This is a genomic window from Flavobacterium psychroterrae, from assembly GCF_018380615.1.
GTDB classification, from domain to species: domain Bacteria; phylum Bacteroidota; class Bacteroidia; order Flavobacteriales; family Flavobacteriaceae; genus Flavobacterium; species Flavobacterium psychroterrae.
The window spans coordinates 1-230686 of sequence record NZ_JAGYVZ010000004.1; the positions used below are offsets into that span (position 1 = coordinate 1).

Annotated in this window: 214 protein-coding genes, 1 tRNA gene, 1 rRNA gene and 2 pseudogenes (1 of these 218 cut by a window edge); 69 read left to right on the forward strand and 149 right to left on the reverse strand. The window is 31.9% G+C overall.

The window, feature by feature from the left end; all coding sequences use genetic code 11:
• Positions 1 to 221: 221 nt before the first annotated feature.
• Positions 222 to 331: ribosomal RNA gene (gene rrf / locus KHA90_RS05585) — 5S ribosomal RNA — on the forward strand.
• A gap of 428 nt (positions 332 to 759) precedes the next feature.
• Here rrf and KHA90_RS05590 read toward each other — a convergent pair.
• The 4 genes from KHA90_RS05590 to KHA90_RS05605 form a co-directional block, all read right to left on the reverse strand.
• Positions 760 to 1590 carry an IS982 family transposase gene (locus tag KHA90_RS05590; protein WP_213296247.1) on the reverse strand — a complete coding sequence of 277 codons (831 nt, stop codon included), beginning with the start codon at positions 1588 to 1590 and terminating at the stop codon, positions 760 to 762.
• 439 nt (positions 1591 to 2029) lie between these two features.
• Positions 2030 to 3049, reverse strand: a complete 1020-nt coding sequence (locus KHA90_RS05595) for a proline-specific peptidase family protein (RefSeq protein WP_213296249.1) — start codon at positions 3047 to 3049, stop codon at positions 2030 to 2032.
• A 47-nt stretch (positions 3050 to 3096) separates the two neighbouring features.
• The gene (locus KHA90_RS05600) at positions 3097 to 3741 is read right to left on the reverse strand and encodes an endonuclease III domain-containing protein (protein ID WP_213296251.1); all 645 of its coding nucleotides are present in this window, start codon (positions 3739 to 3741) and stop codon (positions 3097 to 3099) included.
• Between the two features lie 46 nt (positions 3742 to 3787).
• Positions 3788 to 4654 (reverse strand): alpha/beta fold hydrolase, encoded by an 867-nt coding sequence (locus KHA90_RS05605; protein WP_213296252.1) that lies wholly within the window; start codon positions 4652 to 4654, stop codon positions 3788 to 3790.
• A 140-nt stretch (positions 4655 to 4794) separates the two neighbouring features.
• Here KHA90_RS05605 and KHA90_RS05610 point away from each other — a divergent pair, with 140 nt between their 5' ends.
• The 6 genes from KHA90_RS05610 to KHA90_RS05635 all read left to right on the forward strand — a co-directional run bounded on the left by KHA90_RS05610 (position 4795) and on the right by KHA90_RS05635 (position 14468).
• Positions 4795 to 6222, forward strand: a complete 1428-nt coding sequence (locus KHA90_RS05610; protein ID WP_213296253.1) for a glycogen synthase — start codon at positions 4795 to 4797, stop codon at positions 6220 to 6222.
• Complete coding sequence (locus tag KHA90_RS05615; RefSeq protein WP_213296254.1) at positions 6212 to 7492, forward strand: glucose-1-phosphate adenylyltransferase; 1281 nt, start codon at positions 6212 to 6214, stop codon at positions 7490 to 7492. Before KHA90_RS05610 ends, KHA90_RS05615 begins: the two co-directional genes overlap by 11 nt.
• A gap of 76 nt (positions 7493 to 7568) precedes the next feature.
• The gene (gene glgB / locus KHA90_RS05620; protein ID WP_213296255.1) at positions 7569 to 9473 is read left to right on the forward strand and encodes a 1,4-alpha-glucan branching protein GlgB; all 1905 of its coding nucleotides are present in this window, start codon (positions 7569 to 7571) and stop codon (positions 9471 to 9473) included.
• A gap of 201 nt (positions 9474 to 9674) precedes the next feature.
• On the forward strand, positions 9675 to 12074 hold the full coding sequence (locus tag KHA90_RS05625; RefSeq protein ID WP_213296256.1) for a glycoside hydrolase family 31 protein: 2400 nt from the start codon (positions 9675 to 9677) through the stop codon (positions 12072 to 12074).
• Positions 12075 to 12158: 84 nt separating this feature from the next.
• A complete protein-coding gene (locus tag KHA90_RS05630) occupies positions 12159 to 12971 on the forward strand; it encodes a M48 family metallopeptidase (protein WP_213296257.1) in 813 nt (270 codons plus the stop codon).
• 177 nt (positions 12972 to 13148) lie between these two features.
• A complete protein-coding gene (locus tag KHA90_RS05635; RefSeq protein ID WP_213296259.1) occupies positions 13149 to 14468 on the forward strand; it encodes an MFS transporter in 1320 nt (439 codons plus the stop codon).
• Between the two features lie 87 nt (positions 14469 to 14555).
• Here KHA90_RS05635 and KHA90_RS05640 read toward each other — a convergent pair whose 3' ends face one another.
• Genes KHA90_RS05640 through KHA90_RS05655 form a run of 4 tightly spaced genes read right to left on the reverse strand, consistent with a single transcriptional unit; the run spans position 14556 to position 17469 of the window.
• On the reverse strand, positions 14556 to 15290 hold the full coding sequence (locus KHA90_RS05640) for a head GIN domain-containing protein (RefSeq protein ID WP_213296261.1): 735 nt from the start codon (positions 15288 to 15290) through the stop codon (positions 14556 to 14558).
• A gap of 46 nt (positions 15291 to 15336) precedes the next feature.
• Positions 15337 to 16398, reverse strand: coding sequence for a hypothetical protein (locus KHA90_RS05645; protein WP_213296263.1), 1062 nt, complete (start codon positions 16396 to 16398; stop codon positions 15337 to 15339).
• Complete coding sequence (locus KHA90_RS05650; protein WP_213296265.1) at positions 16382 to 16918, reverse strand: anti-sigma factor; 537 nt, start codon at positions 16916 to 16918, stop codon at positions 16382 to 16384. Before KHA90_RS05650 ends, KHA90_RS05645 begins: the two co-directional genes overlap by 17 nt.
• A complete protein-coding gene (locus KHA90_RS05655) occupies positions 16915 to 17469 on the reverse strand; it encodes an RNA polymerase sigma factor (protein WP_213296269.1) in 555 nt (184 codons plus the stop codon). Before KHA90_RS05655 ends, KHA90_RS05650 begins: the two co-directional genes overlap by 4 nt.
• Positions 17470 to 17754: 285 nt before the next feature.
• Here KHA90_RS05655 and lon point away from each other — a divergent pair, with 285 nt between their 5' ends.
• From lon to KHA90_RS05690, 7 genes are all read left to right on the forward strand, one after another.
• Entirely contained in the window at positions 17755 to 20208 is a 2454-nt protein-coding gene (gene lon, locus KHA90_RS05660) for an endopeptidase La (RefSeq protein WP_213296271.1), read from the forward strand.
• Between the two features lie 151 nt (positions 20209 to 20359).
• Positions 20360 to 21379 carry a type IX secretion system protein PorQ gene (porQ, locus tag KHA90_RS05665; protein WP_213296273.1) on the forward strand — a complete coding sequence of 340 codons (1020 nt, stop codon included), beginning with the start codon at positions 20360 to 20362 and terminating at the stop codon, positions 21377 to 21379.
• 205 nt (positions 21380 to 21584) lie between these two features.
• Positions 21585 to 22277: a (d)CMP kinase gene (gene cmk, locus KHA90_RS05670; RefSeq protein ID WP_213296275.1), complete on the forward strand. Its 693-nt coding sequence runs from the start codon at positions 21585 to 21587 to the stop codon at positions 22275 to 22277.
• Between the two features lie 67 nt (positions 22278 to 22344).
• Positions 22345 to 23721, forward strand: coding sequence for a nucleoside permease (locus KHA90_RS05675; protein ID WP_213296277.1), 1377 nt, complete (start codon positions 22345 to 22347; stop codon positions 23719 to 23721).
• Positions 23722 to 23822: 101 nt separating this feature from the next.
• Positions 23823 to 24548: a hypothetical protein gene (locus KHA90_RS05680; RefSeq protein WP_213296279.1), complete on the forward strand. Its 726-nt coding sequence runs from the start codon at positions 23823 to 23825 to the stop codon at positions 24546 to 24548.
• 400 nt (positions 24549 to 24948) lie between these two features.
• A complete protein-coding gene (gene rpsA, locus KHA90_RS05685; RefSeq protein ID WP_213296281.1) occupies positions 24949 to 26730 on the forward strand; it encodes a 30S ribosomal protein S1 in 1782 nt (593 codons plus the stop codon).
• Positions 26731 to 26871: 141 nt separating this feature from the next.
• A complete protein-coding gene (locus tag KHA90_RS05690) occupies positions 26872 to 29457 on the forward strand; it encodes a DUF7619 domain-containing protein (RefSeq protein ID WP_213296283.1) in 2586 nt (861 codons plus the stop codon).
• Positions 29458 to 29817: 360 nt separating this feature from the next.
• On the opposite strand, the gene KHA90_RS05695 is transcribed toward KHA90_RS05690, so the two are convergent.
• The 3 genes from KHA90_RS05695 to KHA90_RS05705 form a co-directional block, all read right to left on the reverse strand.
• Positions 29818 to 30342 (reverse strand): ExbD/TolR family protein, encoded by a 525-nt coding sequence (locus KHA90_RS05695; protein WP_213296284.1) that lies wholly within the window; start codon positions 30340 to 30342, stop codon positions 29818 to 29820.
• A 24-nt stretch (positions 30343 to 30366) separates the two neighbouring features.
• Positions 30367 to 30885, reverse strand: coding sequence for an ExbD/TolR family protein (locus KHA90_RS05700; RefSeq protein WP_213296285.1), 519 nt, complete (start codon positions 30883 to 30885; stop codon positions 30367 to 30369).
• 96 nt (positions 30886 to 30981) lie between these two features.
• Complete coding sequence (locus KHA90_RS05705; protein WP_213296286.1) at positions 30982 to 31914, reverse strand: cation diffusion facilitator family transporter; 933 nt, start codon at positions 31912 to 31914, stop codon at positions 30982 to 30984.
• A 210-nt stretch (positions 31915 to 32124) separates the two neighbouring features.
• Between KHA90_RS05705 and KHA90_RS05710 the strand changes: the two genes are divergently transcribed.
• Positions 32125 to 32679 carry a fasciclin domain-containing protein gene (locus KHA90_RS05710; RefSeq protein WP_213296287.1) on the forward strand — a complete coding sequence of 185 codons (555 nt, stop codon included), beginning with the start codon at positions 32125 to 32127 and terminating at the stop codon, positions 32677 to 32679.
• A gap of 93 nt (positions 32680 to 32772) precedes the next feature.
• Here the strand turns inward: KHA90_RS05710 and KHA90_RS05715 are convergent, their stop codons facing one another.
• From KHA90_RS05715 to KHA90_RS05745, 8 genes are all read right to left on the reverse strand, one after another.
• Positions 32773 to 33618: an EamA family transporter gene (locus KHA90_RS05715; protein ID WP_213296288.1), complete on the reverse strand. Its 846-nt coding sequence runs from the start codon at positions 33616 to 33618 to the stop codon at positions 32773 to 32775.
• Positions 33619 to 33729: 111 nt separating this feature from the next.
• Entirely contained in the window at positions 33730 to 33870 is a 141-nt protein-coding gene (locus tag KHA90_RS05720; RefSeq protein WP_213296290.1) for an SsrA-binding protein, read from the reverse strand.
• A gap of 125 nt (positions 33871 to 33995) precedes the next feature.
• Positions 33996 to 35432 (reverse strand): serine hydrolase, encoded by a 1437-nt coding sequence (locus tag KHA90_RS05725; protein ID WP_213296292.1) that lies wholly within the window; start codon positions 35430 to 35432, stop codon positions 33996 to 33998.
• Positions 35433 to 35460: 28 nt separating this feature from the next.
• Positions 35461 to 37245, reverse strand: a complete 1785-nt coding sequence (locus tag KHA90_RS05730) for a M56 family metallopeptidase (RefSeq protein ID WP_213296295.1) — start codon at positions 37243 to 37245, stop codon at positions 35461 to 35463.
• Between the two features lie 114 nt (positions 37246 to 37359).
• The gene (locus tag KHA90_RS05735; protein ID WP_317197378.1) at positions 37360 to 38676 is read right to left on the reverse strand and encodes a M56 family metallopeptidase; all 1317 of its coding nucleotides are present in this window, start codon (positions 38674 to 38676) and stop codon (positions 37360 to 37362) included.
• Positions 38637 to 38936: a hypothetical protein gene (locus tag KHA90_RS25715; protein ID WP_317197379.1), complete on the reverse strand. Its 300-nt coding sequence runs from the start codon at positions 38934 to 38936 to the stop codon at positions 38637 to 38639. Before KHA90_RS25715 ends, KHA90_RS05735 begins: the two co-directional genes overlap by 40 nt.
• 6 nt (positions 38937 to 38942) lie before the next feature.
• Positions 38943 to 39311: a BlaI/MecI/CopY family transcriptional regulator gene (locus tag KHA90_RS05740; protein WP_213296297.1), complete on the reverse strand. Its 369-nt coding sequence runs from the start codon at positions 39309 to 39311 to the stop codon at positions 38943 to 38945.
• 514 nt (positions 39312 to 39825) lie between these two features.
• Entirely contained in the window at positions 39826 to 41043 is a 1218-nt protein-coding gene (locus KHA90_RS05745; protein WP_213296300.1) for an MDR family MFS transporter, read from the reverse strand.
• A 96-nt stretch (positions 41044 to 41139) separates the two neighbouring features.
• On the opposite strand from KHA90_RS05745, the gene KHA90_RS05750 reads away from it, so the two are divergent.
• From KHA90_RS05750 to KHA90_RS05780, 7 genes and pseudogenes are all read left to right on the forward strand, one after another.
• Positions 41140 to 41739 (forward strand): DUF1684 domain-containing protein, encoded by a 600-nt coding sequence (locus tag KHA90_RS05750; RefSeq protein ID WP_213296302.1) that lies wholly within the window; start codon positions 41140 to 41142, stop codon positions 41737 to 41739.
• Entirely contained in the window at positions 41739 to 42386 is a 648-nt protein-coding gene (locus KHA90_RS05755) for a TatD family hydrolase (RefSeq protein ID WP_213296304.1), read from the forward strand. The genes KHA90_RS05750 and KHA90_RS05755 overlap by 1 nt, the downstream gene beginning before the upstream one ends.
• An 80-nt stretch (positions 42387 to 42466) precedes the next feature.
• A complete protein-coding gene (locus KHA90_RS05760) occupies positions 42467 to 43183 on the forward strand; it encodes a tRNA threonylcarbamoyladenosine dehydratase (protein WP_213296306.1) in 717 nt (238 codons plus the stop codon).
• Positions 43184 to 43277: 94 nt separating this feature from the next.
• Positions 43278 to 43940: an HAD family hydrolase gene (locus KHA90_RS05765; RefSeq protein ID WP_213296308.1), complete on the forward strand. Its 663-nt coding sequence runs from the start codon at positions 43278 to 43280 to the stop codon at positions 43938 to 43940.
• 71 nt (positions 43941 to 44011) lie between these two features.
• Positions 44012 to 44854 carry a DUF2911 domain-containing protein gene (locus KHA90_RS05770; RefSeq protein ID WP_213296309.1) on the forward strand — a complete coding sequence of 281 codons (843 nt, stop codon included), beginning with the start codon at positions 44012 to 44014 and terminating at the stop codon, positions 44852 to 44854.
• Between the two features lie 205 nt (positions 44855 to 45059).
• A complete protein-coding gene (locus KHA90_RS05775) occupies positions 45060 to 45584 on the forward strand; it encodes a TetR/AcrR family transcriptional regulator (protein WP_213296311.1) in 525 nt (174 codons plus the stop codon).
• Positions 45585 to 45586: 2 nt separating this feature from the next.
• A pseudogene (locus KHA90_RS05780) lies at positions 45587 to 45999 on the forward strand (DUF1348 family protein).
• Here KHA90_RS05780 and KHA90_RS05785 read toward each other — a convergent pair.
• The 21 genes from KHA90_RS05785 to KHA90_RS05885 form a co-directional block, all read right to left on the reverse strand.
• Entirely contained in the window at positions 46000 to 46629 is a 630-nt protein-coding gene (locus KHA90_RS05785) for an MCP four helix bundle domain-containing protein (RefSeq protein ID WP_213296314.1), read from the reverse strand.
• Between the two features lie 276 nt (positions 46630 to 46905).
• On the reverse strand, positions 46906 to 47235 hold the full coding sequence (locus tag KHA90_RS05790) for a hypothetical protein (protein WP_213296317.1): 330 nt from the start codon (positions 47233 to 47235) through the stop codon (positions 46906 to 46908).
• Between the two features lie 12 nt (positions 47236 to 47247).
• The gene (locus KHA90_RS05795; protein WP_213296319.1) at positions 47248 to 47493 is read right to left on the reverse strand and encodes a hypothetical protein; all 246 of its coding nucleotides are present in this window, start codon (positions 47491 to 47493) and stop codon (positions 47248 to 47250) included.
• Positions 47493 to 47639 (reverse strand): hypothetical protein, encoded by a 147-nt coding sequence (locus tag KHA90_RS05800; RefSeq protein ID WP_213296321.1) that lies wholly within the window; start codon positions 47637 to 47639, stop codon positions 47493 to 47495. Before KHA90_RS05800 ends, KHA90_RS05795 begins: the two co-directional genes overlap by 1 nt.
• Before the next feature lie 160 nt (positions 47640 to 47799).
• Positions 47800 to 48252 carry a hypothetical protein gene (locus KHA90_RS05805; protein ID WP_213296323.1) on the reverse strand — a complete coding sequence of 151 codons (453 nt, stop codon included), beginning with the start codon at positions 48250 to 48252 and terminating at the stop codon, positions 47800 to 47802.
• A gap of 85 nt (positions 48253 to 48337) precedes the next feature.
• On the reverse strand, positions 48338 to 48802 hold the full coding sequence (locus KHA90_RS05810; protein ID WP_213296325.1) for a hypothetical protein: 465 nt from the start codon (positions 48800 to 48802) through the stop codon (positions 48338 to 48340).
• A gap of 2 nt (positions 48803 to 48804) precedes the next feature.
• Complete coding sequence (locus KHA90_RS05815; RefSeq protein ID WP_213296327.1) at positions 48805 to 50661, reverse strand: C15 family peptidase; 1857 nt, start codon at positions 50659 to 50661, stop codon at positions 48805 to 48807.
• 6 nt (positions 50662 to 50667) lie between these two features.
• Positions 50668 to 51015, reverse strand: coding sequence for a hypothetical protein (locus KHA90_RS05820; RefSeq protein ID WP_213296329.1), 348 nt, complete (start codon positions 51013 to 51015; stop codon positions 50668 to 50670).
• A gap of 6 nt (positions 51016 to 51021) precedes the next feature.
• The gene (locus KHA90_RS05825) at positions 51022 to 52833 is read right to left on the reverse strand and encodes a type VI secretion system Vgr family protein (protein ID WP_213296331.1); all 1812 of its coding nucleotides are present in this window, start codon (positions 52831 to 52833) and stop codon (positions 51022 to 51024) included.
• Between the two features lie 29 nt (positions 52834 to 52862).
• Positions 52863 to 53258, reverse strand: coding sequence for a type VI secretion system tube protein TssD (tssD, locus tag KHA90_RS05830; RefSeq protein ID WP_213296333.1), 396 nt, complete (start codon positions 53256 to 53258; stop codon positions 52863 to 52865).
• 18 nt (positions 53259 to 53276) lie between these two features.
• Entirely contained in the window at positions 53277 to 53735 is a 459-nt protein-coding gene (locus tag KHA90_RS05835; protein WP_213296335.1) for a hypothetical protein, read from the reverse strand.
• Between the two features lie 220 nt (positions 53736 to 53955).
• Positions 53956 to 55680 (reverse strand): sodium:solute symporter, encoded by a 1725-nt coding sequence (locus KHA90_RS05840; protein WP_213296337.1) that lies wholly within the window; start codon positions 55678 to 55680, stop codon positions 53956 to 53958.
• 123 nt (positions 55681 to 55803) lie between these two features.
• On the reverse strand, positions 55804 to 58335 hold the full coding sequence (locus KHA90_RS05845; RefSeq protein WP_213296340.1) for a PIG-L family deacetylase: 2532 nt from the start codon (positions 58333 to 58335) through the stop codon (positions 55804 to 55806).
• 159 nt (positions 58336 to 58494) lie between these two features.
• Positions 58495 to 59025, reverse strand: coding sequence for a hypothetical protein (locus KHA90_RS05850; RefSeq protein WP_213296342.1), 531 nt, complete (start codon positions 59023 to 59025; stop codon positions 58495 to 58497).
• Positions 59026 to 59222: 197 nt separating this feature from the next.
• Positions 59223 to 61004, reverse strand: coding sequence for a hypothetical protein (locus KHA90_RS05855; RefSeq protein ID WP_317197380.1), 1782 nt, complete (start codon positions 61002 to 61004; stop codon positions 59223 to 59225).
• A 136-nt stretch (positions 61005 to 61140) separates the two neighbouring features.
• A complete protein-coding gene (locus tag KHA90_RS05860; RefSeq protein ID WP_213296346.1) occupies positions 61141 to 62241 on the reverse strand; it encodes an AI-2E family transporter in 1101 nt (366 codons plus the stop codon).
• A 913-nt stretch (positions 62242 to 63154) separates the two neighbouring features.
• On the reverse strand, positions 63155 to 63685 hold the full coding sequence (locus tag KHA90_RS05865; protein ID WP_213296348.1) for a mechanosensitive ion channel domain-containing protein: 531 nt from the start codon (positions 63683 to 63685) through the stop codon (positions 63155 to 63157).
• A gap of 10 nt (positions 63686 to 63695) precedes the next feature.
• Positions 63696 to 64280, reverse strand: coding sequence for a Maf-like protein (locus KHA90_RS05870; protein ID WP_213296350.1), 585 nt, complete (start codon positions 64278 to 64280; stop codon positions 63696 to 63698).
• On the reverse strand, positions 64273 to 65199 hold the full coding sequence (locus KHA90_RS05875) for a geranylgeranylglycerol-phosphate geranylgeranyltransferase (RefSeq protein WP_213296352.1): 927 nt from the start codon (positions 65197 to 65199) through the stop codon (positions 64273 to 64275). Before KHA90_RS05875 ends, KHA90_RS05870 begins: the two co-directional genes overlap by 8 nt.
• Before the next feature lie 156 nt (positions 65200 to 65355).
• Positions 65356 to 65883, reverse strand: a complete 528-nt coding sequence (locus KHA90_RS05880) for a KdsC family phosphatase (protein WP_213296354.1) — start codon at positions 65881 to 65883, stop codon at positions 65356 to 65358.
• The gene (locus KHA90_RS05885) at positions 65867 to 66628 is read right to left on the reverse strand and encodes a Rossmann-like and DUF2520 domain-containing protein (RefSeq protein WP_213296357.1); all 762 of its coding nucleotides are present in this window, start codon (positions 66626 to 66628) and stop codon (positions 65867 to 65869) included. The genes KHA90_RS05880 and KHA90_RS05885 overlap by 17 nt, the downstream gene beginning before the upstream one ends.
• Before the next feature lie 390 nt (positions 66629 to 67018).
• Between KHA90_RS05885 and ccsA the strand changes: the two genes are divergently transcribed.
• Positions 67019 to 70225, forward strand: a complete 3207-nt coding sequence (gene ccsA / locus KHA90_RS05890) for a cytochrome c biogenesis protein CcsA (RefSeq protein WP_213296360.1) — start codon at positions 67019 to 67021, stop codon at positions 70223 to 70225.
• A 293-nt stretch (positions 70226 to 70518) separates the two neighbouring features.
• Here ccsA and arsB read toward each other — a convergent pair whose 3' ends face one another.
• The 8 genes from arsB to KHA90_RS05930 form a co-directional block, all read right to left on the reverse strand.
• Positions 70519 to 71577 carry an ACR3 family arsenite efflux transporter gene (gene arsB, locus KHA90_RS05895; RefSeq protein ID WP_213296363.1) on the reverse strand — a complete coding sequence of 353 codons (1059 nt, stop codon included), beginning with the start codon at positions 71575 to 71577 and terminating at the stop codon, positions 70519 to 70521.
• A gap of 1 nt (position 71578) precedes the next feature.
• A complete protein-coding gene (locus tag KHA90_RS05900) occupies positions 71579 to 72208 on the reverse strand; it encodes a low molecular weight phosphatase family protein (RefSeq protein ID WP_213296366.1) in 630 nt (209 codons plus the stop codon).
• Between the two features lie 16 nt (positions 72209 to 72224).
• Positions 72225 to 72713, reverse strand: coding sequence for a DUF6428 family protein (locus KHA90_RS05905; protein ID WP_213296369.1), 489 nt, complete (start codon positions 72711 to 72713; stop codon positions 72225 to 72227).
• 18 nt (positions 72714 to 72731) lie between these two features.
• A complete protein-coding gene (locus KHA90_RS05910) occupies positions 72732 to 73064 on the reverse strand; it encodes an ArsR/SmtB family transcription factor (RefSeq protein WP_213296372.1) in 333 nt (110 codons plus the stop codon).
• An 84-nt stretch (positions 73065 to 73148) separates the two neighbouring features.
• A complete protein-coding gene (locus KHA90_RS05915) occupies positions 73149 to 73880 on the reverse strand; it encodes a DUF3667 domain-containing protein (protein WP_213296374.1) in 732 nt (243 codons plus the stop codon).
• 39 nt (positions 73881 to 73919) lie between these two features.
• Positions 73920 to 74303, reverse strand: a complete 384-nt coding sequence (locus KHA90_RS05920; protein WP_213296376.1) for a DoxX family protein — start codon at positions 74301 to 74303, stop codon at positions 73920 to 73922.
• A gap of 107 nt (positions 74304 to 74410) precedes the next feature.
• Entirely contained in the window at positions 74411 to 75199 is a 789-nt protein-coding gene (locus KHA90_RS05925) for an anti-sigma factor (protein ID WP_213296378.1), read from the reverse strand.
• On the reverse strand, positions 75199 to 75729 hold the full coding sequence (locus KHA90_RS05930; RefSeq protein WP_213296380.1) for an RNA polymerase sigma factor: 531 nt from the start codon (positions 75727 to 75729) through the stop codon (positions 75199 to 75201). Before KHA90_RS05930 ends, KHA90_RS05925 begins: the two co-directional genes overlap by 1 nt.
• 996 nt (positions 75730 to 76725) lie before the next feature.
• Here KHA90_RS05930 and KHA90_RS05935 point away from each other — a divergent pair.
• Positions 76726 to 77313, forward strand: coding sequence for a glutathione peroxidase (locus KHA90_RS05935; protein ID WP_213296382.1), 588 nt, complete (start codon positions 76726 to 76728; stop codon positions 77311 to 77313).
• 375 nt (positions 77314 to 77688) lie between these two features.
• Here the strand turns inward: KHA90_RS05935 and KHA90_RS05940 are convergent, their stop codons facing one another.
• Together KHA90_RS05940 and KHA90_RS05945 are read right to left on the reverse strand one after the other, a co-directional pair.
• Entirely contained in the window at positions 77689 to 78186 is a 498-nt protein-coding gene (locus tag KHA90_RS05940; protein ID WP_213296384.1) for a GNAT family N-acetyltransferase, read from the reverse strand.
• A gap of 88 nt (positions 78187 to 78274) precedes the next feature.
• Positions 78275 to 79453, reverse strand: a complete 1179-nt coding sequence (locus KHA90_RS05945; protein WP_213296387.1) for a thioredoxin family protein — start codon at positions 79451 to 79453, stop codon at positions 78275 to 78277.
• Between the two features lie 178 nt (positions 79454 to 79631).
• Between KHA90_RS05945 and menD the strand changes: the two genes are divergently transcribed.
• Both menD and KHA90_RS05955 read left to right on the forward strand, forming a co-directional pair.
• On the forward strand, positions 79632 to 81293 hold the full coding sequence (menD, locus tag KHA90_RS05950; protein WP_213296390.1) for a 2-succinyl-5-enolpyruvyl-6-hydroxy-3-cyclohexene-1-carboxylic-acid synthase: 1662 nt from the start codon (positions 79632 to 79634) through the stop codon (positions 81291 to 81293).
• Between the two features lie 92 nt (positions 81294 to 81385).
• Positions 81386 to 81727, forward strand: coding sequence for a DUF2853 family protein (locus tag KHA90_RS05955; RefSeq protein ID WP_213296392.1), 342 nt, complete (start codon positions 81386 to 81388; stop codon positions 81725 to 81727).
• 64 nt (positions 81728 to 81791) lie between these two features.
• Here KHA90_RS05955 and KHA90_RS05960 read toward each other — a convergent pair whose 3' ends face one another.
• Entirely contained in the window at positions 81792 to 83141 is a 1350-nt protein-coding gene (locus KHA90_RS05960) for a M28 family metallopeptidase (RefSeq protein ID WP_213296394.1), read from the reverse strand.
• Between the two features lie 167 nt (positions 83142 to 83308).
• Here KHA90_RS05960 and KHA90_RS05965 point away from each other — a divergent pair, with 167 nt between their 5' ends.
• The 6 genes from KHA90_RS05965 (at position 83309) to KHA90_RS05990 (ending at position 90426) form a co-directional block, all read left to right on the forward strand.
• Positions 83309 to 84163, forward strand: coding sequence for a CvfB family protein (locus tag KHA90_RS05965; RefSeq protein ID WP_213296396.1), 855 nt, complete (start codon positions 83309 to 83311; stop codon positions 84161 to 84163).
• A gap of 833 nt (positions 84164 to 84996) precedes the next feature.
• Entirely contained in the window at positions 84997 to 85830 is an 834-nt protein-coding gene (locus KHA90_RS05970) for a 1,4-dihydroxy-2-naphthoyl-CoA synthase (RefSeq protein WP_213296399.1), read from the forward strand.
• Positions 85831 to 85945: 115 nt separating this feature from the next.
• The gene (gene menA, locus KHA90_RS05975) at positions 85946 to 86908 is read left to right on the forward strand and encodes a 1,4-dihydroxy-2-naphthoate octaprenyltransferase (protein WP_213296402.1); all 963 of its coding nucleotides are present in this window, start codon (positions 85946 to 85948) and stop codon (positions 86906 to 86908) included.
• Positions 86909 to 86936: 28 nt separating this feature from the next.
• On the forward strand, positions 86937 to 87614 hold the full coding sequence (locus KHA90_RS05980; RefSeq protein WP_213296404.1) for a metal-dependent hydrolase: 678 nt from the start codon (positions 86937 to 86939) through the stop codon (positions 87612 to 87614).
• A gap of 479 nt (positions 87615 to 88093) precedes the next feature.
• Positions 88094 to 89296 (forward strand): tetratricopeptide repeat protein, encoded by a 1203-nt coding sequence (locus KHA90_RS05985; protein WP_213296789.1) that lies wholly within the window; start codon positions 88094 to 88096, stop codon positions 89294 to 89296.
• Between the two features lie 95 nt (positions 89297 to 89391).
• Positions 89392 to 90426, forward strand: coding sequence for an o-succinylbenzoate synthase (locus tag KHA90_RS05990; RefSeq protein ID WP_213296407.1), 1035 nt, complete (start codon positions 89392 to 89394; stop codon positions 90424 to 90426).
• 151 nt (positions 90427 to 90577) lie between these two features.
• On the opposite strand, the gene KHA90_RS05995 is transcribed toward KHA90_RS05990, so the two are convergent.
• Both KHA90_RS05995 and KHA90_RS06000 read right to left on the reverse strand, forming a co-directional pair.
• Positions 90578 to 91123, reverse strand: a complete 546-nt coding sequence (locus KHA90_RS05995; RefSeq protein ID WP_213296409.1) for a hypothetical protein — start codon at positions 91121 to 91123, stop codon at positions 90578 to 90580.
• A gap of 19 nt (positions 91124 to 91142) precedes the next feature.
• Positions 91143 to 92054: an OmpA family protein gene (locus tag KHA90_RS06000; protein WP_213296411.1), complete on the reverse strand. Its 912-nt coding sequence runs from the start codon at positions 92052 to 92054 to the stop codon at positions 91143 to 91145.
• Positions 92055 to 92256: 202 nt separating this feature from the next.
• On the opposite strand from KHA90_RS06000, the gene KHA90_RS06005 reads away from it, so the two are divergent.
• On the forward strand, positions 92257 to 92733 hold the full coding sequence (locus KHA90_RS06005) for a CYTH domain-containing protein (RefSeq protein WP_213296413.1): 477 nt from the start codon (positions 92257 to 92259) through the stop codon (positions 92731 to 92733).
• A 4-nt stretch (positions 92734 to 92737) separates the two neighbouring features.
• The gene (locus tag KHA90_RS06010; protein WP_213296415.1) at positions 92738 to 93706 is read left to right on the forward strand and encodes a YpdA family putative bacillithiol disulfide reductase; all 969 of its coding nucleotides are present in this window, start codon (positions 92738 to 92740) and stop codon (positions 93704 to 93706) included.
• 113 nt (positions 93707 to 93819) lie between these two features.
• Here KHA90_RS06010 and KHA90_RS06015 read toward each other — a convergent pair whose 3' ends face one another.
• A complete protein-coding gene (locus tag KHA90_RS06015) occupies positions 93820 to 95388 on the reverse strand; it encodes a protein adenylyltransferase SelO (protein ID WP_213296417.1) in 1569 nt (522 codons plus the stop codon).
• 112 nt (positions 95389 to 95500) lie between these two features.
• On the reverse strand, positions 95501 to 96031 hold the full coding sequence (gene msrA / locus KHA90_RS06020) for a peptide-methionine (S)-S-oxide reductase MsrA (protein ID WP_213296419.1): 531 nt from the start codon (positions 96029 to 96031) through the stop codon (positions 95501 to 95503).
• Positions 96032 to 96210: 179 nt separating this feature from the next.
• Between msrA and KHA90_RS06025 the strand changes: the two genes are divergently transcribed.
• From KHA90_RS06025 to KHA90_RS06035, 3 genes are all read left to right on the forward strand, one after another.
• Entirely contained in the window at positions 96211 to 97698 is a 1488-nt protein-coding gene (locus KHA90_RS06025; RefSeq protein ID WP_213296422.1) for an aminotransferase class V-fold PLP-dependent enzyme, read from the forward strand.
• Positions 97699 to 97904: 206 nt separating this feature from the next.
• Positions 97905 to 98762: a helix-turn-helix domain-containing protein gene (locus KHA90_RS06030; RefSeq protein WP_213296425.1), complete on the forward strand. Its 858-nt coding sequence runs from the start codon at positions 97905 to 97907 to the stop codon at positions 98760 to 98762.
• Between the two features lie 130 nt (positions 98763 to 98892).
• A complete protein-coding gene (locus KHA90_RS06035; RefSeq protein ID WP_213296428.1) occupies positions 98893 to 99495 on the forward strand; it encodes an NAD(P)H-dependent oxidoreductase in 603 nt (200 codons plus the stop codon).
• A 302-nt stretch (positions 99496 to 99797) separates the two neighbouring features.
• Here the strand turns inward: KHA90_RS06035 and KHA90_RS06040 are convergent, their stop codons facing one another.
• From KHA90_RS06040 to KHA90_RS06065, 6 genes are all read right to left on the reverse strand, one after another.
• On the reverse strand, positions 99798 to 101540 hold the full coding sequence (locus tag KHA90_RS06040) for an APC family permease (RefSeq protein WP_213296430.1): 1743 nt from the start codon (positions 101538 to 101540) through the stop codon (positions 99798 to 99800).
• Between the two features lie 131 nt (positions 101541 to 101671).
• The gene (locus KHA90_RS06045) at positions 101672 to 102142 is read right to left on the reverse strand and encodes a nuclear transport factor 2 family protein (protein ID WP_213296433.1); all 471 of its coding nucleotides are present in this window, start codon (positions 102140 to 102142) and stop codon (positions 101672 to 101674) included.
• 53 nt (positions 102143 to 102195) lie between these two features.
• Positions 102196 to 102720, reverse strand: a complete 525-nt coding sequence (locus tag KHA90_RS06050; RefSeq protein WP_213296436.1) for a hypothetical protein — start codon at positions 102718 to 102720, stop codon at positions 102196 to 102198.
• Positions 102721 to 102728: 8 nt separating this feature from the next.
• A complete protein-coding gene (locus KHA90_RS06055; protein WP_213296791.1) occupies positions 102729 to 103205 on the reverse strand; it encodes a hypothetical protein in 477 nt (158 codons plus the stop codon).
• 6 nt (positions 103206 to 103211) lie between these two features.
• Entirely contained in the window at positions 103212 to 103889 is a 678-nt protein-coding gene (locus tag KHA90_RS06060; RefSeq protein WP_213296439.1) for a peptidoglycan DD-metalloendopeptidase family protein, read from the reverse strand.
• Positions 103890 to 103901: 12 nt separating this feature from the next.
• The gene (locus KHA90_RS06065) at positions 103902 to 104567 is read right to left on the reverse strand and encodes a spermidine synthase (RefSeq protein ID WP_213296443.1); all 666 of its coding nucleotides are present in this window, start codon (positions 104565 to 104567) and stop codon (positions 103902 to 103904) included.
• 64 nt (positions 104568 to 104631) lie between these two features.
• Here KHA90_RS06065 and KHA90_RS06070 point away from each other — a divergent pair, with 64 nt between their 5' ends.
• Positions 104632 to 105183 (forward strand): 1-acyl-sn-glycerol-3-phosphate acyltransferase, encoded by a 552-nt coding sequence (locus KHA90_RS06070; protein WP_213296446.1) that lies wholly within the window; start codon positions 104632 to 104634, stop codon positions 105181 to 105183.
• Between the two features lie 81 nt (positions 105184 to 105264).
• On the opposite strand, the gene KHA90_RS06075 is transcribed toward KHA90_RS06070, so the two are convergent.
• Positions 105265 to 105717 (reverse strand): helix-turn-helix domain-containing protein, encoded by a 453-nt coding sequence (locus KHA90_RS06075; RefSeq protein ID WP_213296449.1) that lies wholly within the window; start codon positions 105715 to 105717, stop codon positions 105265 to 105267.
• Positions 105718 to 106028: 311 nt separating this feature from the next.
• Here KHA90_RS06075 and KHA90_RS06080 point away from each other — a divergent pair, with 311 nt between their 5' ends.
• The 4 genes from KHA90_RS06080 to KHA90_RS06095 all read left to right on the forward strand — a co-directional run bounded on the left by KHA90_RS06080 (position 106029) and on the right by KHA90_RS06095 (position 110983).
• Positions 106029 to 107183, forward strand: coding sequence for a M14 family metallopeptidase (locus KHA90_RS06080; protein ID WP_213296452.1), 1155 nt, complete (start codon positions 106029 to 106031; stop codon positions 107181 to 107183).
• 77 nt (positions 107184 to 107260) lie between these two features.
• Entirely contained in the window at positions 107261 to 107740 is a 480-nt protein-coding gene (locus tag KHA90_RS06085) for an Lrp/AsnC family transcriptional regulator (protein ID WP_007805990.1), read from the forward strand.
• An 88-nt stretch (positions 107741 to 107828) separates the two neighbouring features.
• A complete protein-coding gene (locus KHA90_RS06090; RefSeq protein ID WP_213296454.1) occupies positions 107829 to 110414 on the forward strand; it encodes a phosphoenolpyruvate carboxylase in 2586 nt (861 codons plus the stop codon).
• 53 nt (positions 110415 to 110467) lie between these two features.
• A complete protein-coding gene (locus tag KHA90_RS06095; RefSeq protein WP_213296456.1) occupies positions 110468 to 110983 on the forward strand; it encodes a DinB family protein in 516 nt (171 codons plus the stop codon).
• 161 nt (positions 110984 to 111144) lie between these two features.
• On the opposite strand, the gene recQ is transcribed toward KHA90_RS06095, so the two are convergent.
• From recQ to KHA90_RS06125, 6 genes are all read right to left on the reverse strand, one after another.
• The gene (gene recQ, locus KHA90_RS06100; RefSeq protein ID WP_213296458.1) at positions 111145 to 113259 is read right to left on the reverse strand and encodes a DNA helicase RecQ; all 2115 of its coding nucleotides are present in this window, start codon (positions 113257 to 113259) and stop codon (positions 111145 to 111147) included.
• 143 nt (positions 113260 to 113402) lie between these two features.
• Complete coding sequence (locus KHA90_RS06105) at positions 113403 to 113810, reverse strand: DNA primase (RefSeq protein WP_213296460.1); 408 nt, start codon at positions 113808 to 113810, stop codon at positions 113403 to 113405.
• Between the two features lie 7 nt (positions 113811 to 113817).
• Positions 113818 to 114786, reverse strand: a complete 969-nt coding sequence (locus tag KHA90_RS06110; protein WP_127340614.1) for a deoxyhypusine synthase family protein — start codon at positions 114784 to 114786, stop codon at positions 113818 to 113820.
• A 107-nt stretch (positions 114787 to 114893) separates the two neighbouring features.
• Positions 114894 to 116297, reverse strand: a complete 1404-nt coding sequence (locus KHA90_RS06115) for a type III PLP-dependent enzyme domain-containing protein (protein WP_213296462.1) — start codon at positions 116295 to 116297, stop codon at positions 114894 to 114896.
• A gap of 294 nt (positions 116298 to 116591) precedes the next feature.
• Positions 116592 to 117659, reverse strand: coding sequence for a 3-dehydroquinate synthase (gene aroB, locus KHA90_RS06120; RefSeq protein ID WP_213296465.1), 1068 nt, complete (start codon positions 117657 to 117659; stop codon positions 116592 to 116594).
• Between the two features lie 192 nt (positions 117660 to 117851).
• Positions 117852 to 120158 (reverse strand): O-antigen ligase family protein, encoded by a 2307-nt coding sequence (locus KHA90_RS06125; protein WP_213296468.1) that lies wholly within the window; start codon positions 120156 to 120158, stop codon positions 117852 to 117854.
• 260 nt (positions 120159 to 120418) lie between these two features.
• Between KHA90_RS06125 and KHA90_RS06130 the strand changes: the two genes are divergently transcribed.
• Positions 120419 to 121588 carry a proline dehydrogenase family protein gene (locus KHA90_RS06130; RefSeq protein ID WP_213296471.1) on the forward strand — a complete coding sequence of 390 codons (1170 nt, stop codon included), beginning with the start codon at positions 120419 to 120421 and terminating at the stop codon, positions 121586 to 121588.
• Between the two features lie 94 nt (positions 121589 to 121682).
• Here KHA90_RS06130 and KHA90_RS06135 read toward each other — a convergent pair whose 3' ends face one another.
• Positions 121683 to 123470, reverse strand: a complete 1788-nt coding sequence (locus KHA90_RS06135; protein ID WP_213296475.1) for an ABC transporter ATP-binding protein — start codon at positions 123468 to 123470, stop codon at positions 121683 to 121685.
• Between the two features lie 263 nt (positions 123471 to 123733).
• Here KHA90_RS06135 and KHA90_RS06140 point away from each other — a divergent pair.
• Positions 123734 to 123811 (forward strand) — tRNA-Val (locus KHA90_RS06140).
• A 156-nt stretch (positions 123812 to 123967) separates the two neighbouring features.
• Here the strand turns inward: KHA90_RS06140 and KHA90_RS06145 are convergent.
• The gene (locus tag KHA90_RS06145) at positions 123968 to 124963 is read right to left on the reverse strand and encodes a phosphotransferase (RefSeq protein WP_213296478.1); all 996 of its coding nucleotides are present in this window, start codon (positions 124961 to 124963) and stop codon (positions 123968 to 123970) included.
• A gap of 485 nt (positions 124964 to 125448) precedes the next feature.
• On the opposite strand from KHA90_RS06145, the gene KHA90_RS06150 reads away from it, so the two are divergent.
• Positions 125449 to 126939: a serine hydrolase domain-containing protein gene (locus tag KHA90_RS06150; RefSeq protein ID WP_213296480.1), complete on the forward strand. Its 1491-nt coding sequence runs from the start codon at positions 125449 to 125451 to the stop codon at positions 126937 to 126939.
• A gap of 145 nt (positions 126940 to 127084) precedes the next feature.
• Here KHA90_RS06150 and KHA90_RS06155 read toward each other — a convergent pair whose 3' ends face one another.
• Positions 127085 to 127606, reverse strand: coding sequence for a GNAT family N-acetyltransferase (locus KHA90_RS06155; protein WP_213296482.1), 522 nt, complete (start codon positions 127604 to 127606; stop codon positions 127085 to 127087).
• 307 nt (positions 127607 to 127913) lie between these two features.
• Between KHA90_RS06155 and KHA90_RS06160 the strand changes: the two genes are divergently transcribed.
• The 5 genes from KHA90_RS06160 (at position 127914) to KHA90_RS06180 (ending at position 131877) form a co-directional block, all read left to right on the forward strand.
• A complete protein-coding gene (locus KHA90_RS06160) occupies positions 127914 to 128273 on the forward strand; it encodes a VOC family protein (protein WP_213296484.1) in 360 nt (119 codons plus the stop codon).
• A 140-nt stretch (positions 128274 to 128413) separates the two neighbouring features.
• Positions 128414 to 128875, forward strand: a complete 462-nt coding sequence (locus KHA90_RS06165) for a MarR family winged helix-turn-helix transcriptional regulator (protein ID WP_213296486.1) — start codon at positions 128414 to 128416, stop codon at positions 128873 to 128875.
• A gap of 336 nt (positions 128876 to 129211) precedes the next feature.
• Entirely contained in the window at positions 129212 to 130381 is a 1170-nt protein-coding gene (locus tag KHA90_RS06170) for an outer membrane protein assembly factor BamB family protein (RefSeq protein ID WP_213296488.1), read from the forward strand.
• 156 nt (positions 130382 to 130537) lie between these two features.
• Positions 130538 to 130924, forward strand: coding sequence for a helix-turn-helix domain-containing protein (locus KHA90_RS06175; protein WP_213296490.1), 387 nt, complete (start codon positions 130538 to 130540; stop codon positions 130922 to 130924).
• Positions 130925 to 131040: 116 nt separating this feature from the next.
• On the forward strand, positions 131041 to 131877 hold the full coding sequence (locus KHA90_RS06180; protein ID WP_213296493.1) for a hypothetical protein: 837 nt from the start codon (positions 131041 to 131043) through the stop codon (positions 131875 to 131877).
• A gap of 119 nt (positions 131878 to 131996) precedes the next feature.
• Here the strand turns inward: KHA90_RS06180 and KHA90_RS06185 are convergent, their stop codons facing one another.
• Positions 131997 to 133562 carry a serine hydrolase gene (locus KHA90_RS06185; protein WP_213296496.1) on the reverse strand — a complete coding sequence of 522 codons (1566 nt, stop codon included), beginning with the start codon at positions 133560 to 133562 and terminating at the stop codon, positions 131997 to 131999.
• A 308-nt stretch (positions 133563 to 133870) separates the two neighbouring features.
• Here KHA90_RS06185 and KHA90_RS06190 point away from each other — a divergent pair, with 308 nt between their 5' ends.
• Positions 133871 to 135250 (forward strand): hypothetical protein, encoded by a 1380-nt coding sequence (locus KHA90_RS06190; RefSeq protein WP_213296499.1) that lies wholly within the window; start codon positions 133871 to 133873, stop codon positions 135248 to 135250.
• An 83-nt stretch (positions 135251 to 135333) separates the two neighbouring features.
• Here the strand turns inward: KHA90_RS06190 and KHA90_RS06195 are convergent, their stop codons facing one another.
• From KHA90_RS06195 to KHA90_RS06275, 18 genes are all read right to left on the reverse strand, one after another.
• The gene (locus KHA90_RS06195; protein ID WP_213296502.1) at positions 135334 to 136410 is read right to left on the reverse strand and encodes a calcium:proton antiporter; all 1077 of its coding nucleotides are present in this window, start codon (positions 136408 to 136410) and stop codon (positions 135334 to 135336) included.
• Between the two features lie 234 nt (positions 136411 to 136644).
• On the reverse strand, positions 136645 to 136929 hold the full coding sequence (locus KHA90_RS06200) for a hypothetical protein (protein ID WP_213296505.1): 285 nt from the start codon (positions 136927 to 136929) through the stop codon (positions 136645 to 136647).
• Between the two features lie 22 nt (positions 136930 to 136951).
• The gene (locus KHA90_RS06205; protein ID WP_213296508.1) at positions 136952 to 137359 is read right to left on the reverse strand and encodes a VOC family protein; all 408 of its coding nucleotides are present in this window, start codon (positions 137357 to 137359) and stop codon (positions 136952 to 136954) included.
• A 94-nt stretch (positions 137360 to 137453) separates the two neighbouring features.
• Positions 137454 to 137957 carry an endonuclease V gene (locus tag KHA90_RS06210; RefSeq protein WP_213296511.1) on the reverse strand — a complete coding sequence of 168 codons (504 nt, stop codon included), beginning with the start codon at positions 137955 to 137957 and terminating at the stop codon, positions 137454 to 137456.
• A gap of 263 nt (positions 137958 to 138220) precedes the next feature.
• Entirely contained in the window at positions 138221 to 138778 is a 558-nt protein-coding gene (locus tag KHA90_RS06215; RefSeq protein ID WP_213296513.1) for a DUF4256 domain-containing protein, read from the reverse strand.
• 10 nt (positions 138779 to 138788) lie between these two features.
• On the reverse strand, positions 138789 to 139172 hold the full coding sequence (locus KHA90_RS06220) for a DoxX family protein (RefSeq protein WP_213296515.1): 384 nt from the start codon (positions 139170 to 139172) through the stop codon (positions 138789 to 138791).
• Between the two features lie 4 nt (positions 139173 to 139176).
• Positions 139177 to 139647 (reverse strand): SRPBCC family protein, encoded by a 471-nt coding sequence (locus KHA90_RS06225; RefSeq protein ID WP_213296517.1) that lies wholly within the window; start codon positions 139645 to 139647, stop codon positions 139177 to 139179.
• Positions 139648 to 139653: 6 nt separating this feature from the next.
• The gene (locus KHA90_RS06230) at positions 139654 to 139977 is read right to left on the reverse strand and encodes an ArsR/SmtB family transcription factor (RefSeq protein WP_213296519.1); all 324 of its coding nucleotides are present in this window, start codon (positions 139975 to 139977) and stop codon (positions 139654 to 139656) included.
• A gap of 157 nt (positions 139978 to 140134) precedes the next feature.
• Positions 140135 to 141721 (reverse strand): ribosomal protection-like ABC-F family protein, encoded by a 1587-nt coding sequence (gene abc-f, locus KHA90_RS06235; RefSeq protein WP_213296521.1) that lies wholly within the window; start codon positions 141719 to 141721, stop codon positions 140135 to 140137.
• A 277-nt stretch (positions 141722 to 141998) separates the two neighbouring features.
• Entirely contained in the window at positions 141999 to 142367 is a 369-nt protein-coding gene (locus KHA90_RS06240; RefSeq protein WP_213296523.1) for a hypothetical protein, read from the reverse strand.
• A 206-nt stretch (positions 142368 to 142573) separates the two neighbouring features.
• Positions 142574 to 143506 (reverse strand): transglutaminase, encoded by a 933-nt coding sequence (locus KHA90_RS06245; protein WP_213296526.1) that lies wholly within the window; start codon positions 143504 to 143506, stop codon positions 142574 to 142576.
• An 18-nt stretch (positions 143507 to 143524) separates the two neighbouring features.
• On the reverse strand, positions 143525 to 144376 hold the full coding sequence (locus tag KHA90_RS06250; RefSeq protein ID WP_213296527.1) for a substrate-binding domain-containing protein: 852 nt from the start codon (positions 144374 to 144376) through the stop codon (positions 143525 to 143527).
• Positions 144377 to 144457: 81 nt separating this feature from the next.
• A complete protein-coding gene (locus tag KHA90_RS06255) occupies positions 144458 to 144931 on the reverse strand; it encodes a DUF4265 domain-containing protein (RefSeq protein ID WP_213296529.1) in 474 nt (157 codons plus the stop codon).
• A 15-nt stretch (positions 144932 to 144946) separates the two neighbouring features.
• Positions 144947 to 145153 carry a hypothetical protein gene (locus KHA90_RS25815; protein ID WP_394370695.1) on the reverse strand — a complete coding sequence of 69 codons (207 nt, stop codon included), beginning with the start codon at positions 145151 to 145153 and terminating at the stop codon, positions 144947 to 144949.
• A gap of 30 nt (positions 145154 to 145183) precedes the next feature.
• Positions 145184 to 145339, reverse strand: a complete 156-nt coding sequence (locus KHA90_RS25340; RefSeq protein WP_244860257.1) for a hypothetical protein — start codon at positions 145337 to 145339, stop codon at positions 145184 to 145186.
• Between the two features lie 29 nt (positions 145340 to 145368).
• Complete coding sequence (locus KHA90_RS06265; protein WP_213296531.1) at positions 145369 to 146238, reverse strand: nucleoside phosphorylase; 870 nt, start codon at positions 146236 to 146238, stop codon at positions 145369 to 145371.
• Between the two features lie 296 nt (positions 146239 to 146534).
• Positions 146535 to 146867, reverse strand: coding sequence for a translation initiation factor (locus KHA90_RS06270; RefSeq protein WP_213296533.1), 333 nt, complete (start codon positions 146865 to 146867; stop codon positions 146535 to 146537).
• A 113-nt stretch (positions 146868 to 146980) separates the two neighbouring features.
• Positions 146981 to 147931, reverse strand: coding sequence for an isopenicillin N synthase family dioxygenase (locus KHA90_RS06275; protein WP_213296534.1), 951 nt, complete (start codon positions 147929 to 147931; stop codon positions 146981 to 146983).
• Between the two features lie 172 nt (positions 147932 to 148103).
• Here KHA90_RS06275 and KHA90_RS06280 point away from each other — a divergent pair, with 172 nt between their 5' ends.
• Positions 148104 to 150080 carry an alpha-ketoacid dehydrogenase subunit alpha/beta gene (locus KHA90_RS06280; protein WP_213296536.1) on the forward strand — a complete coding sequence of 659 codons (1977 nt, stop codon included), beginning with the start codon at positions 148104 to 148106 and terminating at the stop codon, positions 150078 to 150080.
• 68 nt (positions 150081 to 150148) lie between these two features.
• Positions 150149 to 151891, forward strand: a complete 1743-nt coding sequence (locus tag KHA90_RS06285; protein ID WP_213296538.1) for a DUF885 domain-containing protein — start codon at positions 150149 to 150151, stop codon at positions 151889 to 151891.
• Between the two features lie 531 nt (positions 151892 to 152422).
• On the opposite strand, the gene KHA90_RS06290 is transcribed toward KHA90_RS06285, so the two are convergent.
• The 4 genes from KHA90_RS06290 to KHA90_RS06305 form a co-directional block, all read right to left on the reverse strand.
• Positions 152423 to 153394, reverse strand: coding sequence for a quinone oxidoreductase family protein (locus tag KHA90_RS06290; protein WP_213296540.1), 972 nt, complete (start codon positions 153392 to 153394; stop codon positions 152423 to 152425).
• A gap of 145 nt (positions 153395 to 153539) precedes the next feature.
• Positions 153540 to 154115 carry a Crp/Fnr family transcriptional regulator gene (locus tag KHA90_RS06295; RefSeq protein ID WP_213296542.1) on the reverse strand — a complete coding sequence of 192 codons (576 nt, stop codon included), beginning with the start codon at positions 154113 to 154115 and terminating at the stop codon, positions 153540 to 153542.
• A gap of 51 nt (positions 154116 to 154166) precedes the next feature.
• The gene (locus KHA90_RS06300) at positions 154167 to 154637 is read right to left on the reverse strand and encodes a hypothetical protein (RefSeq protein ID WP_213296544.1); all 471 of its coding nucleotides are present in this window, start codon (positions 154635 to 154637) and stop codon (positions 154167 to 154169) included.
• A gap of 10 nt (positions 154638 to 154647) precedes the next feature.
• On the reverse strand, positions 154648 to 155055 hold the full coding sequence (locus KHA90_RS06305; protein WP_213296546.1) for a glyoxalase: 408 nt from the start codon (positions 155053 to 155055) through the stop codon (positions 154648 to 154650).
• Between the two features lie 138 nt (positions 155056 to 155193).
• Between KHA90_RS06305 and KHA90_RS06310 the strand changes: the two genes are divergently transcribed.
• Positions 155194 to 155661: a hypothetical protein gene (locus KHA90_RS06310; protein ID WP_244860258.1), complete on the forward strand. Its 468-nt coding sequence runs from the start codon at positions 155194 to 155196 to the stop codon at positions 155659 to 155661.
• Between the two features lie 103 nt (positions 155662 to 155764).
• On the opposite strand, the gene KHA90_RS06315 is transcribed toward KHA90_RS06310, so the two are convergent.
• Both KHA90_RS06315 and KHA90_RS06320 read right to left on the reverse strand, forming a co-directional pair.
• Positions 155765 to 157024 carry a mechanosensitive ion channel family protein gene (locus KHA90_RS06315; RefSeq protein WP_213296548.1) on the reverse strand — a complete coding sequence of 420 codons (1260 nt, stop codon included), beginning with the start codon at positions 157022 to 157024 and terminating at the stop codon, positions 155765 to 155767.
• On the reverse strand, positions 157014 to 157304 hold the full coding sequence (locus tag KHA90_RS06320; protein WP_213296551.1) for a DUF3817 domain-containing protein: 291 nt from the start codon (positions 157302 to 157304) through the stop codon (positions 157014 to 157016). Before KHA90_RS06320 ends, KHA90_RS06315 begins: the two co-directional genes overlap by 11 nt.
• Positions 157305 to 157408: 104 nt before the next feature.
• Between KHA90_RS06320 and KHA90_RS06325 the strand changes: the two genes are divergently transcribed.
• From KHA90_RS06325 to KHA90_RS06345, 5 genes are all read left to right on the forward strand, one after another.
• Complete coding sequence (locus tag KHA90_RS06325) at positions 157409 to 157942, forward strand: DUF6155 family protein (RefSeq protein WP_213296554.1); 534 nt, start codon at positions 157409 to 157411, stop codon at positions 157940 to 157942.
• 108 nt (positions 157943 to 158050) lie between these two features.
• Positions 158051 to 159595, forward strand: a complete 1545-nt coding sequence (locus KHA90_RS06330; protein WP_213296557.1) for a DEAD/DEAH box helicase — start codon at positions 158051 to 158053, stop codon at positions 159593 to 159595.
• Between the two features lie 462 nt (positions 159596 to 160057).
• On the forward strand, positions 160058 to 161392 hold the full coding sequence (locus KHA90_RS06335) for a DEAD/DEAH box helicase (RefSeq protein WP_213296559.1): 1335 nt from the start codon (positions 160058 to 160060) through the stop codon (positions 161390 to 161392).
• 74 nt (positions 161393 to 161466) lie between these two features.
• Positions 161467 to 161991: a GNAT family N-acetyltransferase gene (locus KHA90_RS06340; protein ID WP_213296561.1), complete on the forward strand. Its 525-nt coding sequence runs from the start codon at positions 161467 to 161469 to the stop codon at positions 161989 to 161991.
• 122 nt (positions 161992 to 162113) lie between these two features.
• On the forward strand, positions 162114 to 163373 hold the full coding sequence (locus KHA90_RS06345) for an NAD(P)/FAD-dependent oxidoreductase (RefSeq protein WP_213296563.1): 1260 nt from the start codon (positions 162114 to 162116) through the stop codon (positions 163371 to 163373).
• Positions 163374 to 163731: 358 nt separating this feature from the next.
• On the opposite strand, the gene KHA90_RS06350 is transcribed toward KHA90_RS06345, so the two are convergent.
• On the reverse strand, positions 163732 to 164961 hold the full coding sequence (locus tag KHA90_RS06350; protein ID WP_213296565.1) for a multidrug effflux MFS transporter: 1230 nt from the start codon (positions 164959 to 164961) through the stop codon (positions 163732 to 163734).
• A gap of 149 nt (positions 164962 to 165110) precedes the next feature.
• On the opposite strand from KHA90_RS06350, the gene KHA90_RS06355 reads away from it, so the two are divergent.
• Both KHA90_RS06355 and KHA90_RS06360 read left to right on the forward strand, forming a co-directional pair.
• Complete coding sequence (locus KHA90_RS06355; RefSeq protein ID WP_213296567.1) at positions 165111 to 165530, forward strand: hypothetical protein; 420 nt, start codon at positions 165111 to 165113, stop codon at positions 165528 to 165530.
• A 96-nt stretch (positions 165531 to 165626) separates the two neighbouring features.
• Entirely contained in the window at positions 165627 to 166004 is a 378-nt protein-coding gene (locus KHA90_RS06360) for a hypothetical protein (protein WP_244860259.1), read from the forward strand.
• A gap of 20 nt (positions 166005 to 166024) precedes the next feature.
• Here the strand turns inward: KHA90_RS06360 and KHA90_RS06365 are convergent, their stop codons facing one another.
• The 3 genes from KHA90_RS06365 to KHA90_RS06375 form a co-directional block, all read right to left on the reverse strand.
• Positions 166025 to 166435, reverse strand: a complete 411-nt coding sequence (locus KHA90_RS06365) for a helix-turn-helix domain-containing protein (protein ID WP_213296569.1) — start codon at positions 166433 to 166435, stop codon at positions 166025 to 166027.
• 196 nt (positions 166436 to 166631) lie between these two features.
• A complete protein-coding gene (locus KHA90_RS06370) occupies positions 166632 to 166895 on the reverse strand; it encodes a hypothetical protein (protein ID WP_213296571.1) in 264 nt (87 codons plus the stop codon).
• Positions 166896 to 166934: 39 nt separating this feature from the next.
• On the reverse strand, positions 166935 to 167312 hold the full coding sequence (locus KHA90_RS06375; RefSeq protein ID WP_213296572.1) for a hypothetical protein: 378 nt from the start codon (positions 167310 to 167312) through the stop codon (positions 166935 to 166937).
• Between the two features lie 49 nt (positions 167313 to 167361).
• On the opposite strand from KHA90_RS06375, the gene KHA90_RS06380 reads away from it, so the two are divergent.
• Complete coding sequence (locus KHA90_RS06380) at positions 167362 to 167544, forward strand: hypothetical protein (protein WP_213296574.1); 183 nt, start codon at positions 167362 to 167364, stop codon at positions 167542 to 167544.
• Between the two features lie 16 nt (positions 167545 to 167560).
• Positions 167561 to 167701: a hypothetical protein gene (locus tag KHA90_RS06385; protein ID WP_213296576.1), complete on the forward strand. Its 141-nt coding sequence runs from the start codon at positions 167561 to 167563 to the stop codon at positions 167699 to 167701.
• Between the two features lie 167 nt (positions 167702 to 167868).
• On the opposite strand, the gene KHA90_RS06390 is transcribed toward KHA90_RS06385, so the two are convergent.
• The 10 genes from KHA90_RS06390 to KHA90_RS06435 form a co-directional block, all read right to left on the reverse strand.
• Entirely contained in the window at positions 167869 to 168276 is a 408-nt protein-coding gene (locus tag KHA90_RS06390) for a hypothetical protein (protein ID WP_213296578.1), read from the reverse strand.
• 344 nt (positions 168277 to 168620) lie between these two features.
• Positions 168621 to 169472 (reverse strand): hypothetical protein, encoded by an 852-nt coding sequence (locus KHA90_RS06395; protein WP_213296580.1) that lies wholly within the window; start codon positions 169470 to 169472, stop codon positions 168621 to 168623.
• A gap of 6 nt (positions 169473 to 169478) precedes the next feature.
• Entirely contained in the window at positions 169479 to 170000 is a 522-nt protein-coding gene (locus KHA90_RS06400) for a hypothetical protein (protein ID WP_213296582.1), read from the reverse strand.
• A 157-nt stretch (positions 170001 to 170157) separates the two neighbouring features.
• A complete protein-coding gene (locus tag KHA90_RS06405; protein ID WP_213296584.1) occupies positions 170158 to 170709 on the reverse strand; it encodes a hypothetical protein in 552 nt (183 codons plus the stop codon).
• Positions 170702 to 170878: a hypothetical protein gene (locus KHA90_RS06410; RefSeq protein ID WP_213296586.1), complete on the reverse strand. Its 177-nt coding sequence runs from the start codon at positions 170876 to 170878 to the stop codon at positions 170702 to 170704. Before KHA90_RS06410 ends, KHA90_RS06405 begins: the two co-directional genes overlap by 8 nt.
• 103 nt (positions 170879 to 170981) lie before the next feature.
• A complete protein-coding gene (locus KHA90_RS06415; protein ID WP_213296588.1) occupies positions 170982 to 171380 on the reverse strand; it encodes a hypothetical protein in 399 nt (132 codons plus the stop codon).
• 111 nt (positions 171381 to 171491) lie between these two features.
• A complete protein-coding gene (locus tag KHA90_RS06420) occupies positions 171492 to 171998 on the reverse strand; it encodes a hypothetical protein (RefSeq protein WP_213296590.1) in 507 nt (168 codons plus the stop codon).
• A 3-nt stretch (positions 171999 to 172001) separates the two neighbouring features.
• A complete protein-coding gene (locus tag KHA90_RS06425; RefSeq protein ID WP_213296592.1) occupies positions 172002 to 172721 on the reverse strand; it encodes a hypothetical protein in 720 nt (239 codons plus the stop codon).
• 276 nt (positions 172722 to 172997) lie between these two features.
• Positions 172998 to 174191: a hypothetical protein gene (locus tag KHA90_RS06430; protein WP_213296594.1), complete on the reverse strand. Its 1194-nt coding sequence runs from the start codon at positions 174189 to 174191 to the stop codon at positions 172998 to 173000.
• An 84-nt stretch (positions 174192 to 174275) separates the two neighbouring features.
• Positions 174276 to 174602: a hypothetical protein gene (locus KHA90_RS06435; RefSeq protein ID WP_213296597.1), complete on the reverse strand. Its 327-nt coding sequence runs from the start codon at positions 174600 to 174602 to the stop codon at positions 174276 to 174278.
• Positions 174603 to 175251: 649 nt separating this feature from the next.
• Here KHA90_RS06435 and KHA90_RS06440 point away from each other — a divergent pair.
• Positions 175252 to 177168, forward strand: a complete 1917-nt coding sequence (locus KHA90_RS06440; protein WP_213296599.1) for a DUF294 nucleotidyltransferase-like domain-containing protein — start codon at positions 175252 to 175254, stop codon at positions 177166 to 177168.
• Positions 177169 to 177170: 2 nt separating this feature from the next.
• Entirely contained in the window at positions 177171 to 177767 is a 597-nt protein-coding gene (locus tag KHA90_RS06445) for a 3'-5' exonuclease (protein ID WP_213296601.1), read from the forward strand.
• A gap of 203 nt (positions 177768 to 177970) precedes the next feature.
• Here KHA90_RS06445 and acs read toward each other — a convergent pair whose 3' ends face one another.
• From acs to KHA90_RS06480, 7 genes are all read right to left on the reverse strand, one after another.
• Positions 177971 to 179881 carry an acetate--CoA ligase gene (gene acs / locus KHA90_RS06450; RefSeq protein ID WP_213296603.1) on the reverse strand — a complete coding sequence of 637 codons (1911 nt, stop codon included), beginning with the start codon at positions 179879 to 179881 and terminating at the stop codon, positions 177971 to 177973.
• A gap of 493 nt (positions 179882 to 180374) precedes the next feature.
• On the reverse strand, positions 180375 to 181844 hold the full coding sequence (gene ilvC, locus KHA90_RS06455) for a ketol-acid reductoisomerase (protein WP_213296605.1): 1470 nt from the start codon (positions 181842 to 181844) through the stop codon (positions 180375 to 180377).
• 55 nt (positions 181845 to 181899) lie between these two features.
• Positions 181900 to 182421 (reverse strand): acetolactate synthase small subunit, encoded by a 522-nt coding sequence (gene ilvN / locus KHA90_RS06460; protein WP_213296607.1) that lies wholly within the window; start codon positions 182419 to 182421, stop codon positions 181900 to 181902.
• A gap of 96 nt (positions 182422 to 182517) precedes the next feature.
• On the reverse strand, positions 182518 to 184206 hold the full coding sequence (gene ilvB / locus KHA90_RS06465; protein WP_213296609.1) for a biosynthetic-type acetolactate synthase large subunit: 1689 nt from the start codon (positions 184204 to 184206) through the stop codon (positions 182518 to 182520).
• Positions 184207 to 184441: 235 nt separating this feature from the next.
• On the reverse strand, positions 184442 to 186115 hold the full coding sequence (ilvD, locus tag KHA90_RS06470; protein ID WP_213296611.1) for a dihydroxy-acid dehydratase: 1674 nt from the start codon (positions 186113 to 186115) through the stop codon (positions 184442 to 184444).
• Positions 186116 to 186382: 267 nt separating this feature from the next.
• Positions 186383 to 187501 (reverse strand): 3-isopropylmalate dehydrogenase, encoded by a 1119-nt coding sequence (gene leuB / locus KHA90_RS06475; RefSeq protein ID WP_213296613.1) that lies wholly within the window; start codon positions 187499 to 187501, stop codon positions 186383 to 186385.
• Positions 187502 to 187623: 122 nt separating this feature from the next.
• Entirely contained in the window at positions 187624 to 188799 is a 1176-nt protein-coding gene (locus KHA90_RS06480; protein WP_213296615.1) for a 2-isopropylmalate synthase, read from the reverse strand.
• 155 nt (positions 188800 to 188954) lie between these two features.
• On the opposite strand from KHA90_RS06480, the gene KHA90_RS06485 reads away from it, so the two are divergent.
• Complete coding sequence (locus KHA90_RS06485; RefSeq protein ID WP_213296619.1) at positions 188955 to 190499, forward strand: hypothetical protein; 1545 nt, start codon at positions 188955 to 188957, stop codon at positions 190497 to 190499.
• Positions 190500 to 190704: 205 nt separating this feature from the next.
• Here KHA90_RS06485 and KHA90_RS06490 read toward each other — a convergent pair whose 3' ends face one another.
• Together KHA90_RS06490 and KHA90_RS06495 are read right to left on the reverse strand one after the other, a co-directional pair.
• Positions 190705 to 190914 carry a hypothetical protein gene (locus tag KHA90_RS06490; RefSeq protein ID WP_213296622.1) on the reverse strand — a complete coding sequence of 70 codons (210 nt, stop codon included), beginning with the start codon at positions 190912 to 190914 and terminating at the stop codon, positions 190705 to 190707.
• 269 nt (positions 190915 to 191183) lie between these two features.
• Complete coding sequence (locus KHA90_RS06495) at positions 191184 to 192839, reverse strand: M1 family metallopeptidase (protein ID WP_213296624.1); 1656 nt, start codon at positions 192837 to 192839, stop codon at positions 191184 to 191186.
• Positions 192840 to 193017: 178 nt separating this feature from the next.
• On the opposite strand from KHA90_RS06495, the gene KHA90_RS06500 reads away from it, so the two are divergent.
• On the forward strand, positions 193018 to 193716 hold the full coding sequence (locus tag KHA90_RS06500; protein WP_213296626.1) for a carbohydrate-binding family 9-like protein: 699 nt from the start codon (positions 193018 to 193020) through the stop codon (positions 193714 to 193716).
• Between the two features lie 251 nt (positions 193717 to 193967).
• Here KHA90_RS06500 and hisIE read toward each other — a convergent pair whose 3' ends face one another.
• From hisIE to KHA90_RS06560, 12 genes and pseudogenes are all read right to left on the reverse strand, one after another.
• Complete coding sequence (hisIE, locus tag KHA90_RS06505; RefSeq protein WP_213296628.1) at positions 193968 to 194567, reverse strand: bifunctional phosphoribosyl-AMP cyclohydrolase/phosphoribosyl-ATP diphosphatase HisIE; 600 nt, start codon at positions 194565 to 194567, stop codon at positions 193968 to 193970.
• A gap of 348 nt (positions 194568 to 194915) precedes the next feature.
• Positions 194916 to 195671 (reverse strand): imidazole glycerol phosphate synthase subunit HisF, encoded by a 756-nt coding sequence (gene hisF / locus KHA90_RS06510; protein WP_213296630.1) that lies wholly within the window; start codon positions 195669 to 195671, stop codon positions 194916 to 194918.
• A 107-nt stretch (positions 195672 to 195778) separates the two neighbouring features.
• A pseudogene (locus KHA90_RS06515) lies at positions 195779 to 196027 on the reverse strand (NIPSNAP family protein); the annotation flags it as partial.
• 186 nt (positions 196028 to 196213) lie between these two features.
• Positions 196214 to 196969 carry a 1-(5-phosphoribosyl)-5-[(5-phosphoribosylamino)methylideneamino]imidazole-4-carboxamide isomerase gene (gene hisA, locus KHA90_RS06520; protein ID WP_213296632.1) on the reverse strand — a complete coding sequence of 252 codons (756 nt, stop codon included), beginning with the start codon at positions 196967 to 196969 and terminating at the stop codon, positions 196214 to 196216.
• Positions 196970 to 197089: 120 nt separating this feature from the next.
• Entirely contained in the window at positions 197090 to 197683 is a 594-nt protein-coding gene (gene hisH / locus KHA90_RS06525) for an imidazole glycerol phosphate synthase subunit HisH (RefSeq protein WP_213296634.1), read from the reverse strand.
• Between the two features lie 103 nt (positions 197684 to 197786).
• On the reverse strand, positions 197787 to 198923 hold the full coding sequence (hisB, locus tag KHA90_RS06530) for a bifunctional histidinol-phosphatase/imidazoleglycerol-phosphate dehydratase HisB (RefSeq protein ID WP_213296637.1): 1137 nt from the start codon (positions 198921 to 198923) through the stop codon (positions 197787 to 197789).
• A 283-nt stretch (positions 198924 to 199206) separates the two neighbouring features.
• A complete protein-coding gene (locus KHA90_RS06535) occupies positions 199207 to 199794 on the reverse strand; it encodes a hypothetical protein (RefSeq protein WP_213296640.1) in 588 nt (195 codons plus the stop codon).
• Between the two features lie 6 nt (positions 199795 to 199800).
• Entirely contained in the window at positions 199801 to 200847 is a 1047-nt protein-coding gene (hisC, locus tag KHA90_RS06540; RefSeq protein ID WP_213296643.1) for a histidinol-phosphate transaminase, read from the reverse strand.
• A gap of 148 nt (positions 200848 to 200995) precedes the next feature.
• The gene (hisD, locus tag KHA90_RS06545; protein ID WP_213296646.1) at positions 200996 to 202279 is read right to left on the reverse strand and encodes a histidinol dehydrogenase; all 1284 of its coding nucleotides are present in this window, start codon (positions 202277 to 202279) and stop codon (positions 200996 to 200998) included.
• Positions 202280 to 202382: 103 nt separating this feature from the next.
• A complete protein-coding gene (gene hisG / locus KHA90_RS06550) occupies positions 202383 to 203240 on the reverse strand; it encodes an ATP phosphoribosyltransferase (RefSeq protein WP_213296648.1) in 858 nt (285 codons plus the stop codon).
• 310 nt (positions 203241 to 203550) lie between these two features.
• A complete protein-coding gene (locus tag KHA90_RS06555; protein WP_213296650.1) occupies positions 203551 to 204951 on the reverse strand; it encodes a sensor histidine kinase in 1401 nt (466 codons plus the stop codon).
• Positions 204952 to 205617 (reverse strand): response regulator transcription factor, encoded by a 666-nt coding sequence (locus tag KHA90_RS06560; protein ID WP_213296652.1) that lies wholly within the window; start codon positions 205615 to 205617, stop codon positions 204952 to 204954. It abuts the gene before it with no gap.
• A gap of 197 nt (positions 205618 to 205814) precedes the next feature.
• On the opposite strand from KHA90_RS06560, the gene KHA90_RS06565 reads away from it, so the two are divergent.
• Entirely contained in the window at positions 205815 to 207902 is a 2088-nt protein-coding gene (locus KHA90_RS06565) for an LTA synthase family protein (protein WP_213296654.1), read from the forward strand.
• A 377-nt stretch (positions 207903 to 208279) separates the two neighbouring features.
• On the opposite strand, the gene KHA90_RS06570 is transcribed toward KHA90_RS06565, so the two are convergent.
• The gene (locus tag KHA90_RS06570) at positions 208280 to 209278 is read right to left on the reverse strand and encodes a zinc dependent phospholipase C family protein (protein WP_213296656.1); all 999 of its coding nucleotides are present in this window, start codon (positions 209276 to 209278) and stop codon (positions 208280 to 208282) included.
• Between the two features lie 176 nt (positions 209279 to 209454).
• On the opposite strand from KHA90_RS06570, the gene KHA90_RS06575 reads away from it, so the two are divergent.
• Positions 209455 to 210363 (forward strand): glycoside hydrolase family 68 protein, encoded by a 909-nt coding sequence (locus KHA90_RS06575; RefSeq protein ID WP_213296658.1) that lies wholly within the window; start codon positions 209455 to 209457, stop codon positions 210361 to 210363.
• A 64-nt stretch (positions 210364 to 210427) separates the two neighbouring features.
• Here KHA90_RS06575 and KHA90_RS06580 read toward each other — a convergent pair whose 3' ends face one another.
• The 17 genes from KHA90_RS06580 to lpxA form a co-directional block, all read right to left on the reverse strand.
• Positions 210428 to 211393 carry a YeiH family protein gene (locus KHA90_RS06580; protein WP_213296660.1) on the reverse strand — a complete coding sequence of 322 codons (966 nt, stop codon included), beginning with the start codon at positions 211391 to 211393 and terminating at the stop codon, positions 210428 to 210430.
• 73 nt (positions 211394 to 211466) lie between these two features.
• Complete coding sequence (locus tag KHA90_RS06585) at positions 211467 to 212363, reverse strand: LysR family transcriptional regulator (protein WP_213296662.1); 897 nt, start codon at positions 212361 to 212363, stop codon at positions 211467 to 211469.
• A gap of 223 nt (positions 212364 to 212586) precedes the next feature.
• Complete coding sequence (locus KHA90_RS06590; RefSeq protein ID WP_213296664.1) at positions 212587 to 212925, reverse strand: hypothetical protein; 339 nt, start codon at positions 212923 to 212925, stop codon at positions 212587 to 212589.
• A 57-nt stretch (positions 212926 to 212982) separates the two neighbouring features.
• Positions 212983 to 215010: a hypothetical protein gene (locus KHA90_RS06595; protein WP_213296666.1), complete on the reverse strand. Its 2028-nt coding sequence runs from the start codon at positions 215008 to 215010 to the stop codon at positions 212983 to 212985.
• 119 nt (positions 215011 to 215129) lie between these two features.
• Positions 215130 to 215876: a 3-oxoacyl-[acyl-carrier-protein] reductase gene (gene fabG, locus KHA90_RS06600; RefSeq protein ID WP_213296668.1), complete on the reverse strand. Its 747-nt coding sequence runs from the start codon at positions 215874 to 215876 to the stop codon at positions 215130 to 215132.
• Positions 215877 to 216679: 803 nt separating this feature from the next.
• A complete protein-coding gene (locus KHA90_RS06605) occupies positions 216680 to 218020 on the reverse strand; it encodes a DUF4302 domain-containing protein (RefSeq protein ID WP_213296670.1) in 1341 nt (446 codons plus the stop codon).
• A gap of 45 nt (positions 218021 to 218065) precedes the next feature.
• A complete protein-coding gene (locus KHA90_RS06610; protein ID WP_213296673.1) occupies positions 218066 to 218926 on the reverse strand; it encodes a zinc-binding metallopeptidase in 861 nt (286 codons plus the stop codon).
• A 19-nt stretch (positions 218927 to 218945) separates the two neighbouring features.
• Positions 218946 to 220430, reverse strand: coding sequence for a RagB/SusD family nutrient uptake outer membrane protein (locus tag KHA90_RS06615; RefSeq protein WP_213296676.1), 1485 nt, complete (start codon positions 220428 to 220430; stop codon positions 218946 to 218948).
• Positions 220431 to 220440: 10 nt separating this feature from the next.
• Entirely contained in the window at positions 220441 to 224154 is a 3714-nt protein-coding gene (locus tag KHA90_RS06620; protein ID WP_213296679.1) for a SusC/RagA family TonB-linked outer membrane protein, read from the reverse strand.
• 249 nt (positions 224155 to 224403) lie between these two features.
• Positions 224404 to 225519, reverse strand: coding sequence for a FecR family protein (locus KHA90_RS06625; RefSeq protein ID WP_213296682.1), 1116 nt, complete (start codon positions 225517 to 225519; stop codon positions 224404 to 224406).
• Between the two features lie 90 nt (positions 225520 to 225609).
• Complete coding sequence (locus KHA90_RS06630; protein WP_213296684.1) at positions 225610 to 226221, reverse strand: RNA polymerase sigma factor; 612 nt, start codon at positions 226219 to 226221, stop codon at positions 225610 to 225612.
• Between the two features lie 424 nt (positions 226222 to 226645).
• Positions 226646 to 227074: a hypothetical protein gene (locus KHA90_RS06635; protein WP_213296687.1), complete on the reverse strand. Its 429-nt coding sequence runs from the start codon at positions 227072 to 227074 to the stop codon at positions 226646 to 226648.
• Between the two features lie 140 nt (positions 227075 to 227214).
• Complete coding sequence (gene sucD / locus KHA90_RS06640) at positions 227215 to 228087, reverse strand: succinate--CoA ligase subunit alpha (protein WP_047775108.1); 873 nt, start codon at positions 228085 to 228087, stop codon at positions 227215 to 227217.
• 84 nt (positions 228088 to 228171) lie between these two features.
• Positions 228172 to 228534 carry a nuclear transport factor 2 family protein gene (locus KHA90_RS06645; protein WP_213296689.1) on the reverse strand — a complete coding sequence of 121 codons (363 nt, stop codon included), beginning with the start codon at positions 228532 to 228534 and terminating at the stop codon, positions 228172 to 228174.
• A 1-nt stretch (position 228535) separates the two neighbouring features.
• On the reverse strand, positions 228536 to 229465 hold the full coding sequence (locus tag KHA90_RS06650) for a UDP-3-O-(3-hydroxymyristoyl)glucosamine N-acyltransferase (RefSeq protein ID WP_213296691.1): 930 nt from the start codon (positions 229463 to 229465) through the stop codon (positions 228536 to 228538).
• Between the two features lie 98 nt (positions 229466 to 229563).
• Complete coding sequence (efp, locus tag KHA90_RS06655) at positions 229564 to 230130, reverse strand: elongation factor P (RefSeq protein WP_089479142.1); 567 nt, start codon at positions 230128 to 230130, stop codon at positions 229564 to 229566.
• A gap of 91 nt (positions 230131 to 230221) precedes the next feature.
• Positions 230222 to 230686, reverse strand: partial view of an acyl-ACP--UDP-N-acetylglucosamine O-acyltransferase gene (gene lpxA / locus KHA90_RS06660; protein ID WP_065450097.1) — the 3' portion only. Its footprint extends 321 nt past the window's final position; only the last 465 of its 786 coding nucleotides appear in the window; the start codon falls outside the window, past its right edge; the stop codon is at positions 230222 to 230224.

Below are 230686 nucleotides of genomic sequence, written 5' to 3' on the forward strand. Positions count from 1 at the left end.
TAGTCGAGTAGTACTAATAATCCGTAAGCTTATGTACACCCTTTTCCTCCGGGGCAACCCGGAGGAAGAAACTTTCTAAAAATATTAAATAAAATTACTTTTCTTTATCTCAGTATGTTAAGATATTTGCTCGACGCAGAGCAGTCTTTAAGTCGAAAGATTAAAGTCAAAAGTCGAAAGACTTTACAACTTTATCACCTTTGACTTTAGACTAACAACCTTAAGGTGGTTATTGCGGCGGGGCTCACCTCTTCCCATCCCGAACAGAGTAGTTAAGCCCGCCTGCGCAGATGGTACTGCAGTTATGTGGGAGAGTATGTCGTCGCCTTTCTTTTTAAAATCCTCATCATTATTTGATGAGGATTTTTTTTTGTTTTAAAAAACTTCATTTTTATTGAAAATTAGATACCTATTTACTTCAGATTTCGTAAATGATGTAAGCAGGTATTCTTTTGTGATACCTAAGCCTCTGGCGAAGCCTATCCAATACCAAATCGCAAAAGATTTTTTCATGCCTAGTTTGGCATTCTGAGGAACGAAGAATCTCTGAAAGTAGCTTCGTCGCAATTGGTAAGCGTAAACTTTGTCAAGTCATGCGCAGATTCTTTGTTTCTCAGAATGATAGAAAATGTATAGATTACCTTTTACAATTTTGACCAAGGAGAAATTACACTTTCTCATCCACCGGTTTTCGCGTTGATTCATATTATTCTACTTGAAATTTTATTCTAGATTGATTTATCTAATTAATTCAAGTTGCTAGTTGATTGCTTTATTTAATTGGAGTCCAAATACAAACAATGTCAGTTTTATCAAAAAACCTTCTAATGTGACTGCATGTATAGTTCTTGGAAACATTTTTTTTATGTCGCTTATTGTTGTTTCTACTCTTTTTCTCATTTTTAACTTTTCATTTTTTTGCTCTATTGTATCTGTCCGTTTAGCATTTGACTTTCTTTGAATTTTTAATAAAACACATTTTTTCATTAGGGAAAAATCTTCTAAACCGTAATCAGTATAAGCACTATATCCATAAATCGATGCTTCAGCAGGCAGCTTATCTATCATTTTTCCTAAAGCTTTTATGTCAGCTGTTTTACCTGGCGTGAAATGAAATGCTATCGGTATTCCATTTTTAGTTGTCAACAATTGAACTTTTACCCCATAAAAATAGTTTCTCATACTTGCTGTATAACCTCTGTACTTTTTGCCTTTAAGAATCTTAGAGTTTGTAATCCTCATGTTTTTACAAACTGCTACAGGAAATGAATCTATAATGTATTGCATCTCACAACAGAAGTCTTTAAAATAGGAACTTATAATCTCAAATAATTCATATAGAAGTCTGCCAACTTTATGTAAACGCATGTTGAACCTGCTCTTATCAAGCATCTTTGGAATAAATCCATATTCTTTCATAAACTTAATGGCTGAGCAGTGATTGCCATAAAAGCTTGTCGAAGAAACAATTGCTGTTAGGATAATTTCGCTGTCACTTACATGTCTTCTTACATCTTCCGGATGATTAATTCCTTGTAAAATATCGTCTATTAAACAAAAAATTGATATAATTTTGTCTTTACAAAGCATGGGTAAGGTTTATTGGTTCGCAAAACAAATTTACTGAACCTGTGCTTTGTTTTTTTATTACCTCTAAACTAGCAACTTGAATTAATTAGAAAAAAAAACTGAAAAAGGCATAAATATTTAATTAGAAAATTTTTGGGGTATTACAAAATTTTGCTTTAATCATTAGTTTTTCCGAAAGCGCATTAAAGCTTTTCGTTGTTTAAAATACGCAGTCTGAAAAAGATTTTGCCGTAGAATAATATAGATAGTTTAAAATATTCTTGTTATTGCGTTACGGATATAGATAATATCCTTTTGTGTGAAACCACAATCTCTGCAAAGTTGCAAAATTATCTCTCACAAAAAGATATAGCTGAAAGCCTGACTCGGAGGGTAACGCCCAAATTATTTTTACATAGTAATTAATGTTTTGATATTTAATGTATTATTTTTTAAATTCTTAAAATTCATTCCCGTCAACATCTTTTATAAATTGAATAACTCCTTTCATGAAAACTTGTTGGTCATCCCACATGGCAAGATGACTTCCGTTTGGACAATATAAAAATCGTCCTTTTTGAACTAATTTACTTTGTTCTTCCATGGCTTTTGGATCCATAGTGTCATATTTTGCTCCAATCATTAGTGTGGGAATTGATATTTCGTGGAGACGATTTTTTATGTCCCATTTTGCTAAACGCCCACTAATTCCAAATTCGCTTGGTCCTTGCATCATTGTGTAAATTTCTCCATTGACATGTTTACTGGCTCGATTTAATCCGTCTGGCCATTCTTTTAGTCTGCATAGATGTTCATGATAAAAGTTTGGAATCAAAAGTTCCATATATCTGGGATTATTGAAATCTTCTTTAGCTTCTAACATTCTAATTTCAGCTAATATTTCTGGCTTCATTTGCTTTGACAGTACTTTGTCGGCATATTCTCTATACTCTGGTGCGCTGGCAACCATATTTGAAACAAGAAGTCCTTTTAGATTTTGCTGATATTTTAACGCATATTCCATTGCAAGGATTCCTCCCCATGAATTTCCTAAGACATAAAAGTTACTACTATCTGCTCCAATTGCTTTCCGTACTTGTTCTACTTCTTCAACAAAACGCTCTGTTTTCCATAAACTGCTGTCTTTAGGCTGATCACTGTAGTAGGAACCAAGTTGATCATATTCGTAGAATTCAAAACCTTCTCGTTGAAAAAATGTTTCAAAGCACTCCATATATTCATGTGTCATAGCTGGGCCTCCATGTAATAATAGTATTTTTATTTTTGGATTATTTCCAAAGCGTTTTGTCCATACTTTAAATTCACCTACCGGGGTTTTAATGGGAATCATTTTTACTCCAGCTGATTCTACATCATTAGTTTTCTCATATGTGAAATAATCTGAAAGGGTTTCTGGTTTGTTTTCTTTTTTGCAAGATATTGTAAGGACTATTAGTAATAGGAATAAAATCGAACGCATAATATTAGTTGGAGTTAGAATAGTTATATTTTTATTTTTTATTTAACTTAAATAACTTCAGTTAAATAATAATGGCAAACATCTGTTAATTCACATTCTTGACATTTAGGTTTTGGTCTGCAAATTTCTCTTCCATGAAATGAAATAGCCATTCCAATTTCTGACCAAATAGATTTTGGCAGTACTTGCATTAACTCTTTTTCGACTTTATTTCCGTCTTTGCTTTCTTTTATAATGCCAATTCTGGGTGCAACTCTAATAACATGTAAATCTGCAATAATACCTTCAACAGGCTGATTGGTTTCTCTCATGATAACATTTGCAGATTTTCGACCAACACCTTTTAAAGCAGTTAGACCTTGCATTGTCAATGGAATATCCTCGTCATTTTTAATAGTTTTAGCAATTTCTAATAACCATCCCGCTTTTGTGGGATAATTTCGGACTTTGCTTATGTATGGTATAAATGTTTCAGAATCAGCTTTTGATAAACTTTTAAATGTTGGGAATTTTTCAAATAAAGCAGGTGAAATCTTATTTATGTTAGCATCAGAATCCTGCGCAGATAATACTACCATAACCAGTAGTTGATAGATGCTTTTATATTCTAAAGGATGTTTTTCTCCTTTATATTTTTTTAAAATCGGCTTTAACTTAACTGCCCAATTCGATGTTTCTCCAAATAAATCCATCTTTCATCTTATTTAATTAAATAATAAAAATATTACTATCATAAAGTTAAGTACTTTTAATAAAATCAATGACTTTTTTTATGACATTTTGATTTCCTAAAATTTTTCTGTGCCCCAAACCATCTGTAAGAAATAAACTTCCGTTTTGGAGATTTCTATGAATATTAATTCCAGCTGTTACCGGAACTTCGGGATCATCATTATCATGAATTACTAGTACAGGAATTTGAATTTTTTGCGCTGCTTTATAAGCTGAAAAATCATTCATTTTGACTTTGTATTTATTCTCAAAGTGATCACGTAATCGGTCACTAATTTCTCTTTTTAAACCTAATTTTGAAATAAATTCTTCCAAAATATCTTGTACTATATCTCCACTACCAATAATAATTGCTTTTTCGACTTTCAACCCATCTTTGATTGCATTTAGAACAGACATTCCGCCTAATGAATGACCGATTGCAATTTTAAATGGACCAAATTGTTTTTCAATTTCTAATATAGAAGCTATAAATTCAGACATTATAGTTGTTTTCCCTTCAGACTTACCATGTGCCGGTGCATCAAAACTTACAACTGAATATCCGTTTTGTACAAGTTCATCGGCTATTTTAAATAATTGAGTTCCACGTCCAGACCAACCGTGAACTAATAATATTTTGCGTTCACTTTTTCCGTACTCGTATGTTACAATACTTTTATTAATTACGGGTATGAAAATTTTATTTTTAACACTTTTAAGATCCATTTCAAACTCTCGTTTGGGAACCTTATGTTTTATTGGGCTTGTAAAAAGTTTTGCAGCAAATGTAGTTACTAATTTAGGTGAAATAAAAGCGAGTATTTTACTGGAAAGTATAATTACACGTGGAATTTTTAAAGATTGAGTAGGATTAGTAGTATTTTTTGCCATATCAATAAATTTTTTCTTAAGTCTTGATTTAATTTATTTTTTCCTAAATTTAGGAAACATAAAAGTAGCATATTAATAAATGTATACTATAAAAAAAAAATCGACGATTAAGTTTTAATAATTAGTACATAAATTTCTACATGGAAATATTTCATATTAGCGCAGAATGTTATCCTATGGCAAAGGTTGGTGGCCTTGCAGATGTTGTGGGAGCTTTACCTAAATATCAAAAAAATGCTGGTCATCAGGTTCGTGTTGTCGTTCCTGGTTATGATACAAAGTTTAAAAATGAGAATGATTTTGAATGTGTTCATTGGGGGAATGTAAAACTGGGGAATTTTGATTTTCCGTTTAGTGTTTTAAAAGAAACAACGGATAAACTTGGATATGAATTATATCTGATAGAAATTAATGAATTGTTCAATCGCCCAAATTTATATGGTTATGAAGATGATATTGAGCGATTTTTATCTTTTCAAATTGCAACTTTAGATTGGATTTTAGCACGTAAGAGTGTTCCGGATATTATTAATTGTCACGATCATCATACCGGATTAATTCCTTTTTTAATAAAATATGCGTATAAATATGAAGGTTTACAAACGATAAAAACGGTTATAACCATTCATAATGGTTTGTATCAGGGATGGTTTGGCTTTGACAAATTGCATTATTTACCTGAATTTGATTTGATTCATGTTGGTTTTCTGGAATGGGATAACTCATTAAATTCTTTAGCTGTTGGAATAAAATGCGCGCATGCGGTAACTACTGTTTCGCCGAGTTATCTAAACGAAATAAATATCTCAGCTAATGGTTTAGAATCTTTATTTAATTCGGTTCGTAATAAATCAATAGGGATTTTAAACGGAATTGATTTTGAAGTATGGAATCCTTCAAAAGATCAAATGATTGCTGAGAATTATGCGATTAATACTATTGAAACAGGAAAGAAAAAGAATAAAGAAAAACTTTGTGAACAATTTGAATTAGATTCCACAAAACCATTATTTAGTTTTATTGGTCGGTTGTTTGAGGAAAAAGGCGGCGATTTATTGCCTCATGCTTCGGCATTAGCCTTGTCTGAAAATTTTGAAAACATCAATATCCTAATTTTAGGATCAGGAAATGCTGCGATCGAAGAACAATTAATACAGTTGAGAAATGATTACAATGGAAATTACAATGTATTTATTGGTTATAATGAAGAATTAGCGCATTTGATTTATGCCGGATCAGATTACATTTTAATGCCATCAAGAGTAGAACCTTGTGGTTTGAATCAGATGTATGCTTTGCGTTATGGGACTGTTCCAATTGTTAGACGAACAGGAGGACTACGTGATACTGTGATTGATTTTGGAGATAGCGGAAACGGAATTTGCCACGACCAGGCTTCGGTAGGTGATATTTGCTATTCTATAAATCGTGCGATGAAATTGTACGATGATAAGATAAGTTTTAATGAAATAAGAAAAAAAGGAATGGCTATTGACCATTCCTGGGAAAGAGTTTGCAAAGAATACATTGACATATACACCTTAATAATTGAGAAAAATGAAATTTAAAAAGAAAAATGTTGTTGCTATTATTTTAGGAGGAGGACAAGGATCGCGTTTGTTCCCGTTAACAGAAACCAGATCAAAACCGGCAGTTCCAATTGGTGGAAAATATAGATTAGTAGATATTCCTATTTCAAATTGTATTAATTCTGATATTTTTAAAATATTCGTTTTGACGCAGTTCAACTCAGCATCTTTAAATGCGCATATCAAAAACACTTTTAATTTTAGTATTTTCAGCCAGTCGTTTGTTGATATTTTAGCAGCAGAACAAACTCCGGACAATCCAACGTGGTTCCAGGGAACTGCTGATGCTGTTCGTCAATGTATGTCGCATTTTTTGAAACACGAATTTGATCATGCCCTAATTTTATCCGGAGATCAATTGTATCAAATGGATTTTAACGAAATGCTTGAAGCTCATATTGCCGCAAATGCTGAGATTTCTATTGCTACTTTACCGGTAAATGCTAAAGATGCACCTGAATTTGGGATTCTTAAAACAAATCATGAAAGTTGTGTGGAAGCTTTTATAGAAAAACCAGACGCATCACTTTTGCCTGAATGGGAATCTGAGGTAAGTGAGCATATGCAGGAAAAAGGGAAAAAGTATTTGGCCTCAATGGGTATTTATATTTTTAACCGTCAATTGTTAGAAGATTTAATGTCTGATCCGCATACTAAAGATTTTGGAAAGGAAATTATTCCCCATGCTGTTGGAAAACATAAAATACTGAGTTATCAATATGAAGGATATTGGACAGACATTGGAAATATAGAATCCTTTTTTGAAGCAAATATTGGATTAACCGCTGATATTCCCGAGTTTAATTTGTTTGATAATGATAATAAAATTTTCACAAGACCAAGATTATTACCGCCATCAAAATTTAGAAATTCTATAATAAATCAATCGTTGATTTCTGAAGGATGTATTATTAATGCCAAAGAAATTAAAAGCTCTGTAATTGGTATTCGTTCCAGAATAGGTGTAGGAACTGTGCTTGAAAATTGTTACGTAATGGGGAACGATTTTTATCAGGATCTGGATGAAATGAATCACGAAGGCACTATAAATAAAATTCATGTTGGAATAGGTGAGAACTGTTTTATAAACAATGCATTGATTGATAAAAATGTTAGAATAGGAAACAATGTTCATATTAACGGAGGAAAGCATCTGGATAATTTTACGAACGAATTATATAGCATTAAAGATGGGATTGTCGTTATTAAAAAAGGAGCGGTTCTCTCTGATAATTTTAGAATTGAATAAGATGCAAAATAAATTTTAATAAAAAAAATCCAAATTCCAATACAAAGATCCCAAAATCCAATTAGAAAAAACAAATATGAATAAAGTTATCACGCATTCTCTATTTACTGATTTTGATATTGATTTATTCAAAGCAGGAAAACACTTCAAATTATATGAAAAATTAGGAGCGCATTTAGTTGAAGTTAATGGAGTAAAAGGTGTTTATTTTGCCGTTTGGGCTCCAACAGCTCAATCTGTTTCGGTTGTTGGTGATTTCAATTATTGGACACAAGGTGAACATTTATTGCAAGTACGCTGGGATTCTTCCGGAATTTGGGAAGGTTTTATTCCGGATGTTACAAAAGGATCTCTTTATAAATATAAAATCGAATCGAGCATTGATGGAATTGTTACTGAAAAAGCAGATCCGTTCTCTTTATATTGTGAAAAACCGCCTCACACAGCTTCCATTGTTTGGGATTTAGATTATAATTGGAAGGATGAAAACTGGATGCAGTTTCGTCAGGAAAAAAATGGTTTAGACAAACCTTATTCGGTTTATGAAGTGCATTTGGGTTCCTGGAAACGCGGTGAAAATAATCGGTTTTTGACTTATTTAGAGCTTGCCGATGATTTGGTAAATTATGTAAAAGAAACTGGTTTTACCCATGTTGAATTTATGCCCATTATGGAATATCCTTATGATCCGTCTTGGGGATATCAGTTGACAGGCTATTTTGCTCCGACTTCACGTTTTGGGAAACCACAGGATTTCATGGTTTTGGTAGATAAATTACATCAAGCCGGAATTGGAGTAATTTTAGACTGGGTTCCATCGCATTTTCCTGATGACGCACACGGTTTAGGATTCTTTGATGGTTCACATTTATATGAACATCCGGATCGTAAAAAAGGATATCATCCGGATTGGAAGAGCCTTGTTTTTAATTACGGACGCAATGAAGTTCGTGCATTTTTAATTAGTAATGCCGTTTTTTGGTTACAGCATTATCATGTTGATGGTTTACGTGTTGATGCCGTTGCCTCAATGTTATATCTTGATTATTCCAGAAATGAAGGCGAATGGGAACCTAATATTTATGGCGGAAGAGAAAATCTTGATACCATTAGTTTTCTTAAAGAATTCAATGAGGTAATCTATGCCAATTTTGATGGAGTTCAAACTATTGCAGAAGAAAGTACTTCTTTCCCGATGGTTTCCAGACCAACATTTACGGGTGGTTTAGGTTTTGGAATGAAATGGATGATGGGTTGGATGCACGATACTTTAAAGTATTTTCAGAAAGAAACTGTTTATCGAAAATACCATCAGAATGATTTGACGTTTTCAATGACTTATGCTTTTACGGAGAATTTTATGCTTCCGTTTTCGCATGATGAAGTTGTTTACGGAAAAAAATCTATTGCCAATAAAATGCCTGGTGATGAATGGCAGAAATTCGCGAATTTAAGATTATTGTATGGGTATATGTTTACACATCCCGGAACCAAATTACTTTTTATGGGTTCTGAGTTTGGGCAAAGCGATGAATGGAATTTTGAAAAAAGTTTAGATTGGCACTTATTGCAATACGATTATCATTCGGGAATTAAAAATATTATTACAGATTTGAATCAACTCTATAAATCTCGTCCTGCATTGTATGAAAAACAATTTAGTGGAGAAGGTTTCGAATGGATCAATTATTCAGATCATCAAAATGCAGTTTTATCATATATCCGAAAAGGACATAATGCTAATGAAAATGTAATTGTGATTTGTAATTTCACTCAGGTGGTTCGGGAAAATTATAGAATTGGAATTCCACAAAAAGGAAAATTAGAAGAGATTTTTAATAGTGACGCTGTTATTTATGGCGGAAGCGGACTTGGAAACTCTAAACACTTAAAAATCGATGCCACGCCTTATGATGGCAGAGACTATTCTGTTGAATTAATATTACCACCTTTAAGTGTAACCGTTTTTTCTTTCGTTTAAAAAATTAAGAGCTATTTTTAAAGTATTAATTTATCAATTTATTGTTTTTAAATTATCAAATTGTTTATTTTTTGATGCTTAATTTGGAACTCATTCAGAAATAACGTTTTCGTGAATAAACCTTATATTGATAGCCGTTTAAACGGTTTTTTTGTATGTTTGGAATAGAGATAATATTCGAATAATTAATTCATTAGCGTTATGATTACAAATACATCATTAGAATACAAGGGCGATTTATATCCATCAAAAATTGTTTCGCATGAACATGAAGGTGATACAATTTTTTTTCATACTGCTAATAAAGTCATCTTAAAAGTTACTATTCTTAGAGACAGTTTAATCCGTTTTCGTTTTACCACGAAGGGTTATTTTAGTAATGATTTTTCGTATGCTATCGATAAAACACAGCTTCACGGATACAACTTTTTAGAACTTACAGAAGAGGAAACTTATTTTCAGATCAGAACCAGTAAAGTAAAATGTAAAATTCAGAAAATAGATCTTCGTTTGTCTATTTATGATTTAAATGACCTTTTAATTCTTGAAGATGAACTAGGTTTTCATTGGGAAGAAAGTTACGAATATGGCGGGAACATTGTAAAAATGAGTAAATCTTCTAAGGATGGAGAATGTTTTTACGGTCTTGGTGACAAAGCCACACAAATGAATTTAAAAGGCAAAAGACTCGAAAATTTTGCTACAGATCAATACGCTTATCAAAAAGAACAAGATCCTTTATATAAGGTTGTTCCGTTTTATATTGGTTTACAAAATAAACAATCTTACGGAATTTTCTTTGACAATACTTTTAGAACTTTCTTTGATTTTTGTCAGGAAAGACGAAACGTTGCCAGCTTTTGGGCAGAAGGCGGTGAAATGAATTACTACTTCATTTACGGTCCGCAAATGCAGGACGTGGTTACAACATATACTGATTTAACGGGTAAACCTGAATTGCCGCCTCTTTGGGTTTTAGGATATCATCAATGTAAATGGAGTTATTATCCTGAAAGTAAAGTAAAGGAAATCACTTCAAAATTTAGAGAACTAAAAATCCCTTGCGATGCCATTTATCTCGATATCGATTATATGGAAGGTTTTCGATGTTTTACATGGAATAAGGATTATTTCCCGGATCCAAAAAGAATGGTTGCAGAATTAGCCGAAGACGGTTTTAAAACTATCGTAATCATTGATCCAGGAATTAAAATTGACAAAGATTATTGGGTTTATCAGGAAGCTTTAGAAAAAGATTATTTCTGCAAAAGAGCCGATGGACCTTATATGAAAGGAAAAGTCTGGCCAGGCGAATGTAATTTTCCTGATTATACAAATCCCGCAGTAAGAGAATGGTGGGCAGGATTATTTAAAGAATTAATTTCAGATATTGGTGTTAAGGGAGTTTGGAATGATATGAACGAACCTGCTGTTATGGAGGTTCCCAATAAAACTTTCCCAATGGATGTTCGTCACGTTTACGACGGAAATCCCTGCAGCCATAGAAAAGCACATAATATTTACGGAACTCAAATGGCAAGAGCGACGTATCATGGTGTAAAACGATTTACATATCCTAAACGTCCATTTGTCATTACAAGATCTGCTTATTCCGGAGCGCAGCGTTATACATCATCCTGGACGGGAGATAACGTAGCAACCTGGGAACATTTATGGCTTGCGAACATTCAGGTGCAAAGAATGAGTATTTCAGGAATGGGATTTACTGGTTCTGATATTGGAGGTTTTGCGGAGCAGCCTACAGGCGAATTATACGCAAGATGGATTCAGTTAGGTGTTTTTCACCCATTTTGCAGAACACATTCTTCAGGAGATCACGGCAATCAGGAACCTTGGGCTTTTGATGAAGAAGTAATTAATATTACCAGAAAATTCGTGAATCTTCGTTATCAGTTATTGCCTTATTTATATACCATGTTCTGGCAATATATTGAAGAAGGAATCCCGATGTTAAAACCATTGGTTTATTATGATCAGGACGATACACAAACGCATTATCGCAACGATGAATTTATTTTTGGTAATCAAATATTAGTGTGTCCAATACTTGAACCTAATGCTGTAGGTAGACGTATGTATATTCCAAGAGGTGAATGGTATAACTATTGGACAAATGAATTTACAACAGGCGGGAGAGAAGTGTGGATTGATACTAAATTTGATGAAATTCCTGTCTTTGTAAAAGCAGGTGCTATAATTCCGAAATATCCTGTTCAGCAATACGTAGGCGAACTTGAATTTAACGAATTAACGCTTGATCTATACTTTAAAAACGGAAAAGAGAAATCTGTAGTTTATGAAGATGCTCAGGATGGCTATGATTATAAAAAAGGACGTTACAGCTTTTTATCGTTTAGAACTATTGGCAAGGAAAAAGAGCTTATTGTTCAACTTCATAAAGACGGAAAATACGATACGCCATATACAAAGTATAAAATCAATTTAATTGGATTGCCTTTTAAAGTGACAGAAATTGAAATTGACAACGAGAAAATAGCTTTTGATAGTTTTTCTTTTGAAGAAAATAATTTCTTAATTGTTGATAAAGAGTTTAATGAACTTCACATTATTGGCGAATAAGTAAATTCTGATATTATTTTAAAGAATTATATAAAATATGAAATATTTTTAATTGTATTTTTGTCAGTGTTAAAAATAAAAATCATGAAAAAACATTTAATATTAGGAATTTTTACGGCTATTTTAATTGGTGGTTGTGCAACAAATCCTGTTACAGGAAAGAAAAATTTAAATTTCGTTTCAAACAGTGAATTGTTTCCTTCGTCTTTTCAACAATATAGCGCTTTTATAGCCGAAAATAAGGTGATAACCGGAACTGCAGATGCAAAAAGAGTAGAAGCAGTAGGAGGGAGAATTAAAACAGCGGCCGAAAAATATTTGACATATTTAGGTCAGGCACAATATTTAAGTGATTATCGCTGGGAATACAAATTGGTAGACAATAAAGAAGTTAACGCGTGGTGTATGCCGGGCGGTAAAATTGTAGTATATTCTGGAATTTTGCCTGTAACTCAGGACGAAGCCGGTTTAGCAACTGTAATGGGTCATGAAGTTTCGCATGCATTAGCAAATCACGGTGCACAAAGAATGAGTGCGGCACAATTACAGCAAATAGGCGGAGCAGCTCTTGGAGCAGCAACGAGTGGAAAATCTGAATCAACGCAACAAATTTTTTCTCAGGCTTATGGACTTGGTTCTGAAGTAGGAGTAATGCTTCCGTTTAGCAGAAGCAATGAAACAGAAGCTGATAAAATAGGTTTAACACTTATGGCTATTGCAGGATATAATCCAGATGATGCAATCTCATTCTGGACAAGAATGTCGGCTAAATCAGGAGCGGCAGGAACTCCGGAATTTATGAGTACGCACCCATCTGATGCTTCAAGAATTGCAAATTTAAAATCTTTAATACCTGAAGCAAGAGCTACGGCACTAAAAGTTGGCGTAATCAGATAAAAATAAAATATTAAATTATTCAGTAATAATTATAAGCTATTCTAAATTTAGAGTAGCTTTTTTTGTGTAAAATAACCGTTTGAAGTGTTTATAATTTATTAATATACGATTTGTCAAATTTCTTGTTGATTATCATAAAAATAGATAAATTCGTAGCCTGTTAACAAAACCATTTCTATGAAAGATTTACAAAAGGGAGATAAAAAATTATTAAACGCCTGGGCATTTTACGATTGGGCAAATTCGGTTTATACCCTTACAATTGCATCAGCAGTTTTTCCTATTTTTTATGAAGCTTTATTCTCAGATCGTGATCATTATATTGATGTTTTTGGATTGCATCTAAAGAACTCAGCTTTAATTAGTTTTATTACTGCAATTGCATTTTTGGTAGTTTCTTTTATATCTCCATTTTTGTCGGGAATTGCTGATTATGTTGGAAATAAGAAGTCTTTCATGAAGTTTTTCTGTTATATGGGAGCTTTATCGTGTATGGGTTTGTATTGGTTTGACCTTGACAATATTTATATTGGGTTAATGTTTTATTTTTTCGGATTGCTGGGATATTGGGGAAGTTTGGTTTTTTACAATTCATATTTACCGGATATTGCTTTTGAAGAACAACAGGATAAAATTAGTGCCAAAGGATATTCATTAGGATATATAGGAAGTGTGATTTTACTAATCATCAATTTAGCCATGATTATGAAACCAAAACTTTTTGGAATCAGCGGAACTGACGGTGAAGCAGCTATGAAAGCCATGAGATATTCCTTTATAATGGTTGGAGTTTGGTGGATATTATTCAGTCAGTATAGTTATTATTATTTACCAAAAGGAAGTAAGGATACTGGTGAAAAGTTAACGAGATCTGTTATATTTAATGGTTTTAAAGAACTAAAGAAAGTTTGGGCATTATTACAGGAAAACATTCCGTTAAAACGTTATTTGGGAGGTTTTTTTGTTTCAAGTATGGCTGTACAAACTGTAATGCTGGTGGCGACTTATTTTGGAGCTCAGGAAATCCAATGGGGTTCTAAAGAGGAAGGTACAATAGGCTTAATCATATGTATTTTACTCATACAATTAGTAGCTGTAGTTGGCGCTGTTATAACTTCACGTGCATCTGCAAAATTTGGTAATATCCCAACATTAATTGTAATTAATGCAATTTGGGTAGTATTTTGTGTAATTGTTTATTTTATTTATTTACCAATGCATTTTTACATTGCCGCAACTATTGCAGGATTTGTAATGGGAGGAATTCAGGCTTTATCACGATCTACGTATTCAAAATTATTACCTGAAACTGAAGATACAGCTTCGTTTTTTAGTTTTTATGATGTAGCTGAGAAAATCGGAATTGTTATTGGAATGTGCGTTTACGGTATTGTCGATCAGGTTACAGGAAGTCCGCGTTCTGCAATTGTACTTTTAGGAATCTTTTTTGTAACTGCTATTTTTCTATTAAGAAGAATACCAAAAAAGGCACTTTAAATTAATAAAGTGCCTTTTCTAGGATTTAAGTTGTCATAGAGTGTGACAAAATTGATATTTGATTGATGACAGTTTTTTTCTGATAAATTATGCTTTTGAAATATTTCCTGAACCGGAGACTTTTACGTCTTTTTTTTCAGGACTTCCCGTGTATTTTATATCTCCGGAACCTGAAACTCTTGCGACTAGATTTTCATTACAATTTACACGGCTATTTCCTGAACCTGTAACGTTTACATCAACGTTTTTAGTTTTTAAATTTACCGCATCTATATTTCCGGATCCTGAAAGTTTAGTGGTGAAATTATCTGTATTTCCCTTTATAGTGACATTTCCTGAACCGCTTAGATTTAATTCTAAATTAGTAGTATTCATAGCTAAAGTAAAGTTGCCGGAACCGGATAATTTTGCCAGAAATTTATCGTTTTTGATTGTATCGATTGATTTAATATTTCCGGAACCTGAAAGATTTAATTCAGATATTTTTTCAAACGGAATTGTAACCTGAATTTTTTTACCCAAACTTGGTCGAATGTTGGTGCCTTTTTGATTGTAAATTTTTAAGACATTATCTTTCACTTCCACTTTTACATACAACATTAAATTTTCTTCGCCTTTGATAATAATTTTTCCTTCTTTTCCTGCTACAAGATCTACATCAAAAGATCCGGATATTTTTATTGCATCATAATCGACAGTTGTTCTTGTATCCGTTATAATTTTGCCATTTCCTTTGATTTTCTCATTTGATGACCATTGTGCATTCGCAATAGAGCTTACTAAAAATGCGCTGTAGACTAAGAATTGAATTGATTTTTTCATTGTTTTGATTGATTTATGATGTTACTATTTTTGATTGATTCTATGATTATTGCTTTTTGATAAGTATTACATTTCCATAATTAGAATTTACAATTACCTTATTTTGACCTTTTTTCTTATTATAACCACTTATTTTTTTAGAACTGCTTTTGCTTTCGCTAACCGAAATATCTAAAGAATTATCATTTTTAATACTTCCATATCTCGTATTAATATCAAAGTCAAAAGCAAAATTTGTATTATATCCTAAGGATACGTTTGTATATCCGGTATTGATGTTTACGTTTTTGGATTTTTCGTTTAGCGATTCTACATTTATTTTAGAATAAGTAGCATCAATATTCAGGTTGCTGGAAATCTCTGCAATAGCTATTGTTACATAATTACTGCTGCCAACGAGTGAATTAATTTTTTGAAATTTAAACGTGCCATAATTGCCTTTGCATTTTATATTTTGACCTTCCTGTAATGAAACATCAGTATAATTGGCATCAAGATTTAAATTTCCGGCTTCATTTATTTTTATTCCGGAATAACGCGCCTCAATGTTTCCGCTTTTTATATAATCAATACTAGAATTCTGGCTGTAGCCAATTTCGATTCTGTTACTGTCTCCGTTAAGTTTTCCCAGTATGATTTTACCATATTTACAAGCAATATCTGTCGTTGATTCCAGGTTAAATGTTGTAATATTTCCGTATTTATTATTCAGTTTTACGCTTCCGTTTTTTGGGATTTTTATCACATAATTAATTTCGAAACTATTGCTGCTTCCTTTGCTTTTTAACGAAGAATTTCCAATTGTTGTAACCGCAGAAACTAACGATTTCAATGCCGTAATATTGACATCAATACTATTTAATTTTTCATTTACCCAATCTTCATTTCCACCTGAAACTTTAATTGTAATATCAATATCAATTTTATCTTCGTCCCAGGTACTTACCGTAATATTGCCATATTTATTGTCAATATCAATTCCCGCGTTGGAATTTACGATATACGTTTTTTTAATGTTTTTTTGTTTTGAAACAAAAGTATCGTCATTTGAAAATCCTAAAAAAGGAATCAAAAGCAATAAGATTACTATTTTATAATGTTTTTTCATCAGTAGTATTTTTAAATTTTTCGTTTTCTTCAATTCGCTGTAAAACCGTTTGTAAAAATGAAATTCGGGTTTGCAGGTTGCTAATCATGGCATAAATAATTTGTTTGTTCTCACCGTTTTTTTGAACTTCCTTCAATATTTTTTCATAATCGGCATCAAAAACCTTCATTTGTTTTAATGCGTCATTTATGATTTGCTGATTTTCCGGTGAACTTTTTTCTTTTAGTTTAACTAGTTCATTATCAATTAAAATACTAAAAATAGAATCAGTTCTTTTAGTTTCTTTTGATGCAAATTTGAATTCCTTTGGCTTTTCGTTAGTATTATAAAACAGCGATACGCCAAGCAATACGACAATTGAAGCAGCAATTGCCCAAACAGTATAATTCTTTTTCTTTGGCTGTTTTTTATTTAATTTGTTTAAGAAATCAACTTGATGATCAGCGTTCATTCTTTTTATATCCCACTGATTCTCAAATTTTTCAAATAATTGATCTAGATCGTCATTTTCCTTTTTCATATTTCCTCTAATTTTTTTCGTAAATTTTCTTTTGCTCTGCTTAATGTGGTTCGGCAATTGGCATAACTAATATTCAAAATTTCGCTAATCTCTTCCTGATCATAACCTTCAATATAAAAGAGCGTCAAAACCATTCGGTAATTATCTTTTAAACTTAAAATAGTATCGAGAACCTGTTTCACTTTAAGCGAATTCAAATCTATATTTTCAGAAAAAAAACTGTCATTTTCTTCTATTTTATATAATGTTTTGCTCAAATCCTCGACTTGAAAAGCATTATTCTTTTTATAAAAATCAATACTGTAATTGATGATTATTTTTTTTAACCACGCTCCAAAAGCTACTTCCTGTTTATAGTCGTTTATTTTTGTAAAAGCTTTAAGAAATCCTTCCTGCATGACGTCCTGTGCAAAATGTTCATCTTTAACAATACGGTACGCCACATTGTACATTGCTTTACAATAACGATTGTAAACTTCGAATTGAGCTTTCTGGTTGTTCTCTTTACAAAGCGTGATTAATTCTTCGATATTTTGGTTTGTTATACTCAAGTAGTGGTTGCTAGTTTTTTATAATGACCTAACTTATTTTGGTTTGTTACACTTTTGATAAAAATAAATGTATTTTTTTTTTAAATGTCTTCGTTTCCGGTATTAATTGATTTTCGTTATTAAATTTCAAAACTTTCTTTTTTGCTTTTGGCATAATGATTGTCTATTTTTACCGCCTAACGTATAAATGAAGTTGTTAGTGTGCTTTTATATAAAAGCATTTTATCTAAGACTAAATTTAAAGTTAGAATTAAAATTTAATGACAAAACGACTTATATAATATTATGTCAGACCATAAAATACTTACCATTGACAATCTGTCACTTCAAGAATTTGATTCAGAAGCAGAATTGATTCCATTATTAACTCCTGAAGACGAAGAGGAAATGAACAATGAGGAGCTTCCGCTTTCTTTACCTATTTTACCTTTACGTAATACTGTTTTATTTCCGGGAGTTGTTATTCCAATTTCTGCTGGTAGAGATAAATCTATCAAATTAATAAATGACGCTAATGCTGGCGGAAAGATCATTGGAGTAGTTTCTCAAATTAATGAAGAAGATGAAGATCCGTCTAAAGATGATATTCATAAAATAGGAACCGTAGCAAGAATTTTACGCGTTTTAAAAATGCCTGACGGAAATGTTACGGTAATTTTGCAAGGTAAAAAGCGTTTTGAAATAGATCAGGTGACCTCTGAAGATCCTTATATTACTGCAACTATTAAAGAAGTTGTTGAAGAACGTCCTGATGAAAACGATACAGAATTTACAGCTATTTTAGATTCTGTAAAAGAATTAGCAATTCAAATTATAAAGGAAAGTCCAAACATTCCTTCAGAAGCTACTTTTGCGATTAAAAACATTGAAAGCCAATCTTTTTTGATCAATTTTGTTTCTTCTAATATGAATTTATCGGTAAAGGAAAAACAAGATTTACTTTCGATAAACGGATTAAAAGACAGAGCGCTTGAAACGTTACGTTATATGAACGTAGAGTTGCAAAAATTAGAATTAAAAAATGACATTCAGTCAAAAGTTCGTTTTGATTTAGATCAGCAGCAACGTGAATATTTTCTTCATCAGCAAATGAAAACCATTCAGGAAGAATTGGGTGGCGTTTCGCAAGAAGAGGAAATGGACGAAATGGGAGTGAAGGCGAAAACTAAAAAATGGGACGAAAAAACGCAAAAACATTTCGAAAAAGAATTGTCTAAAATGCGCAGAATGAATCCGCAATCTCCAGATTTTGGAATTCAGCGTAATTATTTAGAGTTATTTTTAGAATTGCCGTGGGGTGAATTTTCTAAAGATAAATTTGATTTAAAACATGCTCAGAAAATATTAGATAAAGATCATTTTGGACTTGAAGAAGTTAAGAAAAGAATGATTGAACATTTAGCAGTTTTAAAACTTCGTAACGATATGAAGTCGCCAATTATTTGTTTAACAGGACCTCCGGGTGTTGGTAAAACATCAATTGGACGTTCTGTTGCTGAAGCTTTAGGACGTGAATATGTGCGTATTTCTTTAGGTGGTTTACGTGATGAAGCTGAGATTCGCGGACACAGAAAAACCTATATTGGTGCAATGCCAGGTAGAATTATTCAAAGTCTGAAAAAAGCCGGAACATCAAATCCTGTTTTTATTTTAGATGAAATCGATAAACTTTCCAGCGGAAATAGTGGCGATCCATCTTCTGCCTTATTAGAAGTTTTAGATCCGGAACAAAACAATGCTTTTTATGATAATTTCCTTGAAATGGGTTATGATTTATCTAAAGTAATGTTTATTGCAACCTCAAATAATATGTCTTCGATTCAGCCAGCATTGCGTGACAGAATGGAAGTAATTAAAATGTCAGGTTATACTATTGAAGAAAAAGTAGAAATTGCGAAAAGACACCTTTTTCCAAAACAATTAGAAGCACACGGTTTAACATCTAAAGATTTAACGATTGGTAAAAAACAATTAGAAAAGATCGTTGAAGGTTATACACGTGAATCCGGAGTTCGTAATCTGGAAACTAAAATTGCTCAGGTAATTCGTAATGCTGCAAAATCAGTTGCGATGGAAGAGGAGTACAATAAAAAAGTAACTGACGAAGATATTTTGAAAGTTTTGGGTGTACCAAGATTAGAACGCGATAAATACGAAAACAATGATGTTGCCGGAGTTGTTACAGGTTTAGCCTGGACAAGTGTTGGTGGTGATATTTTGTTTATCGAATCATTAATATCCGAAGGAAAAGGTTCATTGACTATTACAGGAAATCTTGGTAATGTCATGAAAGAATCGGCTACAATTGCTTTAGAATATATCAAAGCTAATGCTAAAAAGTTAGGATTGGGTGTTGAGTTATTCCAAAAATATAATATTCACTTACACGTTCCTGAAGGCGCTACGCCAAAAGACGGTCCAAGTGCGGGTATTGCTATGTTGACTTCTTTAGTTTCATTATTAACTCAAAAGAAAGTTAAGAAAAGTTTAGCAATGACTGGGGAGATTACGCTTCGTGGTAAAGTTTTACCTGTGGGCGGAATCAAAGAAAAAATCTTAGCTGCAAAAAGGGCTAATATTAAAGAAATCATTTTATGTCATGAAAACAAAAGTGATATTGATGAAATTAAAGCAGAATATTTAGAAGGTCTTACTTTTCATTATGTGAAAGAAATGAGTGAGGTTTTAGCTTTGGCCTTGACAGATCAAAATGCAAAAAATGCAAAAACACTAAAATAAATTTCAATTGAAATCCTAAAAATGAAATTCTAAATCCCAATTCTACAATCGTAGCTTTTGGAATCTGGAATTTCATTTTTTTATTTTTTTATACGTTATATAATTTTATCTTCGCAACTGCGTTACTCCCATATAGGAACGCCAAAATTGCATGTTGAAACAACTTGTTTTATTTTTATTGTTGTTGGTTTGTTCGGTTTCTTTCGGACAAATTGGAGGTCGCTACACCTATCAATTTCTTAATTTAACGACTTCTCCAAGGCAGGCAGCGTTAGGAGGAAAAAACATTACAATTTATGATGAAGATGTCAATCAGGTGATGTCTAATCCTGCAGCTTTAAACGAAGATATGGACAATCATCTTGCAATGAACTATGGTAACTATTACGGAGAAGCTTCATATGGAACTGCTTCATATGCTTATACTTATGACAGGCATGTGCAGACATTTTATGCCGGAGTAAGCTATGTTAATTATGGTTCATTTGAAGGATACGATGAAAATGGTCAGGCAACTTCAGATTTTACAGGTAGTGAAGGTGCGCTTTCGTTAGGTTATGCTTATAATATTCCTTACACAGATATACATGTTGGTGCAAACGTCAAGTTAATAACTTCAACGTTAGAAACTTATAACTCTATTGGTGGAGCTGTAGATTTGGGTTTTTTGTATATAATTGAAAAAAATGATATAAATTTGGGACTGGTAATTCGTAATATTGGAACCCAATTTACAACCTATTCAGGAATACAGGAAAAATTACCGTTTGAAATCATTGCGGGTGTTTCACAAGAATTAGAACATGTACCCATTCGTTGGCATTTTTCCTTGGAGAATTTGCAGCAATGGAATATTTCTTTTTCAAATCCCGTTCGTGGAGAAACAAATATTGACGGATCAACAAGCGCTGAAAAAGTTTCGTTTGTAAATAATGCTTTGCGACATGTTGTTATGGGAGTAGAACTTTTTCCTAAAAAAGCATTTAATTTACGTTTAGGATATAATTTTAGAAGAGGAGAAGAATTAAGAGTTGATGAACAACGTAATTTTTCAGGAGTGTCTTTAGGTTTTGGCTTAAGAATGAATAAGTTAAAGTTTAATTATTCATATTCAAGATATACATTGGCAGCTAATACAAGTCTTTTTGGTCTAATCTTAAATTTTCAGTAATTATATGAAGATATTCAGTTTAGAAAGAATAAATAGCAGAATAAGCTAGAAATAGGATTAGTATAAATCACACTTGCCTAATGGTGAACGAACAATTCTTTAAAGAAGAGAAAAAATAATACATACTTTAAATCTAAGATTATCATAGGTGTTTATTATTAAAAATTTCAAACAATAAAAATCATTAAAATTTAAAATTACCATTTTGAAAAAAATTACCGTTGCTATTGATGGGTTTTCATCAACAGGAAAAAGTACTTTGGCAAAACAATTGGCTAAAGAGCTAGAATATGTTTATGTAGATACAGGAGCAATGTACCGAGCAGTGGCATATTATGCCATGCAGAATCAGCTTATTGGAAGTGATTTTTTTGATAAAATTGCTTTGATTCAGGCTTTGCCAAAAATTCAGCTAGAGTTTAAATTCAATGCTGATTTAGGTTTTGGTGAAATGTATCTGAATGATGAAAATGTCGAAAAGCAAATCAGAACTATTGAGGTTTCTAACTTTGTAAGTAAAGTAGCAGAAATTTCTGAAGTGCGTTCGAAATTAGTAGAACAACAGCAGGAAATGGGAAAAAATAAAGCCATTGTTATGGACGGCAGAGATATAGGAACCGTTGTATTCCCTGATGCCGAACTTAAAATCTTCATGACCGCCAGTGCCGAAACACGCGCACAAAGACGTTTTGATGAACTACAGCAAAAAGGGGATGATGTATCTTATGAAGATGTTTTGAAAAATGTAGTTGAAAGAGATTATATCGACACACATCGGGCAGATTCACCTCTTGTTATAGCAGATGATGCAATAGAAATAGATAATTCCTACTTAAACAGAGAGGAACAATTTGCCGCTGTTTTAGAATTAATAAATGATGTTGTTAAAACAGTTTAATTTTTTGCAGATTTCATTTTTAATGGTAGTTTTACCGCTTCATTTATTTTAAAGACAATTTCATCATATGGGAATTAAAAACAGGTTGATTATAATGAGCTTTCTTCAATTTTTTGTTTGGGGAGCCTGGCTTATAACAATTGGGAATTATTGGTTTGGAACTAAAAATTGGGAAGGAACTCAGTTTGGTCTTGTTTTTGGAACCATGGGAATTGCTTCTTTATTTATGCCCACATTAACCGGAATTATTGCCGACAGATGGGTAAATGCTGAAAAATTATATGGCTTTTTGCATATAATTTATGCAGTAGTTTTATTTGGAATCGCACAAGTTACTACGCCGGATAATTTTATATATGTAATGTTTGCTGCTATGTGCTGTTATATGCCAACAATTGCTTTAAGTAATTCAATATCCTATACTTCGCTTAAGTTAAACAATAAAAATATTGTAAAAGATTTTCCGCCCATTCGTGTTTGGGGAACGATTGGTTTTATCGCAGCCATGTGGATTACCAATCTAAGCGGAAGTAAAGCAACTGAATATCAATTTTATATTGCTGGAGTTGGCGCATTAATTCTTGGAGTTTACGCTTTTACATTGCCAAAATGTGAGCCACAACGCTTGACTAAGGAAGATGCTTCGTTAACAGAAACTTTAGGTTTAGAAGCTTTTAAGTTATTTGGAAACTATAAAATGGCTTTGTTTTTTGTATTTTCTATGTTTTTAGGAGGTGCATTACAATTAACAAATGCGTACGGAGATGTATTTCTGGATGAATTCAAGCATTTTCCTAAATATGCAGATTCATTCGTAATCGAATACTCGACTATTATTATGTCGATTTCTCAGGTTTCTGAGACCTTGTTTATTTTAGCGATTCCGTTTTTCTTAAGACGTTTTGGAATCAAACAAGTAATGTTGATTAGTATGCTGGCTTGGGTTTTACGTTTTGGATTATTTGCTTTTGGAGATCCCGTTGGAGGTTTATGGATGATTATTATGTCTTGTATCGTTTACGGAATGGCATTTGACTTCTTTAATATCTCAGGTTCATTATTCGTAGAAAGCAATACAGATTCTAAAATTCGTTCATCGGCACAAGGATTATTTATGATGATGACAAATGGAGTAGGAGCGGTTTTAGGAAGTTTAACTTCTGGTTGGGCTATAGATCGTTTCTTTACAAAATCATTTCATAATACAACTGAATTAGCTGGATTTTTGCAAACAGATACAACAAATTCTAAAATGTTGGACTTTGTTAAAGGACAAGGAAATGCAATTTCTACTGACGGAATTTTTACAAATCCAATTTTAATGAAAGACTGGCACACAATCTGGTTGTCTTTTGCAGCGTATGCTTTGGTAATTGCAATTGCTTTTGCAGTTTTATTTAAGCATAAACATGATCCAAAGGAAATAGAAAAATTGAGTCATTAATTGACTTTTGATATGTTTTAAAACCCGTTTTCAATTTATTGAAAACGGGTTTTCTTTTTGGTTAATATGTATATTTGATTATTAATTTTTAGTATTATAATATGCAAAACCAACAAAAGTCACTTCCATACTTTAAATCTATTGACTCAAAACCAATGGTATTTTTAAATTTTATCTTTGGATTATTTTGGGTATTTTTTGTTCTAGTTTTTCTTGGAGGAATGTTTTTTATACTTACAAGTTCTTCTAAAGAAACTGGTTTTGATGAAATTGTAACTATAGCATTCTTTTTTATAATGCTTTTTGGTATTGTCTCAATAGTTGTGGTTGTGATGTATTCAAGAAAAAAAATATTTACAACTACTATAATTGATGAAAAAGGAATTCGGTATATAAATAAATTTAATGGCTTAATTGTAAAAGATTTGCCGTGGAGTAGCTTTACTAAAAGAGAAAGACTTGCGCATGTATTTGAATCTCCAAAATGCGATGTTGTAGCAAGTACACCAATGAAATCGTTGTTTGACCAGTTCTATTGGCCTATTTTGGTAGATAATAAAGTAGAAATTCATAGTGATGCTTTTACTGGCAAACACTATTTTATGATGTTTTATTCAAATCGAACAGAATTAATTAAGACTTTTTTATTAGGATTGGCGCATTATAGACCTGATATTACAATTGATCCTTTGATTTTTGATAGTCATTATATTCATTCTGAAAATTACATAATAGATTATCGTCAAAAGAAACGCATCAATATTCTTTCTGGGTTATTTTGTGTTTTTATTTTGGGACTTTTGTATTATTTTGTAATTTATAAATAGAAAATAATTACGTTATAGTGGCGCCTAGTAAACCCGACAGGTTTTAAAACCTGTCGGGTTTGTTGTAGAATAAAGTAAAGATTTTAAAGTTCTTAAAAATACTAAACGTCTAATCTAGCCCAGATAAAGTGGATATCCTTTTTCTGGCTCCTTTAGACAGAAAAAGATAGGAGCGAAAGCGGGACTTCAGGTCTTGAAAATCCTTAAATTTGCTGCTCCTGAACAATAGACTGATTATCATATAGAATTGTTTTGCTATTACAGAAAAATGTATTAATTTTGCAAACCTTTTGGCAGAGAAGAGTTTCCATTAGGTATCAACTATTTATGTAAAACAACTTCTGTTTTTTCTATCGCTTTATGAAACTCAAGAAAAGCAGAATACAAATTTTTTATCAGCATGTCTGAACAATTAAAATCACAAGAAGAGTTTTTAGCAAATTTTAACTGGCATAACTTCGAAGAAGGTATCGATGCAGTAGATGAGAAAAACTTACAAGAATTCGAAGACTTAGTATCAAAAACTTTCATCGCTACAGATCAAGAAGAAGTAGTTGAAGGTGTAGTTGTTAGAATTACAGATAGAGACGTTATCGTTGATATCAATGCAAAATCGGAAGGTGTTATTTCTTTAAACGAATTCCGTTACAACCCAAACTTAAAAGTTGGTGACAAAGTAGAAGTGTTAATTGACATCCGTGAGGATAAAACAGGTCAATTAGTATTATCTCACAGAAAAGCACGTACTATTAAATCATGGGATAGAGTTATTTCTGCAAACGAAACAGGAGAAATCGTTAATGGTTTTGTAAAATGCAGAACTAAAGGTGGTATGATCGTTGACGTTTTTGGAATTGAAGCTTTCTTACCTGGTTCTCAAATTGACGTTAAGCCAATTAGAGACTACGATGTATACGTAAACAAAATGATGGAATTCAAAGTGGTAAAAATTAACCACGAATTCAAAAACGTTGTTGTATCTCATAAAGCGCTTATCGAAGCTGATATCGAAGTACAGAAAAAAGAAATCATCGGTCAATTACAAAAAGGACAAGTATTAGAAGGTGTTGTTAAAAACATTACTTCTTATGGTGTGTTCATTGACTTAGGTGGTGTTGACGGATTAATTCACATTACTGACCTTTCTTGGAGTAGAATCAACCACCCAAGTGAAGTTCTTGAATTAGACCAAAAATTAAACGTTGTAATCCTTGATTTCGATGATGAGAAAACAAGAATTCAATTAGGATTGAAACAATTAAACGCTCACCCATGGGATGCTTTAGATGCTAACTTAAACATTGGTGATAAAGTAAAAGGTAAAGTAGTTGTAATCGCTGATTACGGTGCATTTATCGAAGTTGCTGAAGGTGTTGAAGGTTTAATCCACGTTTCTGAAATGTCATGGTCAACTCATTTACGTTCTGCTCAGGATTTCGTAAAAGTTGGAGATGTTGTTGAAGCTGTTATCTTAACATTAGATAGGGATGACCGTAAAATGTCATTAGGTATCAAACAATTGACTCAAGATCCATGGACTGATATTACTTCTAAATACCCAGTAGGTTCTAAACATACAGGTATCGTTAGAAACTTTACAAACTTTGGTATTTTCGTAGAATTAGAAGAAGGAATTGATGGATTAATTTACATCTCTGACTTATCTTGGACTAAGAAAATCAAACACCCATCTGAATTTGTAAATGTTGGTGAGAAACTTGATGTAGTTGTATTAGAATTAGATGTTGAAGGACGTAAATTATCTTTAGGTCACAAACAAACTACTGCTAATCCTTGGGATCAATACGAAGATTCTTTCGCTGTAGGAACTATCCACAATGGTGAAATTTCTGAAATCGTTGACAAAGGAGCTACTGTAGAATTCGGAGATGATATCGTTGCTTTCATTCCTACTCGTCACCTTGAAAAAGAAGACGGAAAGAAATTGAAAAAAGGTGATACTGCTGATTTCAAAGTAATCGAATTTAACAAAGAATTCAAAAGAGTAGTTGCGTCTCACACTGCTATCTTCCGTGAAGAAGAAGAGAAAAATGTGAAAACTCAAACTGAAAATACTTCATCTAACTCTTCTAACACAAATGCACCAGCTGCAACTTTAGGAGATAACAATGATGTATTAGCTGCATTGAAAGCTAAAATGGAAAAAACTGAGAAAAAATAATTCTTAAGTTTTTTTAAATATAGAAAGTCCCACAGCAATGTGGGGCTTTTTTTTGCTCAATAATTTTTATTTTATGATATTTTAACAAATAAAGTTGTGTTATTATCTTAAAAAGTTATTTTTGTAGTAAAATATATCTATATGAAGAAAATCTACTTTTTAGTTTTGGCTTTATGCTTTTTTAATGGTGTGATTGCGCAAAATATTATTATTCCAGACATTAACCTCAAAATGAAGTTAATATCATTGAATGTTGACATAAATTCAAATTTTGAAATTGAAATTAGCGAAGCACTTAATATAACTTTTTTAGATCTTAGTAATTCAAACATTGGCTCTTTAAAAGGATTAGAAAATTTTACTAATCTTCAATATTTAAATTGTACTAATAATCAAACTTTTTGGGATATTGATATTACAAAATTAAATAATCTTCAATATCTAAATCTATCTAATAATCAGAGAATTACTTATTTGTATATTCAAAACTCTAATCTTTCTTCGCTAGTTTTACAAGGCTTGAATAACTTAACGTATATTGATTGTACTGGCAATAAGAATCTTACTTCATTGAATATTAGTGGGGCAGTGAATTTAACAGAAATGTGGGCTTCACACAATAATTTGTCATCATTAAATGTAGACGGCTTAATAAATATAAAGAAATTATATTGTCAAGTTAATCAATTAACAGCATTAGATATTGATAATTTAATAAGCCTTGAGACTTTAGAATGTGGTGGTAATTTATTAACAACGCTAAATTTAAAAAATTTAACAAATCTTAAAAGTCTATCATGCAATTATAATAAATTGTTCAAATTAGACGGTAGCAATTTAGCAAAACTTACTAATTTAGAATGTGATTTTAATGAAATATCTGACTTGAAATTAACTGGACTGACTAATCTGAAAAATCTAATTTGTCAGGCTAATCAATTGACATCATTAGACATTAATAGTTTAACGAGTCTCGAATCTCTTTGGTGTGGCGTAAATCAATTTAAGGTATTAGATTTAAATGGATTAACAAAACTTGTAGATTTAAGATGTGCTGATAATCAATTAACATCCTTAGATTTGAAAGGATTAGCCAATATTACAATTTTAGAATGCTTCCGTAATCAACTAAAAACTTTAGATTTAAGTGATTTAAAGACTATTAACCGTTTAAGATGCGATCAAAATCAGTTGACCACATTATTTATTAAAAATGGTAGCAATGAGAAAGATTTAAATTTTTCACAGAACCCAGATCTAAAATACATTTGTGTTGATGAAACCCAAACAGAACTAGTTCAACAATTAGTAAATCAATATGGTTATACCAATTGCAATGTAAATTCATATTGCTCATTTACATCAGGCAGTAATTTTTATACCATTCAGGGAAATAAAAAAATTGATGCAGATAGTAATGGTTGTGATGCATTAGATTTAAATCTTCCAAGCTTAAAATTTACATTATTTGATGGTACTAATACTGCAAATTTAATATCTGCTACAAACGGAAATTATTCGATTTCGTTGCCGGCAGGTACCCATACACTTACACCAGTTTTAGAAAATCCAACTTATTTTTCTATTTATCCGGCTGCAATAAATGTTACTTTTCCAACACAGGCAACTCCATTGACACAAGATTTTTGTATTATACCAAATGGCAATCATCCTGATTTAGAGGTTGTGATTTTACAAATTGTTCCCGCAAGACCGGGATTTGATGCAGTTTATAAAATTATTTGTAAAAACAAAGGAAATACTACACAATCCGGTTCTGTGAATTTAATTTTTAATGACGCTGTTTTAGATTTTATTGTTGCAAATCCCATTGTTGCCACTCAAACAACAAATAATTTATCATGGAACTTTGCAAATCTAAAGCCTTTTGAATCGGCAGAAATTAATTTTACTTTTAAAGTAAATACTTCAACCATAGTTCCTCCAGTAAACAACGGCGATATTTTATCTTTTAAAGCAACTGTTTCATCTTCTAATACAGACGAAACTCCAGTTGATAATACATTCACTTTAAATCAAACAGTCGTAGGTTCTTATGACCCAAATGATAAAACTTGTCTGGAAGGTTCAATTATTACACCAGATTTAATAGGAGAATATGTTCACTATATGATTCGTTTTGAAAATACCGGGACTTATCACGCAGAAAATATTGTCGTAAAAGACATGATTGATTTAAATAAATTTGATATTTCGACATTAATCCCAACAAGTTCAAGTCATGCATTTGTAACCACTATTTCAGGAGGAAATAAAGTAGAATTCATTTTTGAAGGTATCAATCTTCCTTTTGATGACGCAAATAATGATGGTTATATCGCTTTTAAAATCAAGACAAAACCAACATTAAAAGTTGGAGATTCATTTACTAACGAAGCCAATATTTATTTTGATTATAATTTCCCTATATTAACAAATAAAGCCACATCAAAATTTCAAACTACTTTAGGAACTTCAGATTTTGAATTTTCTAATTATTTTGCTTTGTATCCAAACCCTGCGACTGATATTTTAAATTTTAATGCGAAACAAGATATCGAAATACAATCGGTTGCGATTTATGATATTTTGGGACAATTAGTAATTGCAGTTCCTAATGCAAAATCAGCCTCTAATATTGATGTTTCAAAGCTTAAAACTGGTAATTATTTTATAAAAGTAAAATCAGATAAAGGAAGTTCAAGTATTAAGTTCATCAAAAAATAAATTTTTGTTCATCTTATAATAGAAAGTCCCACAGGAATGTGGGACTTTTTTATGCGTTTTTGTTTAAGTTTTTGGTTTGTTTCAAGTTTCAGGTTGTTACACTGAACGAAGTTGAAGTGCGTTTCTATTTTAACTTACAACAATTGGAATTTGGAATTTAAAAATTGAAGTTTAAAAATTGGAGTTTAATTTTTAGGAGCTATTTCCAGCTATCATTCCAAATCTTTTGTTCCGCTAAAGAAGCGTCACAAAAGGATTTTCCTTTCTATCTGGGCTAGGGTATATGTTTTTATAAGAACTTTTTATATTATTAGACATTCTTCTTATTTTCTCATTTCTGGTAATTGAGAAATTGTGTATTTATTTAGAAGCTAATAATTTCGTTTCTTCGGGAGTAAATTCATTCTGAATAGAGTATGAGGCTATGTTTGCTATTTTCATTTCATCCAAAATGTCAACCAGATTTCCATAATTAGACTTTTTACTTGGTTTGATGATAATAATCACACCGCTTTTGGGTTTTCCTACTGATGTCATATATTCATTTACTTCTCTCTTTTTTAGAAATATTTCTTTTCTAATACCATTTTTTCCAAATTTAATTTTTTTTGGATTTTCAAGCGGATAAGATAATAGACCTGAATAAGTTATTATTTTATCGTAATCATCAAGTAAAATTGTATATAAACGATTTCCTTTAATACATCCAACAGATCCACAATCATCACAATCCGAATACATTCCATATTCTAAAACTTTTGGCTTCGCCAGCTCAATTGTTACCATAAAAAAGATAATCAACAAGAAAGAAACACTTACCATTGCAGTTAAATCAACTCTTGTAGATAATTTTTTACTTCTAACTTTTTTAGGCAGATTTTGCATAGACTTTATAAATTAAAAAAGTGATTATTTCGAAGCAAGTAATTTCGTTTCTTCAGGAGTAAAATCATTAACAATGGCATAAGTATCAATTTTAGCAATTGCCATTTCATCAAGAATATCAACCAAGTTTTTATAATTACATTTTTTACTTGGTTTTATAATTACTGTAATTCCTCTGCCATATCTTCCTAATTGTGCTGAATACTCAAGCATATTTTTGTTTCTTTTTAGCAATTCCTGGCGGATTCCGCTTTTGCCATAATTCATTTCTTTGGGAGAAACCATAGGAACCTCGAGAATTCCCATATATGATACTAATTTATTATTCTCGCCCATTAATATCGTCATGGAGCGGTTTTCTCCATAGCAATGAATACCAGTCCAATGATAATCATTATCAGGCAAACTCAAATCAACAGCTTTAGGTTTCGCCAATTCAATTGTTACCATAAAAAAGATAATCAGTAAAAAAGAAACACTTACCATTGCGGTCAAATCTACTCTTGTACTTAGTTTTTTACTTCTAATTTTATTTGGTATCATATATTAAGTTTTAAATAATTAAGAATACAGTTAGATTACTTATTGTTAAAATGTTAAATAAATATAATAAATAAAAAACAGCAAGTGGAGATTATTTTAAATTGTTTTCCATTCCTGAAAATCAGGCTCAATATAAAGCCATTTTACTTCAGGACGCTTTGTGCGTAGTTTATTTTCAAAAGTATTAATCAGTAAGCTAATATCCTGTGTAGTAAGGTCCGGAATAATTTTTATTTTAATGCAAACCAACACTTCACCCGGACCTTGCTGAACCGTTCTGCAATTTAAAACTTCTGTAATTTTACTTTCTGCTGTGGCTATTTCCTGAATAGTTTCTAAAATTTCAGGATCAGCACTTTCTCCAATCAATAATGATTTTACTTCGATGGCGAGAAAGATGGCAACGGCAATTAATACAATCCCAATACAAAGAGAACCTATTGCATCATAACGGCTATCGCCGGTATAATGAGAAACTAAAAGTGCAATTAAAGCTAGAAAAAGTCCTAAAACAGCAGCCGAATTTTCTCCGAAAATAATAATCAAATCACTATCTTTTGTAACGTGTAAATAGCGAAAAAAAGAGATTGTTTTTTTACGTTTTCTAAGTTCTATAATGTTTGAAATCATGGCGTAACCTTCCATGAGAATCGAAAAAAGAATGATCCCAATCGCCCAGCCAATATTATGAACCGGTTCAGGATTGTTATATTTGTGAACACCTTCATAAATGGAAAACATTCCACCAATAGAAAACAGGAGCATTGCGACCATAAACGACCAGAAATAAACTGATTTCCCATAGCCAAACGGATGCTCTTCATCAGCCTCTTTTTTTGATTGTTTTACTCCAAGTAAAAGTAAAAGCTGATTCGCGCAATCTGCAGTTGAGTGAATAGTTTCGGCTAACATTGCGCCTGATCCAGTCATAAATGCAGCAAATCCTTTTGAAACTGCAATAGCAACATTTACTAATAAGCTTTGAATGATATGTTTTGTTCCTTGCTCGGATTGTGTTTGATTTTCCATTAAAATTGATTTTACACTTAAAATTACTAATAATAAAAAGAGAAAAGTATATCTTATTTTAAAAATAATTAAAAATAATTTGATGCTTTAAACGCTTGTTGTACAGACATATTTAAGGATCTTATAATTTATTTTAATCTTTTTTGAGTTTTTAATAAAACCAAAACGATTATTACGGCGTAAATGAGCTTATAACTTAAAATATTAATTATGAAAACTAGAAAATTTTTAACCGTAGCAATCTTAGCATTAGGATTTGGATTTACATCATTTGCACAAAAAACTGTAATGGTTGGTGGAGCTGCAATGTACCCAAACAAAAATATTATTGAAAATGCTGTAAACTCAAAAGACCATACTACATTAGTCGCTGCTGTAAAAGCTGCAGGATTAGTAGAAACATTACAAGGTAAAGGACCATTCACCGTTTTTGCCCCAACAAATGCTGCGTTTGATAAATTGCCTGCAGGAACTGTTGAGACATTATTGAAACCAGAAAACAAAAAAATGTTGCAAACGATCTTGACCTATCATGTTGTTTCAGGAAAAATGAATGCATCAGATATTGCAAAGGCAATCAAAGCAGGAAAAGGAAAAGCAACTCTTAAAACTGTTAGCGGTGGAACTTTAACTGCATGGATGGATGGAAAAGATTTATACATCAGTGACGAAAGCGGAAACAAAGCTAAAGTTACAATTGCAGATGTGAATCAATCTAACGGTGTAATTCACGTAGTTGATACTGTATTATTACCAAAAAAATAATAGCTGTTTTAATAAAATCCCAATAATCAAAAATTCCAAATCCCAACTTTCAAATTGGGATTTGGAATTTTTGATTTTTAATCTTTTTAAGTTTTACCTTTTAGCCGTTAATGTCGATCCGGCAGAAGCAATGACAACGCAAACTACCGCCAATATTTCATAAAAACTCAAATGTTCCTGTAAAAATATAAAAGCACAAATAGAAGCTGCAGCAGGTTCTAAACTCATTAAAATACTAAAAGTTCTTGGAGGAAGTTGTCCTAAAGCTTTCATTTCGAGTGTAAACGGAATTGCGCTTGATAAAAGCGCCAATGCGATACCCATACCAAAAAGTTTAGGAGTAAGATTTGATAATCCGTTTTCATAAAAACCAAAAGGCAGAATTAAAAGTGCAGCAAACAACATGCCGGTTGACACAGCTTCGCCACCGTTCATAATTTTAGAAATTTTTCCGCCTAAAACTATATACGCAGCCCAAAGTGCACCCGCAAGAAGCGCAAATGCAACTCCTATTGTATCTACACGATTATTGGTCCAGGGAGCAATTAAAGCGATTCCTATCGCGGCTAAAATTACCCAACAATAATCTACTAATCGTTTTGATCCTACAATAGCAACTAGTAAAGGACCTATAAATTCTAAGGTAACGGCAAGTCCAATTGGGATTCTTTCAATAGCTAAATAAAAAATTAAGTTCATGGCACCTAATGACAAACCATAAGGAACTACAATTTTCCATTGTTCAGGAGTAATTGCTTTTAAATTTGGTCTGTATGCAATAAGTAAAATTATTGCCGAAACACCAATTCGAATTGATGCCGTTCCGGCAGCTCCTATTGCAGGAAATAAACTTTTAGCAATTGCAGCTCCACATTGAACACTAATAATTGCTAAAAGTACCGCGTAAATAGGAGGAATATTGAATTCTTTATTTTTCATAAGAAATTTGTAGAATGAGAAAAATAAGAAAATGCATTTAGAAAATACATTTCTCATTTTAAAAGTAGTGCTGAAATAAGTTCAACTATTGTCCTGAAGATATTTTCTAAATTATTTTAAAGCACGTTTTGTGACGTAAGCACGATAACCAATAATAGCCATTTGCCATTTTTTTGCTTTCGAAATGTCCAGACCTTGTTTCGTAAAACTGGGTAAAAGGACTTTATTTATTTTGGCTAAGATTTTATACATGGTAGGTTAATTTTTCTCAAAGATATAAAAAAAGACTTTGCGGTCGGGCAAAGTCTTTTAGTGTCATTTTATATAGTATTGAACGAAGATATTTTATTTTGCAAGCAGATTTCGCTATCCACTAACTATGATTTCTTCTCTAAAAGCGTATTAATTTTCTCTAGCATTTCCTTACTATTTGCATTATCAGGGACTAATTCTAAAGATTTTTTATAATTTAGTTTTGAATTTTCGAACTGGTTGTTATTAAAATAACTTTCGGCAAGGCTATTAAATGCATTTCCTGATTTTGGATTTTCCTTCGTATTTAATTGAAAAACTTTTATGGCATCATCTATTCTGCCGTAATTCATTAAAGTATAACCAATAATATTTAATCGGTATTCAAAATCCCAATCCGGATGATTCTTTTTTACTATTAAATAATTTCCCTCTGCTTTTGTAATATCTAACTTCAAAAAATCCTGATTCATTTTTTCACCCGCAAGTAAAAAATCATCTACTAAAGTTTTATCAACAATCGCGGCAACATGATTTATGACCTGGCTCTGAACATATAAATCCGAATATTTATGTCCATTAGATAAAAAGATAATGGTTAAATCATTATTAGGAAATTTTCTAAAAGCCGTTTCATTACCTCCGGTAAAACCATATGAAAGTATTTTATTTACAGGAACAATTTCCCAGCCGTAACCAAAACGATCTGTGTTGTTAGCAAAAGGAAACGGTTTCCACATTGCATATTGAGTTTCTTTTTTGAGATAAACATTTTTATCCAGATTTTGATTCCAGCGAATAAAGTTTTCCAATGAAATGTTTAAACCATTTGCAGAATGTGAATCAATACCAAAATCAGAAGTGCTTTTAGTATAATTTTTATTTTCAGCACTATAGTTATATCTAAAGGTGCTATTAGGTACAGCTTCGCCAAAGTTTGATGAAAAGTAAACTCCTGATTGGATCGCTGGAAATTGATTTTGTAAAATGTAGTCATCAAAACCCAAGCCTGTAATTTTTTCTATAATCCTGGTTAGAAATAAATAATTCGTTTGATTGTATCGGTATTGATTTCCGGTTACAAACTCCATTGGTTTTGTTGATAATATCTCTATTTTTTTGTCAAAAGGCAAAGTATTCGCGATATCTTGAAACATAACAATATTGGGCAAACCAGAAGAGTGAGACAGTAAATTTTGGACTTTAATGCTTTGCCATTCTTTAGGAAGATGATCCAGATATTTAGAAATAGGATCGTCTAATGATAATTTTCCTTTTTCGATAAGTTGAAATACACCAACATTTGTAATTAATTTTGTTGTAGAAAAAAGTTTAAAAGCAGTGTTTTTGTCCACTGCTTTATTTTCTTCCAAAGAAGCTTTTCCAAAATATTTCTGATAAATAACTTTACCATCTTTAACCACAGCCAAAGCTACACCTGGAATTTCGTTAATTTGAATTACTTCTTTTATATAATTATCGATTTCTTGTTCTGTTTCTTTTTGAGCGAAACCAAAATTACAAAGAAATAATAGGGGTAAAATAAAAATAAGTTTTTTCATTTATGAGTGTTATAATTAAGTCTCTTACTTAAGATTTTCTACTTTCTTTTTCCATTTTCTTTAATTCCTTTTCGTGTTGCTTCATCTCTTTTTCGTGGTGCTTCATTTCTATTTCATATTGTCTCATATCCTTATCATACTGCTTCATATTGACTTCGTACAATTTAGAATCTTTGCCGTATTTTTGTTCTACTTCCTGAGTAAATTTGTCCATGTCGACATTAAACTTCTCCATTGCAATTTCATACTTTGCCATTTCTTTTTCGAAAATGGCTTCTCTTTGAGACATGATTTCATCTACTTGTTTTTCAAATGCCGACATATCGGGCTCAAAAGCTTCCATCTTTTTTTCAAATTCAGCTATTTCCTTTTCAAATTTAGCCATTGCTACCTTATCTTTATGATCTGCAGGTGCCACAGGAGGTTTTGGCATTTTTGACATATCAACAGGCGGTGCCTGAGGCATTGGTCCGGTAGGAAAAACCGGAGGAATTGGTGGAGTAGGAGGCGTTAAATTTCCAGTATTAATATCAGCAACATTTGTTTCGCGAACTTCTACTACGCGATTCCCAATAACCATTGGTTTATCAATTGCCCCATCAGTTGTCAAACCAATTTTTTTAGAACCATTATTTTCTAATGTTACCACAATACCACAAGTTTTGATAGCTTCATCACCTTCCACCTGCATGCTTTGAGCTTCTCCCGTACCTTTTTGAATATCAACCTTAATAGCGGTTAATTCCTTTTTGGCATTTCTTTTTACATCAGATATTACAACATCAATATCATGATTTTTCTTTAGCTTTTCAGCCATTTCTTTTAATTCCTGATCTGTAGTGTTCTTGTGGATTTTGAACACAAAAACAGGATCTTTTTTCCCCGTAACTTCTTTAATATCATTTTGTTCTTTTCGCTCTTTTTCCTGTGCGATTGTTTTAATCTGAAATAAAAATACAAATGCTACAAGTGCCGGAATTATGGCGTAATACTTTAGATAATTTCGTTTTTTTGATTGATTTTTGTTTAACATGACAATTCGTTTTTTGATTAATGATTGATAAAAATGATTGGTGATTGCAACACAACTCTCGTGTGTTGTTATTTTTAAAAGCGTGTACTGATACGCCTTTTTATCAGATATTTTTTTAGCCGCTTCGTTATCTGCAATAAATTCAAGATTTTGAAGAATCGCTTTTTTGTACAGCCAAATAATTGGATTGAACCAAAACAACACACAAAAGACTCTCGAAATCAATACATCTAAAGTATGATTCTGGTCGCTGTGTACTTTTTCGTGCTCAATAATATTCTCTAATTCTGATGCCGTAAACATTGATGAGTTGTAAACGATATAATCAAAATAAGAAAATGGAGCAATGTTTTCCTTAATATCCACAAATTTGAAATCTGCTTGTTGTTTTACTTCTTTACCTTTTAAAACCGAACTCAAACTATAAAAGTCAATTGCAAATTTTATAAGTAAAGCCAGAAAACCAATACCGTAAATAGCAAGTAGAATATAGTTCCAGTTAATTTCAAAAGTTTCTTTTTCAATTTTTTGCGATGAAACCTGAGCGTAATTTAAAGCCGAAATTGTATTTGTAACCATGGGTTGAACAGGAGCGGGCTCAATCCAGACAATTTGAGTATAAACTAAAAAAGGTAAAATTATAGAGGTAACCAAACCAGCCAATAAAAACCATCGGCTGCTATTGAAAAAAGTTTCCTTGCGCAACAAAAAATAATACGCGCAGTAAAACAATACTAACAGTCCGCTTGATTTTGCGATAAAAATAAAAAGTGCTTCCATAATAATTATTTTTTTCTTTTTGAGTTTCAATCAGAGTCAGTATTCTGCGTAATTAAGCTGCCGAAATTTCTTCTTTTTATTTGTTAGGTTTGTGTTTATAATTAAAATAAAATCTTATTTATGTGTTTCAATTACAATAACCCCATTTTTTCCTTTATCGCCATATTTAGCCGTTGCCATTTCTCCTTTTAAAACATTCATGGTTTTTATATCACCATATTTATAGTCCTCAAAGTTAAAAGTTGAAGGCATTTCAACTCCGTCGATAATTACAAGTTTTTTTCCGTTAGAATCATTTTTACCGGAATTTGAAATGATAATTTGAGAACCTCCGTTGCTTGTCGTAATTTTTGTAGTATGATTATCTGAGTCTGTTGTTATAGTAGTTTCAGTATTTGCGCCAGAATTACTGTTAGTTTTTGTACTAATAATAGAATTATTGTTATCATTGGTTTGTAGTTTAGTTTTTTGTTTTTTTCCTGTGGTTATTTTTGAATCTTTACTTGTTTCATCAGCAGTTTGAATACCAACTTTTTTACTGCCGTTTTTGTCAGTTGTAACAATTATTCCAAAATCTTTGATAGTTTGAATTCCTCCTGTTTGAATAGATTGAGTTTGCTGATTTCCATTTCTGATCTCGATTTTAATTGAAACTAAATCGTTTTCAACGTTTCTTTTTATTTCAGAAGTTTTAAAGTCAATATTATGAAGTTCCTTTAATTTCTCTTTAATTTTTTCTAATTCTGAATCTGTAGAATTTTTATCAATTTTATAAACATCAACAGATTTTATTTCGCCTGAAAGTTCTTTTAAAGCCTGCTGTTTTTCTTTTGCTTCTATTTTAATTTGAAATAAAAGTACAAACGCAACAAGTGCTGGAATTACAAAGCAAAATTTCCATAAATTTCTCTTTTTTGATTGATTTTTGTTTAACATAATGATTCGTTTTTTGATTAATGATTGATAAAAATGATTGGTGATTGCAACACAATTTTCATGTGTTGTTAATTTTAAAAGCGTGTATTGATAGGCTTTTTTGTCGGATATTTTTTGAGCAGCTTCACTATCAGCAATGAATTCAAGATTTTGCAATATCGCTTTTTTGTACAGCCACATTATTGGATTGAACCAAAACAGTACACAAAATACTCTTGAAACCAAAACATCGATAGTATGGTTTTGTTCACTATGCACTTTTTCATGTTCAATAATACTCTCTAATTCTGATGCCGTAAACATTGATGAGTTGTAAACGATATAATCAAAATAGGAGAAAGGAGCAATACTTTCGTTAACATCTATAAATTTAAAATCAGCTTGTTGTTGTATTTTTTCACCTTTTAAAACCGAATTTAAACTGTAAAAATCGACAGCAAATTTTATCAAAAGAGCTAAGAAACCAAGACTATAAAGTGCGAAATCAGATTCCAATTGATATTAAAAGCGTTATCCGAAATAGTATCAAGCGTATTAATTTGATTATTATTCACATTTGCAATTGGATCAGCATCAACCAAAACAACTTTTGTAAAAACAATCAAAGGCAAAATAACCGATGTAAACAAACCTGCTAATAAAAACCATCTGTTGTTCTTGAAAAAAGTTTCTTTCCGCAATAAAAAATAATAAGCACAATAAAATAACAGCAGTAATGCGCCTGATTTAATCATAAATGTAAAAAGTGCTTCCATAACCGATTATTTTTCTTCTTGTGGCGTTTCAATCATGGCAAGGATTTCACGTAATTCTGCTGCCGAAATTTTTTCTTCTTTAGCAAAAAACGAAACCATATTTTTATATGAACTATTAAAATAGTTGTCAATCGCAGTATTCATATATTTTTTGCTGTAGGCTTCTAAAGTAATAATTGGATAATATTGATGCGTGTTTCCAAAAGCATTGTGAGCCACAAAACCTTTCTCCTCAAGATTGCGCACAATGGTAGATAATGTATTGTAATGCGGTTGATCCTCAGTAATTTCTGCCTGAACCTCTTTTACGAATGCTTTTTTAAGCTTCCATAAAATGTGCATGATTTCCTCTTCTTTGTTCGTTAGCTTTTGCATGTTTTTCTAATTTTAATTCAAACCTACAACTATTTTTCTAGTTACGCAACTATAAATATAGTTATTTAACTAAAAAATACGTTTGATTACTTTTTAAACGTAGGTAAATAAGGGTTTTTATTGTACTGTTGGGATGGGAAAAAAAATTACTGCAAAGCGCCTGAAGTTTTTTTTATAAGTAAAATGAAATAAGAATAAAGAAATTTTACCACAGAGCCCACAAAGTTTTTTATAAGTAATAGTGTTGACAAACGCAGAGTTCACAAAGCTTTGTATTGATAAAGCTTTATGAACTCTGTATTTTATAAAACCACGCATTAAATAACTTTGCGTGCTCTGTGGTAAAAATTAGTTAAGTATTTGAAATTTATATTTTTTTTTGGCATTAAACAAACATACAGCTTTGTGAACTTTGTGTTTTATAAAACCAAGCATTGAAAAAAACTTTGTACACTTTGCGGTAAAATCACTAAGTGTTTAAAAATAAATAACTTCTAATTAAATCAGGAAGATTTTAAGAAATTTTCTCCGCCAGTAAAGCTTTTCTAATCCAAAAACAACAAAGCGTAGCAATTACACCAATACAAGCCATAAAAAGCCAATTGAGCTGATAGCCTAAACGGGAAATTATTTCGAATCCCACTTTTGAACTGATAATATGAGCGAGACTAAAACTCATCGTATAAAGCGCCATATAGCGACCTTCCTGACCACGTGGAGCGCGACTCATTGCAAAAGCATTCGAAAAAGGAAACGCCAGAATTTCTCCAAGCGAAATACAAATCATACTTATAACTAATATTCCTGCCCAAACATTAATCAGCAATAAAAAGAAGCTCAGCGACATTATAAACGACCCAAGAAGAATAATTCTTATTTTCGGAAAGCCTTTTCTTTCCATAAAACCAACAGTTGGCATTTCTAAAGCAAAAATCAAAAGTCCGTTTAAAGTCATTAATAAACCAGTCTGAAATTCACTTAAACCAAATTTTTCGCTGTGATATAAAGGAAGAGTTGTAAAAAGCTGAAAGAAAATCATAGCCGTTACAAAACTCACAAACAAGAAAATCCAAAAGATTTTATCATGAAAAACCGATTTTACAATTGTACCACTTTCCATTTTATCACCATGTTCTGTCTTTTTCTTTTCCTTAACCAATAGCGCAAAAATCGAAATTGAAATAATACATGAAGCGCCATCGACCCAGAATAAACCTGAATATCCAATTCCCATAATAATTAAACCACCCAAAGCTGGTCCGGCAGCAAAACCTAAATTCACCGCTAAACGTACTAAAGTTAGGGCACGAGTTCTGTTTTCGGGTTTGGCATAAGCGCCAAGCGAAACAAACATAGCAGGTCTGAACATATCTGCAATGGTCATTAAAATAAACATCGCAATACAAAGCGCCCAGAAAGTAGTAATATATTGTACAAAGAATAACGAAACACCACTTGTGAATAAACTAAAAATCATGATTTTATAAAACCCAATTTTATCAGATAATTTTCCGCCTAACCAGGAACCCAACATTGAGCCTAAACCAAACGCAACCATAATCCAACCTACCTGATTATAAGTAAAATGAAGATCTTCTTTTAAATATTTTGATAAAAACGGAAGCACCATTGTTCCGGCACGATTGATAAAGGTAACAATTGTAAGTATCCAAATTTCTCGTGAAAATCCTTTAAAATTATTGATGTAGTGACTAAAAGCAGTTCTGAGCATTATAAAAAAATTATTTGCCACAAAGTTAGGAAACTTTGTACGTATCAGCGGTTGCTGCTTTGTTACTTTTAAACTATTTTTGCTAAAATTTAAAAGATGAAAAATAGTATTCCTTTTTTAGTATTACTGCTCGTTAATTTCTGTTTTGGACAAAATAAATTTGATCAGAAGAAAGCTGAAAAATTTCAAAAGCAAATAAATTCAGAATATGCTGACGCAAAGACAAGTCCGTTGATGGAAGAAGATTTAAAAACGTTTAAAACTTTAGATTTTTATCCCATAAATGGTAAATATTTTGTGAATGCAAAATTTGAAAAAGCCGAAAATGAGAAAATTTTCGAAATGAAAACTACAGGAACAAGAACTCCACAATATATTAAATACGGAACTTTATATTTTACAATTGATGGCGTTGCGCTTCAACTGAATGTGTACAGAAATATAGAACTCTCTAAGAAAAAGGAATATAAAGATCATTTGTTTTTGCCATTTTCGGATTTGACTTCCGGTAAAGAAAGTTATATTGGCGGAAGATATATTGATTTAAAAATTCCAAAAGGCAATACAATTGCAGTAGATTTTAATCAGGCATATAATCCGTATTGTGCTTATAATCATAAGTATTCTTGTCCGCTTGTTCCGTTAGAAAATGATTTGAATGTAGCCATTAAAGCAGGAGTTAAAACGTTTCATTAATGGAATTCTTTAATTGTCATACACATCAATTTACCGGTCAATCTAATATTTTGGAATTGGTAAATCAATATCCTCAGGAACTTGATGCTGCAATTCCGTTTTATTCTGTCGGAATTCATCCGTGGTATATTAAGGAAGATCAAATTGATGAAGATTTGAAAATTATAGAAGAAAAATTACAAACCAAAAATTGTCTGGCAATTGGCGAATGTGGTTTAGACAAACGAATCGAGATTCCGTTAGATCAGCAAATTATAGTTTTTGAAAAGCAATTGGCTTTGGCCGAAAAATATAAAAAGCCCGTTATCATACATTGCGTCGCTGCTTTTCAGGAAATAACCGAAATCAGGAAAAAATTAAAGATTTCAGTTCCAATGATTATTCATGGTTTTTCAAAAAACGGACAATTAGCCAATCAACTTATTTCGGCAGGATTTTATCTTTCCTTAGGGAAATATTTACTTAGAAATCCGGATTTAAAAACCGTGTTTCAAAGTATTCCAAACGATCGATTTTTTCTTGAAACCGACACAATCGACGAAAGAATTGAACAGGTTTACAATTTAGCATCAGAATATAAAAATATAACAATTAAAGAATTACAAGACGTTATCTCAAGTAATTTTAAAACTGTATTTGAGAAGTAAAAGTTTAAGGAAAGCAAACTTTAAACTTTAAACATGAAACTTGAAACAAAAAATTAAAAAACTAAAAAAACAAAAATAGAATGGCAGAGTGGACAGAAAGAGCCGAGCTTTTATTTACAAAAGAAGGATTGCACAACTTACAAAACTCTCACGTTTTAATAGTGGGTTTAGGAGGAGTTGGATCATTTGCAGCTGAATTTTTAGCGAGAGCCGGAGTAGGAAGTATGACAATTGTAGATGGTGATGTTGTGGATATTACAAACATTAACAGACAATTACCAGCCTTACATTCAACCGTAGGACAACCTAAAATTACAATTGTAGGCGATCGTTTAATGGACATTAATCCAGAATTGAAACTAACCCGTGTTCAGGAATTTTTATCTCCGGAAAGAGCTTTTGAGATCGTTTCTCCAGAGTTTGACTATGTTTTAGATTGCATTGACAGTATTACGCCAAAGCTGAATTTAATCATTGGAGCAAAACGCAAAAGAGTAAAAATTATAAGCAGTATGGGCGCTGGCGGAAAAATGTTAGCATCAAAAGTAAAAGTAACTGATATTTCTAAAACCATAAATTGTTACTTTTCTAAAGCCATCAGAAAACGCTTAAAAGCAGAAAAAATCAATAAATTAAAAGTTGTTTTCTCTTCTGAAATTCAAGATGAAAAAAGCTTAAAATTAACCGATGGGAAAAACTATAAAAAATCTTTCTACGGAACAAATAGCTATATGCCCGGATTATTTGGTTTATATGTAGCCGAAACCGTTATTAGACATTTGTTGAAAAAAGAATAAATAGAGTTACTAAGTTGCTAAGCTTCTAAGTTACTAAGGTGTAGCTGAAAAACTTAGCAACTTAGCAACTCAGAACCTTAGTAACTTAAAAAAAATGATTAAAACAGTAATTTTTGACATGGATGGTGTAATTGTAGACACGGAACCAGTTCACCGTTATGCGTATTACAAACAATTCACAGAATTAAATATCGACGTGACCGAAGAAATGTACACTTCGTTCACCGGATTTTCGACTCGAAATACATTTCAGACTTTGAAAGGATTTTTTCCAGCTATAGAGCATGAAGTAGAAGATTTGATTCAGAGAAAACGAAGCATTTTTAATGACGCCTTTGACACCAAACAAGATTTGTATTTATTAGAAGGCGTAGAGGATTTAATTAAAGATTTGTATGCTAACGGAATACAATTGATTTTAGCTTCATCGGCTTCAAAAGTTACAATCGAACGCGTTTTCACAAGGTTCAATCTGCATCAATATTTTACAGACGTAGTTAGTGGAGAAGATTTTCCGCAGTCAAAACCTAATCCGGCAATTTTTGTTCATGCAGCTTCTTTATCCATTGCTCCAAAAGATGATTGCATTATAATTGAAGACAGCACAAATGGTGTAAGGGCGGCAAAAGCAGCAGGAATTTATTGTGTAGGATATAATAGTCACCATTCAAAATCACAAGATTTATCAGATGCTGATATTATTATCAATGAGTTTAATGAGTTAGATGCTCAAAAAATATCACAGCTAAAGGGCTGAATTATAGAAAATTTAACATTTGTTCGCTAATTGAATTTGTAAATTTGAACAAAACAAAATAAACTCAAAAAATGAAAAAACTACTTATTGCATTAGCCATCATTTTGGCTCCTTTTGCTACAGAAGCACAAATAAAAACACCACAGGCCAGTCCTAAAGGATATATTAAACAAACAGTAGGATTAACTGATGTTGAAGTTACGTATTCAAGACCGGGAGCAAGAGGCAGAGCGGTATTTGGAAATTTAGTTCCGTTTGGTAAATTATGGAGAACCGGAGCTAACGAAAACACAATCATTAATTTTAGTGATGATGTTGTAATTGACGGTAAAACATTGAAAAAAGGAAAATATTCAATTTACACCATTCCTAAAATCGAAAGCTGGGAAGTTATATTTTATCTTTCTACAGACAATTGGGGATTACCTGAAACATGGAATGAAGCTTATGTTGCTTTAAGAACTACTGTGAAAGAAGATGCATTACCAACTCCGGTTGAGACTTTTACAATTGGTATTAATGGTTTAGATCCAAATTTTGGATACCTTGAAATGGCTTGGGAAAACTCTCACGTATCATTGAAATTTGAAGTTCCAACTGCTAAAGTTGCAGTTTCAAGTATCGAAAAAACTTTGGCTGGACCAACTTCTACTGATTACTTTTCTGCAGCTACATACTTATTTCAATCAAACGCAAATATTGAAACTGCCAGAACTTATGTAGATAAATCGCTAGATATGAGTGCTGAAAAACCTTATTTTATTTTAAGATTAAAAGCACAAATCCAAGCAAAACAAGGAGACAAAAAAGGAGCGGTTGAAACTGCAAAAGCTTCACTTGCAGCCGCAGAAGCAGCTAATAACCAGGATTACGTAAAACTAAATAAAGATAGTATTGCTGAATGGAGCAGATAATAATTCGTTGAATTGTTAAATTCCAAACTTTTTTAAATTCCAAATTCCAAAGCTTGTATAGTTTTGGAATTTGGAATTTTTTCATTTTGTGATTTCTCGCTTCGGTAGAAAATGACAAAATTTATTTCATTCGAATAATAAATAGACAGACTTGTCTGTTTGTTTTGAAATAATTATTACATTTGCATTCTAAACATTTTTCAGCATGCTCCCCAAAGAACGAATTTTAGAAACAGTTTCAGTTTTATTCCATAAACAAGGATATAATGCCACAGGTATTAACCAAATCATTGAAGAAGCAAAAGTGGCAAAAGCTAGTTTTTATCAGCATTTTAAATCGAAAGAAGATTTATGTGTTGCTTTTTTAAACGAACGTCATGATTTATGGTTTAATGCATTAGAGAAGTTTACATTAAAGGAAAAAGATTTAAAATCTAAGGTTGTGGCTTCTTTTGACTTTTTGATTTTTATGAATCAGAATGAAAATTTCAGAGGTTGTAGTTTTTTGAATATTCTCTCTGAAATTCCTTCGGATAATGTAAAAATTCTTGCTGTAATTCAAAGTCATAAAACTGATTTACGTAATTATTTCAAAAATATTATAGCCAATGATCTTATCGCAGATCATGTTTATTTACTTTTTGAAAGCTGTATTATAGAAAGTCAGTTATTCAAATCAAATGAACTCATTGAGCAATCCAAAAAAATAATTCAAACTTTAATTTCATAAAAATGGAACAAAAACTACCGTTGCCACCTTCACGTATGAAACAGCAATAGAAAAAATTCAATTAGCAGAAGACGCCTGGAACAGTCAGGATCCGGAACGAATTTCAAAAGCTTATACAATTGACAGCGAATGGCGAAACCGAGATCAATTTGTAAATGGGAGGGAAGAAATAGTGCGTTTTTTGACTAAAAAATGGCAGAAAGAACAAAACTACAAACTGAAAAAAGAATATTGGGCACATACCGAAAATAGAATTGCAGTCAGGTTTGAATATGAATATCAGGACCTTAACGGAAATTGGTTCAGAGCATACGGAAACGAAAATTGGGAATTTGACGCTAATGGTTTAATGCAAAAAAGATTTGCCAGCATAAACGATCTTGCCATAAACGAGGAAGACAGAAAACTGAAATAATTAATTCAAACTTGGCGGTTCCGGAATTTTAATGCTTCGTTTTATTTTCTTGACAATCAGCAAATAAAAAGTGATTCCGCCTAAAATGATAAGCAAAGCAATTTGCAATTGTCCCAGACTATTATTTTTGTTATACATAGTATTGGCGCTGGCTAATTTTGCTTTTCCTTCCTGAATCTGAATTTGAGATAATGCTTCCAGGGTTTTGATTGCTTCATTGCTTGAAACGGCAATTTTATTCCAATTTTTGTTTGAAACCTGTTTGTTGATCTCTTTACATGAATTTAAAAAAGCATCAAAATATTGTTTTTCCTTATTGGTCAAAACTGTTTTGGCATACAAATTATCAATATCATGAATAATATTTAAAGTGTGAATTATTTCATTTTTTTTAATAGTATCGCTTAAATCCAGTTTTTCGGCTTCTGCTTTTATAAAATGAAGTTGTTTAGAATATTGAAAAATATAATGCGCAACGACCAGTCGGTCTTTATAAATTGCATTAATATTTTCGTTGACATTTTTTGAATTTTGTAGCGTATTAAAATTCCCCAACAAAATGATAAGCATCACAATAAGTAAAATAAAAGCAGCTTTGGTTTTATTGCTGTATTTTTTTAAATCTTTCATAGTGAAGCTTTTTTGTTGGTTTACAAACAGTTAGTTTCTCAAAGATATAGTTTTTGGAGTAGAATAAAATAATTGGTTTTGAGATTTTTGTCAATTCCCAGGGACAAACGGGGCAAAACCTGTTATCAATAATTTTTTCTTACCAACTGCTTTACTAAAATATATACCATTATAATTTCGGCTTTGTTCTTCAAAAAGCTGGATCAGTTTGTATAATTCAGAACCATCTTTTACAATACTGGTTTCAAAATCAATATCTTTTTGAGAAAACTACTTCTAATCAAGTCGTTTCAACTTTACATTTCTTGTGTCGGATAAATCTACTTCAATGAATTTTAAATCTTTGAAGTAGGTATCTATAGAAGATGTTGTTGGATTTCCAGTAGATTCAATAAACGCATTCTTAAATAAAACATTTTGAACTTTTTTAGGTGTTTTAATTTGATTACCTAAAACGTATTTTATATCATTTTCATATCGTTTTTCGTTCTCATTGTATTTTTTTGAGTAATTATAATTAATTTCATAATATCCTTTTTGGAATTTCAATTTTTTGAAATAATAATTATGCCCTGCTCTTCCACAGTAATTACATACTAAATTCATCGTATCGTTTTTTCATATAAATGTAAATTTTCTTACAAAAAAACCTGTTCCCATATCCTCATTTGCCCAAATGGTAGAAATTACTATTGCTTTATTTTTAGAATAAATACTTTCTCTAAGTGACAGCTTCATATCATCATTCAATAAATTGAATACTAATAAATTTTTCCTTTTAATATCAACTGTATCTGATTTTTGTGCATTACATACTTGTATAATAAATAAATAAATAAACAAATAACTAAACTTTTTCATCATTATAGAATTTTAAAACCTTCTTTCAAAGTTTGTGATACAATATCTAAAAGTTCTTGGGCATCAGATGAATTTAAATCACCTTTTGGTTGTATCATAGAAACATGAAAATGTCCTGTTTTTAGTATAGGTCTTATTTCCTTTCTCATTTTTGCAACACGATAAAATATTTCATTTGACAAATAATTACCTCCTTGGACCAGAATAAACTTTTTCTGTCGGAAAATTATCCAAAATAGCTATTTGCTTTTTAGCATAATCATCATTAGTATAATAATCTATTTCATCTTTTTTAGTAACATTATTAATTTAGTTTTTGTCTTCCTCTTTTTTATATGCAATGCAATCTTCTGGGAAGTTATTGATTATAAAACAGCCATTTTTTCTGTTTTTTTTTATGTATTCAAGTAAGTCAATAGAAAAATTTCCTTTGACAAAATGGAATTTTTTTATTCTAATATATTCCAATCTATAATATTTAGGTAGGATGATTTTCACTCGCATGGTATCCTTTTTGTAAATGAAACAGTCAAATTCACTACCTATTTCACTTACAGTTTTGGTCCATACATCCTTTTCTCCTTTTTTGTTTTTTAGATAAATCATATTATTCTGAATTGAAGCATCTCCTTTTTTGAATATTTGTCTACCATTTATATACATATCTTGAATGTTTAAAGTGGTATGCTCTTTAATTCCAGGCTGAGCAAAAGAATTTGAAAAGCAAAAGAAAAAGAATAATATGATTTTTATTGCTCTCATAATATTAATTAGATTTTAGTAATCTTTAGATTTTTCCCAAAACATATTGTCCCCAAAACCTTCTCAGTTTTACAAGGGAATCTATTTACTTTTCTTCTTCCTCTTTTCTATAATTCATACAATCGCAAGGAAAGTTTCTAATTTCAACTAAGGCATAATTTTTAATTTTTAATTTTTTTGCACATTCAAGTATATCAATTAAAAATACCCCTTTTTTGAATTGTAGTTCAATTATAGATAGTTCCATTTCCTTGTACTGATTATAAATTAATTTGATTTTCATTGTATCTTTCTTATATACAAAATTAGTAAAAGATGATTTTTCATTTTTACTTACAGAAATAGATATATCGCTATCAAATTTTTTTTTCATTAACTTTTGCTCAAAGATGAGTTTATAAGTCTTATTGTTTATTCTTTTAAAAAACAATATTTTGCCATTTAATGTTATATTTTTAACTCCAACTGAACTCATATCCAAAGGCTGAGAAAAAGAAAGAAAACAAGAAAATATAAAACAAATTACCATTACATTTTTTAATTTTGTCATAATTATATTTTTGAAATTATATTTTTTATCTCCTCAATTAATATAGTAATTTTTGGATTTATGTCTTCAGTTGATGAATTTCCTCTAACATAATTTTCAATTGGTTTTTCTTGAATTCTTGGTATGTGTAAATGTCCAGTAGCTAGCATAGGTCTCATTTTAGTTCTTAACTTTGCAACCCTATAAAAAATTTCATTCGATAGATAATTACTTCCTGATCCTGATTTTGAAGTTACGTTTTGAATGTCTTTGAGCGAGGATCTAATAACTATTCCTTCTTTATTTTTTAAATTATCACCATGCGTTTCGTCTTGATTAAAAGTCTGGTTAAAATAAGTCCAAAAAGTATCTGATAAATTATTTTGATAAGGAACCATCTTAGCATATGGCAATGTTGTTTCGTAAAACTCTTCTCCTTCTGTAAGTTGCTTAAAATAAGTTTCGTCAAACCCATCTTTAGATTTTCCCCAAAACATATTATCCATAAATCCTCCTCGGTTTTTACAAGGAAATCTATCGACATCAAATCTAAATGCTCCGCCTTGGCTTACCGTAATTATCATATCTACTTCCTGTATAAAAGGCTTTATAAAGGTTTCAATAATACCTTTTCCGCCTTTAAATTCATCAAAATCTTTATAACGTGCAGGACAAACAAGGGTTTGTATAAAATAATCACCTATTGTTTTGCCATGCAATGCAAGTGCATTTATACCACTTGGGTTACTTTGCAAAGGATTCCCAAATCGTATATTTTCTGGCATTTTACGGTCATCATTCAGAACAAACGGGTCAAATCCTGTAATCAATAATTTCTTCTTACCAGCCGCTTTACTAAAATCGATATCATTGTAATTACGGCTTTGTTCTTCAAAAAGCTGGATCAGTTTGTATAATTGAGAACCATCTTTTACAATACTGGTTTCAAAATCTATATCATTCTCAAAAATAGGATTTCTTTTTAATCTTACCTGCATTTTGTTTCTTGCCCAATACAGCGGTCTATCGTCTAGAATACCTGCTTGAACGACTTGTACTGCGGCATCCCAAAGTTTTTTGGCATCGGTTTTCACTCTTTCTTTGATATCGTTGAGTGTTAGATTTTCTGTAAAATTTAAATAACCCGAAAATTCTCTTGAAATTTTAAAAACTTCAGGTTTATCAGATATAAACTTGTTTTCGTAGTTATCAATCAATGCTTTTCCTCCAGAATTATCAGCATTAAACAAACCTATCAATTCTTCGTAATTTCGCAAATAGGCAATTGGTTTTAATTCGTCTTCTTCGTTTAACAATTCAAAGGTTCGGAAATTTAAAATGCCTTTTATAGTAAAGGTATTTAAATCCTCTGCTTTTATTTTGGTTTTATGCAAGTCGTAGTCATAATATTCATGTTCTTCGCTGTACCACAATGTGTTTAAACTAAAAAGGTTTGTTTCGCAAGTATTATTTTGTATTTCCAGGTTCCATTTTAGTTCGTCGATTCTCCAAAATTCCTGGCTGTCGTTTTTTGATTTTCCTTTTACACCAAATTCAATTTTTGTTCCGTCTGTAACTTCTTTGGTAACAATTTTTATTTTTAGCTTTTTGCCATACAAAATATTGGTTGCTATTATGTCTCCCCATTTTGCAATGCTTTCTTGTTTTAAAACTGAATTATTTTCGTCTAAAAATTGTACGCTTACAATATTTGGATGTAATCGTTTTGGCGGATCTTCAGGATCTCCGTAAGTATATTCAGGCGCAGAATAAATAATCGATTTATTAGAATTGATTTCAAATCCCTCTTTTGCATAAATTCTCGTTGTACCGCCAACATTTGTTACTATATTTCCTTTTACTCTTAAATTATATGTCATAATTAGTTATTTTTCTTCGGTTATGGTATAGGTTAAAAAATCTATGGCATGAAACTGTCCTTCAGCATAAAAAGTTTTGTTGGCAATTTCCTGAATTTCTTTTTTGGGTAGCATTATCATTCTCGTTCCATCTGATTTTCGAATTTCATCACCATAATTTTTTAGTACAAAAGGCTCAAAATTAATACGGATATGTTTTGGTGAACTTGTCATGTAATTTTCAAGAGTATCATCATAAGAAACTTCACCATCTTTACGGACCATAAAAGATGCATTATTTTTTGTATTTCTATAGATCCAAATGCTTCCATCTGCTTGATGTATTAAATCTACTCCGCTAACTGTTTTTATCATGTCTAATTAGTTATGTTTAGTATCTTCACCACTGTTATTTTTAATGTCTTTTTTGGAGTTTATTTCATGAGACTCATCGCTGTTTGATATTATACTTCCATTACTTATAATGTTATGATCTTTTTTATGGTCAGATGAAAAATGGCCTTCAATGTTTGCATCATAATTACCGGCAACATATAGAAAATTATCACCTGTAACATTTGTATTTAAAAAGCCCCCAATATTAGTGGACTTATTTATTACTGCCGTTTCAGCAATATTTGTTCCGGCATTATATGTAATCCCTTCTGAGGCATTTACTATAAAATTTTTACAATTGAATGTGATAGTTTCGGTAGAAGTCAAATTCATGTTTTTACTCTCTTCATCAAGATGCAATTCATTTCCGCTTGGATCAGAAAGCCAGATACCTGTTTTTTCGACAAATTTTAATAATTGACCAAATCTAAATTTGAATCCCTTTATCATATTCTTGGGATCGAAGAATTCAGGTTTTGCTTTTCCGTTATAATGTGATCCTGAAACGTAAGGACATTCTATATTTCCTCCTTCAAAATCAACCAGAACTTCATCGCCAATTTCCGGTGTGTAATACGATCCTCTTGCTTCTCCGGCATATTGTTGTTTTACACGAATCCATTCACTTTCGGTATTTCCGCCTGCCCAATAAAATGCTACTTTTACACGTCCCAGTTTTTCCGGATCGTTGTTGTCTTTTATTAATGCAGATTGGGTTTCTGCTTTTCTAAATGTTTCTACATCTGTATAATGCGGCGCGGTAACATCGGCAGGAATCGCCTTAAACTCACAGGTATAATTACCATGTACTTCTGAGTGATGAATAACTTCAATAGCAATAAGTTCATGTTCTACGGTTTGGTTTTCGATGCTAAAAACTTGTCCAACTCCAATGGGTAAATAAGAAGTTCCGCTATAATAAACACTATTGGCATCTTTTCCTGCAGTTTTCAGTTTGACCATTTCTGAAATTTCATCGGCATTTTTTGCTTGATTGGTATAGGATGCTATATTTAAATCGGGCTGCGAAACCGAAGCCTGCCTGTCCAGAACAACCCTTGAAAAACTATCGGCGCTGCCGGTATTTGTTGCAACAGCAGATTTTCTAATTCCTGCTGCGCTATTATAATCATAACCGGCAAACGAAGCTTTATGTGATACGAGATTGGTTTCTATACAAAAATTATGTAAGGATGACCTGTTAATTAATTTTACTTTACTGGTTTTGGTTTGCCCTAACTGAATACGCATTCCGTCAAAATAAAACCATTGTCCGTGTCGTGCCGAAAGACGTTTTAGAAATTCAAAACTGGTTTCGTTATATTGTGTTTTAAGATCAAATATTTTAGTAAAAGTGGGTTCAATCGAGTCTCTTTGATAAAACTCGCCCGCAGTTTCTTCAGCAAAAATATTTATGGCAATTTCTTTAAGACTTCGGTCTGAAAAAATTCTTGACTTTTTTAAATCATCTAATAAAATGGTGTGGCTTATTCCTGTAACATGCAAACCAAGAGGACTTCCGTCAACATCAACTGATTTTAACTTAGTGATTATACCTTTAGACATTAATCGAATCCCTGACTGGCTTTTAAAAGTAAAAATTACTTCCCTGCCTTCATATTTTCTAAGAGCCGCTGCCTGATCTGCGGGTTTAATCACCGGCGAGGCTGTATATTGCCATGTAAATGAAAAATGATGATGATCCATCATTGTCTGGGTTAATTTTAAATCATAATAAACAATATTTTGTGTAAACTCATCTATTGTAATATGTACCTGCTCTGCAAAATGTGACATGATTTTTATTTTAATATTGGTCTATAATTTTAATCTAATGAAATCCAGTTGTTCGAGAATTTAGCATTTCCAAAAATGATTTCCTTTGCAACAATCTCCAGTGTAATTTTCATAGGGACAGCATTTGTGCTTGTAAATTGTTCGCGGTAATTGATACAAAAACCTTTTACAAATTTGAGTTCCTTCATTTTGCTCATGGCATCTCTTCTATAAAATACAATTTTGCCATCTTTGGTTAACGTGCTGTTCAGCATCCAGGATAAAAAATCAGTACTTTGGGTTGCTTCAATTACTATATTAATAGTTCCTCCTTTTGGTTCGCCCATTGGTTTACCGGTAGAATCTTTTCCCTGAGTAAATTGGGTATCAAAATCGAGTACATTAAATTCTTGTCCGTCGATATGTAATTTGGATAGAAAACTCATTTGTATATTTTTAATTGGTTAATTATTGGATATGTAAAATTTAATTTTACTATTTGTTCTGGACTTAAAAGATTTGTAGGGAAGAACATATCGTTGCCCCATACAAAAAAAAAGATGCCACTTTTTCTTTTTTTTGAGAGTGTAATCTTTACGGATGTGTTTTTTAAAATAATCAATAGCCATTGCTATAACTACTTCTTTAGTCCTGAAAGAATATTTTATCCCATCGCAGATATATCTATTTCCAATAACAGGATAGTACTGCTCATCATTAATGATTAGTTTTTTTGGAATTGTCAACCAAAAATTTCCTTCTTGATCTTTGAATGAATAATGTGAATCGCAAATGGTAAAGAGGGTACCATTACTGGTATCTAAAACAGAGTTAAGTGTAATATTTTTATTGTCGTTTAAAACAACAACTGGAGAGTAATACTTTTTAGATATTAATTCTCTGGCTTTTTCTTCTAATTGCATAACAAAATTTACTTATTGTTTTACTAAATCGTTGTAGTAAATGTATTGTAGACTTATTTTGCTAATTGCCACCAAAAGTTATTAGAGTATTAGAATAAGGTTTTTATTATGAGAAATGAATTTTTGGAATCTTAGTCTTTTAAATTTGAAACAACTTTAAAAAAAAATGCTGTAAAACATAAGTCTTACAGCATTTTTTTAGATTTTAAGAATGAAATAATTACTCCACCACCAATTCCTCAGTATCTTTTTCTCCTCTAAAAAAGATAAACTGAATAAGCAACGATAATACAATTGTTAAAATAGCCCCGATAAAATTCAGCCATAAATAACCTAATTTTTCCTGACGGTAAATCATGAAATAGTAAATGAAAAATATGGTTGTTTGACTAATAAGAGCGCTTATAAACATTGCTTTTGCTTTTACGCGACGCAGGTAGAATCCAACCAAAAAGATTCCTAAAACAGTTCCGTAAAAGATGGAACCAATAATATTTACCAGCTGAATCAAATTTTCAAATAAAGTTCCTACACAGGCGAAAAGTATTGCAACTATTCCCCAAAATAAAGTAAAAAATTTAGTTGCATTAAGATAATGTTTATCTGATTTTTCGGTTTTAAGGTTTCGTTTATAAATGTCAATTGCTGTTGTAGATGCCAAAGCATTTAATCCAGAAGCAGTTGATGACATTGCTGCTGAAAGAATTACGGCTAATAATAAACCAATAAGTCCTTTGGGTAAATAATTAAGGATGAAGTGAAAAAACACATAATCTTTATCGTTCGTTTCGCTTCGTGGATCGGCTCTTAAAATAATTTCTTTGGCTCGTTCACGTAAATCTTTTTCTTTGTTTGATAAAGTAACTAATTCTTTTCGCAAAATAGGATTGTCAAAATCCTGATTCAACTGGTCGATGTACAACAAATTGATTACTTTTTTATCTTCAGAAAGGGTAATTAATTTTTTTTCTAGACCGTGATATTCCTCTTTATAAGCTGATTTTTCAATAACCGCTTTATTATTCGGATTAAAATTCAAAGGAACAGGATTGAACTGAAAAAATACAAAAACCATAACTCCGGTTAATAGTATAAAAAATTGCATTGGTACTTTTAAAAGGCCGTTCATGATTAATCCCATTTGGCTTTCACGAACCGATTTTCCTGATAAATAACGACCAACCTGAGATTGATCAGTTCCGAAATAGGCGAGGGCAAGAAAAAAACCACCCGTAATCCCGCTCCAGAAAGTATATTTTTCCTCAGGATTAAAAGAAAAGTCCACAATATTCATCTTATCATTTGCACCTGCAATATGCAAGGCGCTTGTAAAAGTCATATCATTTGGCAAATAATGCAAAATCAGGAAAAATGTGATGATCATTCCCGACATAATCACAAACATTTGTTGCTTTTGAGTTACATTTACCGCTTTTGTTCCTCCTGAAAAAGTGTAAATAATTACCAAAACTCCAATCATGATATTCATCAGGGTTAAATTCCAGCCTAAAAGTGCTGATAAAATAATCGCAGGAGCATAAATGGTAAGTCCGGTTCCTAAACCTCTTTGAACCAGAAATAAAATCGCAGCCAGTGAACGCGTTTTTAAGTCAAATCTTTTCTCTAAAAATTCATAAGCGGTAAAGACTTTATTTTTATGATATAGCGGAATAAAAGTAACACAAATGACAATCATGGCAATTGGCAATCCAAAATAAAACTGCACAAAACCCATCCCGTCATGATACGCTTGTCCGGGAGTCGATAGAAAAGTAATGGCGCTGGCTTGTGTTGCCATAACCGATAGTCCTACCGTATACCACGGAGTTTCGTTATTGCCAAGAATAAAATCCTCGACGTTTTTACTTCCTTTGGTTTTCCAGGAACCATACCCAACAATAAATAAAAGTGTAACAATAAGTACGATCCAATCAAATAGTTGCATAGGTTATGAGTATAATTGCATGATTAAGAAAAAAATTACAATGTAAATTGCATTGGCTACCAAAACATAAGTGTAGCTTTTTTTCCATTTTTTTTCTTTTTTAGCTTCCATATTTTGAATGTTTTATTTCTTTAATTCTTGTTTTGGAGCTTCTACAGGCTGTTTTAACGAAATCATATTCGATAATAATCGATATGCTCCGGCAACACCTTCTGGTAATTCTCTAAAAAAGCTCAAACCGGTGTAAATATAATATCCTTTTCCGTAAGGAGCGACTAATAACGCACCATTTTTAGGAGATTCGCCTTTGTCGTGCGATGACAGAATAGGAGTGAAGGCAGGATCGTATTGATCCGGATAGTACAAACCTTGTTCTTGTTTCCAGCCTTCAAAATCTTTTGTAGTAATTTTATTTGGCGTATTTAAAATAGGATGATTTGGTGCCAGAAAAGTAACTTTTGCATTCTCTTCGGTAACTCGATCAATTGATATTTTTAACGGATATGGCGCAATTTGATCTGTTACAGTTTTGCCATAAGTATTGTATTGTACAATCATGTTTTTACCGCTTTTTACAAAATTAAAAAGTATATTTTGCTTGTTTGCCAAAGCGTTTACGGTATTGTAAGCACGAACTCCCGTAATAACGACATTGAAAGAATCCAGTTTTTCTGGTGTGATTTCTTCCGGTTTTATGATTGTAACTTTATATCCCATTTGGGCTAAACTTTCAGGAACTTCGTCGCCGGCACCCATAATATAAGCAATGGCATCTCCGTTTGTTTTTAAATCAATACGAATACATTTAGATTCCGCAGGTTTTAAAACCATTTGTTTTGTAATATGACTGTATTCAATAATCGTCTGATCTTTATCAAAACGTTTATTGTCTACAATTGCAATGCTCTTGGCTACAGCTTCTTCAGGATTTACGGGCGGTGTGACTTCAAAATAAAAAATTTGTTCGGTTCCTTTTTTCTCTAAACTAAAAGCAATTTCTTTAGGAGAAACATTCCAGCTTTTAGGTAAATCTAATTGTAATTTTCCTTTTATTGCATCTTTTCCGGCGCGCACTTTTACAGGAATCATTTTGCTTTTTGTACTTCCAAAAATTAGAACTTTTTCTAAAATTGATGTTGTAACTTCAGGAACAATATCCAGAAAATTATACATTTCGCCTTTTACTCCATCATTGTATTTGTAAACAACAGTTCGTTCAAAAGGTATTTCCACTCCGTTTATTCTAATATTAAAAGCAACTTTTACCTGTCTGATGATATCTGGAATACCAATATTTTCCTGATTTGTAACCGTATACATTCCTACACTTGCTTTTTCTTTTAACCAATAAGGCTGCGTGTATTCAATAGTATCAGGTAATTGAATCTGGAAATTTATTTTTTGATCGTTATTATTTTTTAATGCAATATTCTGAACCGTATTTTTATTATCCGGTAATGATGTAATGCTGGTCAATTGCATTTCGGCAGCAGACCTGTTTATGGCTTCAAGGCTTAATCTTATTGTGCTACCCGGCGTTGCTTCCTGTTCGGTGGCAACAGCTTCAAGATATAAACCTGAACAAGATGCAATTATGTTTTTTATTGCGGTTGATTTTACTGCTTTCCAATGATCATCTTGTAAAGCTTCGATCATAGAATAGGCTTTTACCAAATCCGGAATACTTGCTGACGGATTGCTAAAGTCATATTTTGCTATTATATTAGAAATTAAATCGCCAATAGGTTTTCCGTTTTTAACGCGGTTCCATGAAGTGTCAATGCCATCAAATAAATCATCGCGTTCTTTAGGATTATCCCCATTTATAAGTTCTAAATATTCCGTTTCCTGACCCCGAGCACCAGTACTTCCAAAACCTTGTGATTGATGTCGGCTTCTGCTTAAAGCGGCAATTTCCTGATTTGATTTTCCAATTCCCGTATAATAAACTCCAGTTTCTAACTTAGTGAATTTTGATTTATTAGCAGCATCAAATTTTTCCTGACTTCCGTAAAACCACCATGAAGGGTTAAAAAACTGGCGTTTTACCTGCCACGGTTTTACATATTTTAGTTGTTCCGGATATATTTTTGGATCATTAGTCAATTTAAAACTTTCTACGCTTAACATTGCAGATGATGTATGATGTCCGTGTGTTGTTCCCGGAGAACGATGATCAAATCTATTGATGATTACGTCCGGTTGAAATTTTCTAATCGTCCACACTACGTCAGCCAGAACTTTGTCCTTGTCCCAGATTTCTAATGTTTCATCCGGATTTTTTGAGTAGCCAAAATCATTGGCACGAGAAAAAAACTGTTCACCGCCATCAATTTTTCTGGCTTCAATTAATTCCTGAGTTCTTATAACACCTAACAATTCACGCAATTGCGAACCTATTAAATTCTGACCTCCATCTCCGCGGGTTAGTGATAAATAACCGGTTCTGGCATTCATTTCGTTTGCCATATAAGAGATTAATCGGGTATTTTCGTCATCCGGATGCGCTGCCAAATAGAGAACCGAACCTAAAAAGTTTAGTTTTTTAATTTGATTGTAAATTTCGACAGAGGTTGGTTTTTGTGGTTGTTGTGCAAATGAAATGGAAATTCCTGCTAAAAAAATAAGAAGAATTTGAATTTTAATTTTTCGCATAGCGTAGTTAAATGTTTGAAAGAGGCTCAAAAATACTAATTATATTTTTGAAGAGTATTTAAATGAAATGTTAATGTTTGGTTATTGATTTCCTTTTTTAAGAAAATTAATAAAAAAAAGAGAGTATCAAAAATTGATACTCTCTTGTATGGTGATAGATTATCTTCTTCCACCGTGTCCGTGATGATCATCGCGGTCATGTCTGTCATCTCTATCATGTCTATCACCTCTGTCGTGTTTGTCATGATGTTTATCATAACGTTTGTACTCTTTATGATCGTGACGAGGCTCGTTATAACCGTAAACGGCTCTTGGTCTGTAAGGTCTTTGAGGTGCTCCGTGATATCCTTTATAATACGTTACTCTGTGACGGTTAAAATGGTTGTAAGGAGTTCTACCGTGGTAATCATTTAAACATACTTTATAACCTCCGTATAAATCATAGTTTCTGTATTGTCTTGGTAAATAAGTTGTTCTGATCCATCTTCCTCCTCCAAAATAAATAAACTGAGAAGCTCTAACATCATAATACGATTCAATATCCGGCAAGTAATAATATTCTGTTTCAGCATATCCTGAAGGTCCCCATGCTGGAGGCGTTCCTATGTTAACGTTAATTGAAACCTGAGCTTGTGTGGCACTTGCAACCAAAAGAAATAAACCTGCGATTGCTATTTTTATTGTTTTCATTTTGTTTAGTTTTAATGTTAAATGTTATTCCTGTTTAGGGATATTCATATACTGTGCCAAAAATGAAAACGTGATGTAGTTCGTCGGATATAAAATACTTTTTAACGAGTAGTTTATAGTATGTTATTTTGTAAATATTTGATTTATAAAAAGTTCTGAAATGATTAAAAATTTGAAAAAAAAATATTTTCTTTTCTTTATCTATAATCGACGGCTCTTGGTTTAGCCAGCTCAAAATTCTGCATTCCATCATAATCTGTAGTTTCAAATGTATTGGTTTTAAATACATTATCTCCCTGATATGGAATTGTTGGATAATACGACAGCGAAAGTTGAAATGAACTGAATACTAAGTAGTCATTACTAATTAATAAACCTATCGTTAGTTTTGAGTAGGTTTTATTTCGCGCTATTACATCGTTTGGATTTCCTAGTGAGGCAATCGTATAATTAAAATAGGGATTAATACGAAATCCCCACAATGCATAAGGCGAATAGGTTTGTGTTTGAAGTGATAAAAGCATTTTATCTGTTCCGTATATCGCGCTGTTAAATCCAGCTAAACCATTTTGTTCATTGATATTCAATTGATCTCCAATAATATTTTCGCGATTTATACCAATCACTACTTTTGGATTAACAAATTGTCTTAGTTTCCATCTACCTATTTTGTAAAGCTTTGTAAAATAATTAGTTTCGATTGAAAATGCGGTTTGGTACGTTTTTGACTGTTGAATGAATGTTCCAGCTTCAAAATTCATACTTAAAAATCCTAATCGGTAATAATTTCCAAAAGAAAACTGACCGCCAACATACGGCCGCCAAAAGGTGTTTTTATACTGATATCCTAAAGTAATACCGTAAATACGCCCAATGGGAACATCTTCGGTTTGTCCGTTTCTGAAAATGTAATTGTCTTTGATAAATTTACGTCGGTTCAAACCAATTCCGGCAAGAATTAGTTTTTCATCAGAATAAAAATTATTAGGATCGTAAAGAGAAGATGGCGATTCAGTAACATCTACATTCAAAAAACGTGCGGTTGCTACTAAATTGGTAATTCCGTTTTGATCCTCAAAAACCTTACTTGCATGACCTGCCCAGAAATCCTGAAAATTATTTTTAAAAGGCTGAAAAGCATATGTTAAATCAGGCGCCTGCAAAGTATCTCTGCGGAAAACTTGTCCTAGATAAGCACCACCTGCCCATTTAGTTAAAGGAGAATAAAAGAGCCGTTCAATATTTATACTTTTAGTATAATTATTGTCAAGATCCATTTTGTAATATAATGTCGTTCCTATGTACGTATTTTTAATATTCGGAATAGTATAAGTTACTTCATTAGAATTTCGTCCGTCATCAAATCTATTGGCAAATCGATATTCAAGCTGTTGCCCGGAACCAAAAAAGTCTTTCTCTTTTAATCCTACAGAAACCTGATTACTGGAAATTGAAAATTTTGGGATTGTACTCCATGAATCTAAAACCCGAATGGTAACATCGATAGAATCTGAGGCTGCACCAACAAGTTTGTTAGTAATTCTTACCGCAGTTACATATTTCTGGGAACGAATTAAACGCTCAGATTCTTGTACTTTATAAGTATTGTAAACAGAATTTCGTTTGAACAATAATAAATTTTTGATTGCTATTTTTTTGGTTTTCAAATGCAATCTGTTTCCCGTTCTTTCTCCCCAATTTCTTGGTCTTTGAGTAGAGTCAGAGATCGAATATCCAAAAGGATCAAGCGTAACAATATTTATATTTCTGATAATTTTTCCGCTAAAATCTGTAGTGTCATTTTGTACCAGAATTTCTTTTTTTCGAGGTTTGCTTCCTCTAAATAATAGTTTGTGCAAAGTTTGCGTAAACTTATTTTTTTTAGAATAATTCTTGATTTTTTTATAAACTTCTATACTGTCCTTTTTCTCGTGACCATCTTTTTTAGATTTATCTTTTTGACCATAGGTACTTTGCAAGCAAAAGCACAACAAGATGAAAAAAATTATATTTTTATTTATAGACATTAGTTAAAGAGACTGGCTTAAAGTTATTTTTTATAATATGAATGTATGAAATTAATAAGATTATTTTGTAAAAAAAAAGAAATTCTATTTAGTTTTCGACCTTAGCTTTTCGAATTCTCCAGGTAAATCTTCTCGGCATATGATTCCCCATCAAATAACCCCATGGTTCTAAAGATTCGATTCGGTCAAATATTATTTTTAAAATGGCTAAAAGCGGAATGGCTAAAAACATACCCGATATTCCTGCCGAAGCGCCGCCAATGATAATTCCGATAATAGAAACAAAAGCATTAATTTCTACCTTAGAATTTATAATTAAAGGAACAAGTAAGTTATTGTCTATCAATTGAACAATTATATTTACAATCAAAATTCCTGTAATAACGGACATTTCCGCAGAACCAGTTAATGATGCTAATACGGTGATTATACCCGCAATTAAAATTCCGATGTATGGAATTAAATTCAAAATTCCTGTAATCAATCCTAATAGAATAAAATATTTAATTCCGATAATCCAAAGTCCTAAACTTGTTAAAACAGATACGACCAGCATTTCAAGAATAAGGCTCACAATATAATTATTAATAGAAACTTTAATTTGTGATAAGATGCCTTTTAAAGCGGCATGATCTTCTTTGTCAACCAATTTGGCCAAAAACAAAATAAAATGATCTTTATATAAAAGGAATAAAAAAGTATAAATTGGGATAATAGTACAATCTACAAGCAAATCTGTTATAGACAGTATTGCAGATCCTATAGTTGCCTTTCCGTTTTGGACAGAATCTTTTGCAACAGTATCTAAATATTTTTTTTGTTCGCCAATACTAACATGAAAACTATCTTTTATAAATTTATGAATATCAGTTATAAAGGTATTTGCGTTTTTCTTTATAGTATCAAAATCATTGGCAATATCACTAACCTGATAAGAAATAAAAACCAAAATACCCACAATAAAAGCCGCAAAGATTAATATGCAACAAGCTGCAGCAAGATGTCGGGGAAATTTTAATCTGGTATTTAAAAAGGTGAAAATTGGGACTAATAATACTGCAAATAAAAAGGCCATTAATACCGGGGTAATAATGTCTTTTCCGATACAGAATATAAAAGCGAAAGAAATAAAGCTAACTAATATAAAGGCAAGTTTAGCATAAAGCGGTAATTTTATGGTGCGAATCATGTTTTTGTGTGAATTAGTAAAAACTAGAAATTGGTTAAGCAAATATTATATTTTTATTAAAATAGAACGTTTTAGCTTTCTTGTAATAGTTTATAAAATTCCCATTATGATATTGAGGTTTTTAAATTTTTTTGCTACGAATGTCACGAATTAGCTCGAATTTTCTTTTTGCTAAAGATTAAATGATTTTGAAAATCTGCTTTAAGTGCGTGAAATTTTTTACCACAAATTACACAAATTAGCACAATTTTTTTTGCCACAAATTAAAAAGATTATAAAGATTTTGAAAATCTGATTTATCTGCTAAATCTGCGTGAAACTTTTTTTGCTACAAATGTCACGAATTAGCTTGAATTTTCTTTTGCCACAGATTAAAAAGATTATAAAGATTTTGAAAATCTGCGTTATCTGCTAAATCTGCGTGAAACTTTTTTTGCCACGAATGTCACGAATTAGCTCGAATTTTCTTTTGCCACAGATTAAAAAGATTATAAAGATTTTGAAAATCTGCGTTATCTGCTAAATCTGCGTGAAACTTTTTTTGCCACGAATGTCACGAATTAGCTTGAATTTTCTTTTGCCACAGATTAAAAACATTAAAATGATTTTTGAAAATCTGCTTTATCTGCTAAATCTGCGTGAAACTTTTTTTGCCACGAATGTCACGAATTAGCTTGAATTTTCTATTGTTAAGATTAATTGATTTTTGAAAATCTGCTTTATGTGCGTGAAATTTTTTTACCACAAATTACATAAATTAGCACAAATTTTCTTTTGTCGCAGATTAAGAGATTTTATAGGTTTTAAAGCTTTTGCGAACTTTTCTGAAATTTTTCAGCTCAAATAACTTTGTTAACTTTGCGTAAACCTTTGTGGACTTTGCGGTAAAATTTTGCCAAAGATTAAACTAACATTAATCATAAAACTCTTTTTCTTCATAATGTGAAGGCATAATCGAAATACCCTTTTGAAGGAGTAAATTATTTGGAAAAATGATTCTTTCGCCTTCTTTTGTTCTTAAATTAACGTGAAAAGCGCTGATATCTTCAATTTCGGCTTCGATAGGAAAATCTTTATCGTGGATTTTAATGGTATCTCCAATTCTGAACGGAAAAGAGAAAAACAAAATCATTCCCGATGTAATATTACTTAAAATAGACCATTGTGCAAACATAGCCACACCAATAACCGTTGTAATTGATGAAACTGTGATAAAAATATCCTTTGTCTCAACTCCCCAAATTACAATTAAACTAATCGTTACCAATATATTCATTAAAATATGGATATACTTGATTACCAGATTCGTTCGATGTTCCAGCAATTGACTTGTACTGGCATAACGCCGAATTAATTTTGCAATAATTACCCTTAGCGCTATTAAAGCCGCTATGATAATTATCGTACTAAAAATTTCCTGACTATATTCTTTAAAAGAAAACATAATTAATTTTTTACACTAAAGTACTTAAATATTCGTAAACTTTAGCTGTTGGCAAGCCCATAACATTGGTATAAGAACCGTCAACTTTTGCAACTGCCATAAAACCAAACCATTCCTGAATTCCGTATGCACCGGCTTTATCATAAGGTTTGTAGTTTTCGATGTAATATAAAATAGCTTCATCAGATAAATCGTTGAAAGTTACTTTTGTCACATCATTAATCAGGGTTGAAGAGGAGTTGGTTTTAAAGCAAACCGATGTAAATACTTCGTGTGTAGTGTTTGACATTGATTTGATCATTTCAAAAGCTTCGTCGGCACTTTTTGGTTTTCCTAAAGCTTTATTTTGATGCCAGACAATGGTGTCGCTTGTTACTAAAATTTCATTTTCTTTAAGTTCACCATCAAAAGCACTTGCTTTTAATTGAGCTAAGAAATCAGTTATTTCAACCGCTTTTAATTCTGGCGGATAAATTTCTTCAATATCTTTTAACCTAATTTCAAAATCAAGATCTAAATCCTTGAAAAATTGTTGTCTGCGAGGTGATCCCGATGCTAATATTAAAGTATATTTTTTTAATTTTTCTTTAAGCATTGTATTTGATATTAATGGTTATAACCAAAATTGATAAAATTCCGAAAAACAAAATCAGCTTTAAAACCATACTTAAATGATGGTAATCTCTTTGACTTTTTGCGCCCACTATTTTTACAATAAAGTACAAAAGCGGAGCCAAAACAAAGGCAAATGCATAAAACGTCGCGATAAAAAGATTGTTGTCAAAAAAGTATTTATTGACGTAGAGCAGACATACAATAAAAGATACGACAGCAAAAGCTACAGCTATTTTTGCTGCACGACTAATTCCTATTGCAATTGGTAAGGTATTCATTCCTTGATTGTAATCGCCATTTACATCTTCAATATCTTTAACTATTTCACGTATAAAATTAATCATAAAAGCAAACAAAGCATAATCTGTCAATATCGAAAAGAAACTTGCCATTTGGGCCTGATTCTCTGAATTTGTTGCAGGAAACAAATCAAAAACGCCAATAATAAGAACGCTCACAGAAAGTAATGCTGCCACAACAAAATTGCCTAAAATCATGATTTGTTTTAAGGTCGTAGCATAAAAATAAAGCAATGAAGCAATCAAAATAAATAATGAAGCAAACATTGGTCTCATAATAATATTAGCTAATAAAAAACCAAGTGCAACGCCGGAAATATTCAGCCCTATATAAATATTATAAGCGGCAGTTTCTGAGATTCCTTTACCCACTACAACATCATTTGGTTTATTAATTGAATCTGTAGCAACATCATAAATATTATTAATTACATAGCCCGCAGCAGCCAATAAAACAGTACTTAAAACTAATAATGCATATTGCCAGTCGGCTAAAGCCAAAGGAATATTTTGCTGTTTTAAAAAGGCATAACGAAATAATACCTGCATAAAAGCAAGCATCAAAAGGTTTTTATAGCGAATGAGTTTGAGGAATTTCATTTTTTTTGAGGTTCTGAGTTTTTTTGAAGGTTCAAAGGAACAAAGGTTCTGAGGCTCTAAGGTTTTGTTTTTCGGAAAGATAGCGCTAAGTGAATCACTGAAAACTGGAACTGAGACTGCGACTAAAATAATTCACAATTCACAATTAACAATTATCTAATCGTGTTTCCCGTTAAAATGTTCCATCCATTTTCCCTGTACTTTCATTACTTGCTCGATAACGTCACGTGCAGCGCCTTTTCCGCCTTTTACGTGCGAGATATAACGACAAATATTTTTGATTTCAGGACTTGCATCTTGCGGACAAGTTGGTAATCCTACTAATTTCATTACATGAAAATCAGGAATATCATCGCCCATATACAATACTTGTTCCGGATTAATGTTGTAAGTATCAGTGTATTCTTTAAAAGTTGCTACTTTGTCCGGCGTTCCTAAATGAATATCTTTAACGCCAAGATTACGTAAACGAATACGAACGCCTTCGTTGCTTCCGCCAGAAATAATGCAAACATTATAACCACTTTCAACCGCTGCTTTCATTGCATAACCATCACGAATATTCATTGTGCGAAGTATTTCTCCTTCATTGGTTACAAAAACCGAACTGTCTGTAAGTACGCCATCAACATCAAAAACAAATGTTGTGATGTCGTTCATTATTTCCTTATAACTTTTTGCCATTATTCTGTATTGATTGTGTTAATATTTTATAGATATTCTTTTGATTCTCATTCGATAAATAATCTAAATGAACATCGATTGTAGTTGAATCATTTCGTTTTGCAGGACCAGTTTGCGCGTAAATTGGATCAAGCGTATTGATTTTTTCGGCTGTTTCCTGAATCAAAGGTTTTAAAATTTCAAAAGGAACCTGATGTTCTTCGCAAATTTCGTGTCCAATTTGATATAAGTGATTGGTGAAATTATTGACAAAAACCGCTGCAACATGCAACGCTTTTCTTTGATCTGAATTAATGGCATGAACCACATTTGAAATACTTTTTGCAGCAGTTTCTAAAACCTTAAAATCAAAAGTATTTTCCGCTTCCAAACACATTGGAACTGTTGAAAAATCAATTTCTTTGCTTTTAGAAAATGTCTGAAGCGGATAAAAAACACCTTTTCGGTTTTTTACATCCAAAACATCAAGAGAAGCCGCGCCCGAAGTATGAACTACGATTCGGTTTTGAAAAGGCAATTGTCTGGAAACTTCTGCAATAGCTTTGTCAGAAACTGCTATAATGTATAAATCTGCTTCCTTTAATTCTTCAAAATCATTTACAATTTTATCAAAATCGATTAAAGAAGCCAGATTTTCCTTTTTTCTGGAATATACCTGCACAATTTCGATAGTTTCACTTTTGGTAAAAGCTTTAATTAAATGTTGTGCAACATTTCCGGAACCTAATAAAGTTATTCGAATCATAGCGCAAAATTAGCATTAATTTTTTTAAACAGAATTATGAAAATAAAGTTTGGTCACAGATAAAACTGATTAAACTGATTTTCATTCAAATATTATTTGTTAATGATATTCAAACGTATTATAAAGAAGATTTGTTATTAGTACCTTTTTCAAACAGAAGAAAATAGTGTAAAAAAATCTAAAATTCTTTTTAATCGCTTAAATCTGTGGTAAATATCTAATTTATCGAAAACATTTTGCTTTTTAAATTTACAAAATTAAGTGCCTGTTTTTAAGAATTCGATTTAATTACATCTCCTTTTTTTAGTTTTTATTAACAAAGTTGAAATATTGGAACTCAACATTTTTAAGTACTTTTGTGCCACTTTTATACAATGTAATTCCTCAAAAATGGATAAAAAAATATTCTCTTTTTTGTTTTCTACACGATTAATGTCTGTTCTTTTTTTAACATTTGCAATCGCAATGGGTGTTGGTACTTTTATCGAAAGTAAATACAATACAGACACAGCCCGAATTTTAATTTATAATACCTGGTGGTTTGAAGCAATAATGGTCTTTTTTATGATCAATTTCTTCGGAAATATCAAACGTTACCAATTGCATAAAAAAGAAAAATGGGCAACTTTAATACTTCACATTGCTTTTATTTTTATTCTTTTAGGAGCTTTCATAACACGTTATATTAGTTATGAAGGAATGATGCCAATTCGTGAAGGTGCTGCCGAAAACCAAATTTTTTCTGATAAAACATTCTTAACTGTTTTTGCAGACGGAGAATATAAAGGTGAAATGAAACGCAGGGTTTTTGATAAAGCCTTATTGTTCTCGCCGGTAACCAATAACGATTTTACACTTTCGGGTAAATTTGATGAAACTCCGTTCGAAGTGAGTTATGTCAATTATATTATGGGAGCAAAAGAAACCATAAAACCAACTGCAAACGGAACTTTATACCTTAAACTGGTTGAAGCAGGAGCAGGCGGGCGTGAAGAACATTTCCTGAAAGAAGGTGAAGTTCAAAACATTCATAATGTATTATTTGCACTGAATAAACCAACAGACGGCGCAATTAACATTAATACAAAAGGTGAAAAATATACCATTCAAACTCCTTTTGAAGGGGAATTTATGCGAATGGCAGATAAATTAAAAGGAACTGTAACAAAAGATAATGTTCAGCCTTTAATGATGCGTTCCTTATATAGTATTGGCGATATCAGAATTGTATTTCCTGATCCTGCCGTAAAAGGAATTGTAGATTATGAATCAAATAAAGACTTTAAAGCCAAATCTCATAACGATGCTTTAATTGTAAAAGTAAAAGCCGACGGTCAGGAAAAAGAAGTACGCCTTTTAGGTTCTAAAGGAAGCGTAGGAGAACCTCAAACAGTAAAAATTGGTAAAGTCGAATACAGTTTATTCTACGGAAGTAAAGCATATATCTTGCCTTTTAAAATTAAACTAAACGACTTTATTGCTACTAAATATCCGGGAACTGAGAAAAGTTATTCGGCTTTTGAAAGTAAAGTAACCGTTCAGGATTCATCAGAAACTTTTGATGCAAGAATTTTTATGAATAATGTATTAGATTATAAAGGATACAGATTTTTTCAATCCTCATTTGATCCGGACGAAAAAGGAACAGTATTATCTGTAAACCACGATTTCTGGGGAACATCAATAACTTATTTAGGATATTTTATGTTGTTTTTCGGTTTAATGGCAATTATGTTTACAAAACATTCTCGTTTTGCAGATCTAAAACGCAAATTAGAAACCGTGAAAAAGAAGAAAGAAAAATTAATTACCATTTTGGTTTTAATGATCAGTTTAAGTGGTTTTGCTCAGGCACCGCACGTTCACACTCCGGGACATGATCACAATCACACAACAGATCCTAACGATCACTCAAATCACGTTACAGCACCGCCAAGTCAAAAGCAATTAGATTCATTATTGACAATCTATAAAGCACCGGAAGCGCACGCCGCAAAATTTGGACGTTTGATTATTCAGGATGCGGGCGGTAGAATGAAACCTATTAATACTTTCTCCTCTGAATTATTGAGAAAAGTAAGCCACGATGATACGTATAACGGAATGAATTCTGATCAGGTATTTTTGTCAATGACACAATATGCTCAGGTTTGGATCCAGATTCCGCTTATCTATATTAAACCTGAAAATGATAGTATTCGTAGAATTATCGGAATCGAAAAAGAAGCTAAGTTTGCTCCTTTTGTAAAATTCTTTGATGAAAACGGAAATTACAAACTTTCTCCTTACTTAGATGCAGCATACAAAGCAGCAAATCCAAATAATTTTGAGAAGGGTTTTATCGAAACAGATAAAAAAGTAAACTTAATGGAATCTGCGTTAAGCGGAAGTATCCTGAAAATTTTCCCAATTCCAAACGATCCTAACAACAAATGGATTTCGTATCTAGAAATTCAAAATGCAGGATTAAAAGGAATGGATTCTACATATGTAAAGCAAATTTTACCAATGTATTTTAGCGCTTTAAACAACGGAGCAATTTCAAAAGATTTTACAAATGCAGATCATTTGGTAGAAAGTATTAATGGTTTCCAAAAGAAATTTGGAATTGCAGTTCGTCCAAGTGATAAAAAAATTGATCTTGAAATAGCTTATAATACATACAATATTTTACCAAAAATGTTCTATTGGTATTCGCTTGCCGGAATCTTTATGCTGATTTTTACACTTTTCAGTATCTTTTTTGATAAAAAATGGTTACGAATCACAGTAAATGGTTTTCATATATTGATAGGAACCATATTTGCATTTCATACAATTGCATTAATAGCACGTTGGTATATTTCAGGACACGCACCGTGGAGTAACGCTTATGAAGCCATTGTATACGTAGCCTGGGCAACAATGTTCTTTGGTTTATCTTTTGATCGCAAATCAAAACTTACCGTAGCATCAGCAGCATTTGTAACGGCAATGATTTTCATGGCGGCAAATGCAAACTGGATTGATCCTGAAATTGCAAACTTACAACCGGTTCTTAATTCATACTGGTTAATGATTCACGTTGCAGTAATTGTAGCAAGTTACGGACCATTTGCACTGGGAATGATTTTAGGTTTTGTAGCGTTGATATTGATCTTTTTTACCAACGACAAGAACAAAGCCAAAATGGATTTGAACATCAAAGAAATCACGTATATCAACGAAATGTCATTGACTATTGGTTTGATAATGTTAACAATAGGTAACTTTTTAGGCGGACAATGGGCAAACGAAAGCTGGGGACGTTACTGGGGATGGGATCCAAAAGAAACCTGGGCTTTAATCTCGATTATGGTTTATGCCTTTGTAATTCATGCTCGTTTTGTTCCTTCACTTCGTGGAAAATGGTTCTTTAATTTAATGAGTATGTATGCTTTTGTGTCGATTTTGTTCACCTATTACGGAGTAAACTTTCACTTAGTAGGTCTGCATTCATACGCAAGCGGTGAGGCACATTCACTAAGCTGGATCTGGTATTCATTAGGAACAATTTCAATTATTGGAGCCATTACATATCCTAAATACCGTAAATATTACAAAAGCAAGAAAAAGTAATACAATAAATGGTTTTTATTAATTCATAAAAAAAGGTTCAACTTTACTGTTGAACCTTTTTTGTATTTATATTTTTTCTAGTAAGGACAAACCTGAAACTTGAAACAAATAAAACATGAAAATTTTTTTAGTCAGGAGCTATTTCCTGCTATCCGTTTCAATCTTTTGCTTTTTAAAGAAAAAAGCAAAAGGATTTCCACTTCTATCAGGGCTAGGGGATTCGTTTTCAGAAGAAATTCTAATAATTTGGAGAAATCTTAGAATCTATGACACTTAGAAACTTCGCAGCTCAGTCAAAAAAACTTCTTTCTAAACCAAAAAGCAACATTTACTAAAGCAATCAAAGCCGGAACTTCGACCAATGGACCAATTACGCCAGCAAAAGCCTGACCGCTGTTGATTCCAAAAACACCAATCGCAACAGCAATCGCCAATTCAAAATTATTTCCCGTCGCTGTAAAAGCAATCGCAGTACTTTTAGAATAATCTGCACCAAAATACTTTCCTGTAAAAAAACTAATAATAAACATAGCTGTAAAATAGAGCACTAAAGGAACCGCAATTCTAACAACGTCCAAAGGAATCTGAACAATCAATTTTCCTTTTAAACTGAACATGATAACAATAGTAAACAGCAAAGCAATTAAAGTAACAGGCGATATAAAAGGAATATACTTAGTTTTAAACCATTCTTTTCCTTTAAGCTTTATCAATCCATATCGACTTATAATTCCAAATGCAAACGGAATTCCTAAATAAACACCAACACTTTCTGCGATATCAATAATGTTGATATTGACATTAAAACCTTTATATCCAAAATAAGGAGGTAAAACAGTGATGAAAATATAAGCGTAAACACTATAAAGTAAAACCTGAAAAATACTGTTTAAGGCAATTAATCCAGCGGCATATTCACGATTTCCATCTGCTAAATCATTCCAGACTACAACCATAGCAATGCAACGCGCTAGTCCTATTAAGATTAATCCAATCATATATTCAGGATAATCTTTTAGAAATAAAAGTGCCAAAGCAAACATCAAAAAAGGTCCAACAATCCAATTTAAAAATAAGGAAGCACCTAATACTTTTGTATTTTTAAAAACTTCACCCATTTTTTCATAATTCACTTTCGCGAGCGGAGGATACATCATCAAAATTAAGCCAATAGCTAACGGAATATTTGTTGTTCCGTTCGAAAATGAATTGATGAAATTTCCGCTTGACGGAAAAAAATATCCTATAGAAACGCCAATTGTCATAGCTAGAAAAATCCAAAGCGTTAGAAAACGATCCAGAAAACCTAATTTTTTTCTTCCTGCCACAGGATAACAATGATTTGAATTCATCTTATTTTTTTATTTGTGAGAATACGTAAAACATTTCAATTGCAATTTGAAGGTTTCGTTCCTGATATTTTTCAGTTTGTTGTGGAGTATTATCATAAACTTTTGGATCATCAAAATTTACAGGAATACGTTTTTCAGCTCCGGCAATAAAAGGACAATCGTCATCAGCCTGAGAACACGTCATAATTGCTGCGAAACTATTTACCGGGTTAAAATCATCATCATAAGTTTTAGAAAAACCAATTACAGGAGCTTTATTTGCAGAAAATTTTATGGCGTACAAAGGATTATTTCCCTTTGATAATTTCTGTATTTTAAATCCTGATTTTTCTAATGTTTCAATGACTTTAGAAAATAATGCCGTAGCTTCTGTTCCTCCAGAATAACAAAACACATTTTTTATTCCGTAATAGTGTGCCGCAGTTTGCGCCCAAACTTGAGATAAATGACTTCTTCGGGAATTATGTGTACAAATTAAATTCAATCTGATCTCTTGTTGATTATCATATTTTAACTGCATAAAATCAATAAGAGGCTGTAGTATATTTGTACGTTCTTTAGAAATCCCTGTAAAATCAAAAGACTGGACTAAAGATTGAATTTCTGTATATAAAATATTTTGATTTGACATTTTTGTAGCTTTTAATTTAACAACAACTTCCGCCCGGAGTACATGAATTTGTGTTATCAACGTTTAATTGTGTCAACTTAAGTTTTGGTTTTTCAGACGGAATTCCGCATTGATCCACAGCAAGACACGCAGTAGTTTTATTTAGTAAAAGAAAATCTTTACCATTAAAATCTAAGTCATATTTACCAATTGTAGTATTTTGATATTCAACTTCGATTTCAAAATCATTCATCCCTATAGCCATCGGGACAAAAACTTTTTCTGAAAGTTCAATAATATGAATCAATTTTTGCGGTTTTAAGCGATGTTCGTAGTCGTTAGCGTCCCAAAGCTGAAAATTTACAACAGTTTCTTTTCTAACAACTCCGCCACAATCGATGAAGTTTTTAGTAATCAGACCCACTTCGGTAACGTGAAAATATTCAGGTACAAATTTCCCATCCGGTAATTGAAAATTTACGGATTCAACAGTAGCAAGTATTTTTTTAATTTCTGATAGTTTCATAATAATGTGATTTAATGATTAACAACATTCGTTTTTTCTTTTTTCTAAATGAAGATCAATTTCTTTGAAGAAAACTTTTATTTTCTCAAATCCAGTTTCGTTAATACAATAGCAAATTGCATTTCCTTCAATATTTCCCTTTATCAAACCAGCATTTTTAAGCTCTTTTAAATGCTGGGAAACCGTAGGCTGAGAAAGCGGAAGTTCATTTACAATGTCACCACATATACATGCATTTACTTTAAGTAAATATTCTATAATGGCAATTCTGGCAGGATGACCTAATGCTTTGGTCAAAATAGCCAACTCGTTTTGTTTGTCTGTAAAGTGATCTGATTTTGTAGCGCCCATCGTTATATATTTATATTGCAATATTACGATATAGTAATTAAACAAAAAAGAAAATAGTTGAGTATTTTCTTTTTTAGAACATTTTTAAGATAATTTTCCTGTTATTGCCAACAATATAATTAGCACAATTAGCAGACAAGTCAAAAATATAATATGACTTAAAGCAGATAAAAAAAAGACTTTTGTTTTAGACAATTTATTGAAAAACTGAAAATTGGTCCAATAAATTAAAAAAATGTCCACTATATAAAGGATATTCATAACTGTTCTCACTTCACTAGTGCTATTAAAGTAAAGAATGAACGGAAATGTCAAAAGATGAACAAAAAGTCTTTGTGAGGCTTTGAAAGTATTTAAAACAAATAATTCGACATAATTGTATCCTTGTTTTCTAAAACAAATATAAGTTCCTATAGTATATATAGGTATGGTCGCAATGGTTATCCAGGAAAAATGTGTAGCCATCCATTCATTGAATTCGGTATAATTTAAATCAACATCTGATGTATCCGGAAATAAATCGATTTTAAAATAATGATATAATACGCCATAAGCTGTCGCCAGTAGGACTACTAAAGAAAGAGGCTTGAAATGTTTTACCCTTTTACCTTCAATAAATTCCCTAATAGAATTTCCGGGTCTTGTAAATAATTGTTTTAAGGAATAGGGAATTCCTTCATCAAAATGCAGTAATCCATGCTGAATATCGTGCCATAAAAAATGCCCGTTTATTTTATGGGTTTCAGCAGGCTGTCCGCAATTATTGCAATAATGTCCTTTATAAATCTGATGACAATTTTTACAGGTTATTTCCATTTTCAATATTATTATTCTATATAATTTATTCTTAAAAAGCTACACAATATTTTTTCTAAATCCATTAGGATACATAACGGTCAACAACACTACGATAAGTAAAAAGTTATATTCCATACCATTTCTACCACCGCCAACTACAAACCAGCCTTCTTTAAAATGAACCAAAATGATCCCCATAATCAATACAAAAATGGTCACGAATCCTGCCAGTTTAATATATTTATTCACAATTAAAAGTACAGCCGCAACAACGTGCGATAATTTAATTAACCAGGCAATAACAACACCAAAAGGAGCAAAGCCAATCTGGTTTAAATATAAATTCCCAAAGTCATTGATGCCGTTATCAAACATTCCATAAATGGAATGGGTGAGGAGAATAAAAGCGATTGCAAGTCTTAAAAGTAAAGTTCCATTCATGATTTAACTGGTTTTGCTTTAGAATAGTTATCGGATTTAAAAATAATAAAAAAACGCATATTAAAATAAATTAATATGCGTTTTAGGTTTTATCTTAAGTTTTGCTTTTAAACTTTTCCTAAAGTATATAGTTGCTCCATTGTAGGTGTTAAACTTCCTCCGGCAGGTTCTAAAGTAATTCCAAAAGCTTCAGCAGAATCTGTTTGACTAACAGCAAAAATCTTTTGGTTATTTCCTTCAAAGTCGCTCAATAAACCAATACTTGTTGGTGTAAGAACCGGACTTAATTTCAAAGCCCAAACCTGATAAACCATTCCTTTAGGCGGTTTTGGTAAACCGGCAGCATCAATATACGTCGTTTTTGTTTCCTTATTCCAGTACACTTTTGCAAATGAAGTAGGAGAAACTGCCTGACCGCCAAGCGTTACGCCAGTATTTTTAATATCTCTAACGATATTTAAGTTTTTTTCAGTTTCCTTATTTTGCAAATCTAAATAAGCAAAGTCTCTCTGAATTTTATTTTTCTCCGTACCAACAGTTGCAATAGCATCTTTTGTTTTAGTAAGTTCCAGAGTTTGATACCCTAGACCTAATAACAATAACACCGCAGCAGCCCAGCCTACATATTGAGACCAGTTTGATGTTGGTTTCATTTCAACAACTTTGCCATGTTTCAGTTCTAGACGTGCTTTTATCTTCTCGAAATTGGCTACTGAATGAAAAGGAGAAAAACTGGATGACAAAGCCACAATAGCTCTTTCAATCGAAATAATTTCTTCATCCACAGCGGGATTCTTCTTCGCCATTTCGGCAATTTCCAGATTTTCAGTTTCGCTCAATAAACCATAAACATAAAGTTCGAGAATTCCTGAGTCAATATATTCTTGTGCTTCCATTATATTTTTAGGTAATTTCTTAAATCATTAATACAGTTTCTGTTTTGCGTTTTGATAGTTCCCAATGGTATTGCTAATTCCTCTGAAGCTTCCTGTTGGGTATATCCTTTAAAAAATAATAAATCTATAATCTCAATACATTTTGGTTTCAGTTTTTTTACGAATTCCTGAATACCAATAGTATCAATTCTATTAACGAGTTTATTACTGTCGTCTAACAGATTTACGAAATTATCTGAAGAAAGGTTTTTTTGGCTGTTATTAAAATTTTTAGATCGTAACTTATCAATTGACGTATTCCTTGCTATATTAAGGATCCACGTATAAAATCTGCCTTTACCTTCGTTGTAAGAATCGATATTTTTCCAGATTTTGACAAAAACTTCCTGCAAAACATCTTCTGCTTCTTCGCGGTTTTTTATAAGAACGTTGATAACCGAAAATAAACTTTTCGAGTACATATCATATAAATGGGTAAAAGCTCTTTCGTCTTTCTTGTAAATTAAAACTAACAATTCATCTTGACTCATACATCTGGATTTTAAGCTTAAACAAAAATTTAGTATACTTTTTTATACTTAGAGATAAAGATAATTTATTTTTTTGTGAAAAGCACAAATTTTTTAACAGGCTAAAACCTAGTAAAATCAGGCATTACAAAAAAATATTACTTTTTTTTCATTTTTTTAAAACCAAAAGCAATCCAGTTACGTAAATGCTATTATAACATCAAACGATAATGCCGAAAAATAGCAGGACAATTAGAAACGATTGAAAATTCTGATATTTTATTTCATCAATAAAAACGCAGCGATGATATACTTTAACATTTATGCAAAAATAAGCTGTAAAGTAAATCTCAATAAATAAAACCAAAACGTCATGTATAACGTATATAATTTAAAAATACTAATTGTAGGCTTAACGGCAGTTTTGGCATTAGTGAATTTTACCGGAACTGATTTTCGTAAACACATTTTACAAAATTGTAATTCCGTTTTAATGTAGCATGGTAAAGGAGTAATTGAAAGAAAGTTGTAATTGAAAAAACGGAATATGAATTTGAAGATGCTGAAAATATTTGTTTTATTAATTTTTGTAATTCTGTTCATTATCATTTTTAAGTGAAAATTTAAAAACAAAAACATTTGATTCAAATTATTGATTAGTTGATGTCTTTGGACTTCCAACCGAAAATTAGATAAGATTTAAAAATACCAGATTGATCTCAAACATAAGAATTAGTAAATTTTATGATATAAACGCCAGTAAATAATATACAAAATTAAAGGTATTATAATTTCAAATATAATTTTCACTATAACCAGGGCATCAACTATAATTTTAAAATATAAAAAAGTAAACGAAACAATTAATTCATGGTTTGATTTGTTTGTATGGGGGGAAGCCTAACGTCTGATTAACGTTAGGCTTCATTTTTTTATTTAACTTATGTTTAATAAAAATAAAGGAAACAAATCAATTAACGAAAACAGATTTTAACTAATTTTATAAAAAATTAAACAATGAAAAAAATAGTATTTTTAGCTTGCAGCGTAGTCTTATTATTAAGTTCACAAGCTCAGGCTCAAACAAGTAAAAATAAATTATCTAAAACTGATAAAGTCATGGCAAAAGAAAACATTTACCAATTTAAAGTACAGGATTTATCAGGAGATACATTTGATTTTGCCTCTTTAAAAGGTAAAAAAGTAATGATTGTAAACACCGCTTCAAAATGCGGATTAACACCTCAATACAAAGATCTTGAAGCAACTTACAAAGAGTATAAAGATAAAGGTTTTGTAATTGTAGGCTTTCCTGCAAATAATTTTGCATCTCAGGAACCGGGAACAAACAAGGAAATCGAAACATTTTGCCAACAAAATTACGGAGTAACTTTCCCAATGATGGACAAAGTTTCTGTAAAAGGAGATGATATGTGCGATGTGTACAAATTTCTGACTCAAAAATCTAAAAACGGTTTACAAGATTCTGAAGTAGAATGGAATTTTCAAAAATACCTAATCGACGAAAAAGGCGAATTGGTAAAAGTAATCAAACCTAGAACATTGGTAACAGAACCGGAAGTTGTTAACTGGATAAAAAGTTAATTAAAACTTTAAAAATACAAAATCCCCAAATTTGAATATCAAGTTTGGGGATTTTTTTTGTTTTAATCTAAGGATATGTTTGTAACGCGAATGACACAGATTCACTAAGCGAAAATGCGGATTGAACACGGATTTTTTCATAATCTTGTCATTTCGACGGAAGGATAATCACACAAGAAACTCTATAAAAAATGTCGTCAATCATTGTCGATAAACTAGTGTGATTTATCCTTCCGTCGAAATGAAAAATGCGTGAACCCTTTGTGTTAATTGCTATAAAAATACAGACAATAATAAAAATCCGTGTTCAATCCGCGTTTTCGCGTTAGCGAATCGGTATGATCCGCGTGCCAATGCGCGTTGCTTATCAATTATTTATTTCAATATCAATTGCATGAAAACCAAATCAAGCCAATGATCAAATTTATAACCCACTTCACGAATTGTTCCGGTTATTACGAATCCAAATTTCTCATGAAACGCAATACTTCCCGCATTATCTGCATCAATTGCGCCAATCATTACATGCAAACCTTGTTCTTTTGCTAACCGAATAAGTTCAAGTAAAAGTTTAGATCCAATGCCTTTTCCTATTACATTATCAACCACATAAACTGAATGTTCCACTGTATATTGATAACCAATTTTTTCACGGAATTGTCCGTAACTCCCAAAACCAACCACTTCGCCATCTAACTCAGCAACAACAATAGGAAGGTTTTTAGCCTGTTTATCTTCAAACCATTTTGTTTGCACTTCAATAGTCTGAACATCATAATTATAATTTGCAGTTGTATGTACAATCGAATGATTAACAATTTCAAGAATTTTTTCTAAATCGTTTATTACAGCTGGTCTAAGTATTGGGTTCATAATAGTTATATGTTTTTTTTCATAACCCAAACGCATTAGTAAGCGTGTAGGATTGGAATTTGGAATTTAATTTTTGAAATTTAGTAATTTATTTAGCGCCTAATTCGGCTAATAAAGCGTCAACATCTTTTGTGCTCCAGGTCATTTCGGTACAAATTACCTTAGCATCTTTGGCATATTTTATTGCTGCTTTTTTGTCTTTTATTTTATTATAAAGTCTTGCCAAAAGTAAATTCCCATCATAAGAATCATTTAATTGTAGAGAACGTTTCACCCATGAAATCGATTTTTTCAGGCTTTCTTCATCTGTAATATGTTTCAAATATGTCTGCCCGATATCTTTTAGAAAACTGGCATCATTCCAAACGAATTTCTGAGTATCCTCAAGCGTAACTTTTTTGTAATATTGCCATTTTTCAGTTCGTTCCGCCAAAGTTAAATCAAATTTAAAAACAAGAGAATCTGTTTTTTGCAATTTTATAGATTTCGCAATTTCCCTATGTTTATAATAATTAATCGTATCTAAATTATCCACATCCGGTCGGAGTAATTCCGTCACAATACTTTCTACTTTACGATCAACCCGATTTTGAGACGCCACAGCCGCAAAATCTTTCTGATGATTTAATACATATTGAAATTCTCGTGACTTAATATCCGTTACGCCATTTGCAATTATGCGCCAATTTGTTTCGCTTATTAATTGGGCATCAGATTGTGTATTAAGATAAATGTGAGTTGGAATTGATAAATCGGTTCTGTCTTTTCCTTTCTTTAAAGTATTCAAATAATTAAAAAACTTGTTTGAATTGCCGGGATTTGCCAGAAATTCCTTTTCTAAATAAGGCAATTGTAATTTCGGATTCAGCGCATAATTTGCTTCATTTAAAAAATCGACTTTTTTTGATTCTCCCTTTAAAGCATACAAAAGCGTTTCAGTATTAGGGTCTAAAAATAAAAAAGCAGGCAGTGATTTTGTATTGTATTTGTTTTTTAGCGCCGTTCCTTCTTCTTTTTCGATATTTTTCCAGATGCAAACATAGTTTTTATTAAAAAAATCCATCACGGCAGGATCGCTAAAAACTTCTTTTTTCATTTGATTACAATGCGGACACCAATCTGCGTAAAGCATTACAAAAAGTGGTTTTCCTTGTTTTTTTGCATTTTCTAAAGCCGTTTTATAAGTAACGTCATCAGTAACAAACTGATTTTGAGAATGTAAGATTTGTACCGAAACAAAAAGGAAAAAAAAAGTAAAGAAACGCATAAAGAGTAATTTTTATTAAATAATCTATTTTACAAATATATCCCCTTTTTCTAAATTCAACCCTTAATATCTTCCTATTTATAAGTTAAATCCAGTACGAAGTTTGTAACTTTGTGATATCAAAAAAAGAAATCTTGTACTTTTTAGATTTTCTTTAAAAAAGTAATACGCCATCATAATGATTTACCCCAAAATAGCGCTTGCACAAAGCATTATCGAAATTTGTTTAGCAAAAGGAATCACCAATATTATAATTTCTCCCGGATCCAGAAACGCACCTTTGACAATTGGGTTTGCACAAAATCCTAATTTTAAATGTTACAGTATTGCAGATGAACGCTGCGCTGCCTTTTTTGCATTAGGAATTGCGCAACAGACTAAATTGCCAACTGCGATTGTTTGTACTTCAGGATCAGCATTATTAAATTATTATCCGGCTGTAGCCGAAGCATTTTACAGTCAGATTCCATTGATTGTGATTTCGGCAGATCGTCCGCAAAGCAAAATTGATATTGGTGACGGACAAACGATTCGTCAGGAAAATGTTTTTCAGAATCATTCTGTTTTTAATGCCAATTTAAACGAAGATGCTTCTGTTGAAAATGATTTAAAAATCAATAAAGCAATCGAAACCGCCATTCTTCAAAAAGGACCGGTTCATATCAACGCACCATTCGAAGAACCTTTATATGAAACCGTTGATGCGCTTTCGGTACAATCAAAAATCACACATTCCGAAGAAATTATCGGAACAAAAATTATTGAAAATTTAAAAGATGTACTTTCCATCTGGAATTCGGCAAAACGTAAATTAGTTCTGGTAGGAGTAAACGAATCCAATGCTATTGATCAGGAAATTGTTGATAATTTTGCCAATGATCCTTCAATTGTAGTATTAACAGAGACGACCTCAAACTTGCATCATCCAAGTTTTATTAATAGTATAGACACGCTAATAACGCCTTTTGACGATGATGATTTTAAAGCTTTTCAGCCTGAAATTCTAATCACTTTTGGAGGAATGATTGTTTCTAAACGAATAAAGGCATTTTTACGAAAATACAAACCAAAACACCATTGGCACATTGATACATTACGCGCTTATGACACGTTTGGAGCTTTAACACAACATTTTGTGATGAAGCCAAATGATTTTTTCAAATCATTATTATCCCAATCTGTAAATGTAGAAAGTGATTATTTTTCTAAAATTAATACCATTTATGATTTACGAAAAATAAGAAGACAGGAATATTTAGATAGAATCTCATTTTCAGACTTTAAGGTATTCGAAAAAGTACTTGAAACTTTGCCGGTTGACAGCCAGTTACAAATAAGCAATAGCTCAGCAATTCGATATGCACAGTTAATTCATCTCGATCCATCAATTGAAGTATTTTGTAATCGTGGAACCAGCGGAATCGACGGAAGTACATCAACCGCAATTGGTGCAGCTGTAGGAAGCGGAAAACAAACTGTTTTTATTACTGGTGATATTGGTTTTTTATACGATAGTAACGCATTATGGAATGCTTATATTCCGAAAAACTTTAAAATTATTTTGATTAATAATGGGGGAGGAGGAATCTTCAGAATTTTACCCGGACACGAGGAAAAACCTGTTTTTAATACCTATTTTGAAACTTCGCACCAATTAACGGCTGAACATTTAGCCAAAATGTATAAAATGAATTATTACAGAGCGACAAATGTAGCATCATTACAAGAAAATATTAAATCGCTTTATAATGATGATAATGTTGCCGCGATATTAGAAGTTTTCACGCCAACATTTGAAAATGATGTAATTTTGAAAAACTACTTTAAACAGTTAATTTAATTTTGTAAATAAATTAACACAAAATAATATTTTATGTAAGATATATCTTTAAATTTGACTATTCAAAAAATAGTCTAATTTAAAAATTTATTATGAGCGCAAGAGAAGAATTAATTAAAAAGTATGCTGCAGATTTAAAAGAAAAATGTGGAGTAACTCCAAATATGGATTTGCTTACAAAAGTAACCATAGGTTGTGGACCGAGTATTTATAATGCTGATGCATCGACGGTTGCGGCAACTCAACATTCAGAAATAGACACGGTTAGAAAAAATTTCCTGATAAAAAAATTAGGATTACCAAATGGTCCGGATTTAGAAGCAGCAATTAATACTGTTCTTGAAAAATACGGACATTCAAATAAACATAAATACAGAGCAGTTGTTTATTATTTATTGACTGTTCACTTTAAAAAAGAAAGTGTTTACAAATAAAACTTCCCTGAATTAAAAACAAAAAGCGCCTAATTGGCGCTTTTCTGTTTCTTAATCTTATTTTTTAACGAATAGGAACTGGAAAAACCGGTAAACTTGCGTGTCCCAAAGCATCTACAGTTTGAATCGCAAAAAAGTAATTATCTTTAGAATAAGGAATTTCTGCTTTAGTATCTTTTACAAAAAAAGTTTTTTCCCAATGTGGTGATGACGTTTCTCTCATTAAAATCTGATATCCGTATTGTGCTTTTCCTTCAGGGGCAGTCCACGAGAAAGACGATGAATTTGAAAGGTTTTTAACTTCGATACCCACATTTGTTGGTACTTTTGGCGACCAGGCTAAATTTGCCAGAGTTGCTAAGTTAGAACATGCATTTTTTCTCAAATAGTCAAAATCCATAAACTCAACAAGATCTCCGTATTTAATCCCATTTTCAGTTCTTAAATCCTGATGTTGGTGATCAAAATTTTCGTTCATTTCACAAAAACGAACCGCAGTAAATCCGTTTTGACTAAACGGAGTATGATCGCCTCCACGTAAAAAACGATCGTTTCTATACACCAATTTAACTTTTAATTGATCTACATATTGTTCTGTAACCGTTTTTATATATCGTGCCAATAATCTCGACGGGCTATCATTATCACGGCTTGTCGCTTTACGCATTTTAGCTTCATCTTCGGTTTCCATAAACGGAATCGTTTCGCTAAAAATTCTGATTTGTGTATTGTCTCTTAAATTAGTTCCGCTTGACAAGCTATTTCCAATCATGTCATTGTTTAGCATAGCAACAATATTCCAGTTCGATTCGCGCGCATATTCTGCAAGATGGCGAGCACCATAAAGTCCTTGTTCTTCGCCGGTTACAGCTACAAAAATGATTGTTGCCGGAAATGATCTTTTGCTCATAACCTTTACCAGTTCTATTACTGCCGCAACACCGGATCCGTCATCATTTGCTCCCGGAGCATCAGATTTTACATTCATGACATCAGAAACTCTCGAATCAAGATGTCCGCTTATAATAAGTACGCGATTATCATTAGGATCAGTTCCTTTTAATGTTGCCATCACATTCCCAAGCTGGCTGTCTTTTGCAATTCGTTTTCCATCAGCTTTTACAGTAAAATAATCAATTGTAGAAGTTAATCTTCCGTTAGATTCCAATGCAAATTTATCAAACTCAGATTTTACCCATTGTTGAGCTGCGCCAATTCCTTTTGTTTTGCTTTTTGTATCACTTAAAGTATGCCTTGTTCCAAAAGAAACTAATTTTCGAACTGTAATTTCAAGATTTTCAGCTTTAACTTCAGCAAGCATCTTTTTTATTTCAGGATCTTCAACGACTTGTGAAATGGTAATTTGTGTAAAAAACAGAAAAGCAAAAACGGAATAAAAAATGGTCTTTTTCATTGATTTGGTATTAATTTAGATCCTCAAATTTAATTAAAAAAAAGACAAACCGGAAAAAGATGTTAAGATGCATTTTTATCTAAAACATTTTTCGTCGTACCATTTTCAAACTTCGTACATTTGCACTTTAAAAACTCAGCTGCTTTACAGCTTAGAATCTCAAGAATATGATTGAAATAGGAAAATACAATACCCTTACTATATTACGTGATACCAAAGTTGGTTTATTTTTAGGAAATCCTCAAGAAGATCCTGAAGGAATTCACGATATATTATTACCCAATAAATACGTTCCAAACGAATTTGAAATAGGCGAAGAACTAATTGTTTTTGTTTATTTAGACCACGAACAACGTCCGGTTGCTACAACACTTGAACCATATATATTACTGAATGAATTTGCACTTTTACGCGTAAATTACATCAACCAGGTTGGTGCTTTTATGGATTGGGGAATGGAAAAAGACATTCTTGTTCCGTTTAAAGAACAAGCCCGACCAATGGAAAAAGGAAAGCGCTACTTAGTTTACCTATATATGGACGAAAAAACGAATCGTTTGGTAGCGTCAAGTAAATTGAACCAATTTTTAAAGAACGATCAGCTTACGGTTGAAAAAGGCGAAGAAGTTGATTTAATCGTTTCACATATTACTGAATTAGGTATTAATGTAATCATCAATGAGCAGCACAAAGGGTTGTTATACAAAGATGAAGTTTATGACGATGCTATCAGAACCGGAGACAGAATGATAGGATTTATTAAAAACATTCGTCCTGATAATAAAATTGATGTGGCGCTGCAAGTGCAGGGATATCAAAGCATTGAGCCAAACGCAGAGAAGATATTAGACGAATTAAGAGCAAACCGTGGTTTTTTACGTTTAAACGATGGTTCACATCCGGAAGATATTAAGACAGTTTTGAAAATGAGTAAAAAAACTTTCAAAAAAGCAATTGGTGCTTTGTATAAAGACAAACTAATAGAAATCAAGGAAGACGGAATTTATCTCGTTAAAGAATAGTTATTCTTTAAAATTCCAATATTTTTAAATTCCAAATTCCAAAACTATACAAAGTGTTGGAATTTGGAATTTTTTTATTGGAATTTAAAATTTAAGTATTGGAATTTGGAATTTTTATTTTGGAATTTATTTTTTAAAACAGGAAAGGCTACTCGTTACAAGTAGCCTTTCCCTTTTTATTCTAGTTTTAAAAAAAATTGTAATTAAAAAAAAACAGAAATAAAATAAATTCGAATCCTTCAAAAAGTAAAACTTTAAAAATTTTAGAAATTACTTCCTGAAATGGTATGTCTTTAAACAATCTATACATTCATATTAAAAACGAAACATCAATTTCACGGCTCAGCCATTGGTTTGATAAAATAACTTATAGAAAGTCTGAGTTAGCATTTTTTCCTCTTTTCGTAATCAATTTTATACTAATTACACAAACAATCCAGCATTTAACCTTAGGTGTTACTATCTCCTTTTCGAAGTTTTAACAAATGAATAAATCATTTGCTCATTATTTAAGGGTTTACTAATAAGAACCGTAAAAAAATGAGCGACAAATTTTTTAAATTTTCTCAAAAAAATCATTTTTTAGGTTAATAAATCAGTGAAAGAAAATCAATCTTAAATCGACGAAATAAAATGTATCTCATTGATTTCTAGGGTGTAAAATTACTTATTATTTTTTGAAACTAATGTTAAAAAATGTTATTTTTTGTAGGTCAATACTAATTGTTAACATTAGAAGTCATTTTCTCACAGACTTAAACTAAATTGAGTAGGTAAAAATATAAAAATGGTTTATTTTTACACTATAATTATTTAAAATAAAACAAATAGAAATGGATTGGATAACTGCCAGAGAATTTGAAGATATAACTTATAAAAAATGTAACGGAGTTGCAAGAATCGCATTTAACAGACCAAATGTTAGAAATGCTTTTCGTCCTAAAACAACTTCAGAATTATACCAGGCTTTTTACGATGCTCAGGAAGATACTTCGATAGGAGTAGTTTTACTTTCGGCAGAAGGACCATCAACTAAAGACGGAATCTATTCTTTTTGCAGCGGTGGAGATCAAAACGCACGTGGACATCAGGGTTACGTGGGGGAAGACGGTCAACATCGTTTGAATATTCTTGAAGTTCAGCGTTTAATTCGTTTTATGCCAAAAGTAGTTATTGCCGTAGTTCCGGGCTGGGCAGTTGGTGGCGGACATAGTTTACACGTAGTTTGCGATTTGACTCTGGCAAGTAAAGAACACGCTATTTTTAAACAGACAGATGCTGATGTAACCAGTTTTGACGGAGGTTACGGATCTGCTTATTTGGCTAAAATGGTAGGACAGAAAAAAGCACGTGAAATTTTCTTTTTAGGAAGAAATTATTCAGCTCAGGAAGCAATGGATATGGGAATGGTAAATGCCGTTATTCCGCATGATGAATTAGAAGATACGGCTTATGAATGGGCGCAGGAAATCCTTCAAAAATCACCAACTTCTATAAAAATGCTAAAATTTGCTATGAATTTAACAGATGACGGAATGGTCGGTCAGCAAGTTTTTGCCGGTGAAGCTACTCGTTTAGCCTACATGACCGAAGAAGCAAAAGAAGGAAGAAATGCTTTCTTAGAAAAAAGAAAACCAAATTTTGGTGATAATAAATGGTTACCGTAAAAGTAATGAGTTTCCAGTCACAGTCACAGTCTGAAAACTGGAACTGTGACTGAAAACTTTTTTCAAGAACTTGAAACTTGAAACCTGAAACAAAAATTTAACTAAACAAAACATAATGAAACACTGGATTGAAGCCGCGCGTTTGCGCACATTACCTTTATCAGTTTCCGGAATTATAGTTGGAAGCATTTATGCGCTTTCAAACCCAACCGAAGCCATCAATACACCAACCGAAGTATTTAGCTGGAAAATTTTTGGTTTCGCCTTATTAACAACACTTGGTTTACAGGTTTTATCCAATTTTGCAAATGATTACGGAGATGGAGTAAAAGGAACTGATAATGAAGACCGAATAGGACCAAAGCGTGCTATTCAAAGCGGAGTTATCACGCCGAAAGCCATGAAAAAAGCAATAATTATAACTTCATTATTGACTTTATTGTCGGCAATTACTTTAATTTATTTTGCATTTGGCGAAACTAATTTCGGTTATTCCATATTTTTCTTATTGCTTGGAGTTGCTGCAATCGCATCAGCAATTCGTTACACAGTTGGTAATTCGGCTTATGGATATAAAGGATTTGGAGATGTTTTTGTTTTCGTATTCTTCGGACTTGTAAGTACATTAGGCGTTAACTTTTTATATTCTAAAGAAATTGATCCGCTTTTGATTCTTCCTGCAATTTCTGTTGGTTTATTAAGCGTAGGAGTTTTAAATCTAAACAATATGCGTGATGAGGAATCAGATAAAAAGTCAGGGAAAAATACAATCGTAGTGCAAATTGGCGGAGCAAAAGCTAAAATTTATCATTTTATCTTGATAATTACAGCAATGATTCTTGTAGTTATTTTTGCCATTTTAAGCGATTACAATTTCGATCAGTATTTGTTTTTATTGGCATTTATTCCTTTAACTAAACATTTAATTACCGTTTATAAAAATCAAGATCCCAAGTTGTTAGATCCTGAATTAAAAAAATTGGCTTTAAGTACTTTTTTACTTTCTTTATTATTAACAATATGTATGATTTCATTGATTTCAGACATTATCGTAAATCTTTTCTTAGGCGGAAGATAAACAAAGTTCAACTTTAAAATTTATAAAAATGAAAATTACATTTTACGGACACGCATCTTTAGGCATTGAAGTTGGAGGAAAACACATTCTTGTCGATCCATTTATTACGGGAAATCCAAAAGCTGCAGCAGTAGATATAAACACCATAAAAGCAGATTATATTTTGCTTACACACGCACATGGCGATCACGTTCTTGACGTTGAGGCTATCGCAAAACGAACCAACGCAACGATTGTTTCTAATGCAGAAATCACAAGTTATTACGCTCAAAGAGAGCTAAATGCACACCCAATGAATCACGGCGGAAGCTGGAATTTCGATTTTGGGAAAGTAAGATATGTAAATGCAATTCATTCAAGTTCTTTCCCTGACGGAACTTACGGTGGAAATCCGGGTGGTTTTGTAATCGAAAGCGAACATAAAAATATCTATATCGCCGGCGATACAGCACTTACATTTGATATGAAACTGATTCCGCTACGTACAAAATTAGATTTGGCAATTCTCCCAATCGGAAACAACTTTACAATGGATGTTGAAGATGCTATTATTGCTTCAGATTTCGTTGAATGCGATAAAATTTTAGGATATCATTTTGACACTTTCGGTTACATCGAAATCAATCATGAAGATGCTATTCGTAAATTTTTCGATAAAGGAAAAGATTTAATGCTTCTTGAAATCGGAGAATCAATCGAATTGTAATTCATTCATCCTCAACAAAGTCGAATTATCAGACTAAGGGGAGTCGGAATTCTCATCCTGAGCTGAGTCGAAGGATTTGGAATTTGGATTTTAAAAAATTGGAATTTTGATTTTTAGGAGCTATCTCCCGCTATACGCTATATCTTTTGTGCCGAACCCCGGCACAAAAGGATATCGCTTCTATCAGGGCTAGGGCTTTAGTTTTCATAATAAAAATTATTTTGGCACAATATATGTCATTTCGATAGAAGAGAAATTTGATCTTTGTGTTATTTGAGTAAATCAAGTTGTTAGATTAAACGAAATAAGCTTTTAGACTGAGTAAAAATGAACTTTGAACTGATCGAAATCTATTTGTCAGACTAAGCGGAATCGTAGTCCCTCAAAGCAATTCAAAACTTAATCATTTATAATCTATAAAATCTGTGGCAAACAAAAAATTAGAGAAAATTAATGTAATGAGTGGTAAAAAAATCAATATGACTTTTAAGAAATTAGCCCTATTCCTTTTAATAACAGTTTCTTATAATACGTTTGCACAAAAAGACGGTTATTGGGATAAGGAACGTGCAACAACAAAAGAAATTATTGTTTCAGCACGTGACAGAATTACCATTAAAACGGAAGATTTACCCGTAGGAACTACTGAAATAGTATACAGAATTACACTTTTAGATGAAAACCAGCAAATGACAAGCAGTTTGGTTTCAATGTTAAAGGCCATTCCGGATCCTTACGGAATTGGACAAGGTTCTGCCGGCGCTGTTTTTTTAATGTCAAAAATTTCAGGAGATGATTCTTGTACTTATGCATTATTTACTTCAAATGACGATGCAAAAAAATATGTTGACGACGGAAAAACTGATAAAGCGTGTTATGCTCAGGTTGATCCGGTAAACAAAGATGCTAAGAGATTGTCTATCGATAAATCATCTTGCATCAAACAAAATAGTACTACAATTTGGTTTGGATTTACGAGTAAAAACTGGGTTTTAAATCAAAAAGTAGTTTTAGAAGTTGTGCCTTGGGTCGATACAAAATTAAATCGTGGTTGGAATCAGGACAATAAAAACGAAATCATAAGTCTTTGTAAAACATCAACAATGGCACAAAAAATGGCCAATTCTGATGATTTTTGCGTTTGTATTCTGGAAAAAATAATGAAACAATATCGTTATACGGAATTTCAGAAATTATTAGCAATCGAAAAAACCAAAGTATATAAAGACTTCGGAAACGCCTGCTATCAGGATGTTGATATTTCTAAAAATGTTTACAATGATTTGAGAACTCAGGCTTCGACTTTAATAAAATTGCAAAAATACAACGAAGCAATTCAAAAGTTAAATACAATTATTAACGATGGAAAATCAACAGCATTAGATTACAGTTCAATTGGTTACAGTTATATTTTGACAAAACAATATGCTAAAGCAATAAAATCTCTTAAAGAAGGCGAAAAATTAGACGATACCGAATTATTGGTAAAACTTAATTTAGCGCACGTTTATTTAGTAAGCGACGATTATAGCGAAGCCAAAGCAATCTACAAAAAATACCAAACTCAAAACGTCACAGATAGTTTGAGCTGGAAAGAAAAAACAAAACAGGATTTTATAGTTTTCGAAAAAGCAGGTTTGCCATCAAAAGACTTTGAACGCGTTTTAAAACTTTATAATTAAAATATTTTTACCATATAAGTGATATAAGTTCAGTTAAAATATGCTCATGCTAAAATTATAATTACTTATATAACTTAAATGGTTTAACAAAAAAGATGAAAGCGACTTACCACAAATACATGTTGGATTTTAAACGTCCTTCCGGAACTTCGAGAGGCGTTATGACCGAAAAAGAAACCTGGTTTATTGTTCTTGAAGAAAATGGTAATAAAGGAATAGGCGAGTGCGGAATCTTACGAGGTTTAAGTGCTGATGATCGCTACGATTATGAAGAAAAAATAAAATGGACCTGCGAAAATATTCATCTTGGAGAAACCGCCTTATGGAAAGCATTATTAGAATTTCCTTCGATACAATTCGGGATTGAAATGGCCTTTTTATCGCTTAAAAGTGATAATCCTTATTTGTTGTTTCCTTCGGATTTTACCAATAATTCAAAATCAATTGTTATCAACGGTTTAGTTTGGATGGGCGAAGCTTCTTACATGAAACAACAAATTGAAGAGAAATTAGCGGATGGTTTTAATTGCATAAAACTCAAAATTGGTGCTATTGATTTTGAAAAAGAATTAGAATTATTGCGCTTTATCAGAACTCATTTTTCAGCAGAACAAATCGAAATCAGAGTAGATGCCAACGGAGCTTTCGCTTTAAATGAAGCTTTAAATAAACTAAAGCAATTGAATCAATTTCAGCTTCATAGTATTGAACAGCCTATCAAAAAAGGCAATATTGAAGCAATGGCAAATTTGTGTAAAACAACTCCATTTCCTATTGCATTAGATGAAGAACTAATTGGAATTTTTACATTAAAAGAAAAAGAAAAATTACTACAAGAAATCAAACCTCAATACATAATCCTTAAACCTAGTTTTGTTGGTGGATTCAGAGGAACAAAAGAATGGATTGATCTTGCTGATAAATACAATATTGGCTGGTGGATAACATCAGCTTTAGAAAGTAATATTGGACTGAATGCTATTGCACAATGGACATTCATGCAAAACTCAAAAATGCCGCAAGGTTTAGGAACCGGCGCTCTTTATACCAATAATTTTGATTGTCCGCTTGAAGTTTCAAAAGGTCAATTATGGTACAATACTGCTAAAAACTGGGATTCTTTTTTTTAGAAGGTATAAAGTAAGGAAAGGAGCAAAGGTTCAAAGGGTCAAAGGTTCAAAGGAGCAAAGGTTCAGAGGCTCAAAGGTTCAGAGTTATCTAGTTAAAGACCTTTGGCCCTTTGTAACTCTGTACCTTTTGAACCCTTTTTTAAACCTATTTTCACTCTTTCCCTCCAAGCAACCCTTTTTGTAAATCTTTTAATTCCTGCCATCTTCCCTGATAGGCTAATAAAGCTTGTTTTGCCCAGGTACTTGGATTATGGATTGCATAATTTTCACCACCGGAATCTAAAATTGATTGTAATCTTTCAGTCGATGTTTCTGATAGATCACGCCAGGTTTTAATTCCCGCAACATTAAATAAAACTTCAATTTTAGGTCCAATTCCTTCCACAATTTTCAAATCATCCTCTTTTATTTTTTTTCCATAAGCGATACTTGCCAATGAAGCATCAAATAGAAATGCAGGAGGATTAGTTGCAAATGATTGTGATTCGGAAAAACTTGACTTAGCGGCTAAATCAGCTTCTAATGAAGAAATTTTTAAGTTCAAATTTCTTGTATTTGCTTTGCAAGCGTCTAAATCATCTTGTAATGACAATGCAAGTGAATCATCTCCTTTTGAATTCATTTTTCCAATTAAGTAACCTAAAATTCCACAGATTAATCCCACTAGCGCAGGTATTAAGATACAAGGTATATTCATAATAGTATATTTTGATTAGTTATTTGATTGTAATTACAGTTCGTCTGTTGTTTGCTTTTCCTTCAGCAGTATCATTTTCACCAATTGGTTCGTCCGGACCTTTTGATTCAGTTGTAATGCGGCTTTCTTCAATTCCATTTTTCGCCAAATAGTTTTTAGAAAATTCTGCACGCTTTTGCCCCAGCACAATATTAGCATCGCGATTTCCAACATTATCACTATGTCCTACAATAAGAACAACGGCATCTTTAACATGTTCTGTATATTTTACCAGATCTGCTACTTTTTGTTTTTCAAGATTTGTTAATTTATCGCTGGATTTATTGGTATTGAAATGCAGAATTAACGGATCTCCATTAATTTTTTCTTTTAAAATAGTCCATTCATCTGTTGTTGCGGGAGTAGTTTCAGGAGTTCCAAATTTGTATTCAGCCGGACCCAAAAGTGTATCTGAAATCGTTTTCCACTTATCGATTATTTCACCTTTTGTATCAAATTGAGCAGCTGATAAACCTTTAGAAACAAAAAACTTTTTGATATCATTTGCCCTTGCCAGACCCAGATTTTCAAAAGTGGTTGAGTTGGTTTCGTCGGATGTAGCATATCCGGTTATTGTTATTATTTGGTTTGGATTTGCAATCAAAAATGTTTTAAGATTTTCAAGTCCAATGGATACAGAATCACCAACAGGCAGGATTACTGCAAAGCTGTTTTTAAGGAACTTGATATTATCGTTAGTTCGATAATCAATTCCTGAACCATTTAGAATAAAGGGGACAAAATTATTGTCCTGAGCCACAACTACGGATACTTTTTGAGTATCAGCCGCCGGTGTCTTAATAGTACAATTGCAACAAAATTCTACATACAAAAAAGTACCTAAAATAATTGTTATTGCAATGCCTAATAGATAAAGTGCTTTTTTAGACATAGATAATGAAGTTAAGATTTGATCAAATTTAACAAAAAAATAAATACAAAATGAATTGATAATCAATTATTTAGAAGTTATGTATTTAGTTTTTAGATAATTACATAAAACAATATATAAACTCTACGATTGATTAATCTTGATTTTTAGACTGAATTAAATTGAGTAACTTGCATAAAAAATTAATTTAAGACATACAAAAATGGTCGAAATAGAAAGAAAGTTTCTTGTAAAATCCAATGATTTTAAAGAACAGGCTTTTACTCAAAATAATATTGCTCAGGGCTATTTAAGTTCAATACCCGAAACAACTGTCAGAGTTAGAATTAAAGGAAATAAAGGCTTTATTACTATTAAAGGAATTAGTCATCACGGAGGAATGTCCCGTTTTGAATGGGAAAATGAAATACCGGTTGATGAAGCTAAGGAATTACTTAAATTATGTGAAAAAGGCAAAATAGAGAAAACTCGTTTTGAAATAAAATCCGGAGATCATATTTTTGAAGTAGATGAATTTTATGGAGAAAATGAAGGTTTGGTAATGGCGGAAATCGAATTAAAATCAGAAACTGATTCCTTTGAAAAACCGGACTGGCTTGGCGAAGAAGTAACCGATGACGAAAGATATTATAATGCTTATTTGAGCAAAAATCCTTTTAAAAATTGGGGAAAACATTAGAATTATGACAGAACAATATGATTTAATCATCGTCGGAGGAGGTCCAATTGGGCTTGCTTGTGCGATAGAAGCTCAAAAGAAAAATTTACGTTATTTGATTATCGAAAAAGGCGCAATTGTAAACAGTATTTTCAATTATCCTTTATATATGACTTTTTTTTCAACGGCCGAAAGGCTTGAAATAGGGGATATTCCGTTTAGTTGTCTGGCACCAAAACCCGGTCGTCAGGAAGCTTTAGAATATTATCGAAATATTCATCGTTATTTTAAATTTTCAATCAATTTATTTGAAAAAGTAACTGAGGTTAAGAAATTAGAAAATACTTTTTTTAAAATTACAACAGACAAATCGTTATATGAATCTAAAAATGTTGTGATTGCAACGGGTTTTTATGATATTCCCATTGAAATGAACGTTGTAGGGGAGGATTTATCTAAAGTGCGACATTACTATAAAGAAGCACATGAATATGCTTTTAGAAATGTTTTAGTTGTTGGAGCCAATAATTCATCTGTAGATGCAGCTCTGGAATGCTGGAGAAAAGGAGCTAATGTAACAATGGTTATTCGTAAAAACGAAATCAATAGCAGGGTAAAATATTGGGCAAAACCAGATATTGAAAACCGAATTGAAGAGGGAAGTATAAAAGCTTATTTTCAATCTAATATAACTGAAATTAGAGAAAATGAAGTTGAAATCGATACGCCAAGCGGAAAAGTCATTATAGAAAATGACTTTGTGTTAGCCTTAACCGGATACAAACCAGATTTGGGTTTTCTTGAAAATATGGGAATTCAATTGTCTGAGGATGAATTAAAAACACCAACTTATAATCCGGAAACTATGGAAACAAATGTTGATGGTTTATTTCTTGCAGGGGTTATTTGCGGCGGAATGCACACACATAAATGGTTTATTGAGAATTCCCGTGTTCACGCTAATATGATCGTGGATTATATTACTTCAAAGTAAACTTTATCACACATTTTTGTTGTCACATTGAGCGAAGTCGAGAACACTTTACGTGCATTTCGACTTCGCTCAATGTGACACACTTTTTATAAATTTTTTTTAGCATCAAAATATTATGAACTACAAGATAGCATTGAACAGCCTACTTTAGATCTCGCCCAATCAGGTCGTTTTACAAACCATCTTTGATATTCCGGTTGTTCGTCATATGGCTTTTGCAATACTAAGTACAATTCATCAATCAATGAATAATCACCTTGATCAGCGGCGTCAATTGCTAATTGAGACATATAATTTCTCAACACATATTTGGGATTTATCTGATTCATTTTTTCTGAGCGAACTTCATCTGATAATTCTTCTGCATTTAATCTTTCGATATAAACAGTAAACCATTTTTTCCAGGATTCAAGAATTTCTCCTTTGATTTCTTCGGGAATATAGAAAGAATCTTTTACCCTTTCAATTGCATTTTCAACTGAATCTTTTTTCTGAATCTGACTCAAATTTCTAAAAAATATTGTCATATCAGTTTCAGATAATTGCAAAACTGTTTCTAAAGCTGTAATTAGTTTATCATCAGTTTCAGTTGAAGTAAAGACTCCTAATTTACTTAAAAACATTGTTTTATAATCAGATTCGAATTCAGTAATAAATGATTCTAATATTTTTTCCAATGGTTCAGCTTCATTGATTAACGGGTACAAAGCATTTGCTAATTGGTACAAATTCCATTGTGCAATTTGAGGCTGATTACCAAAACGATATCTTCTGTTTTGACTGTCTGTAGTGTTTGGAGTCCAATTTGGATCGTAATTTTCAAGCCATCCGTAAGGACCGTAATCAATCGTGATCCCGTGAATCGACATATTATCAGTATTCATAACGCCGTGTACAAAACCAACACGTTGCCAATGCAAAATCATTTCGCGTGTTTTATTCGCTACAGATTTAAAAAACTGTAAATATTGTTCTTTTGGCTCACCATTAATTTCAGGAAAATAATGTTTGATAGTATGTTCAACAAAATCCTTTAAGTTTTTAAGTTCATTTCGCGCTGTCAGCATTTCAAAACTTCCAAAACGAATGAAAGAAGGAGCAACACGACAAACAATAGCACCTTTTTCGTAAGCGGGATTTCCGTTATATAAAATATCTCGCAATACTTCATCACCGGATAACATCAACGAAAGTGATCGGGTAGTAGGAACACCCAAATGATACATTGCTTCAGCGCATAAATATTCCCTAACAGAAGAACGCAAAACCGCCAAACCATCAGCAGTTCTGGAATATGGTGTTTTTCCTGCACCTTTTAACTGGAGCGTAAAAAAATTATTATTGTGTTCTATTTCCGTTAAATTAATTGCACGTCCATCTCCTAATTGTCCTGCCCAATTTCCAAATTGATGCCCCGCATAACACATAGCATATGGTCTCGTTTCCGGAAGAATTTCTTTTCCGGAAAAAGTATTCAGAAAAGATTCTGACTGAATTTCATCAGATGAAACCCCAATTAATTCAGCTACTTCTTTTGAAGCATGAATTAAACTGGGATTTGATGGTTTGACAGGATTTACATATGAGAATACAGTGTTTTTAACCTGACGAATTTCATTAGTTTCTTCAGGATCTGCAGGTAATTCAGCAGTAAATCGATTGTTTATTTTTAAATTTTTCATTGGAGTTTTTTTTTGCCACAGATTAAAATGATTTAAAAGTATTATTAAACTGTAACAGGGTTACACATAATTCAAGAAAAATCATTTTAATCTGTGTAATCTGTGGCATTTTTTAAATTATTTTATCGGCGTATATTTTTTTTAATAGCTGCACCTTTGGATCAATTACGATTTGGCAATAATGTGAATCCTGATTGTTATTGTAATAGTTTTGATGATCTTCTTCGGCATTGTAAAAGACTTCGAAAGATTTTAATTCAGTAACAATTGAATCTTCATATAATGATGCCACTTCTTCAAAAACCTGCTGCGCAATCTCCTTTTGTTCATCATCATGATATAAAACAATCGAACGATATTGCGTTCCTTTGTCTGCTCCCTGACGATTTAAAGTTGTTGGATCATGACTTGTCATAAAGATATAAACTAAATCATGATATGAAATTATATCAGGATTAAAAGTAACTTGTATGACTTCGGCGTGACCGGTTCTGCCTGTGCGAACTTCTCGATATGGCGGATTTTTAATAAAACCTCCCGAAAAGCCTGATTTTAAGGATTCAATCCCTTTTAAACGTTGAATTACTGCTTCAATACACCAAAAACATCCACCACCAAAAGTAGCGACTGATAAATTTTCCATAAAAGTATTGTTTAAGTTTACTTGCCCTATTAATCCGATAGAATATTATGATAAATTATTAGCAAAACAACAATTTAATTAAAGATACTAAACGGATATTGAATGTTTGAATTTTGCAATTGATAAATTCGCAATTCTATAAAAAAGCAATATATTTGCAATCAAACTCAGGCACACTAATGAATAGCAAAAATAGTACCACCACTTTAGAAACTTATTTTCAGGAATTTAGACAACATATTGTTGGAATTGATCAGGAATTTTCTTCTCCATATGGCAAAAAAAAGATCATATATACGGATTGGACTGCCAGCGGAAGGTTATATAGACCAATTGAGGAGAAACTTCTAAATAATTTCGGACCTTTTGTAGCCAATACTCACACAGAAACTACTGTGTCAGGTACTGCCATGACAAAAGCGTATCATCATGCCAGAAATATTATCAAGCGCCATGCAAATGCAAATAATGATGATGTTTTAATTACTGATGGAACCGGAATGACTGGTGTTGTCAATAAATTTCAACGTATTTTAGGATTAAAGATTCCTGAGAATTTAAAAGATTTTATTACTGTCCCTACAGAAAAAAAGCCAATTGTATTTATTTCGCACATGGAACATCATTCCAATCAAACGTCTTGGTTAGAAACTATTGCTGATGTTGAGATCATTCCGTCTTGCGAAAAAGGACTTTTTTGTTTGGATAATTTGGCTTTATTATTAGAAAAATATGCTGACAGAACGATAAAAATCGCTTCTATTACTTCATGTTCAAATGTTACGGGTTTAAAAACTCCTTTTCATGAAGCGGCAAAATTGATGCATCAAAATAACGGAGTCTGTTTTGTAGATTTCGCTTGTTCAGGACCTTATGTAGAAATTGATATGCATCCTGAAGATCCGGAGTCGTATCTTGATGCTATTTTCTTTTCACCTCATAAATTTTTAGGTGGTCCGGGAACTTCGGGTGTTTTAATATTTAATAAAAAATTATACAATAATATGATTCCTGATTGTCCCGGCGGCGGAACCGTAAGCTGGACAAATCCTTGGGGTGAACATAAATATATTGATAATATTGAGGATCGCGAAGATGGAGGAACTCCTGGTTTCCTACAGGTTATTAAAACGGCGCTGGCAATTGAGTTGAAGGAAGAAATGGGAATTGAAAACATTTTACAGCGTGAACACGAAATTGTTGATTTTGTTTTTAAAGAATTAGATGCTGTTTCTAATATCAAGATTTTAGCTGGACAACATCAAAATCGTTTGGGTGTAGTTTCATTTTTTATAGAAAATCTTCATTTTAATCTAGGAGTAAAATTGCTGAATGATAAATTTGGGATTCAAACCAGAGGAGGATGCAGTTGTGCAGGAACTTACGGGCATTTTTTATTACATGTAGATCAGGAAACTTCGAATAAATTGATTGATGAAATTACAATTGGTGATTTAATCAAAAAACCAGGATGGATCAGAATGTCGATTCACCCAACAACTACAGATCAGGAAATTGCTTTTGTTTGTGCAAGTATAAAGGATTTAGCTGAGAACCATGAAAGATGGGCTTTAGATTATTCTTATAATAAAAACACAAACGAATTTGTTCATAAAAATGCGACTTCATTTGAGGATGAATTGGTTGCGGGGTGGTTTAAAAGTTAGATTGGCTTTTTTTACCGCAAAGTTTGCAAAGTTTTTACGTAAAGAGCTCAACGTTTTTTTATAGATTGTAAATAATTTATTTTTTAAGATTATAAAGCTTTGTGTTGAAATTATAATAAAGTAAACCGGACAGATTTTTAAAACCTGTCCGGTTTGTTGTTTATAAATATTTTTTATAACTTTTGAAAAAGTTAGCAATATATCAAATGAAAATTTTTAAAGAGTTCAAAGAATTTAATGAATATGTAGGATTAAAAATGCCGGTTGATAATGATATAGATATTGGTTACTATGATGCTGCAAATATGCGAACAAAATCTGAAGCTGTTACGGCTGATTTTTATCGTATTTCTATCAAATTTAATTATGTAGATAAATCTCAGGCACTTCCAAAACCTATAGATGCTATTTTTTTCAGCAGTCCAACAATGTCAAACGGATGGAATGTTGAGCCAAACTATACAGGAATGTATTTGCAATTATCTAAAAAAATAATAGAAGAAAACAGATTTTTATTTAAAACTTATCTGGATTATGGTCAGCACGAAGCTTTATTTTTGACAAAAAATGAAGTGGATGAAATAACTACGCTTTTTGGCTTAATGCATAAATATTATATAAGTGAAAGTCGAAACTTCAATGTATTACTTTCGTATGTAAACGTGCTAATATCAGTAGTTGAAACTTTTTACAGCAGACAATTTTCTACAAACCCAAAACAATATAATCGAATTGTTACTGATTTTCAGCAAAGCTTAAAGGATTACTATAATCAGCCTGTAAAACAATTACCTAATGTTCAGTATTTTGCAGATCAATTAGGATTAACTCCTAATTATTTAGGTGATATCATCAAACATTTCACGAACAAATCTGCGCTTGAAAATATCCATGAATTTGTAATTAAAAAAGCAAAGGAATTATTAGAGAAAAATACTTCAATGAATAATACCGAAGTCGCTTATCACTTAGGGTTTGAATATCCCAATTATTTTTCTAAATTTTTTAGAAAACAAGTAAATCTTACTCCTAAAGAGTATCGGGAAAAAATTAAAAATTTATAAATCAATTACAACCAAAACGTCTTTTAAGGCGTTTTTTTATTATCAGTAATTTGTATCTTTTTTTCCGGTGATTTGTTCCACCTTAAGATTCTATCTCTTTTTACATTTGCCAAGTAAAATTAATCAAACGATGGAAAAAAAGAAAAAAGTATTACTGATAAACGCTCATTTAACTTATCCAAACTGGTCAGAAGGAAATTTGAACAATTCATTTATCGAAGTTGCAAAGCATTTTTTTACAGCTAACAATTATGAAATTTTAGAAACTGTAATTGAGAAAGAATATAATCCCGATGAAGAAGTTAGAAAACACTTAGAAGCTGATATTGTGATTTTACAAACTCCAATCAACTGGTTTGGAGCTCCGTGGATTTATAAAAAATATATAGATGAAGTTTTCAACAGCGGATTACATAGTCAAAAATTTCTTTCGGGAGATGGAAGAACAAGGGAAGATAGTTCAAAACAATACGGAACTGGCGGAAAAATGCAAGGGAAACAATTTATGATTTGCGCAACATGGAATGCTCCTGAACAAGCTTTTGGAAATATAGATCAAACTTTACTGCAGGGTAAAACTACATCAGATTTATTTTTAAATATTTCAAGCAATTATCGCTTTTGTGGTGTTGACATTTTACCGGATTATAATTGTTTTGATATTTATAAAAGTGAAACAATAAAGAAAGATCTTGAAAATTATCCGGCACATTTATCCAAAATATTTTCCTGAATATTTTACCGCAAGGTTCGCTAAGATTTTTTATTAGTATGTTAAAAAACACAAAGTTCCCAAAGCTGGTTAAATACAAAGCTTTGTGAACTTTGTGTTTATGTTCATACTGTTGGTGAAAAATTTGTGCACTCTGCGGTAAAAATCAATTTGGTTTTGAACGTTTTTATTTCTTATAAATTTAAAATTTCTTGTTTAGCCCCGATAGAGCTGATATCCTTTGAGAGGAACGAACAAAGATAAAGGCGAAAGCGGGACAAAAGGTCTTTTAAACTTTATATGGTTCTGCTCCAAAAAAAAATCTACATAATCAAGCGAACTCCGCCAAGATCCGAAACTCTGTACGAGAATTTATTTCCGGGAGAACCAATAAACATGAAATTTTTGGGGATTTTCCATTTTTTAGATAGTTCATCAATAATTTCGGGACCAAAAACACCTTGAATTTCAAGATATTCCAGATCAATTTCATCATATGCGCGATCTAAAACTTCGAGATCTTTTATGAGCGCGTCATTATTTGATGTGTCATTTTTGACATGAACGATTTTCAGTTTATTAGTAGTTTCATTGCCCTGGACATATTGTAAAACTTTGTTGAGAATAGCAATGTCATCACCTTTAGTAAAAAACACGAATTCCTGCGAATTGATTTCGACACTCATTTTCTGTAAATACCTATTACTTAAAATTACCATTTTACGTAACGGCTGATAGAAATATTCTAAAGCTTCGATTAAAAGCCGAATTAAAAAGACACGATTAAGCATGATCCCGATAAAAATTAAGGAAGGAACCATATATTTTAAAAAGGTATAAAACGAATTAATGTTAAATTTTATGTTACCAATGAAAGCGGCGATAATAAATGAAACTGCCAGAACAACTGCGATTCCTTTTGCACGCTCGGGTCTTGGTAATTTTCGGCGTTTGAATTTGAGTAATAAATTCCCGATGCCGAATAATGCCATTACTGCTAAAAACGAAAAGGTGTAAACTCCTGCCAAAGATTCTAAATGTCCGTGTGTGGCAAATAACACAGAAATACACAAAACCAAAAAACTAATTACAATTCTATAATGAGAACCCCTTGCATTTTGTTTTAGAAAATAATTTGGTAGAATTCTATCTAATGTCATTCGGTTTAATAATCCGGAAACTCCCACAAATGAGGTCAATACGGCACCACATAAGACTAAAACGGCATCAATAGAAATCAACCACGCCAGCCAGGATCCGCCAGTTGTTTGTCCTAAATGGGCGAGAAGAGATTCTTTATTAGCGCCAACTTCGGTCAGTGGAATTACACTTATTAATAAAATAGCGATTACAGGATTGAAGAAACTAACAATCGCCCACATGTTTCTTAAGGTTTTTGGAAAAACGCCATGTTCTTGTTCTTCAACAAAATTAGCTGAACTCTCAAAACCTGATATTCCGAGCATTGCTGCCGAAAAACCTAAAAAAAGAGCCGTTTTAATGTTTCCGTATGCAATAGGTGTTTCCCAATTGATATGAAAAGTTTCTAAACCATTATTTAAAACAAACCAAAGTGAGGCTAAAACCAATAAACTTAAAGTAGCTAAATGTGTGATGAAAATAATTACCGCTACAAATGCAGATTCGCCAATTCCTAAAATTGCAAGTCCCGTAAATAGCACTAAAACAATGACGGTTGCAATTGTTATATTTAAACTTTCAAATATTCCGTGTAGATAATGCATACCTTCTGAAGCCGAAATTACTGCCGTTGCCATGTAAGACAAAACAATTAAGGTGGCGGCTAATGAGGCTAATCGTTTTGTTGATGTATTTAATAAAACATTGTATGCGCCTCCGTTTAAAGGTATTGCACCAACAACTTCTCCGTAAATTTTTCTGAATAAATACAAAACTACGGCAACAATCAACAATGAAATCCAGGCGTATTGTCCGGCATATAATATTGTTAATGCCGAAACATATAAACAAGAGGAACTAATATCGTTGCCGCAAATTGCTGTTGCCTGTAATTGATTTAATTTTTTGTGTACAAGTTCTTTCATAGTTATTCAGGATTAAAACACGATTAACTCAACAAAATGTAGCAACAAGCAAATTCTTAAAAGAAGGCAGGTATAATATAAGGACTAAAAAGTATTTTAGTTAATGTGTATTAAATTCTAAATTAGGGAAATTATTTGGATTGCTGAAACTTTTTGAGCGACAATAAGGCTTGTTCCTGAATTTTGTTTTGAAAAAATCCTGTCCATCCTAATAAATATCCCGTAGGTCCAAAGGCTTGTTTCGACCATTTCCAAACATCAAAACTATCTGTATGTTTGATAATTAGTCCGTCCTGAAAAGCAAATTCAGCTGATATTCTATTGATTACGTTTCTATTGGTTTTGGTAAATTTATAGGTAGCAACCCATCTTGCAGAACCTGTAGAATCATCTGCTTTTATATCTGAAAATTCAATTTTAAGATTGCCTTTGCTTCTAAAGATAAGCATTTCCCACATTTTAGAAACCTGATCTTCTTTTAGTAAGCCAAATGCAGGATCAACAAAATGAACTTTAGGATGATAACATTCGCTCATTGTTTTAGCATCAGCATTTGAAAAAGCAGTGTAGAATTTTGTAATTAGAGCTTCGTTAGCATTCATAGGATATTGTAATTAGACTATAAATATAGGATTTATTAAAACAAATATTTTATTTATAAAGCACTAATTGCTGCTGCAGTATCAAATGATTTTTTAGATTTATCGAAGGCTGTCGAAAAATAGGTCATTTTATTTGAGGCAGTAAAATATCCTGTTTGATCACCAAAAGCATTAGAATTTCCTGTAACAATAAATCTAATGCCTTTGATATCATTTTTTTTAAGTTTAACCATTTCAGCAGGAGTAAAGTAATAGTAAGATGATGTTTTACCATCGACAGTTTCATTACTGTTTTTGTCAACGCACGGAATCACATCTCCATTTGCTAAATCAACATAAAGTCCTCCTGAAATTTTTGTTTTATCACTGGTTGTACCAATGCTTAATTTTAAAACTCCTCCTTTATCTGTTTTGGCAATCTGAACATTTGCTTCACCTGTATAAACATACTTTTCGCAAATAAAAGTATACGTTTGTGTTGCAGGAAAAGGCTTAGAACCTTTTATACTCATTGTTTCCTGAGCATTTGCAAAAGTAGAAATTAACAGTAGGATAAAAAGAGATAATTTTAAATTCATAGTTTATTTTATTGTTCTGTTAGTTTTGAATCAAATTTTTCATCCCAATCCATTGATTTAATGGCAGAAATCAAATTATCTTCATTCACAAAAACGCGTAATTCTTTATTGGCAACTTTTTTTGTGTATAAGGCGTGATAACGGTAAACCACTTCTTGTTTTGTTTTATAAACGCCATCTAATTTTAAATCTATAAAATTACCGTAGTATTGTCTAAATCGCTGACATGTTTTTGTCAATCGTTCTTCGGTCGTGTTTTCTCTGACTGAGGACGTAACTTCGGTTTCGTTAAAAGGTTTAAACTTTGATGTGTTACAAGTTTCTAAAACTCGTTTTCCTAGTTCGTAGGCTTTTTGCTGCTGATTAGAATTAATTTCTGCACCAGAAATTTTCTTAATTTTCAAATCTTCAGTGTCTCTACTAATGTTTTTGGATTTACATCCAATTAACAACAACAAACATATAATCAATCCTGCTTTCTTCATAATCATTTAAGTAATTTTTAATAATAAGTTCGGGTCAGGGCAGTTTTCTATATAGAAATTCAAATCATTTGTATTGCAAACTCCTGGATAATCGCCAAAATATTCTTCAATATTTTTTATAATTTGAAAATGCACATGAGGTGCATAATCCCCGTTAACATCTGCATTACCTAAGGTTCCAATTTTTTCCCCTTTATTAAAAACTGTCCCGACACTAAGGTTTTCTATACTTTCTAACGATAAATGTCCGTATAAAGTATAAAATTTTTCATTTTCAACAATGTGTTCTAAAATTATTGTAGGTCCGTAATCTCCCAAACCAATGTTATTTTTAAAACTATGAACCTTTCCATTCAATGGCGCCAAAACTGCTGTGTCAACTTTTGTCCATAAGTCCAAACCAATATGAATGTTGCGTTCCGGAATAGCATCATTTTTAAAAATAGTACTTCGCTGATACAAAGTCCGTCCTTCAATATAGCCGCCAAAAGCAACTTCTGCATTGTTTTTCTCTAAATAATTTGAAATAAAATCCTCAAATTCTTTTGGGTTTTCAGGTTTACATTCCATGAATTCCTGATTGGTTACAGATAAATCAAGCGGAATATATTTTGAAAAATCAATACTGGAATCAATAATTTTAGTAGATGGCAAGGCTTTTAAAATGGAGACAAGAGGTTTCATAAAGTTTTAAATTTAGGCGACTTTTTCAATAATTATTAATTCATTATGAACTTCTACGCGGGGCAGCATTTTTGAAGTAAATAATTCAGCGTTTATTTCAGATATGTATTTTCTGTTTCGAACATTATGTGCTTCATCTAAAATCATGGTGTTGAATAAAACAAATCCATTATTTTTTAAAAGAAAACAAATGCGTTCACTAAAAAAACTTTCGAACAAAAAATTGGGCATTTTTATATCTTCAAAAATATCAATAATAATGAGATCATACTTGTTTTTTGTTTTTAAAACAAATTCAAATGCATCATCAATAATAATTTCAAGTTGTTTTATTTTATCCAGGTCAAAATATTGATTCGCAATCTGAATTATATCTGAATCAATTTCGACACCGGTAATTTTACCTTTATACTTAATCTCGTCTACCAAAGTTTTAATAACGCTTCCGCCGGCAACTCCTAATAATAAAATGTGATCCATTTTAAGAATAGTTGGATAACCAATAGTTCTTAAACCGTATCTTAATATGCGTTGTAAACTTCCGTATGAATAATTTGTGTTTTCAGAATCCAGAACCAATTCTCCGTTTGCCCATGTAACCTCAATGATTTTGCTTCTTTCTGATTTTTTCTTGAATATTTTTATAGGAATTATATAACTAAATAATTTTTGAATCATTTTAAATGCTTTTACTCAAAAATACCATTTAAATCTTTTATTTTGCATGAAAAAATAAATTTTAATGAAGAAACGATTGTATAAATTCATCTTTTTTAAGCTAATGGGCTGGAAAATAATAGGAATTGAAAATGCGGAAGTGAAAAAATGTGTGATGATGGTGATGCCACATACAAGTAATCATGATTTTTATTTAGGAATTTTTACTCGTGGCATCTCTGGACTAGAGATGAACTGGGTGGGAAAGAAGGAATTATTTAAATTTCCGATTGGATATTATTTCAGAAGCGTAGGAGGAGAACCGCTTGATCGCTCGGGCGGATTAAATAAAGTAGATTCGATTGCTGCAATTTTTGAAAGAAAAGAAGTTTTTCGTCTGGCTGTTGCTCCGGAAGGAACCCGCAAAGAAGTTAATGAAATTCGAACTGGTTTTTATTATATAGCACTCAAAGCAAATGTACCTATTGTTACGGTGGCTTTTGATTGGGGCAAAAAAGAAGTCAATTTTGGCAAACCATTTTTTCCAACAGGAAATTACGAAGAGGACTTACAGATTTTGAAAAAACATTATGAAAGTGTTGTTGGCAAAATTCCTCATAACGGATTTCAACTTTAATTTTCGATCTTTTTAATGTTACGGGAGAATCGTGTATTTGAAAATTATTTTTAATTTTTTTCAAATATGCGATTTTTCAATTTATGGGTGATAGGCCTTAAAAGTTCCGTTTTTATAAAAAATAACAATTTTCTCAATTTCTCCTTCTTCAGAATTTAAATTTTGATTTTTAATTTCCGGGGCTGTTCTTGTTTCTGCTTTTTCAGTTTTCATATAATTAACCTCAGAAAATAAATCCGGTCCAGCGAAATTTTCATTTACAGAAATAGGAGTGGGAGTTTTTATATTTTCAGAGACTTCATCATTATTTTTAGGAAAACTTCCTTTTCCGTTTATTATCCAATATAAATCTACATCCGGAAAAACTTCTAAAATTTTCATCACAAAATCCAAGCTTGGTTTGTTTCTGCCCGAAAGTAAGTGAGACATACTAGAGCGTTGCACACCAATTCTATCCGCAAAAGCAGAAGCATTTAAAGCATAATAATCAAGTATTATTTCAAGACGTTTTACAAAATCATCGATGTTTACCATTGTAAATTATTGTTTTTAAAACCGTTGTTTACAAATGTAATTAAAAGAAGTTAATAAAGCAATTTTACAGTTGTAAATAGTTATTTAATAAGCATATAACTAGCATAATAACTTTAGGTAATTATATTTAATTTATTGAAATACAATATATAGAGTATTAATATTTAAAGTAATAACAAATGTTAACACATATTGCGTTAGATAACCAATATCAGCCTAAAATTCTGTTTACATTTCTAAATTATTTCATTTTATCTTTGTTTACAATTGTAAAAAGAAAGATGTTTACTTTTGTAAACAAATCAAAACAAATGAATTTAGAAGAATTATTCAACCAATACAAAGAACAAAGCATTGAGGGTCGTTACTTAACTTTAGATCATATTCAACCTTTATTAGATAAACTAAATACTAATAATCAAGTACAAATAATTGGTAAATCAGTTTTAGATGAACCTATATATAGTTACCAAATTGGAACTGGAGAAACTCGTATTTATTTATGGTCTCAAATGCACGGAAATGAAAGCACAACAACAAAAGCATTATTTGACTTTATTAATGTATTAAACAGCGGATCAGAATTTGCTGAGAAAATGCTTAAAACATTTACCTTTTATAGTATTCCAATTTTAAATCCTGATGGCGCGCGACTTTATACACGTGAAAATGCTAATATAGTAGACTTAAACCGTGACTCACAAAACCTAACTCAGCCGGAAAGTAAAGTATTAAGAGAAGCTTTTGAAACATTTAAACCTCATTATTGCTTTAATCTCCATGATCAGCGCACTATTTTTGGTGCCGGAACTACTGGTAAACCTGCAACGGTATCTTTTTTAGCACCTTCATATAATGAAGAAAGAGAGATAAATGAAAACCGATTAAAAGCTATCAATGTCATTGCAGGAGTTAACGATGTTCTACAACAGTATATTCCCGGTCAAGTAGGTCGTTTTGATGATTCCTTTAATATAAACTGTATAGGAGATACTTTTCAATTTATGGGAGTACCAACCATTTTATTCGAAGCAGGGCATTTTGCTAACGATTACAATCGTGAACTAACTAGAAAATTCATATTTTTCTCACTTATTTCAAGTTTTGCAATAATCAGCGAAAACGATTTAGTTGATAATCGAATTAGTGATTATTTGAATATTTCACAAAATAAAGTGGTTTTTTATGATTTTATGTATAAAAATATCAAAATAAATTATGATGGTATCGAAATTATTACGAATTTTGTCGCACAATACAAAGAAGAATTGATTGAAAATAAGATTCATTTTAACGCTTATATTGTTGAAGTGGGCGAGTTGGAAAATTATTTTGGACATTACGAATATGATGGTAAAGAAGCTGTTTATTCCGATGACTATAATGGTTTTCCCAAATTGAATCAAAAAGCAAATTTTTATTTAAATAAAAATGTTAAATTTGTTAACGGATTGATAAAAAGTTAATTTTTATGTGAATTTGTTGTTTTTTATATATATTTTTATACTTTGTTATAGCAATTAGTAATATTAATTAAAGAATTATGAGTAAATTTCGTTTAGATGAAGTAGATCACCAGATTTTAGATATGTTAATAGACAATACGAGAGTTCCGTTTACTGACATTGCAAAAAAGCTATTGATATCTGCTGGTACAGTGCATGTTAGAGTAAAAAAAATGGAAGACGCCGGGATAATAATGGGATCGTCACTAGCCTTAGATTACGATAAATTAGGGTATTCATTTATTGCTTATGTTGGTGTATTCCTTAATAATACGTCTCAAACTAAATTTGTATTAGAGCGAATCAATCAAATTCCGTTCGTAACAGTAGCTTCTGTAACGACAGGAAAATTCAATATTTTTTGCAAAATTAGAGCAAAAGATACTAAACACGCAAAAGAGGTTATCTTCATGATTGATGATATCGAAGGTGTTTACAGAACAGAAACTATGATTTCATTAGAAGAAAGTATAAACGATAAGAAGCGTTTGATGCATACTATATTTAAAAATATGTAATATTTTCTTGAATGCTATATTAAAATATAACCTCAAGTTTATTCTTGGGGTTTTTTTATGACTAATTAACCACCAACTACAATAGATTATGTATACGTTGCCTAAAATAGAACGTTTTAATCAAGATGTTCTCTCAAAATATCACATTTATAATAGTGTATTTATAACTTTGCCTTTTGATTCTATAGATAATACAGGAGCGTTACTTCCTTTATTTACAGAAACTTGCGAAACAGGATTTAAAAAAAATGAAACACCAAAAGAAATTTTTAATTTCTTTTCTGACAGATATTTAAATAACCCATCTGAAGCGGAAAAAATCGATTTAATGTTTCGATTTATTCAGTACACAGAACGTCAGATTGTACTATTTGACGCAATTGAAGACGCTGCTTTTCCGGAAGTTAATAACATGGAAGGTCGCGGATCTTTACGTGATATTAAAGAGAAATCAGATGCTAAGGAAAAAGACGGGGAATTAATCGAATTCCTTGAAAACTTTAATGTAAGAACTGTTTTAACAGCGCATCCAACTCAATTTTATCCAGGACCTGTTTTAGGAATTATAAATGATTTGACTGATGCAATTCGCTCTAATGATTTGTTGAAAATTAAAGAATTATTAGCTCAATTAGGAAAAACTCCTTTCATACAAAATGAAAAACCAAATCCTTACGATGAAGCGGTTTCTTTGATTTGGTATTTAGAGAATGTATTCTATGCTACATCTGGAGAAATAGTTCATTATTTGCAGAAAAATATCTTACATGGAAAAGCCATTCAGAATAAATTAATTAAGCTTGGTTTTTGGCCTGGAGGAGATCGTGATGGAAATCCGTTTGTTACTACCGAAATAACTTTAAAAGTTGCGGAACGTTTGCGTACTTCAATTTTGAAATGCTATTATGTTGAAATGAGAAATTTAAAACGTAAGTTAACCTTCTCAGGTGTAGATACTTTGGTATCTGAACTTGAACATAAACTTTATCGTTCTGTTTTTTATTCTAAAGGAGAAATTTATATCACTTTAGAAGAATTATTATCACAATTAAACCTTATCCGTGATATTATTATTGAAAAACATCAGTCTCTTTATTTAGACGATCTGGAAGCATTTTTGGTAAAGATCAATCTTTTTGGTTTTCATTTTGCCACGTTGGATATTCGTCAAAACAGTAAAATTCATAATGTCGTTTTTAAGGATGTTGTGAATCATTATTTGAATTCAGGTTCTGAAATATTCCCTAAAAATTATTTTGAATTATCTGAAGATGAAAAACTAATTGTCTTATCTAAAGTAAAAGGAGATTTAAATCCTGCCGACTTTGAGGATGAAATTACAAGATTAACTTTAGAGTCTGTTCAGGCTATCAAAACTATCCAGAAAGCTAATGGTGAATTTGGTGCAAATCGTTACATTATCAGTAACAATGAAAGTGCGCTGAATGTCATGGAAACTTTTGCAATGATTCGTTTAAACAATTGGGAAAACCCAAGTGTTGATGTAATTCCGCTTTTTGAATCTGTTGATGATTTACAAAGTGCGCATCATATTATGGAACAGTTGTACACCAATCCTGAATATTCAAAACACTTAAAACAAAGAGGAAATAAGCAAACTATTATGTTGGGTTTCTCTGATGGAACCAAAGATGGTGGATATTTAATGGCGAACTGGAGTATTTATCTGGCAAAAATTGCTCTAACAGAAATTTCCAGAAAATACGGAATTAAAGTTATTTTCTTTGATGGTCGTGGTGGACCTCCCGCACGTGGTGGAGGAAAAACACATAAATTCTATGCTTCGTTAGGACCAAAAATTGAAAATAACGAAATTCAGATTACTGTTCAGGGACAAACTATTAGTTCTAATTTTGGAACTTTAGATTCTTGTCGTTATAATATTGAGAATTTATTGACTGCCGGTGTAACAAATCAGGTATTTAGTAAAGAGAAAAATGAACTAAGCGCTGATGAAACTCAAATTTTGACGCAATTAGCAGATTTGGGTTATGAAAAATATTTAAGTTTCAAAAATCACCCAAAATTCATTCCGTATTTAGAAAAAATGAGTACTTTAAAGTATTACTCTAAAACAAATATAGGAAGCCGTCCGTCTAAAAGAAGCAAATCTGAATCATTAGATTTTGCTGATTTAAGAGCAATTCCGTTCGTGGGATCGTGGAGTCAATTGAAGCAAAACGTACCAGGATTTTTTGGTGTTGGAACTGCGTTGAAACATTTTGAAGAAACGAATCAATGGGACAAAATTCATGATTTATATCACAATTCATTATTCTTTAAAACGCTGCTTGAAAACAGTATGATGTCACTGGCAAAATCATTTTTACCATTAACAGCATATATGAGAAATGATCCTGAATTTGGTGAATTCTGGCAAATTATCTTCGATGAATTTCAGGAAACAAAACGTTTATTATTGAAAATTGCAGGACATAAAACGTTAATGGAAAATTATCCTGATGGTATAGCATCAATTCAGGTAAGAGAACGTATTGTGTTGCCATTGTTGACAATACAACAATATGCCTTACTGAGAATTAATGAATTGAACAAAGAAAATGAGGTTGATGAAGAGCTGGTAAAAGTGTACGAAAAAATTGTTACAAGATCACTTTTCGGAAATACTAATGCAAGTAGAAACTCGGCATAAATTAGTTTTAAAAGAATTTCAGTATATCATAAAAATTGTAAAAAATCATAAAAATGAATTCAAGTCAATTATTAGAAACAGAATGTTCGGGTCCTTTTGCTAATTATGTTCGTGAAGCCGGAGAGGTAAATTTAATTGAAGAGTTAGAAATTTCTCTTCATGATTTTATTAGGTTTGTACAAAATATTCCATTAGATAAATTTGATTACCGTTACGCAGAAGGAAAATGGACGATTAAAGAAATCATTCAGCATTTGATTGATTGTGAACGTATTTTTGCTTATCGCGCTTTACGTTTTTCAAGAAATGATAAGACTGAGTTACCTGGATTTGAGGAAAATGACTATGTAGACAATACTGATGCCAACAAAAGAGGTATTCAGGATTTATTGACTGAACTTTCTGCAGTAAGACATTCAACTTTATTGTTTTATAAAAGTTTATCTGATGATCAACTTAAAAGAATAGGAACGGCTTCAACACATCAAATTTCTGCCGGTGCTTTAGGTTTTGTGATAATTGGTCACCAAAAACATCATCAAAAAGTTTTTGTAGAGCGCTATTTGTAATTTTGTCTTTTTAATATATAAAAAATCCTGTGAAGTTTATTTTCACAGGATTTTTTTTGTTTTAACGCAATTTTTTTAACCTAAAATTCACGACAAAAATGCGCGTAACTTTTGTAGAGCTTATCAATGCCTTTGCTTCGTTCCTCCGAATAAAATAAAAATTACTTATTCCTCTCTACAATAGCAAGTCCAAACCTAATCTTATCATAAGATAGTTTTTCTTCAAAATGATCGTAATATGGTTTTAATGCTGTAGGGTATTCAAGTTCTATTTGTGCTTTGTGTAAAATTTTAACTTCTTCATCAGTAACAAATTGGCTTATATCAATATCATTTCCATCGACATATAATTTTGCTAAGTGCGAAATTATAGTCGTCTTTCCCAAATTTCTTTGTTCAGCAATTTCTTCGACAGACGCGCCATTTTGAAATAATTCCAAAGTCGTTTTATAGGTGTTGCCTTCTTTTTTAGCTTTCGGCTTAGCGTTTTCTTTTTTTACTTTTTCATAATAAACAATAGCATCAATAAATTCAGAGCCATATTTTTCAAGTTTTGCTTTTCCAACTCCATCAATCGCAAGGAATTCTTCATCGCTCATTGGGCGCAAAGTTTCCATTTGTCTTAAAGCAGCGTCACTAAAGATTACATAAGCAGGAACTTCTTCATCTTTAGAAATCTCATAACGTAATTTTCGCAATATTTCAAAAAGAGAACTTTTTACTGCTTTAGTTTTTGTTTCTTTGATTTCGTTTTTATCAATTACTTTTTTAACAACTGTGTTCAATTTTACTTTTTCGCCTTCAAACAAAACTTTTCTGGCAAAAGGAGTTAGTAATATTTTATTATGCTGGTGAAAAGCAATTTCACAGTAGCCTAAATTTATTAACTGAATTAAGTATTGATTCCAATCATACCATGAGATGTCAGCACCGATTCCGTACGTTTTTAAGCTTTGATAATTTTTTTCATAGATATACGCGTTTTTCGAGCCTCTTAAAAAATCTACAATCACTGCCAAAGGCTCAGATTCCTGTAAACGACTTATCGCAGACAATGCTTTTTGCGCGAGAATCGTACCATCGAAAAATGTTGGAGGATTTTTGCAAATATCGCAGTTTCCGCAATTCTCTTTTACCAGTTCACCAAAGTAGGAGAGCAGAATTTTTCGTCTGCAGCTCAAAGCATCTGCATATTGTTTCATTCTTTCCAGTTTTGCTAACTGAACATCTGAGTTCAAACCTTCTGAAGCAAATTTTTGAAGCTGAATTACATCGGCATAACTTTCAAATAAAACGGTTTCTGCAGGTAATCCGTCACGACCGGCACGACCAATTTCCTGATAATAACCTTCAATATTTTTGGGTAAATTATAATGTATAACCCATCGAACATTTGATTTATCAATTCCCATCCCGAATGCTATCGTAGCACAAACTACCTGACAATCATCATTTATAAATTCGTCCTGAGTTTTAGCACGAAGTTTATTTTCCAGACCTGCATGATAAGCTTTTGCTTTAACACCATTTTTTTGCAATTTTAGCGCTAGTTCTTCCGTTGTTTTTCTGCTTAAGCAGTAAATTATCCCGGATTCATTGGGTTTATTTTCTACAAAATCAATAATTTGCTTGACACGATCCAATGCAGGACGAACTTCGAGGCTTAGATTTTTTCGATCAAAAGAAGCTACAAATGTTTTTGGATTTCTTAATTTTAACTGTTTTGTTATATCAGTTCGTGTTGCTTTATCCGCCGTTGCTGTCAAAGCAAGGACTGGAGTAGAAGGAAATCGGCTTTTTAAATAACCTAAATTAGTATATGCCGGACGAAAGTCATGTCCCCAGGAAGAAATACAATGTGCTTCATCAATTGCAATTAAGCTGACTGTCAATTCATTAAATACAACATCTAAATATGATAAACTTTCCGGAGCGATATAAACGAGCTTGAAATTATTTGATTTTAAATTATCAATATAAAATTGCTGTTCATCACTTGTTTGGCTGCTGTTGATGTAACAAGCATTAATTCCGTTAGTTTTTAAGCTGTCAACCTGATCTTTCATCAAGGCAATTAAAGGAGAAATAACAATAGTAATTCCTGGTAGAACCAATGCTGGTAACTGAAAACAAATTGATTTTCCGCCTCCCGTAGGCATAATCGCCAAAGTATCCTGACCTGAAAGAATCGTATTTATTATAGTTTCCTGATTGGGTCTGAATTTTTCAAATCCAAAATTTTCTTTTAATTTGGCGTGTAGAATTTCTGAAGTCATTATACTGATATTTATAGATAGCTAAATATAATCAAATTTATTAAATATAGTATTTTTCTTATATTTAAATATTTATTTATTTTGTAATTAATAAAAAAAGGAACCCGAATAGAGTTCCTTTAGTTTATTTTGAAAGATTGAGATTAATCTTCATCGTCTTCATCATCTTCATCAGCGATATCATCCGGATCTTTGTCTTCATCATCATCGTCATCTCCACCGTCAACATCTGGTTTGTCGAGATTATCATCTTCATCGTCATCATCAATATCATCATCAAGATCAAGACCTTTTACTGGTTCGATTACATCAACATCTACGTCGATATCATCATCTTCATCGTAATTCTCGATTCTGTCAGCAAGTTTTGTACTAATTTTTACTAAATAAATAGTGTCTTCAGTACGAACTTCAACAGCCTCGATCAATTCGTTTTTAGCATTTCTAAAACGGATTACATCCGAATCATCATAACCATCAGGAAATTTCTCAACCAAAAGGTTCAAAATTTCGTTGGTAAGTTTAGCGTAGTCTACTATAACTCTTTTCATAAATATCCTATAAATCTAATAAGTAAGCAAAAATTAATGGTGCAACAATTGTAGCATCCGACTCGATAATAAATTTAGGGGTTTTAATATCTAATTTACCCCAAGTAATTTTCTCGTTTGGAACTGCTCCGGAATATGATCCGTAACTGGTTGTTGAATCTGAAATCTGACAGAAATAACTCCAAAAAGGAATATCATGCATTTCCATATCCTGATATAGCATTGGTACGACACATATTGGGAAATCTCCTGCAATACCACCACCAATTTGAAAAAATCCAATTCCGTTTGTGCTGTTTTTTGGATACCAATCAGCAAGGAAAACCATATATTCAATTCCTGATTTCATCGTAGAAGCTTTTAAATCTCCTTTGATTACGTATGAAGCGAAGATGTTCCCCATTGTACTATCTTCCCATCCCGGTACAATAATAGGCAAGTTTTTCTCAGCAGCAGCATACATCCAGCTATCTTTCAAATCTATTTCGTAATATTCTTCTAATACACCGGATAATAACATTTTATACATGAATTCATGCGGAAAATAACGTTCTCCTTTGTCATCAGCATCTTTCCAGATTTTATAAATGTGTTTTTGTAAACGACGAAATGCTTCATGCTCAGGAATACAAGTGTCTGTAACACGATTTAGTCCTCTTTCCAGCAAAGCCCATTCATCTTCTGGAGTCAAATCGCGGTAATTAGGCACTCTTTCGTAGTGAGAGTGTGCTACTAAATTCATGATGTCTTCTTCTAGATTGGCTCCGGTACATGAAATAATCTGCACTTTATCTTGTCTGATTATTTCGGCAAAAATTTTACCAATTTCTGCTGTACTCATAGCGCCAGCCATACTTACCATCATTTTTGCACCGTTTGCCAATTGTTGTTCGTATGCTTTTGCGGCATCAACAAGAGAAGCAGAGTTAAAGTGTAAATAATGTTTTTCAATAAACTGACTGATTGGTCCTTTCATTTTGTTTTTGTTTTTTTGTTTTTTTTTGAATTAAAAGTTTAACCTTTTAGATGGTACTGCAAATTAATAATTTTATATATATTAACATTTAAAAAGCAGGTTTTTTTTTATATTTTTTTAGTATATCCTAAAATCTTTAATACATCATCAGAAGTTTGTTGTTCTGAGAAAACTTCAGTTGCTAAAATTCCGTTTTCGTCACGATCTATTAAAATATGTTTAGGCTGCGGAATCAAACAGTGGTGTAAACCACCGTAACCTCCAATAGTTTCCTGATACGCACCAGTATTAAAGAAACCAATATACAAAGGTTTTTCTTTGTTGTACTTAGGCAAATAAATAGCATTCATATTTTGTTCTGAATTGTAATAATCGTCACTATCACAAGTCAAACCACCTAATAAAACCCGCTCATATGTTTCATTCCAGCGGTTAATAGCCAGCATAATAAAACGTTTATTTATAGCCCACGTATCCGGCAAAGTAGTAATGAACGAAGAATCAATCATATTCCATTTTTCTCTATCATTTTGTTGTTTTTGGTACAAAATCTGATAGATTGCGCCACCACTTTCACCAACTGTAAATGATCCAAATTCTGTAAAAATATTTGGTACATCAACTTCGGCTTCGTCGCACGCTATTTTGATCTGATTGATAATTTCATCAATCATATATTGATAATCATATTCGAATGCAAGAGAATTTTTAATTGGGAAACCGCCTCCAATATTCAAACCATCAAGAGTAGGGCATTCCTTTTTAAGTGCAATGTAAACTTTGATACATTTTACTAATTCATTCCAGTAATATGCTGTATCGTTAATTCCGGTATTAATGAAAAAGTGAAGCATTTTAAGCTCTAACTTATCATTTTCCTGAATTTGTTTCTTGTAAAAAGCAACTATATTTTTGTATCCAATACCTAATCTTGACGTATAAAACTCAAATTTAGGTTCTTCTTCGGCTGCAATACGAATTCCAATTTTAAATTTTCCTTTGATTTCTGCCTGAAGCAAATCTAACTCTTCATAGTTATCAATAATCGGAATTGTGTTTTTATGTCCGTTGTTAATTAATCGTGCGATATTAGATATATATTCGTCTCTTTTAAAACCGTTACAAATTACATAAGTACTTTTATTGATTTTACCATTTTCAAGCAAATTCTCCACAATATTAACATCAAAGGCTGATGATGTTTCTATATGAATGTTATTTTTAAAAGCCTCATTCATAATATATTCAAAGTGAGAGCTTTTTGTGCAGTAACAGTAAAAGTATTTAGCATCATACTTATTTTTTTCCATTGATTTTCTAAACCAGGCTTTAGCCTTATTGATATTCTCAGAAATCTGTGGTAAATAAGTGAATTTTAATGGTGTACCGTATTGTTCAACTAATTTCATCAAATCGATATTGTGAAATTGTAAGTTGTCTTTGTTTAATTTAAATTCCTCTTGCGGAAAGTAGTAAGTTTGATTTATTAGATCAGAATATTTTGTATTCATTTAGGCGATGTTTAAGATTGTAATTTTTAATTTAGGAAACTGTGCTAAATCTTAAATTCAAACCCTAATATTCGCAAATACAATTTGCAGTTTTTCATTTTCTGCTTTTGAGTATAAAAAAACATCACAAGAAAACGGACTTTTACTATTATAAAAGCGATCCAACATCCTTAGTAAGGAACTATTGAGTCGGTTTCTATAAGAACTGAATTGTCTTTGTTTTTTGTTTGTTTTCATTGTGGCAAATGTAAAAAATAATATATACCTAAAGCAAAGCTTTTTATTAAAAAAAGTTTAAGATTTATAATCTTGAAACGCATCTAGAATCAATTTATTTTCAACGGATTGGTTAATTTTTATTTTTCCGATTCCTTCAATTAATGCAAATTGAATTAAACCATACTCATTTTTTTTGTCGTGAATGAGTAATTCCAAGATCTGATCGATGTCATTTTCTTCCACTTTTACATCATCATAAATGCCTTTTATTGCTGTTTTAATTTCAGTATATTCTGCTGCTGTAATTAAGTTTTTATGTAATGAGATATAACTTTCTAAAATCATTCCTATTGCAATAGCTTCACCATGCAATAATGTTTTTTTAGTTTCGCTTTCTAAAAAGTAACTTTCGATAGCGTGTCCTAATGTATGTCCGAAATTCAATGCTTTACGAATATTTTTTTCAGTTGGATCCTGGATAACGATTTCGTTCTTAATTTCAACAGAACGATAAATTAATTCGTCAAAGTCGGCAAAATCAATTGCATTTAGATCTAAAAACTGTCTCCAATAAGCGGCATCGTATATTAAACCATGTTTTAGCATTTCGGCAAGACCGGAGCGCATTTCACTTTGAGGCAAAGTTTCAAGATAATCGGTATCAATTAATACCATTTGAGGAACGTTAATAACGCCAATCTGGTTTTTAAGATTCCCTAAGTCAACACCTGTTTTTCCTCCTACAGAAGCATCAACCATAGATAGTAATGTGGTTGGAATATTGATAAAATCAACTCCACGCTTAAAAGTCGAAGCGACAAAACCACCCAAATCCGTTACCACGCCGCCACCCAGATTAATTACAAAGGATTTTCTGTCGGCACCAAGTTCAGTTAATACTTTCCAGATTTCAATACAGGTTTCAATATTTTTATTGATTTCACCAGATTCAAATTCAATAATTTCTATCGTTAAATCGGTTTCAAGTAAAGGTAAAAACTTTGGTAAACAATATTCATTTGTCTCATTATCAACTATAATAAACAAATTAGAGTACTTATTTTCTTTCAAATGATTATTTAAGGCTTCATATGCATTTTGATTAAAATGCACGTGATAATTATTGGCTTGAATAGATTGCATATTTCTGTAGTTAATTGAAAGCGCAAAATAAGGCAATTTTAACTAAATAATATTCAAACATTTGTTCTAATTTGTTTAAAAATGAATCATTCTAAATTAGGATTTACGTCAATTATTTGTTTTTAAACTGAATAATTTCGCAGATAAAGGAAACTCTTACTTAATAATTGAAATGACGGGTAAATAGTTCATCTATTTACAATTTTGATTTAGCTGTTGTTGTGCTCCGGAAAAGTTCCTGTCTTTGGAAAGATTAAAATAGCGGCAAGCATTTTCATGATCATTGCTTTTTAAATAAGATGAGCCTATATAAAATTCAGTACTGCCGTCATTTAATCCCGTATATTTTAAAGCGTTTAAAAAATAAGGCACAGCTTGTTTATATTTCCCTGAAAAATAATAACATAAACCTATATTTCGCGACGTATATACATCTTCTGAATCCATTTTTAATGCTTTTTTATAAGATTCAATTGCTTTGTCAAATTTTGCCTGTGATAGAAAAAGTTGTCCTTCACGAGTGTAATTTTGGGTTAAAATATTCTTTTTTAGCTTTAGTAAAGTGCTGTCATTGGGTATTTCTTTTATTCCCTGCTCAATAAACCGAATCAAACTTTGATGATTAAAATTTGTTTTCTGTAATTCGGTAGCAGGAATGACCCAGGCTTCCGGAATTTTTCTGTATTCTGAAAATTGTTTATGTTCTTTGAGTATTTCAAGAGTATCGTTTTTTACTGCCGCTAAATTGATGGAATATCTATAAAAAAATAAATTTCTTGGACGTATATTAAAAGCTTCTTTAATATAAATATAAGCGCTGTCCGTATTGTTTTTTTCTTTAGCGATTAAGTGTTTATAAAAGTTTATTCTACCGGAGTAAGGGTTTATTTTAGTTGCTTTTGCAAAATTGGATAAAGCTTTATCATATTTTTTTTCACGATAATAATAAATCGCGGCATATTCATAAAATGATTCTGATGTAAGAAAAACATTTGGATATTTAGGTAATCTCGAAATAATTTCATCTCCAGTTAATTCACCTTCAGTTTTCATATTAATGTCATCTTTAAGAATTTGACATTCCAATATTGATGCTTTATAAATTGTAAAAGCAGCGTAACTTGTAATCACACAAACGCTAATGAAAATTGGCAAAATTACGATTCTTAATATTTTGTAATTATTTTCATTAATCGAAACAGTTTGATTTACTATTGTCAATGCTAGTATTAAGCTAAAAAAGATTTGCATTGTAGGTCGATACATAGGAAAATTGAAGAATGCATCAACTCCATAAACAATTAATAACATTATAGTTAGAACAGCGATTGTCTTAATGTTGTTATTAGTAGATTTTACAATCTTTTTTATATTTATGAATAGAATAAATACAAAAAGGGAAAAATACAATACACCATTTATTATTCCTGTTTCAGCAAATATTTCCAGAAAATCATTGTGAGGATCTAAAGAAACTGTGAAATCATCTTCGGTATTTTTTTCATAAGGAATTGATTCCACGCGATAATTTCCTAGTCCAATTCCTAATATTGGTTTTGCCTTACTCATTTTTATAGCATTTCCCCAATAATTCAATCTTGCCTGAGCGGATGCATCGCTTGCATTTATTTGTGTAATTCGATTTGTAACTGATGTATAGCGTAAATTATTCTGAGATTTTTGAAAAGATTTATTCGAAATAAGTAGTGAAAGGAGAATGGGTATAATTAACGCCAAACTTATTATTAAACTCTCTTTATTAAAAGAATTTGATTTTAGGAAATAAAGAATATAAATAAATAAAACTAAAGATAAACTAAGCAATGATGCCCTTGCGCCGGTTAAAAAAATAGCTGTTGTGGCCAGAAACAATACAACGAGGAAAAATTTCTTTTTTATGCCTGTAAAATGCGTGATTCCAAGCAGTAAAAAAGGAACTTTGATCATTAAACTTGCAGCGAATATATTTACGTTTCCTGTGTTTCCTGTTATACTTGATAATGCTTCAGTAATAGGAGCAAATTTGTATAATTGCGTAAATTTATATAATGTAGCGCCTGACTGAAAAAAGGTACTTATACAAATTAGAAAAACAATCCTGTAAAGAAGATGTAATTTATCTTTAAGTAGAATTGAAAAATTAATAAACAAACAAAAAATGACTATTAGCTCCGTTAACCTTGTGATAACTAACGAAGTGTTTTTTGCAACAAAAAATGATAACGCACAAAATAATAGAAAAATCAAATAAACAATAGCAATATAACTTCGCTTTAATATGGGAATTATGCTGTATGAAATCATTTTATGGTTCATATAAAGGTAAATTCCAAGCAAAAGATTTAATACTGATATGTACAAAAATTGAATATCGGCAATTTGTGCAACCTTTTTATTAGGGATAAAATCGATAATTAAAAGCAAGCTTATAAAGGAATATATAAGATATTCAGGAATAATTGATATTTCTTTATTTGCATTTGTACGTATATTGCCCATCTCTATTTTTATGCAAATGTATATTTTTTAAAGTAAAAACTTACTATTTTAATATTTATATTTAATGTTTTTCGTACGAATATAAAATCAATTTTTAAAAATGAGATAATATCATCAGAAATAAATTTATATAACGAAGTAAAATTTACTACAAAATTATTTTTCTCTCAATATCGTTATTACTGATATTGAAAAATATACATCGTTTTAGTAAATAATATTTAAAACTCTATCTATATTTGCACAAAAAACTGACCTTAATGGAAAAAATATTCGACAACACCCAAGTTGCATTTTCGTTAAAAAGCGATACAGAACTAGATAGAGCTTATTTTCTTTTTAAAATGATTGACAGTCAGCCTTTAGTAAGGATAGGAACTGCTGTTACTAATTTTGCTATAAAAGCTAAACTTCCTGTAGAAGGATTAATTCGTGCAACTGTTTTTGACCATTTTTGCGGTGGTGTAAACGAAAACGATTGTATTACAGTGGTTGACAAAATGTTTACCAAAGGTGTTTCATCCGTATTGGATTATTCAGTTGAAGGAAAAGAAGAGGAAGAGCAGTTTGATGCTGCCTTAGAAATGACTTTGAAAACGGTAGAATTTGCAAAAGAAAGATTAGCGATTCCGTTTGCTGTATTTAAACCAACAGGTTTTGGTCGTTTTGATTTATATACTAAGGTAGGAGAAAAACAAGCGTTAACTCCAGACGAACAGGCAGAATGGGATAGAGTAGTAGCTCGTTTTGATCACGTTTGCAGTGTGGCGCATAAAAAAGATGTTGCTTTATTAATTGACGGTGAAGAAAGCTGGATGCAGGATGCTGCCGATGATTTAGTTACCGAAATGATGCGTAAATACAATAAAGAGAAAGCAATTGTTTTTAATACTTTACAAATGTACCGTTGGGATCGTTTGGATTATTTGAAAAAATTGCATGAAGTTGCTAAAAACGAAGGCTTTTTTATTGGAATGAAATTAGTTCGTGGCGCTTACATGGAAAAAGAAAACAAAAGAGCGGAAGAAAAAGGATATGTTTCGCCAATTTGTGTTTCTAAAGAAGCTACAGATATTAATTATGATGCTGCTGTACATTATATGTTAGAGCACTTAGAGATTATGTCCATTTTTGCAGGAACTCATAACGAATTAAGTTCTTACAAATTGATGGATATGATGCAGGAAAGAGGAATTGCAAAAAATGATAATAAAATCTGGTTTGGACAATTATACGGAATGAGCGATAATATTAGTTACAACTTAGCCGAAAACGGTTATAATGTGGCTAAATATTTGCCTTTCGGACCAGTAAAAGATGTTATGCCATACCTGATTCGTCGCGCTGAAGAAAACACTTCGGTAGCTGGACAAACGAGCCGCGAATTATCAATGATAAAAGCAGAACGTAAACGTAGAAAAGGAAAATAGTTTAAGATTTTAGATTTTACAAAAAATCCATTTGCTATGCAAATGGATTTTTTGTGTATTGGAATTTGGAATTTCCTAAAATTGGAATTTCAATTTAATAGTTACTAAACTGAAGATTACTCAGGTTTTTATAAATTCCGTTTTCAAGATTTATTAATTCCTGATGGGTTCCTTCCTCGGTAATTTCCCCTTTATCCAGAACTAAAATCTTATCAGCGTTTCTAATCGTCGATAGGCGGTGAGCAATAATGATACTTGTTCTTCCTTCCATCAATACTTCTAATGCTTCCTGCACTAGTTTTTCGCTTTCGCTGTCTAATGATGATGTTGCTTCATCTAAAATCAGAATACTTGGGTTTTTTAGTAATGCTCTTGCAATTGCAATACGCTGACGTTGACCTCCTGATAATTTTACGCCGCGTTCGCCTACAACTGTTTCAAATTTTTCAGGGAAACCTTCTACAAAGTTTAATGCATTAGCTTGTTTTGCAGCGAGCATGATTTCTTCATCTGTAGCGTCTGGTTTTCCGTAAGCTATATTTTCTTTTATGGTTCCTCCAAATAAAATAACATCTTGCGGAACTATACTCATATTGCCACGAAGATTTTCTAAATCAAAGTCGTAAATGTTTTTTCCGTCAATAGTAATTTCTCCGGATTCGATATCGTAAAAACGTAACAATAAAGAAGAAATAGTTGATTTTCCCGCTCCACTTGGACCCACGATTGCTATTTTTTGTCCAAATTCAGCAGTGAAATTTACATCTTTTAAAACCTGAACTTCTTTTCTTGAAGGATAACTAAAAGCTACATTTTTGAAAGAGACATTTCCTTTTATTTTTTCTAACGGAATTCCGTTTTGAGTTGAATCTATTTTTTCCGGAGTTTCTTCTAATAATTCAAAAACTCTTTCTGTAGCACCAATTGCTTTTTGAATTTGAGCATATAATTCGGCAATTCCTCCAAATGAAGCACCTACAAATGTAGAATACAATACAAATGAAATCAATTGTCCTACGCTCATTTCGCCTGCAATACTCAAACGTACACCATACCAAACTACAGCAACGATAGCACCAAACAAACAGAAAATAATGAACGATGCAAAATATCCTCTGTATTTACCGCCTTTTATAGCCAGTTTTACAACTTCGCTTATTTTACCTTTATAACGGGCAACTTCGTACCATTCGTTAGCAAATGCTTTTACAATGCTAATTCCCTGCATGGTTTCTTCAACAATTACCTGACTTTCGGCAACCTGATCTTGTACTTGTTTCGAATATTTTCTAATAAAACGACCAAAAATTACAGCAGCAACCGCAACAAGCGGAACTACAGCTAACATTAATAAGGTTAATTTAAAGCTTTCTGTAGCCAATAAAATAACACCACCAATAATAAGTATAAATTGACGCAAAAACTCTGCAATTGTCGATGTTAGTGTATCCTGAATCTGAGTAATATCTGCACTAATACGGCTATTTAATTCTCCAACTCTTTTTTGGGAGAAAAACGTCATTGGCAATTTTACTAAATTTGTATATAACGACAAACGAAGATTTGCCAGAGTATTCTCAGTAAAATTAACAAATAATGATAATCTGAAAAAAGAACAGAAAGATTGCAGAAATAAAATTACTATCAGTCCTAATGCAATTTGGTTTGCCTGAGCGCCGTCTTTGTTTTTTACACAGTCAATCAACATTCCCATTAATTTAGGAAAGGCTAGGGCAGTGGCTCCGGTTAGTAATAGGAAAACTAATCCAACGTAAAATTTCCATTGGTGTTTTCCGGCGTATTTGAAGATTATGGTTGCTTTGTTTAGTGAAGTAGCGGTAATTTTTGATTTGGGTAAATCATTTTCTTTCATTCTTGCCATTTGAGTATACAATTAAGGTATACAAATGTATGATTATAGTGAGTGAATACAAAGTAATATTCAAAATTAGGTGTTTGAATACCATTTTATAAATTGATTTAGAAAAAACTGAATATTATCCTGAGATTAAATAACTGTAAAAGAGTTTATTAAAATAATTAATAAAAATTTATTTCATTTTATTTCTAAAAACGCTTGCAAATACAAAATCTAGCTGTATATTTGCACTCGCAATCACACAATGATAGCAACCTAGTAAAATAGGGCGATTAGCTCAGCTGGTTCAGAGCACCTCGTTTACACCGAGGGGGTCGGGGGTTCGAACCCCTCATCGCCCACCAAGAAACTCCTTAAGAAATTAAGGAGTTTTTTTTTAAGGAATTTTCAACTTTCTTTACTATTATTAAGCAATCATCGAATATAAATCATAAATAACCTATTACGGATTTTCAGTTCATATAGGTAATGATTTTGTTTTATAAGTTAGACGTTACTTTTTAACACTTTATGTCAATTTCATTGTAAGTTATCCAACGTTTAATATTACCTACAAACCTTTTTAGATGATCCTCATTCAGGAATATATTTGTCCAATATTCAAATCTATCACATTGAATACTTATATAGTAAATCATAATAGCAAGGCAGGCATAGGGCAATAAGTTTTTTTCTTCTTCTGATATTTTAGTCTCGCTTTCATAACCTTTTAAGAAGCTCTCAGCTTTAACTGAATAGTCATTTTCATTCAGATTAGTCAAAAAAAGTTGATATAAAAAATACGAAATATCAAGACATAAACAACCATTACCACAAAAGTCAAAATCAAAAAAAGTTACTTCCTTCTCTCTATCAATGTGCATATTGTCAAACCAAACATCTAGATGGACAGCTCCGGATCTTATTTGTTTTTCATTCAAATTATTAAATTTAGTTTTAAGGAAGTTTGACAAACTTTCTAAAAATTGAACTTCATCAGATGTACCCTTAAAAAAGAGATTTGTCCTTATCAGAGACTCATCTAGTAAAGTTTGTATATTATAATTTATCCTGTTTAAAGTAAAATTTTCCGCTGCTTGATGAACTTTAGCTAATCCTTTGCCTATATAGAAGCTTGTATCAGCAGTGAATCTTGCTGTTTTTAAACCCTTCGCGTACGAAAATAATACACCATACCTTTTTCCTTCAGGGGCGTCAAATTCCTGAACTAATTCATCCGATATATCTGTTATTGGATACGCTACCGGAGTATTACTATTTTTTAAATGCAATAAAAATCTTAATTCTTCATCTATTTCCAATTTAGTTCTCCAATCATATGTATACACTCTAAAAACATACTTTTTTAAACCATCTGTGACAATATAGAGATGGTTCATTGCTGCTCTGAAAAGCTTACAATCTGCATTTTCACTAAGATCGTATTTATATCGTATGTGGTCAAGGAGTTTATTGGGAGAAAGGGTACTGTTTATAACTTGAAATTCTTGTGCCATTTTTATATACTCTTATGTTTTTTTTTGAAGAGGGCAAATGTATAATACTTTATTCAGAAAAGAAATCTTTACTGAATACTTAGATGATACTTACGTTACACTGTCACTTTTAATATGGCTATTATAATAAATACTTTTCTTCAAAAATTAAAGTTATTTTAAACCTCAAAAAACTTAAAAGTCACGAGATGTTCGACTCTAATCCCTGAAAATCCTTAAGAAATTAAGGAGTTTTGTTATTCTTTATATTTTTCTTTTTGCACTCCTTTGCTATTTGAATCAATCCAAAAAGGATCAATATGATTTTTATGCTATTTTGCTAATTTTGAAATTACGGTTTTGTAGTTAAATTACCTGTATATTTCGCAATAAATTTTATCTTTAACAAAAACAATTAGTCATAAAATTAACAACCTCGCCAGGCACTGGAAAATTGTAAGCAATTTTGCAATCAATGATGAATTAAAAAACTATTAAAATATAAAATGACAGAAAACATTAAAAATCGTAAATCAGTAATTCTTCTTTTATTTTTTTTTATCCAATTAGTTTCACTTTATGGACAATCGCAAAAAGAATATTCAAAAGAGATACTATCAAAAATTGAACAGATTGAAAATAATCTTTCTAGCTGGGTACAAATAGAAAATATGACCCAAAAATGGACGTTGCAAGAAAGAATGAAATTTTATCATGCAAACGGAGTGAGCATCGCAGTAATTAAAAACTATAACATTGAGTGGGCAAAAGGTTACGGATGGGCTGATAGTCTCCAACAAAAGCCTGTTACAACAAAAACCTTATTTCAAGCAGGTTCAAATAGCAAATCTCTAAATGCCGTAGGTATATTAAAATTGGTTCAAGAAGGAAAATTAAATCTCAATACAGATATAAATGAATACTTAAAAAGATGGAAATTCCCTTATGACACTTTGTCAAAAGGGAAAAAGATATCTATCGCAAATTTACTAAGCCATACTGCTGGCATTAGTGTACATGGATTTGCTGGATATGAATATGGAGATAAAATACCAACTCTCGTCCAAATATTAAATGGTGAAAAACCCGCAAATTCAGAAGCAATTCGGTCAATGTATGAGCCATCTCTTAAATTTGAATATTCTGGTGGCGGAACAACTATTTCACAATTAATTATAGAAGATGTTACAAAAAAACCTTACGATGAATATATGTGGGAAAATGTATTAAAACCAATGGGAATGACTAATAGTTCTTATACTCAGCCGCCAGCATCATCTAAACTAAACTTATTAGCTACAGGTTATTACAATGATGGAAAAGCCGTAAAAGGTAATTATCATATTTATCCGGAAAAAGCAGCTGCCGGACTTTGGACAAATCCAACAGATTTAGCAAAATATGTAATTGAAACTCAATTGGCTTTAAAAGGAAAATCTCAAAAAGTACTTTCAAAAAAAATGACTGAATTGAGACTAACACCTTATATTGATAAAAAATCAGCATTAGGAGTCTTTATAATTGAGAAAAATGGAGTTAAAAATTTCGAACATGGGGGTGTTGACGAAGGATTTGTAAGCCAATATGTAGGAACTCTTGAAGGAGGAAATGGAGTGGTGGTTATGACAAATACATATAATACAGCTTTATTTGATGAAATTATCAGAAGTGCTGCGATAGTATACAATTGGAATAATTCTTATACACCAGAAATTAAAAAAGAGATTTACATTAAAAATGCAGATTTACAACCTTACTTAGGAAGATATGGAAGTGGAAATTATATCTGGTCAATAATTGAAAAAGATAACGGCATTTATTTAAGTATAAATGATAATGAATATTGGGGAACTTGTATGTGGAAAATGCACTTCACTAATTATGATGATTTTTTTGTTATGGAAAAAGATAATAAACTTAATTTTATAAAAGATATATCAGGAAAAATTACAGGACTTAAATGGAATGACGACATATTAAAAAAAGTTATAGAATAAAAACTGCCTTAAAAATCTACAAAGCGAGATTATTAATTTGTGTAATTGGAATATCGATAAACTCCTTAAGAAATTGAGGAGTTTTTATATCATTATATTTTTTGTGGGCACGTCTTGATAAGTATTTCAATTCATTTATATAGTTTTAACTTGTCAATCTAAATAAAATAAGATTTATATTATTTCCGACCACATTATCCAATTTTATAAAATTTAATTTTTGAAGAAGTTTAGTTGAGCTTTGATTGTCTTTATGTGTTTGTGCATCTATCGTTTTTATTCCGAGTGTTGTAATTGCATATTCTAAAACTTTACTGGCAGCTTCAATCATAATTCCTTGACTCTGATATTCGGTACGAAGCTCATATCCAATTTCACTTGTCTTTAAATTACCTGAAAACTCAAAGAGACAAATTGTACCAATTAATTTATACTCACCAGTCCTTGTAATTGCCCAATAAAAAAGTGTATCACTTTCATTTTCGATTATGTTATTGATGAATTTTAAGGCATCTTCTAATGTTTTACTTGGTTTTCTGTCGAGAAATTTATTTATTTCTTTGTCCGAACGCAATTGCAGTATTTCTTCAGAATCCTTTTTTGAAAGTTTCCGAAGTGTAAGCCTTTCGGTCGTCAATATTGGAAAATTTTGCAAGTCTCTGTTCATTTTAAAGTGTTTATTTTTGCTAATAAAATGACTCCGTTCAACTAAAAATAGCATTGATACAACCTTTTATATTGGCTTTGAGTAATAAATGACTTTTTATAAAGCGAATGTAAGAATTTTTTCTGCGGCTTATTAAATTTTTTAAGATAGAGAATCCTTAAAAACAGATGATGCTCAGAATTTCGAAACATACTTTTAAATCTCAAATCCACTATCTAGTTTACAAACGAAAAAATATAAATACAGAATTACTTGTATATTGTTGTCGTGTATATTATATTTGCGACAATAATTAAAACTTATAAAAATGAGAGAATTAACATTTGCATCACTTCAAGTAAAAAATCTGGAAGCATCAAAGGACTTTTATCAAAAACAGTTAGGATTTGAGATTGGAAATGAAAATCCGCAAGCTTGTATCTTTAAATACAATCAGGGAGAAGCAAGTTTTGCTATTCGAACACCTCTTGAACCTATTGAAGGAAAAGAATTGGGTATTGGCGTGGCTCTTTGGTTTGCCGTTAACGAAAATGTGGACGAACTGAAAGAGAAATTCATATTGAACAGAATAACCACGGCTGGGCCAATTATTGAAACACCTTTTGGCAGAGCATTTCACGTGAAAGACCTTGACGGTTATAAACTTACATTTCTGGAGTCAAAATAAAAGTAAATTATTTACTAATTTAGAAACAGATTTTAAAAGAAACAATTTAGTTATTGAAACTACTAAAGATTCCTATGACTATCTTTGATTTAATAAACCCGATTTTGATTTAATATTGACAACAATGCTTCAACATCATTATGCCTAAAGAAATTAATTTTCATTTTAAAAGTCCAAAGGATAGTCCGGGTTATTTACTTGGACAACTTACAATGCTCTGGCAACGCAGACTTAAAAAAGTTTTAGATCCCTTAGATTTAACGCAAACACAATTTGTATTATTAGCAGCTTTAGGCTGGCTTTCAAAAAAAAGTAACGCTGTAACCCAAGTTGATATTGCCAACCAAAGTAATGCCGACAGAATGATGGTATCAAAAGTCTTGCGAACGCTTGAAGATAAAGGTTTCATAACCCGACAGGAACATGAAACGGATACAAGGGCAAAAACAATTCGGTTAACGAATGCAGGAGAAACCGTTTTGCAAAAAGCAATCATGGAAGTTGAAAATGCTGACCTTGATTTCTTTTCTACGTTAGACGAAAATCTCTCATCTTTCAATTCTAATATGGCAAAACTTATTGAGATCAATAAGACTGAATAAAAATATTTTAACTAAATTATTTAACAATTTTAAATTTTCATTTAGATAAATTTTAAAAGTCAAATGCTATATTATTTCAATGCAGTATTTGACTTTTAGCTTTTAGAATTGAATAAAACAACAGTATTATCCACAATTAAAGGAACTTTTAACTTCACAAACGCTATAATAAATTTTTACTATATTTGACCTACATGTTAGTTTATTTAATGAATTTAAGATATTTAAAATCAGATCATTAGCTAATATATAAAGAGTATTTTTACTATAAAGAGTTACTTTAAAAAGAGTAATTTCATATTATTAGAAATAAAATAGCAAACCCAAATTTTAAAAATGAAAAAAAACATAATAACTCTCTTATTTGTATTTACTGTTATAAATATCTTTGGGCAAACGCCAATCGACTCAAAACCAAATGATTTGGTTGCTCATAAAGTACTGAATCCACTTAAAAAAGTTCCTTTAGATGTGGCATCAATCTTAATGTATGATTATGATGGCTCACTTATATCATTTGATTTAGAAGCTGAACATATTAATTGGACTGTAAAAGCAACAGATGCTTATACTGAAATGTGCGCCAATCAAATCACGCTACAAGATGGAGTTATATATATTCCTTTTATTAACGGTGAAATTTTTGCAGTTGACAACCAAACAGGTGAAATTTTCTGGAAATCAAGGTTGGGGAATGTTACAGATCAAATAGTACTGAAAAATCAAATTCCCGTAATAAATAACGGAAAATTGTATATCACGACTCAAAGTCCTATCAACAACGTTTACGCTCTTAATCTAAAAGATGGCAGTTTAGCCTGGAAATATCAGCTCGAATCTTCAAATAATGATAATCCGGTTTTGTTTTTTGACAACAAAATTTTCACACAAAGTGCATCCAGTTTTTATAGTTTAGACGCAAATACAGGAAAACTTATTTACCAAAAAACCTTTGAAGAACCTATAACTGGAAAACCTTTAACAGATGGTGAAAATGTATTTGTAGCAAGTGAAAAAAATGTGCTTTTTGCCTTAAGTCCTAATAAACCAGATATTTTATGGGAATTTAAAGTAGATGAAAATCAGCATTCTATCAAGGAACATATCGTTTGCAAAGACAAAAAAGTATATTTTGCAGCACAAGGCGAGGAAGTTTCTTCTATATATGCTGTAGATTCTAAAACTGGAACTCAGTTATGGAAAAGGGATTTTAAAGACGACAATCTTCAATACATCCTTGAGGAAAGTGATAATATTTGGGGATATACCCGTAAAGCAAAACTTTTTCAGATAGACGTAACAAATGGCGAAATAGCTTTCGAGGTAAAATTAACAACGAAGCCAATCTCAAATATTGAATTTTCGAATGATGATGAATCTTTGTTTTATTATTCAGATGCTGCTTTAATTCAATTCGAATTTAAATCAAAAGACGAAAACGAAGTTTATCTTCGAACTTCTATTAAAGACGACGTTTATAGTGCATTTGTAAAGATGATTAGATAACAAAACTAAGCCGTTTCAACAAGAAACGGTTTTTTTATAGACATTTACTTTTATTAAAGTCTTATCTTAAAAGGTTTTATTGTAAGTAAAATACTAAATTAGCCTGTTTTTTACCAAAACAGAAAAGTGTAATGAAATTTTAAATATCTTTGAATTATGAGCACAGCAACAAAACCAAAACACATTGGCAGAAATATAAGCCGAATCAGAGAACTTCGTGGTATGAAGCAAGAAACACTTGCAGAAGCAATTGGCATAAGTCAACAAACTATTTCTGCAATCGAAAATAGTGAAACTATTGATGAAGTAAAACTTAATATGATTGCTGAAGTATTAGGAATTTCGGTTGAAGCTATAAAAAACTATAGTGATGAAGCTGTTTTTAATATCATCAGTAATACTTTCTCAGATAACAGTTCAAATAACAATAATTATCAATGTTCAATTAATCCATTAGATAAAATTCTTGAATTATACGAACGTTTATTGCAATCTGAAAAAGAAAAAAATGAATATTTAGAAAAGTTATTAAAAGAAAAATAATCTTTTAAAATCATAAAAAAACTCCATCAGAAATAATGGAGTTTTTTTATGATTTAATTATTTTGCTATTGCAATAAAAGACTTCATTGCTATAAAACAAGTTACAAAATTCAAGTATGCATACACTTACAGAATATCTTGAAGATTTAAAATATAATAGTCCTATAATTAAAAGAATATTTGTTGAACTTTTACTTGCTGAACTCGTCAATGAAAATTATCCTGAAATTAGCGATAAGGATAATCTAAATAAATTAAATTTTATAAGTGAATTTATTCCTATCTATTTAGATATCAAAAATCAAAAATTTGAATCAATACTAAATATTGAAATTTTGCTTCACAAATATTATGAAAAATCATTGAGTTTTAAAACGATTATTGAGTCAATATTTGTAAAGACATTTGAGAAATTAGGTAAAACAAAAATTCCGTGGGATAACGAACTAGATGTAGAACCTATTGATAGATTTATTAAAATTCAGGATATAATTCCATTTAATTTTCCTTTAAATATTGATTCTTTGAAAAGAGAAAGATATTCTGGTTTATCAGACAAAAGATTCAGTGAATTAAAACAAGAATTTACTTCATTACTTTTAGAAAAAAACAATCCAAATATTATTTCTGTTGGTATTTTAAATAGTTATGCAAATATAAATTTGCCTAAAGTTTATGATATCATTTTTGATACGAGAGATTTATCAAAATTTATAGAACAAAAAACAATCGTAAAATGGGCTATAAATTACAGGGATATTTTCCATACAGATTTATGGCGAGGACATCACTCGCATTGTCTGATTGAAATTATTGGTGAGATTCCTGAAATATTTAGTGAGTTACCTCAAAATGATGGAGTGATGACATTACATAAAGGGATTGGACTTTGTACAAAATATGATTGGCAATTTATAAAAGAAAGTAATGCATACAAATCAATTTTTCGTTAAACTTTTAGATATTGAAAAAACAATCATTCGCAAACAGATTTATTAAAAAGAAAGAAAACTCCATTATTTCTAATGAAGTTTTAGTTTATTTTACAAAAATGTCTTTATTTGATCTAATCTTATTTCTCCACTCTTTGCAAATCTAAATCCTGAAAGTCAAAACTAAAATCAATATTTGGCGAGATTCCTTTCATTTTAATAGATTGCGCTTTACCATTTTCGTCAAGCGAAAACATAGCAAATGCATCACAATTCATTGCCTGATATTCCCATTTTATGGCAAATGTATTGGCTTTATAAAAAGCCATTAAACCATTTAATTTAGGGGAACGATAGGATTTGAACCATAATTGTTTATCTTTTTCAAATACTTCGATTTTTCCAAACCATTTGTCTAAATAAACACCTGTAAAGTCTTCATTTTTAAGTTTTACAGCTTTTGAATATTTTACTTTATCCCAGACCTTTTTAGTTACGTCATCGCCGGTATCTTTGCCTTTTTGCATTGATTCGGCTATTTTATTTGTCCAGCTAAAATCATCCAAACCTAAATAACTGTCTGAAATAGTATTTGCAACGGCAGAAAAAAGTCCGGCACCGCCATTTTCAGTATTGGTTAAAATTACAATTCCTAAATTCAAATCCGGATACATTACTACAATGGAGAGCATTCCGGGCAAACCGCCTGTATGGGAAACTTTTAGATATCCTTTTTCATCATTTATTCCCCAACCCAAACCATAACCATTAAAGTGTGGATTATATCGCGGATCCGGATGGACATTCATAACGGTGTGTATGCGCCACATTTCATTATGGTTTTTCTCAGAAAAGAGTGTTTCTTTTAAATCAGTTCCATATTTCCCTTTATTCAATCTTACAATCATCCACTTTGCCATATCATCAGCGTTTGAAATTATCCCGCCAGCAGCACCATTGACTTGTAATTCAAGAGTGGGAATTGTTTTTATAGCTCCTGATTCTGAGGAATGTGGCGTTGCCAGATTACTTTTGTCTTTGATTAAACTTATTCCTGCATACGTATTATTCATTTGCAACGGATCAATAATTCGTTTTTGTACAAAAGCTTCATAACTCATTCCGCTAACTTTTGCAATAACTTCTCCAGTAACTATGTAAAGCAAATTGTCATAATCAAATTGAGTTCGAAAAGCAGAAACGGGTTTAAAATGCTGAAAACTCGTTAAAACATCGGTAATAGTAAAATTTGCACCATCAGGAAAAAACATCAAATCGCCAACTCCTAATCCAAGTCCGCTGCGATGCGTTAATAAATCCTGAACGTTGAAATTCTCTGTGACATAATCATTGTACATTTTAAATTGAGGAAGAATATTTTTTACTTTATCTGTCCATTTTATTTTGCCTTCATCTTCTAAAATAGAAAGGGCCGTTGTTGTAAAAGCTTTACTGTTTGATGCTATTTGAAAATTAGTTTCTTCGGTTACAGTTTTTTTTGTTTCAATATTAGTAAAGCCGTATCCTTTTGCATGAATTACTTTTCCATCTTTAACAACCGCAATTGATGCACCTGCAACATTGAATTTTTTCAAAGCATCGAGCATAATTGAATCAATTTTTAGCGATGATAATTGTGCAAATGTTACAGTAGATGAAAAACAAATGAAGAGGAGGGAAGTAAAACGAATTGTTGCTTTTTTCATATTGATTTTGACTTTTGATTGTGGTTTTTGATTGTGGTTTTTTAGTTAATAAATAACAGATAAAGAAGGAAATAAATGCCTTTCTTTCTTTTAAATAATGAGAATTATAGTTTAAATTAACTGTTATTTCCGGCTAATATAAGAAATATCTTTACTCAGAATAATTGTACAATTAAAGTTAATTAAAGACTTATGAACATTCTATTTCGGGGATTTCTTTAGATTTTACAGGAATAATCTTAAGTAAATAAAGTAAAAATGCTATTTTAGTCGTTTATAAAATATTTTGCATATAAACGAAAACAACGATGAGAATTAAAATTTTAACTTTCTTTTTTTGCGGATTATCAACTCTGGCTTTTGCTCAAAAAACAATTTTTAATATTAGATATTCTGAGCAACTGGCTGTTTTTGTTTTTATTGAAAATTTGTCTCAAAATTATCCTCAAAATGTTTTCAAAACCGAATTTCTCAAATCCAAATATAACAATGATGAATTGCAAAAGGTTATTGCAGAATTTGATCAATTATCATTAGAATACAGTTATAAATTTGAAGAGTTTCCTGAAGGGTCTAAAAAACCAATGCAATCAATCGATTTTTTAAAGAAAAATTTGATTGAAACCCAGAATTTACAAGATTTTAAACTTAGATCGATTGGGATTGTTACGAACGAAACCTTGAATAAACTAACACAAGTTATCAAAATTTTTACTCCAGTTTATAATGAATTAATATACAATCCAAATAAAGAAAAGTTTGAAAAGCAAATAATCGAAATCACTAAATATGCAAACGAAAACAATATTGAAAATTATTTTGAAACGGGATTAATTTTTTACAATTCCAGTTGGGATACTTCAATTCCGTTTGAGATTGCATTTTATCCGTTGCCCAATTCTAAAGGTTTTACAGCCCAGTCGTTTTGCAATAATTTTATTAGCGGAGTTCAAACTGATCTTAAAAGCTATAAAGATCTTTTTAGTGTTATGTTACATGAAACATTTCATATCATTTATTATGAGCAGCCACTTGCGGTTAAATTACAAATTGACAAAACCTTTAAAACTAGTACTTCAAAATACAGTAATTATGCGTATTTATTGCTAAATGAAGCACTGGCGACTTCGTTAGGAAATGGTTATGTGTATGAAAAACTTGACGGGAAAATCGATACCCGCGACTGGTACAGTCAAAAATATATCAATTTGATGGCAAAGGAAATTTATCCCATGATGAATGAATATATCTCACAAAAGAAACCAATTGACAAAGATTTCATTAACGGTTATATTAAAATTTATGAAGTAAAATTTCCAAACTGGATAAACGAACCCGAAAATGTAATGCCGTATCGCTACGTTATTTCTGAAAATAAGAAAGATTTTGATATCATAAAGCAAAAGTACCGTTATCGTTCCAGAACAGAATATGAAATGGAACTTTCAAAAACTACAATTGAAAAAATGCAGAAAACGGCATTGACAAAAATTATAATAGTATCCAGAACTAACAATGAAAATCTCAAACTAATAAACAATAGTTTTAAAGAATTAAAAAATTGGAAGTTTAACTCTGAACAAGAATTTGACTATAACATTCTGCTGGAAGATAAAAGTCAGCTTTTTATAATAAACCAAAAAAACTCAACATTAGAATCGTTAATTAATAAAATAGAAATGCATTAGAGAATACATTTCATAAAAGCAAAAAACTCCAGTATTTTCTGCTGGAGTTTGTATGTTTAGTTGATGTAATTTCTAAAAATAGATCAAGGATAAATCATAAGGAATACAAAGGCAAATAAATTGACCAGTAATACAACGCCGTAAACAATATTCGATTTTCCTTTGCTTAGCGACAACATCACCGTAAAGACTGATAGTGCTAATAAAACAATGGATTTAATATCAAGTCCCAGAATAATGGGCATATCCATCATAATACAAACCGCTGCAACACTAGGAATTGTTAATCCAATACTTGCTAAAGCAGATCCCAAAGCTAAATTAATACTGGTTTGAAGCCTGTTTTTTCTAGCTGCTATAATTGCAGCAATTGCTTCCGGTAATAATATGATGGCTGCAATTACAACCCCAACTAAAGTTTTAGGAAGATGATAGCTAATAATTATACTTTCGATAGTAGGAGAGAGGGTTTTGGCCAAAAGCACTACAATACCTAAACTCACAATCAGGAAAACAAGACTTGTATAAAATGTTTTATTATCAATTAGTATAGGCTCAACTATTTCTTCATTTTCATCATCTCCTACGGTTAGAAAATATTGTCTATATCTACTGGTTTGTGCAAATAGAAAAGAGGAGTAAATTACAATGCAGGCAATTGAAGCAAAAACAAGTTGCGGAATAGAGTAGTAGGATCCGGCAACACTTTCTGTAAAAGTAGGGAAGACTAATGTAAATACTATAATCGAAACCAATGAAACCAACCCAATTGTAACCGAAGAAACTGAGAAATTTTGTTCGTAATGTTTTAAACCTCCAATTAAAAGGCATAAACCAATAATACCATTCAAAATAAGCATTGTTGCTGCATAAACAGTGTCTCTGGCTAATGAAGCGGCTTCTGAGCCTTCTGATAACATTAGAGATACAATAATCGAAACTTCGATAACGGTTATGGAAATCGCCAAAATAATGGTTCCATAAGGTTCTCCAACTCTTTCTGCTATAATTTCAGAGTGATGTACAGCAGACATAACGCTTAAAATAAGTAAAATGCTTGCTACAACTTGAAATACGCTGCTGTTGTCTACCAATCCGCTAAAAAAAAGAATCCAGGCAAGTACAGGAATAATGATGGTCCACTGAAGTAATTGTTTCATATATAAATATTTTTGCCGATAGCTTTTTAATATAAATCGGCATTTTTAATTTCCCTAATATAGGGCTTTTATTTTACTCTATTTTTCAAAAGCACTCTATTCAGCCTTATTTCAGGCTAATTATTGGATGTTTTAAAAATAATTTCGTTAAATCAACTTATTCATATACAGATTGATAAGACCAAAAAAAAGCTCCATTATTTCTAACGGAGCCTTTTTTGCAATCTTTTTAGTTTATTTAGCAGCTGAACTTTTTGTTAGCCTCACAAGTCGTACAATTTGGTAAACCGCATGATTTTTTAGTGATAAGGAACGAGCGATTTCAGGAATTCCCTGCATATGTACTTCGCATAAATAACCAAATTCAAGTTCGTTAATAATTGTCCCGTGTTCTGAAATTATGTCACGTAATTCATCATTTGTCTGATAAAGTTCGATATAAACTAAATACAAACCTTCTGAATAGTCTAATGGAGAAGCTATATTCTTTAGTAAAAAATCGTAATTCTTATTTTCCATATTTTAACAATATTACATTTGATTAAGTTGGTTCCCAAAGTTCTATTTTATTGCCATCCGCGTCTAAAATATGTACAAATTTTCCATAATCAAACGTTTCAATAGTGTCAAGAATAGTTACGTTGTTTTTTTTGAGTTGCTCTACAAGTCCTTCAATATTTTGAACGCTATAATTAATCATAAAATCTTTTTTAGAAGGAGCGAAGTATTCATCTCCTTTTTTGAAAGGACTCCATTGAAGCGAATCAATTGCATCAGGATTATTGATATTTCTGGCTTCAAAAGTTGAACCCCAATCATTGACATCAAATCCTAAATTTGCAGCATACCAATCTCTGGTTTCCTTGGGATTCTCTGTAAAAAAGAAAATACCGCCAATTCCTGTGACTTTTGGTATAGAATTGTCTGTTTCATTTTTTTGATCTTCCATGATATTGTTTATTTCGTTGTCATAACAAATTTAAAAACTTGAGCAATAAATATTGATTACTAATTATTTAACGATCAAATATTAAAGTAATCAATTAATCTTCCTTCGTCAATCTATCCATTTCCTTTAGCAGAGTTGGCATTCTAAATTCACCCGCCATACTTTCAATTTTATCAAAGGCATTATCCAATTCAATTCCTATAGAAGTTACATAAAGCGGCTTTTTACTTTCGCCTCTAAATAAAGCTCGTTTGTATTTTTCTATCGATGCAAAGTTTGTTTTTGCAACACCAATAATCGGAATCGCCATATTTAGTTTTTCATATAAATATCCTCCTAAACCATACTTTTTTTCATCATCAAGATAAACAAAACCGTCGACAATAATGGTTTCAATGTTTTTTAAATCCATCTTATCCAATACACTCAAAATACAAGGCAATTCTCTTTTATAAAATTCTCCGGGAATATATTCTTCAACGTTATCAATGATTTCAGAATGAATTTTAAAGTTTTCGCTTTGATCCCATTCTGTAAATTCAAGGCAGATTGTTTTTGCTTTTCCGTCGTAGTAATAAGTGTCGAAGGCTAAAATCATAAGATGCTTTATTTTTGCTAATATAGATAATTTGGCACCAACAAGAAAACCTTTGGAAAACATAAAATATTTTGTATTGACTAGTAAAATTTAATTGTAGAGAAAACTAATATAGCTCCACATGTTTTTGTTTTGATCGATAATTTGTAAGTTAACATAAAAAAAAAGATTTTTAATTAACCGGATTTTCTTACTTATAACAAAAACAAAACCTCCAACCAAAGGCTGAAGGTCTAAAAATACTTTTTTATTTTGTATATTGATTATACCCTCAAAAATCCTCGAAAACCTCTTGCTGCATAATAAGAGTCAGCGCCATTATGATAAACAAATACCGTATTATAGCGAAAATCAGAGAATATGGCACCGCCTAATTTCCTGATATCAGCCGGTGTCTTGATCCAGCTTGAAGTTTTAGCATCAAATTTGCCCAATTGCTGAAGTTCCTTATACTGGTTCTCATTTAATATCTCAATTCCCATTTCTTCAGCCAGATTAATTGCACTGTTTGCGGGTTTATTTTCTTTTCTTTTTTCTAAAGCATCATGATCGTAACATATACTTCTTCGCCCTTTAGGACTTTCGGCAGAACAATCATAGAAAATATATTCGTTTGTATTTTTATCGAAACCTACGACATCCGGTTCTCCTTCCGTTCTTTCCATTTCGTCCAGCGACCATAATTTATCAGGGTTTGCTACGAGTTTCGCTTTGACTTTTGACCACTCAATATCTTTATGTCTATTTGTATTGCTTTCAAAACGGGTTTCTAAAACATTCAGTAATTCTTCTATTTGTTCTGATGATAATTTATTTTTCATACTTTTTATTTTATAGTTTAACCGAAATTATTTTTCTGTCTAAAGGTCTGAAATACCATGAAACAACTATTAGAACCAATAATAACGTAGGCCCAAAATAGGCTAAAGCTTCATCTCCAGATGCAAAATGAGAAAAAATAGCGCCGGACATAGCAAAAAAGAAACCTGCATAAGCCCATTCTTTTAATAAAGGAAATTTAGGAATTAAAATTGCAATAACGCCTAATATTTTCCAAATTCCCAATAATGTCAAAAAGTAGATTGGATATCCTAAATGGTTCATCATAACCACTTCTTCTTTCATTTTAATTAATTGAACCACTCCTGTCGATGTCATTCCTAACACAAGCCAAAGAGTAGCAATCCAATAGATAATTTTATTTCTTTTTGTCATGACTTTATTGTTTTAGTTTGTTTACAATTTCCTGTAATCTATTGTGTGCCATATTAATACCTTGCGCAAATGGTAATTTCAGCATTTGATCTCTCAAATCACCAGATTTGTAAATAATATGCATTGTAAGTTTGCTGGTAGTATCTCTAACCGACTCAAATTCAAGAAACTCAAGCTGAACTGCAAAAGGTGAATTTTCCATTTCAAATGTGCGCGTGATTCTTTGGTTATCAATATATTCATGAATTACACCATTGGCTTTAAAAACCACATTTCCTTTAGGATCTGATGTTTCAAACTGATAACCGCCATGATTTTTATTTTCAAGTTTAAGTACTTTTGTTCCCATCCATTGCGCGACAATTTCAGGTTCGATGTAAGCTTTAAAAAGTAATTCTACAGGAAGTTCAAATTCTCTTGTTATTACCAGATCCTGTTGTCCATCTTCGGCACTAATTTTTGTTTTTAGTTCCATAATAATCTATTTATTAGGTTTGTAATTTTTCATTATTGTTTCTAATTTATTAAAACGATCGTCCCACATTTGGCGGAAAGGCTCAATGAAATCAGCTACTTCTTTCATTTTTTTAGCATTAGTGAGATAATAAATTTCTCGTCCGTTTTGTTGCTGACTTAATAATTCACATTCCGTAAGAATCTGAATGTGTTTTGAAATTGTTTGTCGTGACGAGTCAAAATTTTCAGCAATAACACCGGGCGTCATTGCGTGAATGGCAGTTAAACTTAATATTGCCCTGCGAGTTGGGTCGGCTATCGCCTGAAATACATCTCTACGAATTTCCATTGTGCAGTTATTTGACAGCAAATATAGTGCAGTTATTTGACTGCGCAAAATTTTATTGTTTTTTTTACTCAATATCAGCTATTTAAAAAAAAACAAAAGTAAGTATTATAAAAAATCCCCTAAAAATCTGACGCTTTTAGAGGATTTGTAAATTTTATTAAAGTTCAATTATCCTTTCAATATTTATTTGTTCTAAAAAGGATTCATCGTGTGAAACCACGATCAATGTTCCTTTATATTCATTGATCGCAGCCGTGAGGATTTCAATATTCCGGATATCGAGATTATTTGTGGGTTCATCTAATATAATCATGTCTGGCGATTCATTATTAATTGTCAGGCAACAAAGCATTAATCGCATTTTTTCTCCGCCGCTCAAAGTACTGCAAGGTTTATCCCAATATTCACGATGAAATAAAAACCTGTTTAGTCTCATTTTTATTTCATGTTCTTCTAATCCTGAAACATTAAAATGTTCTGCCTGCTCATAAACCTTAAGCTGATTGTTTATCAGCGAATAATCCTGATCAATATAAACCGATTTGTTATCTGCAATATAAATATCACCACATTTTGGGTATAGTTTTCCCAAAATTATTTTGATCAAAGTTGTTTTTCCGGATCCGTTAAAGCCTTTAAGAGCGATTCTTTCTCCACTTGTTATTTGAAAATTTAAATTTTGTTTCCAAATAAACTGATACTCATAACCGTAATTTATTGCATTCGCCTTAAAAAGTATTTTCCCATTATGTAAATCCGAATTATCGAAACCAAATTTCATGTGATCAATATCCGGTAAATCAGAACGTAATTCCCGCAATTCTTTTGAAATATTATTAATTTTATCCAGATGAACGCTTTTTATTTTTGATGAACTGTTTTCGGCATCATTGCGCAAAGTATTCATCATGATTCTTGCAACACCTGATTTTTCTTGTTTCTTTTTTCCTCGTGCATCCAATTTTTGCTGTCTTTCTGCCGTTTCACGTTCTTTTTCTTTGGCTTTCCGCAATGCTTTTTCTTTGGAATTTAAATCCTGATTTAGTGCATTATTTTCAATCAGTTTCTGTTCTGTATAAAAATCATAATTTCCGCCATATGTTGTAATTCCGCGTTTACTTAACTCGCAAATAGTATTTAAAAGATTTAGCAGTTTTCTGTCGTGACTAACAATAATCAGTGAACTCGTTGTTGATTGGATAAAATCATATAATAATTGTCTGGTTGAACTATCAAGATGATTACTTGGTTCATCTAATAAAATTAATTCCGGTTCATGAATCATGATTCCAGCCAAAAAGACTTTTGTTTTTTGACCACCGCTTAATGTTCCCATCTTTTGGTTTAAATCTAAATCAGATAGTTTCCAGTAGGCGAGGGCGCTATTGCAACGTTCTTCGATAGTCCAGTCGTCGTTTAAAAAGTTCAGGTTTTCTTCTGAAACATTTCCGTTAAGTATTTCTTTAAATGCGATCAGCTTTTCATTGACACGCAATGCTTCAGCAATAGTAAAATGATTAAATTGCCCAAAAATTTGCGGAATATAATAAGGATCTGAACTAATATTTAGTGCTCCGTATGAAGGTTTTAGATTTCCGGCAATAATTTTTAGCAACGTCGATTTCCCAACGCCATTATTACCAATTAAAGCTACTTTTTCGTGATTATTAACTATGAAACTAATATTGTCAAATAACAAATCACTGTTATTGTGTTTATATGAAATGTTTTGTAGAATAAGCATATTTCTTTCTCTAAAGATGAATAAATAGAGTAACCGCAATTTGCCGTTTACTCTCTAAATTGTCTGAAAGAAATTATTTTTCACATAAAATATTAGTCTGATATAAGATTGCAAAGATACAATTTGTGTTTAATTTTCTGTTTTAAAATTTAAATTATTGATTTTTCTCCTTTAAAAATGTTTTGATTATGAAGAAACAAATCTATTTTTAAAAGAAAAACCACGCTAATTTACATTTGCGTGGTTTAATTATGTCTGGTTTAAGTTCGATTACAACTTATATTTTTTTAAGCGTAATTTTCATTTCCTTACTATCTAATATCAATTGGTCGTCTGTTATTGTACTTTCACAAGGATATGGAGTTCCTGTTTCATCTTTTATCACTAAACTTTTTCCTCCTTGTGTTAATGCAAATGTACCATCAGTAATTTCTCTCTGCAAAAAACCGGTGACGTGACCATCCTCTGTAAAAGTAAGCTGTCCCTGAGATATAATTGCATTTTTTGAAGAATCAGAAAGTGGCATTTTAGGTTCAACAGCAGTAATTTTCCAGGTGTTTACCAATTTATTGCGACCTTTATGACATGAAACCATTAATACTGCCAAAAATGCAATTCCGAAGATAAATAATTTAGATTTTCTCATGATTTTGTGATTAAAGTTAGACAAGAGAAAATTACAAAATTTATTCTAATTAAAAATCTAAAAATCAAATATTTATACAATATTCAGAAAAATAAACTTACAATTTAAATTAAGCATAAATTATAGAATTACATACAGGAAATTGTAAAGAGAAGACGCACTCTAAGAAAACCTTTGTCCCTCAGAACCTTTGCAACTTTGAACCTTTAATTTAGAGTTAAAGCTCCCAAAATCTCCTCATACATAAAGGGTCCGCCTGGATATTTAGCAGTATAATCAAGATTCATCCATACCTGACCACGTTCGTCAATATGATAATGGATTTTCTTTTTATAACTTTCCTTTACAAAAAGCACATTTTTGATTAAATAATTGACTTTTTCCAAATCGATTAAAGAACCAATCAGGATTTCAGGATAAATGTGACCTTTTGTATGAATTAAACGTGGAGTTCCGCCAATAGAACGAATTGCTGCAGCCATTAAAATTGAATGATCGTCGCAATCTCCGGAAAAATATTCTAATGATTCGCTCGCGGTAGCAATATAATCGCCTTCTTTAGGATCGTTTACATAATTCCAGCGGCTATTAATTTCCTTGAAAACGGCAAAGCACTGAATAATTGTTCTGTAATCTGAATATCCTTTTATGCCTTTAAAATGCTCTGTTGTCGCCATAATGGCAAAATTCCGAACCTTGGGATTCTGATATTCTATTGCATTTATAATTTTTGATTTATTAGGAAACGGCAGCAATTTTGCAACAATAATATCCTGCGGAAAAGGATTGTCTGACATGGTGTAAATCATCGAATTATAATCCTCTGAAATTTCACTGAATCCATAATTCCCGATTACACTTCCGTAGACTAAAACCAATAAATAAACCGCAATACACAGAATTATGATGGTTCGTAAATACATTAGTAAAAAGAAAATTGCGGCAAAAACTAAAATGAAGATAAAAATACGGTCTAAATTGAATGACCATTCTAAATCAATCAGGTTTTGATGCAGTATGATAAAAACCGGTACCGTAATTAAAAGACTCAACAGCATAATAATAATCCTGTCCCATGGTGATTTCACCTGTAGTTTGGATTTTAATTGCGGAAAGTCAATTTTAGGAAATTTTATCATAAGAATCAAAAGCAGTATTTACAGCGCTTTTACAGTTTCAACAAAAGTACTTTTTTTATCAATAATTCCCAGATCAAATAACTGATTTTGAATTTTAATAAATGCTTTTTCACTCAAATTCTTCTGAGACCATTGTGTAAGCGTAAGCCACTCCTGAATATCTTCAATTTTTTGATTGAAAAGTTCTGATAATGTTTTATCTATATTTGGAATCTCAGTAAAATCCTGGGTTGTTTTATTTATAATTTCGAGTATTTTCTCTACAATTTTAGGATTTTTTTTCAGGAATTCATCACGAACAGTAATTACAAATGAAGGCCATGGAGTAGGGCAGTCGCCAATTCGCCTGAATATTCCCTGATCTACAAGTGGTTTGGTCATAAAACGTTCCCACATAAAATAATCAGCAGTTCCTTTTGTCAAAGCATCAACGGCGCCATCAATTGTATTGATAATTTCAAATTGTAAATTATCCGTTTTCCAGCCGTTTTCATGTGCATTTACATACGCCATCAATTGTGAGCCTGAACCTAATCTGGAAATGGCTACTTTTTTATCCTTAAGGTCTTTTACAGTTTGAAAATTTGATTTTGCAGCTACGTGAATTCCCCAGATCAAAGGCGACTGAACATAAATTTGCACAATTTTACTTGGGTTTCCGGCTACAATATCCTTTACAATTCCTTCGGTCAAAATCACAGCTATATCAGCTTCACCATCACGAAGCATCTGACACATTTTACCTGTTCCTTCAGGAATGTTTTGCCATTGTAAATCAATGTTTTCAGCTTCAAATTCGCCATTTTCAATGCATAAATGCCATGGCAAATTGAAGTGTTCAGGAACACCTACAATTTTTACAGTTTTCATTTAGTTTAAGTTTAAGTTTGGTAAGCGTATTCTAAGTTTAAGTTTTTTTTTTAATATTTAAATTATCGAATTAATATATTTCTAATTCTTCAATAAATCAGTTCTGTGTTTATCAGAAAGGCAAGGTTCCGCAAATTCTATTATCGCATTTGACTCATACTCTGTTAATAAGCTTTTTACAATCGAATAATCAACATTTTTGATTACTTCAACAGCAAGAAACGTATCATTTAATGCTTCTGACAAACAATTTATTGCTTTTAGTTTTTCTCTTATTATTTCCTTGTCAAATTCTTTATCTAAAATTAAAACCTGAACAATTGAGTTCCCTGAATGCTCAATAGTTTCTTTATGAATAAAGAATTTCTCATTTTCATCATACTCAGCTCGAAAAATATCATCCGTCGCAATCAAAGGTCCAAAAAACGGAATATTATCTAATTTGAAATGTCCTTTTTCCAAATCCAAAATCTCGCCCCACATTGTCTCTGAAACAATTTCTTCTAAATAAGTACTGTAATATTTAAATAATATTTTTTTATGTGTTTCTGCCATTCTTTAATTTTGTAATTATTCTATTTCACTTATTACGGCTTTCAAAGGTGAAATAACAATTCGATAGCCATCCGGATCCAGAAACATTTGTCCGTTTTCGTTCCAGAAAGGATTTATTGCATTTACACTTGAAATATTATGCTGTAAAAGCTTTTTTATTAGATCGTTATAATCTAAAATTGTTTTTGGATAAAGTACGATAACATCGTCTTCATCAAATATATGTTTTGCTTTTTTGTCTGATTGAGTAAATTAAAAATGCCAATCTAAACCCGAGTTTCCAATAAAAACACCATCATAATTATTATGATTTTCGAAACCGCCTAATCGTTCAAAGCCTAAAATATTGACATAAAAATCTTCAATTATTTCCAGGTTATCTGTATGTCGTGCAACTCTTAAAAACATAAATCATAAAATTATTGACAATTATCTAATTAATTCCCAGCCAGTTTATTCAATGTATAAGCAATTAACTCATCAACAGCTTTATAAGGATCTTCACTAAAAGTTCCTGATGCACGATTGGCAATTATCGCATTCAATGACAAAGCATTGTGTCCTAAAAGTGCCGAAAGTCCATAAATTGCTGCTGTTTCCATTTCTAAGTTAGTGATTTTTTCACCATTAAAACTAAAATTATCCATTTTACTGTTTAATTCTTCATCCTGGATATTCAAACGCAATACACGCCCCTGTGGACCATAAAATCCTCCGGCAGTTGCAGTAATTCCTTTAAACATTTTATCTGACTCAATTATTTTTTCTAAAACTTCAGAACAAGCGATAGCATAAGGTCGTCCTTTTCTAATATCCCAGTTGGTATGCGTTACAAAAGCATCTTCAATAGCGGCATTTGAAACTTTATCAATCAAATAGGAGCGAAGCATATTATCTAATCCTAATCCAAATTTAGACATTACAAAACTATCCACAGGAATATCAGCATGCAAAGATCCCGAAGTTCCAATTCTGATAATATTTAATGAAGTAAGGTTTTCTTTTGGCTGACGCGTTTCTAAATCAATGTTTACCAAAGCGTCTAATTCGTTGATAACGATATCAATATTGTCAGGACCAATTCCCGTTGACATTACTGTTATTCTTTTTCCTTTGTAGATTCCGGTTTGGGTTTTAAATTCTCTTTTTTGGGTTGAAAATTCAATCGAATCAAAAAACTGAGTGATTTTTTCCACTCTATTTTGATCTCCAACAAAAATTATATCGTGTGCAATATGTTCAGGACGAAGATTTAAGTGATAAACGCTTCCGTCCGGATTAAGTATTAATTCTGAGTTTTGTATCATTTTTTTTAAGGTACTAAGGTTCTAAGTGGCAAAGGTTCAAAGGTTTCTTGTAGAGGCGGATAGTTTTTTTGCCCACAGATTTTACGGATTGAACAGATTGTCACAGGTTTTTATTTTATGTTTTTTTCTGAAATTCTAAATTCCAATAAATGGAATCTACAATTTTTCAAAACAAAGCTTTGCGAACTTTGCGTTTTTATTAAACTATAATTATATATTTCTTTGCGTTCTCTGCGGTTAAATTTTTACGTCCAACAATTGGAATTTGGAATTTAAAAAATTGGATTTTAAAATTATTACCCCCCAACCCGTTTCGTTTTAAACCCTTTTGCTTTAAGTATTTCCATTATTTTATCACGATAATCGCCTTGAATAATAATCGAAGCATCTTTAAAAGTTCCGCCAACGCTTAATTTGGTTTTAATTTCTTTAGCCAGAATTTTAAAATCTTCGTCAGATCCTTCGTAGCCTTCGATAATAGTGGTAGCTTTTCCTTTTCGTTTTTCAAATTTGCAAATCATAGGCTCTTTTTGGATAAAAAGTACATGATCCTGCTCCTGAACTTCTTCAGGCTCATTTGATTCTACGTGATCCGGAAATAAATTTTTTAATTGATCTTGTAAGTCCATAAATTTTTTATGCTAAAAAATAAATTTCAATAGTTGTGGTTTTTAAAAATTAAATTCCAAATCCCAATTTGATAGTTGGAATTTGGAATTTAAAAAATTGAGATTTAAAAAGTTTACTTTTTAATCAATCCCAAATCTACTAAACGTTCGTATAAATAATCTCCCGCAGTAATATCTTCGAATTTCTTAGGATTCTCGGCATCAATACAGTTTTCTAGACAATCCAGGCGCATATCGCTTACAGGATGCATAAAAAACGGAACTGAGTAACGTGAAGTTCCCCATAATTCTCTTGGTGGATTTACCACTTGGTGAATCGTTGATTTTAACTTGTTATTAGTATGTCTTGACAACATATCGCCAACATTAATTACTAATTCATCATCTTCGGCAATGGCGTCAATCCATTCACCATCATGATTTTGAACTTGTAAACCTTTTCCCTGAGCGCCCATTAAAAGAGTAATCAAATTAATATCTCCGTGAGCAGCAGCGCGAATCGCATTTGCAGGCTCAGAAGTAATTGGAGGATAATGGATGGGTCTTAAAATAGAGTTTCCTTCTTTTGCATACTGGTCAAAATAAAACTCATCTAAACCTAAATGCAAAGCCAGAGCTCTTAACACATAAACGCCTGTTTTTTCAAGCATTTGGTAAGCATCTTTACCTACAGCATTAAAACGAGGTAATTCTTTCACTTCAACATTAGCAGGATATTCTGCAGCATATTTTGAATCTGCGTCAACATATTGACCGAAATGCCAAAATTCCTTCAAATCACCTTCTTTACGTCCTTTAGCATGCTCTGTTCCAAAAGAAACATAACCTCTTTGTCCGCCAATTCCGGGAATTTCATAATTATGCTTAGTTTCTACTGGCAAAGCGAAAAATTTTCTAATTTCGCTATAAAGCTCGTCTACTAACTGATCATCTAAAAAGTGACCTTTTAGGGCTACGAAGCCAATGTTTTCAAATGCACTGCCGATTTCATTTACAAATTTTTGTTTACGTTTCGGGTCGTCCGAAAGGAAATCACGTAAGTCTACACTAGGAATGTTTTGCATACTTTACATTTTTATTTTAAGAATGAAAGGTTTTTAAACGCCTTTCAGTAACAAAGGTAGAGAATATTTTATATTTGAATTTTAAAAGTTACATTAAAATTAAAAATTCATAACAAAAATTAATAAAATTGTTATATTTTTCTATATTTGAAACACTAAAACAACAAACCAAATGATCTTTTACAGACAAAACCTTACTGATGCTCAATTATTAGATTTATATAAAAAAATCCTCAAACCTCGATTGATCGAAGAAAAGATGCTGATCCTGATTAGACAGGGAAAAGTCTCCAAATGGTTTTCCGGAATAGGGCAGGAAGCAATTTCAGTAGGTGTGACATCAGTTTTAGATGAATCAGAATATGTTTTGCCAATGCACAGAAATCTGGGGGTTTTTACCACCAGAAATATTCCGTTGCATCGCTTATTTTCACAATGGCAGGGAAAAGCAAACGGATTCACAAAAGGAAGAGATCGAAGTTTTCATTTTGGAACTCAGGAATATAAAATTATAGGAATGATTTCGCATCTAGGTCCGCAATTAGGGATCGCAGACGGAATTGCCCTTGCTGATAAACTTCAGAACAATAAAAAAATAACCGCCGTTTTTACTGGGGAAGGCGCTACAAGTGAAGGTGATTTTCACGAAGCTTTGAATATTGCAGCAGTTTGGAAATTACCCGTAATGTTTATCATCGAAAATAACGGTTACGGACTTTCAACGCCTACAAACGAACAATATTCTTGTGAAAATCTTGCAGATAAAGGCATTGGCTACGGTATGGAAAGTTATATTATTGACGGAAATAATATTCTGGAAGTTTATAACAAATTATCCCAGTTAAAAGAGGATATGCAAAATAATCCACATCCTGTTTTACTGGAGTTTAAAACTTTTAGAATGCGTGGTCACGAAGAGGCGAGTGGTACAAAATATGTTCCGCAGGAATTAATGGACGAATGGGCAGCTAAAGATCCGGTAACTAATTATCGCGATTATTTGACTAAAATTGGTGTTCTTAAAACCCAATATGACGAGCAATTACACGCTGAAATCAAACAGGAAATCGATGAAAATTTAGCCATTGCAAATGCTGAACCTGAAATTGTGCCAACATTAAGCGGAGAATTAGATGATGTTTACAAACCTTTTCAATATGAAGAAGTTAGTCCTTCAGAAGAAATTAAGAACGTCCGTTTTATAGACGCTATTCGTAATAGTTTAGAGCAATCCATGCAACGCCATAGAAACCTCATTATTATGGGTCAGGATATTGCCGAATATGGAGGAGCTTTTAAAATAACAGATGGTTTTGTAGAGTTTTTTGGGAAAGACCGCGTTCGTAATACTCCAATTTGTGAAAATGCAGTTGTTTCTGCCGGAATGGGATTATCTATCAACGGATATAAAGCGATTGTAGAAATGCAATTTGCTGATTTTGTGTCAACTGGTTTTAATCCAATTGTCAATTTATTAGCAAAATCACATTATCGCTGGGGCGAAAAAGCTGATGTCGTGGTTCGAATGCCTTGCGGTGGCGGAACTCAGGCGGGACCTTTTCACTCTCAGACAAATGAAGCCTGGTTTACCAAAACTCCGGGTTTAAAAGTAGTTTATCCTGCATTTCCTTATGATGCAAAAGGATTATTAAATAGTTCAATAAACGATCCTAATCCGGTTTTGTTTTTTGAACATAAACAATTGTATCGCAGCGTTTACCAAGATGTCCCTGTTGATTATTATACGATTCCGTTAGGAAAAGCAGCTTTATTAAAAGAAGGAAATCAGGTTACCATTATATCTTTTGGCGCACCTGTACATTGGGCATTAGAAACTTTGGCAAAAAATCCAGAAATCGAAGCTGATTTAATTGATTTAAGAACTTTACAACCTCTTGATACAGAAACTATTTTTGCATCAGTAAAAAAGACGGGAAAGGTAATTATCTATCAGGAAGATACTTTGTTTGGCGGAATCGCAAGCGATATTTCGGCCTTAATTATGGAAGAATGTTTTGAATATCTGGATGCGCCTGTAAAAAGAGTGGCAAGTTTAGACTCTCCAATTCCGTTTACAAAAGCATTAGAAGATCAGTTTTTACCCAAGAATCGTTTTGAAGAAGTTTTATTCGAATTATTGAAATATTAATTACAATTGGCAAATAGTTTTGCATAAAGGACATTTTTTTTATCTTTAAACCATTAAAAAATTAACTTATGAAAAAACTATTTGTTTCATTTTTTGCAATTACCCTGCTATTTTCTTGCAATAAAAGTACTAAGTCTAACGAAGATAAAGCTTTAGACGGAAAATTCGATAAATACAAAGACGGTTTTGTTACCGCTTTATGGAAGATTAGTCCGGATTGGGCTGCAGGCGTTGGCTACCATAAATTAGACAGCGTGCTGGTTGTTCCAAATGAAGCGCAACAAAAAATTGAGCTTGATTTTATCAATGCGCAACTGGATTCATTAAAACAATTTGATGTAGAAAATTTATCAGATAATAATAAAACTGATTTCCGAATGATCAAAAATCAATTGGAAAGCTCGGTCTTTAGTATTAAAGAATTAAAATCTTACGAATGGAATCCATCTGAATATAATGTTTGCGGATCTTTTGCAGAAATTTTAAACGGAAAATACGATTCATTAGAAGTTCGTTTGCGTGCTTTTAATGCTAAAATGAACAATGTTCCCGCTTATTATGAAGCTGCAAAAGCAAATATCAAAAATCCAACAATTGAACATACAGAACTTGCAATAGCGCAAAATCTAGGTGGTTCATCTGTTTTTGATGCCGATTTAAATGCTGCTTTAAAGCAAAGTAAATTAAGCGAAACAGAGAAAAAAGAAATGCTTGAAAAAGCTAAGGTAGCTAAAAAGGCAATTTCTGATTATGCTGAATGGTTAAAAACAACTCCAAATAAAACACCTCGTTCTTTTAGATTAGGAGCTGCTTTATATGCTAAAAAATTCGATTTTAATATTCAGTCAAGCTATACTGCTGATGAGATTTTTAAAATTGCCGTTGATCATAAAAAAGATTTACATGATAAAATGTTTGTTTTGGCAGATAAACTTTGGACAAAATACAAAGGAACCGAACCAAAACCAACAAACAAATTAGATTTAATCAAACAAGTAATTGATAAAATCTCCTTACAGCATACTACACCAGAAAAGTTTCAATCTGAAATTGAAAAACAAATTCCGGAATTAACGGCGTATGTAAAAGCAAAAGATTTATTATACATTGATCCTTCAAAGCCACTTGTAGTTCGTAAAGAACCAGCTTATATGGCTGGAGTTGCAGGAGCTTCTATTTCTGCACCCGGACCTTATGATAAAAATGCAAATACATACTATAATGTAGGAAGCATGACTGGATGGACAGCTGAAAACTCAGAAAGTTACCTGCGTGAGTACAATGATTATATTCTTCAGATTTTGAATATCCACGAAGCAATTCCTGGACATTACACACAATTAGTTTACAGTAATCAATCGCCAAGTATCATTAAATCTATTTTAGGAAATGGAGCAATGGTTGAAGGTTGGGCTGTTTATGCTGAGAAAATGATGTTGGAAAGTGGTTATAAAAATTCTGATGAAATGTGGTTGATGTACTATAAATGGAATTTAAGAACAACTTGTAACACTATTTTAGATATTAGTGTTCATACAAAAAACATGTCTAAAGAAGCTGCAATTGATTTATTGACAAAAGAAGCTTTTCAACAACAAGCTGAAGCTGATGGAAAATGGAAACGCGTAACGTTATCACAAGTTCAATTGTGTTCATATTTTACAGGATATACTGAAATTTACAATCTTAGAGAAGAACTTAAAAAGAAAGAAGGAGATAAATTCAACCTGAAAAAATTTCATGAGAAATTCCTAAGTTTTGGAAGCGCTCCGGTAAAATATATCAAAGAATTGATGTTGTCGAAAGAGTAATTTCTAAAGATATCTTATAGAAAAGGTTTGACTAGAATTATCTTGTCAAACCTTTTTTTTGTTTTATAGGACTGATGGGTTTGTATTTAAAAATGACATAATTTGATATTATAATATTTGTCATCGTTTTATCCCGTAGGGATTTCATATTGGTAGCATTTTTTGATACGGGACAATAGAAATGATTATTGTTTTTTTCTACCAATATATAATCCCTACGGGATAAATCGCTTGGGTGAAAAATGACCAATGCATTCTAAATCACATTATTATTTTATCCCTACTGGATAAATACATTAAATATTTTTAGGCTAAATGGCTTACATAAAAATCGCCAAGCATTATTTTTATCCCGTAGGAATTATATATTGGTAGTATATTAAAATTACAGAAATAGTATTGTCCCGCTAGGGACAAAACAAATTGAATGAAACAATAGTCATATTAAAATCAAAAAAAAATCCGTTTTAATCCGCGTTTGCTTTAGCAATCTGTTTTATCCGCGTTCAATCAATTCAACACTATTTATTTTTAAATAATAACCACCAATCGCTTGCCATCAGGAACTTCAATATTCCAGACTTTCTCGATATCAATTAAATTTACTGTTTCAATATTCACTTTCAATTTGTTTTGCGCTGCCAAAAGAAACATCTCAGGCAGTATTTCTGAAAATAATAATTTGACTTCTTCTTTTTTCCAGCTTCCCAATCCTGAACCTGATAATTGCAAATCAACGCTTCTTAAAATAGCCGCTGATAATTGAATACTATCGCCCGACATTGCGCCAATAGAAACATATCTCACTTTGTGCGTAAAATTTCCTTTTCCTTTTAGAAACGAAAAAATCAATTCTGCAGAATGTCCCCACAAATAATCCAGAATGATATCAATTGGTGTGTTTTGCTGAATCGCTTTAAGTTGCGCAATAATTGTTTCATCATCTTGTTGAAGAGAAATAATTTCGTCAGCGCCTAAAGCTAAAAGACTTTGAAGTGTTTTTTCATTTCTTCCGGTAGCGATGATTTTTTTAGCGCCATAATGTTTTGCAATCTGAATAGCCATTTGACCTGTAAAACCAGTCGCTCCGTTTATTAAAACCGTTTCTCCGGGTTGGATTCCCGTTCTAAATCGTAACGCCATTGCAGAACCTGCAATTGCATTTGGCATTGAAGCAGCTGTTGCATCACTAATTCCGTCAAGTAAAGGAACCATTCTGCTTTTATCTACAAGTGCTTTTTCGGCGATTGTTCCGCTGATTCCCCGAGCGTAAACCCTTGTTCCATCTTCTAATAAACCAATGCAATCGCTGCCAATTACAGTTCCGTTCTGATTTTCATTTTCTGCCGAATAATGATCTCCGCTTACAATTCCTTTATCGAGATTGGTAATCGCTACGGCTTTAACCGAAATTAAAACTTCATTTTCGTTGCTCACAATTGGAGTTGTAAATTCTGCATATTTGGGCAATTCGCCTCTTTTATAAATAACTGCTGCTTTCATAATTATTAAATTTTATGAAGCAAAATTAGGCAGCTGTTTAAGGGCAGACGATAACATTTGTTATTATTTTTTTTTCACCATATAAGTTATATAAGCTCATTTAAGCTTGCCTTATATTTCTTATATAACTTATATGGTAAATAGATTATTTTTTTTGAACCAATTTACTTTTAATTCTGCTTAAATGAACTGTGCTTACGCCAAGATATGACGCAATATAATGTTGCGGAACACGCTGAACAATCTGAGGTCTTTCTTTAATGAGATTAAGATAACGCTGAGTAGGAGAGTCCTTTATAAACGAAACAAAATGTTTCATATAATCAAATGTACGCTCAAAAAGCATATCAAATAAACGATCTCTCATTTCCGGAATTTCTTTAATTTCTTCCAAAATTTTATTCAGATCATCTCTAGAAATCCACCATAAAACAGAAGATTCAATTGTTTCAATAACAACCGGACTCGGAAATTTTTTCATGAAACTTTCGATAGAAGCTACACTTTGATTTTCGAAAAAGAACTGAGTTGTAAGATCTTTTCCGTTATTATTAAACCAAACCCTGATACAGCCTTTTTCGATTATAAAAAGCTTTTTTGAAATTTCACCTTCTTCTAAAAGTATTGTTTTTGCAGGAACTTCAATGCGGTTGAAATGGTTGGTATATTCAATCCATTTTTCATCAGTTAATGGTAATTTATTTCGGAATTGGTTGAACATTTATCTGTTTAATTTAACATGATTTAGATTTAGAACATATTGAACAAATAATCAATTATCAGAATTACCCGTTTGAACTGCTAAAATATGGATGATGATAGAATCTAAAAAATCTAAATTTTCATCATTTATATTTAGAGAAATTTTTCGAGGAGATTTCCAAAGATTTTGTGTTACTTCCGCAATTTTAGTTTCTTCAGAAGTGTAATGATAATTCCAATTAATAGAAAATAAACGATCATTATAATTCTTTTTTAGACTTTTATTTTTATCGAAAAAGAGATGGCTATCCGTGATACCTAAAATATTATTTAACAGATTCTCATTTTGAAATAAAATCTTATAGGAATTATTAATAAAAATAACTTTGCTTTCTAAATTTAAAACTAAATCATCGTTGTAATTATATACTTTTATAATTGTTTTATACCAATTGAATTTTCCCGTTGAATAGAATAAAAGTTCATTATTTTTATAAGCATATAAACTTTGTTTTTTATTTTCTACAATTTCTATTTCCATTCAAAAAGATCTAATTCAAATCCGTTTCCACTTCAAACAACTGAACCTGACTTCTCAATCTCTCAATCAATAAATTCATCATTCGTTTGTTTAAACTTGAAGAGTTTTGAATATAAATATCATATTCTTCAATTGTAAAAAGTCCCATAATAATTCCTTTAAGAGAATTTCTGAACTTAATATCCTTTTGAATAGAGTTTTCGATGGTTTGGATTTTCTTTTCGGCAGTATAAGAGTAAAAATCAGCTTTATTTTTATTGACGTAATTAATAAAAACTGCTATAAATAAATCATTTTGAAGTTTTAAAATTGGTCTAATCGTTTGATTTTGAAATAATTCTTCCGGTGAAGATTGAGCACTTACGGTTCCTAAAGTCTCTCCTCTGAATTCTCTTAAAAAAGCATCTCTATCTTCCATGTTTTTTCTTTAAATTTAGAAAAAATTCTAATGCGAAATTAATTTTACCTTATAAGTTATATAAGATATTATAAGTTTATCTAAATGAGCATACAAAGCAACTAAAACGATCTGTAGAAAATAAGCCTACAGTTTTAAATGAGCTTATATCACTTATATGGTGAAAAAATTCCTCAATCTATGAATATAAAATATTTACTGTTTTTAATTGTAATCGCAATTATTTCCTGCAATTCTAAAGATGAAAAAAGCAAGTACAATCAAATTGTATATCAGGCTGTAAATGACAAAGACACCGCTACTTTAAGCATCCATATCAACGACAAACGTTTCTACGGACATTATGAAGTTCTATATCACAAAATAGGAAAAGATTCCGGTGATGTTAGGGGAGATCTAAAAGGCGACACTTTACGAGGAGATTTCCATTTTATCTCAAACGGAGGAAGCTGGAAAAGGATTCCGCTCGCTTTATTGAAAAAAGAAGACAAACTATTTTTAGGAAGCGGGATTATCACAACGTATTTCAACTTGCCATGTTTCATGCCCGGAACTCCTATAGAATACGATAATGCAAAGTTTGTTTTTGAAGAAATTAGAAAATAGTTTTCAGTCGCAGTTCGCAGTGGCAGTTTACAGTTGAACTGTGACTGTGACTGCGAACTGCGACTGAGAACTGTGACTGATAACTGATAACCGAGACTAAAAACTAACTCAAAGGTCCAATCGTTGACGGCAATTCGAATATTTCAAGATCAAAATAAATGACCGAAGCCATTACATGATCAAAAATATCTGCCATAATATATTCGTAATTTGCCCAACGTTTATCACTTGAAAAAGCATAAATCTCTAACGGAACACCATGCGCGCTTGATTGTAACTGGCGGCACATAATATGCATGTCTTTATTCAAACCAGGATGCGTTACTAAATATTGCATAATATATTTCCTGAACAATCCTAAATTTGTCATGTTTCGACCATTCAGCGAAAGCGATTTATCAACACCTTGCAAATTATTGTATTTCTCAATTTCAGCCTGTCTGGTTTCAATATAAGTACTAATGAGCTGCACGTTTTTCATATGATTGAGATCATCATTATTCAAAAACCGAATACTGCTGCTTTTTATCAGAATATGTCTTTTAATACGTCTTCCGTCAGATTTTTGCATGCCGCGCCAGTTCTGGAAAGAGTCGGAACTTAAAGCATAAGTTGGAATCGTGGTAATCGTATTGTCAAAATTCCGAACCTTTACGGTTGTCAGGTTAATTTCGATAACATCACCATCGGCGCCAAATTTATCCATTGTAATCCAGTCACCAATCCTGACCATATCGTTGATTGCAACCTGAACACTCGAAACAAATCCTAAAATAGTATCTCTGAAAATCAAGATAATAATCGCCGAAAGCGTCCCCAAAATCGTCAATAATTCTCCCTTTTTGATTCCGAATAACGTGGAGATAATCATCGCAACGCCAAAAATCCAAAGAACAATCATTATTACCTGAACAAAACTATCGATGGGTTTATCGCTATATTCAGGTTTCTGTTTTAAATAATCTCGTAAAGCATTAAAAATCGTTCTGATAATCCATAAACTAATCAAAACGATATAGATACCCACTATTTTTCCAAACAGCGATTCCCAATAATCATATTTGTCCAAAATGATTGGAACAGCTTTATAAATAAAGAAAAACGGAATTAAATAAGCGGTGTATTTGGTGGTTTTGTTATGAATTAAGTAATCATCAAACTTGGTTTTTGTTTTTTGGGCAAAAATGGCAGTTAAGGTTACTAAAACAAATTTTGCAACATAATAAATGGCAAAAGCCAAAGCCACCATGATAACAATATTAAAGAAAAGGCTGATATAAGACGCAAAGTTGCGGCTCATTCCCCAATCTCTAAAAAGCGGATATAAAAAATTGAATATTTTATCCAAAGGTTTATTGTGCATTATTTTCTAAGTATTTTTTCTCAACATAAAAAGTTCCAAAAGGTATAAGAGAAGCAATCAGGATAATTCCGAAAGTTTTAAGATCCCAATTTTGAGATTTTCTAAGCAAAACTGCTAATATAATGTACCCAATAAATAAAACACCGTGCGTCATTCCTAACGGACGTAAAATGGTATGATAAAGTTCCGGATTATTGTTTTTTATCACCAGCATATTGGCAAATAACACTAAGTAAGAGATTCCTTCTAAAATTGCAGTAACTTTGAAAATCTTGAGCATGTATATATTTTTTTAAGTTTATACAAGCAAAATTAAGTATTATGGTTGGTTTTTGAGGTATGAATCAATAAAGTAATTTACTTTTGTAATCTTAAACTTTGATAATGAGTAAACGCGATTTAAAAAAATATTTAGCCGAATTAAATAAGGAGCAGCTCGAAGAACAAATTATTGAGTTGTATGAAAAATTTGCTCCTGTAAAAGTATATTACGATTTTGTTTTTAGCCCTAAAGAAGATAAACTTTTACAGGAAAGCAAGATTAAAATCTCACACGAATATTTCCCGATAAAAAAGCCTACGTCGAGATGGAAACCAAAAGCTAAATTAAGACGTTCTGTTGCGCAGAAATACATAAAACATTTCATTTTGTTAGGTGTTGACCCTTTTGTGATTGCAGATATCATGCTGTATAACATCGAAATAGCGCAAACATATTCGTCCAGTAATTTTATTAAACAGGAATTGTTTTACAAAAGCATGCTAAATTCTTTTGAGCAAGCTGTTAATTTCATCATTTCTAACGGAATTTTGTCTGAATTTAAGGAGAGGATTTTTGCAATTCAGCAAGAAACTATTCGGCAGAAATGGAAAAACAAGTACGAATTTGAGGCAATTTCAGACAAAGTAGACTTATAAAGGCTTTTCTCATAAAAAATCTTATTTAAAAAAATGATTTATTTTACGTTAAAATAAGATGAATAACTGTTTTTTCGGTGTATTTTTGCAAAAATCCAAAAATAAACAATGTCTCAAAACACTTTAGAAATAGAAAGAGAAGAGAAAAAAGAACTATATGCATACCAGAAAGGCGATATCGATGCCATTTTTGAACGTTTAGACAATGCTCCTTCGAAACATCATTTATTATATCAATTGCCTACAGGTGGTGGAAAAACAGTAATTTTTTCTGAAATCGTGCGTCGTTATTTAGCAAATAATGATAAAAAGGTAGTGGTTTTAACGCACCGTATCGAACTTTGTAAACAAACCTCAAAAATGTTGAAAGGGTTTGGTGTTTCTAATAAAATAATCAATAGTAAAGTAAAGGAATTACCGGATCAAAACGAGTTTTCGTGTTTTGTGGCAATGGTGGAGACCTTAAAAAACCGTATCAATGACGAGAAATTACATCTTGACAACATTGGTTTGGTGATTATTGATGAGGCGCATTACAATTCATTCCGAAAATTATTAAACTCATTCAAAAACGCTTTTATTCTTGGAGTAACAGCAACACCTTTGAGTTCAAATATAAAATTACCAATGCACCAGAGTTACGATGAACTTATTGTGGGAGACACCATTAGTTCGTTGATTGAAAAAGGATTCCTTGCAAAAGCAACAACCTATAGTTATGATGTGGGATTAACATCATTAAAAGTAGGTATCAACGGAGATTACACCGTAAAATCATCAGACGATTTATATACAAATACCATCATGCAGGAAAAACTTTTGCATGCGTATACAGAACGTTCGTTAGGTAAAAAAACCCTGATTTTCAACAACGGTATTCATACTTCATTATATGTGTATGAAACGTTTAGAGAAGCCGGTTACGATATCAGACACCTTGATAATACAAGTAGTTCTGAAGAACGTAAAGATATTCTGGCATGGTTCAAAAAGACTCCGGATGCTATTTTAACATCTGTAGGAATTTTAACCACAGGTTTTGATGAACCTACAGTTGAAACGATTATTTTAAACAGAGCAACAAAATCACTTACTTTATATTACCAAATGATTGGTCGTGGATCTCGTAAATTACCTGGTAAAGACGAGTTTACAGTGATTGATTTAGGAAATAATGCAGCACGTTTTGGATTATGGAGCGAACCTGTAAACTGGCAGCACATATTTAAATCACCTGAATTTTATTTGGAGAATTTACGCGATGATACTGAGATCGAATTGTATTTCAAATACAGTATGCCACCGGAATTACGCGCAAAATTCGCAAAAACTGCCGATGTAACTTTTGATGTAGATGAAGAACACAAACTAATCATCAAACAAAATTTACGTTCTAAAGTAGTACTAGACAAATCGTTAGAGCAACATGCAGCAATGTGTGTCGATAATACCGAAACATTACAAGAAGCAAAATCATTAGGAAGAGAACTTGACGACGACATCGATTGCCGTATCAAACGCTATTCTAAATGCTTAAGCCAATGTAGTAAAAACTACCGCGAATGGCTGGTTGACGATTATAAACTAAAGTTAGTCCTATTAATAGGTAAAAAATATCGTGAAAAAATCATGAACGAACCGGACGAAGAATAAAAGAAATTTGTTTCAGTTTTATTATTCTGTGGGTCTTTAGGTTCAGGTTTCAGTTTTTTTTAGTTTCAGGTTGTCAGGCTGAGCGATCCCGATAGCAATCGGGAGAAGCACATTTCAATTGGAATTTGGAGTTTTAAAAAATTGGAATTTCAAGAATTAGAAGCTATTTCCTGCTGTCCGCTATATCTTTTCCTGGCTAAAGAAGCCAGAAAAAGGATGCCGCTTCCATCAGGGCTAGGGTTTAGGTTTCATAAAAAGAATATTTATAAAGTTATGTCATTTCGACGAAGGAGAAAATCACACGAATATTACGCAAAGTTTGTCGAATATTGGATGAAATTTCTCCTTCGTCGAAATGACAAAAAATAAAAGAACCTCAAAGGTTCACAAAAAAATCATTTTAATCTGAGTAATCTGTAGCAGAATCTAAAATCTACAATCAGAACTCTACAATAATAAAACATGTCTAAACAATTCTCATCATTAGGAATTTCAGCACCAATTTTAAAAGCATTAAGTGAATTGAACATTGTTGAACCAACAGAAATTCAACAAATAACAATTCCATTGCTTTTATCTGAAAGCCATGATGTCGTAGGTTTAGCTAAAACCGGAACCGGTAAAACAGCCGCTTTCGGATTACCATTATTGCAATTAATTGACACCGAATCTGCAATTGTTCAGGCTGTAATTTTGGTACCAACCAGAGAACTTGGACAACAGATATTCAGAAATTTAGAAGATTTTGGAAAACATATTCCGAATATCTCAATAGCTTCAACTTGTGGCGGAATCCCAATCAGACCACAAATGGAGCGTTTATCACAACCCACACATATTGTTATAGCAACTCCGGGACGTTTAATCGATTTGATTCAGCGTAAAGCAATCGACCTAAAACAAGCTAAATATTTAGTATTGGATGAAGCCGATGAAATGGTTTCGATCCTAAAAGAAAGCTTGGACGAAATCGTAGCTGAACTTCCTAAAAAACACAGAACATTATTATTCTCAGCAACTTTGCCGGGAACAATCAAACAATTGATTCAGAATTACTTAGATAAAAATGTAGTTCAGGTTAGCGCTAACATGGAAACTGTTGGTAACCAAGGAATTGATCACGAATATATTGTTGTTGATCCAATTGAGAAACTCGATGTTTTAATGCATTTCCTGAATTCAAAAGATGGAGAACGCGGAATCATCTTTTGTAAAACTAAAGCTGCAGTCAATAAACTGGCTAAAAATTTAGCAATTAATCGTTTTTCGTCAGGCGCGCTTCACGGAAGTTTATCTCAGGGAATTCGTGACAGAATCATGGAACAATTTCGTGAAGGACACATTAATATTCTGGTTGCAACAGATTTAGCAGCAAGAGGAATCGACGTAAAAGAGATTTCTTATGTTGTCAATTATCATTTGCCTGACACCTATGAAAATTATGTTCACCGTAGCGGTAGAACAGCAAGAGCAGGAGCAAAGGGACTTTCCTTAACTGTTTTACAACAAGAAGAAGTAGCAGAAATTCCGGAATTTGAAAAAGAATTAGGAATTAAATTTATTCAGTTCCAAAAACCTTCTGTGGTAAGTTTAGAAGAAAATAATACGCTTTTGTGGGCGAAACAAATATTTAAAACAAAACCAAATCACGATATCTCAGATGATTTAAAAACAAAAGTAAAAACTGTTTTTCATCATCTTACCAAAGATGAATTAATTGAAAAATTAATGGCAAATTACGTACTTCAAAATAAAGTTGAAGTAACTGAGAAACCTGTTAAAAAATTCAAAAAGTAATATTTCCAACTTTTGATTTCCTGATATATATTGTAATTTTATAGTGCATAAACAACGCATTATACAAGCATATTATGGCAGATATTCAAATACAAAAGATTACGCTCAACGAGATTCAGCAATTACAAAAAATTGGCCGACAAACTTTTCAGGAAACATTTTCAGAATCCAATTCTGAAGAAAACATGAAAGATTATCTGGACAAAGGTTTTGCTACAGAAAAACTAACGGAAGAATTGACCAACAAAGATTCTGAGTTCTATTTTGCAACTTTAGATAATGAAGTAATTGGTTATTTGAAAGTTAACTTCGGTGCATCTCAAACTGAATTAAAAGATGATAAAGCACTTGAAATTGAGCGAATCTATGTTTCAAAAGAATTTCATGGCAAAAAAGTCGGACAATTATTGTATGAAAAAGCTATAGAAGTTGCCCGACAAAAAAACAATGATTATGTATGGTTAGGTGTTTGGGAGGAAAATCTGCGAGCGATTGGCTTTTATACAAAAAATGGATTTGTTGAATTTGATAAACACATTTTTAAGTTAGGAGATGAGGAGCAAACAGATATTATGATGAAACTCAAATTGACAAATTAATTCCATAAGATTTTAAAAGAAAACTCAAAATAGGGTTTTGTAATTGGAATTATAATGTTAAATTTATACAACTGCTAAGCGCAGAATAGTTTTACTCATAGAATCTACTTAATAAATAAGATATGAATATAGTCATCATAGGAGGTGGTTTTGCAGGACTAAATCTGGCAAAAGAGCTTGTAAACCAACCTCAAATACAAGTGACCCTTGTAGACAAAAACAATTATAATTTTTTTCCACCACTTATATATCAGGTTGCTACGGCATTTCTAGAGCCTTCAAGTATCAGTTATCCTTTTAGAAAATTCTTTGCAGGCAAAAAAAATCTTCAATTTCGTTTAGGCGAATTACAATCTGTAGTTCCTTCCGAAAATAAAATAATTCTCAACAACGGCGAATTGACTTACGATCATTTGGTTTTTGCTACAGGAGCAGAAACAAGTTATTTTGGTATGGAAAACGTAATGAAAAACGCCATTCCGATGAAAACTTTAAATGACGCCATCGAAATGCGTAATACATTGCTTAAAAACCTTGAAAAAGCTGCTATTTGCAAAGATATTCGTAAACGCCGTAAATTATTAACGATTGTTGTTGCCGGAGGCGGACCAACAGGAGTAGAGGTTTCAGGAATGTTTGCCGAGATGCGTAAAAATATCCTGCTAAAAGAATATCCGGAACTTGAAACATCTGCAAGTAACGTTTATTTGGTCGATGGGGGAGACGCATTGCTTGCGCCAATGAGTGAAGCTTCACAAAAAGATACTCTTGATGCACTTACTAAATTGGGTGTTGTCGTTAAACTTCATACAAGAGTTGTAGACTACGTTGATGATACTGTACATTTTGAAAATGGAGATACCATCAAAACTAAAAACTTAATTTGGGCAGCAGGAGTTTCTGCTAAAATATTTGAGGGAATTCCAAAAGAAAGTTATGGTCGCGGCAGACGTATGGCAACAGATCAATATAGCAAAGTGAACGGTCTTACAAATGTTTACGCTATTGGTGACACAGCTATTACAGCCGGAGATAAAAATTTCCCTGACGGACATCCGCAAGTTGCTCAGGTTGCCATTCAACAAGGATTAAATTTAGCCAAAAACTTTAAAGCGCAAATCAAAAACAAACCATTAAAACCATTTGCTTATAATGACAAAGGTTCTATGGCAATTATAGGAAAAAATAAAGCTGTTGTAGATTTACCAAGTCCAAAATGGCATTTCAAAGGATTTTTTGCCTGGATTATCTGGCTGTTTATCCACCTGATATCCCTGATTACGTATAGAAACAGATTAAATACATTCTGGAATTGGATGGTAGCATATTTTGCCAGCGATCAATCACTGAGAATGATTATTAGACCTGATAAGAGATCTTGATTTTGAAATTCCAATCTATTGAAAATAAAAATTCAATTTTTTGAAATTCCAAATTCCAATGGATTGAAAGAAAAATAAATTCCAATCTTTTGAAATTCCAAATTCCAATCATTGAGAATATTATTGAACATAAAAAAAGCCGGAATTTAATAAATTCCGGCTTTTTTTATGTTCAATTTTTGTCATTTCGACTAAGGAGAAATCAAACTAGAATTCCGACAAAGATTCATTTTTGGAACGGAGTTTCTAGTGTGATTCTTCGTTCCTCAAAATGACAAGATTCTGTCTTAATTAGAATTTTTTTCTTACTCTCAATTACTTGGAATTTGGAATTTAAAAAAATTGGGATTTTAAAACTTTAGTGCCCAACCAAAACATCATCATTTTCAGATACTTCAACTTTAGTTTTAATAAAGCGCTTACCAACATTCAGTACAATGAAAGCAATAATAGTTGTTGCCGTCATAATAAAAACCATTGGTGCTACAGAATTTTTAACGAAAACTCCAACAGCAAATGATGCTAAAGCTCCCAAACCTAACTGAATAGCACCCATTAAAGCTGAAGCACTTCCTGCGTTTTTAGCAAAAGGAGCCATTGTAAGTCCGGCAGTATTGGGATTTGAAATTCCCAGACAACCTAAAAACAAGAATAACATTGCGATCGTTTCATACAATCCTAATAGATTATTTAAAGAAAGTATCAGGAAAACGATTACGATAACAGATTGCAAAATCAATGCTCCGAAAATCATTTGCTCGCTTGTAAATTTCTTCAATAAAACCGAATTCAGCTGACTTGAACCAATAAAACTAACTGACATAAAGGCGAAAATCCATCCGTATGTTTTAGCATCTACATGGTAAATGTCCATAAAAATAATAGGAGAGGCGGCAACATAGGTAAATAAACCAGAAAAAGCGATAGATCCGGTAAATGCGTAAGTAAAAAACTGAGGTTCTTTAAGCACTTTCAAAAAATTGGAAATAATTGGCTTTGGCTTTAATGAAATGGAGGTATCAGGTTTGTAACTGTTTGGCAAACCAAGTTGCGCAGCAATTAAAATTGCGATTCCCATACACATTAAAATAAAAAACACCGTATGCCAGCCGTAATCTTCTGTAACATAACCGCCTATAGTTGGCGCCAACATTGGCGAAAGCCCAAGAACTAACATTAATAATGAAAAAACTTTCGGGATATCTTTTACCGGAAACAAATCCCTAACCATTGCAACTGACGCAACCGTCGCAGCACAACTACCAACAGCCTGAATAAATCGCAATAATATAAACGAATCAATATCAGTAACATAAACACATCCTAAAGAAGCTAAAATGTAAACCATCAAACCAATAAATAAAGGTTTTTTTCGTCCAAAACGGTCCAATAAAGGTCCGTAAAGCAATTGTCCAGCCGAAATTCCGATAAAGTAACTTGATAAACTCATGGAAACTTTTGCAACTGTAGTATGCAAGTCTTTTGCAATTCCTGAGAAACCAGGCAAGTACATATCAATTGAAAAAGGACCAAGTGCTGTTAAGGAACCTAAAATAAGTATGAGTTTAATGTATTTTTTCGTTGTCATTGTCTTAAATAATTGCTTTTAATTTCGGGCAAAGGTAAATATTTAGTACCTTTCTATATAATCAAAGCTTTAATAAATAAAAAAAGGCTGATTATTTTTTTAAGAATTGATTTCAAACTGACATCAATTTTAATCTAAAATTAAAACATATGAAAAATTACACTTTACTATTAGCTCTTATTTTTACAACACTTTCATTTGCTCAGACAATTGTATCTAAAAAAGAAGACGCAAGTCCGGAGCAATATGCACTTCTTCAAAAAGTAAACGAATATTATCCGGATATTACACTGAATAAAGCGGTTACAAATTTTTATGCCGACGGAAAAATTATTGACACGCAACAAGAATTCAACTTAGATACTTCTAAATTTTCAAGTTATAGAATTGGAATTGAGCCGGATAACAAAAAACTATTGTTTGAATACGTTTCTACAGAAACTGGAAAGGTTTACGGAGATGTGACAATTTTTAAAGGAAATGCTTTAAGAACAACATTCTTAGAAAAAAGCAATGAAATAAATGTTGCATTAAACGGGAAACCGGTTTATGTGAAAAAACTAAAATAATGCCATATTATATTCAAAAGAAAAGCATCCGATACGTTGGATGCTTTTTTAGTTTATATTTGGAACGTATTTTATTTAATAAAAATTGAAGTCATAATGAGACAATTTATTCTACTGTTACTATTAATTTCTTTTTCAGCACATTCACAAATAAATAGATTTACCGGAACCTGGAGCACTGAAAATTGTAAAGATTGCAGCAAAGAATATGTTTTGACATTAAACATAGCGCAATCCAACAGCAAGATTTTTGGAACGGCAGAAATTACAAGCAGCAATGAAAAATTTGTAACCGGCATTATGGAAGTTACCGGATATGTACATGGATTTGGTGAAAAGGCTCAAATTACTATCAAAGCTAAAAATGGTACGGCAAGCGCAGTTCTTTTTGCAAATGATCAATCGCTACAATTCAATAAACGAGGCGGCGACGATTTAGTTCCCAAAGAAACGATTCTCACGAAGTTGTATTAGAAAAAGATAAAACATTAAGACTATTTCTCTCTAATCAATTTCTCCAATCTGTCAATCATTTCCTTTTGCTGTTCAAGCATACGCTCGTAAAGCTCTACCATTTTATCTAGAGGATTAAAGGTAGGTTGGTTATTAAAAAAAGCTGGTTGTTGGCAATTATCAAAAGAGGCATTGTTTGAGATTATATTTACCGCTTGTTCTTCATCAAAATTCTTTATGGCATCCGCAGGCACTTTCAGAATTTTAGCAACCTGTTCTAAAATATCCTTTTCTACAAATTCCTTTTGTTCCAAAAGAGAAATTTTCTTCTGATTCCAATCTTCTCCCAATTCATAAGCAAGGGATTCTTGTTTTATCCCCAGCATTTCACGGAACCGCTTTATATTTCGACCTTGGTGTATTTTCTTGTCTATCATTTTAGTATGTATCATAAATGCCAAATATAAGATTTTTACCTAAAATAATTAAGGCATATTGAAAAGAATATATATTACTAAACATTTTCAAATACGCCAATAATTTTAATTTCACTTTCTCAATTGCTATAAAAGAATAAATAATTATACTTTAAAAAATGTATAAAAAAATAAGAACATAAAAAAACCCCGTTTTATTGGGGTTCATTTATTAGTTTTTTAGTTGTGTCAGCAATTGGGACGGAGACAATAATCCACAGTCTTTGGCTACTTTTTCAATATCCATTATACCTATTGTTTCGTAATCTTCTCTATAGACACAATGTACAGTATATGTACCACCTGCATATGCCTGAAATACTATATTTGTTATACTGTATGGTTTTTCATCAGGAGGTTGAACGGTTATATCTTTATCTTTTAGTTCAATAGTATAATATTCTACTAAATATTGGGCTTGATCAAGGTTATACATAATTTTATTTTTAAAAATTGTATCAAATATAAGTAAAATTTATCCTTTTACTTCGTTGATTAATTTACCATTTATAAAATATTGCATTAGCGATTTGCCTTTATCTAGCTTGTACAACGTTCTAACTGTATTACCATCAAACGTCCTTACTTCTCCAAATATCAAAACATCATCGGGAGTTAGAAATGTATATGACAAACAACGATTATCTAAAATTGTAACATTGTACAATTTAAACTTAGAAACATTTTCATAAACTACATCAGCCGAAAGAAACTCATTTGTTTTAAAATTGTTTTTAAATTTATTCTTAACCTGCTTACTAATCATAATATCAGGATAAATTGAATTAACATTTTTTATTAGCTCGTATTGCTCAATTGTAGCAACATCTGTTTTTTCAAGATAAACTTTCAAAAGCTTTTTTTTCTTACATTGGTCAGATTAACCTTAAACAAATAAATAAATGAAAAGCATCAATGTAACACGAGGAAAATATGATTATGTCATTTTTTTAGAACACATTATTTCTGTTTCGAGTTCAAATGTAGAAAATGAAACTTACATTAGAGTAACAAATGGAGATTCCATCTTGGTTGAAGGATCATTAAATGAAATTGTAAATAAGATAAATAAAGCAAAAAACTAACTTTAAATATAGAAAAATGAAATTTATAACATTAACCTTGACAGGCGGAGCAACATTATTATTAGATAAAAGTTTAATTATTTTTGCTGTTGATTATACAGAATTTAGACAAATAACATTAACCGTTTTCATAAGTTATAATACAAATGAACTATAATTTATAGTATGAAACATAGAACGTCCAACTTTATCAACAAAGTTGTTAACAACTCTACAATAACTATTTACAGCCAGCTATTTTTAAGAATACTACAATATACAATATTTGGAACATAAAAAAAGCCCCGTTTTATTGGGGCTTATTTATTGATTTTTACTTTAGTTTTATTCGACCGACGCGACAGAATACGTTAATATCTGAGACAAAGCAAGCGAATAAGCTGACAATATAGGAGCGTCCCAAAGCGCCAATTGCTCTTTATATCTTTTCTCTAAATCACCATTTCCAATAGGCATACATAAATAATATTTATTACCCCAAACACGAGAATGAGCAACAACCATTATGCAAGATGTTTTTTTTGTTTTATCATTAGTTAGAGACTGAAACAGAAAATCATAATTTGTATCTGTATAATGGTAAATTTCACTTAAAGAATACCCCTTTTTAAAATCTAAACCTTTTGCAATTGTTTCCGCATAACCTTTAGTAACATAATTATATTCCTCTACAGTTGTTTGTGAATAAGAGAAAGAAAAAGCTAAAAGCAATAATAAGGTAATTTTTTTCATATAGTTTATTTTTGTGAGTTTATAGTTATTAAAGATTTCCAAATATAGTGCCAATAATTTTAATTTCACTTTGTCAATTGCTATAAAAGAATAAATAATTATACCAAAAAAAGTAAGCCCTTGTAAATTAATACAAAGGCTTATCTATTATATAATCATTAAAGTATTGTCTAGAAACATAATTACCAGTTTTTCGATTGTAAATATTAATGTAGTGATAATCAAATCCGACATTTTTACACCAGTTATGCAGATAATATATTGATTTACAAAACTCAACTTTTATAGGTCTTATACTTTTATCCTTATTGAAGATTGTACAGCTGTATGGCGTTGGAGTAGTATTAGCCATAAATATTGGTTATCTGTATTTCTACTTGATGAAGTAGGTTTTTAATCTTAAAACCCCCATTCACACAAACAAACGTTGACATATCGAACTCTCCTTTTTTAATAATACTTGTGCCAGATTCTATGTAATTTACATAAAACCAAAATTCATTAGTTCTAATATCTGTAAATATAAAAACACTCAGACCATACGGATAAGTAGTAGTTGTTGTCATTTTTACATAAAAATCTCCAAATTGAACTATATCACCGTTATTTTGAACTGGGAACGATGTGACCAAATCGTAGCCATTTGCAATGTAATTCGGGTTTTCTCCCTGAAACTCTAACGTATCGATATGCGTACCATTTCTATATGTATCATAAAATGCTGTATAGAATTTATTATCGGATTGAATTGTACCGAGTTTAAGCAAAGAATAAACTCTACTATCATAAGCATAACCCGAACCCTGAGAAAATCTGCCGTCTAATCTAAATTGAGGTAATTTATATTCTTTTAAATATCTTAATGGCTTCTTTTGAAAGTCAGTAAAATTTGAAATCTCAACACCTGAACCAGTTGCAAAAGGAACTCTAAGAAATATCTCAGTGAAAGCCGTTGCAAAATAATTTTCAGGAATAACATTTAAATCAACATTTCCTAAATCATTAATAATAGAAAGCATTGGCAAACTATCATAATTAGCAAAAGACACTCCATTTACACGCTTATTATCCATGAAAACAGATAATATAAAAAATGGTGTTTGAATGTCCTTTACGCCATAGCCCTGTTCATCATAGTATGAGATTTCCTTTACTTTAACAGCGTATGTATCATCAATATATTGTATATAATTCATATTGTCTTAATTGAATAAAGGAACTTTTTTTAAGTCCGAGGTTGATAAATATTTTTTTAAATCAGCCTTTAAATCACGGCGTGTAATAATATAATAACATCCGATTACTAAAGGAACAGTTGTAGCTTGCTTTACTTTCAATAATTCACTAATAGTCTCTCTCTCATTTTCAAAATTCGACATTGGTTCAGTTATCCAAGTATACCAAGGAGAATCTTTTGTTTGCTTATTTGTTCCTAACCAAACCGCCAAAGATTCAGCTATATCATGAACTTCTTTACGAGGTGTAATTTTATTCAATTCAATTTCTTTTGTCATTGGATTAGAAACTGCAATTTTTAAATCATTTTCCGCATCTTCCAACGCTTTTTCCTCAGCATCTTGTGTGAATTTAGAATACCATTTTTTTAATAATGGATAACACACAATGATACCAACAACCAAAAGCCAGTATTTTTGCAGAAAGTCAAAGAGCCAAACTGTGTTGGCTTGGCTCTTTGTTCTGTTTACTATTTCTCTTTGAGCCATAATTATTTTTTCTTAAATAATTTATAAGCTAAAAATCCTGCTAAAGCAACTAATACAACATTTGAAATAGTTTTATTGCTTGCGTAAAAAAGTTTGATTTTATCTAACATCTTGTTTAAATTTTGAATTAATAATTTTTATCTTTTTTTGCGTTTGTTTAGACTGTAACGCTGTAAACAGTATAAAAAAAAAGTAGTACAGGAATAATCAAATAATTAAATTTGAATTTCTTCTTAGCCGTCACAGTAACACCTGAAAGATTAAAATCTCCTATAATGTCAATAGCATCCTGAATATCTGAATCATAAATAAATGAAGCATCCACACCATTTTCATGCTTAATAATTGCTCTCGCAATAACCAAGTAAAACTTAGCATCTACAATTTTTATAGTTTGATCAGGGTCTAATCCGACAGCCTTTGCGATAACATCAATATACTTTTGAGTATCATTTTCTTTAGGCGGTGCATACTCAGAAATCAATTTTCTAATTGTATTTTTCCCTTTATCTATATCGTTTGTCAAATCCCTTAACATAGCACGAATCCCAAATTTAACCTCAGTAAACTGGTCAAACTCCTTATTATAATCAGTATTTTGACTTACTGGAATTTTACCCTGCCAAGCAATGTTATAATTTCTTAGATTGCCTGGATTGTTATTTCGAACACCTCTAGACAATTCTTTTCGACCTAAAAAACTACTCATTTCCCTCTACAGTTAAAGGTTTAACAGGTGTTTGCGGTTCATCTTTTCCAAAATCAAGTTTACCCAATTCATCAGATACAACCTGAATACCTTTTAGAATAGCAGTTACAACCGCACCATATTTCACGATAATACCAATTATCGAAACAATTCCTTTCAAATTTTTCATGACTTATTTTGTTTTAATTGTTTTCTTTTCTCTAAATACTCTTTGAGTAAATCAACTCCCTCATGTAAAATCAGAGGGAGGAATTTTAATATGACCTTAAACATTAGTTTGAACGTAAAAATGTACCCGCGTAACCCCCGTTTTTAGCACGTGGATTAATTACAAATGCCATGCTGTCAATTACAACTTTACCGCCATTTTTCTGCATTGTACCCCAGTGGAATGACTGAACACCAGTTTTAGTGTTTGTAAAAGTGCACGCTACAGAACCAAACCAACCTTTATCTGAAAGATTTGATTTCGTAGTTGTTACACATTTAATTGCAATCAATTCACCTTTTGACAATCTCCAACCAGTTGTAAGATGTTGCTCTACTCCCTGATTAGGACCCGAAACGGGGGTGTACGTAGTGTACTTTGCACCTGAATGCTTTACTTTTTGTTGATTATTATTGTTATCATTCTGATTATTAGAATTATAACTTTTTTTACTTTGTGCCATTACTTTATAATGTGTTTGATTAATAGTATGATTTCAGCCATTTTTTTTAATATTATTACTGCCGAATCTATCAGAAAAACTATAAGATAGATTCGATAGTAATTTTTAGGCTTATCGTCTTTTTGCAACTCTTTTGCCTGTGTTATTGCGGTCACGTCTTATAAACCAAATCAACGCAATAAGACCAACGACAGCACCAATAACAATTTTCCAATTTCTTTGAAACCATACCTTTATTGTTGAGCTTACAACAGTAGCACCAACCTGACCACTTCCCTCAATAAATCCAGTACCTAAACCGTCATTTATCCCCGTTGCAACAGCTTTACCGAAAATATTAGCACCCGCACCAGCGACAGCACCAACAGTGTTAGCCGTACTTTGATTCAAAGCTTGCGTTTGCGCATTCCAATAATCTGCTTCGGCTTGTTTGCCTTGTGCCTCAGCTTCTTTAGAAAGTTTTTTTGCTTCGACAGCATCAGTAACTTTCCCAATTACTTGCTGAGCAATTCCACCAACGCCCGGAACAAAACCAACGGCAGTAGTCGCAACTTTTACCAAGTTTTTAAACGAGACATTTTTTTTAATGGATTGACCAATTTTTTTAAAGAACCCCATATTTTACACAGTTTTTAAACATCTTACGACGAAATTAATAATTGAACCTTGTGACTTATTGATTTCTAAACCAACAACAGCCACCAAAGGCAAGGTTAATCTATCAGTTAAACCTTGAACAATTGTCCCATCTGCAAGAACAGCTTGGATTGGGTCAATATCACGGCTTAAAGTTTGAAGTTCAAAAGGAAGATATTTCACTACTTGACCATTTGAGTATTGGTAAGACAAATCACTTACAGAATCATCAACAGTCATAACAGCCAAATCAAATCCCTGAACATCAATCTTTTTGTTGAACTCCTCAGAAGCAACAGATTTTTGTTCAAAAAAGAATAAATTGTTTGTTTGCTGTGGTTCTTCGATTCCATGTAATTCGTAACGTTTACCTGCAATTAAATCTTCAAGAGTAATTTTAATACTCTCTTTATCTGCAAGATAAATTGAACCTTCGTCTGCCAATTCACATAATGCAATCAAAGCATTATCTGCATCGGATTGTGTGTTTTCAGTTCCGTAGGTACTTGCTAAAATGAAATCTTTAAGCAAAACTTTATTTGCTAAAATGACATTCGAACCGTTTCCACGTTCAATGTAAACACTAATTTTTTCAGTAGTTAGGGCTGATAAAGCCACATCACTTGAAAGAATCAAAGCACCGATTGCTTTTGTTACTTGTAATTCTGGCGATTTTGTAACGCCTGTAATAGTTGCAATTTTCATTTGTTATAAATTTTAATTGTTTAATTTCTTTCACAAAGGTTATTGCAACTATTGTTAGGCGTTCCCTAAAATTCCCTATAATTCCCTATTTTTCCCTAATTTTCCCTATAATATGCCATAGGTTATTAAGTCTTGAACCGTTAAATAGTTTCTTTTTAAAGCAAGAGAATCAATAATTGTTTGATATTCTTTACAAGCTGTTTTGTAGCTTAATTCAAGAATATGCATTAACTGGGTTTTAGTCACTTTTTGGCTTGTATTCTGTGTTTTCATGGCTTATAAAAATAAAAGTTGGTGTTCGTGGAATAATTCAGAATCGAAATCATTTACTAATTTTTCCTTTGTTCTAAATTCGTGCAGATAGAAGTGTAATTTGTTTTGAAACCAAATTAAAAGCGGGTTTTCAGTAGTCATGTCCATATCTTCAAGTAAAAGATTAAGAGCAACGATATAAGATATGTCTTGATTATTTGCGTAATATTCTCTAAAAAGAGATTTAGCAAGCCGTTTTTTAATGGTTGTTGAAGAAAGAACAACTTTCTTTAAACGCTTGATTATAGGATTGAATTTTGTAATTTGAGATTGTAAAAAATCAAAATCAAAAAGGGTTATAAGCTTTTCTTTATTGATTTGACTTTTACCAGTGTTTTCGCGAAGTTCAAAAAAACCTTTATTTGCAATTTTCAACAACTCATAAAGGTTAGCTTTATCAAATATACCCCAAGTCATTGTCTGACTGATGTTTATATCTAATTTAGAATGTTCGTTTAAACCCCTAAAAAATGCAGAATTTAACTGATATTCAAAACGCCAGACGTTGTCATTTTTCAACCCATTATTCGCATAATATTCATTTATATATGGCTTTTCTGTGAGTTGTAGCGACAGCGTTTTGTTATAACACCGTATTATTTTATCAGATGTTCTTTTCCCAATTTGGAAACCGTTAAGTATTGATTTTCCTTTGTACGTTTCAAAATAGCTTTGTAAATTTTTCGGACGCCCCGAGATAAGGTAGTTACCTGCAACCACATTACTATATAAATTACGGTAAGAATTGTTGATATCAGACTTGTCAAGGCAAATATCCAGTCTATTAACAGACTTAAATAAGTAGTTCGTTTCATCGCAAAAAGCGTTTATGACACCTCTTAAGGTATCGTTAGACAATGTGTAAAATAAATTGTTTTCGAATTGTAGTTGTGCAAATTGTTCACTCATAATTGCTGAGCGTGGTCTTGCTGTGTAAATTCCAATTTTTAAATCTTCATAATATAAATCTGCTCTAATCTCAAAAATCTTAGTTCCGTATTCATAAGGCTTTAAACGAAATTTTGAATTTTCGGGAAATTCTCCAAATGGCTGACCCTCTAAATTTATAATTAGGTAGTCTATATTAATAAGAGTAGGTTTTAAATTATTGTTTTTGAATTTAGTTTGGGCTTGATGCCTTTCTTTATATGAAATCATTGTTTTTAAGTAGGTTTGAGTGAGTTAGTTGCCGTTATACCCTACGGCAACTATTAAAAAAATCGAAAGGGGAGTAGCAAAAAATTAATTTTCTAAATTTTGCCACAACGAATAGTGATTTTTAGGCAAATCGTTAATTGTAAATTCCTTTTTCGAAACAGCTTCAGTTATTTTTCTTTCGATTTCAAAAAATTTGTTTTTATAATTTGAAATTTGAGAATTAAAAAAAACATTTATCTGCTGACCAATTTTTGTAATTTCTCTAATAGTAAAATCATGCTGATGTTTAAGACCAATCAAATCGACAGTTTCTACAGGATTTTTTGAATATTCGTTTAAATCGTGATTTAATCCAGCTAATTCCAGTATTAAATTTTCTCGTTTTTGAATTAAAAGTAAAATTGTAGACATATATCAAGGTATTAAAAGATTATGTTTCAATAACTTTCTAAGCAAAGTTTTACAAGAATCGCAATAAAAAATAAATTCATGCAAAGCCTGATTTTGACGAATTATAAAACAATCCTTTTCTATGTGAATGGAAATTCCTACTTTCGAACCTCGTACACGAATATGCAGTATTTTATGTGCAAGTTGTTCCGTTTTACAGAAAGGTCGAATTTTTTTTAAGAATGTTTCAGGTTTGAATTGGGTAAAATTCATTGAATCAACGTATAGAAGTAGTAATACGTAGTTTTCTAAGGAAGAGCGTTTTAAAGCCATAGTTTATTTGTTAATAATTACATTACAAATATGAACTATAATTTATATTATGTAAAATAGAATATTTCAGAAACCTTCTCCAATACAATCATGATCTTTCTGTAAACTTATAAAACATTTATTGTAATCAATCCCTATCTTGATTTTAGATCTCATTCTAAAGAAATTCAAATAAATTATAAAGATTTTAAAGTGTGAAAATTGATTTATAGAGCCTGTAAATCAGTATTTTTTTGTATTATCTTAAAATAATTATATTCTCTTAAAGATGCTTTCATTGTAAGAGTTTATTTTATTATTTTTACATTCGATACTTTAAAAAAATTATCAAAAATATATGAATACAATTGCTGAGCATATTGCAGATTTTTTAAAAGAATACCCGCCATTTAATAATTTAACTTTTCAGGAATTATCTGATATTGCTACAAATATTCGTGTTATCAATTTAGAAAAACACGCTGTATTATTTCAAATCAATGATACACTTCATGATAGTTTTTATGTTGTGGCTTCTGGCGTTATAAATTTAACGACAATTGCAGATGCCGAGGAAACCCTTATAAACAAATGTCATGAAGGCGATATTTTTGGTTTACGTCCGTTTTTTGCCAAAAATAATTATATGATGACAGCAAAAGCACGTGAAGAAAGCATCATTTATGCTATTCCGATCGCTGTTTTCAGACCATTTGTGGCTAATAATTCAGATGTTTTAAACTTTTTATTAGAGAATTTTGCCATCAATTCACGTCATGCAAAAGACAATGTGAATTCTCAGGGAAAACTCATTTCTGATACTGCATTTTACGTTGATCAGCAAACCGAAATGCAATATATTCAATCGCTGGTGTATAATAATTCGCCGTTAACGACTGAATCTAACCGTATTGTAAAAGATGTTGCTATTTTAATGACCGAATCAATGGTAGATAATATCGTGATTTGTGAAAAAAATAATCCAATTGGTATTGTTACAAATGCTGATTTATCTTCAAAAATTGCAACAGGCCGCTATCCTATTACTGAAACCATTGACAAGATTATGTCTTCGCCGGTTGTTACCGTAATTGAAAATGTTTCTTTGGCGGAAGCTCAATTGTTAATGCTGAAACATAATGTGACGCATTTATGTGTTACTAAAGATGGCACGAGCAAATCTGCTGTGAAAGGAATTATTTCTGAACACGATTTAATTGTCGCTCAAGCCAGTAATCCGGGTGTTTTGATTAAAGAAATCAAACGTTCTCAGCTTCCTAAAGATTTAAAACAAATACGTGATCGTTTGTCTGATTTGATTCAGAATTCAATCCAGAAGAATATTCCAATTTCTCATGTTAGTAATATTGCCAGCGAAATAAATCTGGCGATTATAAAACGCGCTGTCGAATTGTCTATTTTAGATTTAGGCTCACCTCCTGCCCGTTTTGCGTGGTTAAGTATTGGAAGTCAGGGACGTAAAGAGCAATTATTGCTTACAGATCAGGATAGTATTTTGATTTTTGAAGATGTTGCTCCCGAGAAATACAGAGAAGTAAAAGATTATTTTTTAAGATTAGCCAAAAGAACTACTTCTATATTAGAAAAAGTAGGATACGAATATTGCCCAAACGGACATATGGGAAGTAATATGTTATGGTGTAAATCATTGACTGACTGGACAAAACAGTACAACAGCTGGATGAATACTCCAGGTGAAAACAGCAACGATTTAAGTAGCATTTTCTTTGATTATGAAATTGTTTTTGGAGAGCCAAAAATTGAAGAAGTAATCGAAAATGTTATTTTCAAAAATGCCGTTAACAACACTTTATTCTTTGACTTTTTAGGAAATGACGCTTTAAAGAAAAATTCGGCTTTGAGCTTTTTCAAAAAATTCATTGTTGAAGAAGAAGGTCCGCACAAAACGAAATTTGATATTAAAACCCGCGCACTAATGCCATTAATTGATGCTGCGCGTTTATTGATTTTAAATTCTAATATAAAAGGAATCAAAAATACCTATTTGAGATTCAAACAATTAGCAATAACAGATTCTAAAAATGCCGAAATTTATTTAAGCTGTGCCGAAGCATTTTTGACATTATCAAAATTTAGAACTGTTGAAGGATTAAAAAATGACGATTCAGGACAATATATCAATTTGCGAGAAATGTCTAAAACCGACAAAGAGAAGTTAAAAAATGCCTTAACCCCAATGAAAGACCTTGAGGAACTGATTAAGAGTAAATTTCAACTTACACAATTCTCATAAATATGCTAGACTGGATTAAAAATATCAGCAAAGAGTATCCGGATTTCTGGAAAGACTATCTTACTAAATTTGAAACAAAACCAAATCGGTTTGTTGTAGTATCTACTGAAACTTCCGGATTAAATCCAAATAAAGATGTGATTTTATCTTTAGGCGCATTTTCGGTAATTGATGACAGTATTATTATAAAAGATAATTTTGAAGCTGTTTTATTGCAATACAAATTCTTGCAGGATAACGGACTTTCAAATGAATTTATTATTGAAAGTAAAATGATTAAAATGCCTGAACCAGATGCAATTGAAGCATTTGTGAATTTTATAGGCAATGCTGTTTTAGTTGGTCATCACATTAATTTTGATATTGAAATGCTGAATGCAGCATTAGAACGTCTGGATTGCGGAAGATTAAAAAATGAAGCTTTGGATATCGATATGATGTATCGTAAATTAACTGATATTAACGACAAGCAATTTTCGTTAGACGATTTAAGCGAAATTTATAAAATCCCAAAAAGCGATAGAAACTCATCATCTGAAGATGCATACAAAATTGCTCTTTTATTTTTGAAGTTAAAATCGAGATTGGGAATTAAATAGGAGAAACTATTATACCACATAAGTTATATAAGGAAGTGTAAGTTTTTGATTGTCAGACAAAAAATCAAAAATTGTTACGCAAATATTTCTCAAAGTTTTAAATTTTGACAAAGATGACTACTCAGGAGGAATTCTAAGTAAATTGATATTAAACAAAAATGCCTCTTAAATCTAAGAGGCATTTTTTATTCTATTTTTCTGAATTAAGAAATTCTTTCTTTCTGAATTTCTTCTACAACTTCAGGATTCAATAATGTTGATGTATCTCCAAAATTAGAAAAATCTCCTTCGGCTATTTTACGTAAAATTCTACGCATAATTTTTCCTGAGCGGGTTTTTGGTAATCCGGAAACAAACTGAATTTTATCCAGTTTTGCAATTGGCCCAATATGGTCAGAAATATATTGATTGATTTCTTTAGACAGGTTTTCTTTATTTCTAACTTCTCCTGATTCTTTCAAAATTACATAACCATATAATGCATTTCCTTTAATATCATGTGGAAATCCAACAATAGCGGATTCTGCAACTGCAGGATGTTCGTTAATTGCATCTTCAATAGGAGCTGTTCCTAAATTATGACCAGAAACAATTACAACGTCATCTACTCTACCCGTAATTCTGTAATATCCTACTTCGTCTCTTAATGCTCCGTCTCCTGTAAAATATTTCCCAGGGAAAGCAGAGAAATATGTGTCTTTATAACGTTGATGATCTCCCCAGATTGTTCTGGCGATTCCCGGCCAAGGAAATTTGATACATAAACTACCTACAACTTGATTACCTTCAATCTCATTGCGTTTTTCATCCATTAAAACGGGTTGAATTCCAGGTAATGGCAAAGTTGCGTAGGTTGGTTTTGTTGGTGTAACAAAAGCAATTGGAGAAATCATGATTCCGCCAGTTTCTGTTTGCCACCAAGTATCAACCACAGGACATCTTTTATCTCCTACGTGGTCATTAAACCAGTGCCATGCTTCTTCATTGATTGGCTCTCCAACAGATCCAATAACTTTAAGAGATTTAAGAGGATATTTTTGAATATAATCTAAACTTTCTTTTGCTAATGAACGAATTGCTGTTGGCGCAGTATAGAACTGTGTAATTTTATGTTTTTCGATAATATCCCAGAAACGGCTAAAATCCGGATACGATGGAACTCCTTCGAAAATTACGGTTGTTCCACCATTCAATAATGGTCCGTATAAAATGTATGAGTGACCCGTAATCCAACCGATATCAGCAGTACACCAGAAAATATCATTTTCTTCGTGGCTAAAAACATTTTTAAATGTATAAGCGGTATAAACCATATATCCGGCTGTGGTGTGCACCATACCTTTAGGTTTTCCTGTTGATCCTGAAGTATATAAAATAAATAAAGGATCTTCTGCATCCATGATTTCAGCAACGCTGTTATCTAAAGCTGCGTCTAATAAAGGCTGCAAGAATTCATCACGACCTTCTTTCATTTTGATTTCAGTATTGGTTCTTTTTACAACCAAAACTTTAGAAACTGTTGGACAAGTATCTAACGCTTCATCAACAATTCCTTTTAAATCAATAGTTTTATTCCCTCTATAACCTCCGTCAGAAGTAATTACCATATTACATTCGCAATCATTGATTCTTGCAGAAACTGCCGAAGCTGAAAATCCTGCAAAAATAACAGAGTGAATTGCTCCTATTCTGGCGCAAGCCAAAACAGCAACTGCCAATTCAGGAATCATTGGTAAATAAATACAAACTCTGTCTCCTTTACGAACTCCTTGCTCACGCAAAACATTCGCCATTTTAGAAACTCTTTCGTATAATTCGTTGTACGTTATATGTAAAGCACTTTCAGATGGATCGTTCGGTTCAAAAATAATAGCCGTTTTTTCTCCTCTTTTACTTAAGTGTCTGTCTATGCAATTTTTAGTTATGTTAACTTTTGCTTCAGTAAACCATTTTACTTCAGCATCAGCCATATTAAAATCAACAACTTTTTCCCATTGTTGGTACCACGTGAAATTTTCTTCTGCTATTTTCCCCCAAAATTTCCTTGGTTCCCTTATTGACTTATTGTAATGTTTAAAATATTGTTCTAAATTTTCAATTTTATAATAACTCATATGTTTTTGGAATTTTTCTATAAATGTATTAAATATCAGCGTATTCTTAAAATTATTTAATTCATAAATTTTATCATATAAAAACACATATTAAAAAAAATATCGTCTTTTTATGTATATTCAATAAATTTTTACTTTTTTGATTAAAAAAGCCTATTGCAAAAAAGGCACGATAAATAAATACCATGCCTTTTTATTTTAACAATTTCAATAACAATTAATTTTCGTAATTCTGCATTACAATACTCTATTCCATTTTGAAAATAGCAGCATCTTTATTAATTAAAATGAAACTTCAACAAGCATATTTATTACTAAATATACCCCTCATTCGGGATTAGCTTCACTTAACTTACTTAATTAAAGAAGTTAAGTGAATGCAATATGCATCTATATCCATTTTTCTTAATAAGTGCTTACTAATTCAAAATATTACTTAGAACAGAGATACAGCGCAAATCCCACATTCGAAAGTGTGGTAATTCCCAATTTATTATCCAATTTTTTTCATTGCAGTCATCGATTCTCTCAACCATGTTCCTACTTCTTCGATAGGATGTTGACGAATTTCTTTGTTTACTGCTATTAAAACAGCATTATCTACTCCGTTTGAAGTTGAAAATGGTTTTCCTATTACGTTTGTTTCTACTTTTTTCATGAATTCAGTCAATAAAGGTTTACAAGCATGGTCAAATAAATAACAACCATATTCTGCTGTATCCGAAATAACGCGGTTCATTTCAAACAATTTCTTTCTTGCAATTGTGTTTGCAATTAATGGCAATTCGTGTAATGACTCGTAATAAGCTGATTCTTCGATAATTCCAGCTTCTGTCATGGTTTCAAAAGCCAATTCAACACCCGCTTTTACCATTGCAATCATTAAAACACCATTGTCAAAATATTCTTGCTCAGAAATAACAGCATCAGTTGGTGCCGTTTTTTCGAAGTTAGTTTCTCCTGTGGCAGCTCTCCATTTCAATAAGTTAACATCATCATTAGCCCAGTCGATCATCATAGTTCTTGAGAATTCTCCAGAAATAATATCATCCTGATGTTTTTGAAATAACGGACGCATGATGTCTTTTAATTCATCTGCAATCTCATAAGCTTCAATTTTTGCAGGATTCGAAAGACGATCCATCATATTTGTGATTCCACCATGTTTCAATGCTTCTGTGATAGTTTCCCATCCGTATTGAATTAATTTTGAAGCATATGCGGGATCAATTCCTTTTTCGACCATTTTATCAAAACATAAAATAGAACCCGTTTGCAATAATCCGCAAAGGATTGTTTGCTCTCCCATTAAATCTGATTTTACTTCAGCAACGAAAGAAGATTTCAAAACTCCGGCTTTATGTCCACCAGTTCCTACAGCGTAAGCTTTTGCCTGATCTAAACCAAAACCGTTTGGATCATTTTCAGGATGAACTGCAATTAAAGTTGGCACACCAAATCCTCTTTTATATTCTTCACGAACCTCAGATCCTGGACATTTAGGCGCACACATTATTACCGTAATATCTTTACGAATCTGCATTCCTTCTTCTACAATGTTGAATCCGTGAGAGTACGCTAAAGTTGAACCTTGTTTCATTAATGGCATAATGGCGGTAACTACAGCAGTATGTTGTTTGTCTGGCGTTAAGTTACAAACTAAGTCAGCAGTTGGAATTAATTCTTCGTAAGTGCCTACAGTAAAGCCGTTTTCAGTAGCATTTTTATAAGAAGCTCTTTTTTCAGCAATCGCATCTGCACGTAATGCATATGAAATGTCTAAACCAGAATCTCTCATGTTTAAACCTTGATTCAAACCTTGTGCACCACAACCTACAATCACAACTTTTTTTCCAGCTAATGCCGAAATTCCGTCTGCAAACTCTGATTGCTCCATAAATTCGCAAACTCCTAATTGTTCTAATTGTAATCTAAGTGGTAATGTATTGAAATAATTTGCCATTTTCTTTTTAAAATTTAATGAATTGTAATTATAATAATTGAGTTGTTAATAGTTGTTATTTGAATGTTTCTAATAAGGTTGAAATTTCCATTTTTTCTTTAGAAACTGATATTCTGCCCGAACGTACAAATTGCATAATGCCGTAAGGTTTGAATTTTGCGTACAATTCTTCGATTTCAGAGCGTCTTCCGGATTTTGAAATCACGAAAAAATCCCGGGAAACCGTTACAATTGTTGCCTGACTTTCCTTGATGATATTCTGAATTTGTTTTTCGTCAAATAACAAGCTTGAAGCAATTTTGAATAAGGCATTTTCTAAATAAATAGTCTCTTCATCTGTATGATAAAATGCTTTTATTACTTCGATTTGCTTTTCAATTTGACCTACAATATTCTTAACCCATCTTTCTGTTGTATCCACTACAATAATGAATCTTGAAACATTTTCAATTTCTGATTCTGAAACGTTTAGACTTAATATATTAATGTGACGCTTTAAGAATATTCCTGATATCCTATTCAATAAGCCCACGTTATTTTCTGAATATACCGATATGGTAAATGTTTTATCTTCCATGTTTTTTTAGTTTAAAGTTTTTTTAGTTTAAAGTTTCAGGTTTCACGTTGCTGAGAACTTGAAACTTAAAACCTGAAACCTGAAACTTTTTTTTCTTTAGCTTAATCTAATTTCTGAAACGCAAGCTCCTGTTGGAATCATTGGGAAAACGTTGTTTTCTTTCTCTACCATAACTTCTAAGAAATAAGAATCTTTTGAAGCCATCATTTCTGCGACAGCTTCGTCTAAATCTTCCCTTTGAGTTACTTTTTTAGATTTGATATAATATCCTTCGGCAATTGCGACAAAATTTGGATTAATCATTTTTGTTGAAGCATACCTGTTATCAAAAAACAATTCCTGCCATTGTCGCACCATTCCTAAAAATTCATTGTTTAAAATAACAATTTTTACAGGCACTTTTGTCTGGAAAATAGTTCCCAGTTCCTGAATTGTCATTTGGAATCCTCCATCGCCAATAATAGCAACAACTTCACGATCCGGTCTTCCCATCTTAGCTCCAATTGCAGCTGGTAAAGCAAATCCCATAGTTCCTAAACCTCCGGAAGTAATATTACTTTTGGTTGTATTGAATTTAGCATAACGGCAAGCAAACATTTGATGCTGACCAACATCTGAAACGATAATAGCATCGCCTTTTGAATGTTTATTGATCATTTCCATAGTTTCACCCATTGAAATACCTTTATTATTTGTTGGGTTTAGCTCTTCATTTATAACGGTTTCTACTTCAATTTTCAGCAATTCTTTAAATTCATTATGCCATGATTCATGAGAATTTTTCTCAATTAAAGGCAATAACGCATTCAAAGCTTCTTTTACATCACCTAAAACGGCAACTTCGGTTTTTACGTTTTTGTCGATTTCTGCGGGATCAATTTCAAAGTGAATTACTTTTGCTTTTTTTGCATAAGTTTTTAAATTTCCGGTAACACGGTCATCAAAACGCATTCCAAGTGCAATTAAAACATCACATTCATTGGTCAGCATATTTGGGCCGTAATTTCCGTGCATTCCTAACATCCCCACGTTTAAAGGATGATCTGTTGGCAAAGCCGATAGTCCTAAAATTGTCCATCCCGCCGGAATTCCTGATTTTTCAATCAACGCTTTTAGCTGTTCTTCGGCTTGACCAAGAATAATTCCCTGTCCGAAAACAATAAAAGGCTTTTTAGCACTATTGATTAAAGCAGCAGCTTCGGCAACTTTGTCTAATTTTAATTTCGGAACCGGAACATAACTTCTGATTGCAGTACATTTTTCATAACTAAATTCGAACTCATCAAACTGAGCATTTTTAGTAATATCAATTAATACAGGACCCGGACGACCAGAACGGGCAATATAAAATGCTTTTGCAATAATTTCTGGTATTTCAGAAGCTTCTGTTACCTGATAATTCCATTTTGTTACCGGAGTCGAAATTCCGATAATATCTGTTTCCTGAAAAGCATCAGAACCTAATAAATGTTTCCCTACCTGACCAGTGATACAAACCATTGGTGTTGAATCAATTTGAGCATCTGCAATTCCCGTTACCAGGTTTGTAGCTCCCGGTCCGGAAGTAGCAATTGCAACCCCTACTTTTCCTGTAGCTCTCGCATAACCTTGTGCTGCATGCGTTGCACCTTGTTCGTGACGTACTAAAACATGGTGTAATTGATCCTGAAATTTATATAATTCGTCGTAAACAGGCATGATTGCTCCTCCCGGATAACCATAAACCAAGTCTACTCCTTCTGCTAACAAACATCTTATAACGGCTTCTGCCCCTGATATTTTCATAGTATATTTTTTTTATCAATGTCAAAATTCAATTTCAAAAATTCAACGGCAATGGCAAAATTCAATATCAATGTCAATTGCAAAAATCAATTTCAATGCTAAAACTTACTTGTAAATTTTTATTTTAAATTGACTTTTTATATTTTCCATTTTTAATATTGTTATTTTTTTTTGATATTACTATTGATTTTTGATATTGTCATTGATATTGATTTTGATATTGTTATTGAATAATTTATTTATCGGTAACGCAACCTGTAGAAGCGCTTGAAACCGATCTTGCGTATTTAAGCAAAACTCCTTTTGTAACTTTTAAAGGAGGCTGAACCCAAGCTGCTGCGCGAGCGGCAAATTCTTCGTCAGATATCTTCAGGTTGATTGTATTGTTTACGGCATCAATAGCAATTAAATCACCATCTTTTACCAGTGCAATACCACCACCATCATAAGCTTCTGGTGTAATATGTCCTACGACAAAGCCATGTGAACCTCCAGAAAACCTGCCGTCTGTAATAAGAGCACAACTGCTTCCTAATCCGGCACCAATAATCGCCGATGTAGGTTTTAGCATTTCAGGCATTCCCGGACCACCTTTTGGTCCACAATACCTGATGACGACTACATTACCCGGTTTAATTTTTCCGGCCTCAAGTCCTGGAATTACTTCAAATTCGCCTTCAAAAACAACAGCAGGACCTTCGAAATATTCTCCTTCTTTTCCGCTGATTTTTGCAACAGCACCTTCAGAAGCAAGATTTCCATATAAAACCTGAATATTCCCTGTTGGTTTTAATGCTTTTTGGATTTCATGAATAACTTGTTGTCCGTCTTGTAAATCCGGAGTAGTAGCTAAATTCTCTGCTACTGTTTTTCCGGTAACGGTCAAACAATCTCCGTGAAGCAATCCTACTTTTAATAAATATTTCATTATCGAAGGAATTCCTCCAACTTCGTGAATATCTTCCATCATGTATTTTCCACTTGGTTTCATATCCGCCAATACTGGAGTTTTATCGTTTATTGCCTGAAAATCATCTAATGTGATTTCGATATCAACAGCGTGAGCCATTGCAATTAAGTGCATAACTGCATTTGTAGAACCTCCTAAAACAGCCACAATTGTAATAGCGTTTTCAAAAGCTTTACGAGTCATGATATCTCTTGGCTTAATATCTTTTTCTAATAATATTTTAATTGCTTCTCCTGCAGCAAGACATTCATCTCTTTTATCCTGACTTAAAGCAGGATTAGAAGAGCTGTATGGCAAACTCATACCTAATGCTTCAATTGCAGACGACATTGTATTTGCAGTGTACATTCCGCCACAAGCACCAGCGCCCGGACATGCATTTTGAATAACACCTTTAAAATCTTCCGGAGTAATTTCGTTTTTAACTTTTTTTCCTAAAGCTTCAAAAGCAGAAACAATATTCAAGGATTCTCCTTTCCATTTTCCGGAGTGAATTGATCCTCCGTAAACCATAATCGACGGACGATTTACTCTTCCCATTGCTATTAAAGCTCCGGGCATATTTTTATCACAACCAGGAATTGCAATAATACCATCGTACCATTGTGCTCCCACAACTGTCTCGATAGAATCTGCGATTACATCACGGGAAACCAATGAAAAACGCATTCCTTCAGTACCATTTGAAATTCCGTCACTGACACCAATGGTATTAAAAATAAGTCCGACCAGATTTGCATCCCAAACACCTTTTTTGACATCTTTTGCCAAATCATTCAAGTGCATATTACACGTGTTACCATCGTAACCCATGCTCACAATACCTACTTGTGCTTTTTTCAAATCTTCTTCAGTTAAACCAATCCCGTACAACATCGCTTGCGCTGCAGGTTGTGTTTGATCTTGAGTGATCGTTTTGCTGTACTTATTTAATTCCATTATGTATTATTTTATTTTATTTTTATTCCAAAAAAAAACCTTCCAGTATTTGGAAGGTTTGTAATATAGTTTTTCAATTATATTTATACCATTCCCGATGCATATGTGTGAATCACATTGACAACAACGACAGAAGTAATAATAATTGAGATTTGCATCATTTATTTTTTAGTGTCACAAAAGTATGGAAACTTACAGGACTAAAAAAATAAAATCTCAACATTTCACATACTTCTTGTTATTTATATCATTATTTTAATAAAAACTTTAAACAATTGTTGATTGTCCGATATGAACATTGTCATTATTAAAATATAATAAGTCGTCTTTGCTGAAAATAAAATTAGAAACGAACTCCCCTACTTCATTTGTACCGAATTTTGAATCTGATTTTAAATCAACCGTAACCACTTTATATTCAATTGCTTTTTCAACTGCCTGATAAATTACATTTGCTTCTTTGAATAAACCAAAATGTTCTAACAACATTGCAGCAGATAAAATGGAAGCAATTGGGTTGGCAATATTTTTTCCTTTTGCCTGAGGATAAGAACCGTGAATTGGCTCAAACAAAGCATTTTTTTCTCCTAAAGATGCCGAAGCTAATAAACCAATAGAACCTGTAATAACACTTGCTTCATCTGATAAAATATCTCCAAATAAATTCTCTGTCAAAATCACATCAAATTGTTTTGGATTTAAAATAATCTGCATGGCTGCGTTATCCACAAATAAAAAATCTAAAGCTACATCAGGATAATTCGCGCTCACTTTCTGAACTACTTTTCTCCATAATCTTGAGGTTTCCAGAACATTGGCTTTGTCTACCATAGTTAACTTTTTACGTCGGTTTTGTGCCGATTTAAAAGCTAAATGTGCAATTCTGGTAATTTCTTCTTCTGAATATTCACATAAATCTGAAGCGTGTGTTCCTTCTTCATTTAATGTTTTGGCTCCAAAATAAGCTCCACCTGTTAATTCTCTGAAAATAGTAAAATCAGCACCTTCGATAATTTCTCTTTTTAAAGGAGAAGCATCAAGTAATGATTTATAAGGTTTTATAGGGCGAATATTCGCAAAAAGACCTAATTCTTTACGAAGTCTCAATAATCCCTGCTCCGGACGAACTTTTGCATTTGGGTTATTGTCATATTTAGGATCTCCAATAGCTCCAAACAAAACTGCATCTGTGTTTAAACAAAGATTTAAAGTTTGTTCCGGCAATGGATTTCCTGTTTTGTCAATGGCAATTGCTCCCATGAGCGCTTCTTCAAAAACAAATTCATGATTGTACACTTCACCAATCGCGTATAACGCTTTTTTTGCCTGTGCAACTACTTCCGGTCCAATTCCGTCTCCTGGTAAAACTGCTATTTTCAAATTCATAACGTCTCGTTCTTTATGTATTTAAATCTTTATTTATCTTTTATCTTTTATCTTTCTTCTTTGTTCTTTGTTCTTTGTTCTTTCTTCTACTTTCTAAGCTCTATTCTCTATTCTCTTCTCAACTAATTTCTAATTAATTCGTCCTGAATTTTAGAAGCTTCAATTATCTGATGAATATCTTCATCTATAACCTCTCTTTTAATGTCTGCGAATCTCAAAAACTCAATGTATACAAGGTCTAGTTGTACTTTTGTAAGCTCGTAACCTACTTTTTTAGCACGATAAGCTAATGCTGCTCTTCCGCTTCTTGCTGTCAAAATAATCGAAGATTCATTCACACCCACATCAAGCGGATCCATGATTTCGTAAGTTGCTCTGTTTTTAATTATACCATCCTGATGAATTCCTGAACTATGCGCAAAAGCATTCGCTCCCACAATAGCTTTATTTGGCTGAACCATCATTCCCATACTTTCAGAAACTAATCGGCTCATTTCATTCAATTCTCTTGTATTAATGTTAGTATCTAAGTTTAAGTAAGGATGTTGCTTGAAAATCATTACCACTTCCTCAAGAGCTGTATTTCCGGCTCTTTCACCAATACCATTAATAGTACATTCTATTTGTCTTGCTCCATTTATAGCACCTGCAATAGAGTTTGCAGTTGCCATTCCTAAATCATTATGACAGTGACATGAAAGGATTACGTTTTCGATTCCTTTTACGTTTTCCATTAAATATTTAATTTTTGCTCCGTATTCATCCGGTAAACAATATCCAGTTGTATCTGGGATATTTAACACGGTAGCTCCGGATTTGATCACTTCTTCACAAACTTTTGCAAGGAAAGCGTTATCAGTTCTTCCGGCATCTTCAGCGTAAAACTCAACATCTTCTACATAAGATTTTGCGTGTGATACGGCATATTTTGCTCTGGTAATAATATCTTCTCTTGTGGTATTTAATTTATGGAGTATATGAGATTCAGATGTTCCGATTCCTGTGTGGATTCTAGGTCTTTTAGCATGCTTTAAAGCAGCTGCGGCAACATCAATGTCGTTTTTTACAGCTCTTGTCAGTCCGCAGACGGTAGCGTTTTCTACAATTTTACAAATCTCAGAGACCGATAAAAAATCGCCCGGACTTGACACAGGAAAACCTGCTTCGATAACGTCAACTCCCATTTTATCAAGTCGTTCTGCGATAACTAATTTTTGTTTCGTATCTAACTTACATCCTGGAACTTGTTCGCCGTCGCGCAAAGTGGTGTCAAAAATTTGAACTTTCTCTCTATTCATATTCATTTATTTAATGTAATTTCACATCTTGATAACAAATATATATTGTACTTCCTCAGTACGAAATTCATTTTAATGAAATTATACTGTTCATAACACAATTTATAACGTATTAAATAACTAAAAATCAATAAGTTACATTATTATATTTTACAATGGCTAACCATCAAAAAGATTTCTTATTTGTATTGATTAAATCTCTTTCTAAATCTGAAAAAAGACAGTTTAAGATTTTTGCAAGCCGTTTAGAAACGAGTTCAAATACGAAATTCATCGAATTATTTAATATTTTAGATAAATCCGAAACTTACGATGAAAAGCTTATCCTTAAGAGCGGAATCATTAAAAAAGTTCAGTTATCTAACTTAAAATCATACTTATACAAACAAATTTTGGTAAGTATCAGATTGAATATTCCAAGTCAGAATATTCGGTATCAATTGCGTGAACAAATAGATTTTGCCGGTATTTTATATAATAAAGGATTGTATAAACAGAGTTTGAAAATTCTGGATAAGACAAAAATCATTGCGCTTGAAAATGATGAAAAATATATGGCGTATGAGATTGTAGAATTCGAAAAACTAATAGAATCGCAATATATTACCCGAAGTATTCAGGGTCGAGCCGATGAATTGGTTATTCAGGCAAAAGAACTGAACTATCGAAATACTATTTCAAGTAAATTATCGAATTTATCGCTACAGCTTTACGGAATCATGCTGAAGACGGGATACGTAAAAAATGATGATGAATACAAATACATTGATGATTATTTCAACAAACATATTGCAAAATTAGACGAAACCAAATTCGGTTTTCGTGAGAAATACTGGTTTTATAATGCGAATCTATGGCGAAGTTTCCTGGTTCAGGATTTTCTTGCCAGTTATAAATATGCGTATAAATGGGTGACATTATTTTATGATAATCCAAACATGATTTATCAGAATCCTGTATTTTTCTTAAAGGGAAATCACTATTTTCTGGAGTCCCTTTATATGTTGAAATATAAATCGAACTTCAAGAAATATCTAACTCTTTTAGAGAAAACAATTCATGATGATAAATTTCCGGTAAACGATAACATTGCATCGCTATCATTTCTATACGTTTACAACAATAAACTGAATCTGCACATTCTGGAAGGTACTTTTGCCGAAAGCGAATACCTGATTCCTGAAATTTTGGATAAAATTAAAATCCATAACGAACATCTTGACGAACATCACGAAATGTTGTTTTATTATAAGATTGCTTCGATTTATTTTGGAAATGAAAAGTATACGGAATGTATTCATTATTTAGATAAGATTATCAACAACAAGAACTTATCAATGCGTGAGGATTTAATGTGTTTTGCGAGATTATTGTCTTTGATTGCACATTATGAACTAGGAAAAGATTATTATTTAGAAAATCACCTGAAAAATACTTATAAGTTTCTAATCAAAATGAACGACTTGCATGAAGTTCAAAAGGAAATTATCAAGTTTTTAAGAAACCTGAATAATTTATTTCCTGCGGATATTAAAAAGGAATTTATTAAAATGCGCTTGCGTTTTATCGAATTAGAGAAAAACACTTACGAGAAAAGAGCGTTTCTTTATCTCGATATTATTTCCTGGCTTGAAAGTAAAATCGAAAATAAAAAAATTGCTGATATTATTAGAGAAAAAGCAAAATTGAATAGCCGATAAAAAATTAAAATTTCAGATCTAAATTTCCAAATTCAAATCAATAGCAAACCCGACAGGTTTTAAAACCTGTCGGGTTTCGCGCTTTTTGCCATTTGGACGAAGGAGAAATCACATCAGAAACTCGGCAATGAATATCGCCAATCTTTGTCGAATATCTTGTGTGATTTCTCATTCTTCGAAATGACAAACTCTCATGAGTTTTTAATTATCTGCAATAGCAACAAGTTGATGTTCCTTCTAAACAAATATCTCCACGCCCGGGAGTATTTGATAAAACTCCACCAGCTTCACCACATAATCTGTCGCACAAACCAATTGTTGGATTTACATACGGCAGAGTAACTCCTCCCATTATAAATTTCTGAGCATTTTTAGACAAAATTTCAACGTTTCTTAGGTTTTTCAAATTTTTCATAATAGTTTGATTTGATTTGTTTTCCTACTCTTTAGCTTTTCGGATTACGCTTATTTAACTAATCTGAATTAACTCACTTAAATCCAGATCATTGTGGTCTAAGTTATAAAATAAAACGTAATATTCGTACAAAAATAATCGAAAACACAAATGGCATAAAACAACAAACCCGACAGGTTTTAAAAACTGTCAGGTTTACTAACCGCAAAAAAAATCCAAACTCCAATTAATTGGAATTTGGATTTTAAAATATTGGAATTTATGAGCCTTTATTCAACAATATTAGAACTTGTTACATAAAAATTCTTGTCCACTTCAACTTTTCGTTCATCGCTGTTTGTTTTCTCTGATTTCCATTCAGTCGTAGGTTTTAACCAAATTTCCTGACCGTTTAAAGTTACTTTTACCGGCATATCAAATTTTGCCACACAATTTGTCCAATGATATCCTAAAGCACCGTTTTTAAAGATATATTCAAAAACCGGAATTTGAGTTGTTGTCAAATATTGGGCAAAAACTCTATTAAAATTAATTCCTGATTGTGTATTGATATAATCTTCAATTTGCTTAGAGGTAACCGTTTGATGGTAAAAAGTACTGTTTAAACCTCTCAAAATTGATTTCCACTTTGCATCATCATTAATAATCTGACGCATCATGTGCAGCATATTAGCGCCTTTTGGATACATATCGCCTGATCCTTCATTATTTACATCATAATTACCAATAATTGGTTTATCATTTTTGATACCTTGTCTACAGCCAATTACATATTCGGCACCGGCATCTTTTCCGTAATAATACTCCACAAAAAGACTTTCAGAATAACTGGTAAAACTCTCGTGAATCCACATATCTGCAATATCTTTATAGGTAATATTATTTGCAAACCATTCATGTCCGGATTCATGGATAATAATAAAATCAAATTTTAATCCCCAGCCTGTTCCGCTTAAATCACGTCCTAAATAACCATTTTTAAAACCGTTTCCGTACGTTACACTGCTTTGGTGCTCCATTCCTAAATAAGGTGCTTCGATCAATTTGTAACTGTCTTCGTAAAAAGGATAAGGTCCAAACCAGTTTTCAAAAGCTTTAAGCATTCTTGGAGCATCTTTAAATTGCTCTTTGGCTACAGCCAAATTATCTCTTAAAACATAATAATTGCAATCTAAATCGCCTTTTTCTCCTTTATATTTCTCTGAAAAATTAACGTAATCACCAATATTAATATTGACACCATAATTATTAATTGGGTTTGCAACATACCAATTAAATGTTTTTGTACCGTCTTTTTCTTTTTTAACGCTTTGTAATCTTCCATTTGAAACATCCGTTAAATCTCCGGGAACATTCACAGAAATCAACATATTCTCTACTTCATCATACATATGATCCTTGTTTGGCCACCAAACGCTTGCGCCTAAACCCTGACATGAAGAGGCAATAAAATCTTTTCCGTTTTTATCTTTTTTCCAGGTAATTCCGCCATCCCAAGGTGGTTTAATTGCTTCTTTCGGTTTTCCTCCAAATGAGATTATAATTTCTTTAGTTTCTCCAATTTTTTGTTTTTCAGCCAATTGAATAAAAAAAGCATTTCCGTCTCTTTCAAACTTCAATTCTTTTCCGTTTTGAGTCACTTTGGAGATCTGCATTGGTTCCTGCAAATCAATTTGCATCTTGTTATTCTCTGTCAAAACAGTATAACGAACTGTATTTGAACCGCTAATAGTTTTGTCGTTTGGATTTACCTTTACATCTAAATGATAATATTTCAAATCCCACCAAACTCTTTCTTTTGTGATGCTTCCGCGTAAAGAGTCCTGATGTGTAAAAACCGTTTCAGACTTATTCAAAAGTCCTTGTGCATTGGCTGTAAAACCAAACAAAAAGGCGATAAAAACGCCACCAAAGTATTTTTTCATACGAAGTAAATATTTTCTTTTAATCAAAATAAAAAAGGTATTTCAACTAACTTTAACTTCCAACAAATGTAAACAATCGAATCAATTTTTAATTCATTTTACAATCTCTAATGATGAGATTTAATGTTAAATCATTTATTCTTTGTTATTTTAGCCAATCAAATTTCATTTGTATTTTATGAAAATTAGTAAAATCATTGTCATTATAAGTCTAATGTGTCCGACAATAAATCATTCCCAAAGTATTCCAGTCTATAAAACAAATGAGATAATTAGTATCGACGGAGATTTATCAGATTGGAAAACTCCTTTTTTGGGTCCCTTCGTGATTCATAATTCAGGAGAAAAAGCCACTCAAAATACCTATGTTTCACTTTCGTGGAATGACGAAAGCCTATATATCGCCTATCGTTCCACCGATTCTAACATAATAGGAAAACCTCAGAAAAAAGATTCTCCAGTTTTTAGTACAGATGATTTAGTCGAAATTTTTATCGATCCTGATGGTGACGGTCAAAATTATGTAGAAATTGGAGTAAATGCTTTTTCTTCCAATTATGATATGTTGCTTAAATGTATTTCCCCTGTTTGCGGAGGCTGGAGTACAACAACGGCTTTTGATATTGCAGGATTAGAAACTCAAAGCAAAATAACTGCGGAAGGTTTTAATACCGAAATTAAGATTCCATTTTCTAGTTTAAAAAATATAAAAAACGGCAATTTTAGTAAACCAAAAATCGGGACAAAATGGAAGGGAAACGCTTTTAGAATTGATTTCGGTAACATAACTGAATATATTGCTCTAAAGCCATATAAGAGTTCAAAACATGGTTTTCATCAAACGGAAGAATTTGCGGTTTTTGAGTTTGTGGAGTGAAAAGTTTAATCGTTTATTTGGTTAAGTGGTTAATCGAAACTGAACTATTATCAGGCCAAGCGGAGTCGAGGTCCCGCAAAGTGATTTGGCAAACAGGACTTCCACTCCGCTCATTCTGACATATTTAAGTAAGTTAAAAATCTATTTAATTAACCCGTGGAGTGTAATTATTTTTAACACATATTCCCGATATTTATCGGGAATATGTGTTAAATTGAACTTTTATTAGTTACACCCAACGGGTTATTTAATTACTTCTGACGCTTTTTCAAAACATCGACAACATCATTCAATTGAAAACCTTTTGCCTGTAATAAAATCAAATAGTGAAATAATAAATCGGCACTTTCGCTCAGGAATAAATCATCGTTATCATCTTTTGCTTCGATAACTACTTCTACAGCTTCTTCCCCAACTTTTTGAGCAATTTTATTGATCCCTTTTTCGAATAACGAAGCCACATAACTTTTCTCTGAATCGGCATTTTCTCTACGAACTTTGATTGTATTTTCAAGATTTGAAAGAAAACCATAATTCTCTTTGTTTTCCTCTTGCCAGCAAGTATCTGCCCCAGTATGACAAGTTGGTCCAATAGGTTTTGCCTGAATTAAAAGTGTATCACCATCGCAGTCATTTTTAATATCAACAAGATTCAAAAAGTTTCCGCTCTCCTCGCCTTTTGTCCAAAGCCTTTGTTTAGAACGGCTAAAGAAAGTGACTTTTTGAGTTTCGATAGTTTTTTGAAGCGATTCTTCGTTCATATATCCCAGCATCAGAACATTTTTTGTTTCTGAATCCTGAATAATTGCCGGAATCAATCCGTCTGTATTTTTTGTGAAATCTACGTTCATTTTTTTATTTTAGATTTTAGAGGTTAGATTTTAAATTGCTGCACTCTATGATTATTTATTATTTGAGATTTTAGAATTATTTTTAACACATAGATACATAGCATTATTGAACTTAAAAAAAGCATTTCACTTGCATTAACAAAGATAGCTATGTGTGAGAAACGAGTTTCTTTTGATGTACTTTTTTTTAAAATCATAAAATCTATGTTTCTATGTGTTTAATTGAATTTTTATCCATTATCCCCCATAGATTCTATATTATTTTCATTTTAGATCCTAAATTGATTTTTGATATTGATTTTTGATACTGCAATTGGAATTTGGAATTTAAAAATTAGATTTTAACTTTTACAACCTTACTTCAATCCCATTATTTCTCAATTCTTCTTTTAAATCCTTAATCTCAATTTCCTTAAAGTGAAAAACACTCGCAGCCAAAGCAGCGTCAGCTTTTCCCACTTTAAACGAATCTACAAAATGCTGAATATTTCCTGCACCACCAGAAGCAATTATTGGAATATTAATTAAAGTTGATAATTTAGCCAAAGCTTCGTTTGCAAAACCATTTTTAGTTCCGTCATTGTCCATTGAGGTAAATAGAATTTCTCCTGCACCACGTTCTGCCACTTCAACTGCCCAATCAAATAAATTGAGTTCTGTTGGTACTTTCCCGCCTACTAAATGCACAATCCATTGTCCGTCAATTTGTTTCGCGTCAATCGCAACCACAACGCATTGGCTTCCGAATTTCTGAGCCAAGTCATTAATCAACTGCGGATTTTTTACTGCCGATGAATTAATCGAAACTTTATCAGCGCCATTATTCAGCAGAATCTCCACATCTTCAACAGACGAAATTCCACCGCCAACCGTAAACGGAATGTTGATTTTCTCCGCAACACTTCGCACCATATTGACCAAGGTTTTTCTGCGTTCTTCCGTTGCCGAAATATCCAGAAAAACCAATTCATCAGCACCTTCTGCCGAATAAATTTCTGCCAGTTCAACAGGGTCTCCCGCATCGCGCAAGTCCACGAAATTAACGCCTTTTACGGTTCTTCCGTTTTTTATATCCAAACAAGGAATAATTCTTTTTGCTAACATTTTTTTAGTTGTTTCACAGAGATTCACGAAGATTTCGCAGAGCTACGCAAAATTTTGTGAATGTTTGCGTTTACTTTGTGCGTCTTTGTGAAATTCTCTAGTTTTTTTTATTCGAATACAGGACTTAAAAACGTTCTTTCGTAACTTATAATACACCTTGTGTCTTCTGCAAGTTTAAAAGCTTCTACACATTCCTGATCGTCTTTTGAAAACATTGCTTTTCTATAATTCTCATAATCAGCAAAACTCGGAAAAGAGAACAATGCATAAGCAATATTATTCGCTCCTTCAGATGGCATAAAATAACCGTGATGCTTTCCTCCCAAACGATTTACGATTTTAATCCATCTTTTACCGTAATCCTCAAAAACGGCTAATTAATAAGGATCTATAACGTATTTTAAGTGACAAGTTATCATAATTTTATTTTTTAAATGAGCTGTTTTCAGTTATTCCACAGAGATTCTCTAAGATTTCCACAGAGCTTAACAAAGATTTTAGTGAATCTCTGTGCTTTACTTTGTGCATCTTTGCGAAATTATCTATTTATTTAAAATATAATTTTCAAGTTGTTTCAAAGTAATTCTACCTTCATAAATCGCTTTTCCAATGATTGTTCCTTCACAGCCTAATTCGGCTAATTTTGGTAATTCTTCGAAAGTTGAAATTCCGCCGGAAGCAATTAATTTTACTTTTCTAGAAATTGTTTTATCGTCTGTAATTATATTTCCCTGATGTAATATTTTTTCATACAAATCAAAACTTGGCCCTTCCAACATTCCGTCTTTTGCTATATCAGTACAAATTACGTAATCAATTCCTTTTTTCATGTATTCTTTAATAAACGGAATCAAATCTTCATTTGAATCTTCTAACCAGCCTGAAATCGCTACTTTTTCATCTTTGGCATCGGCACCCAGAATAATTTTTTCCGAACCATATTCTGAAATCCATTTTTCGAAAATAGCCCTATTTTTTACAGCAATACTTCCGCCCGTAATTTGGTTTGCTCCACTTTCAAAAGCAATTTTTAAATCTTCATCTGATTTTAAACCACCTCCAAAATCAATTTTCAAACCGGTTTGTGTTGCAATTTGTTCCAGAATTTTATAATTGACAATTTTGCTCGATTTTGCACCGTCAAGATCTACTAAATGCAAATATTCGATTCCGTGTGCTTCGAAGGATTTCGCCACTTCAAGCGGATTTTCGTTGTAAATTATTTTAGTGTCATAATCCCCTTTGGATAAACGAACACATTTTCCGTCAATGATATCTATGGCTGGTATTATTCTCATGTTTTGTTATTTTAGATTTCTGATTTTAGATTTTAGATTCTAAAAATTGAAATTGATTTTTGATATTGCAATTGCTATTGATTTTTGATATTGATTTTTTGCAATTGGAATTTGGAATTTTTAAAAATTGGGATTTAATTTAAGAAAGTTCTCCAATATCTTCTCCCCAACTGCTCCGCTTTTCTCGGGATGAAACTGAGTTCCGTAAAAATTATCTTTTTGTAAAGCCGATGCATATTCCAGTTCATAATTCGTCGTAGCAATAGCTTCATCGCAATTTGGAACGTAAAAACTATGTACCAAATACATGAATTCATTCTCTTTAATTCCTTTAAATAAATCCGATTTTAAATCATAAATCTGATTCCATCCCATTTGCGGTACTTTTACTTTCGATGTAAATTTAATGACATCAACATCAAAAATCCCTAACCCTTTGGTATTTCCTTCTTCAGATGAATTACACATTAATTGCATTCCAAGGCAAATTCCCAAAACAGGTTGTTTCAAAGTCGGAATCAAACTGTCTAAACCGCTTTCACGAAGTTTTGTCATTGCTGAACTCGCTTCTCCAACACCAGGAAAAATCACTTTATCAGCCGCCAGAATTTCTTCCGGATTATTACTCAAAACAGCTTTAAAACCAAGCCTTTCAATAGCAAACATAATGCTCTGAATATTTCCTGCTCCGTAATTTATAATTACTATTTTCATTTATATTAGTCTTAAAGTTGTAAAGTCTAATGTCTTAAAGTCTCTGCTGAATATCCATAATTTATGAAATCTTTCAACTTTATGACTTTCAACTTTTGACTTATTAAAGCATTCCTTTTGTGCTTGGTAAAATCATCTTTTCCGTATCTCTTTTCACCGCTACTTTTATCGCTTTTGCAAAAGCTTTAAAAATCGCTTCAATTTTGTGGTGCTCGTTTGTTCCTTCGGCTTTGATGTTGATGTTGGCTTTTGCGCCGTCAGAAAATGATTTAAAGAAATGATAAAACATTTCTGTTGGCATTTTGCCCACCATTTCACGTTTAAATTCCGTTTCCCAAACCAGCCAGTTTCTTCCGCCAAAATCAATTGCTACTTGCGCTAAACAATCGTCCATTGGCAAGCAGAAACCGTAACGTTCGATTCCTAATTTATTTCCTAATGCCTTTGCGAAAACTTCACCCAAAGCAATAGCAGTATCTTCAATCGTGTGGTGCTCATCGACTTCTAGATCGCCTTTTACCAGAATTTCCAAATCCATTTGACCGTGACGTGCAATTTGATCTAACATGTGATCAAAAAAAGCGATTCCGGTTTCGATTTTACTTTTTCCAGTTCCGTCAAGGTTTAGGTCTATAAAAATATCCGTTTCATTTGTTTTACGAGTAATCGAAGCCGAACGTGCTTCAAGTTTCAAAAACTCATAAATTGTTTTCCAACTAGTTGTCTGTAAAACAATTGTATTATCTAATTCCTCACGTTTCGACGAAATCTCATTGCTTCCAGCTCCGTCCGTCATATTCATGAAAATGGCTTTTGCGCCCAGATTTTTAGCCAGTTCAACATCTGTCAAACGATCTCCCAAAACAAATGAATTTTCTAAATCATATTCCGGATTATTCAAATATTTTGTCAACATTCCCGTTCTTGGTTTGCGAGTTGGTGCATTATCGGCAGGAAAAGATCTGTCTACAAAAATATCATCAAACAAAACTCCTTCATTTTCAAAGGCTTTTAAGATAAAATTCTGCGTTGGCCAAAACGTATCTTCCGGAAAACTATCCGTACCAAGTCCGTCCTGATTGGTTACCATTGCTAATTCGTAATCTAATTCACTGGCAATTTTAGCCAAATATTGAAACGCTTTTGGATAAAATTCTATTTTTTCCAAAGCATCTAATTGTAAATTTTCAGGTTCTAAAACAATCGTTCCGTCACGATCGATAAAAAGTACTTTTTTCATATTATATTTTTTTGTTTGCCACGAATTTCACTAATTTAAAATCTATTAATCATTTTAATCTATGGCAAAAACTTGCGTTCTTAGTTTAAATCCTTGCGAACTTTGTGGTTAATATTTTGGGCGTGTCCCTCCGGGTCGGGCTTTCGGCTATATCTTTTGTTCCGTTTCTCTTCACAAAAGGATATCGCCTCAATCCCTCACGCAACTGGTAACGAGATATTTTTTTCTACAAGTTTAAAAAACTATTACATCTGTTTTGACAAATATTACTTAATTTTAAAAATTAGATATTATCCAATATTTGATCAGCCAATTCCCTTGCTTTAAGTCCAAATCCATTTACTTCTCCAGAACTTAAAAGTATTTTCTGCCCTACTGAATATTTTGGATTTAATCGATTATCCGCTAGACCATTGTTGTGCATCAAACAATTACGTACATCATTTACAAATTTTATTTCCGTTATAATTGATGCAGTTAAACCTTTCATATTTTTCTCAATAAATTTTATTTTTTCAGAAAAAGTTAATCTCTTGGCTTGTTCAACAGCAACTAATAAAATTAGATTATCACCTTGTTCTCTAATAGTTTTAAGAGATACTTTAATATCATTTTTATCAGGATTATTACTTAAATATTTTATAATGCATTTAGTTAAATAATCTTCAAAATGAGAAAAACCTAACAACAAAGCTGAAGTTGTTATATGATTTCTATAATTATCGAAATCATTTTCATATAACTGTTCAATAGTTAATCCAACATTAAAACGGTCATGTTTTTTTATTTGGTTATAAACTTCTTCATCAGAAACATCTAAAAATCCAATTAATAAATTTAATTGCTTAATTAAATAATCTATATCACTCACTTACTTTTAGTTTAATTGTTTCAATTCCTTTATCAAAACTGCATTTTCCTCTGGAATTCCAATCGTAAAGCGCAAACAATTTTCGCATAAAGGCTGAGTTGTTCTGTTACGAATTACGATTCCTTTTGCAATTAATTGATCGTATCTTTTATTTGCATCATCAACTTTTACTAACACAAAATTTGCTTCGGTTGGATAAACTTTTTCAACAAAACTTACATCAAGTAAAACTTTAAGTAACTCTTCTCTTTGCTCAATAATAGAAGCTATTTCCTGTTTTATTTTATCCAAATCATTCAAACGAAGAATTGCTCTTTGCTGCGTTAATTCGTTTACATTGTACGGAGGTTTTATTTTGTTTAAAACTGAAATTACAACTTCAGAACCATAACAAATTCCTAAACGAATTCCGGCAAGACCATACGCTTTTGATAACGTTTGTGTAATAACTAAATTTGGATATGTATCGATTTCTGTCAACCAGCTTTCTTTACCTGAAAAGTCAATATAAGCTTCATCAATTACAACTAAACCTTTAAAATTTTGAAGCAATTTTACGATACTTTCATCTAAAAAAGAATTTCCTGTTGGATTATTTGGCGAGCATAAAAAGATGATTTTTGTATTGTCATCAATGGCGTCTAAAATCTTTTCTACTTGCGGCTGAAAATCGGTTGAAAGTAAAACTTCTCTGTTTTCGACCGCGTTAATATTAGCCAGAACGCTGTACATTCCGTATGTTGGCGGCAACGAAATAATATTGTCAATTTTTGGCTCACAGAAAGCTCTGAAAAGCAAATCCAAAACTTCGTCGCTTCCGTTTCCTAATAAAATCTGACTTGATTTTACGTTATTATTCTTCGCTAAAATCGCTTTAACCGAACTCTGCTGCGGATCCGGATAACGATTCACACCGTTCTGGAACGGATTTTCATTGGCATCCAAAAAAATCATTTTCGCAGTATCAAAATCCTCAAACTCATCACGCGCAGACGAATATGGTTTTAATGTTTTTACGTTTTCACGTGTTATTGTATTTATATCGAATTCCATTTTTTTTATTTTTAAGGAGAGGAAAGAATCAAGAGACAAGAAAATAGACTTACGTCAAATCCTATAAATCTAGCTTCTCTATTCTTGCTTCTCTATTCTTGCTTCTCTATTCTTGCTTCTTGCATCTTTCTTCTATAATCTATTCTCTTTATTCTAAACTCGCCAACCTCAATGTAACAGCATTTTTATGCGCTTGCAATCCTTCGGCTTCAGCCATAATTTCAATCGCTTTCCCGATGTTTTGAATTCCTTTTTCAGATATTTTCTGAAAGGTCATTGATTTCATAAAACTATCCAGATTTACTCCGCTGTAATTTTTGGCATATCCGTTAGTTGGAAGCGTATGATTTGTTCCTGACGCATAATCGCCAGCGCTTTCCGGCGTATAATTTCCAATAAAAACCGAACCTGCATTTACAATTCCGTTGCAATAAAAATCATCATATTCAGAACAAATAATAAAGTGTTCCGGTCCGTATTCGTTGATTAAATCTAAAGCGATCTGATCATTTTCAACATAAATTAATTTTGAATTTTCAATTGCTTTTTTGGCAATTTCTTTTCGTGGAAGAACTTCAACCTGAATTTGAATTTGTTTTTCAACGGCATCAATCAGTTTTTTTGAAGTCGAAACTAAAATCACCTGACTATCAGTTCCATGTTCTGCTTGCGACAACAAATCTGAAGCGACAAAGGCAGGAATCGCCGTATCATCAGCTACGACTAATAATTCTGAAGGTCCTGCCGGCATATCAATTGCAACGCCAAATTGTGTTGCCAATTGTTTTGCCACGGTTACAAACTGATTTCCGGGTCCGAAAATTTTATACACTTTAGGAATTGATTTTGTCCCGAATGTCATTCCGGCGATTGCCTGGATTCCGCCTACTTTTAAGATTTTAGTTACTCCGCATAAATTAGCAGCGTATAAAATCGCAGGATTTATTTTTCCGGTTTTATCTGGCGGCGAACACAAAACAATTTCTTTGCAGCCCGCAATTTCTGCCGGAACTGCTAACATTAAAACGGTTGAAAATAAAGGCGCGGTTCCACCGGGAATGTATAAACCAATCTTCTGAATTGGTCTTTTTTCCTGCCAGCAATTAACCCCTTCGATAGTTTCAACTGAAATTTTATCTGTTTTTTGCGCAGTATGAAATTTTAATATATTTCCTTTTGCTAACTGAATCGCTTCTTTTAATTCGGTTGAAATTGAATTTACGGCTTCCTGAATTTCTTTTGGTGAAACTTCGTAATTTTCTAAAGCGATTCCATCGAAGATTGAAGTATATTTTGCAACGGCTTCATCTCCTTTTTTCTGAACTTCTTTAAAAATTTCTTTTACCGTAACTTCGATATCATCGATCGTTTTGGTTGGTCTTTTTAATATTTCTGACCAGGTATCTGGTTTTGGATTGTCAATTTTATTCATTTTTTTTTTTGCTTTATGCTATAAGCTGTAGGCTTTAAGCTTTTTTAACTGTGTCTTTTTTGGGCTTAAAGCATATTGCCTGTAGCCTAAAGCGAGCAAAGCTCTAAAGAACCATTTTCTCAATTGGGCAAACTAAAATTCCTTCGGCTCCAGCCTCTTTTAATTTGTCTATTACATCCCAGAAAGTGTCTTTGTCAATTACCGAGTGAACACTGCTCCAGCCTTCCTGAGCTAATGGCAAAACGGTTAAACTTCTTAAAACGGGAAGAATTTTTCCAATTTCGTCAATTTTATCGTTTGGTACATTCATCAGGATATATTTTGAATTTCTGGCTCTTAAAACTGCCTGAATTCTAAACTTTAAAGTATCTATGTGTTTCTGAATTTCAGGAGAAACCTTTGGTGAAACAGCTAAAACTGCTTCACTTTTCAGGATTACTTCTACTTCACGTAAATTATTTTTGAATAAAGTACTTCCGCTTGAAACGATATCAACAATTGCATCGGCAAGACCTATGTTTGGGGCGATTTCTACCGAACCTGAAATTTGGTGAATATCAACTTTTAATCCAAAAGAATTGAAATATTCGTTTACTGTATTGGGGTAAGAAGTTGCAATACGTAAACCGGCTAAATCCTGAATAGAGTTGTACTCAAAGGTTTTAGGAACGGCAACAGAAACTTTGCATTTTGAAAATCCAAGTTTTTGAATTACTTCAATATGTTTTCCTTTTTCTACTAAAAGATTATCTCCTACAATCGCCAGATCTACCACTCCGTCAATTAAATATTGTGGAATATCTGAATTTCTAAGGTATAAAACTTCTAAAGGAAAATTTGAAGCTTCGGCTTTTAACTGATCGTTTCCGTTGTTGATAGAAATACCGCAATCTCTTAGAATTTGAATGCTGTCTTCGTTTAAACGACCTGATTTTTGAATTGCAATTTTTAACGTACTCATTTTTTTTGTTTTTGTTGAATTAATAGTCTGAGTACAAAGAATAGGAATTAAAAAACCCGTTTGATGTACTCAAACGGGTTTTAAAATATGATGATTTACATGCATACCATTAACACATCGCCTGAGAGCAATTATGAAAATGATGATGATGTAATTGAATAGAAATCATGACTTGGTTTGTTTTATAATTCTTTGATTCGTTTGCAAATATACTAGTTAATTTCATGAAAAAACAATTTTTAATTTAACTTAACGATAGTTTATTGTTAAAAAAAAGCTGAAGCATAGTTTCTATCCTTATTTTTTAAATCTAAGATAACGTTTGCATCTTTTCGTTAAAACTCAAAATCACCGTTGTCCCTACTTCTATTTCACTTTCGATTTTGAACTTAATATGAAGCAACTCTGTAATTCTTTTTACAATGGATAATCCTAATCCAGTACCTTTAATTTCAGGATGATCTGTTGAATTTGATCTAAAAAACGGATTAGAAATCGACTCTAAATCCTGTTTTGCAATTCCGATTCCGTTATCTGAAATTTTGCAGTTTATTTTTTCATTTTGTCTGGAAAGTATAACATTTACTTCTCCGTCTTTATTAGAGTATTTAATTGCATTAGAAATAATATTTCTAAGAATTGTAATCACTAAAAAATGATCTGATTCAATATAATAATCTTCCTGAGCATCAAATTTTATCTTAATATTTTGATTCGTTATTTTCTCTGAATTCAGTGTTAAAACGTCCAAAACCAATGAATTTAAATAAACCGATTCCGTAACAACATTCTTTTTTTGATTTTCAAATCTTGCCATTAAAAGCAGCTGATCTACTAACGTATTTAAATGATCTACTTCATTAATGCAATAGTTTATTTTTTCTTCATATTCCTTGTTATCACGCGGTTTACGAATTAAAACTTCAAGAGTTCCTTTAATAACTGTCAAAGGAGTTCGCAACTCATGAGAAGCATCTGATGTGAATTGTTTTTCACGTTCCATAGCGTCTTCAATTCGGTTTAACAAATTGTTTATGGTTTTAGAAAGGGTGTATAATTCGTCTCTTGTTTTGGGAAGCTGGATCCGCGTTTTTAAATTGTCTTTGGTAATAATTTTCGAAGTATTAATTATTGCATTTATAGGTTTTATACTTCTTCCGGCAAAAAAACGTGCTATAAAAAACAATAATAATAAGATTCCCAAAAAAGACAAACACATGATGTCAAACAAATTATCTAAAACCATTGTAGAATCTGCCAGAGACATTGCAACAATTATATATCCTATTTTTTTGTTTTTTATATGAAGCGGAACCTGAATTTGCCTGATAGCGTGATCCCCCATTTTAGTATCAAATAATTCAAAATCCTGAACACTATCATTAAATTCAAGGGTTTGGGTTTTAAGATTTGGGGCTTTTTCAATAATTTTTTTATTTAGATCTAAAAACTCAACAAAAACAGGATTTACATCAACTGTATTATGCTCGCGTTCTTTCCATTCTTCTTCATCAATAAGGATTACTTTGCCCCTAACTTCTTTAATTTCTTCAAGATGATTGTGAATTTCTACCTTAATATTTTCATCTATATGGCTGTAAACGGTGTGTTTTACAATAGAATAAATAACCGAAAATACCGCTACAATCAGCAATCCTGTTGTAATAATATAATTTAAAGCAATTCTGTTTTTAAAGGAAAGCTGTGCCATTTATAAGTCGTTAGCGATATAACCAATACCGCGAATTGTTTTAATATAATCTTCTTCAATCTTCAAATTAAGTTTTTTTCGAATCGCATTCATAAAAACATCAATTACTCCTGTGTCATATTCAAAATTGATCTCCCAAACATCTTTTAAAATTTGGTTACGGGTACAAACTTTTCCTTTATTCTTAACTAAATAGGTCAATAATTCAAATTCACGTTGTGTGAGTGATACTTCTTCGTCATTTTTAAAAACAACATGTTTGGATGAATCAATCTTTATGGTTCCCAGAGTCAATATTTCTGAACCTTTTTGATTTCGAAAATGAATTTTTATTCTTTCTACTAATTCCTCAAAGCTAAAAGGCTTTTTGATATAATCATTGGCTCCGGCTTTTAATCCTTCAATAGTTTCCTGAATAGTATCTTTTGCTGTTAAAAAAATTATGGGAGTTGTTTGATCCTTAACTCTTATGGCTTTACATAAATCTAATCCGTTGATTTTTGGAAGCATCCAATCTAATAAAATCAAATCAAATTTTTGAGTCTGAATCAATTCAAAGCCTTTTGAGCCATCATTTGCTGTGGTAACCTGATATCCTTCTTCTTGCAGACCTTGTTGCAAAAACTGAACGATACCCAATTCATCTTCAACTATTAATATATGCATTTATTTGTTTGTTAAGATTATATCCTTTTTTTATTATTCAAAGATAAATATTTTACGACTTTGAAACTGCTTAAAATCACGATAATAACGCAAACAACTTTATCTTAAGTAAACATTAAGTTAACCGTAAGCAAGGTAAAAGCATAACTTCATCTGGAACTAATGAATCAGAATTAATTTTGTGAAAAATTAATTTCATGACATTTTACAAGAAGTTTTCTCCGTTTTACAATCTTGCATTATTCTATTTTATCGTAAGCTTTGTTTTACGAATCGTTTTATTTTTTCATCCAATAACTCAAAGTTCGTTTACAATAATCGAAAGTATAAAGATCTTTAGTTTGGGTCTTATTTCAGACTTTTTTGTTTTTGTGATCGCCAGTTTATTTTTATGGCTGTATCTGATTTTTATTTCAAATTGTAAATACAACAAACCTTACGGCTATATTATTCTGGGCTTTTTTATTGCTTTGTTTCTATACATCGCTTCGGGAAAAAGTATTCTGGATGAATATGGCGGTGCTTTGCCAAGAATTGTTTTGATTTTTATCGGAATTAAAACGGCTCTTTTTGCACTTATGCTTTTTGTTCCAAAATTAAGAGACAAAATCAGATATTGGCTGTTTGCTTTTGTGTTGTTTTTATACGTTTTATTGATTTTACAAAACGGTTTGAGTGAATATTTTTTCTGGAATGAATTTGGCGTTAAATACAATTTTATTGCAGTTAATTATTTGATTTACACTAATGAAGTTATTGGAAACATTATGCAGTCTTATCCGGTTATCCCGATATTTTCTGCGTTGTTTTTAGTAACGGGAATTGTTACCTATTTTATTCTGAAAAAATCTAAGAATTATATCAATGAGATTCCGTCGTTGAATGAAAAGATGAAAATTAGCGGCATTTATCTGGGTTTGTTTTTAATCTCTTTGATTGCGATTCCGACTCTGGCAAAAACAGAAAATTCTAAAAATGTTTTTGTGAATGAACTACAAGCTAACGGATTATATAAATTTTACCTTGCTTTTGAGAACAACAAACTTGACTATTTTAAGTTTTACAAAACGCTTTCAAACGAGAAGGCTTATGGTATTTTAAAACATCAATTGCCCATTTCAGGAGAAAGTACTATCCGAAAAATAACGAGCGATTCTGCAGAAAATCATAAAAATGTGGTTTTGATTACTATAGAAAGTTATAGTGCCGAGTTTATGAAAACATACGGAAACAAGGAAAATATCACGCCTTTTTTAGATAGTTTAAAACAGAAAAGTTTAGAATTTACCAATCTTTATGCTGCAGGAAACAGAACTGTTCGCGGTCTTGAAGCGGTAACTTTATGTTTGCCTCCAACTCCGGGTGAAAGTGTTTTGAAAAGAGAAGACAATAAAAATAAATTTTCGACAGGAGCGCTTTTTAAACAACGAGGTTATAACGTGAAATTCATGTATGGCGGTGATGCATTTTTTGATAATATGCAGGATTTCTACTCTGGAAATGGTTATGAAATTGTTGATAAAGCTAGCTTTTCACCTGAAGAAATTACGTTTTCAAATGTTTGGGGTGTTTGTGACGAAGATATGTACAACAAGGCGATTAAGGTTATGAATGCCGAAGCGAAGGAAAATAAACCTTTCTTTAATCATATTATGACGGTGAGTAATCATAGGCCTTTCACCTACCCCAATAATAAAATTGATATTCCGGGTGATATCAAATCTCGTGATGGCGGGGTAAAATATACGGATTATGCCTTGCGAAAATTCTTTGCAATGGCGAGTAAACAACCTTGGTTCAGGAATACTGTTTTTGTTATTGTTGCAGATCATTGTGCTTCGAGTGCGGGTAAAACGCAACTTCCGCTAGATAAATACAGGATTCCGGCTTTTATTTATGATCCTGTAGCGCAACCTGCAAAATACAATCAGTTGATGTCGCAAATTGATTTAATGCCAACACTTTTTGGATTATTGCATTTTAGTTATGAAAGTAAATTTTTTGGTGAGGATGTTTTAAAACCGGATTATAAACCGAGGGCTTTTATTGCAACTTATCAGGATCTGGGTTTGATAAAAGATAATGTTCTAACGGTTCTATCGCCTAAACAACAAGTAAAACAGTTTGATTTGCAAATTAATCCTAAACCCGGAATTGCTCCGGAATATCAGATTTATTATAATGAAAAGTGTCTAAAAACGAAAAGAACTGATTTGATTAACGAAACAATTTCTTTCTATCAAACGGCTTCTGATATGTTGAAAAAGAAGCAATATCAGAAGTAAAATTAAATTCCAAAATTATGAGTTCGTAGGTTTTGTGTATGTTGGAGAAAATGGCACACGGATGACACGGATTTGAACTGTTTGACGCGGATTTTTATTTTTTGTTGTCTTGCTTCTTGTCTCTTTTCTATTGTCTTGCTTCTTGCTTCTTGTCTCTTTTCTATTGTCTCTTTTCTATTATCTCGCTTCTTGTCTCTTTTCTATTATTCTGATGTTTAAATCCCACATAATTTTAAGCAAAAATAAAAGCCTCAAATTCATTAAAATTTGAGGCTTTTATTGTTTTTGTCTGAGAACTGAGACTAAAAACTGCTTTAGTCTGTAAAACTGAGACTAAAAACTGCTTTAGTCTGTAAAACTGAGACTGAGAACTATTTCTAGTCGTTCTGATTTCTCATTCCGAAAAGATCACCTTGCTGGAACATTTTTTGATCGTCTTTTAAAGCCTGGTAGTTTCTTTGTGTAACCGCCGGCGCATCAAGACCGCTTAAATCCGGTTTTCCTGCATTTACCCACGCCGTATACCAGAAACTTGCTGTTGCTGTAATGGCTTTTCTCATTTGGCTTTCAACCATTCCGTTCAATTGTTCGTGCAGTTTCTTTGCATATTCATCAGAGAAAACAGCTGTATTGTATTTGCTTTTCAATACTTTTCCATCAGCATCCATTTTAAAAACTTGATTTTCCGGAGTTGCCGTTCTTAGTTTTTTATCAATGTCTAATAATGGCTGAGCAAAACTATGTGTGTCGTTGATCATCTTCCAGATTTCTTTATGAACATCTTCATAATAAACTGCCTGAGGAACATTTAACTTGTAATTTTTAGCAAATAACTCAGGAAGTTTGCTTTCCCAAAGTGAGTGAATCCCTTTTTGATCGCTTAATTGTCCATCATGATTAGCAGAAGTATGCAGCGGCATGTGTGCATCACCAATATAATGACCTAGATCTGCAGCAAGAAACAAAATTTCGGCTCTGTTCTTATCTTTAAACGCTTTTGTTAGTTTTGCCATCATATCTTCAATATACCATGGTAAAATACCGTTGTCATTCAAGAATTTAGCATCGTATTTTTTCTTTGCTGCTTCCATAGATTGTGGAATACTGTCTACAGCTCCAAAATTTTCCATGTCAAAATAATGTCTTGGGTTCTCATCTTTATAGTTTAAAGCATATTTACGAATGTCCGGAACTGATGCTTCTTGTGTAATAAAATCAATGTGATTGTAAAAAAACACTTGTATTGATTGAGGCAAAGCCATAACAGCGGCTTTGTTGATGCGTTCGTGACCAACGATTCCCCAGGATAGTGTCAAAAATCCAATAGCTAATACGAATAATGCGATTAGTTTTGGTTTCATTTTAAAGTTTTTCATTTTTGTATTTTGTTTGAACTGCAAATTTATTTTTTTTAAATATAATTCAAAAGAATACCTGAAAAGATTATGTTAATTTAATTTCGTATAAATTTTAAACGATATTAGTGATATTAGTTCATATTGAAAGTTTCTTTTGTAAATTCGTGCTGTTTTTTATTCTAAATTCTAAAAATATGCGCCTAATCCGTTTTTGTATCGTTTTTTTATTATTTTCTTCAATTTGTTTGGCGCAAGATGATATCATCCAACTCAAGAATGTTAGCGATACAATCTTAAATACTAAAAGGACTTTAAAAGTATCTGACCCTTTTGATGCTGTAAAAACAATGCAGAAATTGTTTCCGGGTAAATTATATAAATTAGATGATCGTAATACATTTATAAGCTGGAATTGTAAAAAGTGTAAAGCAACTCCATACAATGATGCAAATGGCGTTGAAGGCGATCAGGATTTTCCTTATGAAAGAGGTGTTGCTACAAGAGTTCTTGACAATATTGCTTACACAGATTCAAAAGGAAATCAGTTTAAATTATTGCTTTTTAATCATTCTGTTTATGATGAAGACGGATTGCAAACCGGAAGATTTTCCGGCGGTCTTGTTGGTGTAGCTAAGTTTGCCAAAAATGATAAAGTCTGGGAAATGAGATCGTTTCAGCCAGCAATTGCTGCTTTTGGTGCGTTTGCTCAGGCTCCAACTCCAAAATTAATAGAAATTGGCGAGGATCAATATGCGTTTACAATGATTCATGCAAACGGCGGCGCGGGTGCTCCTTATAATGCTTTTTTATATTTAATTGTAGGTTTTGATGGAAAATACCAACCTTTAATGGAAGTAGATAATTATGCATTGTCGAATACCGGGGACGGCTCAACATGGTCAAGTTCTTATAAAATTGTAAATGATAGTAATAAAAAATATTTTAGGGATTTTACGATTACAACAACAGGTTTTTACCGAAAATTTAAGGGCGAAGATGAAGAATATGAGATTGATGTGCCAAAAGAAATAAGTGAAATGGCTAAAACTAAAAAACAATTTAATTTTTCAATAGAACGACATTATTCCTTTAAAGGAAAATAATATAACATTGTTGGCAAGCCTATTGTGAAGTTTTCAAATGTAAAATAATTTCATTTTTTATCCATTAATTCAAATATAAAATTGAAGCTAATCCTAAAGCTGCAATAAATCCCCATAGAATAACTCCTTGTAACAAAGGCTTTACTCCTACTGATTTTAACGTATTTATATTTAAAGTTGCGCCTATTAAAAATAAAGTGATTGTTAAGCCAATTTTTGCAACAGTGACAAAATAAGGTGCAACAATTGCGGTTGCAGGAACATACGAATTTAAAAGCATTGCGAGAATAAACAAACCTATAAAATAAGGAATCTTGATTTTTTGAGATTTGTTTTTGAAAATTACTGCTGTTAAAAGTGAAATTGGAATAATCCATAATGCTCTGGCTAATTTTACGGTTGTGGCAATTTGCAACGCTTCGGCTCCGTATTTATTGGCGGCGCCAACCACAGAACTTGTGTCGTGAATGGCAATTGCGCACCACAAACCAAATTCTTTTTGAGATAAATCAAGTTGATGTCCGATGAACGGAAAAATAAATAATGCTATAGAATTTAGGATGAAAATAACTCCTAATGCAATTGACGTTTGATTTTCGTTTGATTTAATTACGGGAGAAATTGCTGCAATGGCACTTCCGCCACAAATTGCAGTTCCGCATGAAATTAAATGAGAGGTTTTTTTGTCGGTTTTTAACCATTTTCCTAAAAATGTTCCCAAGATTAAAGTGCTGAAAATGGAGAATATCGTTAGTAAAAAACCTTCTTTTCCTGCCGAAATTGCTGCTGTAGCGTTCATCCCAAAGCCTAAACCTATAACTGAAAATTGTAATAAATAAGTTATCGCTATTGCATTAAATTCTACAAACGGATTCCCAAAGACATTGACCATTACCACGCCTAATAATAAAGCAATTGGCGGAGAAATAATCGAAAATAAACACAATGCAATTATTAAAGCAAATATTGCCTGTTGTGCATAAAGATTAATCTGGAATAAATGTGTCGATGTTTGTTGTTGCGTTTTCAAAATAAGGAATTTGATATTTCCTTACAAAGGTCTGCTGTTTATACGATAATTGCCAATCGTAAATTACAATCGACTATAACGCTAAGTTATAGTAAGAAGAAATGTTTTGAATAAAAAGCTCTGATAAAGAATCTGATTTTCCTAATAAAGTGATGATGTAAAAGTATCTTTCGATTGATAAATTGGCTACATCTAAAACTATTAATTCATTATTTCTAAGCTCTTTATCTACAGCTTGTATTGACATGAACGCAAAACAATCAGAATTTAATAAATAAGATTTTATACTTTCTGTAGATCCCAATTGCATTTCGATTTGTAAATCGGTTATTTTTATGTCTACTTGTTTTAAAGCAAATTCTATAACTTCAAGTGTTCCTGATCCGCGTTCACGGGTTATAAATTTCATTGACTTTAGATCTTCTAATGAAATTTCGTTTTGCTTTAAGAAAGGATTTTTGGTATTGCAAACCAAAACCAATTCGTCTTTTAAAAACGGAATGTATTTGATCGATTGATTTTTAGATTGTCCTTCAACAATGCCAATTTCGATTTCTTTATTGATTAAGGCATTTTCGATTTGTTCGGTATTTCCGTTGAGCAAATTGACTTTGATTTCTTTTTGCTTTTGATGAAAACGTGCCAAAACCGGAGAAATAATATATTGCGAAATGGTTGTGCTTGCGCCTAACCTCAATAAACCTTGTCGTTCGTTGATAAATGAACTCATATCAAAGTCAATTTCACGATAGATTTCGAATATCTTTTTGGTGTGTTTTAAGAGAATTTCTCCTGCCGGAGTTAAGGCAATTTTAGAACCGTTGCGTTCAAAAAGCTTGGTTTTATAGGTTTCTTCAAGTTCCTGGATGTGTTTTGAAACTGCTGGCTGTGAAATGTATAATTCAGTTGCCGCTTTTGTAAAGTTTAAGCGGAGTGCAACGGTGTAGAATACTTTTAGCCTGAAATCCATTTTTTATTATTTTGAAGAAACACTAATTTCACTAATTTACGCGAATTTAATATTAATGTATTAGTGTAGTCCCTACGGGACAAATTTATTGATTTTCTATATTTATTCTACCAACATTTAACTCCTAACGGAGTATTTAATAACAATATAACTCTTAAGGATATATCTCGTATCATTCCATATTGCTATATCTAAAATCCATTTATTGTTTTTGAAAATTCATTTATAACCAATCAATTGGATATATATATGAATTATTTAGTATGAAAATTAAAAAATACTTATCGTTTTTTTTATCCTTTCTATAAATATAAATCTTTTTTGAAAAAGCTTTTTTTACTAAACTATCCTCTTTTTCAATATCATTTACTTTAGAATCAAATTTTGAGAAAGTAAATTCGTTATTGTTATTGCTGAAAGTAATACTATTTGCCCTTTCATTAAATCGGGTAATTACAAAATTATAGTCCATCCTATTATTCTTTCTAGCACTAATGTAGAAAATAGAAAAAATTGTTATCAAAAACAGACTAAAGAAAATAATGATTTTTTTTGCTTGCATTTAATATTTCATGTTTCAAAACTTTGAACCTTTGTCCCTTTGAACCTTTACAACTATTTACAACAACCCATTATATTTCCTCACAAACCATTCCGTAGTTAATAAAATAGCAATCAAAATCAATAACCAAATCCAATCAATTAACGGAGTTTTAGTCGAAACATTTTTCTCAATCGATTTGTATTCCTTATTTTCTAAAAGTTCGTGAATCAAATCATCTGCCTGATTTTCGAAGAATGCCTTTCCGTTTGTTTGTAAAGCCAATTGTTTTAGTTTTAAAACGTCGGGATTTACAAATTGTTTTTCGATATCAAAATCTAAAATTTCAAAATGACTTGAATAGGATGTATTTGTGTTTAACTCTTTTACAATAAAATTATATTTCCCTGTTGATAATCCGTCCAGATTTACTGAGAATGAATTATTTCCTTTTAATAAATCGTAGTTTTTTGCTTGTTTCGTTTCGGCATTTGTAACCGTAATTGTCAATCTCGCTTTCTCGTCGAACTCATAATTTTTATTGAAGTATTGAGCATTGATTACAATTGCTTCACCTGAATTATAAAAGCTTTCGTGCGTTACAACGAGCGATTTCTTTGAAGTTGTCGATGCCAGATACTGAATAATCTTATCTATAAAAACATCATATTTTTCAAAGGATTGATTGTCTATATGACTTTGTAAACGCCATTTCCAGCTGTTTTCTCCCAATAAAAAAGCGGTTCGTTTTCCTTGATTTTCGGCGAAAGCCAATAACGGAGCATTTGTAGATACATTCCTGATTTTTGAAGAAAGCAAAACTGAAACATTCGGGTTTGCCGTAATTGTTCCGAATAGATTTTGCAATGGCGGAAAATTTTCGAAACCTATATTATCGATCGCAAATAAATTAAACTGGGATTGAAACTCTGCTAAATAATCTTCCCTTTGATTGCTCATATTAAAAACCAGACTCTTTTGCTGCTGGTTTAAAAAATTAAAATCTGTACTTCCTCCGGTAATTATAAAGGTATTTGTTGCTGCTAATTTATTGTTGTCAAAAATGGCTTTAAAAGCTGAGTTTGGCTGATATAAAACCAGAACCGAAACTTCTTGTAATTGATTAATATCATTTGGTTTAACCAAAATCACTTTACGCTGCGCATTAACTTCTATTGAACGTTTTAATGCTGCAATATCCGGATGATTTATAGACGAAACTATTGCAATAGTTGACTTTTGATCGATTACTTCTACCGCAAAATTCTTGATATTATTATAGCTGTTTTTCTCTTTTGAACTGGATGAAATACTGGCTTTAAAAACTTGTAATCCTACTTTATCAGCGGGTAAAAGTAAATTTAAAGTCGCTGTTTTTTTAGATCCTGAAAAAGAAACTTTTTCTTTTGCAACGATTGTATTTCCTTGTGTAATGGTGAAATCGGCATTTGTATTTTTATTTCCTGAATATTGAAGAAAAACTTCTACGGGAAATTTATTTTTATGAAAGGCGTATTTGTTTACGTTAAGCTGATTGATTTTAAAATCAAGAAATGTAGTTGTATCTCCCACAACTAAAGGATAAACTTTATTAACAGGATCAAAACGATATACATAATCGTTTCCTGTAGTTTGATTTCCATCTGTTATAATAACTGTTGGGAAAATCAGATTTTTGTTGATGCTTTTTAAATTCTTCGCAACTTCATCAAGATTGGTTTGCTTTCCTTTAAAATCAAATTTGTCCGAGGGTTTAAAATCGGCATCAAATAGATACGATTGAATTTCAAATTTCTCTTTAAGTGCAGGATTCGAGATTAATTTCTGGTATAATTCGTCTGCTTTTTTATCTGATTTTAAAACAGTAATCGAACTTGAATTATCAACGGCAATTGCCAAAGGAGTTTTGGTGATTTCCAGCGTATTTTTTGTCATTATCGGGTTTATCAATAAAACCAATAATCCAAAAATGGCAAGAAAACGTAAAAAAGCCAAAAACCAAATCACATTGGATTTGTTTTTGGCTTTAAAAAAGTATTGAAAATACGACAAACCACCCGCTATTACTAATGAAAGTAATAATAATAGAATCGTGTTTGTAGTCATATTTAGATAGTTTTCAGTGGCAGTTTTCAGTAATCAGCGCCAACTGATACACTAAAACTGATATTTTATGAAATAGTTTCAGTAGTCAGTGTAAACTGAAAACCGTAAACTGAGACTTTTTAGGTTAACATTCCTCCGCAAACATTAAGTACTTGGCCTGTAACATATGCACTCATGTCTGATGCTAAAAACAGACAAGCGTTTGCAACATCTTCTACAGTTCCGCCACGTTTTAACGGGATTCCGTCTCTCCAGCCTTTTACTACATCTTCCGGTAATTTTGCAGTCATTTCGGTTTCAATAAATCCCGGAGCGATTGCATTACAACGAATATTACGTGAACCTAATTCTAATGCAACAGATTTTGTAAATCCAATTGCACCTGCTTTTGAAGCTGCGTAATTTGTTTGTCCTGCATTTCCTGATACTCCAACTACAGAACTAATATTAACGATAGAACCTGAACGTTGTTTTAAAAATGTCTTTTGAATTGCTTTTGTCATATTAAATACTGACTTCAAGTTCACATCAATAACCTGGTCAAAATCAGCTTCAGACATACGCATTAACAAATTATCTTTTGTGATTCCGGCGTTGTTAATTAAGATATCAACTGTGCCAAAATCAGCCAAAACAGCTTCAACAAAAGTTTGCGCTTCATTAAAATCCGCCGCATTCGATTGGTATCCTTTTGCTTTAATTCCTAAACCGTTCAATTCAGCTTCTAAAGCCTGAGCTGATTCTACAGATGAGCTATATGTAAAAGCCACATTTGCACCGTGTTTAGCAAAAACTTCAGCAATTCCTTTTCCAATTCCACGACTAGCGCCCGTAATAATGGCAACTTTTCCTTCTAGTAATTTCATATTCAAAATTAATGTTAATATTTATTTGTAGCTATTCCTGCTATCCGCTATATCTTTTTCTGTCTAAAAAGCCAGAAAAAGGATGCCGCTTCTATCAGGGCTATGAATGACTTGTCAAATATATGATAATTCCCTTTTTAAAAAAATAACTATTGCAATAACCTTTCAACATTAGCGAAAACTTATAGAGCAAAAGATTTAAAATCAAAAAAGCAACTCAAAGTGAGCTGCTCTTTCTTCAAAATAAAATTAAAACTAATCTTTTATAATTAAAACAATATGAGTTGAATAACTAAAAATAATTATTGATCTCATTCATTTACATAGGATTCAGTTTTGTCATAAAAAAAACGAATCCAAGTAGTATTGCCATAAATAGCATTCTGTAAATTGATGCGCTAAATAACATTGTTCTATTACGTTTATCTTCTCTTTTCATTTTTATCATATTAATTACCGTTACCGGAATGATTACTATGATTGATAGGTATAGAAAATATCTTGTGTACTCCGGATGTAATTGTGCTATAGTTACAAGCACCAATCCCCATAAAAAGAACGCGATATTTACAGGTGTAATAAGTTGTTTCATAATGGGCTTTAATTATTTAAAAAACACAAAGCTAGCTCTGTGAAAAAATATATTTCTTTTTGTATTCTTTTACATTTAAAATCTATGTCCCGATAGCTATCGGGACTATGTGTTTAATTGAATTTTAGTGATTACTAAATGCGATTTAGTTAAAAAAGAGCAGCTCGACTGGAGCTGCCTTTTATCCAAAATAAAAAAAAACTAAAATAAATTATAACTGATATGTGGTCATTCTAAAACTAGTTGTTGAACTTGTTATAGTGTAAATTGGATTGGTGTAAGTGACAGTAAAATTCTCTTTTTTAACGTATAATCCGCCAGGAGTAAAAAATTCTGCATCAAGATTTTTCAGGAATGCCGGAGCAGGAATAAAACCCGCATTATCTTCCCATGAATCACTCGTTAATAGTAAAGTTTTGCTTGTATCATTTGAACTGGTGGTAAAATTGTGATAAACAGCCGGTCTACCTCCATTAAAACGATATTCTATAAAATTTGCACCTCCTGAATTAAAGTAAACCTGAATTCTGCTTATGGATTGATTTGCTGGTAACGACGCATTTGTTTTAGCAATTATTGATCTAAAATAATCAGATGTTGTTGATGCCGAATATAAGTTTGCTGCTAAATATCCTAAAACATATTGCGGTTGTCCATCCGTTAATTTTTTATAATCATCTGTTAATCTAGGCGGTGCATTTGTGTATTTAATGGTTGCGCTTACTCCTCCTGTTCCTTTGGCTACAAAAGTGTTGCTTGCACTATCATAGATAAAATTTGACAGTTTTTGTCCTTTGATTATTACTGGAGTTTTTGATATTGCTCCGGTTGGTGTGTAGGATAATGCGAGACCAAATGTTTCATCAGAACCTTCTGCCAATGCTGTTGCTCTTCCAAAACGGGCATCTGAATTAAAATCAAATTCATATTGTTTTATTGCCGATCCGTCATTTTCTTCTAATAATCTAAACAACGGACTTGTGATTTCTCCGGTTATAGATTCGATTATTGGCGTATTTTGTGGTAAATCTGTCCAGTCTTTTGCTGTGGCTTTTACAAATCTTAATTCTCTAAAATTTCTATTGGATCTAAAAATGATTTCTCCATTTTGTTGTCCGTAATAAAAAAACTGAAAATCTCCTAAATATCCTTTACCGTAAAGTTCCGCTGTTGGAAAATTATCCGATTGGGATAAAAGATGAATTCGATTTGCGGTTGTAAAAACTAAACTTACGGTGCTTCCTAACTGAAGTTCATACTGGCTTCTGTGAATGTCTGTATCTTCATCAAAATCTGATGCCATATCTACTTTTCCGTCAGGTAGAAATTTAAACAAATGCGTCCATCCGCCTAATTGTGTACTATCTGTATAATAAACTGCTTTCCAGCCTTCTGCAGATGAAAGTAATACGTCCTGCAATTCTTTTTTCTGAGCATTTAAACGCTCTGTAGGAGTCTGATCGAATTTCTGATCCGCTTCTGTACTCGTACATGCACCCAATACGATTGCCACAAAGGCAACTATGAGGTACTTATATATATGTTTTTTCATAATATTGATTTCTATAATTAATTATTACTCATTATGATCGATGTCTTAATTGCTGATAACAATATCTGTGTTTTTTTGTGCTTCATCTCTTAAAGCATAAAAATCGATATTGAAATTATCCTTGTAATATTGTACTACAATTGCTTCTTTCTTTTTAATATTAGCTTTGCCGTTTACGTCTGTAACTCCGGCCAAAAGTGCAGCATATTCTGCTTTTGAGCTTGTTAAAATTACAGAAGCCGTTTCAGCAAAATCTTCATATATATTAAGTCTTGCATAACTTGTAATAAAACCTAGTGATCTTGATGTTGCTGTACTTTCTGTATACCAGCTTGTGGTATATCCTGACGGCGTTAATTTTGCCCAGGCTTGTTCATCAAAAGGTTTGGTCTGGTTTAAAATGTGTACATATTCATGCTGAATGGTATGAATAAACTCGGTTACTTCAGGACAGCTTTTTCTATTAAGATAATCTAACTGAAAAAGTGTGACTCTTTGCCCTCCTTCTGCTAATCCTAATGTTAATGTACCGTTTGTATTTAAGTTTAATCCTCCAACGAGAACAAATTCTCTTGGAGCGATTTTCTTCACAAAATCTTTTCCGCCAATTGTACTGTAACTATCAATCCAGATTTTTTTAACTACTTCAAGTGCAGGTTGTACTTTTTCGACTGTTGGTGGAAATAAATATTTTGTATTATCGACCAGATTTTGATTCCATTCATAATAAATCTTGATATTATACGGATCTAAAAAGCTGGAATCAATCCATTTATCTAATTCGGTTTTATCACGTTCTGAATAATCCAACTGACTTTCTCCAGGCTGGTCTTCGTGAGCGCAGGCAACAAACAACAGTGAAGCTGTAATCATTGCAAGGGCTTTATATCTTTTTAATATTTTCATAATAATTAAATTAAGTTTTTTAACGTGGATTTTTTTCGATTCCATTGTCTGATGCTCTCACCGGAATTTGTAAAGCTCTGCGTTTATCGTCTTTGACTAAAACGTTGTTTTTTACAATTTGTCCAAACTCGTAGGTATTGTGTGTTACCACAAGATTGAAACGCTTGATATCAAACCATCTGATTCCTTCTTGTAAAAAATCTCTTCTTCGTGCTTCTGCAATTGCTTTTATATAAGATGCCTGAACTGGAGTTAAGGTATAATATGGTGTAAATTCTCCTTCAATTACAGGATATTTCGCTACCACTTTAGCTTCAGTTAATTTGTCTGTCGCGGGATCATAATCTTCTGTTCTGGTTGCGAAAAAATATTCTAATTCAGTATTGGCTTCAGCAATCTGATTTTTCATAACATGAGCTTCAATTCTATTCAGGAAAAACTCGTCATTACTTAAAAGTACGATTCCTGTGTAGGGTTCTCCAACGCCTGTAGTCAGGTTTGTCACTTTAAAATATTCGTAAAATTTAGGTACCAGAACTGTCTGACCCCCATTATATTGACCAGCAGCACGTATTGCCCAGGATTTTCCAAAAATATTGGTATCTGTCCCTAAAATTTCATCTACTCTGTTTCCTGCAAGTGTAAATCTATTGGTAAAACCTCTTCTCCAGATTGAATTAGGATAGGCTACTAATAAATTGGTCGATTGTTCTACTCTTGAATATTCAATTGGCATTTGAGCATAAGCAACTGCATTAAAAGCGTTGTAATCTCTTAGTGTTGTTGGCGCAGAACCCAAATCTTTTGAGTATTCAATTACTTTATCCCAATCGCCTTTTACTAAGTAAAAACGGCTTGCAAAAGCTTTTGCAGCGTCAACATTAAAATGGTATTTTGGTTCTTTATAACCGTTAGTTACATACTTCATTCCTTCATTAATATCCTGCTCAATAAAATCAAAAACTTCTTTGACAGAGTTACGTTTGTATTGCACTAATAATGCTCCTTCGGGTTTTGTGATGTAAGGAATTCCTAAATCTTTTGCCGCAGTTGCAGGATTGTATCGGTTTGCCCAAAATGAAACTAACATAAAATGCGAGTACGCTCTTGCCATTAATGCTTCTCCTTTTTGAGGATTCAGACTAGCAGGATTTCCCAGTTCGTCAATAGCTTCTAAAGCTTGATTTGCTGCTGCAATTGCAGTGTATGAAGCACTCCAGAAATTGGCTTCGGTATCAAGACCCATCTGGGTTTGCATTTCCCAGTTGTAACTTTGTTCATTATCTATATCTGAATCTGGTAATGCGCTGTCAAATACATTGTCAGACATGGTTTCTGCAATTGCCATATAGGTTGCAGATGGATATGCGGTTACTAATAATTCTGATATTTTTTCGGGCGTATTTATTTGTGTTCTGTTGTCTGGCACTTCTGATAAAAAATCATCGCAACTACTAATACCAATTAGCAATACTAATGAAAGTGCTATTTTTATATTTTTCATAATTATATTATTATAATGAAAGATTTAAAGTAAATGTATACTGAGATGTGATTGGGAAGGCAACTCCTCCTGTATTACGAAATTCAGGATCTTGCCCGTGCAATCTTTTATCTGAATAAATCAACCACGGATTTACTGCTGATCCTTTTAATGTAAAAGCACTAACGCCTAATTTTCTCTTGAAATCTTTAGGGAATTCCCAACTAAGCGAAACATTTTTTAATCGTACAAAATCACCATCAGCAACTCTTACATCAGAATAATTGTATGTGTTATAAGCAATTTGTAAATCGCTTGCTCCGTAGTTTCTGTTTAACAATTTATCTGCAATAACAGGAATATTGGTTTTATTTTCATCTCCCGGATTGATCCATCTGTTAGTATATTCTTTAGTAAAAACAGTTAAATCGTTATATTCATTGCTGTAAACCGGATTCAAACGCACTTTGTTTCCTCCTGATCCTACAACAAATACATACAATGACCAGCTTTTATAAGTGAATGTATTGGCTAAACCAATTGATTTATTTGGCTCGATTGATCCTTCGTATTTCAAATATTTGTCGACATTATCTGTATCCTGAAAGTTGGCTTTCGAAATATTATTTTCTGCTCCATCCTGTAAAATAAAAGTTGGTAATCCCTGATTGTTCAAACCTGTAAATTGGTACGAATAAATAGAGTTTCTAGGATGTCCAACGGTGTTACCACCGTTAGAATCAACCAAATCAAAAGCAGAAGGTTTGTTGGCTAATTTTGTAATTTTCTGGTCATAAACTGAAAAGTTCAATGTTGTTGACCATTTAAAATTATTGGTTACAATGTTTTGAGTTGTAAATCCAAGTTCAATACCTTTTGTTTCCATATCAGCATTATTTCCTTGCTTAACCGATTGACCTCCAACACCTGAAGTAATTACGTAATCAATTAAATCGAACGCTTTACGTCTGTAAACATCTGTAGTCAATTGAACTCTGTTATTGAACATACCGATATCTACTCCAATATTAGTTTCAAATTGTTTTTCCCAAGTTAAATCCCTGTTTTGCAAATCGTCAATTCTGATCGCATTTTCTCTATCCGAAAGATTGAAACGGTCTGTGATAAAACTTTTGTAAATAGCCAGTGAATTTGTTGCCGGACCAGCCGTGGCAGTAAGTCCGTAAGAAGCTCTTAATGCTAAAGTGTTGATTGATTCAACATTTTTCATAAATTTTTCTTCGGCAACATTCCATTTTCCACTAATTGTATAAGTTGGCAGCCATCTTGATGAACCTGTATCTCCTTGTCTGTTAGATCCATCGTAACGTCCTGTTACAGAAGCTGTATAACGACGATCGTATGTATATCCAACTTTCCCGAAAAAACCAACTGTTCTTTCTCTTTCTTGTCCAAATTCGTAATAAGAATCTCCGCCATTCACAATTTTTTCAATTATTTTAGGATCGATAAATGAGGTAAGTCCTTTATCATATTGAATACCAACAGCCGTGAAATTATCATTGTTTCTGTCTACTGATCGAAGTTCTGTACCAAAGAAACCTTCCACTTCGTGTTTTTCTTTGAAAGTGTTTCTATATGTAATACTGTTTCTGATATTATAAGATGTCATATCATTTGTAAACTTTCTTAAGAATCCTCCACTTGGCAATACCGAAACTTTTGGCGCTGTCAAATCATTTGGATCCTGATATAAGAATACGTTGTCTTTTTGTATTTGTGTATTCAAATTATCTCCAACTCCTGCATTATATGCGGCAATTACATTTGAACCTTCAAAAATTTTATGTTCTCTTGATGTATTTGCATAACGTGCAGAACCTGTAAGATTGTAAGTTAAATGCTTACTTAGCTTATAATATAAATCTACCTGAAAACGAATGTCATTTACTTTTATTCCTAAAGTATTGTTTTCTAATTCGTTTACAATATTCATTGGCGCCCAGTTATTTTGATAATATTCTAAATTTCCATTATCATCATATGGTCTTAAAGTTCGGCTTGTATTTAAAACATAATTAAACGGGTTGATATCAAAATCTCTGTTTACTCTGCCAAATACAACATCTTTTTTACTTTCATAAGATCCGGGAGCTTCCTGATCACGGATAGATCCCATTGTAGAAAGTGTGATATTTAATCTGTCATTTACAAAGAAAGTTCCTTTAATATTTGAGGTTAATTGTTTTACATTATCAGCAATTGTCCATCCCGGATCTGTGTAATATCCTAAAGAGGCATAAAAAGTATTGTTTTTTCCCCCACCGGAAAAACTCAATGAATGATTTTGAGTAATTGATGGTCGAAATAAAACACTAAACCAGTCTGTATTTGCCAGTTCGTATTTTTTCAAAAACTGATTGATATTGGGCTGGTCATTTTTAACTCCAAACTGACCATTTGAATCGTTATAACGGTTAATTTCCTTTGCAAGAATATTGTAAGCTCCACCAAATCTACCTGTGTACGAAGAGCTTAAATCAAGATATCCTTTTTGTTTCATTTCCTGAAAAACACTCATGGATTCCTGAGAATTCAGGATATCATATTGCGAATAACTGGGAACGGCTCGTACTGTATTTTCTACAGAATAACTCACTTTCAATGGTGCATCTCTACGACCTTGTTTTGTTGTAACAACCACAACACCATTCAAAGATCTTGAACCATAGATTGAGGTTGCAGATGCATCTTTAAGAATTTCAATACTTTGAATGTCATTAGAATTTAAACCAGCCACTGATGAACTCAATAGTGTTGATGAATTTCCGGAAGCCAAATCAGCAAACGAAACGTTGATAATATCTTCCTGAACAACTCCATCAATTACCCATAAAGGTTTTGTATCTCCAAAAATAGATGAAGATCCACGAACCGTGATTTTAGGCGCAGTACCAAAAGTTCCAGTCACGTTTTGAACCGTTACACCGGCAGCTTTACCCTCAATCATTCTGCTTACATCTACAACTCCATCCACTTTTAATTCAGCTCCTGAAATTTTGCTGATTGCACCAGTAAAAGTTCTTTTTGATGTTTTTTCGTAACCTGTTGTCACTACAACTTCTCTTAAATTTTGTCCGGCTTCTGCCAAAACAATGGTCGGATTTGTATTTTCAATTCCAATTTCTCTGGACTCCATTCCAACATAAGAAATTACAATTTTGTCACTATTCGCGGGCATTTCAATAGCAAACTTACCATCAAAATCAGTAAGAACTGCTATTTTAGTTCCTTTGGCTAATACTGTTGCACCCGGTAACGGACTGCCACTGGCATCTGTAACTAAACCTTTAATAATTGGTCCGGCAGTTAATATTTCGAACAAAGAATTATTAGCATCTGTGACCGCAAAGGGATCTGTGGTATTTTTTTGCAGCACAATCTGATTGCTTATTTCGGTATAAGTAATATTAAAAGGTATTAAAATTCGATTAAGAATGCTTGAAAGAACCTCCTGATTGGCATCTATGCTTACTTTTTGGGCAAGCTGAGGCAATCTTGAATTATACGAAAATTTTACATGAGCTGACTTTTCTAACTTCGACAACACATTATCCAAAGTTAAATTGGCAACATTTATGGTCACTTTAGTATCTAGTTTTTTTTGCCCATTTACATTATTTGCCATTCCAACACTTGAGAATACAAGCGCCAGGACAAACTGAAATAGTGTTATTTTCATGATTCGATGGAGTAATCGTTGTTTAACAACTGGTTTTTTCATAATTTTGGATTGTTTTGATTAATACGGATTCGAGTGTATTCTAAGAAACATTTATGAATTGCTCTTTACAGAGAGAAATTAAAATCATTTAAGTGTCGAAAATGTTACAGTATTTCGGCACTTTTTTTATGCATTATCTTTTACATAGGCATTACTGTTAGTTTTGTTTTGGATTATTTTTGGTTGTTTATTAGCTTTTAAAATTTAAATCAACTCTGTAATTACAGTTATAGAATTGATTTAATTAGATTAATTACATCCCTGTGATGTTATAATAATCTGATTTCCATTCATTTCAAAACTGGTGTTGTTGCCAATACTGTTACAAACAATTTTTAGTTTTTCGGTCAAAGGCTGATCGCTTAATGAAGTTGTAAGGTGGCAATCTTTTAATTTATTTTTAGGATAATCGATATCTACTAAATAAGCCTGCTCCATTGTTTCAAAGATTTGTGATACAGGAATATCAGTAAACTCAAAACTTAATTGCTCAATATTACCAACGCTTTTAGTCAGTTCTTCGTCTTGGGTGATGTTGGTAATTTTGTTAAAACTCAAATCGCTGCGTACAAAACGCAATGCCTGATTAGGAAGCAAGACAACTTCTTCCTGATTTGACCTGGAAATTAAATCATTCGATTTTACCCTAACTTTACCGGTGCGCACGAGAACTTCTACATCAGGCTGATCAGAATAAGCCTTCACTCTAAAACTAGTCCCAACTACCTTTGTAACAATTTCGTTTGCATAAACAAAAAAGGGCTTTTTAGGATTTTTACTAATTTCAAAGAAACCTTCGCCGGACAAATACACCTTTCTTTCGTTTCCGGTAAAGATTTTAGGATAACTTAATTTACTATTGGGTTGTAATAAAACCGAACTTCCATCTGATAATGTGATGATTTGAGGTTTATCTGAATTATTAGTCTGCTCAACTAATCCTTCACTATTTTCATCGATAAGTTCTTTATAGGTAATTACATTGTTTTTGGGAACAATTTGATTATTGTAAAACCAAACTGATACTAAACCGAAAACTAAAGTTGCAGCAACGCCGCTCAGAAAATATTTTTTAAGGAATTTTACTTTTGAATGTGAAATTAAAGTGTTTTGATTTTCTTTTTCCTCAATTTTAATCCAGGTAGATTGCAAAGCATTATGAATGTCTGATGCTGATAAAGTAGAACTTGGCACTTTCATTGCCAATAACAATAATCTTGCATCTTCGACCAACTTGGCACGTTGTTGGCTTTCTAAAGTCCACTCTTCCCAGCCATCTTCATCGATTTTATTTAAAATCCATGATTGGAATGATTCGTCAGATAAGAAATCTTCTAATTCGGTATATGTATTACGTTTTTGCATCTAAAAATAAGGTTACAAAAACATAGAGGACACTTTTCTTATTATATACTCACCAAATTGTGATTTTTTTTTTTTTATTTTAAAATAAATTTAACATGTAGTTAATGATAGCAGCAAAATTAACGAAAAACTTCCCTTCCATTCCTTGCGCAGCGTCAGTAATCCGCGATATAACAGGTTACTTGCCGATTGATAATTGACTTCGAGCATTTCAGCAATTTGTTCTACCGTTAATCCCTGATTATATCTTAAATACAAAGCTTCTTTTTGCCTTGCCGGTAAATCATTTAATAATTTATTCAAATGAGCTACTCTTTCTTTTGTCGCATAATCGTCATCTATTAGATCATGTTCAACTGAAAATTCTAAAAGAAATGCAATAGAATCCGTGCTTGTTACTTTTCTAAAAATATGATCACGTTCATGTAAACGTGCAATTCGCTTGCGTACGCTGGATAATAAATATGCTTTAACAACAACCGTACTTTGCAATTTGTTGCGATACACCCAAATGTCTGTAAAAACATCCTGAACACAATCCTGTACTTTTTCAGTATACGGAGAAAGCGAATTTCCGTAATTAACAAGATCAGCATAGTATTTTTCAAATAATATTGAGAAAGATTTTTCATCACCTTCTTTCAAATTATTCCAAAGCGTAATATCATCGAAAGTTTTATATTCTAAATTTTGGGTCTTCATATTAATTTAGCAGGTAATTCTTGAATATAGTCACTTTGTTTTAACAAAAAGAATACGGTATTTTAACATATTCCTTTAGTATCGTGCGATAAATATATAAAAGCAAATTTTTAAAAACAATTTTTTTACACAAAAGAGACGGTTTCCTAACACAGGAAACCGCCTCTTTTATTGATCTGCCACGTGTTAACCGCAATACTAGAATTATTCTATTTTAAGAAATATCTTAAATTGTAAGATTTTATTACCACTCTTTTATGTTTAGCTTTTAACAAATTCTATTATCGATGTTGCTTTATCATTGAGAACAACTTAGTATTGAAACATAATATCAATTGCAATAAATCCTCAATGTTATATAAATGGAAAAGCCTTACTAAATAAAATAGTAAGGCTTATGATAATTTTTATTCTGAAAAAGCTTTTAGAAAGCTACATTCCATCTTGGTAATTTTGCATTTGCATCCAAAAAGTTTTGCAAAACCTGACCTTCAACTGCAGTTGGAATTGCTTTTACTTCTGCGTTAAAAGTTTCGTACCAAACTACTTCAAGAGCATCAATACTTTCTAATTTCATTTGTGCTGGCCAAGAATATTTTCTTCCAGTTTTTGCAAATTGGTGTCCGTTGACAATTTTGTCATACAAACCACCATTTTTGCTTTTTAAAGTTCCGTCATTTTGAACAGTTCCTGTAGAAGCAACCATTACTAATTCTTTGGCATCACCTTCAATTGCATAGACAACAAAAACACCTGCACCTGCTTCCGGAGCATTACAAACTTGTTCTAAACTATCTTCGATTGTAAAAGTAAAACTATTGCTTACTTTAAATTTTTCTAATTCTTTGTACATATTTTTCTTTATTAAGCTTCTAAGCCACTAAGGCTCAAAGTTACTAAGCATCGTGAATGAGTTAGTATTTTAAAATGGAAAAAAGTCTCAACAAAGTTGAGACTTTTTTGGAATTTATTATTTTAAAGATTGGAATCTAATTATCCAAGTATTTCTTTTACTTTTTTACCAATTTCAGCTGGTGAATCAACAACGTGAATTCCGTTGTCTCTCATAATTTGTTTTTTAGCTGCAGCTGTATCATCAGAACCACCTACAATAGCACCTGCGTGACCCATTGTTCTACCAGCAGGAGCAGTTTCTCCAGCGATAAAACCAACAACTGGTTTACGGTTACCATCAGCTCTAACCCATTTAGCAGCATCAGCTTCTAATTGACCACCAATTTCACCAATCATAATGATGATTTCAGTTTCCGGATCGTTCATTAATAATTCAACAGCTTCTTTAGTTGTAGTTCCAATAATTGGATCTCCACCAATACCAATAGCTGTAGTAATTCCTAAACCTTGTTTTACAACCTGGTCAGCAGCTTCGTAAGTTAAAGTTCCTGATTTAGAAACAATACCAACTGTACCTTTTTTGAAAACGAAACCTGGCATAATACCAACTTTAGCTTCACCCGGAGTAATAACACCAGGACAGTTTGGTCCGATTAATCTAGAATTTCTTTCTTTAACATAATTATTTGCTTTAATCATATCTGCTACAGGAATTCCTTCTGTAATAGCAATAATTACTTTAATTCCAGCATCAGCAGCTTCCATAATTGCATCAGCAGCAAAAGCTGGTGGTACGAAAATGATAGATGTATCAGCTCCAGCTTGTTCTACAGCGTCTTTTACTGTATTAAAAACCGGACGATCTAAATGGCTAGTTCCACCTTTTCCAGGAGTAACACCACCAACAACATTAGTACCGTACTCAATCATTTGAGAAGCGTGGAAAGTTCCTTCACTTCCTGTAAATCCTTGAACAATTATTTTGGAATCTTTATTAACTAAAACACTCATGATATATATTTTATGTAGTTTTTAAAATTGTGATGCAAAAGTAAGGTTTTGTAACGTATTTTAACCTTTTTGTCTTTAAAAAAATTAAGAAAATTGACTCATCTGATAACCTCGATATAATTTATCATCTTTTATTTGCCAAATTGTAGTAAAATGCGCCAATAACATCTCTTCTCTTGGATTTTCAATCGTTTTCACAAAATGTGAATAGCGTATTGAAACCAAATCATCTTCGGCAATAATGTGGCTAATTCTTACTTTTGAACGCACATAAGCACGACTAAGTTCATTTGCCATATCCAGCATCGAATTATAATCCATCTCGATTAATCCTTTGGTGCTATTCCAATCTAACTTGACATCAGGATGCAAATAAGTTTTCATTATTTCGCTATCAATTAAGGCATCTGACTTATAAAATTTTTGAACAAATTCTTTAATAGACATATTACTTCAATTTATTTAAAATTTCAGGAATCTTTTTGATATTGGCTAATTGCTTTAACTTTTCTCTTGATTCTTCGATTGGGGTTCCAAAATAAGATTTTCCTCCTTCAACCGATTTGGTAACTCCGGTTTGTCCTAAAATAACAGCCTTCGCTCCTATTGTGATACCGCTTGTTGTACCAACCTGTCCCCAAATTGTTACTTCATCTTCAATAATTACACAACCGGCAATACCAGTTTGTGAAGCAATTAAACATTTTTTACCAATTACGGTATCATGCCCAACATGCACCTGATTGTCGATTTTTGTACCTTCGCCAATAGTTGTATCGCCTGTAACACCTTTATCGATTGTACAAAGCGCACCAATACCAACATTATCTTCAATAACAACTCGACCGCCAGAAATTAACTGATCAAAACCACTCTCGCGTTTTTTATAATAAAAAGCATCTGCTCCTAAAATAGTTCCCGCATGGATCATTACATTATCGCCAATTACAGTATTGTCATATATGGTAACATTAGGATGTATCAAACAGTTTTTACCAATTGTAACGTTATTGCCCACAAAACAATTAGGCTGAATCACAGTTCCTTCGCCAATAGTTGCAGAAAGAGATATGTTTACAGTTGTCGCCTGAAAAGGTCTGAAATGTTTTGTCAGCGTATTAAAATCTCTGAAAGGATCATCAGAAATTAAAAGAGCTTTACCTTCCGGACAATCTACTTTTTTATTAATTAAAACAATAGTAGCAGCCGATTGTAAAGCTTTGTCATAATATTTAGGATGATCCACAAAAACAATATCACCGGATTCCACAACATGTATTTCGTTCATGCCTGAAACTGGAAAGTTTGGGTCACCTATAAATTCGCATTGAAGCAAATTTGCAATTTCTTGTAAAGAATGAATCTTTGGAAATTTCATATTTTATAATTAGTTTTTAGTCTCAGTTTTCAGTCTCAGTTTTCAATCTATATCAACAAAACTGATAACTGCGACTGAAAACTGAAAACTAATAAAAACTACTCTTTTACACGCTCCATGTAATTTCCTGAAGCGGTATCAATTTTAATTTTATCACCTTCGTTGATGAATAAAGGAACGTTTACAGAAGCTCCAGTTTCTACCGTAGCAGATTTTGTAGCATTTGTAGCAGTGTTTCCTTTTACTCCCGGCTCAGCATAAGTAACTTCAAGAATTACAGATGATGGCATATCTACAGATAAAGGCAAATCAGTTTCAGTATTAACCTGAACCATTACACTTGTTCCTTCTTTTAATAATCCCGGAGCATCTAAAATGTTTTTATTCAAAGAAATTTGCTCAAAAGATTCTGTATTCATAAAATGAAATTCATCTCCTTCAGCATATAAAAACTGGTAATTATGCGTTTCAACACGAACATCTTCTATTTTATGCCCTGCAGAAAATGTATTATCCAATACTCTTCCTGTGGTTAAACTTCTTAATTTAGTTCTTACAAAAGCTGGACCTTTTCCAGGTTTTACGTGAAGAAATTCAACGATTTTATAAATATCGTGATTGAATTTAATACACAATCCGTTTCTAATATCTGATGTAGATGCCATTTGTTTTCTTTTTTATTTTTTGTTAAATCGTTTAATCGTTAAATTGTTTATTCGATTAAACGACTAAACAAATAAACAATTAAACTTTATTTTAATAGTTCCCTGAATAACCTTTCATGATTCCTCTTGATGAATTTCTGATAAAATCTAAAATTTCATCTCTCTCAGGAGTAGCTTCCATTTCGGCTTCGATAATACTTAAAGCTTGTGTTGTATTATAATTCTTTTGATATAAAATTCTGTAAATTTCCTGAATTTCTCTAATTTTTTCAGTAGTAAAACCTCTTCTTCTTAAACCAACTGAATTAATTCCTACGTATGATAACGGTTCTTTTGCTGCTTTTGTATAGGGAGGAACATCTTTTCTTACCAATGATCCACCAGAAATCATAGCATGATCTCCAATATGGATAAATTGATGAATAGCCGCTAAACCGCCAATAACTGCATGATTACCAACTACAACGTGACCCGCTAGAGCAACACCATTTACAATAATCGCATTATTACCAATTTCGCAATCGTGGGCAATGTGGGCATAAGCCATAACTAAACA

What these genes read in the sequence shown, in the direction of transcription:
- KHA90_RS05590 (WP_213296247.1), bottom strand. Translation starts at nt 1,590, where the DNA reads ATGCTTTGTAAAGACAAAATTATATCAATTTTTTGTTTAATAGACGAT.
- KHA90_RS05595 (WP_213296249.1), bottom strand. Translation starts at nt 3,049, where the DNA reads ATGCGTTCGATTTTATTCCTATTACTAATAGTCCTTACAATATCTTGC.
- KHA90_RS05600 (WP_213296251.1), bottom strand. Translation starts at nt 3,741, where the DNA reads ATGGATTTATTTGGAGAAACATCGAATTGGGCAGTTAAGTTAAAGCCG.
- KHA90_RS05605 (WP_213296252.1), bottom strand. Translation starts at nt 4,654, where the DNA reads ATGGCAAAAAATACTACTAATCCTACTCAATCTTTAAAAATTCCACGT.
- KHA90_RS05610 (WP_213296253.1), top strand. Translation starts at nt 4,795, where the DNA reads ATGGAAATATTTCATATTAGCGCAGAATGTTATCCTATGGCAAAGGTT.
- KHA90_RS05615 (WP_213296254.1), top strand. Translation starts at nt 6,212, where the DNA reads ATGAAATTTAAAAAGAAAAATGTTGTTGCTATTATTTTAGGAGGAGGA.
- glgB (WP_213296255.1), top strand. Translation starts at nt 7,569, where the DNA reads ATGAATAAAGTTATCACGCATTCTCTATTTACTGATTTTGATATTGAT.
- KHA90_RS05625 (WP_213296256.1), top strand. Translation starts at nt 9,675, where the DNA reads ATGATTACAAATACATCATTAGAATACAAGGGCGATTTATATCCATCA.
- KHA90_RS05630 (WP_213296257.1), top strand. Translation starts at nt 12,159, where the DNA reads ATGAAAAAACATTTAATATTAGGAATTTTTACGGCTATTTTAATTGGT.
- KHA90_RS05635 (WP_213296259.1), top strand. Translation starts at nt 13,149, where the DNA reads ATGAAAGATTTACAAAAGGGAGATAAAAAATTATTAAACGCCTGGGCA.
- KHA90_RS05640 (WP_213296261.1), bottom strand. Translation starts at nt 15,290, where the DNA reads ATGAAAAAATCAATTCAATTCTTAGTCTACAGCGCATTTTTAGTAAGC.
- KHA90_RS05645 (WP_213296263.1), bottom strand. Translation starts at nt 16,398, where the DNA reads ATGAAAAAACATTATAAAATAGTAATCTTATTGCTTTTGATTCCTTTT.
- KHA90_RS05650 (WP_213296265.1), bottom strand. Translation starts at nt 16,918, where the DNA reads ATGAAAAAGGAAAATGACGATCTAGATCAATTATTTGAAAAATTTGAG.
- lon (WP_213296271.1), top strand. Translation starts at nt 17,755, where the DNA reads ATGTCAGACCATAAAATACTTACCATTGACAATCTGTCACTTCAAGAA.
- porQ (WP_213296273.1), top strand. Translation starts at nt 20,360, where the DNA reads ATGTTGAAACAACTTGTTTTATTTTTATTGTTGTTGGTTTGTTCGGTT.
- KHA90_RS05675 (WP_213296277.1), top strand. Translation starts at nt 22,345, where the DNA reads ATGGGAATTAAAAACAGGTTGATTATAATGAGCTTTCTTCAATTTTTT.
- KHA90_RS05680 (WP_213296279.1), top strand. Translation starts at nt 23,823, where the DNA reads ATGCAAAACCAACAAAAGTCACTTCCATACTTTAAATCTATTGACTCA.
- rpsA (WP_213296281.1), top strand. Translation starts at nt 24,949, where the DNA reads ATGTCTGAACAATTAAAATCACAAGAAGAGTTTTTAGCAAATTTTAAC.
- KHA90_RS05690 (WP_213296283.1), top strand. Translation starts at nt 26,872, where the DNA reads ATGAAGAAAATCTACTTTTTAGTTTTGGCTTTATGCTTTTTTAATGGT.
- KHA90_RS05695 (WP_213296284.1), bottom strand. Translation starts at nt 30,342, where the DNA reads ATGCAAAATCTGCCTAAAAAAGTTAGAAGTAAAAAATTATCTACAAGA.
- KHA90_RS05700 (WP_213296285.1), bottom strand. Translation starts at nt 30,885, where the DNA reads ATGATACCAAATAAAATTAGAAGTAAAAAACTAAGTACAAGAGTAGAT.
- KHA90_RS05705 (WP_213296286.1), bottom strand. Translation starts at nt 31,914, where the DNA reads ATGGAAAATCAAACACAATCCGAGCAAGGAACAAAACATATCATTCAA.
- KHA90_RS05710 (WP_213296287.1), top strand. Translation starts at nt 32,125, where the DNA reads ATGAAAACTAGAAAATTTTTAACCGTAGCAATCTTAGCATTAGGATTT.
- KHA90_RS05715 (WP_213296288.1), bottom strand. Translation starts at nt 33,618, where the DNA reads ATGAAAAATAAAGAATTCAATATTCCTCCTATTTACGCGGTACTTTTA.
- KHA90_RS05720 (WP_213296290.1), bottom strand. Translation starts at nt 33,870, where the DNA reads ATGTATAAAATCTTAGCCAAAATAAATAAAGTCCTTTTACCCAGTTTT.
- KHA90_RS05725 (WP_213296292.1), bottom strand. Translation starts at nt 35,432, where the DNA reads ATGAAAAAACTTATTTTTATTTTACCCCTATTATTTCTTTGTAATTTT.
- KHA90_RS05730 (WP_213296295.1), bottom strand. Translation starts at nt 37,245, where the DNA reads ATGGAAGCACTTTTTATTTTTATCGCAAAATCAAGCGGACTGTTAGTA.
- KHA90_RS25715 (WP_317197379.1), bottom strand. Translation starts at nt 38,936, where the DNA reads ATGGAAGCACTTTTTACATTTATGATTAAATCAGGCGCATTACTGCTG.
- KHA90_RS05740 (WP_213296297.1), bottom strand. Translation starts at nt 39,311, where the DNA reads ATGCAAAAGCTAACGAACAAAGAAGAGGAAATCATGCACATTTTATGG.
- KHA90_RS05745 (WP_213296300.1), bottom strand. Translation starts at nt 41,043, where the DNA reads ATGCTCAGAACTGCTTTTAGTCACTACATCAATAATTTTAAAGGATTT.
- KHA90_RS05750 (WP_213296302.1), top strand. Translation starts at nt 41,140, where the DNA reads ATGAAAAATAGTATTCCTTTTTTAGTATTACTGCTCGTTAATTTCTGT.
- KHA90_RS05755 (WP_213296304.1), top strand. Translation starts at nt 41,739, where the DNA reads ATGGAATTCTTTAATTGTCATACACATCAATTTACCGGTCAATCTAAT.
- KHA90_RS05760 (WP_213296306.1), top strand. Translation starts at nt 42,467, where the DNA reads ATGGCAGAGTGGACAGAAAGAGCCGAGCTTTTATTTACAAAAGAAGGA.
- KHA90_RS05765 (WP_213296308.1), top strand. Translation starts at nt 43,278, where the DNA reads ATGATTAAAACAGTAATTTTTGACATGGATGGTGTAATTGTAGACACG.
- KHA90_RS05770 (WP_213296309.1), top strand. Translation starts at nt 44,012, where the DNA reads ATGAAAAAACTACTTATTGCATTAGCCATCATTTTGGCTCCTTTTGCT.
- KHA90_RS05775 (WP_213296311.1), top strand. Translation starts at nt 45,060, where the DNA reads ATGCTCCCCAAAGAACGAATTTTAGAAACAGTTTCAGTTTTATTCCAT.
- KHA90_RS05785 (WP_213296314.1), bottom strand. Translation starts at nt 46,629, where the DNA reads ATGAAAGATTTAAAAAAATACAGCAATAAAACCAAAGCTGCTTTTATT.
- KHA90_RS05790 (WP_213296317.1), bottom strand. Translation starts at nt 47,235, where the DNA reads ATGAATTTAGTATGTAATTACTGTGGAAGAGCAGGGCATAATTATTAT.
- KHA90_RS05795 (WP_213296319.1), bottom strand. Translation starts at nt 47,493, where the DNA reads ATGATGAAAAAGTTTAGTTATTTGTTTATTTATTTATTTATTATACAA.
- KHA90_RS05800 (WP_213296321.1), bottom strand. Translation starts at nt 47,639, where the DNA reads ATGAGAAAGGAAATAAGACCTATACTAAAAACAGGACATTTTCATGTT.
- KHA90_RS05805 (WP_213296323.1), bottom strand. Translation starts at nt 48,252, where the DNA reads ATGAGAGCAATAAAAATCATATTATTCTTTTTCTTTTGCTTTTCAAAT.
- KHA90_RS05810 (WP_213296325.1), bottom strand. Translation starts at nt 48,802, where the DNA reads ATGACAAAATTAAAAAATGTAATGGTAATTTGTTTTATATTTTCTTGT.
- KHA90_RS05815 (WP_213296327.1), bottom strand. Translation starts at nt 50,661, where the DNA reads ATGACATATAATTTAAGAGTAAAAGGAAATATAGTAACAAATGTTGGC.
- KHA90_RS05820 (WP_213296329.1), bottom strand. Translation starts at nt 51,015, where the DNA reads ATGATAAAAACAGTTAGCGGAGTAGATTTAATACATCAAGCAGATGGA.
- KHA90_RS05825 (WP_213296331.1), bottom strand. Translation starts at nt 52,833, where the DNA reads ATGTCACATTTTGCAGAGCAGGTACATATTACAATAGATGAGTTTACA.
- tssD (WP_213296333.1), bottom strand. Translation starts at nt 53,258, where the DNA reads ATGAGTTTTCTATCCAAATTACATATCGACGGACAAGAATTTAATGTA.
- KHA90_RS05835 (WP_213296335.1), bottom strand. Translation starts at nt 53,735, where the DNA reads ATGCAATTAGAAGAAAAAGCCAGAGAATTAATATCTAAAAAGTATTAC.
- KHA90_RS05840 (WP_213296337.1), bottom strand. Translation starts at nt 55,680, where the DNA reads ATGCAACTATTTGATTGGATCGTACTTATTGTTACACTTTTATTTATT.
- KHA90_RS05845 (WP_213296340.1), bottom strand. Translation starts at nt 58,335, where the DNA reads ATGCGAAAAATTAAAATTCAAATTCTTCTTATTTTTTTAGCAGGAATT.
- KHA90_RS05850 (WP_213296342.1), bottom strand. Translation starts at nt 59,025, where the DNA reads ATGAAAACAATAAAAATAGCAATCGCAGGTTTATTTCTTTTGGTTGCA.
- KHA90_RS05860 (WP_213296346.1), bottom strand. Translation starts at nt 62,241, where the DNA reads ATGATTCGCACCATAAAATTACCGCTTTATGCTAAACTTGCCTTTATA.
- KHA90_RS05865 (WP_213296348.1), bottom strand. Translation starts at nt 63,685, where the DNA reads ATGTTTTCTTTTAAAGAATATAGTCAGGAAATTTTTAGTACGATAATT.
- KHA90_RS05870 (WP_213296350.1), bottom strand. Translation starts at nt 64,280, where the DNA reads ATGCTTAAAGAAAAATTAAAAAAATATACTTTAATATTAGCATCGGGA.
- KHA90_RS05875 (WP_213296352.1), bottom strand. Translation starts at nt 65,199, where the DNA reads ATGAAATTCCTCAAACTCATTCGCTATAAAAACCTTTTGATGCTTGCT.
- KHA90_RS05880 (WP_213296354.1), bottom strand. Translation starts at nt 65,883, where the DNA reads ATGGCAAAAAGTTATAAGGAAATAATGAACGACATCACAACATTTGTT.
- KHA90_RS05885 (WP_213296357.1), bottom strand. Translation starts at nt 66,628, where the DNA reads ATGATTCGAATAACTTTATTAGGTTCCGGAAATGTTGCACAACATTTA.
- ccsA (WP_213296360.1), top strand. Translation starts at nt 67,019, where the DNA reads ATGGATAAAAAAATATTCTCTTTTTTGTTTTCTACACGATTAATGTCT.
- arsB (WP_213296363.1), bottom strand. Translation starts at nt 71,577, where the DNA reads ATGAATTCAAATCATTGTTATCCTGTGGCAGGAAGAAAAAAATTAGGT.
- KHA90_RS05900 (WP_213296366.1), bottom strand. Translation starts at nt 72,208, where the DNA reads ATGTCAAATCAAAATATTTTATATACAGAAATTCAATCTTTAGTCCAG.
- KHA90_RS05905 (WP_213296369.1), bottom strand. Translation starts at nt 72,713, where the DNA reads ATGAAACTATCAGAAATTAAAAAAATACTTGCTACTGTTGAATCCGTA.
- KHA90_RS05910 (WP_213296372.1), bottom strand. Translation starts at nt 73,064, where the DNA reads ATGGGCGCTACAAAATCAGATCACTTTACAGACAAACAAAACGAGTTG.
- KHA90_RS05915 (WP_213296374.1), bottom strand. Translation starts at nt 73,880, where the DNA reads ATGGAAATAACCTGTAAAAATTGTCATCAGATTTATAAAGGACATTAT.
- KHA90_RS05920 (WP_213296376.1), bottom strand. Translation starts at nt 74,303, where the DNA reads ATGAATGGAACTTTACTTTTAAGACTTGCAATCGCTTTTATTCTCCTC.
- KHA90_RS05925 (WP_213296378.1), bottom strand. Translation starts at nt 75,199, where the DNA reads ATGGAAGCACAAGAATATATTGACTCAGGAATTCTCGAACTTTATGTT.
- KHA90_RS05930 (WP_213296380.1), bottom strand. Translation starts at nt 75,729, where the DNA reads ATGAGTCAAGATGAATTGTTAGTTTTAATTTACAAGAAAGACGAAAGA.
- KHA90_RS05935 (WP_213296382.1), top strand. Translation starts at nt 76,726, where the DNA reads ATGAAAAAAATAGTATTTTTAGCTTGCAGCGTAGTCTTATTATTAAGT.
- KHA90_RS05940 (WP_213296384.1), bottom strand. Translation starts at nt 78,186, where the DNA reads ATGAACCCAATACTTAGACCAGCTGTAATAAACGATTTAGAAAAAATT.
- KHA90_RS05945 (WP_213296387.1), bottom strand. Translation starts at nt 79,453, where the DNA reads ATGCGTTTCTTTACTTTTTTTTTCCTTTTTGTTTCGGTACAAATCTTA.
- menD (WP_213296390.1), top strand. Translation starts at nt 79,632, where the DNA reads ATGATTTACCCCAAAATAGCGCTTGCACAAAGCATTATCGAAATTTGT.
- KHA90_RS05955 (WP_213296392.1), top strand. Translation starts at nt 81,386, where the DNA reads ATGAGCGCAAGAGAAGAATTAATTAAAAAGTATGCTGCAGATTTAAAA.
- KHA90_RS05960 (WP_213296394.1), bottom strand. Translation starts at nt 83,141, where the DNA reads ATGAAAAAGACCATTTTTTATTCCGTTTTTGCTTTTCTGTTTTTTACA.
- KHA90_RS05965 (WP_213296396.1), top strand. Translation starts at nt 83,309, where the DNA reads ATGATTGAAATAGGAAAATACAATACCCTTACTATATTACGTGATACC.
- KHA90_RS05970 (WP_213296399.1), top strand. Translation starts at nt 84,997, where the DNA reads ATGGATTGGATAACTGCCAGAGAATTTGAAGATATAACTTATAAAAAA.
- menA (WP_213296402.1), top strand. Translation starts at nt 85,946, where the DNA reads ATGAAACACTGGATTGAAGCCGCGCGTTTGCGCACATTACCTTTATCA.
- KHA90_RS05980 (WP_213296404.1), top strand. Translation starts at nt 86,937, where the DNA reads ATGAAAATTACATTTTACGGACACGCATCTTTAGGCATTGAAGTTGGA.
- KHA90_RS05985 (WP_213296789.1), top strand. Translation starts at nt 88,094, where the DNA reads ATGACTTTTAAGAAATTAGCCCTATTCCTTTTAATAACAGTTTCTTAT.
- KHA90_RS05990 (WP_213296407.1), top strand. Translation starts at nt 89,392, where the DNA reads ATGAAAGCGACTTACCACAAATACATGTTGGATTTTAAACGTCCTTCC.
- KHA90_RS05995 (WP_213296409.1), bottom strand. Translation starts at nt 91,123, where the DNA reads ATGAATATACCTTGTATCTTAATACCTGCGCTAGTGGGATTAATCTGT.
- KHA90_RS06000 (WP_213296411.1), bottom strand. Translation starts at nt 92,054, where the DNA reads ATGTCTAAAAAAGCACTTTATCTATTAGGCATTGCAATAACAATTATT.
- KHA90_RS06005 (WP_213296413.1), top strand. Translation starts at nt 92,257, where the DNA reads ATGGTCGAAATAGAAAGAAAGTTTCTTGTAAAATCCAATGATTTTAAA.
- KHA90_RS06010 (WP_213296415.1), top strand. Translation starts at nt 92,738, where the DNA reads ATGACAGAACAATATGATTTAATCATCGTCGGAGGAGGTCCAATTGGG.
- KHA90_RS06015 (WP_213296417.1), bottom strand. Translation starts at nt 95,388, where the DNA reads ATGAAAAATTTAAAAATAAACAATCGATTTACTGCTGAATTACCTGCA.
- msrA (WP_213296419.1), bottom strand. Translation starts at nt 96,031, where the DNA reads ATGGAAAATTTATCAGTCGCTACTTTTGGTGGTGGATGTTTTTGGTGT.
- KHA90_RS06025 (WP_213296422.1), top strand. Translation starts at nt 96,211, where the DNA reads ATGAATAGCAAAAATAGTACCACCACTTTAGAAACTTATTTTCAGGAA.
- KHA90_RS06030 (WP_213296425.1), top strand. Translation starts at nt 97,905, where the DNA reads ATGAAAATTTTTAAAGAGTTCAAAGAATTTAATGAATATGTAGGATTA.
- KHA90_RS06035 (WP_213296428.1), top strand. Translation starts at nt 98,893, where the DNA reads ATGGAAAAAAAGAAAAAAGTATTACTGATAAACGCTCATTTAACTTAT.
- KHA90_RS06040 (WP_213296430.1), bottom strand. Translation starts at nt 101,540, where the DNA reads ATGAAAGAACTTGTACACAAAAAATTAAATCAATTACAGGCAACAGCA.
- KHA90_RS06045 (WP_213296433.1), bottom strand. Translation starts at nt 102,142, where the DNA reads ATGAATGCTAACGAAGCTCTAATTACAAAATTCTACACTGCTTTTTCA.
- KHA90_RS06050 (WP_213296436.1), bottom strand. Translation starts at nt 102,720, where the DNA reads ATGAATTTAAAATTATCTCTTTTTATCCTACTGTTAATTTCTACTTTT.
- KHA90_RS06055 (WP_213296791.1), bottom strand. Translation starts at nt 103,205, where the DNA reads ATGAAGAAAGCAGGATTGATTATATGTTTGTTGTTGTTAATTGGATGT.
- KHA90_RS06060 (WP_213296439.1), bottom strand. Translation starts at nt 103,889, where the DNA reads ATGAAACCTCTTGTCTCCATTTTAAAAGCCTTGCCATCTACTAAAATT.
- KHA90_RS06065 (WP_213296443.1), bottom strand. Translation starts at nt 104,567, where the DNA reads ATGATTCAAAAATTATTTAGTTATATAATTCCTATAAAAATATTCAAG.
- KHA90_RS06070 (WP_213296446.1), top strand. Translation starts at nt 104,632, where the DNA reads ATGAAGAAACGATTGTATAAATTCATCTTTTTTAAGCTAATGGGCTGG.
- KHA90_RS06075 (WP_213296449.1), bottom strand. Translation starts at nt 105,717, where the DNA reads ATGGTAAACATCGATGATTTTGTAAAACGTCTTGAAATAATACTTGAT.
- KHA90_RS06080 (WP_213296452.1), top strand. Translation starts at nt 106,029, where the DNA reads ATGAATTTAGAAGAATTATTCAACCAATACAAAGAACAAAGCATTGAG.
- KHA90_RS06085 (WP_007805990.1), top strand. Translation starts at nt 107,261, where the DNA reads ATGAGTAAATTTCGTTTAGATGAAGTAGATCACCAGATTTTAGATATG.
- KHA90_RS06090 (WP_213296454.1), top strand. Translation starts at nt 107,829, where the DNA reads ATGTATACGTTGCCTAAAATAGAACGTTTTAATCAAGATGTTCTCTCA.
- KHA90_RS06095 (WP_213296456.1), top strand. Translation starts at nt 110,468, where the DNA reads ATGAATTCAAGTCAATTATTAGAAACAGAATGTTCGGGTCCTTTTGCT.
- recQ (WP_213296458.1), bottom strand. Translation starts at nt 113,259, where the DNA reads ATGACTTCAGAAATTCTACACGCCAAATTAAAAGAAAATTTTGGATTT.
- KHA90_RS06105 (WP_213296460.1), bottom strand. Translation starts at nt 113,810, where the DNA reads ATGAAAAGAGTTATAGTAGACTACGCTAAACTTACCAACGAAATTTTG.
- KHA90_RS06110 (WP_127340614.1), bottom strand. Translation starts at nt 114,786, where the DNA reads ATGAAAGGACCAATCAGTCAGTTTATTGAAAAACATTATTTACACTTT.
- KHA90_RS06115 (WP_213296462.1), bottom strand. Translation starts at nt 116,297, where the DNA reads ATGAATACAAAATATTCTGATCTAATAAATCAAACTTACTACTTTCCG.
- aroB (WP_213296465.1), bottom strand. Translation starts at nt 117,659, where the DNA reads ATGCAATCTATTCAAGCCAATAATTATCACGTGCATTTTAATCAAAAT.
- KHA90_RS06125 (WP_213296468.1), bottom strand. Translation starts at nt 120,158, where the DNA reads ATGGGCAATATACGTACAAATGCAAATAAAGAAATATCAATTATTCCT.
- KHA90_RS06130 (WP_213296471.1), top strand. Translation starts at nt 120,419, where the DNA reads ATGGAAAAAATATTCGACAACACCCAAGTTGCATTTTCGTTAAAAAGC.
- KHA90_RS06135 (WP_213296475.1), bottom strand. Translation starts at nt 123,470, where the DNA reads ATGGCAAGAATGAAAGAAAATGATTTACCCAAATCAAAAATTACCGCT.
- KHA90_RS06145 (WP_213296478.1), bottom strand. Translation starts at nt 124,963, where the DNA reads ATGGCACAAGAATTTCAAGTTATAAACAGTACCCTTTCTCCCAATAAA.
- KHA90_RS06150 (WP_213296480.1), top strand. Translation starts at nt 125,449, where the DNA reads ATGACAGAAAACATTAAAAATCGTAAATCAGTAATTCTTCTTTTATTT.
- KHA90_RS06155 (WP_213296482.1), bottom strand. Translation starts at nt 127,606, where the DNA reads ATGAACAGAGACTTGCAAAATTTTCCAATATTGACGACCGAAAGGCTT.
- KHA90_RS06160 (WP_213296484.1), top strand. Translation starts at nt 127,914, where the DNA reads ATGAGAGAATTAACATTTGCATCACTTCAAGTAAAAAATCTGGAAGCA.
- KHA90_RS06165 (WP_213296486.1), top strand. Translation starts at nt 128,414, where the DNA reads ATGCCTAAAGAAATTAATTTTCATTTTAAAAGTCCAAAGGATAGTCCG.
- KHA90_RS06170 (WP_213296488.1), top strand. Translation starts at nt 129,212, where the DNA reads ATGAAAAAAAACATAATAACTCTCTTATTTGTATTTACTGTTATAAAT.
- KHA90_RS06175 (WP_213296490.1), top strand. Translation starts at nt 130,538, where the DNA reads ATGAGCACAGCAACAAAACCAAAACACATTGGCAGAAATATAAGCCGA.
- KHA90_RS06180 (WP_213296493.1), top strand. Translation starts at nt 131,041, where the DNA reads ATGCATACACTTACAGAATATCTTGAAGATTTAAAATATAATAGTCCT.
- KHA90_RS06185 (WP_213296496.1), bottom strand. Translation starts at nt 133,562, where the DNA reads ATGAAAAAAGCAACAATTCGTTTTACTTCCCTCCTCTTCATTTGTTTT.
- KHA90_RS06190 (WP_213296499.1), top strand. Translation starts at nt 133,871, where the DNA reads ATGAGAATTAAAATTTTAACTTTCTTTTTTTGCGGATTATCAACTCTG.
- KHA90_RS06195 (WP_213296502.1), bottom strand. Translation starts at nt 136,410, where the DNA reads ATGAAACAATTACTTCAGTGGACCATCATTATTCCTGTACTTGCCTGG.
- KHA90_RS06200 (WP_213296505.1), bottom strand. Translation starts at nt 136,929, where the DNA reads ATGGAAAATAAGAATTACGATTTTTTACTAAAGAATATAGCTTCTCCA.
- KHA90_RS06205 (WP_213296508.1), bottom strand. Translation starts at nt 137,359, where the DNA reads ATGGAAGATCAAAAAAATGAAACAGACAATTCTATACCAAAAGTCACA.
- KHA90_RS06210 (WP_213296511.1), bottom strand. Translation starts at nt 137,957, where the DNA reads ATGATTTTAGCCTTCGACACTTATTACTACGACGGAAAAGCAAAAACA.
- KHA90_RS06215 (WP_213296513.1), bottom strand. Translation starts at nt 138,778, where the DNA reads ATGAAAAATAAATTATCATCAGAACAAATAGAAGAATTACTGAATGTT.
- KHA90_RS06220 (WP_213296515.1), bottom strand. Translation starts at nt 139,172, where the DNA reads ATGACAAAAAGAAATAAAATTATCTATTGGATTGCTACTCTTTGGCTT.
- KHA90_RS06225 (WP_213296517.1), bottom strand. Translation starts at nt 139,647, where the DNA reads ATGGAACTAAAAACAAAAATTAGTGCCGAAGATGGACAACAGGATCTG.
- KHA90_RS06230 (WP_213296519.1), bottom strand. Translation starts at nt 139,977, where the DNA reads ATGGAAATTCGTAGAGATGTATTTCAGGCGATAGCCGACCCAACTCGC.
- abc-f (WP_213296521.1), bottom strand. Translation starts at nt 141,721, where the DNA reads ATGCTTATTCTACAAAACATTTCATATAAACACAATAACAGTGATTTG.
- KHA90_RS06240 (WP_213296523.1), bottom strand. Translation starts at nt 142,367, where the DNA reads ATGAGAAAATCTAAATTATTTATCTTCGGAATTGCATTTTTGGCAGTA.
- KHA90_RS06245 (WP_213296526.1), bottom strand. Translation starts at nt 143,506, where the DNA reads ATGATAAAATTTCCTAAAATTGACTTTCCGCAATTAAAATCCAAACTA.
- KHA90_RS06250 (WP_213296527.1), bottom strand. Translation starts at nt 144,376, where the DNA reads ATGAAAACTGTAAAAATTGTAGGTGTTCCTGAACACTTCAATTTGCCA.
- KHA90_RS06255 (WP_213296529.1), bottom strand. Translation starts at nt 144,931, where the DNA reads ATGGCAGAAACACATAAAAAAATATTATTTAAATATTACAGTACTTAT.
- KHA90_RS25340 (WP_244860257.1), bottom strand. Translation starts at nt 145,339, where the DNA reads ATGTTTTTAAGAGTTGCACGACATACAGATAACCTGGAAATAATTGAA.
- KHA90_RS06265 (WP_213296531.1), bottom strand. Translation starts at nt 146,238, where the DNA reads ATGATACAAAACTCAGAATTAATACTTAATCCGGACGGAAGCGTTTAT.
- KHA90_RS06270 (WP_213296533.1), bottom strand. Translation starts at nt 146,867, where the DNA reads ATGGACTTACAAGATCAATTAAAAAATTTATTTCCGGATCACGTAGAA.
- KHA90_RS06275 (WP_213296534.1), bottom strand. Translation starts at nt 147,931, where the DNA reads ATGCAAAACATTCCTAGTGTAGACTTACGTGATTTCCTTTCGGACGAC.
- KHA90_RS06280 (WP_213296536.1), top strand. Translation starts at nt 148,104, where the DNA reads ATGATCTTTTACAGACAAAACCTTACTGATGCTCAATTATTAGATTTA.
- KHA90_RS06285 (WP_213296538.1), top strand. Translation starts at nt 150,149, where the DNA reads ATGAAAAAACTATTTGTTTCATTTTTTGCAATTACCCTGCTATTTTCT.
- KHA90_RS06290 (WP_213296540.1), bottom strand. Translation starts at nt 153,394, where the DNA reads ATGAAAGCAGCAGTTATTTATAAAAGAGGCGAATTGCCCAAATATGCA.
- KHA90_RS06295 (WP_213296542.1), bottom strand. Translation starts at nt 154,115, where the DNA reads ATGTTCAACCAATTCCGAAATAAATTACCATTAACTGATGAAAAATGG.
- KHA90_RS06300 (WP_213296544.1), bottom strand. Translation starts at nt 154,637, where the DNA reads ATGGAAATAGAAATTGTAGAAAATAAAAAACAAAGTTTATATGCTTAT.
- KHA90_RS06305 (WP_213296546.1), bottom strand. Translation starts at nt 155,055, where the DNA reads ATGGAAGATAGAGATGCTTTTTTAAGAGAATTCAGAGGAGAGACTTTA.
- KHA90_RS06310 (WP_244860258.1), top strand. Translation starts at nt 155,194, where the DNA reads ATGAGCTTATATCACTTATATGGTGAAAAAATTCCTCAATCTATGAAT.
- KHA90_RS06315 (WP_213296548.1), bottom strand. Translation starts at nt 157,024, where the DNA reads ATGCACAATAAACCTTTGGATAAAATATTCAATTTTTTATATCCGCTT.
- KHA90_RS06320 (WP_213296551.1), bottom strand. Translation starts at nt 157,304, where the DNA reads ATGCTCAAGATTTTCAAAGTTACTGCAATTTTAGAAGGAATCTCTTAC.
- KHA90_RS06325 (WP_213296554.1), top strand. Translation starts at nt 157,409, where the DNA reads ATGAGTAAACGCGATTTAAAAAAATATTTAGCCGAATTAAATAAGGAG.
- KHA90_RS06330 (WP_213296557.1), top strand. Translation starts at nt 158,051, where the DNA reads ATGTCTCAAAACACTTTAGAAATAGAAAGAGAAGAGAAAAAAGAACTA.
- KHA90_RS06335 (WP_213296559.1), top strand. Translation starts at nt 160,058, where the DNA reads ATGTCTAAACAATTCTCATCATTAGGAATTTCAGCACCAATTTTAAAA.
- KHA90_RS06340 (WP_213296561.1), top strand. Translation starts at nt 161,467, where the DNA reads ATGGCAGATATTCAAATACAAAAGATTACGCTCAACGAGATTCAGCAA.
- KHA90_RS06345 (WP_213296563.1), top strand. Translation starts at nt 162,114, where the DNA reads ATGAATATAGTCATCATAGGAGGTGGTTTTGCAGGACTAAATCTGGCA.
- KHA90_RS06350 (WP_213296565.1), bottom strand. Translation starts at nt 164,961, where the DNA reads ATGACAACGAAAAAATACATTAAACTCATACTTATTTTAGGTTCCTTA.
- KHA90_RS06355 (WP_213296567.1), top strand. Translation starts at nt 165,111, where the DNA reads ATGAAAAATTACACTTTACTATTAGCTCTTATTTTTACAACACTTTCA.
- KHA90_RS06360 (WP_244860259.1), top strand. Translation starts at nt 165,627, where the DNA reads ATGAGACAATTTATTCTACTGTTACTATTAATTTCTTTTTCAGCACAT.
- KHA90_RS06365 (WP_213296569.1), bottom strand. Translation starts at nt 166,435, where the DNA reads ATGATACATACTAAAATGATAGACAAGAAAATACACCAAGGTCGAAAT.
- KHA90_RS06370 (WP_213296571.1), bottom strand. Translation starts at nt 166,895, where the DNA reads ATGTATAACCTTGATCAAGCCCAATATTTAGTAGAATATTATACTATT.
- KHA90_RS06380 (WP_213296574.1), top strand. Translation starts at nt 167,362, where the DNA reads ATGAAAAGCATCAATGTAACACGAGGAAAATATGATTATGTCATTTTT.
- KHA90_RS06385 (WP_213296576.1), top strand. Translation starts at nt 167,561, where the DNA reads ATGAAATTTATAACATTAACCTTGACAGGCGGAGCAACATTATTATTA.
- KHA90_RS06390 (WP_213296578.1), bottom strand. Translation starts at nt 168,276, where the DNA reads ATGAAAAAAATTACCTTATTATTGCTTTTAGCTTTTTCTTTCTCTTAT.
- KHA90_RS06395 (WP_213296580.1), bottom strand. Translation starts at nt 169,472, where the DNA reads ATGAATTATATACAATATATTGATGATACATACGCTGTTAAAGTAAAG.
- KHA90_RS06400 (WP_213296582.1), bottom strand. Translation starts at nt 170,000, where the DNA reads ATGGCTCAAAGAGAAATAGTAAACAGAACAAAGAGCCAAGCCAACACA.
- KHA90_RS06405 (WP_213296584.1), bottom strand. Translation starts at nt 170,709, where the DNA reads ATGAGTAGTTTTTTAGGTCGAAAAGAATTGTCTAGAGGTGTTCGAAAT.
- KHA90_RS06410 (WP_213296586.1), bottom strand. Translation starts at nt 170,878, where the DNA reads ATGAAAAATTTGAAAGGAATTGTTTCGATAATTGGTATTATCGTGAAA.
- KHA90_RS06415 (WP_213296588.1), bottom strand. Translation starts at nt 171,380, where the DNA reads ATGGCACAAAGTAAAAAAAGTTATAATTCTAATAATCAGAATGATAAC.
- KHA90_RS06420 (WP_213296590.1), bottom strand. Translation starts at nt 171,998, where the DNA reads ATGGGGTTCTTTAAAAAAATTGGTCAATCCATTAAAAAAAATGTCTCG.
- KHA90_RS06425 (WP_213296592.1), bottom strand. Translation starts at nt 172,721, where the DNA reads ATGAAAATTGCAACTATTACAGGCGTTACAAAATCGCCAGAATTACAA.
- KHA90_RS06430 (WP_213296594.1), bottom strand. Translation starts at nt 174,191, where the DNA reads ATGATTTCATATAAAGAAAGGCATCAAGCCCAAACTAAATTCAAAAAC.
- KHA90_RS06435 (WP_213296597.1), bottom strand. Translation starts at nt 174,602, where the DNA reads ATGTCTACAATTTTACTTTTAATTCAAAAACGAGAAAATTTAATACTG.
- KHA90_RS06440 (WP_213296599.1), top strand. Translation starts at nt 175,252, where the DNA reads ATGAATACAATTGCTGAGCATATTGCAGATTTTTTAAAAGAATACCCG.
- KHA90_RS06445 (WP_213296601.1), top strand. Translation starts at nt 177,171, where the DNA reads ATGCTAGACTGGATTAAAAATATCAGCAAAGAGTATCCGGATTTCTGG.
- acs (WP_213296603.1), bottom strand. Translation starts at nt 179,881, where the DNA reads ATGAGTTATTATAAAATTGAAAATTTAGAACAATATTTTAAACATTAC.
- ilvC (WP_213296605.1), bottom strand. Translation starts at nt 181,844, where the DNA reads ATGGCAAATTATTTCAATACATTACCACTTAGATTACAATTAGAACAA.
- ilvN (WP_213296607.1), bottom strand. Translation starts at nt 182,421, where the DNA reads ATGGAAGATAAAACATTTACCATATCGGTATATTCAGAAAATAACGTG.
- ilvB (WP_213296609.1), bottom strand. Translation starts at nt 184,206, where the DNA reads ATGAAAATATCAGGGGCAGAAGCCGTTATAAGATGTTTGTTAGCAGAA.
- ilvD (WP_213296611.1), bottom strand. Translation starts at nt 186,115, where the DNA reads ATGGAATTAAATAAGTACAGCAAAACGATCACTCAAGATCAAACACAA.
- leuB (WP_213296613.1), bottom strand. Translation starts at nt 187,501, where the DNA reads ATGAATTTGAAAATAGCAGTTTTACCAGGAGACGGAATTGGACCGGAA.
- KHA90_RS06480 (WP_213296615.1), bottom strand. Translation starts at nt 188,799, where the DNA reads ATGAATAGAGAGAAAGTTCAAATTTTTGACACCACTTTGCGCGACGGC.
- KHA90_RS06485 (WP_213296619.1), top strand. Translation starts at nt 188,955, where the DNA reads ATGGCTAACCATCAAAAAGATTTCTTATTTGTATTGATTAAATCTCTT.
- KHA90_RS06490 (WP_213296622.1), bottom strand. Translation starts at nt 190,914, where the DNA reads ATGAAAAATTTGAAAAACCTAAGAAACGTTGAAATTTTGTCTAAAAAT.
- KHA90_RS06495 (WP_213296624.1), bottom strand. Translation starts at nt 192,839, where the DNA reads ATGAAAAAATACTTTGGTGGCGTTTTTATCGCCTTTTTGTTTGGTTTT.
- KHA90_RS06500 (WP_213296626.1), top strand. Translation starts at nt 193,018, where the DNA reads ATGAAAATTAGTAAAATCATTGTCATTATAAGTCTAATGTGTCCGACA.
- hisIE (WP_213296628.1), bottom strand. Translation starts at nt 194,567, where the DNA reads ATGAACGTAGATTTCACAAAAAATACAGACGGATTGATTCCGGCAATT.
- hisF (WP_213296630.1), bottom strand. Translation starts at nt 195,671, where the DNA reads ATGTTAGCAAAAAGAATTATTCCTTGTTTGGATATAAAAAACGGAAGA.
- hisA (WP_213296632.1), bottom strand. Translation starts at nt 196,969, where the DNA reads ATGAGAATAATACCAGCCATAGATATCATTGACGGAAAATGTGTTCGT.
- hisH (WP_213296634.1), bottom strand. Translation starts at nt 197,683, where the DNA reads ATGAAAATAGTAATTATAAATTACGGAGCAGGAAATATTCAGAGCATT.
- hisB (WP_213296637.1), bottom strand. Translation starts at nt 198,923, where the DNA reads ATGAAAAAAGTACTTTTTATCGATCGTGACGGAACGATTGTTTTAGAA.
- hisC (WP_213296643.1), bottom strand. Translation starts at nt 200,847, where the DNA reads ATGGAATTCGATATAAATACAATAACACGTGAAAACGTAAAAACATTA.
- hisD (WP_213296646.1), bottom strand. Translation starts at nt 202,279, where the DNA reads ATGAATAAAATTGACAATCCAAAACCAGATACCTGGTCAGAAATATTA.
- hisG (WP_213296648.1), bottom strand. Translation starts at nt 203,240, where the DNA reads ATGAGTACGTTAAAAATTGCAATTCAAAAATCAGGTCGTTTAAACGAA.
- KHA90_RS06555 (WP_213296650.1), bottom strand. Translation starts at nt 204,951, where the DNA reads ATGGCACAGCTTTCCTTTAAAAACAGAATTGCTTTAAATTATATTATT.
- KHA90_RS06560 (WP_213296652.1), bottom strand. Translation starts at nt 205,617, where the DNA reads ATGCATATATTAATAGTTGAAGATGAATTGGGTATCGTTCAGTTTTTG.
- KHA90_RS06565 (WP_213296654.1), top strand. Translation starts at nt 205,815, where the DNA reads ATGACATTTTACAAGAAGTTTTCTCCGTTTTACAATCTTGCATTATTC.
- KHA90_RS06570 (WP_213296656.1), bottom strand. Translation starts at nt 209,278, where the DNA reads ATGAAAAACTTTAAAATGAAACCAAAACTAATCGCATTATTCGTATTA.
- KHA90_RS06575 (WP_213296658.1), top strand. Translation starts at nt 209,455, where the DNA reads ATGCGCCTAATCCGTTTTTGTATCGTTTTTTTATTATTTTCTTCAATT.
- KHA90_RS06585 (WP_213296662.1), bottom strand. Translation starts at nt 212,363, where the DNA reads ATGGATTTCAGGCTAAAAGTATTCTACACCGTTGCACTCCGCTTAAAC.
- KHA90_RS06590 (WP_213296664.1), bottom strand. Translation starts at nt 212,925, where the DNA reads ATGCAAGCAAAAAAAATCATTATTTTCTTTAGTCTGTTTTTGATAACA.
- KHA90_RS06595 (WP_213296666.1), bottom strand. Translation starts at nt 215,010, where the DNA reads ATGACTACAAACACGATTCTATTATTATTACTTTCATTAGTAATAGCG.
- fabG (WP_213296668.1), bottom strand. Translation starts at nt 215,876, where the DNA reads ATGAAATTACTAGAAGGAAAAGTTGCCATTATTACGGGCGCTAGTCGT.
- KHA90_RS06605 (WP_213296670.1), bottom strand. Translation starts at nt 218,020, where the DNA reads ATGAAAAAACATATATATAAGTACCTCATAGTTGCCTTTGTGGCAATC.
- KHA90_RS06610 (WP_213296673.1), bottom strand. Translation starts at nt 218,926, where the DNA reads ATGAAAATATTAAAAAGATATAAAGCCCTTGCAATGATTACAGCTTCA.
- KHA90_RS06615 (WP_213296676.1), bottom strand. Translation starts at nt 220,430, where the DNA reads ATGAAAAATATAAAAATAGCACTTTCATTAGTATTGCTAATTGGTATT.
- KHA90_RS06620 (WP_213296679.1), bottom strand. Translation starts at nt 224,154, where the DNA reads ATGAAAAAACCAGTTGTTAAACAACGATTACTCCATCGAATCATGAAA.
- KHA90_RS06625 (WP_213296682.1), bottom strand. Translation starts at nt 225,519, where the DNA reads ATGCAAAAACGTAATACATATACCGAATTAGAAGATTTCTTATCTGAC.
- KHA90_RS06630 (WP_213296684.1), bottom strand. Translation starts at nt 226,221, where the DNA reads ATGAAGACCCAAAATTTAGAATATAAAACTTTCGATGATATTACGCTT.
- KHA90_RS06635 (WP_213296687.1), bottom strand. Translation starts at nt 227,074, where the DNA reads ATGTACAAAGAATTAGAAAAATTTAAAGTAAGCAATAGTTTTACTTTT.
- sucD (WP_047775108.1), bottom strand. Translation starts at nt 228,087, where the DNA reads ATGAGTGTTTTAGTTAATAAAGATTCCAAAATAATTGTTCAAGGATTT.
- KHA90_RS06645 (WP_213296689.1), bottom strand. Translation starts at nt 228,534, where the DNA reads ATGTCTATTAAAGAATTTGTTCAAAAATTTTATAAGTCAGATGCCTTA.
- KHA90_RS06650 (WP_213296691.1), bottom strand. Translation starts at nt 229,465, where the DNA reads ATGAAATTTCCAAAGATTCATTCTTTACAAGAAATTGCAAATTTGCTT.
- efp (WP_089479142.1), bottom strand. Translation starts at nt 230,130, where the DNA reads ATGGCATCTACATCAGATATTAGAAACGGATTGTGTATTAAATTCAAT.